The organism is Mucilaginibacter sp. Bleaf8, assembly GCF_018390515.1.
Taxonomy (GTDB): domain Bacteria; phylum Bacteroidota; class Bacteroidia; order Sphingobacteriales; family Sphingobacteriaceae; genus Mucilaginibacter.
Genome location: NZ_JAHBBK010000003.1, coordinates 345,475 through 576,160 on the forward strand (window position 1 = coordinate 345,475; position 230,686 = coordinate 576,160).

The 230,686-nt window shown below is 43.8% G+C and carries 184 protein-coding genes and 4 tRNA genes (2 of these 188 running past the window's edge); 97 read left to right on the forward strand and 91 right to left on the reverse strand.

The window, feature by feature from the left end; translation table 11 throughout:
• Nucleotides 1–2,931: the 5' portion of a SusC/RagA family TonB-linked outer membrane protein gene (locus tag KHS38_RS15080; protein ID WP_249665422.1), read on the reverse strand. The gene continues 555 nt to the left of window position 1, outside the view; the window shows 2,931 of its 3,486 coding nt (coding positions 1–2,931); the start codon lies at nt 2,929–2,931; its stop codon lies off the left edge, out of view.
• Between the two features lie 1,660 nt (nt 2,932–4,591).
• Nucleotides 4,592–6,172, reverse strand: coding sequence for a TROVE domain-containing protein (locus KHS38_RS15085; RefSeq protein ID WP_213489377.1), 1,581 nt, complete (start codon nt 6,170–6,172; stop codon nt 4,592–4,594).
• A 125-nt stretch (nt 6,173–6,297) separates the two neighbouring features.
• Here KHS38_RS15085 and KHS38_RS15090 point away from each other — a divergent pair, with 125 nt between their 5' ends.
• The 4 genes from KHS38_RS15090 (at nt 6,298) to KHS38_RS15105 (ending at nt 7,270) form a co-directional block, all read left to right on the forward strand.
• On the forward strand, nt 6,298–6,834 hold the full coding sequence (locus KHS38_RS15090; protein ID WP_213489378.1) for a hypothetical protein: 537 nt from the start codon (nt 6,298–6,300) through the stop codon (nt 6,832–6,834).
• 195 nt (nt 6,835–7,029) lie between these two features.
• Nucleotides 7,030–7,103 (forward strand) — tRNA-Pro (locus KHS38_RS15095).
• Nucleotides 7,104–7,117: 14 nt separating this feature from the next.
• A tRNA-Ile gene (locus KHS38_RS15100) sits at nt 7,118–7,191 on the forward strand.
• 8 nt (nt 7,192–7,199) lie between these two features.
• Nucleotides 7,200–7,270, forward strand: a tRNA-Gln gene (locus KHS38_RS15105).
• A gap of 198 nt (nt 7,271–7,468) precedes the next feature.
• On the opposite strand, the gene KHS38_RS15110 is transcribed toward KHS38_RS15105, so the two are convergent.
• Both KHS38_RS15110 and KHS38_RS15115 read right to left on the reverse strand, forming a co-directional pair.
• The gene (locus KHS38_RS15110) at nt 7,469–7,996 is read right to left on the reverse strand and encodes a hypothetical protein (RefSeq protein WP_213489379.1); all 528 of its coding nucleotides are present in this window, start codon (nt 7,994–7,996) and stop codon (nt 7,469–7,471) included.
• Nucleotides 7,997–8,198: 202 nt separating this feature from the next.
• Nucleotides 8,199–9,653, reverse strand: coding sequence for an RtcB family protein (locus KHS38_RS15115; RefSeq protein ID WP_213489380.1), 1,455 nt, complete (start codon nt 9,651–9,653; stop codon nt 8,199–8,201).
• A gap of 117 nt (nt 9,654–9,770) precedes the next feature.
• On the opposite strand from KHS38_RS15115, the gene KHS38_RS15120 reads away from it, so the two are divergent.
• The 3 genes from KHS38_RS15120 (at nt 9,771) to KHS38_RS15130 (ending at nt 17,712) form a co-directional block, all read left to right on the forward strand.
• Nucleotides 9,771–10,310: a hypothetical protein gene (locus KHS38_RS15120; protein WP_213489381.1), complete on the forward strand. Its 540-nt coding sequence runs from the start codon at nt 9,771–9,773 to the stop codon at nt 10,308–10,310.
• A gap of 36 nt (nt 10,311–10,346) precedes the next feature.
• Nucleotides 10,347–11,396 (forward strand): helix-turn-helix transcriptional regulator, encoded by a 1,050-nt coding sequence (locus KHS38_RS15125; protein ID WP_213489382.1) that lies wholly within the window; start codon nt 10,347–10,349, stop codon nt 11,394–11,396.
• 109 nt (nt 11,397–11,505) lie between these two features.
• A complete protein-coding gene (locus tag KHS38_RS15130) occupies nt 11,506–17,712 on the forward strand; it encodes an alpha-2-macroglobulin family protein (protein ID WP_213489383.1) in 6,207 nt (2,068 codons plus the stop codon).
• A 391-nt stretch (nt 17,713–18,103) separates the two neighbouring features.
• Here KHS38_RS15130 and KHS38_RS15135 read toward each other — a convergent pair whose 3' ends face one another.
• Nucleotides 18,104–19,618 (reverse strand): TlpA disulfide reductase family protein, encoded by a 1,515-nt coding sequence (locus tag KHS38_RS15135; RefSeq protein ID WP_213489384.1) that lies wholly within the window; start codon nt 19,616–19,618, stop codon nt 18,104–18,106.
• A gap of 193 nt (nt 19,619–19,811) precedes the next feature.
• Here KHS38_RS15135 and KHS38_RS15140 point away from each other — a divergent pair, with 193 nt between their 5' ends.
• Nucleotides 19,812–22,301 carry a phosphocholine-specific phospholipase C gene (locus KHS38_RS15140; RefSeq protein ID WP_213489385.1) on the forward strand — a complete coding sequence of 830 codons (2,490 nt, stop codon included), beginning with the start codon at nt 19,812–19,814 and terminating at the stop codon, nt 22,299–22,301.
• Between the two features lie 34 nt (nt 22,302–22,335).
• Here the strand turns inward: KHS38_RS15140 and KHS38_RS15145 are convergent, their stop codons facing one another.
• Both KHS38_RS15145 and KHS38_RS15150 read right to left on the reverse strand, forming a co-directional pair.
• The gene (locus KHS38_RS15145; protein WP_213489386.1) at nt 22,336–25,599 is read right to left on the reverse strand and encodes a PAS domain-containing protein; all 3,264 of its coding nucleotides are present in this window, start codon (nt 25,597–25,599) and stop codon (nt 22,336–22,338) included.
• Between the two features lie 335 nt (nt 25,600–25,934).
• Entirely contained in the window at nt 25,935–26,366 is a 432-nt protein-coding gene (locus KHS38_RS15150; RefSeq protein WP_213489387.1) for an L-rhamnose mutarotase, read from the reverse strand.
• A 283-nt stretch (nt 26,367–26,649) separates the two neighbouring features.
• On the opposite strand from KHS38_RS15150, the gene KHS38_RS15155 reads away from it, so the two are divergent.
• Nucleotides 26,650–28,569: a PAS domain-containing hybrid sensor histidine kinase/response regulator gene (locus KHS38_RS15155; protein WP_213489388.1), complete on the forward strand. Its 1,920-nt coding sequence runs from the start codon at nt 26,650–26,652 to the stop codon at nt 28,567–28,569.
• 40 nt (nt 28,570–28,609) lie between these two features.
• Here KHS38_RS15155 and KHS38_RS15160 read toward each other — a convergent pair whose 3' ends face one another.
• Entirely contained in the window at nt 28,610–30,226 is a 1,617-nt protein-coding gene (locus KHS38_RS15160; protein WP_213489389.1) for a GAF domain-containing sensor histidine kinase, read from the reverse strand.
• Between the two features lie 240 nt (nt 30,227–30,466).
• Between KHS38_RS15160 and KHS38_RS15165 the strand changes: the two genes are divergently transcribed.
• From KHS38_RS15165 to bglX, 7 genes are all read left to right on the forward strand, one after another.
• A complete protein-coding gene (locus KHS38_RS15165; protein WP_213489390.1) occupies nt 30,467–33,343 on the forward strand; it encodes a triple tyrosine motif-containing protein in 2,877 nt (958 codons plus the stop codon).
• A 259-nt stretch (nt 33,344–33,602) separates the two neighbouring features.
• Nucleotides 33,603–36,659 (forward strand): SusC/RagA family TonB-linked outer membrane protein, encoded by a 3,057-nt coding sequence (locus tag KHS38_RS15170; RefSeq protein ID WP_213489391.1) that lies wholly within the window; start codon nt 33,603–33,605, stop codon nt 36,657–36,659.
• Between the two features lie 11 nt (nt 36,660–36,670).
• The gene (locus KHS38_RS15175) at nt 36,671–38,155 is read left to right on the forward strand and encodes a RagB/SusD family nutrient uptake outer membrane protein (protein WP_213489392.1); all 1,485 of its coding nucleotides are present in this window, start codon (nt 36,671–36,673) and stop codon (nt 38,153–38,155) included.
• Nucleotides 38,156–38,246: 91 nt separating this feature from the next.
• Entirely contained in the window at nt 38,247–39,926 is a 1,680-nt protein-coding gene (locus tag KHS38_RS15180) for a glucoamylase family protein (RefSeq protein ID WP_213489393.1), read from the forward strand.
• A 15-nt stretch (nt 39,927–39,941) separates the two neighbouring features.
• A complete protein-coding gene (locus KHS38_RS15185; RefSeq protein ID WP_213489394.1) occupies nt 39,942–41,318 on the forward strand; it encodes a glucoamylase family protein in 1,377 nt (458 codons plus the stop codon).
• Nucleotide 41,319: 1 nt separating this feature from the next.
• A complete protein-coding gene (locus tag KHS38_RS15190; protein WP_213489395.1) occupies nt 41,320–43,038 on the forward strand; it encodes a family 43 glycosylhydrolase in 1,719 nt (572 codons plus the stop codon).
• Nucleotides 43,039–43,088: 50 nt separating this feature from the next.
• A complete protein-coding gene (gene bglX / locus KHS38_RS15195; RefSeq protein ID WP_213489396.1) occupies nt 43,089–45,392 on the forward strand; it encodes a beta-glucosidase BglX in 2,304 nt (767 codons plus the stop codon).
• 112 nt (nt 45,393–45,504) lie between these two features.
• On the opposite strand, the gene KHS38_RS15200 is transcribed toward bglX, so the two are convergent.
• Nucleotides 45,505–46,554: a leucine-rich repeat domain-containing protein gene (locus KHS38_RS15200; protein WP_213489397.1), complete on the reverse strand. Its 1,050-nt coding sequence runs from the start codon at nt 46,552–46,554 to the stop codon at nt 45,505–45,507.
• 247 nt (nt 46,555–46,801) lie between these two features.
• Between KHS38_RS15200 and KHS38_RS15205 the strand changes: the two genes are divergently transcribed.
• Entirely contained in the window at nt 46,802–48,322 is a 1,521-nt protein-coding gene (locus tag KHS38_RS15205) for a GH3 family acyl-acid amido synthetase (RefSeq protein ID WP_213489398.1), read from the forward strand.
• Nucleotides 48,323–48,352: 30 nt separating this feature from the next.
• Here KHS38_RS15205 and KHS38_RS15210 read toward each other — a convergent pair whose 3' ends face one another.
• Nucleotides 48,353–49,063 carry a hypothetical protein gene (locus tag KHS38_RS15210; protein ID WP_213489399.1) on the reverse strand — a complete coding sequence of 237 codons (711 nt, stop codon included), beginning with the start codon at nt 49,061–49,063 and terminating at the stop codon, nt 48,353–48,355.
• 46 nt (nt 49,064–49,109) lie between these two features.
• Nucleotides 49,110–49,688 carry an arylesterase gene (locus KHS38_RS15215; RefSeq protein WP_213489400.1) on the reverse strand — a complete coding sequence of 193 codons (579 nt, stop codon included), beginning with the start codon at nt 49,686–49,688 and terminating at the stop codon, nt 49,110–49,112.
• 464 nt (nt 49,689–50,152) lie between these two features.
• Between KHS38_RS15215 and KHS38_RS15220 the strand changes: the two genes are divergently transcribed.
• From KHS38_RS15220 to KHS38_RS15230, 3 genes are read left to right on the forward strand one after another with little or no spacing between them, the layout of a single operon-like run.
• Nucleotides 50,153–53,395, forward strand: a complete 3,243-nt coding sequence (locus KHS38_RS15220; RefSeq protein WP_213489401.1) for a SusC/RagA family TonB-linked outer membrane protein — start codon at nt 50,153–50,155, stop codon at nt 53,393–53,395.
• A 27-nt stretch (nt 53,396–53,422) separates the two neighbouring features.
• Nucleotides 53,423–54,865 carry a SusD/RagB family nutrient-binding outer membrane lipoprotein gene (locus KHS38_RS15225; RefSeq protein ID WP_213489402.1) on the forward strand — a complete coding sequence of 481 codons (1,443 nt, stop codon included), beginning with the start codon at nt 53,423–53,425 and terminating at the stop codon, nt 54,863–54,865.
• A gap of 19 nt (nt 54,866–54,884) precedes the next feature.
• Nucleotides 54,885–55,778 carry a BT_3044 domain-containing protein gene (locus KHS38_RS15230; protein WP_213489403.1) on the forward strand — a complete coding sequence of 298 codons (894 nt, stop codon included), beginning with the start codon at nt 54,885–54,887 and terminating at the stop codon, nt 55,776–55,778.
• A 1,371-nt stretch (nt 55,779–57,149) separates the two neighbouring features.
• Here the strand turns inward: KHS38_RS15230 and KHS38_RS15235 are convergent.
• The 6 genes from KHS38_RS15235 to KHS38_RS15260 all read right to left on the reverse strand — a co-directional run bounded on the left by KHS38_RS15235 (nt 57,150) and on the right by KHS38_RS15260 (nt 61,715).
• Nucleotides 57,150–58,694 carry a hypothetical protein gene (locus tag KHS38_RS15235; RefSeq protein WP_213489404.1) on the reverse strand — a complete coding sequence of 515 codons (1,545 nt, stop codon included), beginning with the start codon at nt 58,692–58,694 and terminating at the stop codon, nt 57,150–57,152.
• A gap of 626 nt (nt 58,695–59,320) precedes the next feature.
• A complete protein-coding gene (locus KHS38_RS15240) occupies nt 59,321–59,935 on the reverse strand; it encodes a hypothetical protein (RefSeq protein ID WP_213489405.1) in 615 nt (204 codons plus the stop codon).
• A gap of 54 nt (nt 59,936–59,989) precedes the next feature.
• On the reverse strand, nt 59,990–60,445 hold the full coding sequence (locus tag KHS38_RS15245; RefSeq protein WP_213489406.1) for a DUF4348 domain-containing protein: 456 nt from the start codon (nt 60,443–60,445) through the stop codon (nt 59,990–59,992).
• 137 nt (nt 60,446–60,582) lie between these two features.
• Nucleotides 60,583–60,882, reverse strand: a complete 300-nt coding sequence (locus KHS38_RS15250) for a hypothetical protein (RefSeq protein WP_213489407.1) — start codon at nt 60,880–60,882, stop codon at nt 60,583–60,585.
• A gap of 19 nt (nt 60,883–60,901) precedes the next feature.
• The gene (locus KHS38_RS15255) at nt 60,902–61,375 is read right to left on the reverse strand and encodes a DUF1493 family protein (protein WP_213489408.1); all 474 of its coding nucleotides are present in this window, start codon (nt 61,373–61,375) and stop codon (nt 60,902–60,904) included.
• Nucleotides 61,376–61,457: 82 nt separating this feature from the next.
• Nucleotides 61,458–61,715, reverse strand: a complete 258-nt coding sequence (locus KHS38_RS15260; RefSeq protein WP_213489409.1) for a hypothetical protein — start codon at nt 61,713–61,715, stop codon at nt 61,458–61,460.
• A 140-nt stretch (nt 61,716–61,855) separates the two neighbouring features.
• On the opposite strand from KHS38_RS15260, the gene KHS38_RS15265 reads away from it, so the two are divergent.
• Entirely contained in the window at nt 61,856–62,374 is a 519-nt protein-coding gene (locus KHS38_RS15265) for a hypothetical protein (protein WP_213489410.1), read from the forward strand.
• Between the two features lie 79 nt (nt 62,375–62,453).
• Here KHS38_RS15265 and KHS38_RS15270 read toward each other — a convergent pair whose 3' ends face one another.
• The 8 genes from KHS38_RS15270 to KHS38_RS15305 form a co-directional block, all read right to left on the reverse strand.
• Nucleotides 62,454–62,894: a hypothetical protein gene (locus tag KHS38_RS15270; protein ID WP_213489411.1), complete on the reverse strand. Its 441-nt coding sequence runs from the start codon at nt 62,892–62,894 to the stop codon at nt 62,454–62,456.
• An 84-nt stretch (nt 62,895–62,978) separates the two neighbouring features.
• Nucleotides 62,979–63,329 carry a hypothetical protein gene (locus tag KHS38_RS15275; RefSeq protein ID WP_213489412.1) on the reverse strand — a complete coding sequence of 117 codons (351 nt, stop codon included), beginning with the start codon at nt 63,327–63,329 and terminating at the stop codon, nt 62,979–62,981.
• A gap of 125 nt (nt 63,330–63,454) precedes the next feature.
• On the reverse strand, nt 63,455–63,826 hold the full coding sequence (locus KHS38_RS15280; protein WP_213489413.1) for a hypothetical protein: 372 nt from the start codon (nt 63,824–63,826) through the stop codon (nt 63,455–63,457).
• Nucleotides 63,823–64,491, reverse strand: coding sequence for a DUF2711 family protein (locus KHS38_RS15285; protein ID WP_213489414.1), 669 nt, complete (start codon nt 64,489–64,491; stop codon nt 63,823–63,825). Before KHS38_RS15285 ends, KHS38_RS15280 begins: the two co-directional genes overlap by 4 nt.
• Before the next feature lie 17 nt (nt 64,492–64,508).
• Nucleotides 64,509–64,853 (reverse strand): hypothetical protein, encoded by a 345-nt coding sequence (locus KHS38_RS15290; protein ID WP_213489415.1) that lies wholly within the window; start codon nt 64,851–64,853, stop codon nt 64,509–64,511.
• Nucleotides 64,854–65,659: 806 nt separating this feature from the next.
• Nucleotides 65,660–66,382 carry an N-6 DNA methylase gene (locus tag KHS38_RS15295; RefSeq protein WP_213489416.1) on the reverse strand — a complete coding sequence of 241 codons (723 nt, stop codon included), beginning with the start codon at nt 66,380–66,382 and terminating at the stop codon, nt 65,660–65,662.
• 285 nt (nt 66,383–66,667) lie between these two features.
• Nucleotides 66,668–68,026, reverse strand: coding sequence for an ATP-dependent nuclease (locus KHS38_RS15300; protein WP_213489417.1), 1,359 nt, complete (start codon nt 68,024–68,026; stop codon nt 66,668–66,670).
• A complete protein-coding gene (locus tag KHS38_RS15305) occupies nt 67,974–68,546 on the reverse strand; it encodes an AAA family ATPase (protein WP_213489418.1) in 573 nt (190 codons plus the stop codon). The genes KHS38_RS15300 and KHS38_RS15305 overlap by 53 nt, the downstream gene beginning before the upstream one ends.
• 700 nt (nt 68,547–69,246) lie before the next feature.
• Between KHS38_RS15305 and KHS38_RS15310 the strand changes: the two genes are divergently transcribed.
• Nucleotides 69,247–69,933, forward strand: coding sequence for a PKD domain-containing protein (locus tag KHS38_RS15310; RefSeq protein ID WP_213489419.1), 687 nt, complete (start codon nt 69,247–69,249; stop codon nt 69,931–69,933).
• Between the two features lie 121 nt (nt 69,934–70,054).
• Here KHS38_RS15310 and KHS38_RS15315 read toward each other — a convergent pair whose 3' ends face one another.
• The 14 genes from KHS38_RS15315 to KHS38_RS15380 form a co-directional block, all read right to left on the reverse strand.
• Nucleotides 70,055–71,497, reverse strand: a complete 1,443-nt coding sequence (locus KHS38_RS15315) for an SNIPE associated domain-containing protein (protein WP_213489420.1) — start codon at nt 71,495–71,497, stop codon at nt 70,055–70,057.
• Between the two features lie 302 nt (nt 71,498–71,799).
• Nucleotides 71,800–72,591, reverse strand: a complete 792-nt coding sequence (locus KHS38_RS15320) for a hypothetical protein (RefSeq protein ID WP_213489421.1) — start codon at nt 72,589–72,591, stop codon at nt 71,800–71,802.
• Nucleotides 72,592–72,921: 330 nt separating this feature from the next.
• The gene (locus KHS38_RS15325) at nt 72,922–73,410 is read right to left on the reverse strand and encodes a hypothetical protein (protein ID WP_213489422.1); all 489 of its coding nucleotides are present in this window, start codon (nt 73,408–73,410) and stop codon (nt 72,922–72,924) included.
• Nucleotides 73,411–73,501: 91 nt separating this feature from the next.
• Complete coding sequence (locus KHS38_RS15330) at nt 73,502–73,927, reverse strand: hypothetical protein (RefSeq protein WP_213489423.1); 426 nt, start codon at nt 73,925–73,927, stop codon at nt 73,502–73,504.
• Nucleotides 73,928–74,362: 435 nt separating this feature from the next.
• Nucleotides 74,363–74,827: a hypothetical protein gene (locus KHS38_RS15335; protein ID WP_213489424.1), complete on the reverse strand. Its 465-nt coding sequence runs from the start codon at nt 74,825–74,827 to the stop codon at nt 74,363–74,365.
• Nucleotides 74,812–76,224 carry a hypothetical protein gene (locus tag KHS38_RS15340; RefSeq protein WP_213489425.1) on the reverse strand — a complete coding sequence of 471 codons (1,413 nt, stop codon included), beginning with the start codon at nt 76,222–76,224 and terminating at the stop codon, nt 74,812–74,814. Before KHS38_RS15340 ends, KHS38_RS15335 begins: the two co-directional genes overlap by 16 nt.
• 719 nt (nt 76,225–76,943) lie before the next feature.
• Nucleotides 76,944–77,714, reverse strand: a complete 771-nt coding sequence (locus tag KHS38_RS15345; protein ID WP_213489426.1) for a hypothetical protein — start codon at nt 77,712–77,714, stop codon at nt 76,944–76,946.
• A 62-nt stretch (nt 77,715–77,776) separates the two neighbouring features.
• A complete protein-coding gene (locus KHS38_RS15350) occupies nt 77,777–78,211 on the reverse strand; it encodes a tyrosine-type recombinase/integrase (protein WP_213489851.1) in 435 nt (144 codons plus the stop codon).
• Complete coding sequence (locus KHS38_RS22475; RefSeq protein ID WP_213489427.1) at nt 78,124–79,080, reverse strand: site-specific integrase; 957 nt, start codon at nt 79,078–79,080, stop codon at nt 78,124–78,126. The genes KHS38_RS15350 and KHS38_RS22475 overlap by 88 nt, the downstream gene beginning before the upstream one ends.
• 138 nt (nt 79,081–79,218) lie before the next feature.
• Nucleotides 79,219–79,292, reverse strand: a tRNA-Pro gene (locus KHS38_RS15360).
• A 494-nt stretch (nt 79,293–79,786) separates the two neighbouring features.
• A complete protein-coding gene (locus KHS38_RS15365) occupies nt 79,787–80,752 on the reverse strand; it encodes a hypothetical protein (protein ID WP_213489428.1) in 966 nt (321 codons plus the stop codon).
• Between the two features lie 112 nt (nt 80,753–80,864).
• The gene (locus tag KHS38_RS15370; RefSeq protein WP_213489429.1) at nt 80,865–81,359 is read right to left on the reverse strand and encodes a hypothetical protein; all 495 of its coding nucleotides are present in this window, start codon (nt 81,357–81,359) and stop codon (nt 80,865–80,867) included.
• Between the two features lie 1,102 nt (nt 81,360–82,461).
• Entirely contained in the window at nt 82,462–83,268 is an 807-nt protein-coding gene (locus KHS38_RS15375) for a hypothetical protein (protein ID WP_249665423.1), read from the reverse strand.
• Nucleotides 83,269–83,843: 575 nt separating this feature from the next.
• A complete protein-coding gene (locus tag KHS38_RS15380; RefSeq protein WP_213489430.1) occupies nt 83,844–85,574 on the reverse strand; it encodes an ATP-binding protein in 1,731 nt (576 codons plus the stop codon).
• 505 nt (nt 85,575–86,079) lie between these two features.
• Here KHS38_RS15380 and KHS38_RS15385 point away from each other — a divergent pair.
• The 6 genes from KHS38_RS15385 to KHS38_RS15410 all read left to right on the forward strand — a co-directional run bounded on the left by KHS38_RS15385 (nt 86,080) and on the right by KHS38_RS15410 (nt 93,093).
• Nucleotides 86,080–87,138: a glycosyltransferase gene (locus KHS38_RS15385; protein WP_213489431.1), complete on the forward strand. Its 1,059-nt coding sequence runs from the start codon at nt 86,080–86,082 to the stop codon at nt 87,136–87,138.
• 266 nt (nt 87,139–87,404) lie between these two features.
• Nucleotides 87,405–90,731: a coiled-coil domain-containing protein gene (locus KHS38_RS15390; protein ID WP_213489432.1), complete on the forward strand. Its 3,327-nt coding sequence runs from the start codon at nt 87,405–87,407 to the stop codon at nt 90,729–90,731.
• A 1-nt stretch (nt 90,732) separates the two neighbouring features.
• Nucleotides 90,733–91,155 carry an ATP-binding protein gene (locus KHS38_RS15395; RefSeq protein ID WP_213489433.1) on the forward strand — a complete coding sequence of 141 codons (423 nt, stop codon included), beginning with the start codon at nt 90,733–90,735 and terminating at the stop codon, nt 91,153–91,155.
• Entirely contained in the window at nt 91,156–91,581 is a 426-nt protein-coding gene (ybeY, locus tag KHS38_RS15400) for an rRNA maturation RNase YbeY (protein WP_213489434.1), read from the forward strand.
• Nucleotides 91,582–91,629: 48 nt separating this feature from the next.
• Nucleotides 91,630–92,139, forward strand: coding sequence for a glutathione peroxidase (locus KHS38_RS15405; RefSeq protein ID WP_213489435.1), 510 nt, complete (start codon nt 91,630–91,632; stop codon nt 92,137–92,139).
• Nucleotides 92,140–92,241: 102 nt separating this feature from the next.
• Nucleotides 92,242–93,093: a GIY-YIG nuclease family protein gene (locus KHS38_RS15410; protein WP_213489436.1), complete on the forward strand. Its 852-nt coding sequence runs from the start codon at nt 92,242–92,244 to the stop codon at nt 93,091–93,093.
• Between the two features lie 106 nt (nt 93,094–93,199).
• On the opposite strand, the gene KHS38_RS15415 is transcribed toward KHS38_RS15410, so the two are convergent.
• The 6 genes from KHS38_RS15415 to KHS38_RS15440 form a co-directional block, all read right to left on the reverse strand.
• Nucleotides 93,200–94,933 (reverse strand): alkaline phosphatase D family protein, encoded by a 1,734-nt coding sequence (locus KHS38_RS15415; RefSeq protein WP_213489437.1) that lies wholly within the window; start codon nt 94,931–94,933, stop codon nt 93,200–93,202.
• Between the two features lie 214 nt (nt 94,934–95,147).
• Nucleotides 95,148–96,704 (reverse strand): hypothetical protein, encoded by a 1,557-nt coding sequence (locus tag KHS38_RS15420; protein WP_213489438.1) that lies wholly within the window; start codon nt 96,702–96,704, stop codon nt 95,148–95,150.
• Nucleotides 96,705–96,917: 213 nt separating this feature from the next.
• Complete coding sequence (locus KHS38_RS15425; protein WP_213489439.1) at nt 96,918–97,685, reverse strand: MlaD family protein; 768 nt, start codon at nt 97,683–97,685, stop codon at nt 96,918–96,920.
• Nucleotides 97,682–98,482, reverse strand: coding sequence for an ABC transporter ATP-binding protein (locus KHS38_RS15430; RefSeq protein WP_213489440.1), 801 nt, complete (start codon nt 98,480–98,482; stop codon nt 97,682–97,684). Before KHS38_RS15430 ends, KHS38_RS15425 begins: the two co-directional genes overlap by 4 nt.
• 1 nt (nt 98,483) lies before the next feature.
• Nucleotides 98,484–99,263, reverse strand: coding sequence for an MlaE family ABC transporter permease (locus tag KHS38_RS15435; RefSeq protein ID WP_213489441.1), 780 nt, complete (start codon nt 99,261–99,263; stop codon nt 98,484–98,486).
• A gap of 81 nt (nt 99,264–99,344) precedes the next feature.
• Nucleotides 99,345–100,055 (reverse strand): pirin family protein, encoded by a 711-nt coding sequence (locus KHS38_RS15440; RefSeq protein WP_213489442.1) that lies wholly within the window; start codon nt 100,053–100,055, stop codon nt 99,345–99,347.
• 86 nt (nt 100,056–100,141) lie between these two features.
• Here KHS38_RS15440 and KHS38_RS15445 point away from each other — a divergent pair, with 86 nt between their 5' ends.
• On the forward strand, nt 100,142–100,798 hold the full coding sequence (locus KHS38_RS15445; RefSeq protein WP_213489443.1) for an NAD(P)H-binding protein: 657 nt from the start codon (nt 100,142–100,144) through the stop codon (nt 100,796–100,798).
• Complete coding sequence (locus KHS38_RS15450) at nt 100,795–102,663, forward strand: ABC-F family ATP-binding cassette domain-containing protein (RefSeq protein WP_213489444.1); 1,869 nt, start codon at nt 100,795–100,797, stop codon at nt 102,661–102,663. The genes KHS38_RS15445 and KHS38_RS15450 overlap by 4 nt, the downstream gene beginning before the upstream one ends.
• 122 nt (nt 102,664–102,785) lie before the next feature.
• On the opposite strand, the gene KHS38_RS15455 is transcribed toward KHS38_RS15450, so the two are convergent.
• The 3 genes from KHS38_RS15455 to KHS38_RS15465 form a co-directional block, all read right to left on the reverse strand.
• The gene (locus KHS38_RS15455; protein ID WP_213489445.1) at nt 102,786–103,400 is read right to left on the reverse strand and encodes a rhomboid family intramembrane serine protease; all 615 of its coding nucleotides are present in this window, start codon (nt 103,398–103,400) and stop codon (nt 102,786–102,788) included.
• Nucleotides 103,400–105,139: a M14 family zinc carboxypeptidase gene (locus KHS38_RS15460; protein ID WP_213489446.1), complete on the reverse strand. Its 1,740-nt coding sequence runs from the start codon at nt 105,137–105,139 to the stop codon at nt 103,400–103,402. The genes KHS38_RS15455 and KHS38_RS15460 overlap by 1 nt, the downstream gene beginning before the upstream one ends.
• Before the next feature lie 65 nt (nt 105,140–105,204).
• Nucleotides 105,205–105,567: a hypothetical protein gene (locus KHS38_RS15465; protein ID WP_213489447.1), complete on the reverse strand. Its 363-nt coding sequence runs from the start codon at nt 105,565–105,567 to the stop codon at nt 105,205–105,207.
• Nucleotides 105,568–105,852: 285 nt separating this feature from the next.
• Here KHS38_RS15465 and KHS38_RS15470 point away from each other — a divergent pair, with 285 nt between their 5' ends.
• Entirely contained in the window at nt 105,853–108,747 is a 2,895-nt protein-coding gene (locus tag KHS38_RS15470) for a DEAD/DEAH box helicase (RefSeq protein WP_213489448.1), read from the forward strand.
• Nucleotides 108,748–108,863: 116 nt separating this feature from the next.
• Here the strand turns inward: KHS38_RS15470 and KHS38_RS15475 are convergent, their stop codons facing one another.
• Together KHS38_RS15475 and KHS38_RS15480 are read right to left on the reverse strand one after the other, a co-directional pair.
• Entirely contained in the window at nt 108,864–109,853 is a 990-nt protein-coding gene (locus KHS38_RS15475) for a hypothetical protein (RefSeq protein WP_213489449.1), read from the reverse strand.
• Nucleotides 109,854–110,561: 708 nt separating this feature from the next.
• Nucleotides 110,562–111,317, reverse strand: a complete 756-nt coding sequence (locus KHS38_RS15480) for a UDP-2,3-diacylglucosamine diphosphatase (protein ID WP_213489450.1) — start codon at nt 111,315–111,317, stop codon at nt 110,562–110,564.
• A 125-nt stretch (nt 111,318–111,442) separates the two neighbouring features.
• Between KHS38_RS15480 and KHS38_RS15485 the strand changes: the two genes are divergently transcribed.
• Both KHS38_RS15485 and KHS38_RS15490 read left to right on the forward strand, forming a co-directional pair.
• Complete coding sequence (locus KHS38_RS15485; RefSeq protein WP_213489451.1) at nt 111,443–111,757, forward strand: hypothetical protein; 315 nt, start codon at nt 111,443–111,445, stop codon at nt 111,755–111,757.
• A 76-nt stretch (nt 111,758–111,833) separates the two neighbouring features.
• Nucleotides 111,834–112,055, forward strand: a complete 222-nt coding sequence (locus tag KHS38_RS15490) for a hypothetical protein (protein ID WP_213489452.1) — start codon at nt 111,834–111,836, stop codon at nt 112,053–112,055.
• A gap of 119 nt (nt 112,056–112,174) precedes the next feature.
• Here KHS38_RS15490 and KHS38_RS15495 read toward each other — a convergent pair whose 3' ends face one another.
• Together KHS38_RS15495 and KHS38_RS15500 are read right to left on the reverse strand one after the other, a co-directional pair.
• The gene (locus KHS38_RS15495; RefSeq protein ID WP_213489453.1) at nt 112,175–112,528 is read right to left on the reverse strand and encodes a YMGG-like glycine zipper-containing protein; all 354 of its coding nucleotides are present in this window, start codon (nt 112,526–112,528) and stop codon (nt 112,175–112,177) included.
• A gap of 337 nt (nt 112,529–112,865) precedes the next feature.
• Entirely contained in the window at nt 112,866–113,060 is a 195-nt protein-coding gene (locus KHS38_RS15500; protein WP_213489454.1) for a hypothetical protein, read from the reverse strand.
• A gap of 197 nt (nt 113,061–113,257) precedes the next feature.
• Here KHS38_RS15500 and KHS38_RS15505 point away from each other — a divergent pair, with 197 nt between their 5' ends.
• Complete coding sequence (locus tag KHS38_RS15505) at nt 113,258–114,100, forward strand: LytR/AlgR family response regulator transcription factor (RefSeq protein ID WP_213489455.1); 843 nt, start codon at nt 113,258–113,260, stop codon at nt 114,098–114,100.
• Nucleotides 114,101–114,239: 139 nt separating this feature from the next.
• On the forward strand, nt 114,240–115,355 hold the full coding sequence (locus KHS38_RS15510) for a serine hydrolase domain-containing protein (protein ID WP_213489456.1): 1,116 nt from the start codon (nt 114,240–114,242) through the stop codon (nt 115,353–115,355).
• Between the two features lie 133 nt (nt 115,356–115,488).
• Here KHS38_RS15510 and KHS38_RS15515 read toward each other — a convergent pair whose 3' ends face one another.
• The 3 genes from KHS38_RS15515 to KHS38_RS15525 all read right to left on the reverse strand — a co-directional run bounded on the left by KHS38_RS15515 (nt 115,489) and on the right by KHS38_RS15525 (nt 119,469).
• Nucleotides 115,489–117,795: an AAA family ATPase gene (locus tag KHS38_RS15515; RefSeq protein ID WP_213489457.1), complete on the reverse strand. Its 2,307-nt coding sequence runs from the start codon at nt 117,793–117,795 to the stop codon at nt 115,489–115,491.
• 182 nt (nt 117,796–117,977) lie between these two features.
• Nucleotides 117,978–119,066, reverse strand: coding sequence for an AAA family ATPase (locus tag KHS38_RS15520; RefSeq protein WP_213489458.1), 1,089 nt, complete (start codon nt 119,064–119,066; stop codon nt 117,978–117,980).
• A 148-nt stretch (nt 119,067–119,214) separates the two neighbouring features.
• Entirely contained in the window at nt 119,215–119,469 is a 255-nt protein-coding gene (locus tag KHS38_RS15525) for a hypothetical protein (RefSeq protein ID WP_213489459.1), read from the reverse strand.
• Nucleotides 119,470–119,694: 225 nt separating this feature from the next.
• Between KHS38_RS15525 and KHS38_RS15530 the strand changes: the two genes are divergently transcribed.
• Nucleotides 119,695–121,755, forward strand: a complete 2,061-nt coding sequence (locus KHS38_RS15530) for a prolyl oligopeptidase family serine peptidase (protein ID WP_502887937.1) — start codon at nt 119,695–119,697, stop codon at nt 121,753–121,755.
• A 75-nt stretch (nt 121,756–121,830) separates the two neighbouring features.
• Here KHS38_RS15530 and KHS38_RS15535 read toward each other — a convergent pair whose 3' ends face one another.
• Both KHS38_RS15535 and KHS38_RS15540 read right to left on the reverse strand, forming a co-directional pair.
• The gene (locus KHS38_RS15535; protein WP_213489461.1) at nt 121,831–122,340 is read right to left on the reverse strand and encodes a hypothetical protein; all 510 of its coding nucleotides are present in this window, start codon (nt 122,338–122,340) and stop codon (nt 121,831–121,833) included.
• 89 nt (nt 122,341–122,429) lie between these two features.
• Nucleotides 122,430–124,151 (reverse strand): S41 family peptidase, encoded by a 1,722-nt coding sequence (locus KHS38_RS15540; RefSeq protein ID WP_213489462.1) that lies wholly within the window; start codon nt 124,149–124,151, stop codon nt 122,430–122,432.
• A 294-nt stretch (nt 124,152–124,445) separates the two neighbouring features.
• Here KHS38_RS15540 and KHS38_RS15545 point away from each other — a divergent pair, with 294 nt between their 5' ends.
• The gene (locus KHS38_RS15545; RefSeq protein WP_213489463.1) at nt 124,446–125,012 is read left to right on the forward strand and encodes a porin family protein; all 567 of its coding nucleotides are present in this window, start codon (nt 124,446–124,448) and stop codon (nt 125,010–125,012) included.
• Between the two features lie 73 nt (nt 125,013–125,085).
• Here the strand turns inward: KHS38_RS15545 and KHS38_RS15550 are convergent, their stop codons facing one another.
• Nucleotides 125,086–126,771 (reverse strand): ArnT family glycosyltransferase, encoded by a 1,686-nt coding sequence (locus KHS38_RS15550; protein WP_213489464.1) that lies wholly within the window; start codon nt 126,769–126,771, stop codon nt 125,086–125,088.
• Nucleotides 126,772–126,930: 159 nt separating this feature from the next.
• Here KHS38_RS15550 and KHS38_RS15555 point away from each other — a divergent pair, with 159 nt between their 5' ends.
• Nucleotides 126,931–127,218, forward strand: a complete 288-nt coding sequence (locus tag KHS38_RS15555; protein WP_213489465.1) for a hypothetical protein — start codon at nt 126,931–126,933, stop codon at nt 127,216–127,218.
• A 68-nt stretch (nt 127,219–127,286) separates the two neighbouring features.
• On the opposite strand, the gene serS is transcribed toward KHS38_RS15555, so the two are convergent.
• Complete coding sequence (serS, locus tag KHS38_RS15560; protein ID WP_213489466.1) at nt 127,287–128,558, reverse strand: serine--tRNA ligase; 1,272 nt, start codon at nt 128,556–128,558, stop codon at nt 127,287–127,289.
• Nucleotides 128,559–128,698: 140 nt separating this feature from the next.
• Between serS and rsmI the strand changes: the two genes are divergently transcribed.
• The 3 genes from rsmI to KHS38_RS15575 all read left to right on the forward strand — a co-directional run bounded on the left by rsmI (nt 128,699) and on the right by KHS38_RS15575 (nt 131,323).
• Complete coding sequence (gene rsmI / locus KHS38_RS15565; protein WP_213489467.1) at nt 128,699–129,409, forward strand: 16S rRNA (cytidine(1402)-2'-O)-methyltransferase; 711 nt, start codon at nt 128,699–128,701, stop codon at nt 129,407–129,409.
• 143 nt (nt 129,410–129,552) lie between these two features.
• Nucleotides 129,553–131,157 carry an apolipoprotein N-acyltransferase gene (gene lnt / locus KHS38_RS15570; RefSeq protein ID WP_213489468.1) on the forward strand — a complete coding sequence of 535 codons (1,605 nt, stop codon included), beginning with the start codon at nt 129,553–129,555 and terminating at the stop codon, nt 131,155–131,157.
• A gap of 7 nt (nt 131,158–131,164) precedes the next feature.
• Nucleotides 131,165–131,323, forward strand: a complete 159-nt coding sequence (locus KHS38_RS15575; protein WP_213489469.1) for a hypothetical protein — start codon at nt 131,165–131,167, stop codon at nt 131,321–131,323.
• A 13-nt stretch (nt 131,324–131,336) separates the two neighbouring features.
• Here the strand turns inward: KHS38_RS15575 and KHS38_RS15580 are convergent, their stop codons facing one another.
• Nucleotides 131,337–133,085 (reverse strand): M61 family metallopeptidase, encoded by a 1,749-nt coding sequence (locus KHS38_RS15580; RefSeq protein ID WP_249665424.1) that lies wholly within the window; start codon nt 133,083–133,085, stop codon nt 131,337–131,339.
• Between the two features lie 357 nt (nt 133,086–133,442).
• Here KHS38_RS15580 and KHS38_RS15585 point away from each other — a divergent pair, with 357 nt between their 5' ends.
• From KHS38_RS15585 to KHS38_RS15610, 6 genes are all read left to right on the forward strand, one after another.
• On the forward strand, nt 133,443–134,540 hold the full coding sequence (locus KHS38_RS15585) for an efflux RND transporter periplasmic adaptor subunit (protein WP_213489471.1): 1,098 nt from the start codon (nt 133,443–133,445) through the stop codon (nt 134,538–134,540).
• Nucleotides 134,541–134,547: 7 nt separating this feature from the next.
• Nucleotides 134,548–137,667 (forward strand): efflux RND transporter permease subunit, encoded by a 3,120-nt coding sequence (locus tag KHS38_RS15590; protein ID WP_213489472.1) that lies wholly within the window; start codon nt 134,548–134,550, stop codon nt 137,665–137,667.
• A gap of 7 nt (nt 137,668–137,674) precedes the next feature.
• A complete protein-coding gene (locus KHS38_RS15595; RefSeq protein ID WP_213489473.1) occupies nt 137,675–139,012 on the forward strand; it encodes a TolC family protein in 1,338 nt (445 codons plus the stop codon).
• Nucleotides 139,013–139,075: 63 nt separating this feature from the next.
• Nucleotides 139,076–139,453 (forward strand): response regulator, encoded by a 378-nt coding sequence (locus KHS38_RS15600; protein ID WP_213489474.1) that lies wholly within the window; start codon nt 139,076–139,078, stop codon nt 139,451–139,453.
• Nucleotides 139,450–140,313 carry an N-acetylglucosamine kinase gene (locus tag KHS38_RS15605; RefSeq protein WP_213489475.1) on the forward strand — a complete coding sequence of 288 codons (864 nt, stop codon included), beginning with the start codon at nt 139,450–139,452 and terminating at the stop codon, nt 140,311–140,313. Before KHS38_RS15600 ends, KHS38_RS15605 begins: the two co-directional genes overlap by 4 nt.
• Before the next feature lie 78 nt (nt 140,314–140,391).
• On the forward strand, nt 140,392–140,577 hold the full coding sequence (locus KHS38_RS15610; protein WP_213489476.1) for a lmo0937 family membrane protein: 186 nt from the start codon (nt 140,392–140,394) through the stop codon (nt 140,575–140,577).
• A 57-nt stretch (nt 140,578–140,634) separates the two neighbouring features.
• Here the strand turns inward: KHS38_RS15610 and KHS38_RS15615 are convergent, their stop codons facing one another.
• Complete coding sequence (locus KHS38_RS15615) at nt 140,635–142,194, reverse strand: Do family serine endopeptidase (RefSeq protein ID WP_213489477.1); 1,560 nt, start codon at nt 142,192–142,194, stop codon at nt 140,635–140,637.
• A 173-nt stretch (nt 142,195–142,367) separates the two neighbouring features.
• Here KHS38_RS15615 and dapF point away from each other — a divergent pair, with 173 nt between their 5' ends.
• Both dapF and KHS38_RS15625 read left to right on the forward strand, forming a co-directional pair.
• The gene (gene dapF / locus KHS38_RS15620) at nt 142,368–143,153 is read left to right on the forward strand and encodes a diaminopimelate epimerase (RefSeq protein WP_213489478.1); all 786 of its coding nucleotides are present in this window, start codon (nt 142,368–142,370) and stop codon (nt 143,151–143,153) included.
• A 60-nt stretch (nt 143,154–143,213) separates the two neighbouring features.
• Nucleotides 143,214–143,924, forward strand: coding sequence for an SHOCT domain-containing protein (locus tag KHS38_RS15625; protein WP_213489479.1), 711 nt, complete (start codon nt 143,214–143,216; stop codon nt 143,922–143,924).
• 141 nt (nt 143,925–144,065) lie between these two features.
• On the opposite strand, the gene KHS38_RS15630 is transcribed toward KHS38_RS15625, so the two are convergent.
• Nucleotides 144,066–145,049 carry a pyruvate dehydrogenase complex E1 component subunit beta gene (locus KHS38_RS15630; RefSeq protein ID WP_213489480.1) on the reverse strand — a complete coding sequence of 328 codons (984 nt, stop codon included), beginning with the start codon at nt 145,047–145,049 and terminating at the stop codon, nt 144,066–144,068.
• A 175-nt stretch (nt 145,050–145,224) separates the two neighbouring features.
• Here KHS38_RS15630 and KHS38_RS15635 point away from each other — a divergent pair, with 175 nt between their 5' ends.
• The gene (locus tag KHS38_RS15635; RefSeq protein WP_213489481.1) at nt 145,225–147,153 is read left to right on the forward strand and encodes a DUF4153 domain-containing protein; all 1,929 of its coding nucleotides are present in this window, start codon (nt 145,225–145,227) and stop codon (nt 147,151–147,153) included.
• A 126-nt stretch (nt 147,154–147,279) separates the two neighbouring features.
• Here KHS38_RS15635 and KHS38_RS15640 read toward each other — a convergent pair whose 3' ends face one another.
• The gene (locus KHS38_RS15640) at nt 147,280–148,926 is read right to left on the reverse strand and encodes a S8 family serine peptidase (protein WP_213489482.1); all 1,647 of its coding nucleotides are present in this window, start codon (nt 148,924–148,926) and stop codon (nt 147,280–147,282) included.
• Nucleotides 148,927–149,339: 413 nt separating this feature from the next.
• Between KHS38_RS15640 and KHS38_RS15645 the strand changes: the two genes are divergently transcribed.
• Complete coding sequence (locus tag KHS38_RS15645) at nt 149,340–150,746, forward strand: tetratricopeptide repeat protein (RefSeq protein ID WP_213489483.1); 1,407 nt, start codon at nt 149,340–149,342, stop codon at nt 150,744–150,746.
• A gap of 47 nt (nt 150,747–150,793) precedes the next feature.
• Here KHS38_RS15645 and KHS38_RS15650 read toward each other — a convergent pair whose 3' ends face one another.
• Complete coding sequence (locus KHS38_RS15650; RefSeq protein ID WP_213489484.1) at nt 150,794–151,879, reverse strand: AI-2E family transporter; 1,086 nt, start codon at nt 151,877–151,879, stop codon at nt 150,794–150,796.
• A gap of 206 nt (nt 151,880–152,085) precedes the next feature.
• On the opposite strand from KHS38_RS15650, the gene KHS38_RS15655 reads away from it, so the two are divergent.
• From KHS38_RS15655 to KHS38_RS15700, 10 genes are all read left to right on the forward strand, one after another.
• Nucleotides 152,086–152,847 carry a phosphosulfolactate synthase gene (locus KHS38_RS15655; RefSeq protein WP_213489852.1) on the forward strand — a complete coding sequence of 254 codons (762 nt, stop codon included), beginning with the start codon at nt 152,086–152,088 and terminating at the stop codon, nt 152,845–152,847.
• 64 nt (nt 152,848–152,911) lie between these two features.
• Nucleotides 152,912–153,721: a shikimate dehydrogenase family protein gene (locus tag KHS38_RS15660; protein WP_213489485.1), complete on the forward strand. Its 810-nt coding sequence runs from the start codon at nt 152,912–152,914 to the stop codon at nt 153,719–153,721.
• Complete coding sequence (gene gldD / locus KHS38_RS15665; protein ID WP_213489486.1) at nt 153,688–154,293, forward strand: gliding motility lipoprotein GldD; 606 nt, start codon at nt 153,688–153,690, stop codon at nt 154,291–154,293. Before KHS38_RS15660 ends, gldD begins: the two co-directional genes overlap by 34 nt.
• 148 nt (nt 154,294–154,441) lie before the next feature.
• Nucleotides 154,442–155,077, forward strand: a complete 636-nt coding sequence (locus tag KHS38_RS15670) for an MBL fold metallo-hydrolase (RefSeq protein WP_213489487.1) — start codon at nt 154,442–154,444, stop codon at nt 155,075–155,077.
• Nucleotides 155,078–155,196: 119 nt separating this feature from the next.
• Nucleotides 155,197–156,426 carry an ABC transporter permease gene (locus KHS38_RS15675; protein ID WP_213489488.1) on the forward strand — a complete coding sequence of 410 codons (1,230 nt, stop codon included), beginning with the start codon at nt 155,197–155,199 and terminating at the stop codon, nt 156,424–156,426.
• A 9-nt stretch (nt 156,427–156,435) separates the two neighbouring features.
• A complete protein-coding gene (locus KHS38_RS15680; protein ID WP_213489489.1) occupies nt 156,436–156,804 on the forward strand; it encodes a hypothetical protein in 369 nt (122 codons plus the stop codon).
• A 123-nt stretch (nt 156,805–156,927) separates the two neighbouring features.
• Nucleotides 156,928–157,299 carry a 30S ribosome-binding factor RbfA gene (gene rbfA / locus KHS38_RS15685; protein ID WP_213489490.1) on the forward strand — a complete coding sequence of 124 codons (372 nt, stop codon included), beginning with the start codon at nt 156,928–156,930 and terminating at the stop codon, nt 157,297–157,299.
• A gap of 25 nt (nt 157,300–157,324) precedes the next feature.
• Nucleotides 157,325–158,026, forward strand: coding sequence for a peptidoglycan DD-metalloendopeptidase family protein (locus tag KHS38_RS15690; protein ID WP_213489491.1), 702 nt, complete (start codon nt 157,325–157,327; stop codon nt 158,024–158,026).
• Between the two features lie 41 nt (nt 158,027–158,067).
• Nucleotides 158,068–158,742 carry an energy transducer TonB gene (locus tag KHS38_RS15695; protein WP_213489492.1) on the forward strand — a complete coding sequence of 225 codons (675 nt, stop codon included), beginning with the start codon at nt 158,068–158,070 and terminating at the stop codon, nt 158,740–158,742.
• A gap of 329 nt (nt 158,743–159,071) precedes the next feature.
• Nucleotides 159,072–159,305 (forward strand): hypothetical protein, encoded by a 234-nt coding sequence (locus KHS38_RS15700; RefSeq protein ID WP_213489876.1) that lies wholly within the window; start codon nt 159,072–159,074, stop codon nt 159,303–159,305.
• A 113-nt stretch (nt 159,306–159,418) separates the two neighbouring features.
• On the opposite strand, the gene infB is transcribed toward KHS38_RS15700, so the two are convergent.
• The 6 genes from infB to mfd all read right to left on the reverse strand — a co-directional run bounded on the left by infB (nt 159,419) and on the right by mfd (nt 169,735).
• On the reverse strand, nt 159,419–162,547 hold the full coding sequence (infB, locus tag KHS38_RS15705; RefSeq protein ID WP_213489493.1) for a translation initiation factor IF-2: 3,129 nt from the start codon (nt 162,545–162,547) through the stop codon (nt 159,419–159,421).
• A gap of 61 nt (nt 162,548–162,608) precedes the next feature.
• Nucleotides 162,609–163,844 carry a transcription termination factor NusA gene (nusA, locus tag KHS38_RS15710; RefSeq protein WP_213489494.1) on the reverse strand — a complete coding sequence of 412 codons (1,236 nt, stop codon included), beginning with the start codon at nt 163,842–163,844 and terminating at the stop codon, nt 162,609–162,611.
• A gap of 1 nt (nt 163,845) precedes the next feature.
• The gene (rimP, locus tag KHS38_RS15715) at nt 163,846–164,313 is read right to left on the reverse strand and encodes a ribosome assembly cofactor RimP (protein ID WP_213489495.1); all 468 of its coding nucleotides are present in this window, start codon (nt 164,311–164,313) and stop codon (nt 163,846–163,848) included.
• 163 nt (nt 164,314–164,476) lie between these two features.
• Nucleotides 164,477–165,316, reverse strand: a complete 840-nt coding sequence (locus KHS38_RS15720) for an N-acetylmuramoyl-L-alanine amidase (protein ID WP_213489496.1) — start codon at nt 165,314–165,316, stop codon at nt 164,477–164,479.
• A 92-nt stretch (nt 165,317–165,408) separates the two neighbouring features.
• The gene (ypfJ, locus tag KHS38_RS15725) at nt 165,409–166,251 is read right to left on the reverse strand and encodes a KPN_02809 family neutral zinc metallopeptidase (protein ID WP_213489497.1); all 843 of its coding nucleotides are present in this window, start codon (nt 166,249–166,251) and stop codon (nt 165,409–165,411) included.
• A 130-nt stretch (nt 166,252–166,381) separates the two neighbouring features.
• Nucleotides 166,382–169,735: a transcription-repair coupling factor gene (gene mfd, locus KHS38_RS15730; RefSeq protein WP_213489498.1), complete on the reverse strand. Its 3,354-nt coding sequence runs from the start codon at nt 169,733–169,735 to the stop codon at nt 166,382–166,384.
• A 286-nt stretch (nt 169,736–170,021) separates the two neighbouring features.
• On the opposite strand from mfd, the gene KHS38_RS15735 reads away from it, so the two are divergent.
• From KHS38_RS15735 to KHS38_RS15760, 6 genes are all read left to right on the forward strand, one after another.
• Nucleotides 170,022–170,429, forward strand: a complete 408-nt coding sequence (locus KHS38_RS15735) for a DUF4199 domain-containing protein (protein WP_213489499.1) — start codon at nt 170,022–170,024, stop codon at nt 170,427–170,429.
• Nucleotides 170,430–170,535: 106 nt separating this feature from the next.
• Nucleotides 170,536–170,736, forward strand: coding sequence for a DUF2752 domain-containing protein (locus tag KHS38_RS22280; RefSeq protein WP_249665457.1), 201 nt, complete (start codon nt 170,536–170,538; stop codon nt 170,734–170,736).
• Nucleotides 170,726–171,085, forward strand: coding sequence for a TM2 domain-containing protein (locus KHS38_RS15745; protein ID WP_213489501.1), 360 nt, complete (start codon nt 170,726–170,728; stop codon nt 171,083–171,085). Before KHS38_RS22280 ends, KHS38_RS15745 begins: the two co-directional genes overlap by 11 nt.
• Before the next feature lie 8 nt (nt 171,086–171,093).
• Nucleotides 171,094–171,321: a DUF2905 domain-containing protein gene (locus KHS38_RS15750; RefSeq protein WP_213489502.1), complete on the forward strand. Its 228-nt coding sequence runs from the start codon at nt 171,094–171,096 to the stop codon at nt 171,319–171,321.
• Between the two features lie 16 nt (nt 171,322–171,337).
• On the forward strand, nt 171,338–172,435 hold the full coding sequence (locus tag KHS38_RS15755) for a Nif3-like dinuclear metal center hexameric protein (protein WP_213489503.1): 1,098 nt from the start codon (nt 171,338–171,340) through the stop codon (nt 172,433–172,435).
• Nucleotides 172,435–173,184 (forward strand): zinc ribbon domain-containing protein, encoded by a 750-nt coding sequence (locus KHS38_RS15760; protein ID WP_213489504.1) that lies wholly within the window; start codon nt 172,435–172,437, stop codon nt 173,182–173,184. The genes KHS38_RS15755 and KHS38_RS15760 overlap by 1 nt, the downstream gene beginning before the upstream one ends.
• Nucleotides 173,185–173,346: 162 nt before the next feature.
• On the opposite strand, the gene KHS38_RS15765 is transcribed toward KHS38_RS15760, so the two are convergent.
• Nucleotides 173,347–174,417, reverse strand: a complete 1,071-nt coding sequence (locus KHS38_RS15765; protein WP_213489505.1) for a PA0069 family radical SAM protein — start codon at nt 174,415–174,417, stop codon at nt 173,347–173,349.
• Between the two features lie 231 nt (nt 174,418–174,648).
• Here KHS38_RS15765 and KHS38_RS15770 point away from each other — a divergent pair, with 231 nt between their 5' ends.
• From KHS38_RS15770 to KHS38_RS15815, 10 genes are all read left to right on the forward strand, one after another.
• Nucleotides 174,649–176,628 (forward strand): DUF3857 domain-containing protein, encoded by a 1,980-nt coding sequence (locus KHS38_RS15770; RefSeq protein WP_213489506.1) that lies wholly within the window; start codon nt 174,649–174,651, stop codon nt 176,626–176,628.
• 21 nt (nt 176,629–176,649) lie between these two features.
• Entirely contained in the window at nt 176,650–178,578 is a 1,929-nt protein-coding gene (locus KHS38_RS15775) for a DUF3857 domain-containing protein (protein WP_213489507.1), read from the forward strand.
• A gap of 15 nt (nt 178,579–178,593) precedes the next feature.
• Nucleotides 178,594–179,232 carry a leucyl/phenylalanyl-tRNA--protein transferase gene (gene aat / locus KHS38_RS15780; protein WP_213489508.1) on the forward strand — a complete coding sequence of 213 codons (639 nt, stop codon included), beginning with the start codon at nt 178,594–178,596 and terminating at the stop codon, nt 179,230–179,232.
• Nucleotides 179,233–179,255: 23 nt separating this feature from the next.
• The gene (gene ruvC / locus KHS38_RS15785) at nt 179,256–179,852 is read left to right on the forward strand and encodes a crossover junction endodeoxyribonuclease RuvC (protein ID WP_213489509.1); all 597 of its coding nucleotides are present in this window, start codon (nt 179,256–179,258) and stop codon (nt 179,850–179,852) included.
• Nucleotides 179,853–180,005: 153 nt separating this feature from the next.
• On the forward strand, nt 180,006–181,751 hold the full coding sequence (gene aspS / locus KHS38_RS15790) for an aspartate--tRNA ligase (protein ID WP_213489510.1): 1,746 nt from the start codon (nt 180,006–180,008) through the stop codon (nt 181,749–181,751).
• A 26-nt stretch (nt 181,752–181,777) separates the two neighbouring features.
• Complete coding sequence (locus tag KHS38_RS15795; protein WP_213489511.1) at nt 181,778–182,254, forward strand: FKBP-type peptidyl-prolyl cis-trans isomerase; 477 nt, start codon at nt 181,778–181,780, stop codon at nt 182,252–182,254.
• A gap of 90 nt (nt 182,255–182,344) precedes the next feature.
• A complete protein-coding gene (locus tag KHS38_RS15800) occupies nt 182,345–183,649 on the forward strand; it encodes an amidohydrolase (protein WP_213489512.1) in 1,305 nt (434 codons plus the stop codon).
• Between the two features lie 197 nt (nt 183,650–183,846).
• Nucleotides 183,847–184,257: a hypothetical protein gene (locus KHS38_RS15805; RefSeq protein ID WP_213489513.1), complete on the forward strand. Its 411-nt coding sequence runs from the start codon at nt 183,847–183,849 to the stop codon at nt 184,255–184,257.
• 206 nt (nt 184,258–184,463) lie between these two features.
• Entirely contained in the window at nt 184,464–185,249 is a 786-nt protein-coding gene (locus KHS38_RS15810; protein ID WP_213489514.1) for a hypothetical protein, read from the forward strand.
• A 68-nt stretch (nt 185,250–185,317) separates the two neighbouring features.
• Nucleotides 185,318–185,569 (forward strand): hypothetical protein, encoded by a 252-nt coding sequence (locus KHS38_RS15815; RefSeq protein ID WP_213489515.1) that lies wholly within the window; start codon nt 185,318–185,320, stop codon nt 185,567–185,569.
• 25 nt (nt 185,570–185,594) lie between these two features.
• Here KHS38_RS15815 and KHS38_RS15820 read toward each other — a convergent pair whose 3' ends face one another.
• Nucleotides 185,595–186,857, reverse strand: a complete 1,263-nt coding sequence (locus KHS38_RS15820; protein WP_213489516.1) for an MFS transporter — start codon at nt 186,855–186,857, stop codon at nt 185,595–185,597.
• 143 nt (nt 186,858–187,000) lie between these two features.
• Nucleotides 187,001–188,515, reverse strand: a complete 1,515-nt coding sequence (locus tag KHS38_RS15825; RefSeq protein ID WP_213489517.1) for a serine hydrolase — start codon at nt 188,513–188,515, stop codon at nt 187,001–187,003.
• Nucleotides 188,516–188,613: 98 nt separating this feature from the next.
• Between KHS38_RS15825 and KHS38_RS15830 the strand changes: the two genes are divergently transcribed.
• Nucleotides 188,614–190,791, forward strand: coding sequence for a S9 family peptidase (locus tag KHS38_RS15830; protein ID WP_213489518.1), 2,178 nt, complete (start codon nt 188,614–188,616; stop codon nt 190,789–190,791).
• A gap of 65 nt (nt 190,792–190,856) precedes the next feature.
• On the opposite strand, the gene KHS38_RS15835 is transcribed toward KHS38_RS15830, so the two are convergent.
• On the reverse strand, nt 190,857–191,288 hold the full coding sequence (locus tag KHS38_RS15835) for a single-stranded DNA-binding protein (RefSeq protein WP_249665426.1): 432 nt from the start codon (nt 191,286–191,288) through the stop codon (nt 190,857–190,859).
• 6 nt (nt 191,289–191,294) lie between these two features.
• Complete coding sequence (mutY, locus tag KHS38_RS15840; protein ID WP_213489519.1) at nt 191,295–192,362, reverse strand: A/G-specific adenine glycosylase; 1,068 nt, start codon at nt 192,360–192,362, stop codon at nt 191,295–191,297.
• Between the two features lie 178 nt (nt 192,363–192,540).
• Here mutY and KHS38_RS15845 point away from each other — a divergent pair, with 178 nt between their 5' ends.
• From KHS38_RS15845 to KHS38_RS15865, 5 genes are all read left to right on the forward strand, one after another.
• The gene (locus KHS38_RS15845; RefSeq protein ID WP_213489520.1) at nt 192,541–192,846 is read left to right on the forward strand and encodes an HU family DNA-binding protein; all 306 of its coding nucleotides are present in this window, start codon (nt 192,541–192,543) and stop codon (nt 192,844–192,846) included.
• A gap of 11 nt (nt 192,847–192,857) precedes the next feature.
• Nucleotides 192,858–193,763, forward strand: a complete 906-nt coding sequence (locus tag KHS38_RS15850) for a tetratricopeptide repeat protein (protein WP_213489521.1) — start codon at nt 192,858–192,860, stop codon at nt 193,761–193,763.
• A 236-nt stretch (nt 193,764–193,999) separates the two neighbouring features.
• Nucleotides 194,000–195,550, forward strand: a complete 1,551-nt coding sequence (locus tag KHS38_RS15855) for an Rne/Rng family ribonuclease (protein ID WP_213489522.1) — start codon at nt 194,000–194,002, stop codon at nt 195,548–195,550.
• A gap of 154 nt (nt 195,551–195,704) precedes the next feature.
• Nucleotides 195,705–197,144, forward strand: coding sequence for a DNA repair protein RadA (gene radA / locus KHS38_RS15860; protein WP_213489523.1), 1,440 nt, complete (start codon nt 195,705–195,707; stop codon nt 197,142–197,144).
• Between the two features lie 363 nt (nt 197,145–197,507).
• Nucleotides 197,508–197,966, forward strand: a complete 459-nt coding sequence (locus KHS38_RS15865; protein WP_213489524.1) for a DUF4920 domain-containing protein — start codon at nt 197,508–197,510, stop codon at nt 197,964–197,966.
• 67 nt (nt 197,967–198,033) lie between these two features.
• On the opposite strand, the gene carB is transcribed toward KHS38_RS15865, so the two are convergent.
• From carB to panC, 4 genes are all read right to left on the reverse strand, one after another.
• The gene (gene carB, locus KHS38_RS15870; protein WP_213489525.1) at nt 198,034–200,853 is read right to left on the reverse strand and encodes a carbamoyl-phosphate synthase large subunit; all 2,820 of its coding nucleotides are present in this window, start codon (nt 200,851–200,853) and stop codon (nt 198,034–198,036) included.
• 201 nt (nt 200,854–201,054) lie between these two features.
• On the reverse strand, nt 201,055–202,023 hold the full coding sequence (locus KHS38_RS15875) for an energy transducer TonB (protein WP_213489526.1): 969 nt from the start codon (nt 202,021–202,023) through the stop codon (nt 201,055–201,057).
• Nucleotides 202,024–202,053: 30 nt separating this feature from the next.
• Nucleotides 202,054–202,404, reverse strand: a complete 351-nt coding sequence (gene panD / locus KHS38_RS15880; RefSeq protein WP_213489527.1) for an aspartate 1-decarboxylase — start codon at nt 202,402–202,404, stop codon at nt 202,054–202,056.
• Between the two features lie 37 nt (nt 202,405–202,441).
• Entirely contained in the window at nt 202,442–203,278 is an 837-nt protein-coding gene (gene panC, locus KHS38_RS15885; protein WP_213489528.1) for a pantoate--beta-alanine ligase, read from the reverse strand.
• 159 nt (nt 203,279–203,437) lie between these two features.
• On the opposite strand from panC, the gene KHS38_RS15890 reads away from it, so the two are divergent.
• From KHS38_RS15890 to KHS38_RS15905, 4 genes are all read left to right on the forward strand, one after another.
• Nucleotides 203,438–204,262, forward strand: a complete 825-nt coding sequence (locus KHS38_RS15890; RefSeq protein WP_213489529.1) for a glycogen/starch synthase — start codon at nt 203,438–203,440, stop codon at nt 204,260–204,262.
• A gap of 18 nt (nt 204,263–204,280) precedes the next feature.
• A complete protein-coding gene (locus KHS38_RS15895; protein WP_213489530.1) occupies nt 204,281–205,708 on the forward strand; it encodes a DUF4270 family protein in 1,428 nt (475 codons plus the stop codon).
• Nucleotides 205,709–205,831: 123 nt separating this feature from the next.
• A complete protein-coding gene (gene glmS, locus KHS38_RS15900; protein WP_213489531.1) occupies nt 205,832–207,667 on the forward strand; it encodes a glutamine--fructose-6-phosphate transaminase (isomerizing) in 1,836 nt (611 codons plus the stop codon).
• Between the two features lie 113 nt (nt 207,668–207,780).
• Complete coding sequence (locus KHS38_RS15905; protein WP_213489532.1) at nt 207,781–208,716, forward strand: hydrogen peroxide-inducible genes activator; 936 nt, start codon at nt 207,781–207,783, stop codon at nt 208,714–208,716.
• A 62-nt stretch (nt 208,717–208,778) separates the two neighbouring features.
• Here the strand turns inward: KHS38_RS15905 and KHS38_RS15910 are convergent, their stop codons facing one another.
• The 4 genes from KHS38_RS15910 to KHS38_RS15925 form a co-directional block, all read right to left on the reverse strand.
• On the reverse strand, nt 208,779–209,261 hold the full coding sequence (locus KHS38_RS15910) for a DUF4112 domain-containing protein (protein WP_213489533.1): 483 nt from the start codon (nt 209,259–209,261) through the stop codon (nt 208,779–208,781).
• Nucleotides 209,262–209,339: 78 nt separating this feature from the next.
• A complete protein-coding gene (locus KHS38_RS15915; RefSeq protein ID WP_213489534.1) occupies nt 209,340–210,470 on the reverse strand; it encodes a glycosyltransferase family 2 protein in 1,131 nt (376 codons plus the stop codon).
• Nucleotides 210,454–211,425 (reverse strand): lysylphosphatidylglycerol synthase domain-containing protein, encoded by a 972-nt coding sequence (locus KHS38_RS15920; RefSeq protein ID WP_213489535.1) that lies wholly within the window; start codon nt 211,423–211,425, stop codon nt 210,454–210,456. The genes KHS38_RS15915 and KHS38_RS15920 overlap by 17 nt, the downstream gene beginning before the upstream one ends.
• Nucleotides 211,426–211,515: 90 nt before the next feature.
• Nucleotides 211,516–212,376, reverse strand: coding sequence for a dienelactone hydrolase family protein (locus tag KHS38_RS15925; protein ID WP_213489536.1), 861 nt, complete (start codon nt 212,374–212,376; stop codon nt 211,516–211,518).
• A 208-nt stretch (nt 212,377–212,584) separates the two neighbouring features.
• On the opposite strand from KHS38_RS15925, the gene gltX reads away from it, so the two are divergent.
• Nucleotides 212,585–214,105 carry a glutamate--tRNA ligase gene (gltX, locus tag KHS38_RS15930; RefSeq protein WP_213489537.1) on the forward strand — a complete coding sequence of 507 codons (1,521 nt, stop codon included), beginning with the start codon at nt 212,585–212,587 and terminating at the stop codon, nt 214,103–214,105.
• 148 nt (nt 214,106–214,253) lie between these two features.
• Here the strand turns inward: gltX and KHS38_RS15935 are convergent, their stop codons facing one another.
• Nucleotides 214,254–216,707, reverse strand: a complete 2,454-nt coding sequence (locus KHS38_RS15935; protein ID WP_213489538.1) for a PIG-L family deacetylase — start codon at nt 216,705–216,707, stop codon at nt 214,254–214,256.
• 179 nt (nt 216,708–216,886) lie between these two features.
• Here KHS38_RS15935 and KHS38_RS15940 point away from each other — a divergent pair, with 179 nt between their 5' ends.
• Genes KHS38_RS15940 through KHS38_RS15955 form a run of 4 tightly spaced genes read left to right on the forward strand, consistent with a single transcriptional unit; the run spans nt 216,887 to nt 221,521 of the window.
• Nucleotides 216,887–217,534, forward strand: a complete 648-nt coding sequence (locus KHS38_RS15940; RefSeq protein WP_213489539.1) for a TetR/AcrR family transcriptional regulator — start codon at nt 216,887–216,889, stop codon at nt 217,532–217,534.
• Entirely contained in the window at nt 217,518–218,882 is a 1,365-nt protein-coding gene (locus KHS38_RS15945) for a TolC family protein (protein ID WP_249665427.1), read from the forward strand. The genes KHS38_RS15940 and KHS38_RS15945 overlap by 17 nt, the downstream gene beginning before the upstream one ends.
• Nucleotides 218,883–218,906: 24 nt before the next feature.
• Nucleotides 218,907–219,968 (forward strand): HlyD family secretion protein, encoded by a 1,062-nt coding sequence (locus KHS38_RS15950; RefSeq protein ID WP_213489540.1) that lies wholly within the window; start codon nt 218,907–218,909, stop codon nt 219,966–219,968.
• Between the two features lie 5 nt (nt 219,969–219,973).
• Nucleotides 219,974–221,521: a DHA2 family efflux MFS transporter permease subunit gene (locus tag KHS38_RS15955; protein WP_213489541.1), complete on the forward strand. Its 1,548-nt coding sequence runs from the start codon at nt 219,974–219,976 to the stop codon at nt 221,519–221,521.
• Nucleotides 221,522–221,767: 246 nt separating this feature from the next.
• On the opposite strand, the gene KHS38_RS15960 is transcribed toward KHS38_RS15955, so the two are convergent.
• Together KHS38_RS15960 and KHS38_RS15965 are read right to left on the reverse strand one after the other, a co-directional pair.
• On the reverse strand, nt 221,768–222,352 hold the full coding sequence (locus KHS38_RS15960; RefSeq protein WP_213489542.1) for a carboxymuconolactone decarboxylase family protein: 585 nt from the start codon (nt 222,350–222,352) through the stop codon (nt 221,768–221,770).
• A 133-nt stretch (nt 222,353–222,485) separates the two neighbouring features.
• A complete protein-coding gene (locus KHS38_RS15965) occupies nt 222,486–223,031 on the reverse strand; it encodes a peroxiredoxin (protein WP_213489543.1) in 546 nt (181 codons plus the stop codon).
• 170 nt (nt 223,032–223,201) lie between these two features.
• Here KHS38_RS15965 and KHS38_RS15970 point away from each other — a divergent pair, with 170 nt between their 5' ends.
• Genes KHS38_RS15970 through KHS38_RS15985 form a run of 4 tightly spaced genes read left to right on the forward strand, consistent with a single transcriptional unit; the run spans nt 223,202 to nt 226,720 of the window.
• On the forward strand, nt 223,202–225,058 hold the full coding sequence (locus KHS38_RS15970) for a WG repeat-containing protein (RefSeq protein ID WP_213489544.1): 1,857 nt from the start codon (nt 223,202–223,204) through the stop codon (nt 225,056–225,058).
• Nucleotides 225,059–225,064: 6 nt separating this feature from the next.
• A complete protein-coding gene (locus KHS38_RS15975; protein WP_213489545.1) occupies nt 225,065–225,718 on the forward strand; it encodes a DUF2306 domain-containing protein in 654 nt (217 codons plus the stop codon).
• On the forward strand, nt 225,699–226,205 hold the full coding sequence (locus tag KHS38_RS15980; RefSeq protein WP_213489546.1) for a hypothetical protein: 507 nt from the start codon (nt 225,699–225,701) through the stop codon (nt 226,203–226,205). The genes KHS38_RS15975 and KHS38_RS15980 overlap by 20 nt, the downstream gene beginning before the upstream one ends.
• A 56-nt stretch (nt 226,206–226,261) precedes the next feature.
• On the forward strand, nt 226,262–226,720 hold the full coding sequence (locus KHS38_RS15985) for a macro domain-containing protein (protein WP_213489547.1): 459 nt from the start codon (nt 226,262–226,264) through the stop codon (nt 226,718–226,720).
• A 126-nt stretch (nt 226,721–226,846) separates the two neighbouring features.
• On the opposite strand, the gene hpt is transcribed toward KHS38_RS15985, so the two are convergent.
• Nucleotides 226,847–227,395: a hypoxanthine phosphoribosyltransferase gene (gene hpt, locus KHS38_RS15990; RefSeq protein ID WP_213489548.1), complete on the reverse strand. Its 549-nt coding sequence runs from the start codon at nt 227,393–227,395 to the stop codon at nt 226,847–226,849.
• Nucleotides 227,396–227,470: 75 nt separating this feature from the next.
• On the opposite strand from hpt, the gene KHS38_RS15995 reads away from it, so the two are divergent.
• A complete protein-coding gene (locus KHS38_RS15995; protein ID WP_213489854.1) occupies nt 227,471–228,700 on the forward strand; it encodes a M16 family metallopeptidase in 1,230 nt (409 codons plus the stop codon).
• A 45-nt stretch (nt 228,701–228,745) separates the two neighbouring features.
• Here KHS38_RS15995 and KHS38_RS16000 read toward each other — a convergent pair whose 3' ends face one another.
• From KHS38_RS16000 to KHS38_RS16015, 4 genes are all read right to left on the reverse strand, one after another.
• Complete coding sequence (locus KHS38_RS16000) at nt 228,746–229,150, reverse strand: HIT family protein (RefSeq protein WP_213489549.1); 405 nt, start codon at nt 229,148–229,150, stop codon at nt 228,746–228,748.
• Nucleotides 229,151–229,236: 86 nt separating this feature from the next.
• Nucleotides 229,237–229,710: a transcription elongation factor GreA gene (greA, locus tag KHS38_RS16005; protein WP_213489550.1), complete on the reverse strand. Its 474-nt coding sequence runs from the start codon at nt 229,708–229,710 to the stop codon at nt 229,237–229,239.
• A gap of 186 nt (nt 229,711–229,896) precedes the next feature.
• On the reverse strand, nt 229,897–230,508 hold the full coding sequence (locus KHS38_RS16010; RefSeq protein ID WP_213489551.1) for a hypothetical protein: 612 nt from the start codon (nt 230,506–230,508) through the stop codon (nt 229,897–229,899).
• Nucleotides 230,509–230,531: 23 nt separating this feature from the next.
• A protein-coding gene (locus tag KHS38_RS16015) for a 2-hydroxyacid dehydrogenase (protein WP_213489552.1) crosses the window boundary here: on the reverse strand, nt 230,532–230,686 show its 3' end. It continues 772 nt past the right edge of the window; only the last 155 of its 927 coding nucleotides appear in the window; the start codon falls outside the window, past its right edge; it ends in the stop codon at nt 230,532–230,534.

The window sequence follows — 230,686 nt, forward strand, 5'->3', positions numbered from 1 at the left end:
GTACTTTAAGTTACCTACCTTAGTATCTTGCAAATTTACGTAAGTACTGCGGTTGCCATCAGCGTCAATATAGTACGGGTAACCGTAGTTATGATCTAATCCATCAAACTTAACCGAAAATAAGCCTCTTTGCGGATAGCCTTGCAGCGCACCGCCATCGGCGCTAACGAGGTTGAAAATGTTTGGCGTATTCTGTAATTCAATAATCTTAGATCTGTTTAGTGCGAAGTTAAATGAAGGGCGCCACTTGAACGTTGAATTGGTAATGGCTGTTCCGCCCAAGGTAAACTCTATACCTTTACCACTCATTGTACCATAATTAGCCGTTTTGGTGTACTGGCCGCCTATACCTGATGTTCTGATATCACCAATAAGGTCATAGATATTACGCTTGTAAACATCAACGGTCATGTTGATCCGGTCATTAAGGAAAGATATGTCGGCACCCAAGTTGAGCTCTTTTAACTTCTCCCAGGTTAACTCAGAGTTCATCAAACTTGAAATGTAGGTAACCGTTTCTTTTTCATTATCATAGGGCCTTCTGGCAACCATGTTATAAAAGGTAGCAGCCGAGTTTTTGGCATTACCTAAATTAGCTACCAAGCCATAGGTGCCTCTAAATCTGGCTGAAGAAACAATGCTGTTTTTTGGCCAAAAGGATTCCTGATCTACATTCCATGCTCCTGAAACGTTCCATGTAGGTAGCCACCTGGCCGTTCTGCTTTGTCCCATTAGGTTTGATCCATCCAAACGGGATGTAGCGTTAATGCTGTATTTGTCTTTATAGGAATAAGCTACTCGGCCGGCGAATGCAGCAAAGCGATCACGGCCGGGCTGCATGCTAAAATATGGATAGCCCGACTCCTGTCCCCATTTAAAATATTGATAAGCCGGGTTAACGATACCACCATTAGTATACTGATATCCTACGCCATCAAAGTTTTCGGTTTGGCGGTTAACATAACGAACCTCCATTGTAGTAAATGCATTCAGGTGGTGGTCTGTATGAATTATCTTGTCAAATTCCAGATTCTGCCTGAAATAATAATTTGTCAGGTTATCCATATTTACAAGATAGAAACCACCTTCGGGCAATACACTTACCGGATATTTTGTTGGATCGTTAGGGTCTGTATACAAATATTTGGATGATCCCAAAACGGTCGGATCTGCAGATGCCCGATAAGCCAGGGTTTGATTAGATTTTTCTAAAATATAATGCTGACGCTCGGTTCTGGCAAAGCGGTATGCTCCATCAACAGAATAAGTTAAAAAAGGCAATACCTTGTATCTCAAACCACCTTGAACCTTAAAATCTATCTGGCCCAGTTTTAGATAGTTATTTTGAAGTTCATTGATGATATTAAACGGAGCATAATTTCTGTTGAAGTATTCCAGATTTCCATTCTGATCATATGGTGTTATTGCTCTGCTGGTGTTCAGCGCATACGAGTAGGGGTTGATGTCAAAATCCCTGGAATAAGTTCCATATACCGGATCTGAATTCCTGTTTAAAGTACCAGGAGCTCTTTGATCACGAACTGAACCTTGTGTTATTAACTCACCGCTGATCTTATTGCTAAGTTTGAAGTTGGCTCTGAAGTTGCCTGTAAAACGGTTAACACTGTTGCCCAAAGTCTGGCCGTTATCATGTAGAAAGGATGTCGAAGCATAGGTTTGAAATTTTTCCGTTCCTGAATTTATACTTAAAGAATGTTCCTGTAGCAATGAATTTTTGAACAGTACATTAAACCAATCGGTATTAGCGTTGGCATAGCGCTGTAAAAAATTAAGGCGGCTTGTGGCATCGTTTCGCACACCATAGGTGCCTTTAGTTTCGTTATAAGTATTAATCTGGTTGTACAGTTTACTGAAAACGCCTCCTTCTGAACCACGCAGCGAGCCGGGAAGCTGGAAATAACCTTTGTTTTCCAACTCCAGCAAAACCGACATTTGATCGGCCGAGTTTAAAATGTCAAACTGGGAATACGATGGCTTCAAGTAAGTGGTAAAGTTACCGGTATAGCTGATGCGTGCAGCACCTTCGGTTTGTTTACCTTTCTTGGTATTAACAATAATTACACCATTCATGGCCCTGGCACCGTACTGAGCAGTAGCGGCAGCATCCTTTAATATGGTGAAGCTTTCAATATCATCAGGGTTTAAACCGGCTACAGATGAACCGATCAACGTATTGGCATCACCGGTTGATAACGCTTCGTTCGAGATATTTACAACGTCTTCTAAAATAATACCATCAACCACCCACAGCGGTTTGTTATCACCAGAAATAGAGGTTGCACCCCGGATACGAATTTTAGGTGCAGCACCAAATGTACCGGACACGTTTTGTACAGATACACCGGCTACCTGGCCTTCCAGCATACGACTGACATCTGGCACACCATTACGTTGCACATCTGAAGCCTTGAGCTGTGCAGCTGAACCGGTAAACAACTTTCTGTCTAACTGCTGATAACCGGTCGATACGACGTTTACTTCTTTCAGCTGACTGGCGTCATCCTCTAACGATACATCAATGCGGGTTTTACCTTTAATAGGTACTTCTACAGTTTTAAATCCCATAAATTTGAATACCAGTATTGCATTTTCATCTTTAACGATGATCTGATATTCACCAAGATTACCTGTTGCAACAGCTGTTTGAGTACCCTTTACCAGTACGGTAACTCCCGGCAGTGTATTTCCGGTCGACTTTTCCTTTACCGTTCCCTTAATAATGATGTCTTTATTCGGCACCTGTCTGGGTGCAAAATTGTGACTAAGAGCATGTGCTGGTGTATTAGCTGTGTACCTTACATTGCGTTGTACCTCGGCTTTACCATAAGTATTCCAAAATACAGCACCGATTAGTACAGCAACCTGCCCTACATTTACTCTGATTTTCCTTTTGTAGAAATTTTCCATCATACGTGTTTTGTTCTATGTTTTTAAATATGAATACGCGAGTGCAGGCATAGTTATGCCATTAACGGGAGTTAGCTAGGAAAAAAGTTAATTGCAGCCTATAGGGACTAAGATGTTATTGGGAACATTATAGCCTGAAAATCTAAAAGTGTTTAATTTGTTAAAGAGTATTAAATTTTAGATTGCAATTGTTACTTGAAGTTGATTTAAGCAATTGTTTTGAGTATAATTTTAGTCATAAGGTGATAATTTATTAGTTAGGTTATTATATTTTCGGACTTTCTAAAATTCAACGTCGTAATTTTGTAATAAAAAACTATAATTTACAATTTTTTAAGAAAAATATTACACTAAAGTTAATGAAGCGGGTGATTAATTAACAAGTTTTAGCTATTTGACTGTTGGTGGTGCTGTTTTTTGAGTGAAAAATGTGCCGCTAAGTTAAATACAGGTAGTATCCTGGTTGATTTTTAAGTAATTGCTATTTGCGTATTTTAAACCTAGGTCGGACCGTCCAAATGACATGTTTGCTTCATTTCATAGTTCTCTCAAGGAGTTGAAAGCAAAGCAACAATAGGGCTTGTACCAGCTCTATACCCATGTAATGAATTACAAAGTCAGCTTAATGTACAGCACTTCGTTAACGGTTATTGTATATATTAGTTATCCGCATATAAATCCTGCGTGCGCTTGGCATAGATAAATCAAGCATCAAAATCGCTGTCGGGAGAGGCTAAGCCCTGGGCTGGATGCCTGATTCGCAGGCTTAAAGTACTTTTATACAACAGAAGCTGCTTTAACTTGAGCAGCTTCTGTTCTATAGTTCACTAAATTATAAAGGGCAATAAGCAACAGGTGCATTTAACTGAACTACTGATGAAATTATTTCACCGGCTGGACTCGAACCAACGACCTTCCGCCGGGGGCGGATGTTCTAACCGAAGGAGCACCCATTTACGGCACCTTCATTTGAAAGAAGAGCAACAGTCGGTAAGTGGACTGATATTGGCTTGACAGGCGAAGTAACGCTTACCTACGGCATCTTCTAATTTGGTTAAGGGCAACAATCAATATACGTATGGCTAAATAAGCTTTCTGCTCTACCAAACTGAGCTACACTGCACATATGCAATGGCCGGACTCGAACCGGCGACACGAAGTAGCGTATATCTGCGGCACCTTAATGCTTTACCTTGATTTTAAAGAAAGGGTATAAGCAATGAGCTACTTTACCTGCCCGTAAACACAAGGCCCCAGCTACAGGTTCAACGAAGTAATGCTCATTTACGCCACCTTCTTTGTGCGGCAAGGCAGGTTAAAATTTTTAAAAAGAAGGGCAAAAGGCAATAAGTGACTGTTTCCTGCTCTACCAACTGAGCTACTCAAGCGTATAAATCATTAATGGCGCTCAAGGCCGGATTCGAACCGGCGACCTGGGAGTTAGAAGCTCGAAGTAACACTTTATTTACGGCACCTTCTTGTAATAAGGAGCAACAGGCGATTCAGGCCGGGGGAACCGCTTTTGGGACTCGAACCCACAGCACGGCTTGCGCCACACTGCCCTTCCCCCTTCCAATGGTAGCGAAGTAACCCGTTTCTACGGCATCCTTATGTTTTTAATTTCTTTTAAAGTATGGGCCAAATGCTAGTGGCCCATACTGTTTTATAATTCTATCTTTTGTATTTCTGTTAAAGCCGAGCCGCCTCTATCTAAAGCATCCAGCGCTTCAAATATCTTGTCGCTCCAGCCAGCTACTAGGTATACGTCATTTGCCATAGTTTGCAATGGCGCTTGTCCGTAACCTTGCAAGTCAAACAGGTATAGTTTGGCCGCAGGCGCTACTTTTTGCTTGTACTGCACCCATAGCGTTTGGATGTGTTCATTACTGCCTGTATTGTTCCACAACTGGCAGTCGGTAAACAGCATTACTTTATCCATTTGTACACGATTATTAAGCAGGTCTTTAATTACCAGATGTCCGTTTGTGGCGTAACCTACTTCGCCTTCGCGCTTGTAAAACTCCTGTACATTACCCAGTATATTTTTACGCGGCACAGTAATGGTTTTCCATTTGTCGCCAAACATACCTACCTGCACATTTTTACAGCGCGACTGCAACAGCATGGCCAGCATCAAGCCAACATCATACAACAACACTTTTGACTTAGCCGAAACCGGTTGCTGCATGGAACCCGACACATCGCACGCCAGTAAAATCCGCATGTTATGGTCAAAGCCTTTAATATTGGCGGCACTGGCTTGTACAGCCTTTTCAATAGCTTCCAATACTTCACCGGTATAACCCATATTACCGTTTGCCAGTAACCGGGTCACTTTTTCGGCAAAGCTACGGCCTTGTGGCTTCGCTTCTATATTCAGCAGCTCACGGTAAGCCGACAGGTAGCGGAACGGAAACTGTTTGGCTTTAGCTACCTGCTGGGGCGATGACAATACTGAACACACTTTTTGGATATGCTGATAGGATACGCCTGCTTCCAAAATGTTGCGCAGGTTACGCAGCATAGCCATATAGCCCAGTTTACCGCTGTCAATCAGTTCTTGCCACTTGGCTTTAAAAGCTTCGGCTTTGGCTTCGCCGCTATCAAAATTCAACTGACCTAAGGCCGATAGTTCGGTTTCCCAGGTATAAGGGGGTTGCAGCGAGCCTTCGGATATTTTGTTAAACAGCAGTTGCTGCAATTCATCTTTTGCTTTCGGGTGAACCAGAAACAACGCATCGCGCAGCTTGATTTCGGTTGGCCGGTTGTATTTGGCAAACTGATACTCGTCGAACTTATTAAAGGCGGCGGATAAACCTTTTTGCAGCTGCTTGCTCAGGCGGTTCAGCTTTTTAGGGCCGGTGCGCTGGTTAAGCTGCTGGTAGCAGGCCAGTAGTTCGGTAATCTCGTCGGCACGGTTAATCACTTTATCGGTTACACGGGCAATCAGATCATCGCCCGAATGAATTTTGGCCAACTCGGTTACCAGCACCAGCGGTACCGAACGCATATACATTTTGGTACGGGCATACACCGCCAGCTTACCCACAAATACCGGGTTGCATTTGGCTACCAGGCTGCGCAGGCGGTTTAACCGGTTCTCGTCCTTTTCGTAAAAAGAATCATTGAGCGACCAGGTTACTACCGTGGTATACAGCTCCATCTCGGGCGATAGGGCATAGGCCCTGGCACTCTCATGGTTTGCCAGTATGTTTTTTGCTTTGCTTAACAGGTTGAATTTCATCGCAAGCCTCCTTTCTGTGATTTGTTGATACAAAGATTGGAGGCCAGTGCGCAGTGTATTTGCGTAGTGAAAATTATTTGAAAATATTTTTAAGATATTTATCAGGTATGATTATGATTAGTTTCATGAGATTTCTTAAGAGCCTATTTAAAGGCAAGCTGCAAAAAGACAATAAAGTATTTCCGCCAATACCACAATGGCAGCCTAATACACCAGTTAATCATGAACAAATTATGGAGGCTGCCAAATATTACACAGGCGGCAAGGTACAGCTGGCCGTATTTCAATATGGCACAGTAGTGATGTTTCCTGAAGCGGTTACTGATATTACGGAAGAAGCAAAGCTTACGTTGCATAAAATATATAATGCGCACCCCGATTTTAAGCCACTTAACATGGATGATGGTAATTATTTGATTGAGTACAGTTACCCCGCATTTACTGTTGTATTTAAGAACGAACCGGAGAACTATTGGGATTACATTGAAGATAATCATCAACAGGGTGTATGTCCAGATGAAGTTTTGATTAATAGTAATGGTGAGCATAATGTATTTGACAGAATAGGGAAGATTAGTCTGTTTGGCCGGGCTAGAATGTTTATGGATGCGCAGGCTCCCCAGGTTGTAAAAACGTTTACGCCACTACTGGCAAATGAATAAAAAATATTTTTAAAGATAATTCTTGATTATAAAAAGTAATGTGTATACTTGCAGCATGAAAACAACAACAATACAGATACAATTGCCGCAACTGATTTATCAGAGGTGAATGGGTATGTATTGAAATAACATAGCAGAATATTCAGAATCCTCTTAGATAAATCTAAGGGGATTTTTTGTTTTCGGGGCATTTTCAGGGTAGTATATCAATTGGTCAGATTACCACATTTGGGATGTGGAGGCTCCCGGTTCGAGTCCGGGTTACCCTACTGATTTACAGCATGGAACGTTAGCTCAATTGGTGAGAGCGGCACCCTTATACGGTGATGGTTAAAGGTTCAAGTCCTTTACGTTCTACAAAATAATTTCCTGTGGTGCAACGGTAGCACGTCTGATTTTGGTTCAGAAGATCGTGGTTCGAATCCATGCAGGAAAACTTCTTAAAAGTTTGGGCTTACTGCGTTGCACAGGGGAAAGGGGGAGGAGTGTATAGAGTACAGAAGTTCTGTATTTTGGCCGGAGTGATTAATTGCTTATGTAGGTTAGTTTGCAGAAAGCATATATTTCAAATTTTAGAATATCAGATATGTTATGCGTTTGGTACTTGAAACTACATATGATAACGACGATTTTTTTATTGATGGTTGAGGTCGTTTCCATACCATTTTTCAGAAAAGTCTTTGAATTGATTCATCTCACCTGTAAGTACCCCCAGAACGCCGCCATTTAGTTGCGCGTAAGCACTGCTGCCATCAAGGTTAAAAACATGCTCCGGAAATGTTCTAACAGTATACAGTGGATTTTCCGTGTCATAAGTTTCGCCTAACTTTTTAAAATAGGTGCCGTCTACCTTAAATTTGCTGGCGTTTTTAAATGCAAATATCACATCCTTAAAATTTTTGTCTTTAAGTTCTTGGCTGGCTTGTAACACGGTGCGAAAAACATCGAGCTGAGAATGGCTGCCTTCTACATCTGTTAAATTTAGTACCAGCGTCGAGGGAATGATATAGTATCTGTAATGCCCACTTAACTCAATGCCCATGTCCCTGGGATCAGTTTGTAATTTCTTTTTAATAGGACGAGCTATTAAAAGATAATTACAAAGCAAAGCTATGCAGCCAAATACTATAGCTATAACAAGTGCATAAAATACTTTTTTCATGATAAGGATAAGTTATGTGTTGCTAAGGTAGAAATATTTTGGTTAAGCGATTAAACTTAGGATTCATTTCAAAATAAGATACTTACTTATTTTGAAATGAGTTGGCCAAAAGAACTAAAACCTAATAATTTATAATAGAAGTGTTCAGGCTGCAATCAAGAGTACTGAAGCGCAATTGATATAAAGCATTATATCATTACTTCTAATCCTCCGGCCTTTCCTTCGGATCCGCCATCCGTACAATCCTCGGCTGAAACTTAGCCAGTACATCCACCAAATCATGCTGTGCCGCCATAACGGTATGGATGTTTTTGTACACCATAGGCGCCTCGTCCAGGTCGGAGCCCAGCAGGGTAATTTTTTTATCCAGCAGTTCGGCCACTACCAGGTCGCGCTTAATGGTTTTAAAGGCGGCGCTTCGGCTCATTAAACGCCCGGCACCGTGCGAGGCGGAGTTGATGGATTCGGCATTGCCTTTACCCCGCACCACAAAACCCGGCGTACTCATACTCCCCGGAATAATACCCAGCACACCTTCGCCAGCCGGGGTGGCGCCTTTACGGTGTACCATTACCTCGGTACCGTCGGCCAGCTGTTCTTTCCAGGCAAAGTTGTGGTGGTTTTCTATACGCAGCAGCGGCTCCAGCTTCATGGCTTTGGCTATCTTGTTGTGTATTTCGTGGTGGTTGGCGCTGGCATAATCGCCGGCCAGGTTCATGGCTATCCAGTACTCTTGACCTTCCTCGGCATTCATGTCCAACCAGGCCAAGTGTTTGGCTTCTTGCGGCAGCTTGGTTTTTTTCATGGCCATTTCCGAGTAGTAGGCCGCAATGCCACCACCAAACCCACGCGAACCCGAGTGCGATAGTAGCGCCAGGTAATTACCTGCCGGTACGCCAGCCAAAGCACCTTCGCTAACGGTTAGCTCACCCCATTCCACAAAATGGTTACCGGTACCTGATGTACCCAATTGCTTGTAAGCTTTATCTTTTAAGGCACGTATCTGTTTGGTAGCGCTCCACTCGGGCCGGTCAAATAAGGTGGTATCATGGTGACTTTTAGTTTCGCTACCTATACCAAAATGCGTGTTGTTTATGAGCAAGCTTTTCAGGTCATCCTGTTTACTGTCAATAGTATCGGCAGGCAGGTCAAAAATACTCAGGCACATACGGCAGGCAATATCCACACCCACAGCGTAAGGGATAATGGTATCTGCACGGGTAGCCAGTACGCCGCCTATAGGCAGGCCATAACCATGATGCGAGTCGGGCATCAGGGCACCGGCAACAGCTATGGGCAATTGTATGGCGGTTCTCATTTGTGCCAGCGCTCCGGTTTCAATGTTTTCAATACCATAAACCGGAAAGTTGGCTATTTCTTTTTTAAGCTCGTGTACCGAGCGTTGCTGTTTTACAAACTTGCCTTCTTTACGCAGTTCAATCACCTTTTCGGCCAGATTTTTAAACTTACCGCCTTTTTTAAGGGCATAAGGCATCGGGTCGTCAATAAGGGCTTCCAGGTTGGCCAGTATTTGCGGCTTATCCATTACGTTGTGTTTCAATAGCCCGTTGGCCACCCGGCTGAAAGTAATCAGTAACTCCAGGTCGGTTACCCCTAAGTTGCTGATTTCGGCATTGCTTATTTTTTCTTTTTCCATGACTTTCTTTTTTGATTGGCGATACAAAGAAGGAATGCTGCTGCGCAGCCTTTTTGCGCAGTGATAAATATTATTCATATTTATCAAGAAATAGAAACTAAACATCACAATCATCACATGAAATTATTGCCCAAAGACCGATTATGTATAATTACCTCGCTTAGTCCCGCTGAAGTGCAGAAACAAATGCAATTAAATGTAAGCCCTAAGCCAGAATGGAGCTTTGAATCTTTGTTCGCAGATACAGGAAATAAATATTTTACGGGTACAGTAGAAAATGCCCGATTTGAAATTATACGTATTATTCAAGGTCGCAACTCGTTTTTACCTGTAATCAAGGGGCATACCGAACCTTGGTTGAATGGAAGCAGAATATATATAAATATGAGGTTGCAACTTTTTGTTGCTGTATTTATGTGCTTTTGGTTAGGTGGTGTAGGTCTTGGCGGCGTGGGTTTATTGATAAGCGGTTTGATGAGTGGTCAGTTTTCTCCGGCTATGCTAATACCTTTTGGGATGTTTGCATTGGGTTATGCAATGATGATCGGTTTCTACAGCTTTGAACGTAACAAAGCAAAAGAATTACTACTTCAGATTGTGGATGGACAAATTGATGATACCGCTTTTTATTATGATAGAAAAACTTTGACCAAATAAGTTAGTAATCGATTATCCCAAATTCAATAATATTATATGCCTGTTAACCGCAATGCCCTAATTCGTTATCGCACTATTGATAACTGCCTGCGCAACCGCTACAAAAAATGGACGCTCGAAGATTTGATTGATGCCTGTTCGGATGCCTTGTATGAGTTTCAGGGCATTGATAAAGGCGTAAGCCGGCGCACCGTTCAGGCAGATATTGAGATGATGCGCAGTAACAAGCTCGGTTATGAAGCGCCTATTATTGTGGTGGATAAGCGCTATTATACCTATAGCGATAAAAACTACAGCATCACCAACATACCGCTCAACCATCAGGATATGCAGGTGCTTACCGAGGTATCAGACCTGCTCAAGCAGTTTAAAGGCTTTAACCACTTTGCCGATCTAAACGAAATGGTGAGCAAGCTGGAAGACAAGATTTATACCCAAAAAACGCAAGGCCCACCATTAATTGATTTTGAAAAAAATGATAACCTGAAAGGGCTGGAATGGATCGAAACCATCCGTAAAGCCATCGTAACAAAAAATACGATGTGTGTTACCTACCAGTCGTTTAAAGCACGAGAGGCCAGTACGTTTTGCTTTAGCCCGTATTTGTTGAAAGAGTACCGTAACCGCTGGTTTGTGCTGGGGGTATCGCATGCGCGTTATTTACCTTTGCTTACGCTAGCGCTTGATCGTATCCAGACGCTGGAAGAACATGCAGATGCCTATCGAGAGAATACCGCCATTGATCTTGCTACCTACTACAATAACTGCATTGGGGTAACCAAATCGCCTAATCAAAAAGACAGCCAGGTGGTATTCTGGATTGATAAAGAGAATGCACCCTATGTAATTACCAAGCCGCTGCACCATACCCAGCAAATACTGAAGGAAGAACCAGAGGGTAAAATATTAAGCATGCGGGTAATACTCAATTTTGAGTTGGAAAGGGAGTTGTTAGGCTTCGGCGCTAAAATAAAAGTGCTGGGACCACCCATACTTCGCAAACGGATTAAGGAGCAGTTGCAAAAAGCATTGGATAATTATGATACGATGCCAGAACCTGAGATCGACTTGCAGGAAGGAGAATAACTATAAGATAAAGGCAGAATACACCCTTGAAATTCTTTTTATAAGAAAGTTTATGGAATTGTGCAGGCAGATGCATCATTAAGGAAATTTAAAGTCCAAACCTTTTGTCATGAGATATTTGAGTAGTAGTTCGTTCCAATATATTCTTGTTATCTTCCTTTCACTTAATTGGATGGCCGTCTTTAGTCAGGGCAATCCTAAATCTTCTAACAACTCTGATTTCCAACTTTTAGAGAAGAATATTGAAGAAAGAAGCCAATTACAACAAATTCAACAGCAACTGGAAGCTATAAAAAGGCAGGCTACTCAATCTCATGACCATATGAGTTTTGCCCGAAGCCTTTATGATTTGATGCGGATACGCGATCTACGTACAGAGGATACCCTATACTTCCGTAACAGCGCATTTATAGATACGCTGTTAAAAAAGAAAGATACCTCACCTGAACTTAAATCTATTTTGCACCTGATGCGGGCGAAGCGGATCAGCCGGTTTGATAACCGATCACGCAGATTTAATGAGGCGGCTTATCGTATAAAATCGCTAAAGCCCGATTATGCAGCCATGGATCATAAGCAACGGGATAGTATAGTAATTGCAGACTTGCATACAGCGCTTAAATATCCTAATATTAAACTGGAGGGTAATCAACTTCTATGGTTATCCTCTAACCCCGATGTTTTCCTGTTTCATCCTTCGTTTCAAGACATTGTCTTATCTGAACGAATAAATTTATTGGAGCTAAAAAGATACTACAATGAGGCGGAAAGCAAAAGCTGTCAAGGCTGGCTATCACTATCGTCGAACGCTTTTTTAAATAAGTTAGACAGCCTTGCGCTTCACCCTAAAAACGAAGTCAATGTGCTGTATGCCTATCGCAGCTGGCTTATGTTTCATCAATCCGAGCCTGAGATATTTTCTTTTATCGAATCCCTTACCCGTAAATACATTTATCTGTCTGCCGCTCCCGATTCAGTAACCAGGCAAACCTATATCAGATATTTGCAACAAAGCATTGCATCGTCCTATCCGGCAGTTAAAGCCCATGCTGTATATCAGCTTTGCCTTATCTTTAATGAAGAGGGTAATAAATATGCCAGCTTTGGTGACCGCTATAACTATTACCCGTCATCTACAAAGTTTGACCAGCAATATCAGTTTTATCCGGCAAAGGCCTTACAGTTGTATAAACAGCGTCAGGATCTTATGTACCAATATCCATTGTTCAATAAAGTGCTTAGTTCAATGGCTCAGCAAATAAAAGCAGCAGGCGTTCGTATTGAAATGGAAAACCAGCACTTACCAGGAGAGGCTATCCCTATCAGAGCTGTTTACAAAAATACGGACTCGCTATTTTACCGGATTATTCGCATAACGGCTGATGAGTATCCTGGTAACGAGCGTGTTCATGCAACAGCGCAGCTACTAAGCAGGCAAGTTGTGGCTCAGGGTAGTTTTGCCTTACCATTACCTCCTGATCATAACAGACATGCGGTATACCTAAAGCTCCCTCCTTTGTCCGGTGGCCATTACCGGCTTTTATTCAATAACATGCCTATTAAAGTGGATGGGTATGATCCTCATAACCTTGCGTTCGAAGTTACATCTATTGCAGCCGTTAACACGGGTGAAGAAATATTTATCCTGAACAGGAAAACAGGCTTTCCGCTAAGTGGAGCACGCATTAGGGCTTTTAATAAAAAGGCAGTTTTAAATAAGGGCATGCAAAATGTTGTTTATAAAACCGGATATATAAATGTTGGTGATGGTAGTGCAGATAGCCTGAGCATAACTTACCAGGGCGATACTACGGGATACAGTTTTTCTGTGCGGCATAATGATTTAAGTGATGAAATATATAACAAAGATGATTTTGACGATCTGGGCGAGTTTTATGACGACAAGCTCAAAATGGAAATCTTTACCGATCGTAGCATTTACCGGCCCGGGCAAACTGTACATTACAAAATTATTTTCTTGACCAATGATCCGAATACCGGTAACCGAATTCTGTTTAACAGCGAGAACGTAGGAAGCACGGTTTTAAAGAACTGGCTAAAGGAACAACTGACGCATGCCAATAACACAATCATACTTTACGATCCGTTTAATAAAAAGATTGATTCGGCAGTTTTAAAGATAAATGAGTTCGGCAGCTTTGCAGGTTCTTTTATCATACCTAAAACCGCTGCTACCGGAAACTGGCGTATAGATGGAAGCCCTGATACTGATTATCAGAACGAAGGTGGATTTCGTGTAGAAGAATATAAAAGGCCCACCATTGAACTTAACATGGAAAAGCAAAAGAAAATGCTGCTCCCTGGTGAGCCTTTTACCATTAAATTAAAGCTTCGCTCATTTAGCGGGGCTAATCTCAGCAATATTCCTATCACTTATAGCCTTAATAGAAGCGGAAGCATCCCATCTGCAAAAACCGGGTTGGGCAATTACGGCAGCAATTACAGCAATACACAGTTAATGCGCCAAACTGGCTATACGGATGAAAAAGGAGAATTGTCCATTTCTGTAAACGATACTGTTTTAGCTAAAACCACACTAACAGATACTGAAGTATGGAACTATAATTATGGCATTAATGCCACAGCTGTTGATGCCACAGGCGAAAGCACTGAAATTAATGAGTCGGTAAATATCTCCTCCCGGCCTGTAAAAATTAACATTCCATTAAATAAGACTTATGACCGGCAGGCAATCCCTATTTTAAATGTTAAAACTCTGGCTGATTTTGAAGGTGAAGTAGGACGCAAAGTGAATATAAAATTATATAAAGCCAATAATTCTGCCCCCAATAAACATCCAACCAGGGGAGTTGATCAGTGGTATTATAACGAAGCTGAGTGGAACACCTGGTTTCCGGATAAAGCTACCTCGCCAATAGTAAAAGAGGAAAAAGTGCTCATTTTAGATACCATAATCAACACAGCTGTTTACGAAAAGCTTTTGCTACGTAACCAGAATATAACAACCGGCTTCTACCAGTTGGTGGCAACAACGCAGAACAATAATCACAGAACTATAGGGCAATCCAGCTACGATTTTAATGTATTTGATAGTAAGACTGGCGATACACCTGTTGACGATATTGATTACTTACCCTTTAACACAGCAAAGCAGGGTGATGTACTGACATGGTATAGCTCGGGAGGAAAGCAGAATTATACTATTTACCAGATACTTTATGTGGATGGTAAGCGCAAAAAGGCGATCAAAAATATTTATCAGACCGTAACTGAAACGCCCGGCATTAGGCTATGGAAGTATCGTATACCTAAAGATGCAACCGGCCAACTGGTTCTTAACCGCATTACCGTAAGCAATAACGATATCTACAAGCACAAAAAGAGAGTTTATATCAACAGCGTCAACAGTTTAGCTCCCGATATCATTGTAGAAAAATATCGTAAAGTAATGGTCCCCGGTGCGCAAGAAACTTTTAAGATATCCATAAAAACCAAGAATGATAATGTGGCTGCCGAATTAATGTCCACTTTATATGATGCATCCTTAGACAAACTGGAGGAGCATCGATGGAACTTGCCCAATACAACAAATGCAAACCATTATTTAAACACCCAGTGGAACGACGAACTTACTTTTACAAGAAAAGCAGGCAACTATACCGAAACAGGAGAACGGGTAAACCTACGTGAAATTGGAGTGGCTCCTACTGAAATATTTTACTCGGAGCTAAGAGGACAAGTGGCCGGCCTGAGTATAACAAGTGCCAGCGGGTTAAATGATGTAGTTGTATTAGGTTATGGAACTACTCAACGGCGAAGTTTAGCAACCGCAAGTGTAGTAACACTACGTGGAGCAAGTACAATTCAAGACTATAAACAACCTTTAATTATTCTGGATGGTGAAGTGTTTAATGGTGACTTAAATAGCCTTAACGCTGCAGCAATTTCACAGGCTATAGTTCTCAAAGGAGCGGATGCATCGGCCTTATATGGCTCGAGGGCTGCTCAGGGCGTGCTGATCATCAGCACAAAAGGCCCCATTGTATTGCCCGGTACCGAGGAGCCGGTGATTAAAGTCCGGAAAAACTTCAATGAAACGGCCTTTTTCTATCCTCAGGTACATGCAGATAAAGATGGCTTCTATACTCTCAGTTTTACCATGCCCGAGACGGCTACCGAATGGAACTGGAAAATGCTGGCCCATACCCGCAAAGCACAATTTGCCTACCTGGAGAAAAAGCTGCAAACACAGCTGAACCTGATGGTGCAGCCGCATATGCCTCGGTTATTATATCAAGGCGACCGGATAAAGTTGCAAAGCCGTATAAGTAACCTGGATACGATGGCTATTCAAGGAAGAGTAACTTGTAAAATAGAAGATGTAGTAACCGGAGAAGATATCACGTCAATCATAACAAGTAATTCTTTGCAGCCTTTTAGCTTGAACAGAAAAAGCTCCGGAGCAGTTTCGTTTGTATTACAGGTGCCTGCACAACAAAGCAATCCACTTAAAATTGTAATTACAGCAGTAAGCGGCAGCACCGCTGATGCGGAAGAACATATTTTGCCGGTACTATCAAAACGCATCTTCATCAGACAAAGTCAGCCGGTGCGTTTTGTTAATCAGCCAACTGTAACCATATCGCCCGTTAAGTTGCCTGCCGATGCTACCCTGCATGGCGTAAGTATCTCGATTGCTCAAAAGCCCCAAGCTTCGCTGATTTATGCTTTGCCATGGCTGGCCAACTATTCTTATAACTGTGCCGAACAGATATTTAATAAAATAAGGGCCCAGGTTACTGCACTAAAACTAATGCAAAAAGATACAGCTGCCCAAAGCGCTTTCCGAAAAGCAGCTGCCTTTAAGGAAAAAGAACAACCTGATGTAAACCAGCTACCGGATGAATTAGCCGACGAAACTATGCCTTGGCTGGGCATGAGCACACATACTGCACACCAGCAAAAACAGCTTTTCCATTTGCTGGATACCCCTGCCGCTAAAATCGATATTGATAAACACCTGGACAAATTGTATGCCCTGCAACAACCAGATGGTGGCTTGGCTTGGTTTGAAGGTGGAAAAAGCAGCGCATATATTTCGGCTTACATTCTTGCCGGCTTTGGTCAGTTAAAACAACTTGGGTGGAACCCGGCCAATCGACGAATTACCCAGCACAAAGCATTCATTGAGCGCTTATTCAAGTATAATCAAGATTTATTGAGCACCTATGTGCAGGATTCTCATGGCAGCTTGTTTCCGCTTTATGCGATGTCTTATTGGGTTAGAGATTATCCTTTAACAGATCAGCAGCTACAAAAAGTAAACCAGGTGCTCAGTACCCGATTGCAAAAAATTAACGGTAGTGATTTAGGACAACAAGCTCTGCTTATCATTAATGCTCTAAAGTACACTGGCACAAGGAGTGTGTTAAACCAGAAAGCGCGCCGGCAACTGGACAACATCAGGCAAGAGGCTATACAAGATGAGCTGAACGGTTTGCGGTGGAAAGATATTGCGGATGCTGAAGATATGAACATATCCGCCGAAGAAACAATGGCTTTACTTGCTGAAGCCTTTGAACTAAGTGGCTCTTATAAACAAGTACAACCCGGTATTTTGAAGTGGTTGCTTACCACCAAAATCGAGGAGCATTGGCAAACTACCAAAGCCACTGCAGCAGCCATTGATATGCTGCAAAAAGAGAACGGCGAAACTTTAGGTAAAGCGAAAGCCTTTTCGGTCCAACTTGCAGGGCAGCGGCTATCTGTTTCGGATGGTTTACTGAGCGGGCAGCCCATGGCTTTTACGCCGGTAAAAGAGTTACCGCAAAGCCTTACCTTACATACCACCGACACTAATGTAAACGGAGCACTAACCTGGTATTACTTTGCCGAACCTAAAAAACAGGATACCCTCAACAAAGCGATTAAAATAAGTAAGCAATTCTATGCATACCATACAGATAAAGGCTGGGTACCGTTTACATCTAACACCATATTGAAGGCAGGAGATAGAGTACAGGTTAAGTTATTCATTGAAACAGCTTCAAGGCTGATGTTTGTTCATATAAATGATCCGAGAGCCGCGGCCTTTGAGCCAAAAGAAACCAAGAGTGGGTATCGTTACATTGATAGTTTTGGCTATTATCAATCCATAAGAGATACCGGTTCAGACATTTTTGCAGAGGCTATACCAAGAGGCATTTCAGAAATTACCTATGAGCTGATAGTGGCACATGATGGTGAATTTACCAGCGGGCCAGCAACATTGCAATGTATGTATAAACCCGCATTAACGGCTTACAGTGGCACCGAGAAAGTCAAAGCAGATTGATTATCAATATGAAAAAAATAATAGAAACCTAAATTAACATTCAAATCATTTATAGCTTCATTTTGAATGTTGTTTTGTATATCTGAGTAAGTCAACTATAGTTAATTAGATTGAAGCGCACTGACTTGAAAAATTTGTAAATGTAGTTTAAGAGCAGTCTTTCGGAACAATTTTACGCCCCGTCCAACAATTCCACCAAAAGCTTTGAAGGTAATCTTTCAAGGCTTTTAATGGGATTGTTTTTGATAGAGTGTTTATTGCCCTAATTAAGTGAGTAAGCATAGACTTTTAGAATACTAGCGTCGCAAACCTTAGTTTAAAGGCCTTCCTATTCCTAAAGGAATTTTCTGTCCAGAAAAATTCAATAAACGTTTCTTGAGAGAAACTATCCTTAACTGTCCTTTTTCAATAATGCAGAAATCATCAGTTCCAGCGTGCGGTGGTTGCTATTGTCAATACGAAAGCCTTTGAAAACTATTTTTCCGTCCTGATCTATCAGAAAGTTTTGCGGTTCGCTATATACGCCATAGCCATCCCTGGCAAATGCAGCGCTGCCACGCAAGGGTATAAAAGAGTATTTATTATTTTTTATAAAGGGAATTACGTAAGCGTCTTGCGTTGGATATACATTGATGCCTACGTAGGTTACACCTTTGTTTTTAAACCGGTTAAGCACCGCTTCAAAATGCGGAAACTCTTCTTTACAAGGCGCACAGCCCGGAAACCAGAATGTGAGTAACACTACTTTACCCTTTAGGCTTTTCAGGCTTAAGTTGCCTTTGCCGGTGTACATGCCTAAATAAAATGGATACGCAGGCACAGCGGCAGCATCTCTTATTGTTTTAACATCTTTAGTTATCTGTACTTCTTCTTTGCCTATCTTCTTGCCATATAAGGTAAGTGCAGTATAAAGTTCATCAGTAGGTAGTTTGGCAAACTTTATAGCAAGCGTGTCATAAGCGGCCTTGGCATCGCCGGCCGCTTCCAGCAAAGCAGCTTTTTTTAAGGTAATGAAATCATCGATGTGATCCAGTTTTGAATCCTTTATTTGATTTAGCTCCGTAAGGGCCTCCTTATAGTTTTGATTTTGCTGTAATTCATTGATCCGTATCAAAGCTTCGGCCACTGGTTTCCTCATTTTCAAATCTTTGTTATCACCCATTTCATTAATCAGGGTTAAAGCCTTTTGAGGGTTGGTTTTCATATACGCATCAGCTAATTCTGCCATGCCGGATGATGACCAATTGAACTTTTGCGGCGGATACAACTTACGCAACTCTTCAAAATAGGTAATCTTATTATGCAGACTTGTATCACTTCGGGCCAGCAAATACAAAGCCTGGGCGCCTCGTTCACTCGCCGGAAACTGCTTTACAAAGTCAAATACCTTCTGCTTGTAATCAGGGGCGCTATCACGAAGGGACATTAAATACGAGACAGCATAATTAACATTTGAAGTATCAGTAAGGCTCGCTTTCTTCATGTATTCGGTTGACAGGTCATCCTGGCCTCTCATTCCGGCATCACCCGAAAGCATAAACCATATTTCGGCGTTCTGGGGTTCAATAGCTGCGGCTTTTAACAAATATGCTTTGGCTTCGGGCATTTCGGCATTAAAGTACACGGTACCGATACCCAATGGGATACCTGCTTTCTTAGGATATTTTTCCATCCAGGCTTTGTATTGTGTAGCCAAACGTGGGTTTTTATAGCCCATTGCAAACATAAAGTTGCGGTGTTCTTTCAGGTTATCAAAGTTAGCCTCCAATGCAGCTTTGGCTTTCCTTATCACATCAGGAGGTGAAATACTATCAATGTTGGCAGGAATTTGGGCTACTGTTTGGCCGGTAATACCAAAGGTAAGCAGCAATATTATACCTGCTAAGTAGGTGAAACTGTTTTTCATTATAGAGTGGTTTAAGGTTAGTTAATTGGTTACTGCTTTTGCAGTACTTAGCATAGATTATCAGGTGCTTAAGGTAAATATTAAATGATGCGTTTAAAAAGCAATTTTAATTTTAAACGCATTGATTGTGCTTTTTTTATAAACTTAATATAGATTTAAGCTTTACAAAAGCGCATAATACTTTATTTGCCTCATGACTACTGACACTCGCCGCGACTTTATCAAGAAAGCAACCTTGCTAACCGGATCTGCCGGGCTTGCTTCTCTCATTCCCGAGTCTATATTAAAAGCATTGGCTATTGATGCCGAAAAGGGTTCTACCTATCTTGATGCAGAGCATGTGGTGTTTTTGATGCAGGAGAACCGCTCGTTCGATCACTGCTATGGCAGTTTACAAGGCGTGCGGGGGGTTGATGACCCTCGGGCTATTCATCAGCCCAACAAAAACCCGGTTTGGCTGCAAACCAATAAAGCCGATGAAACATACGCGCCGTTCCATCTGGATATTAAAAACTCCAATGCTACCTGGATGCAGTCTTTACCGCACTCGTGGGAAAACCAGGTAGATGCCCGCAACAACGGCAAGATGGATGCCTGGCTGGAAAGCAAAAAGTCGGGCAACCCCGATTATGCACATATGCCCCTTACATTGGGATACTATAAGCGTGAGGATATACCCTTTTATTATGCCCTGGCCGATGCCTTTACGGTTTGCGATCAGTATTTCTGCTCATCATTAACGGGTACCAGTGCCAACCGGTCCTATTTCTGGACCGGCACCATCCGGGAGCAGCAGAATGAGCAGTCGCCCGCCCTGGTGTTTAATGATGAAATCAATTTTAAAGACCTTACCTGGACAACCTTTCCCGAGAGGTTGGAACAGGCCGGTGTATCCTGGAAAATTTACCAGAACGAATTAAGTATAGATGTTGGCTTTGATAGCGACCAGGACGATTGGCTGGGTAACTTTACCGATAATAACCTGGAATTTTATAAACAGTACAACGTAAGGCTGCACAAGGCACATTTACAATATCTGGCTCAGGCCGAGGAGAAATTGCAACAGGAGCTTGCCGGTTTACAAAAGCTGCCGGCATCGGCCAATCTGGATATTAAAATCAAAGAGAAAGCAGCGCAGCTGGATAAAGTAAAGCAGGAGCGTAAAGAATGGAACCAGGAGCGTTTTGATAAGCTGAGTACCTTTGAAAAGAATATACACCAAAAGGCCTTTGTAACTAATGTGAATGATCCGCATTATCACGAGCTGGAAACTTTGGTGTATGAGGATAATGGCGTTAAACGGGAGGTGCAGGTGCCCAAAGGCGATATTCTGCATCAGTTTAGGCAGGATGTAAAAAGCGGCAACTTGCCAGCCGTATCATGGCTTACGGCGCCGTCTAACTTTTCAGATCACCCTACATCGCCATGGTACGGCGCCTGGTATGTATCTGAAGTGCTGGATATACTGACCCATAACCCCGAGGTTTGGAAAAAGACGATCTTTATACTTACCTATGATGAAAACGATGGTTATTTTGACCATGCAGCACCTTTTGTGCCGCCGCATACGGCCAAACCTGAAACAGGTAAGGTATCAGGCGGAATAGATACGGCCGTTGAACATATAACCCATGAACAGGAAGAAAAGCGTGGCATGGATGCAAACCGCCGCCGGGAAAGTCCTATCGGGCTAGGCTATCGGGTGCCCATGGTGGTAGCATCGCCCTGGACACGCGGTGGCTGGGTAAACTCACAGGTTTTTGACCATACCTCATGCCTGCAGTTCCTGGAAACGTTTTTAAATAAAAAAGCCGGAAAAGCAATAAAGGAAACTAACATCAGCAATTGGCGGCGTACGGTATGCGGCGATCTTACATCCATATTCAGGCCTTACCAGGGCGAGAAAATCATTTACCCCGCTTCACTGAATCGCAACCAAACCATACAGGATATTCATAAAGCAAAGTTTAAACAGCCACCGGGTAACTTTAAGGCTCTTAGTGCGGATGAAATTGCAATGGCAAGCAAACAACCGGCTTCCTTAAACCTACTCCCGCGGCAGGAAAAGGGCATGCGGCATTCCTGTGCCTTGCCTTATGAGCTGCATGTAAACGGTGGCTTAAATGCGGCTAAAGATAGTTTTATAATAAGTATGAAGGCCGGCTCTGCAACCGGTTCACCGTTCCAGGTGTATGCGCCGGTAGCCTATCAGGAGGCAGGCAAGCAACCTGAGCTGATGCGAACATGGGCCTTTGCCGTAAAAGGTGGGGATGAGCTCAATTACAGTTGGCCGGTAAGTGCTTTTGAAAACGGTATTTATAAGTTAGACGTGTATGGCCCAAATGGCTTTTTCAGAAGCTTTGCCGGCAACCAGCATGACCCTGATTTGCCGATTGACATTTTGTATAAAGCAACCGGCGATCTGGAAATCAGTATCAATAATACAAAAGGAGCCAAGGCGTATCATGTGATAATTACGGATAACGCCTATCACCAAAATAACCATAAACTGGTTATCAGCGCAGGCAGTAAAGTAAGGCAAGCACTCAGCTTAAAACAAAGCCATTGCTGGTATGATTTCGGTATTACCATAGATGGGCACCCTGAGTTTTCCAGGAGGTACGCAGGCCGGGTTGAAACCGGTAAGCATGGTTTTACCGACCCCTTGATAGGGGCGGTGTAATACAGTTGCTTATTGAGGTTAAACAGGTTGCAAGTTACACAGTGTGCGGTATACGTACCTCAATTGCGGTGCCTTTATCCGGAGCAGAATCAATCTTTACCGTACCGTTGAGCAGCTTCACCTTGCTGCGTATGGATGCCAGGCCAATACCAGGCTTTGCGGTTTTACGAGGGATAATGCCCTGTCCGTTATCCTGCACCCGTATAATGATATTGCCGGTGGTAATAGTCAAATCGGCTTTGGCCTCGGTAGCATTGGCGTGTTTTACTACGTTGGTCATCAGTTCCTGCATGGTTCTGAATATGGCCAGCTCCAGGTACTTATCAAGGCGGTTACGCAAGCCTTTAAAGCTGCAGGTGAAAGTCACGCTGCTGCGCAACTGGCGGCCAATGTCTTCAATGGCTGTCTTCAGGCCAAAATCTTCGAGCACGCTCGGCATAAGCTCGTGCGATATGCGCCGGCTTTCGGTAATGGCCTGCGTCAGTAGCTCATTACTGTATCTTTTTGCGGCTATAAAATCATCAGGGGAGTTTGCGGCCATTTGCTCATTTAAGTAGGTAAGGCTGATTTTGATACCGTATAATAACTGGCCCAATCCATTATGCAGGCTTTCTGAAATACGGCGGCGTTCTTCTTCCTGTGTACCTAAGGTAGCGCGGAATATTTCCAGCCGCTGCTCGGTTTCCATCGCTTTTATCTTTTCCTGGGCGGTATGTACAGCGGTGATGTCCAAATCCAGGCCCAATACACGTATGCGCTCTTTTACGGCGTTGCCAATAGTGGTAGCCTTTATGTGCACAATTTTAATGGTGCTGTTAACGCTTAGTTCAATGGTTGCCTCAAAGTCCTGCTCTCCGGTTTTAATTTGATTAACCAGCTTTTGGGTCGCCTCCATGCTACCGGCAGTTGCGTACTCCAGGTAAATCTCCGGCGATATGCGGGTGCCTTTAGGCAGATTAAACAGGCGATACATGCCATCGCTCCAGAAAAAAGCGCCGGTATGCAGGTTATATTCCCAGCTACCCAAAAGGGCGGCTTCTTCCGACTGCCTGAGCAACGTAAAGTTCTTGAACTGCTCTTCTTCGGCTTTTTTACGGGCGGTAATGTCGGCCGTGCTGGTTACTACACCATCGTTAAGCTTAACTACCGACTGATAAAGCCAGCCGCTAAAATTTTTGTGAGTATAATATTTCTCGTACCGTTGTGTATGGCCGGTTTCTACAACCTGCTTAAGGCTGTCAAATATGCCGGTCTGTTTAGCGTCGGGCATTTGTTGTAACAGGCTTTTACCTGTTACGTTGCCATATAGCTGTTCGGTAGTTTTGTTATGGAGTATACATGTAAAGTCTATGATCTCGCCCTGTTCATTACGTACAGCGTTGAATACCTGTATCATATCCAGCGTACTATCCAGGGTGGCGTGCAACAGGTCACGGTTTTCCTGTAGGGCTTGCGTTCGTTCTGTGATTTGCTGTTCCAACAGGGTATTTACATGCTGCAATTGCTGTTCGGCTATTTTTTGTTCGTGAATATCAGTTGCAGCGCCAATCCACTGCACTGTTTCACCCCTGTCGTTGTAAATAGGCGCAGCCTTTACTAAAAACCACCTGTATTCGCCTGCGGCACTACGAATGCGGTGCTGCATTTGCAGTAACTCTCCTTTACCTATTGCCTTTTGGAAGGTTTTCATAGAGGCGGTCCGGTCATCAGGGTGAATGGTATCCAGCCAGCCGTATGCTGTAGCATCCTCCTGGCTTTGACCGGTATAATCCATCCAACGCTGGTTGCACCAGTCCGTATGCCCGTTAGGTAAATTGCTCCAAAGCAAATCAGGTACCAGATTGGCTACCACTTTAAAGCGCTGTTCTGATTTTTTTAATGTTTTTTCGGCAATTGCGCGTTCCACTGCATCCCAGGTGCGCTGCAGGGTTGCTTCCACTAATGCAATTTCTGTAGTTGTCCATTCCCTCGGCTCCATATGGTTCAGGGCCAAAACAGCCTTAAGCCGCCCTTCTTTTATCAACGGAACCACTAAATTACTAACAGCGCCTATACCGTTAAATGCTGCAAGTTCCGGTTCGGAAAACCAGCCGGTTTGTTGCACATCCGTAATCACCACATTGTTTCCTGCTTTTAAAAGGCCGGCTACTTTACTGCCAAAGTCGGCCATCCTGAAAACGCCTTCCAGCACCGGTACCTCCTGGTTATAACCGCTTTTTATGGTGCAATACAACTCATCGGCAGATAGTTCGCCATAGTGAACCCGTGATACCTGCAACGTACTACCTAATAGCCTGGCAGCTGTATTTTTAATTTCATCAACCTTTTGCAGCGGGCGCAGTGCATCACTCAATTTAAGTAAATAAGCCTGCCGTTCCTCGCTTTGGCGAATGCGGTCTTGCAACCGGCGGCGCTCCGTATTATCGCGCGATACACCTACTACCAGTTCAACAGAACCATCCTCGGCCAATACTGGCCCCCATACAAAATCAAAGTAAGCGCTTATGCCGATAGGGCTGGTATAAAACACTTCGTCTTCAACCATTTTGCCTTTTTCAAAAATGGTATCAATATAAGTGTTCAGCAGATCGGCCAGGTCGATGGGGTAGTTCAGGTCGGCAAAGGTTTTACCTATTAAGCTTATATCCGGGCCAAACAAGCGCTGCATGGTGCTATTCACATACACAAAGCGCCGGTCGCGGTTAAATGCATACACAAAGTCGGGTATGGATGATAGCGTTGCCTGCAAAAAGCGCGACTGGCGCGCCAGCTCGCTGGCGGTTTCTTCAAGCCGTTCATCACTATCCCGGCGGGATTGCTCTGCCAGTATTTTATCTGTGGTTTTTATGATGTTGCAAAAAAGCCCGCTTACTACGCCTGCCTCGTTACGCAACGGCACCACCGATCCGGTAAACCAGTTTTTGATGGGTTGGTATTCATCTGCAATAACAAAGGGCTGGTCGGTAAGGTATACCGATTTACCTGCCAGTACTTTAGTAATAAGTGGCTTAATGCTGTTTTGTAGTTCCGGGAGCACCTCATAAACCGGTTGCCCCAGCCCAGCCGGATGTTTGCTTGCTAAAAGATCAGCGCAGGCATCGTTATAAATAGAGCATAGGTTGGGCCCCCAGCAAACATAAGCCGGATGTTGGGAGGCCAGTGCAAGTTCTACAACCGTGCGCAAGCTTTGCGGCCAGGTGCATATGTGGCCCAATGGCGTGTGCTGCCAGTTAAATGCACGTATGCGTACCCCCATTTTGCCGCCACCTTGCGGCCATTTGCTTTGATAAGCTTCCATTAATAACAATATTACTTGCCCGGCAAATTGTGCTAAGTATAATGAATGTTATGCGTAACAGGAATGGCTAAAATAAAAATCGAATATAATACATAGCCGCTAATTATAATATGGTGGTACTTTAAGTGAGTTATAATCAGGCTTAAAAATTATAAAGATCATAGTAAGGCACTAATAGAAAGTACTTACGTTCTTACTAACGGCGTTTGAGTAAGTTGGTTTTAATGGTAGTTTAAATAGTGCTGAATGCTGATCCAGCTAAATTATAGGTGTTTGTATCCAAAAAAGGAAAGTGGCCTGTGGAGGGCCGCTTTTCTTTTATTCAGTATGTTTCTTTATGGTGTATGAAATACTTCTTCCATGTCCGACCATATTTTGCCTTTGGCGGCAGCATCGGGTAGGGGAAGCTGCGTTGGGTCGGTTCTTTGCCACCATTTTCGGGTAGTGCTGTCGGCTGCCATCTTTTTCATGTCGGCTTCAAAGTCGTTACCGGTATATTCAAAGTAGCTAAACAGGTAAGGCTTGCCTTCAATTTCTTTGATATAGATAGAGTAGTTCTGAATATTACACTCTTTTATCTTTTTGAGTACGCCGGGCCAGGCATGGGCATGCAGTTCCTTATATATAGCCACACTGTCAGGCTTTAAGCCGGTAACCGAACCATAGCGTTTAACATTTGGATTAGCAGCCGACTGCTGGTTTTTGCTTTTGCAACCCCAGGTAATTAACAGTGCTGCCAGTAGTATGCAAATGATAAAATTTCCCATAAAATATTCAAATAATAGATGGCTGAATATCGGCAAAATTTTAACTATTAGGTAGGCTGTTTAAAAGTACCGACAAGGCAGCGATTAAGCTTGAAAATATTAGGCTAAGTACTTAATAGTGTAAAATATAAAACAGAGGTTTATTGTGGTATAATATTTAAGTTAATATGCACACATAATAGCAGGTAAATGGTTTTACTTGCTTTAAAATGCAGGTTTGTTAATACTTTTTTTGACTGTTTTTTCATTCTTTTACGTATCTATATCTATCTATACGCTACTTATGCCATACATACCACATATTACTTGTGATAATTTAACTGCCGGTTACTGGGAATGGGAAATTGGTAATGATAAAATAAGGGTTGATGCCTTGCTAAATGCAACATTAGGCTTTGAAGATCATGAGCTGCCTAATAAGCTGTACCAATGGAAAGAAAGAGCATTTGCTGATGATCTGACAAGACTTGGCCAAAAGTTTAAAGCACATATTGAAAGCGGAACATCAGTTCCATTTGTACAGGAAGTAAGGTTTGGTCATAAAGCAGGCCATACAGTATGTATGCTTATTAGCGGTAAAGCTATAACTGAAGGAAATAATAATAAATATACTAAAATAATAGGAAGTTTTCTGGACCTGACGCCCCAAAAAGAGGCCGAAAAAGAACTGCGTCAGGTCAAGGAGTTTTTGAATAAAACCAATCAAACCGCGCAGGTTGGGGGGTGGGAGTTAGATCTGATTAATCAGAAAGTAATATGGACGGCCATCACCAAATCCATTTTTGAAGTGCCCGATGATTTTGTGCCCATAATTGGATCGGCAACCCGCTTTTTTAAAGAAGGGTATGACCGTGATACACTCTATCAGGCCTACCTGAATGCAATAAACCATGGGGTTGATTATGATTTGGAGCTAAAAATAATAACGGCCAAGGGCCGTGAAATATGGACACGCAGCGTGGGGCACCCTGAGTTTGTTAATGGCAAATGTGTGCGGTTATATGGCGTTTTTCAGGATATTGACAAGCACAAGCGTAATGAAGAGCAATTGCGCATTAAGCATGAAGAGGTTGAAAAAGCTGCTGCTGCCAAGTTGGAGTTCCTTTCCATTATGAGCCATGAGATACGCACGCCTTTAAATGCGGTAATTGGCTTCACTAACCTGCTATTACAAAACCCAAGGCAGGATCAACATGAGTATTTAAACGTGCTTAAGTTTTCGGCTGAAAATGTGCTGATACTGATTAATGATATCCTGGACTTTAACAAAATAGAAGCTGGTAAAATTGATATAGAACAGGTAGATTTTGACCTGTCGCAACTCATCAAAAATATTTATGCTGCCCAGCAGGGCGAAGCCGATCAGAAAGATCTGCAATTTGTATTGCAAATAGACGAAGCCGTACCCACGCTACTGGTAGGCGACCCAGTACGGATGGGACAGGTAATTAATAACTTAATTGCCAATGCCATTAAATTTACACCAGCGGGTAAGGTTGAACTGATTGTAAAGGTACTGGAAGAGCATGAGCATAAAGTAAAATTGTATTTTGAAGTGGCCGATACGGGTATTGGTATACCAACCAACAAACTGGAACACATATTTGAGCGGTTTTCGCAGGCCAGTTCAGAAACAACGCGTAAATATGGCGGTACAGGTTTAGGTTTGGCTATATGCAAGCGCCTGCTCGAGCTGGTTAACAGTCACTTACAGGTAACTAGTGTAGAGGGTAAAGGTTCTTCGTTCTTTTTTGAACTTACCTTCAAGAAAAGTAAGGCTAAGCAACAGGCACGTACCAGCAAGCCTTCTGATCTGGCTCTAACCGGCTTTCCGGGTAAAAAGGTGCTGATTACGGAAGATAACCCGGTGAATGTAATGGTGATCAGAAAGTTTTTGCAGCAATGGGACATTACCTGTGACGTAGCCGAAAACGGTAAGATAGCACTCGACAAAGCAAGCCAAAACATTTACGATCTTATTTTAATGGACCTGCAGATGCCTGAAATGGATGGCTATGATGCAACCGTAGCTATACGAAAGTTATCGGGGCAATATTATCAGGAATTACCCATTATTGCCTTAACGGCTTCAACCGTTGCCGATATGGGCGATAAAATTCTGCAAGCCGGCATGAATGCTTGTGTTACCAAGCCCTTCAAACCGGCTTTGCTGCATGGCGTTTTATCACAGTATTTAGGTTAATGAAATAGCCAGGTAGGTGTTTTTCCGATAGCTTAGGGTTTTAAGCTTGATGTAAAGGCAGGGTAAACCAAAATGTACTGCCCTTGCCCAGTTCGGTTTCAACACCGATCTGGCCGCCGTGCTTTTGTATAATCTCTTTACTGATATACAGGCCCAACCCTAAGCCAGAGAACTGCAACCCGCTGTAATCGGCACGGTAATAGCGTTCAAACAGGTGAGGCAGCTTATCAGGTGAAATGCCCGGCCCGGTATCAATAACTGATATTTTGACGTCGGCAGGCAGCTTTTCAACCTGTATAACCAAATCCTTGGATTCGGGCGCATATTTTACCGCATTATTTACAAGGTTTACCAGTACCTGGTCAATCTGTTGCTGGTCGGCATAAACTTCCGCATCCAAATCACCGTTCACAATGATGTTATGTTTGCCGGCAGTGCGTACGTGCTGGCAGCAATCGGCAAGAAAATCGCCCATTGTAAATCTAATCTTATGTATCTGCCACTGGCCATGACTAATACGATTGGCATCCAGCAAATCACCAATAAGGCCGCTAAGTTTCATTAAGCTTTTGTTTGATTGTGCTACCAGCTTGTTTAGCCTATCAATAGTCAGGTCATCCTTCATCCGCTCCAGCATTTGCAGGGAGGCTTTCAGGGAAGTTACCGGTGTTTTCAATTCATGGCTGGCAATGCTGATAAACTCTTCTTTTTGCTGTAAAAGCTTGCGCCTGTTGGTTACATCCATAAAAGTGCCGATGCCGCCTGTGAGCTGGCCCGTTACGGGATCATTGATTGGGGCTGCGTTGATAGAGATGTAGGTACGTTCGCCTTTATCATTTTGTATAGCAATTTCCTGATCGTAAACCGGCAGTCCGGTTCGCAGCATTACGGTCATAGGATGGTCGTCTTTGGGCAGGGGAGTACCATCCACCCTTAAGTTCTGCCATTTCAGGTCATCAAACTTACGCTCAATAATGTCGCTTTCCGTAAGCCCCAGTATGCGCTGGGCCATGCTGTTTGCATATACCATCTGGCCTTCCAGGTTTACAATGCCTACGCCTTCGGCCATGGTATCCAGTATGCTTTGCAGCCGCTGTTCGCTGGCGCCAAGCTTATCATTGATGGCTACCTGTTTTTCGGTTTCCTGTATGTTGGCAAGGCGCAGTTCGGTTTGTTCCATGGCTACTTTGGCCAATGCCAGCAGTATTTCCTTGTCATGTTCCGAAACGGTTCGGGGCTGGGTATCTACCAAACATAAGGTGCCTATGGTATACCCATCGGATGTTTTTAAAGGTGCGCCAGCATAAAAGCGTAAGCCGAAGGGCCCGTGTACGTAAGGGTGGTTATCAAACAGCGGGTCTTCGGCCGCATTTTCAATAACTGTAAGTTCTGAGTTTAATATGGTAATGGCACATACACTTTCGCCACGATCAACCCGGAGCATATCACCCAGGCCAACGCTGGCTTTGATATACTCTTCCTCTTTGTTTAAAAAAGACAAATGAGCTATAGGGGTTCTAAAAATAACTTTAGCCAGCTCTACAATACTATCAAACGCAGCTTCTTTTGGCGTATTCATTATGCAATAGCGATCGAGCGCTTTAACGCGTTCTACATCGTTATCCGGAATAATATTGATGTTAAAGACATTCTTCATCACGAAGTTTTTAATTGGAAAGGGGAATTTATAATAAAGGTAACATTTAAACTTTTAATTACAACCAGCTGTGTGAGATACCGTCAATTAACTATTGGGTAATTTTTGATGGCCCTCATGCTGTATAATACAGCAGCAATAACTGCTGTTTGTAATTTTTATGCTACACCAGCGTTTAGTGAAATTATCTTGTTCGATATACTTTTCCTTACTTTGTATCCTGATATTTAGTTCTGTAAGATGTGTAGACCGTTTATAGTAGCTCTTCTTCATATTTTGTTTATTGCCCAATTAAGCGTTGCCCAGGGGCTGAGTTTAGGGGTGCCCTACATACAGAACTTTCCAAAAGCAATATACAATTCTGGTAACCAGAACTGGTCGGTTACACAAAGTGCCAATGGCCTGATGTATTACGGTAATGCAGAAGGGCTGTTGGTATATGATGGTCGTAACTGGCGGCAATACGCTATGCCCAACCGGCAAATCGTCAGGGCGGTTGCTACTGATAGTAGCGGGCGCATTTATGCCGGTGGCTTTGGCGAATTTGGTTACTGGGCCTACCAAAACAACAGGCCTACTTATACCTCATTAACTAAGCTGCTGCCACGCAACTATAAATTAACCGACGAAATTTGGAAAATATATGTAGATGGCGGCCGGGTACTGTTCCAGTCTTTTTCCAACATTTATATTTATCAGCACAATAAGATCCATATCGTATCGCCGGGTACCTCCATGCTGTTTTTGCACCAGGCAGGCAGGCGCTTTTTTGCCGAGGTTTTAAACAAAGGGCTTTATGAACTTACGGGTAATAAACTAACGCTTTTACCCGGCAGCGAAAAGATACAGGGTGTACTATCGGTATTGCCTTACTGGCAGCATAGTTTTATTATTGGTACCAATACCGGCGGGCTGTATCTATATAACGGGCAAACCTTTGCGCCATTTAAAACACCGGCCAGCGAATTTTTAAAAGCTTACCAGCTCAACAACGGGGTAAAGGTGTTGAATAAATATTACGCTTACGGCACTATATTAAACGGCCTCATAATTACTGATGCCAGTGGGCGTATCATACAGCATATAAACAAAGCCAAAGGGCTGCAAAATAATACGGTATTGAGCCTGTATGCCGATAATAATCAAAATCTGTGGGCCGGATTGGATAATGGTATCGACAGGGTAGAGCTCAACTCGCCGTTATATTTCAATTTGGATAAAACAGGCCAGTTTGGTACGGTTTACTCCAGTATCATTCATAATAACAAGATCTATTTAGGTACCAATCACGGACTGTATTATACCACCTGGCCGCAGCAAAGCAGCAATGCGTTCGATTTTAAAATGGTACCGGCATCGCAAGGGCAGGTATGGGATTTAACGGTACTAAACGGCCAATTGCTGTGCGGGCACAATAACGGTACTTTCCGGGTGGTTGATGACCGTATGGAAAAAATATCACCCTTGAGCGGCGGCTGGACTACAAAGCCATTAAAAACTAATCCTAACTACTTAATACAAGGCAATTATAACGGCCTGGCCTTATTTAACAAGGATGCTCGCGGTAACTGGCAACTGGTAAACCAGATAACCGGCTTTAAGGAGCCATCCAAACTGGTGGAGCAGGACGAGAAAGGTAACCTGTGGGTAAGCCATGCATACAAAGGTTTAAACAGGCTGACGCTGAGTGCTGATTTTAAACGGGTGGTTGCTGCCCGGTCATTTGATGATAAGAACGGCCTGCCCGGTAACTTCAATATCAATGTTTTTAATTTGGAGAACCGGATCGTTTTTTCGTCCGACTCGGGTTTTTACACCTATGATGATATTAGTAACCGGTTTTCACGTTATGAAAGCTTAAATAAGAAGTTAGGAGCGTTTGCAACTTCCAACCGTATTATCAATGCAGGCGAACACTTGTACTGGTTTATAAATCATGGTAAAGTGGCACTGGTTGATTTTTCACAACCCGGCAAGGTAGCGGTTGATTATACCACTTTCAGCATATTGGACGGCCGTATGGTGCAGTATTATGAAAATATAAGCCGTATCAGCAACTCCATTTACCTCATAAGTATTGATGATGGATTTGTAATTTATGATATTGCCAATAAAGGGCATTATAATACGCTGCATCAGGCGCCATCGGTACATATCAGAAAAATAGATGACATTACCGACCGGTATAAGAACATTGGCGAAAATGAAAATATAAACACAGCAGTATATTTAGCTAATAACCGTAACAACATCCGAATATCCTATACATTGCCTTACTATAGGCAGGCACAAATACGCTTTCAATATTACTTGGAGGGATACTCCAATCAATGGTCTGATTGGAGTACGGCTACGCAAAAAGATTTTACTAACTTGAGCGCAGGCACCTATGTGTTTAAAGTAAGGGCGCAAATTAATCACAGCGTTGTAAGTAAAATAACCTCGTTTGAATTTACTGTGCAACCGCCATGGTATGCACGTAAACGCACTATGGTGCTTTATTTAGTATTCATAGCCATCATACTTTTTGTAGGTAAAAAGATTTACGAACGTAAACTAAAGCGTGATCATCAAAAGATAGCTGCCCGTTTAGCACAGGCACAGGAGGAGCAGAGAAAGCAGGAGGCTGAAGCCAGTGAACGGGAGATTGCGAAGCTGCAAAATGAAAAGCTACAGGCCGAACTGGACTCCAAAAATCGGGAGCTTGCCAATTCTGCAATGTCTTTAGCTTATAAAAACGAATTGCTGCAAAAGCTGAGCGATGAGTTGATGAAGATTAAAGATGAGAATGGGAAGAAACTACCGACCGATCAGATAAGCCGGGTACAAAAAGTAATTAACGAAGGGCGGAATGATGAACGGGACTGGAACCTTTTCGAAAAAAGCTTTAACGAAGCCCACGAAAATTTCTTCAAAAGATTGAAGGGACAACATCCCGAACTGGTACCAAACGACTTAAAACTGTGTGCCTACCTGCGCATGAACATGAGCAGTAAGGAGCTTTCTTCCCTGCTCAATATTTCACTCCGCGGTGTAGAAATAAGACGGTACAGGCTTCGGAAAAAGCTCAATATACCTCACGACAAGAACCTGGTAGAGTTTCTCATTGAGTTATAGCACTACATCATTACCTCTCATAAACCCTTTTAGCTCCCGGTGTAATTGATACGCTATGTGCCTTTTTATGTAGTGTGTGGAATATAGGTAAGTGCTTATTTATTAGTTGGTTAAATTTTAATGCTGGCAGGTTTGAGAAAATAAAATGAACATGATGTATGAATGTGAAGTGCCTTTTTTTGGACACATCCCATAATCATGAGCAACTTTGAACCTCAATAGAACCTAATTTCTAAGTTTAAAATTTAATCAACCAATTATGAAGAGAATCTTTACAGTCTCATTATTGGCCTTGCTGTTTACTTTTCTATATGACGCTGCGTTTGCTCAAAACGTTACAGTGAGCGGAAAAGTTACAGACGCAGCCAACGGGCAGCCTCTTGTAGGCGTAAGTGTAGGTGTTAAAGGCACAACTACCGGAGCCCAAACCGATGTAAATGGTAATTATAAGCTAAGTGCCCCAACCGGTGCTGCCCTTACTTTTACCTACGTTGGTTATGTATCTCAAACCTTACCAGTTGGTGGTAACACCAACATCGACGCCAAACTGGCCGCTCAGGTTAATGACCTGCAACAAGTAGTTGTAGTGGGTTACGGTACCCAGCGTAAAGTTGACGTAACCGGATCAGTAGCTACTGTAAAAGGCGATGAGATAGCTAAGCAATCATCTCCAAACGCAGTAAGTGCCCTGCAAGGTAAAGTGGCCGGTGTAAACATTACCAACAATGGAGCACCAGGCTCATCACCACAAGTAACTATCCGTGGTGCAGGAACTATATACGGTAATACTACAGTACTTTATGTAGTAGATGGCGTTTGGTTCAATGATATCAACTTCCTTAACCCTGCCGATATCGACAATATAAGCGTATTAAAAGATGCATCCAGTACTGCAATTTATGGTCAGCGCGCATCAAATGGTGTAATCATTGTTACCACTAAACGCGGTCGTAAAGGTCAGGTAAGCATCAATTACAATGGTTATGTTGGTTTCCAAAAGGTGACCAATCAGGTTAAAATGGCCAATGCAACCGAATATGCTACTGCTATTAATGAGTTAAGCACCAGTAACGGCGGAAGTACCGTTTTTAGCAACCCCAGCAGTTTAGGTGCAGGTACCGACTGGTATAAACAAGTTTTACGCTCTGCTTTTACTACCAACCACCAATTATCAATCAATGGCGGCAGTGAAAAATCAGACTATAATGTATCACTTGGTGTGCTTGATCAGGATGGTATTGTTGAAAACAACAGCTTTAAACGTTATACATTAAGCATAAGCAATAATATAACCCCAATTAAAAACCTGGATTTCGGCGTTAAACTGAACGGCGCTTACAGCCGCGGCAGAGATGTAAACAGTAATACTATCTTCCACCAGCTATTTGGTGCAGCGCCTGTAATTCCGGTATTCAACCCCGATGGTTCTTACGGCGACCCTAACAATAACAGTTTAGGTGTGCAATTAGGTGGGGGTAACAATTACAACCCACAGGCAACTATTGATTTCTATAATCAGCGTAGCGAACGGTTCCAATTCACAGGCAACACTTTTGCACAGTTGACTTTCCTGAAAAATTTTAAATTCCGTACCTCTTTTGGCGGTGAATTTACGAATGCACAAAATACCAACTATACACCGGTATATTATGCAACCATTGCACAACAAACCACCCAAAGTACGTTAACCCGTTACCGTGGTGAAACACGCAATTGGATTGCCGAGAATACATTAACTTATGATAACAAATTTGGCGATCATAAATTAACCGTTTTGTTGGGCCAAACTGCACAACGTGCGCAATTATATGCTTATACTTTATCGGCGCAGGATGTTCCTGCCGGTTCAGAAAATTCTTATTTTTCTTTAGGAACGCCATCAACCAGAAACATCGAGGACGACGGCAGCTCCCTGAATACCATTTCATCCTACTTTGGCCGTATCAACTACAGTTTTAAAGACCGGTATTTATTAAACGCCTCTATTCGTCGTGATGGTGCCTCGCAGTTTTATGGTAATAACACTTACAGGAACTTGCCAGCTGTTGGCGCTGGCTGGGTAATCTCTCAAGAAGAGTTTATGAAAGATCAGCAGGTATTTAACGCATTGAAACTGCGGGCCAGCTGGGGCCGTGTGGCTAATGCAGGTGTGCCGTTTAACCGTACCATACAACCAACATCAACTATACCAGCATATGTAGCTGTGTTTGGGCGTGATCAATTACCTTACACTGGTACAAACATTAATACCGTTCCAACGCCGTTTATTATATCCGAAATATCACAAGGTAGCGACATTGGTTTGGAAGGCAGTATGTTCGATAGTCGTTTGTCTTTTGACTTGGATTATTACAATCGTGTAAGCAAAAAGGCTGTATTTCCAATTTATATCCCAGGATCTGTAGGTATTCAAGACCAGTTTATATATGATAATGCAGCCGACATCCGCAACCGGGGTTTTGAAGCTGCCGTTACATGGAGAAGCAACAACAAAGGCGATTTCAACTACACCGTTAGTGGCAATGTAGGTTACAATCAAAATAAAGTAATCCGGGTTACCTCTACCTTGAACAACGTTATTTACAGTGGTGGCGTAGGCCTGTCAAACGGCGCTTTGGCTACCCGTACAATGGAGGGTCGTCCGGTTGGTGAGTTTTATGGTTACCAGGTTGCCGGTATCTTCCAAAATGCGGCAGAGGTAGCTGCTTCGGCTCAACCTAGTGCTAAACCTGGCGATTTCAGATATACAGATACTAACAGCGACGGTAAAATTGATGGTAACGACCGTGTGGCGTTAGGCAATCCAAATCCTAAATTTAACTACGGTGTAAACACCACCTTCAATTACAAAAGTTTCGACCTGACTTTGGACTTTCAGGGTGTGGCTGGTGTAGATATTTATAATACTAACCTGGCTTACCGCTTTGGTAACGAAAACTTCACCAAAGACCTTTTTGATAACCGCTGGCATGGTGAAGGTACATCAAACACCTACCCATCTGTTAATATTGGTACCACCAGTAACTCGGCTCCTAACTCATTCTATGTATCAAGCGGTTCTTACTTCCGGGTGCGCAACATGCAGTTAGGTTATACCCTGCCGTCTGTTATCTCAAATAAGTTAAGAATGAAACGCTTAAGAGTGTATGCCAATGCACAGAATGCGATTAACATTTTCGGTTACAAAGGCTTTAGTCCTGAAGTTGGCGCCGATCCGTCAAACAGTGGTATGGTAAGCCCGCTAAATCGTGGTTTAGATGCTAACGTATATCCGCTATTTGCAACTTACAATTTTGGTGTCAATGTTACTTTCTAATATAAAAGGCAATGAAAAATCTTAAACAAAATATATATAAAACTTTAAGCATCAGCTTGCTGGCGGCAACTGCTATTGTTGCGCCAGGGTGTCAGAAAAGCTTTTTGGAAGTGCCGCAACAAGCTCAAATACCTGTGGCGCAGTTTTGGCGTAATGCTGATGATGCTAATAAGGCAGTAAATGCTATTTATGCAAATTTGCGCTCATGGAATAATATTGCCTTTGCACCTATAGCTATTGAGAGTTTGGGTTCTGATGATACAGAAAAAGGAAGTAGCGTAAACGATGCTACTTACCTGAACCAGTATGATGATTATTCTGTACCGGCAACTGAAGGGCAACTGGACTCTTTCTGGGATGGGCAATATCAAACCATCAACCTGGCCAACCAGGTGCTGGACAATGTGCCTGCCATCAATATGGATGCAACATTGAAAGCTCGTTTACTTGCAGAGGCCAAATTCATCCGGGCATACGCCTACTTCAGGCTAGTTAGGGCTTTTGGCGATGTACCCCTGCGCTTAACTGTTCCTAAAAACCAGACCGAGTATAACATGCCAAGAACTGCTAAAGCACAGGTATGGGCTGCCATTGAGCAGGATTTAACTGATGCTGCAGGTGTATTACCGCAAAAGTATGACGATGTTAACGTAGGCCGTGCCACCAAAGGTGCAGCCTTAGGCCTGCATGCCAAAGTGGCGATGTATCAGCAAAAATGGGCTGATGTATTTAACTATACCAATCAGGTAATGGGCTTGGGCTATTCATTGCTGCCTAATTATGAAAAGGTATTTCGTTTAGAGAACGAGAACAGCTCAGAATCTCTTTTTGAAGTACAGGCAGCCATTGTACCGGGTAATGCCGATGCATCCAACTCCCAGTACTCACAGGTACAGGGTGTGCGTAACGTACGTGGTGGTGGCTGGGGCTTTAACGTGCCTACCCAAAACCTGGCTGATTCATACGAAACAGGAGATCCGCGCCGTGCTGGTACTATCATTTTCCGCGGTGGTACTACTGCCGAAGGAGACAAGATCCCGGCTAATACAGACAACGCAATGTACAATTACAAATCGTATGTGCCGTTTAGCCTGTTTGTTTCAGGTTTCAATGAAGGTGCTCAGCAAAACTTCCGTGTACTGCGCTATTCAGATGTGTTATTGATGAATGCAGAAGCGGCTAACGAGTTGGGCAATACAGCACAAGCCCTGTCATCGCTGGAAATGGTAAGAGAGCGTGCACGTCAGGGCAATGCGAATATCTTACCACAGGTAACCACTACCGATAAAACAGAGCTGCGCAACGCCATTTGGAGAGAGCGCCGTTCTGAGCTGGCCATGGAGTACGATCGCTATTTCGACGTAATTCGCCAGGGCCGCGCGGCACAGGTATTTGGCCCTAAAGGCTGGAAAGCCAACAAAAACGAAGTTTGGCCTATTCCGCAAACCGAGATTGATCTGAGCAGGGGCGTACTTACCCAAAACCCTGGTTATTAATATCTGATGCTATATCAAACCGCTCTGCTTTCATAGCAGGGCGGTTTATAAAAGTGTATTGTTCCATAGCAGCCCAAAACATAGGTTTATCATGATAGCAGCTAAAGTTTTTTCGGGGCTATGTTTGTTGATGTGCTTTACATCTTGTAAAAAAGATGCTTCTAACGCTGCTGGCGCTGATCAAAATCCAAATCAGCCATCAAATTTTAGCTTAACGGTCATAAAGCTTGATGGCAAAAACAGCGGAAGCAACTATTACACTACGGCAACCAATCCGGTCATAAAAATATCCTTTAGTGCACCACTTAACCGCACGTCGGTTAGTAGCGGTATCATGCTAACTAATGCATCCGACCAGGCTGTGGCCTGCAATACTTCTTTCCAAAACGGCGATAGCACGGTGGTGATTACCCCGGCACAGCCTTTGGCTTACATTAGCCGATACTCCCTTTCCTCTAATTCAGTTTTAAAATCTGCCGGTAATGCGGTGCTTGCAACACCTGTTACTGCACGGATTATAACGCCGGTTGATAATAAAGATAAGTTTCCTATTGTATCCGACGATGAGCTGCTTACGCTGGTGCAAAAGCAAACCTTTAAATATTTCTGGAACTTTGGTCACCCGGTAAGCGGACTGGCCCGCGAACGGAATACTTCTGGCGATGTTGTTACTACCGGCGGGTCCGGTTTTGGGCTGATGGCTATGGTTACGGCGGTAAACCGGCAATTTATAACACGCGAAGAGGGGCTGGCACGGGTGCAAACCATCGTAAGCTTTTTAAAAAATAAAGCGCAGACCTTTCATGGTGCATTTCCGCACTGGCTCAACGGTACAACAGGGGCCGTAGTTCCTTTTAGCGCGCAGGATAACGGTGCCGATTTGGTAGAGACCTCTTTCCTGATGGAAGGCCTGCTGGTGACAAGGCAATATTTTAAGGGTTCATCCGCAGCAGAAATTGCTTTACGTAATGATATCAATTCCCTGTACCAAAATGTAGAGTGGGATTGGTTTAGGCAAGGGAATCAAAATACGCTGTACTGGCACTGGAGCCCCAATCAAGGCTTTGCTATAAACATGCCTATAACCGGTTGGAACGAGGCACTGGTTACTTATGTGCTGGCTGCTTCATCAACTTCGCACGGCATTCCAAAAGCGATGTATGATAGTGGCTGGGCTAAAAAGGCCGCCATTAAAAACGGTTCCTCTTACTATAATGTACAACTGCCTTTAGGCCCGGCATTAGGCGGACCGCTGTTTTTTGAACATTACTCGTTTATGGGTATCAACCCAAATGGTTTAACCGATACTTATGCCGACTATCAGGTACAAACGCGGGCCCATGCGCTCATCAATTACAACTATTGCAAAGCTAATCCGAAAGGCAACAATGGCTATAGTGAAAACTGCTGGGGGCTAACCGCGAGTGATATTCCCAACGGCTATACCGCCAGTTCGCCATCAAACGATGTGGGTGTAATAGCACCTACGGCGGCGCTGGCGTCCTTCCCGTACACCCCAATGGAATCTATGCAGGCACTTAAGTTTTTCTACTATAAACTGGGCGATAAGCTTTGGGGCGAATACGGGTTTTATGATGCCTTTAGCCTGAATGATGCCTGGTTTGCCAGCTCAACACTGGCTATTGACCAGGGGCCGATCATTGTTATGATTGAAAACTACCGTTCCAGCTTGATCTGGAACCTTTTCATGAGTTGCCCGGAAGTGAAGACAGGGATGAAAAACCTGGGTTTTAAAAGCGCTAACCTATAATACCTATTTACCAAAATGAAGAAACAGCTATTTAGTATATTACTTGTTTTACCCGCTTTGTTGGGCAGTTCGGTAGTCAATGCGCAAAAAACGTTGGCAACACAGCCAGCTGCTTCAACAATTATAAAAAAAGGACTAACTGATAACCAACTGCTTGATGTGGTAGAGAAGCAAACCTTCCAGTACTTCTGGGATGGTGCGGAGCCTGTTTCGGGCGCTGCCCGGGAGCGTTATCATGTGGATGGCGAATATCCCGAAAACGATAAAAATGTAGTAGCCACCGGTGCTACCGGTTTTGGCGTAATGGCCATTGTGGCTGGTATAGACCGGCATTACATAACCCGCCAGGCCGGCTTTAAACGCCTGCAGAAAATAGTAAACTTTTTAAGTAAGGCCGATCGTTTTCACGGTGCATGGCCGCACTGGATGTATGGCGAAACCGGCCGCGTAAAGCCATTTGGCCAAAACGATAACGGTGGTGATTTGGTTGAAACGGCTTACCTGGCTCAGGGGCTGCTTTGCGTACGTCAGTATTTCCAAACCGGCAATGCTGCCGAAAAGCACCTGGCTGCTCAAATTGATAAGTTGTGGAAAGGTATTGAGTGGGATTGGTACCGCAACGGAGGCAAAAACGTGCTGTACTGGCACTGGTCGCCAAGCGTGGGTTGGAAAATGAACTTTCCGGTTGAAGGTTACAATGAGTGCCTCATCATGTATATTATGGCAGCTGCATCACCTACCCATAGTATCCCTGCAGCAGTTTACCACGAAGGCTGGGCGCGCAGCGGCCGTATCGATACCATGATCAGCAACTACGGTTATCCCGTCCGCTTAAAACATAACGGCGCGCCGGGTAGTGTAGGGCCGCTGTTCTGGTCGCAATATTCCTACCTGGGTTTAAGCCCTAAAGGCCTAACCGACCGCTATGCCAACTACTGGACAGAGGTTAAAAACCATACCCTTATTCACCGTGCTTACTGCATAGCCAATCCAAAGCACTTTAAAGGCTATGGCGATGATTGCTGGGGGCTTACCGCCAGTTATTCGGTAAATGGTTATGCCGGGCACAGCCCGAATGAGGATTTAGGTGTAATATCGCCTACTGCCGCACTAGCATCTTACCCCTATACTCCCGAATATTCGCTTAAGATGATGCGTCATCTATATGAGGATCTGGGCGATAAAGTTTGGGGCAAATACGGTTTTTATGATGCCTTCAGCGAAACGGCCAACTGGTACCCAAAACGCTACCTGGGTATCGACCAGGGGCCAATTGCGGTAATGATTGAGAACGGTCGCTCGGGCTTGTTATGGAAACTTTTCATGAGCAGTCCTGAAGTAAAAGCCGGCTTAAAGAAACTGGATATTAAATCAACATATTTTAAAAAATAACATGCGTAAAGGCTTCAAATTACTATTGAGCCTTTTGCTGGGTACGCCGGCATGGGCGCAAATTATTCAGAACGTTACCTACTGTAATCCGCTCAATATAGATTATACTTATATGATCTATAACGCCAATGAAGGGCTTTCCTACCGCTCGGGGGCCGATCCGGCGGTGGTGCAGTTCAGGGGCGAGTACTACATGTTTGTTACCCGTTCATTGGGTTACTGGCATTCTAAGGACATGACCAACTGGGATTTCATCACGCCCGAAAAATGGTATTTCCAGGGCAGCAATGCACCGGCTGCGCATAATTACAAGGACTCGGTGCTGTATGTAGCCGGCGACCCCTCGGGCTCCATGAGCGTATTGTATACCGATAACCCCAAAAAGGGTGATTGGAAAGCAACGCCGTTTATTTTGAACGATTTGCAAGACCCTGATCTGTTTATTGATGATGATGGGAAAGCCTATATGTTCTGGGGATCGTCCAATCTCTATCCTGTGCGCGGGCGTGAACTGGATCGTAACAACAACTTTAAGCCTGCGAAAGAAATCCATGAGTTATTTAACCTCGATGGCAACAAGCATGGTTGGGAACGTTTTGGCGAAAACCACACCAGCAAAGAAAAAGGCTATGTAGAAGGCCCCTGGATGACCAAGCATAACAACAAGTATTACCTGCAATATGCCGCACCGGGTACCGAATTTAATGTTTATGGCGATGGCGTATATGTGAGCGATCATCCGCTGGGTCCGTATACTTATGCGCCCAACAACCCAGTATCATATAAACCGGGCGGCTACATTAACGGTGCCGGGCATGGTAGTACGGTGCTGGGACCCGGTAACCAATACTGGCACTTTGCCTCCATGGCTGTATCTGTAAATGTGAACTGGGAGCGTCGCTTATGCGCTTTCCCTGCCGGGTTTGATGCTGACGGGCTAATGTATACCAACACCGCCTACGGCGATTACCCGCACTATGCAGCGGCAGCGCCCGACAAAGCGGGCGCGTTTACCGGGTGGATGCTGTTATCGTACAAAAAGCCTGTAACGTCATCCAGCATTCGCGCGTCTGCCTATTCGGCCGATATGGCTGTGGACGAGAATGTGAAAACCTTTTGGCTGGCCGACAAAAATGATGACCATCAGTGGCTGCAAATAGATATGCAAAAGCCTGCTGCCGTTTATGCCGTGCAAATCAACTATAGCGACTACCAGGCTAACCTGTATGGCCGCGTACCCGGCTTGTACCACCGCTATACCGTTGAGGGTAGCAATGATGGCAAAACCTGGGTAACGCTCATCAACAAAAAAGACAGCTTTGCCGACACGCCTAATGACTACGTGCAGCTCGAAAAACCAGTTACCGTACGCTACATCCGTTACAACAACGTCCATGTACCGGCCAACCTGGCTATATCGGGCTTCCGGGTATTTGGAAAGGGTCGTGGCGTTGCGCCTAAAACGCCGGCCGGTTTTAAAGTGAACCGTGCTGCCGACCGCCGGGATGCCATGTTGACCTGGGCGGCGGTAAAAGGGAGTCAGGGTTATAACATTCGCTGGGGTATTGCGCCCAACAAGTTGTACAACTCCTGGCTGGTATATGATGCCAACCAGCTGGACCTGAAAAGTTTGAGCACGGATCAAATGTATTACTTTACCGTAGAGGCTTTTAATGAGAATGGCGTAAGCCAGGCTACAACACCGCTTAAGGTTAAGTAATACCACTATACGAACACCATACTTACTGAAGAAATAAATTAGACTAACAAATGAAGAAAGCGACATCGCTATTGTGCATGATGGCCTTTTGTGCCGGCTCGCTAAGAGCACAAGCGCCGAAACCGGCGCCTGCCGAACAAGCTAAAATGAACACCTTTGTAAGCCAGCTGATGGCCAGGATGACTATCGATGAAAAGATCGGTCAGCTTAACCTGGTTACCGGCGGCGAAGCTACCACCGGCGAAGCGGTGAGTAACGACGTAGAGGGCAAGATTGCCAAAGGGCAGGTAGGCGGTATTTTCAGCTTAACCACTCCGGGCCGCGTGCGCAAAGCGCAGCAAATTGCCGTAACCAAAAGCCGTCTTAAAATTCCGTTGATTTTTGGGCAGGATGTGATACACGGTTATAAAACCACTTTTCCTATACCGCTTGCACTGGCTGCCAGCTGGGATATGGCCTTGGTGGAGCGTACTGCCCGTGTGGCCGCTAACGAAGCCAGTGCCGATGGTATTAACTGGACCTTTTCGCCAATGGTGGATATAGCACGCGATGCCCGCTGGGGCCGTATTGCAGAAAGCTGCGGTGAGGATACTTACCTGGCTTCGCAAATTGCCCGCGTAATGGTTAAAGGCTACCAGGGCGATGACCTGAAAAAGAATAACACGTTAATGGCGTGTGTAAAGCACTTTGCCCTGTACGGCGCTGCCGAATCGGGCCGTGATTACAATACAACCGACATGAGCCTGAACCGTATGTACAATGAGTACCTGCCGCCTTACAAGGCTGCTATTGATGCGGGTGCCGGTAGCGTAATGGCCTCGTTTAATGATATCAATGGCGTGCCTGCTACCGCCAACAAATGGCTGCTTACCGATCTGTTGCGTAAGCAATGGGGCTTTACCGGTTTTGTAACCTCTGATTATACCGGTGTAAATGAGCTGATAGAGCATGGACTGGGCGATTTGCAACGGGTATCTGCACTTTCACTGAAAGCCGGCATGGAGATGGATATGGTGAGCGAAGGCTATGTAAAAACGCTTAAAAAATCGTTGGAAGAAGGTAAAGTAAGCGCAGCGGACATTGATAATGCCTGCCGCCTGATTCTGGAAGCTAAATACAAGCTGGGTTTGTTTGATGACCCATATAAATACTGCAGTGAAAAACGTGCTAAAACCGAAATTTTAACACCTGCTAACATCAAGTTTGCACGCGATGCTGCGGCACAAACTTTTGTGTTGCTAAAAAACCAGAACAAAGTGTTGCCGCTAAAAAAAGCAGGTACTATTGCCGTAATTGGTCCGCTGGCTAATACACGTGCCAACATGCCGGGTACCTGGAGTGTAAATGCCGATCTGGCAAACACACCATCCCTGCTTGAAGGCATCAAAGCCGTAGCCGGTAACAAGGTAACGGTATTAAATAGCTTAGGATCAAACCTGACCAGCGATGCTACTTTGCAAAAGAATGCAACTATGTTTGGCCGTGATATTCCGCGTGATGAGCGCCCGGAAGAAGTGGTGATTAACGAGGCTGTTGCCACTGCACAAAAAGCCGACGTAGTTGTGGCCGCCCTGGGCGAAAGTTCGGAGATGAGCGGCGAGAGCTCGAGCCGTACAGATATCGGTATTCCTGAGGTGCAAAAACACCTGCTGGCCGCCTTGTTAAAAACTGGTAAACCGGTAGTGCTGGTATTATTTGCTGGCCGCCCGATGACCATTAAATGGGAAAGCGAAAACGTACCCGCTATCCTGAACGTATGGTTTGGTGGCTCACAGGCAGCCAATGCCATTGCCGACGTGCTGTTTGGCGATGTAAACCCTTCGGGTAAACTGGCGGCCACCTTTCCGCAAAATATTGGTCAGGTACCGATGTACTACAGCCAGAAAAGTACCGGCAGACCGTTGGCACCAGGTACCTGGTTTACCAAGTTCCGTTCAGGTTACCTGGATGTAAGCAACGATCCGTTGTATCCGTTTGGTTACGGCTTAAGCTATACTACTTTTAGCTACGGTGATGTGAAATTAAGCGCCAACAGTTTTAAACCCGGCCAGTCTATCACAGCCAGCGTTACGGTAACCAACACCGGTAGCGTAGAGGGTAAAGAAGTAGTGCAACTGTATACCCGCGATTTGGTGGGTAGCATTACCCGCCCGGTTAAGGAGCTGAAAGGCTTCCAGAAAATCAGCCTGAAACCAGGCGAAAGCAAAACCGTAACTTTCACCATCAGCGAAAACGACCTGAAGTTTTACAATGCCGACCTGCAATACGTAGCAGAGCCCGGCGATTTTAAAATCTTCATTGGCCCTAACTCAAGCGATGTGAAAGAGAGCCAGTTTGCTTTGCTTGGCAAATAATAGGTTACTATTAGGATTAAATAACAAAAAGCGGCCCGGTAATTACCGGGCCGCTTTTTGTTTGTACAGCATTGCTTAAAGGAGCTGCTGAGGTACACCCTCTTAAGGCAGTTTACCTGTATATAAATGGCGTGTATTCGTATTCCTTCTTTCTGAATTTTTTTGCCAGATTATTGAATTGCTCATTTTTTTTGGAGCTGCCAAAGCCGCATGAAACAGCTTCAATGCATTCATTCTCCAATACAGGGTATAAGTTTTCCAGTTTTTGGTTCTGTGCCATTACATATACAAAATCTTTCAATGTTGGAGCCGTTTTTAATGGATCCAGTTTTTGTAATCCTTTCATGTTTTCCAAATAAATTCGTCTGAGTTTGTATAGCCTGTCTAAATTAGGTAGCTCTTTAACATCCGGGAGTGATTGAAGAAACAGATTTTGTAAAGCGGTCAGATTTGCAACAAAAGACAAGTCGGTAAGTCCTCTAACCTGCCACATTTCAAGGTACTTTAAGTTAGGAAGTGAAGACAAAGCATCAAAATTTTTTATACTGCCCAGCTTGATGTCAACAGACCATAGCTCTTCCAACCCTGTTAAGTAATTTAAATCAGGCGTTGAGATAGATCTTAGTGTAATCTTTTTCAACTTTTTTAAACTATTAACAGATGCTATACCTTTAAAATGCCCCTCAAGATATAGTTCTTCAAGATTAACAAATCGGGTCAGTTTGTCTATACTTGGTTTTTTTGATTGTGTCCGATGCAAGCTAAGTTGTTTCAAACCCGGATTGATGCCATCAAGGAAATCGAAATTATCCAGTTCATAGATTCCTATAGTTAAAGATTCAAGACCCTTCAATCCTGTTAAAACTTCAATTCCCTTAGTCTTCCTTAGGCTATCTGCAGAAAAACTCCTTAATGATGGTATTCTTTTTAGAAAGTTTAAGTCCAAATCGTCCATGTAGTGACCAAATACCCGCAATGTAATATCCGGCCGTTCAGCAAAAACAAACTCCTCCAGCGCTTCTATTTCTTTCTCTGTCAGTGGTGAAGAGAACTGGATAACGGAAGTTTTAGGGTTATTGGTTAATTTTTTCAAACCACGTTTTTTAAAGCCAGTGGTGATTTGGTATCGTTCGTTGATTTCATCAACAGGATGTATAGCCATATTGTGTAAGCGTTTGCTCGGGTAGTAGTAAATGAATAATGGGATCAATTACTAAGATTAAACCCGTGCTTGCTAAAGTAATAACTCATAATTATACTAAGAAAATAAGTTGAGTCAAGCATCCGCTTAATCACAGGCTGAGATTAGTGAGCTGCTTGCTAAGGCAAGCGTAATTTGCAACCTTAGTACTCGCCAAATCATTTTGTCCTTAATGTTGTTATGGTAGCATTAACGGATATCAACATTTATGGCAATTATTGGCGAGCTGCTTAAAACGGCAATTGAATTTACCGACAAATTTATAAAAGAGCCCGACCCTGTACAGGCACAGCAAGAGGTTTTGCACCAACTGCTCACCAAAGCACAAAATACGGCGTTTGGCAAGCACTATGATTTTGAGAAAATATTAAGCAACCCGGATATAGCCCAAGCCTTTGCCCGTACCGTACCTGTGTTTGATTACGATGGCCTGGAGCGCGAGTGGTGGCACCGTGTGGTAGCAGGCGAAAATGATATAACCTGGCCGGGCGCTACCCGTTACCTGGCCCTCAGCAGCGGCACCACGAGCCATAGTAAAACCATACCGGTAACCGATGATATGCTGGATGCCATACGCCGTTCTGGTATGCAGCAGGTAGCCGCGTTGGCGCATTTTAACTTACCTGCCACCTTTTACGGCAAAGAGATTTTAATGCTGGGCAGCAGCACCGCCCTCAAAGATATTAACGGCCATTTGGCCGGCGAGATAAGCGGTATCAGCGCAAGCAATATACCATCGTGGTTTGAGGGATATTATCGCCCGGGTAAAGAAATTGCCAGTATCAGCGATTTTGATGAACGCGTTAAAGAAATTGCCAAACAGGCACCCAACTGGGATATCGGTGGCCTATCAGGCATACCAGCATGGATTGAACTGATGCTGAAAGAGGTGATCCGTTATCATGGCCTCAAAAATATTCATGAGATATGGCCTAACCTCACCGTATATACTACCGGCGGTGTGGCTTTTGAGCCTTATCGAAAAAGTTTAGAGAAACTGCTGGCTTACCCATTGGTATACATTGATACATATCTGGCATCCGAGGGCTTTTTAGCGATGCAGAAAAGGCCTGATACATCAGCCATGGCCCTGGTGGTAGATAATGGTATTTATTTTGAGTTTGTACCTTTTGAGGAGCAGTATATTACCGAAGATGGAGGCGTAGTGCCCGATGCGAAAGTAATTGGTTTGGCCGATGTTGAGGAAAATAAGGATTATGTACTGCTCATATCTACCGTATCAGGCACCTGGCGCTATGCCATTGGTGATACGGTAATGTTTACCGATAAAAGCAGGTGCGAAATTAAGATCAGTGGCCGTACCAAGCAATTTTTAAATGTAGCCGGCTCGCAGCTATCGGTTATCCAGATGAATGCCGGTATACAGGAAATACAGAATCGCTTTAATATAGCCATTCATGAATTCATTGTTGCCACCATTCACCGTGGCGAGGAGCTGATTGACCGCTGGTACATCAGTACGGATAAAGAAGTGGATAGGGCAGAGGTGGCCCAGGCGCTTGACCAGTACCTGAAAGACAATAATAAGAACTATGCCGTAGCCCGTACCCGCGCTTTAAAAGACGTAGAGGTGGTTACCGTACCGGTTGAGCATTTTTATAAATGGAGCGAGGAAAAGAAAAAGCTTGGCGGCCAGGTAAAAATACCCCGCGTAATGAAAGAAGAGCAGTTTTTGGAGTGGGAAGATTTTGTTAAGCACTTAAGTTGATTACTGTATCCACACCTGCCCGCCTATAATTTATATGGCTGCGGGCGACTTGATGTGGGTGGTATCGGGGTCTTTCTTCAGCTTTTTAGTCATGTCCATAATCTGCTGTGGCGACAGGTACAGCTTTTTAATGCGGTCTTTGTAAGCCTGTGGCAGGTCGGCCGTGTGCAGAATGAAGTTTTTAGTTTTAATTATGTAATCGGCCAACCCATGCTCAACGGCATAGCCATCGGCATTGCGCTCGGCCTGCATCAGGTAGTAGTCTGAGCACACGTATCGTAAGCCAAACAATATCATATTGGCATTGCTGCGGTGCGTATAATCGGTAATATGGCCCAGTTCGTGACCAAACCAGCCTACCAAAATATCCTTAGGCACGTTTTGTATGGGCATGGAGCCATGTGCCATCACAAAATTGGGGTTGATCTTTACCACATAGGCCCGCCCCGTTTGCCCCCTAAAAATACTGCCCAGCACCGGTTGCGACAGCATGATGGATTTGCTGGTATTAGGATCGAACACAAAATGTATGGACGTTTCTTTTAGCTCCGGGTAGTAACTCAGTGCTGCTTTGATCTCATTTTGTACCACTACGGGTATTACCTTGTGCTGGTAAAAGGTATTGGCCGTATCAACCCCGGCCAGTTGCGCCGGTTTGGCCGAGAAGTAAACCGTTGTGTACACAACGATAGCTGTTAAAACAACAGTGAGCAGGATAATAAGAATGTATCTTCTACGCATGTTTAAACAACACACCGTTGGTTAAATGGTTCGTGGGCGTTTAGGTTCAACTGGTGGGTGGTACCATCAGTTGTTGTAAAACAGGGCATACCCGGTTGGCAATAATACGGTAGCCTTCGGCAGAGGGATGCACACCATCGGGTAGGTTCAGGTGTGCCAGTCCGGCAACGCCTTCCAGAAAGAAGGGTACAAAGGCCATTTGGTTGCGTTCGGCTATGGTTCTGAATAGGCGCATAAACTCCTGGGCCAAATTGCCCAGCAAGCCGCCAAATTGCAGGGGCAGCTCCATACCCATCAGGGCCATTTTAGCTTGTGGATATCTGGCTTTTACCTTATCAATAATAGCTTGTAGGTTACGGGCCGTACTTTGCGGCGGTATACCGCGCAATATATCATTGATGCCCAGCTCCAGCACAAAAATATGGATAGGCTGATTAAGCAGATAATCAACCCGGGTTAATCCCCCGGCAGATGTATCGCCGCTGATGCCGGCATTAATTACGCGGTAAGGTAAGCTGGCCGCATTTATCTTTTGCTGGATCAAAGCCGGGAACGATTCTTCTGACACATTACGTAAGCCATATCCAGCGGTTAAGCTATCGCCTAAAAACAACACATTATTCATACAGGTTTAACAGCGGTTGGATAGGGGATGTTTCCGGTATGGGCTGTGATTGAGTAGCTTTATTAGGTATATATGAAAATAATAAAGCTTGCTGTAACTCTGCTGCTGATTTTGACAAGTTAACTTGAATACGCAGGATTACATACCCGGCACATGAAAGCTGATAAAATAGCGCACTTTAGGTTATTTATTGTACTTAACTTAATAAAAAGTTAATTCAGTTTTATATATCACGAAGTATTTCCAAGATTATAGCTTATTCATTGATTTGGTATCAATATAATAGTCTTTAGTCGCTTTTGGTAATAAAGATTCAATTTATTGACTTTTTTGCCGTGTTGTAGTTGTGTTTTGTGGAATTATAGCTGGATTTTAACCTTTTTTTGCGTTTTTGATTGAAAATTTTCTTGTTTTTGATTAAAATCTATATTTTAACACCACTTAATCAAACAAATAATTAACGCATGAAAAAAATTTTACAAAACCTGCTGTGGGTTTTGCTGCTTATAGGTACCCAAGCCTATGCGCAAAACCGTACAGTAACCGGTACAGTAACTGGCAAAGATGATGGCTTGCCGCTTCCGGGCGTAACTGTAAAAGTTCCGGGAACAACAAGAGGTACGCAAACGGATGGGAATGGTAAATACTCATTCAATATTCCGTCAACAGCTAATACACTCGAGTTTAGCTTTATTGGCTATACTACACAAAAAGTAGGAGTAGGTTCCGGGTCAGTAGTAAATATTACGCTGTCGTCGGCATCAAGCCAGTTAACAGAAGTTGTAATTACTGGTGCTTACGGTGTAAAGCAATCATCACGTGCAACGGGTGCTTCCGCATCACTGGTAACCGGAGATCAATTAAACACAATTCGCCAAACTAACATTAACAATGCGTTAGCTGGTAAGGCAACTGGTTTGCAAGTACGTAGCCAGTCGGCCGGTGCGTTGGGGCGCCAAACAGAGGTGAGATTGCGCGGTGCAACCGGATTTAGTACCGGTTTAGGTGCATTATATATCATTGACGGAACTATTGTTCCTAACTCAGACGATTTAAATCCGGATGATGTAGAAAGTGTAACGGTATTGCAAGGCCCGGCGGCTTCAGCTCAGTTTGGTTCACAGGGTGCTAATGGTGCAATTGTAATCACTACAAAAAGAGGTAGAAAAGCAAATGGTATTGGTATTAGCTTAAACCTGGGTGCTCAATTTGACAAAGTTTATATTTTGCCGGATTATCAGAATACGTATGCCGGTGGCTCTTCTGCGGATTTAATGCAGTACCGGTGGAAAGAGGGCGATCCGGTTGAATGGAAAGCATTAGACGGTAAATACTATCCTGACTACAGCGATGATAGCAGCTGGGGGCCAAAAATGGTTGGCCAGGAATATATTCCATGGTATGCTTGGGCTGGCGGCACTAAGTACTCTTACAAAACGGCCAGCTTAACTTCTCAACCGGATAATGCTAAAAACTTTTATCAAACCGGTATCGCTTTAAATAATAACGTAGCTTTTACTAAAGCCGGTGATGATTATAACATCAGATTATCTTATGCGAATCAAAATGCCCGTGGCATAATTCCGAACACTAATCTGAACAAAAACACCTTTAACTTAAACACCACCTATGATTTAAATAAGCATTTACAGGTGAGTGCCAATATTAACTATATAAGCCAAAAAGTAAACGGTGAGATAAATGACGATTACTCAAATTTAACAACCGGGGCGTTCAGCCAATGGTTTCACCGCGATTTGGATATGAGTATATTGAAAGAGTTGCGGGGCCTGAAATCGCCGGATGGTACTTATGTTAGCTGGAACCACCTAAATCCAGGCGCATATGATCCATCTAACCCATCGGCATTTTATGCTGGTAATTACTGGTACAATCCATATACCTTCACCGATTTTTATAAACAAGTGGAGCAAAGAGACCGCTTATACGGTAATCTGGCTTTAACTTATAAAATTAATGATCATTTCAGTGTAAGAGGTACTTATCGTAAAAACCAGACTAATGCTTATAGTGAAAACAGAGAGTACTCGGAATTGAAATACAGTGGTTCACAAACGGGTAGAAAGGGTTATTACAGAACTGGTACTTCTTACTCAAACAGGGAGAACTATGAGTTACTTGCTACCTACAACCAAAAGTTCAAAGATTTCACTGTTGATGCAAACGTAGGTACTGATATTTTCAACTGGACATATAAAGACAATTATGCCAGCACCAACAATGGCTTAAGTGTTGACAACCTGTTTACTATAGGTAACTCTGTTGATCAGCCCTCAGTTTCGAACTCCAGAACCCAAGAGCAATATCGTGCTATATTAGGAAGGGCCACTTTCGGTTATAAGAACATGGCGTTTATTACCGGTAACATCCGTAAAGACTGGTACTCTACCCTAAAAGCTTCTGATAATGCGGTTGTATCAAAATCAATCGATGGTTCATTTGTATTTAGCGAGTTGCTGCCAAAAAGTACACAAAGCTGGTTGAGCTATGCCAAGGTAAGAGCATCATATGGTGAGATTCCTTTAGCATTAGGTACAACAAATGAAACCTTTGGTGCTTACCGTTACCCTGGTATGTTATATGGTATTAACCAGTACAAATGGGGTGCAAACGTGTTGATGAACACGCCTGACCAATATGTAGATCAAAATTTAAAAGGAACTGTTACTAAGCAATCAGAGTTTGGTTTGGACCTGAGATTCTTCAATGACCGTATTGGTGTAACAGGTACTTATTACATGGGTACTGATAAAGGGATTCCTTATACCCTAAGTTCAAATGCAGCGAGCGGGTTTTCATCTATACTAACCAACATTGGTTTAATTAAAAGAAAAGGCTTAGAATTTTCGCTTAGTGGTAATCCAGTAAGAATTAAAAACTTTAACTGGACCTTTAACTCAACCTGGAGCCGTCAGTTAGAAAATCAGGTAGTTGAAATTAGTGATCAATATGGTGTAGATCGCATCAGTGTTAGTGGTGTTTGGGGTAGCGACATGCCTTACATGATTCACCAAAAAGGCATGAAATGGGGTCAGATTTATGGTAACGGTATTAAGCGTAATGCTGATGGCGTGCCAATCCTGACATCAGGTGGCTTATACCAAAACGATCCAAACGTATATTTTGGTAGTGTACTGCCTCGTTTCACCGGTGGTTTACAAAACGCATTTACCATCTATAAAAACTTTAACCTGAATGTAAACATTGATTATCAGGTAGGTGGTAAGTTTGTTTCCTTGTCTCAAATGTTCGGTACGTTTAGCGGTTTAACAAAAATAACTGCAGAGTTGAACGACAAAGGTAACCCAGTGCGTGACCCGATTGCTGATGGTGGTGGCGTGCATGTAACTGGTGTTGATGCCAACAACAATCCGGTTAGTTACTATGTAGATGCAAAAACTTACTTCCAAGGCTTAACCAACAACAAAACATACGATCCGTATATATATGACTTAACATTCGTGAAACTACGTGAGTTAGGGTTGGGATATAATATTCCGGTTAAAAAGTTAGGTTTAGGTAAAGCTATACAAACAGCCACATTTCAAATAACAGCGCGCGACTTATGGTTGATTTATGCTAAAACCAGAGGTTTTGACCCATCTCAAATAGATGAGTTGCGTGGTGAAACTTCACAGTTTCCTGGTACCAGAGCCCTTGGATTTAACCTGAGAGTGACCTTCTAATTACAGGGATTTTTTAAGTAGACAAACATGAAAAAAAGATATTATATAAGCTTATTGGCAACTGCCTTGATTTGGGGTGCAGGTTGCAATAAAATAGATGATTTTGGTAATGTTAATAAAGATCCGAACGGTATTAGTACACCAATACCATCGGCTTTATTAACCAATGTGGAGGCTGGTATTGCCAACTTTGCGGCCAGAAATGATGTAGCGATTAACGGCGCACAGTATGCACAGTACTTTTCAGAAACACAGTATTCTAATACATCATTATATAGCTTGCCTCAAATATCGTTTACCGGGTATTACAGCGGTTCATTATATGATTTGCAAAACATCATCAATTTGAACCAGAGTAATAATGCAGTTCAGGTAGCTAAGATTTTGCAGCAGTATATTTTCTGGACTATTACTGATGCCTGGGGCGACGTTCCTTATAGCGAAGCGCTAAAAGGGATCAGTGCTATCACGCCAAAGTATGATAAGCAGGAAGATATTTATAAGGGTATTTTAGCCACGTTGACATCAGCTGTTGCAAGTTTTGACAATACATCAGCTATAGCAGGGGATGTTATTTATAATGGCGATGTAGCTTCCTGGAAAAGAGCAGCAAACTCGTTGAAACTATTAGTGGCACTACAACTATCTAAAAAGGTGCCAGCATCTTCGGGTTATGCAGCTACGGCTGTTAAAGAAGCCATAGCAGCGAATGGTGGCCTGATTACCGAAAATTCGCAGAATTTTGATGTGAACTTTCCAGGTGGTAATTACAAGAGCGAGTGGTGGAACTTTTACAATGGCCGGAAAGATTATGCCGAAAGTAAAACTGTTACCGATATAACCAACTCCTTAAATGATACACGGCAAAATGCTTTTGGCGGCTCAAGTGAAATTTCAGGGTCTACAGGTTCATCAAACGTAGGGGTACCATACGGCTTAGCCCGGAATTCTGCGATTGCTTTTACCGATGCCAATACCAACTGGGCTCGCGTGCTGCGTGGGGACTTACGGACAGAAACAGGTACTGTAAGTATGATTACTGCAGGCGAAGTTTTGCTGGCGCGGGCAGAAGCTGCCAATATTGGCTGGACAACTGAATCTTCCAATGATATGTACAGGCAGGGTATAGCCAAGTCGTTTGAACAGTGGGGCTATACAGTTACAGATACTTACCTGAATCAATCGGGTGTAAACTTATCATCAGGTAATGCTTATAATAAAATTATTCTGCAACGATATCTGGCCAGTTATCCTGATGGGCACATGGCCTGGGATATATGGCGTAAAACGGGTATCCCGTCGCTTACACCAGCACCTGATGCTACAAATAGCTCAAAAAAGATCGTTCGCCGGTTTACATACGCTACCAGTGAGTATAACACCAATGGTGCAAATGTGAGAGAGGCTGTGGCTCGTATTCCGGGTGGCGACACTCAGGATTCGAGAGTTTGGTGGGATCAGAATAATTAACCCCTTTAAAACGTAAAACATGAAATTTAAAAACATAAAATTTTTAATGCTTGCCTGCTCGTTAACGATGCTGTTTTCTGCGTGCAGAAAAGATGTGAACGATGCAGACGAAACGCTGGAGTCGGGTACAACCTTTATTGGTGTGCCTGAAGGCTTGGAACAAAGTATATTTTTCACTGCTCCTGTTGCAAGTGGTAATGTAGATCTGTTTAGCATAAAAAAAGACGCAGCAAATAATCAGGAGCTTCAAAAGTCTCAATCAATAGTTTTGACAGCAATTCCTGATGCTATAACAAAGTATAATGAAGCTCACGAAACAGAATATGAAGTGCTACCGGTTTCTTTTTACACAATAGCCAATAAGAGCGTAACTCAAAGTAGTAACAACCTGGCATTTAACTTTGCGCCAGGCGATTTCGTTCAGAAGTTTACTATTAATTTAGACGGAACGAAATGGACCGATCTATCTAAAAAATATGCCTTAGCTTATATCATAAGTAACACCGGCGGCTTATCTGTTCATGCCGCAAGCAATGATACGATCATGGTGCTTTTTGGTGTAAAAAATGATTATGATGCCACATATAAAGCTACCGGAGGTATTACATTCCCAGCGGCTCAATCAGCAAATAACAGAACTTGGAGCGATCGTGAAAAAAGTTTAACAACGATAAGTCCTAATGTTGTAGAAGCAGAAGCTGGGGATTTAGGTGGAAGCGGTTACTGGATGTATTTAACTATCAATTCAGATAATACCGTAAAAGTTACACCTTCTTCACGATCTGCTAATGGTACCATACAAAATGATGGTGCTTGTACGTATGATCCGAGCACGAAGACCTTCAAACTGAATTATAAATATGTTGGAGGAACCGGTGATCGGAAAATTTCTGAGGAACTGGTAAGGCAATAACCTGCTTATTGTTAATAACACAAAAGGATTCCATTGGGATCCTTTTGTGTTTACGTTAAAAATATTTGACCATGAAGTATCAGAATGTTGTAGAAGTAAAAAAGCATATCCAATCAGTCCTAAAACCTCTCAAATATGCTCTTTTTTGTCGGGATGGCAGGATTTGAACCTACGACCTCCAGCACCCCATGCTGTAAATATACTGTCTTTGATGTTGCTAAATCTGTTAATTAACGCTGTTTCTGCTGGTATACTTTCTTGTTAACCGTATACAGTACCGTATACAAAGTGCTGTTTGCTACTCAAAGATAGTTGTTTCATAATTATGATGTTAAGTGAGTAATTAATTATTTGAGCACAACTCAGGTTTGAGACAATCAAGCAAGAAAGGAAACGGAATAAATGTAAGGTCGTGTGTGTAGGTTGTGTTTATGCCGTAGTCTTTCATGCGCTTCAGCAGTCGAAGCCCTAACTTTGCTCTGTAATTAATGATAGTTTTTTCTCCTACTTTCTATAGCTTCTCGTAGCTGTATAGCTTATATAAGAATAAGAAGGTTGCACTCTCACTAATCTAACTTTACTAATACGCTCTATCCAGCTGAGCTACGGAACAACAAGTAACATTAGTCAATCCAAGAAAAGTTAAAATATCCCTTTTATAGGGGATGATATAAGTTTTGGATACTGTTTTTGATTTACAGGTTACACCTTCTAAAATGCTAAAGCGTATTCAGACCGTTGCCTAACTTTGCTTGAATGATTAATGATTCCCTCTCTGTGCATAGTAGCACTGCAAACGTGGGGCATTTTTGTATCGACTATTGTTATTATTATGCCCTTTAACATGAAATTGTCTCAATAACTTCAATTCAACTTTCCTTGATTTTTACTCTTATTGGGGTTGCTTAAATGTTGAATTGATTTAAGCTCTTTGTAAGTGTTAGGTACACTGGTTAACTTTTAAAGAGTCAGGTTGGCGCTTATTTCATCCTTTTATAAGTTGACGAGGGTAATGCCAATTACAGCTAGTCAAAATTGAATGTGCCGGGCAGTTATAGGCCATAATACTTGTGATGTATTGCGAATAATCCATTAGAAACTTCATCTGCTGTGAACTGAACAGTTTTGTCCTCTTGCCTAATTTCATATACAGACATAAAAACCGTTCGTCCGCTGGTATCTGTTACAATAACTTTTTCTCCTGTGCTCTTCCATTGATGTTCACAAATATTCAATCCGTTAATCTCATAACATTCACCTTCAAGGATCGTAGTGCTACAGGTAAAAACGTCATTCATCTTTGTAATTGGTTTTGCCCTTAAATTTAATACATCTCGTTACAAAGGTAATGTCGCGGAGTGCTTTCGTATGTTAACTTATAAAGATACTATCATTTTGCAAGTACCTTGTCTCCGGTTTTATCCAGAAACGCAGATTTAATATAGCAGTTGTGCCTTTATTCTGCCAGTCTTGGTTAGTGTCCTTTTGTTGTAATATCCATTTGTAATCATGACCATACTTTGAGTATACCTCAAGCCTAAGCATTCCGGTAAGTGCATGGACAATGAGTTGCAGAATCTCTTCTTCATCACCTATATCATAGTGCATGTGGTAATCGTCAAAGTAAAGCGTGTATTCACGATCAGATGTAACCAGCCCGATAGCAAAACCATTTTCTATATTTGTTCTTATCACAAGTTCATAAGCTTCCTGGTTTTCAATAACCAGTTCAGGATAGTGGCGCAACGTCATTTTAATCGCATCAATCAGTGATACATCTTCTTCAGTTATTTGAGGTTTTGCTGTCACCTCATGAGTATGGGTATCAAGGCCCTGACTATAGATCGGTTCATTGTTAACCAACCACTGTTTTGCTGTGTCTATAACAATTTTTTCTATATTATCTAGTGTGGCTCCAGGCCAATACCATTGCTGACCATCGTTCCAATCCATATCGTCCCATGCCCATCGCAACTGATCAAAGCTCTCAATTGATTCATGGTGATCCGTATCAGCATAGTAGACACTGATTTTTCTAAGGTTCTCTCTTATATCAATTCCATGAGCAATCTGCATGATATAGTAGCTGCTGTAACTGATTACGCCTTCATCCCCTGCCTTTAGTTTAAGTCTAATTTCGCGGACTGCTGCTTCCAGATATGTAACCGTTTCGAAGTAGTTCACCGGTTTTGATAAGCCTGCCAGAATAAGCAAGTTCTCGGTATCATATCCCAGCTTAACCATCTCCATAGCCCAATCTACACATTCATCCATGTTATAGTCAGGTACACTCCTGTAAGCAACTACCTGATAGGTTAAAGGGCTCAGAGGACGCAGCATGGATGTGGACTCACTGTTTACTGTAGTATAAGAGATGGCGTTTCCGTCATAGTCAAAGACGTATTTACTAAATTTAAAGTCAGTAGCAACAATACCATCTTCCAGCAGTATAAGATTACTATCTCCATGTGGTGTTACAAATATATCTGCACCACTGTTTTGCCAAACAATGTTACCTCTGCTGTCTAATCTTGAAATCTCAAGTTCTCCATGTACAATGTAATCCTGCTGGTACTGATATACTGCAAAGCAAGTAGCCATGTCGACCTTGGTCTGCCATAATAAATCTAATCTGGTTGTAGATAAACAAAATACAGTATCTGAACAGCAGGTAACTAATCGGTCATTATCAATCAGTGCTGTATTATCATACACACCTGTGCCTCCACCTGTTGCACCAAGGAGAATGCTCTTTAATGGTACGCCATCACTATGTAGATGAATAGCCTGCATTGAGGTAGGCTTGTAACCGTCATCATTGAGATACACCGCATCGAATCCCGACAGGTTATTTAAGGCATGTGATGTAGCATCGTTGACTGTTATAGTGTACTCATTGACATTAAAGGTTAGCATGGTTAAGCAAGATTTCAATCCAGGAAAGTTAAGATTTTATGTTTTATTGAGGGTGTTGAAAGTTTGAATTGATCTGTCCATCTAATTAGGCAATCCAAGAATTTTGAATATTCTTAGTTTATAGAGGGTGTGAAAACTTTGGATTGAGTGGCTTGACTTGTAAAAGAATAACTTACTTCTATCTTTACAAGTGAACATAGGCAAGTCGGCAGTCAAGTAGCTGCACATTTCTTATTCAATACTATTTGTGCTATACCATGTGCTCAGAAAATGTGCAGATAGGATTTAATTACTATAGTACTTATGGTAGACGATGAAAGCACCATTGGAAATCTCATGGATGGCAAACTGCACTGACTTACCGTCCGCGTTAATCTCATTTACAGATATGGATACTTTCCTTCCGCTCGTATCATTCACAAGAATTCTTTCACCTGCGTTTTTCCATTCATGATCCCAAATGTTTATTCCTTCGATCTCGTAACGCTCACCTTATATGATAGAAGCACTAAAGGTAAATTCATTTGTTATATTCATGGTTTATTAGTTCCTTATGCCTGCCTTCGGATCAATTCTTTTTAAGGGAATGTAAGTAAGTGCCGAAGTATCTCAGCTTTAAAAGGTGCTTATGAAATTCTCTCAAAATGAAAGTCCTGACCTATGATGTAACTATCGCCTAAGGTAAATAGCTTCGCTGTACTATCCTCCGCTAAAGCCTCTCTTTTACCCACAAAATAGGAATGAATTCCGTGTTTGATTAAACACTGCTGATAAAGCATTAAAATCGTTTTCGGACCTCTGGCAAACAGACCGTAACCTTGCTGGCAAAGCGCTTCTGTTGTGCAGGGACCAAGCACATATCCTTTTAATTCGTCCAGGTTGTCTGTCAGCGTTTGCAAGGATTTGTAGATGTCTGCAAATAAATTGAGGGATTGTGTACTGGTGCCATTGAAGTATAGTTCTGTATGAGCGTCTGTGTATTCCAGTAAGCGTGGATGCTGTTTGTAAAGGGCTATACATGATGTCCAGTCCCTCACAATTCTTTCTTCCTTGGCATGGCCTACTGTAAGTCGCCATTTTTTGGGAGGGGTTTCATCGTAATACCGAAAGGAAAAGTTTAGATATAGTTCATAGGTGTTAAAAATTACGGAATCTATAACAATGCCTGCTTCATTCTCAAACTCGGTGATATCCATAATATCAGTTAACTCTTTAGGCAAAGGCTCTTCAATCTTCGTCATGTGTTGACAAGTTACTATTCATCCTTTAAAAGTCAACAAGGGTAAATAATATTGTTAAGTAGATTCATCAGTGATGAGAGTTAAATACCATTTACCTGCTTTACTTACAAACTTATACTGTATATGCACACCAGTTTCTTCAATTTGAAGCAGAATCGTTACGTCTCTTTTAGAGACCTTATCCTTAGTTATTACAACGTACTGTATTTTAGCAAAGTTGATGTACCTCCACGCTCGCTTACTGATGTACTCAACCGTTTGCTTATTGTCATCGTCTACCGTTATCTTTTTAAGAGGAAACACAATGCTGGCGAGTTGGAAGTCAGCATGCCTGTTGAACCTTTTAAAGAACGCATCGAACTGTTCATCCTGTGCAGCGGATGGGTTATGCATGCTTACTTCCTTACCTAAATTACCGTTATTCCAGTTAGTTTCAGTGTTCGGAGAAACACTAAACAAGGTGAGGGTACATAAGTTGGCGATCAGTCCAGCTTTAAGGATGAATGTCATCTGGTAATGTGATTAGGGTAAGTTATTCGAATGTACAATTATCTTTCTGCTTTTAACTGGTTATCAAAGCTAATTCAGCTTTCTCAATTTTAGTCTTTATAGAGGGTGTGTAAATTTTGAATTGATAAACCTCCGGCTCAATCTCCGATAGCTAATAAATCGTCTTCAGCTTGTTCAAATTTACTAATGATAAGTGCAAGGTGTTTGCTTTGCTGACTATATTGCGGTAGCTCGGTTGCTGTACTTTCCAAAAGCTTTATGATTAGGCTTACATGGTCTTGGTATAAGCGCGTATTGCCGTAACGGTCAAGAGTTATGCCAGTAGCTCTTTTGTATTCAAATAGAATGCTCTCAATCGCTTCTAAATCTGCGTCATTAAGACTGAATAGCCGATGGTTTAACTTAGTATCTTGAAGATTATAGAAGTCTAACGCCATTGTTTGCAGAAGTTTGTGATTATAGCGGACGGCTCATTGCTAATTTGTATGATATCTGCTCAACAGCAGTAAAGTCCTTTTCTATATACCAGGTAAGCATTTGTTTAAAAGTCAAGTCGCTTTCCTTTCCGTCTGATTGCCTGTACCAATCGGGTTTGTTGTTGAACTGTATCTGTTTGAACGAAAGCATTTCAATAAGCCACAGCACTACCTTGATAACCATTACGGCTAAGTTATATAGTTCGTAGCTGGAAGCGAATATCTCACCTTCTGAATCAAAATGTTTGCTAAAATCAAAGTTCCCCCAGGCAAGATGATGTTGTTCAACAAACTTAACTAATAGATCTTCTACATCATCTCCTGCAAGTCCTAAATCATCACCCACTTTATCGTGCAAGGAATGTACGTCACAGGCAGCTTGATCTTCCAGAAACCGTTTAACAGTTGTGTAGGCTTGCCTAAGCTGCATGAAGGGTAGCTCTTTATATTGCATTCGTAGGATGAGTTGTTGAGGCTAAGTTAGTACATTTTCCTTTTACAAGTTAAACCGTTTACACCTGTTTGCAAAGGGATAGTTATTGATGGTGTGTGATTCTGGGATCGAGCTGCAAGATAGTGGCAAAGTTAAGGGAGTTAGTTGCAGGCTTGAGCTTAACCCGTTTGTAAGTACTGTCAATCCAATAAAGCATCTTACCCACTTCTGTATGACTGTCCATTGCCGTTTCTAAGTGAGTTTTACGATTTCCCCAGTAAATAATAAGTTCAACCTTTTGAATATCGCTTGGAAATTCTCCATTACCAGCATGCAGGTGCTTATAGTCAATATCTTCCAACTTTGCGGTTAACTCGTCCCATAACTCTCGACTAATCGTTCCTCTATAGCTTCTTTGAGCTATAGTGCGCTTCACATACGAACTGTCTGCGTAAAGTTGATAATGGAGAGCGCTATCCATACTAATAGCCAGTGGAACGCATGGAAGAAAGCAAGTACTTTCAGCAAACTCTACTCTCGTTATCTCCTTGTTCTTTTGCTTTTTACAAGCAACTAGCATGCAGAATATTATTAGCACAGCAAGCAACTGCATATTTGTTCTATAAGTTGAGGATGTTCGGTTCATTGTTTACTTACTGCAATGTAGCAATCTTTCCTTATCTTCATAGCATGAAGTACCTGCTTATCATAGTCTTCGTAGCCTTGTTTACTTATAAAGCATCAGCACAGAAGTTGGTTCCTGTTCACAAAATCACTGAGTATATTGGCAAAGTAATCTCCGTCCATGATACTATTAGTAACAGCCGGATTGTAAACAAACATCTAACCTACTATATGGGAGGAAAGCACCCAAAACCAAAGCTAATTGTGATACATCATGGCACCTCGGTAGATCAGGGAAACCTTTCCATAACTGTCACAGGTAAGGTGATTGTCTTTCACGGCAAACCAGCCATTGTGGCAAGACGGCCTGAGCAATTAGCTCTTCACATTTATTAATGCAACATTTACCCTCAAGCAGGTATAGCAGCAATCCATTTACCTTTTAAAGGATGCACTTGTAAACAAGCCCCCAAATTTATAACCAGCGCTCATGCATTGAAGTTAAGAAGCTAATATTATCAACTGGATAACCAGATGCGCTTCCTAAAACTGCGTCAACCCCACAGTAAGGGCAAAGAGCTGTTCCTGTTTTATCATTATCTTCCTCAACCCATTCGTTAATCTCTTTGGGAGCAAAAACCTGAAGGCAGTAAAAGCATCCGCAAGTGAGACTGTCCTGCACTGCTCGTTTGTTAAAGATAGAATGTCTGTGTGCATTCTCAAATGAAGCCATGTTGCTTGGAAGACTACCAGTATTGTCAGAGGCTTTGTCGTTTATGCTTACAAGCGTGTACTTGTCATAGGCCATGACATCAAATACCATAGATTGACCTGTAGCTAACCACCGTTTGTAGATAAGGTTGCCGTTCATATAGAGGTAAAGCTGGTTGTCTAAGATCTCCTTGTGTATGGCCATGATGGTAAAGCTAAGCAAACTGATTTAAAAGGCAAACCGCTAAAATAAGCTACCTAAATATCATTGAGCGTTATTGACTGCCTCTTAGTTGGCTTTTGTGTTAAGTAAATTGCTTTTGATAAAGTTTAATGCCTCACCGTATTCATCCTGTGACCAAGTACCAATTTCGACATGTACAGTTAGGTTCCAAAAAATAATAAGAGCAATGTCTGGGTCTAGCTGTATTGCAAACGGCTTTGAGTCACCGTCATGAATTGCATAACTGTCGGTCGTTTGATACCTTGTTGCTTTATAAAAAATCAAGTGATCGAATACCTCTGGTAGCTCCACTCGTATCCGTTGATAAAGATCTTTACCAAAGCCTTGATAACGAAGTTGCATAGCTTCAAATGATTCTTCTTGGTAAGTTTCGTTCCGTGACAATAGTGGATGCATAATACAATTCTTTGAGATTGATTAATATACGAACTTAAAGATAATGTGTAATTAACAGGGGTATAAGCAACATTTACTCTTAACCAAATGTAGGATCTATCCCCTTAAACTTTTAAACGTTGCACTTAGTCCCAAAGTATAACGGGATCAAACACCTCCTTGCGATATTTAATTAAAGTGTCTAAGCTTTTGTATATGGGTGAATGTGTGCTGTCTGGCGGTGCAGGATAGCCGTACTGCGATTGCCGAACAATGAGCCTCCCTAAAGTATTATCAGGTTTGGTCAGATATAGTTCACACAAGCATTTGCCGAAGGCACGTCGGTCAGCCTGATAGCTTTCGTTTAAAGTATCAATGCTGCCACGGTACGCATAATCAAATTTGCAGCGCCCGTATGATGCTGTGAGGTGTTTCTCTCGATGGAGGTAAATAGCAAAACCGATTCCAATTACTATCAATACACTAAATACCCAACCGGCTGCTTTCCATTCCGTCATACTTCCTTGTCTTGTAAACTCCAGTAAATCTCCGTATGCTCATTGCAGTAAAAGCCCTCAAACGGATGCTTGCTGAGTATGCTTTCTACTATCTTTCTATTTGAGCATAGCATGGTAAAATGACTATCCCAGTGTGAGGCGTAAAGAATCTCGCTATGATTGGTGTACCAGACTTCATGACCTCCGTAAGTTAGGGTAACCTGATCCTTGCCCTCTATCAAGTCCTGTATGTATGTAACCTTTCGTTCAAAGCCGAACTCATCACCTATAAACAGGTAATGATGTCTTTGTTCTTGCAAGCCTATGAGCATATCTTTTTTGAGAGCATCCTGAAACTCACCTTCTGAGGGCATGCGTATATTGTGTTTATGCGCGGTACGCATCAGGGTTTCCACATCTTCTTCGTTTTCCCACTTCTTTTTAAGTCCACGTATGCTGTTTCTTAATGCAATGTCAAGTTGAGCAATGTCTCTAAAGCCAGCTAAGGATACAAACTCTTTCCAAGTAACCAGTTGAGTGACCTTACCGTATTCGTCTTCCTTATAAAAGGGATGCAGCATAATATATACGGTGTCAAAATATCTTTGGTAGAACTCAAGGATGGATATGTCTGCAAAGGCACAGATGCAGTTGTGCGCTGCTTCAAATGGTGGTCTTTCGGTCATAAGAATAAAGATAAGGCTTACTCGCTGTTGTCCTGCTTGCGTTTGTTTGGATGCTGATAGAACTTCAATGTCCTAATAGCAGCTATAAGTTGCTGTTGTTGCTTTGGAGTTAGGTTCTCTCCGTTGATTTGAAACTTGTCTGTATCACTTCCTGCATTCCAAAGGCTGTCAATAAATATACCTGTAGTTCCTTTGCCTGTATGGGTAGGCGTGACTAGCTTGGCTTTATAACCATCAACCACAATCCATTGCTTCTTATTGATGGTAATTGGAGCTAAGTTGCTACTACTAGGGATTCCTCTGTAATCTAATACTCTGCTTACACTTCCTAATGCCCTGGGTAAGCTACGTCTGACTAGCAAACTATCATGTCTGATAATATAATCTTCACTACCCTCACTTAGACTATTTGAGTACCAGCCTAAATCAAAACTAACGACTGTGCCAGTGTCAATGTGTATCTCTCCTACATAGGAATCAATCCCTTTGGCATCAACCCGCTTCCAGCTCTTGGGTACTCGATAGTGAAGTATCCGTAGTTTAGTAGCTTGGTGCCATCATTAGTTTGTTTATCAATAGTGCAGGATAGCAAAAGGATTGGAAGTGCAAACCATAGAAGAAGTTGAGCTTTCATGGAGGATAAGGGTTTTAGCAATAAATTTAAGGTATGAAGCTTACGTTTTAGTAGACGGTTTAACTTATAAAGAACTAATTGAGCGCTTGACTGCCTTTTTATAAGTTAAGGAGGATAAGTAATGCTCCATTAGCCTCAACGAAAGCATCAATAATCTTCATTGCTTAGACGTGTCTTCCATTATCAAACACTGCTTTGTCTTTATGATTCTCAACAAACTCTTTGGCTTCATACAATTTGGTAGGATAGGTAACTAATCTGGTTGCGCCATTTGAATTGTCAGGGATTACTTCGTAGATGTGACTGTAATCAAACCCGTGATCAACTAAGTATTTAACCACAGCCCAAGCATTATCATCCAGTTTTCTTGGAGGTCTGAATCTATGTGGCATCCAAATCATACTCTCTCCACAGGTAGGACATTTGATTTCCACAGTCCTATTAGCATTGTTAAATGCGATGTGGCAGCTTAGGCAGACATTCTTATATCCCATGTGTTCAGTAATAACTTTGCAATATAGTTAAGTAGCCTGTTCAAAACAAGCTACCCTGAACGCCATTGATAGGAGTTTTAGCACTTACAGGTTCAAACGGCTTATCAAACTTAGGTGCAGTATCCTTTACAGGTTTAAGCCATATAAGACTTTGCTCTGCCTCTGTAAACTCAATGTAGCATGGATAATGATAACCATTAACGAGTGTAGTACTCACTTTGTAACCTCTATAAAAGTCATTGGTTAAAGAGTTCATATGAGCAATTTCACCTTGTAAAGAATTTAGTAGCATATTAACCAGTGCCATTTTGCAACAGGTAATGTCAAGGTCTGCACCATAAAGCTTAAGGTGTCGGTTGATCTTTGCTGCACTCAATAGCATCCGACCACTACCACAAGCACAATCAGCAACAGTTTGTCCATCGGTTGGGTTGCCAACACTAATTGTTGCCATCATATCGCATATCGGCTCTGGCGTGAAGTACTGGCCGTTGTGTCCGTTGCTTATAGCTTGCATGTACAGTTCACCAAGTGGATCTCGAAAGCCTTCTGACAAGTCACCTACCATCTTTACAAGCTCAACAAGTTCGTTTACCTTCTTATGCTTGCGGTATGTATCGAGTGCTGCACTGTGTGCTTCTGTGCTATCATGCATCTTAAAAGGTAGCAGCATCCAATCTAGTAAGTCAGTAAAAGCAGTGTGTAAGGAATTGCCGTAAGCAAAACGTTCAAAAGCAGTAAGTAACTGTTTAATATCTGTCATAGCAGTGGTTTTATGTTCGAGTGAATTCTCGAAGCAACGAACTGCTGAACAGACGCACTAAAGGCAAGGTGGAGATTGAGTAATTGCGGAGGCTCTATGCCAATGGAAACCCAATTACGAGATACTACCTTGAAGCTAGCTGAACCTGTGTGCGGATGGCTCAGCTAACTTTGAGTAGAGAATAAACAATATACTTCGTTCTTATTAAATCACATTTCAAAAATTCAATAGCATGGTATGAACTCGTGCAGGTAGTTACTGCCTATGGCATATTCAGATCATTGTTTATTTCGACATTAGGGCGTTAAACATGTTCTTCCACCTTTCAATGTATTCAGAATTGACAGAGTCAATTTTTTTGTTTTTCAATTGGGTCTTTGTTGTCATAGCCAAAGGTACTTTCCATCCTTTCTCTAACTCTACTTCATTCCTGCTTGCAAATGACTCAATTTGAGGTACAATAGGTAAACTATTATCATAGCTTTCTTCAAAGTCTACTTCTAAAGAATTGAATAACCTGTCAATTCCCTTTTTTATTAATTGGAAAGGGAGAAGGTCCTCGACTTCGCTGTTGTCCAATCCCGTAAACTGTTTAACATATAGGATCTTGCTTTCAAATCCTTTGTATAACCCTGTTAATAACTTCTTTTTCGCATCTTCGCCGCTTTTGTCTGAATCTAAAATGAGATACGGAATATCATCGGCTTTGCTGGAAATCATGCTGACTACCCCTGGTACTCCTCGGACACCGCCAGAAGGCACGAATACAATCTCTTGGTCTGGCGAGATTAATTTTTCTCTTATTAAAAAAGACTTAATTGCATTAAGATAAAATTGATCCGATGGTCCTTCTACTACAACAGACTGGCAACCTTGCAATAACACATCTGAAACTGATAAACCTAGAGCCGCATGCACTGCATATATCGACTTTTCATTTAATGCGTCGCTGCCTTGTCTCAAATTGCTAGAAGCCACCGTGTAGCCATCTCTATCCATGTGAACTACTCTGCATCTGTCAATGTGAGAAGTATCAATAATAAATGGTGAATGGGTTGTGTTTATGATTTGATTACTACTTGATAGGTTATCAAAAAACACAGCAAGGTCCTTCTGAGCCAAGGGGTGCAGTGTAAGGCCAGCTTCATCAAGTAATAAAATTGCATCTTTATGCTTCTCTTGGCTTTCAACAAGAAATATAAGATAAAAGCTAATGAACCACTGAAGCCCTGTGCTACGTAGCTCTAACGCTACTTCATCTGTTCTTATACTATCAGATACCCAAATACGAAAGTAGTCTCCATCAGCTTCAAACCTAAATTTATACTCACCTTGCCTCCACCAATTCTTAAACTGCTTTGTTAATTCACCTGAAGCAGATTGTAAAAGAATGCTACGTTCTTCCTTGTCGTCTTCTGCTTGCTTTATTTCAGTTGCGATCGGTTGAGTAATTCCGCTCCTCCACCCATTGCGCGCCATTGCCATTTCCTTTGGGGCTTTCCCTAGTTCCAGTATTTCTTTCGGATTTAATCCAACAAAGTCGAATAATACTCTTAGAGTCCTAACTTGTTCTTCGTTTATATCTATTCCTTCAATTGTGCTTCCATTGAGCCATTGAATCACATTGGGAAGATAAATTGCCATAATTCGAGTAATACACAAAGGTTGGCATTTCACTTATGATGGCCTTTTCTAAGAAAGACTCATCGTAAGGAACTATAGTCTCTTCCTCTATCGGTTCTTCAGCTTCCTCACCAGCTATTGTTGTAGTTTCTACTTTTGTTGATTTCGGTTTTCCACTTGGAAATTCAAAAGTGTAATGCCCATCGTAAAAGCGAGTTACAATGACTGATTTATCTCCTTGAATATCACAATCAACTGTAGATTCTATTTGTGCTATGCTTTCATCGTCAAGTTCGAACTCCACGGTAATGAATCTTACTTGATCTGGAGTCTTGCGAAAAGCACTCAATTTACTAACAGGAATATCATGTAAAATATCAATCTTTCCCTCTCGGGCAGGATTTAATTTCCATAACGCTAACAGGAGATTCGATTTTCCAGCTTCATTGATTCCAACTAGTGTTGTAACGTTTTCACATTCAATCCAACCACTATCTAAAACTGATCGGAAGTTTTCTACTTTGTATCTTTTTAAAATCATCTATGTGGGGCTTTGGTTCGTACTGCTAGTATTTAATTGCTTCAAGAATCGAAAAGGTTCGTTGCATCTAATATATGTAATTAATGCGAACCGTCCTACGCGAATTGAGCAAATGGTCTGAGTGGAGGAAGCACCTATTGGGTGCGGTCACTCAGAATGCTTCACAAAGGCTTGGCGCTGCTTTTGGCCTGTAAGGGCTGAGCGGCTGGACTTAAAAGCTGTGACAAGGCTGAAGCCATTTGCGATGCGTAGGTGAGCCTAACACGATGAGCGACTGGACTTATAATGAGTGAAGTAACGCGTAACATTTAGAAGTACAGAGGCAGCGAATGTGATGAATGACTTTGCTCAAACATCAAACGGTGTGACAAGTCAGCCATAAGGATGGTGAAGCGCAACGTGCTTGAAAAGCTTGTTAAGCGTAACGCAACTTGGCGTATCGTTGTGATGAGCTTAGGTAATGGGTCACACCTAATTTCCTGCACTAGTCAGGTGGGACTACCCTAAAGTTCCAGATTATGCCTTACCCCTTGTAAGCAACCTAAAAGAGGGAAGGCACTAATCTCGGTTCTGACCTTACTAGCACTGTACTTTGTTTGTGAAATTACCTGGTGGTTATTGCTACAATTAATGCAAGCATCGATTGCTTGTACTCATGTTGTATTACGTAGATCTAAACGCTACCTTTGTTCCTCTAATTATGAAGCACTTATACTTGTTCCTTGTCACTATCTTGTTGTTCAATGTAGCTTGCAACAAGTTAGATTCTAATGACGCTGCTGTAATTCCTCAATCAGACTTTAAGTTCTCCAGCGGGAACAATGCCTATCTGACTCAAGTCATTGAGGTGATTCCAACTGAAGCAAAGAGCAAATCCTTAGATTGGACATGCGACTTTGGCAATGGCGTTAAGGTTAGTGGTAATACTATCACTAGCATTCCCTACTCTTATGTTAAGGAAGGGAACTACAAGGTATCACTTACTGTTGCAGGTAATACTACAACCCAGAATATAACAGTGTTACCGGGGCTTAGAAGTTACCAGATTCATAGCAAACTTTCGCAGGACTTATTTGTCAGTACTGAAGTGGCAGGTAACAGGAAAGACATTCATGTTTTTCGTACAATCAAGGCAAATACACTTACTGATACTGCGTACAGTATTTCCACAAACGATGGTTCGGTTAAAATGATCATTTACGGTGTGTTCACGGGTAAGAATAATGTAAGCTACTCTTACAGAACGTCAAGTTTGGTACCGCCCTTAGAACAATATAAGCATACCGTCATTGAACTTAAAGATGATGAGCCTTTGTATGTTAATTATACTTTAAACGGTAAAGACATAGAGCTATACATGCCTATAAGTGAATTGTTCAAACTATAAAGATTCTATGTAAAGTCTTAGTCGGCTCATGACCTATCACCTTCTCTTAGCTTAAGCAACTCCTGTGAGAAAGGGAATACTATGGGTTCTGACCGTATTGGCACAGGCTTGAATAACTATCTTAAAGAAGGTTTTCAGGATACTTTTCGTCAACTTTAGCAACCTGAATATCGGCAGCTTTTAACATTGCTTGTATCATATTCAATGATTCTCTGTATTCCTGCGCTTCTGCAAGTAAGGTAAACTCAATTTCTGCATCTGTATGTTCTTTTACAATAGCTTCGATCTGGTCTAGGCTAACTTTGAAGAACTCTCTACGTCCGTTGACCCTATTTAAACGGTGATCATGGAAACGCTTATGCAACTCATGTTCCAATGCAGGTGCATTCTCCGAGTAAATAATTGCGTGAACATCAAATGCGAATGGTACAGAAGCGTCACCCAGCTCTTTGACGCGGTCCAGCGGATCAAGTCTTCTGGTCATACCTATTTTATATACGTCCTCGCCAAAGGAACCTATGTTGCTAATAACATAGATATGTCCAGCCTTTGTTTGTTGTGCCAGTGACAAAGCGCGTTGTCGCTTTTCTTCAGCTTCTTTTAACTTGGCTTCTAACTCCGCGATCTTGCTGTTTAAACCTGCAAAATCATCTTTCCCTGCATGGCTTAGCTCTTCCTGTGCTTTTAATAAGGCTTTCTGGTATTTCTTCTCTTCGTCTTCCGCTTCCTTCTTTGCTTTTTCAATGTCTTTGAGTACTTTCTCTTCTTCACGCATTTGTTCACGAATGCGTCTTTGCTCTTCTTTCTCCTCCTGTTTTTTATTCTCGTACTCGTAGGTTAGCGTCAGTTCATGCTTTTTTAGATTGTAGTATGGCCTGGTGATTTGAATGCGGTTAACTGTTCCCAATTTATTGATAGACTCAAAAGCTTTTTCCAGACGCTCTATGGACTTGGTTGCATTGTTCCATTTCACCTTCGCGATCAGCGCATCACACTCTCCATTAAAAGCATAAAGCATATTTTTAATATTAAGCTTCGTCATTTTCTTACCTTCAGTTAAACTTCCGTTCACTGTCCAGTCATTAGGAAACGTGGTGGCCTTATCTGTCTTGATGAGTTCCCGTTGATGTTGGTAGTTAGCTTCGAGCTTTTGCTTAAATTCCTCTGATGTAGCATAGCCATGCCTTGGCTTATATAAGCCAAAGCTGATTACTTCTAAATCGTCTTCATAAATGGCAAGCTCTCGTTTAATCTGCTCATAATGTTGCTTGCCCGATTGGAATTTATCATTAAGCGTGACTAGCTCTCCTTTTAATTGACGTAGCTCTATTTTTCTATCCTCTACAGCCTGTTCTATACTTATTATACGTTCGTACTTAGTTCTGAACTTGTCTAGCTCTGCTGATTGAAGACTATTAATTTCATTTAACCTAACGGATTCTTGAAATGACGAAGTGACTTGTGTTTCGAGGTTAGCTTTAGTAGCTCTTGAATTCTTCAGTAAGATCAATAAAGCAACCGATAGCCCAATAAGGGCAGCAGCGAGAATGTAAATGAGTGTCATAAGGTTTATTATTCAGGTTGTAAGCTACCCAATTAGATTTAAATAGTCAAGAGACATATAGAACTTCAAAGCTGAATTAAGGGCCTGCTTTGAAGGCAAGCCCTTTTAATTTAATCGAATTCAACTACTAACGCAAAGTAAGCGATGACGATTGCGCCTACGGCAATGACGGCCCTACATGTAGTTGACCACTGGGTAAAGTCGATACTTAACTGGGTGAATGAGCATATACCGTATAAGACGGCTGTTAGGACAAGCCATATAATGAATCTTGCTTTTTCTTTTGCCATAACTACCGATTATTATTTGACCTCTATATACTCATAAGCATAAGTGCCGGTTGCTGTTGTGATTTTAGACGGATAACCATTGCTGTTGTACTCATACTTATAAGTCACACTTGTTCCATCATCGTTGCCAGTCAGGACATTATTTGCTCCTGGCAAATAAGATAAGAAGTCTTCCTGTAACCCCGTTCTGAAATAAATCCAATAAGGCAGTGCTTTTGTCAAGTTCGTTTTGTTGTCAAACGTCAAGTAGTTAGCTGTATAAACTGAGCCGGTTGTCTTGCCACTATTGTATTCTTTGGTTACCTGCTTGGTATTATTGCCGTTGCTATCGTAGTTATAAGTGATTTCTACCTCGTTAGGATTGTACCACATTACAAGTCTGCCGTCTTGATAAGTAAGCGTGTTATCACTTGCTACTGCGTTTCCAGACTTGTAAAAAGTTATCTTGGCTATGTCACCACCATTGTAGATAATTGCAGAATTAACATAGTTATAGCTATCCGCACGAGTATGGGTAATGCTAGTGCCGGTAAGTTGTCCGCTAGGATTGTAATTGAACACATCAGTTTCTACATCCGGTGTAATAGAATAATGATTGATAACTGCTTTGGTTAGCTGCTTACCATTATAAGTAAAGCTCGCCAAAACTTTACCATTGTCAGGATCTCCGGGTGTAAGGTTGGTGACTTTGGTCAACAGTACGGTTGGTTCCTGCTTAGCAGGCTCTTCCGTTTCATTGTTGTTTTTAGAGCAAGACGTAGCTAGCATGGCTGCTAATAGCAGCATCGATAAGGTTTGTTTCATCTGTTAAGGATGGTTGAAAGGGGTTTGAAGTTTGACCGAGTAGTCCTCTTCGGTAGGTTAATAAACACAATAAGCGCAGGGACCGAACTTATCTGCGCTTAAAGAGGCCCTAGGAAAGCCCTGACAACAACAGAAAGCCAGTACCCTACGCTTATCGCATAGAGCATTGGACTCATCTGTTCTTGTTGCCATTGAAATTTCCTAGGTTTCTTTAAGCAAGAACAAAATAAGCAACGCTTATATATCTTAGTATCTATATGTCTTAGTAATGGATGCTTTTTATAGTTATCCTCCTTGTTTGCCAGCAAAGTTACGCAGCAGAGCAATACGTTAAGCTACCTTACGCAACTTTCTTTTAGCTGCCTTGTACTTGACCTGCTCAAACCGGTGATGCTTGCAGCCGCGTTCTTCGATGTATTCGTAAAGGCCAGAGCATTCATTGATCACATAGTCTGTTCGGATGCAGCTTTCGATATTGGGCTTTCCTTCCTCGTGCATGGTGAGCTTATAAATCATACGGACAAAGCTTGCTGTAATGGAATAGTATGGCCCAAAGGCCGGACTTAGTTCAAAGCCATAATGGATAGCCAGCTCATCATTCGCATAGCATTCTAATCTCAGGTACAGTAAGGGACTTATCAGTTCATGCACAATAGTGCCGTTAACGATAGGCTTCTTTTCTTCCCTGACAAGGGTATAACGCAAAGGCTCTTCTTCTACGGCAGCTAAGAGTTGTTTGGCTTTTAAAATAGCAAGATAAGCTTGCTTTACAGCTTCGTTGTAGTTAGTCGGTGCTTGGGATGTGGTAACGGTTTTCATGGTTATGAATTGGTTTAATGTAGCTTGTAAATGAAAAAAGCCTAGTGCTTTATTGCACCAGGCTTTTGATGATCTTCTTTAAAAGTTAAATTCAGGCGGTTAGCGTGTAAAAGAATTTGTTACCTTGATAGTGCTGTACATTCTTATAAAAGGTAGCAAAATCAGGTTGCAAAGCAACTTCTGTAACTTGCAGGTTCCCGGCAAAGCATTGCAACCGTACTTTGATTGCTTTTTCATGTTTGCATTGATAAAAGGCATATTCGATCTGGTAATTGTATGCACCATCACAATCCAGTCGGAAGTAAAAGCAGGGTGATAGAAAGGCATGCATAGCAGCAAGCTCTTGTATGGTTCCATGCTGCTTAAAGTTCCGTTCAAAAAAAAGTGGCTTATCTGGTGCAAGCAATTGCTTCGCTTTCTTTAGGACAATTTGATAGTCGACTTCCATAATATGGTTTTGTTGTTGCTGCGCTTTGTTCCAGGTCTTGGTTTTGGCAGTTACCCAGTATTTTGTCATGGTTTTACAGGTTAGAGGTTGTTTGTTTAATAGTTTTTACGAAGGGCAGGGGCATCTTGAAAGTCTTATGGCTCGTCTTTTTATAAGCTAGAGAACTAATGCTTCGGTCCTCGGGCATGACTTATTGAAGGGTATGCTGACTTAGTGCTATGAATTGTTTACTTAATTTAAAAGGTCTGTAAGCCTATTGCCATGCACTCATCATATATTTTGCTTTCTTCTAAATCAAGGTAGGGGGTGATATCAGTTGCTGGTTGTGCGTGGGTAACATATACTGCTTTAACGAATAAGCAAAGAAGCATGTGTCTTTTAAAGTTTCAATAACGACTTATTCAAGCAGGCATGCTAAATACCTACTTGAATAAAGAGATAGTTAGATGAATCCAAAAATCATTCATTCCCCTTAGAAGATGAATAATCAATTAGTTTTGGATATCAACCTAAAACCGGCTTTGGATTAACATCCTGGTACAAATCTAAATATCTAGCTTCCACTAAAATATAGACTTTTTTTTGGTCCATGCCACGAGTTGAGCGCTTAGTAATGAAGTACTTCTCGATATGGGCTGCTCTATCCTTCAATTTGACACCATGACTATCATAAATTTTTTGGAGTACCGGAGTTATCTCCTCGGATGCAGGTTTCTCCCCGGTTGCGAAGGACTGATATACGGCCATCACCAGCTCTTTGCCAATTATCTTCTCTTTCTTATGGTACTCATCAACGGCTTGTTTGATTCTTGTTTCTAAATACCCAGCGTCTTCAATCCCTTGTTCACCTATGGTATGGTAGGCATCAACAGCTATAGGGCAAGCTCGCCTCAGATCAGATAGAGCTTCTTCAGCGCCTAAAACATATTGCTCAGTTGTAGATGTAAGTTCATTTAACTGTTTAACCACTTCTTTAATGAAACTTTTCGGCTTTCTATGGATTCACGCTTCAGACGGTCAGCGTCTCCTAAAGGGTAAAAAACATTACGTAGACTTACATCAAAATGTTTACCGACCTTCTCATAACCTGCCGTAAGCTTGTCTATCTGCTGATAGAGTCCCGACACTCGTGCTTCCTGAATAGCGTTATCCAGCATAAACCAATTGTACGTTCCATCCGGCTTGAAGTATTTGGCAAAGTCAGACTTCTCAATTTCATCAAACGCATCCTTGGCACCTTTGCTTGTTAAGGTCTGTTTAAGCGTAAGGATCTGTTTGAACACATCTTGTTGTCCATCGAGGTAAGTTTTTACTTGCTCGGGCGTTTTAATTATTATCTCAGGATTCGTATTAGTAATATGCGTGACAGTATTGGTACCGCTACGAAACCTCCCAGCGATTTGTATCACCTCTGTCTGGGGATCAAGAATACTGTGCTCAGCAAACAAAACTTCACTAAGCATTACAACATCAGGCTTATACTCCAGTTCGATATCCACAACTGAGTAGAAACGGCTAGTTAAGAAGTTATACTTAGCTAAGCCCTCAAGGTTTAACTCACTGTCTGATTTGAAGCCTCTAAGTCTTAACTCTGTTTTTCTATTTTCCGAACAATGAATTTTGCTGTCAGCCTTTATATCTAGTGCTTCTATCAACGCTGTTATAGTCTTGATGGAACTCAAGAATATAAAACAGGGTTTATTGCCTTTGTCGCTAAGGTAATGCCTCATCGTTGCAACCACGTTATTTGTATTGATTAACGAGAGAGGCTTACAATAAATCCAATCAGGTCTAATAACATAATGCATAAACTCCTTTTCAAACTCCGGATCACTAAATGGTAAGGTTGTTGCTGATATCAGGCCTTTATTTTTGAAGTTAAAAAAATCATCAAAAGGCGCAGTGATCTTATCCCGAAAATCCACATCCTGTATAGTCCGTTCACATTCATCTATCAGCAAGTAGTATTCGCTTTTGACGTAGGTAAATACATCTTTGAGCATATGCCTCACTTTATCCCGATATCCTTCCGGTGTAGTGAGGATCTTCTTGTAGAATACTTTATCATTACTTATATAAGCCGTGATCTTATCTGTATTGATACCCTTATGTACGCCTAATATCTCTCGCTCAGGCGGATTCTGCTTATTGTGCTTTGCTACTTTGCTTTTAATAACAGGCACGTTTGGAAGCACAATAATGCTATGCCTGGGTGCGTTTATCTCGCCATGTGTCGCGCCCAATCCCGGAAGCATCTTGTGGAAGATTCCGTTGGTCGGCAGAGGATAAATAGACTCAATATCAGACATGGTTTGCCCTTTCATAACCGGCACTTCTATCACGGGGCTAGTTGTTTTTATTTCCATAATTTAGTCAATAAATCTGCATGCAGCTTCCATCAATAAGCTGTCAGGCGGGTATATAAAATGTTTTGATAGGAACCGGAGAGCCGGATTGGCTCCCCGGTTAAAGAAGAACGTTAGTTTCCGTTCTCTGCTTCCTCGACTAATTGATCGAAGGTAAAATCAATAGAGAATAAACCAGCGTGGTAGTCAGCGATGAACTGCTTGATTCTACCAATATGCCGTACCTTGACGCCATCGGGTCCTCTTGAATTTAAAAAGCTTTGATAAGAATAGAGCTTTCGACCCGAATCGGTCCTCTCATGTCTGTTTATTGCAAACTTTCGCTTTTCAAAAAGCAGATTTATAAACCGCTCGAATTCTTTTACATCTTCAATCCTGTCATTGTCGATAAATTATAGTAGTATCGTCGGTTCAACATAAGCTTCTTGGCCATCTTGACCTAGGAACATTTTAGCAGATAGCGTATTATTGCTTTTAGCTGAGGCTGATCCTTTACCTCTGCGTTTGTCAATGGTTGACATATTAACATCATTATTAGTAAGCCACGTTATAGGTCATGTGGATTGTACCTGTAAACAGTTCTTAGGCCTGGCTTCCCGGGTGCAGCCTTATTGCCTTATTGTTTACATTACAAAGGTGGGGAGAATAGGGAGGCTAGTAAGCTACCTTGCAAACGGTATCTGAGAGGATTGGATAGCTTTGTAAGTCAGATAATTATGTTATTTGTTAAGCATCTGGTAAAGACGATCAATATCTAACGAACTGGGGTATTCATCAGTACTAAATTCTTTCTGAAACCCTTCGAAGTCCATTAGACATAATAGTTCATATAAGAATGAGAGCTGCTGCTCAGAGAGGTATTTTGCGTTATGCGGTAATAGATCGAAGGCTGCCTTCATATATTCAATGATACCATTGCAAAACAAATAGACAATTTTGCTGAAGCTCATGGGGCGTTCAGCATATTTTCTTAACTCTTCACTACTCTTTTCATTATATGCCAAGTTGTTTTCAGAATCCAGCAGAAACATAGCATCACCAAAGTCTTCCATGGTTATATCGAATTCGTTGTATGCTTTTAAAAGTTGTTTCCGAATCCACATAGATAGAGCTTCATCATCTACTGTAATAGTGTTACCAGGAAGTTTAAAGGCTATTTTAAATTGTCGAACTTTATTTTCGCCTGTTTCCCGATCAATGTATTCTAAACGTTTCAATGCTGATTTTAGCTCCTGAAGCTGAATGATTGATTTATAACCAGCATTATTCAGATAAGATTTTCGATAGTTAAGGTTGTAGTGTTCAGTCAGTGAAAGTATAAGTTTAAAGAACTCAAGACCACGATTCATAAGTTTTGGGTTAGAATTGGAAATAAGCAGCCGATCTTCATACTTATTAAGTATGTCGATAAGCTGCTTCCCTAATTTTGCCAAGTCCTGTGGGTTATAATAGTGTAGATATTCACTTACATGATCAATGTGTATTTCCATAGCTATGCAAAGATAAAACAACGCAGTTGTGTAATCATGAAAGTAAGAAGTAAGCGTTTAACTTAAAGATTGAACATCTTCTTTTCCCAACTTTCAATAGCACCTTTCTCGAAGCTGTCTAAGTAGGTCTGCGTTTGCTCCTCTGTAGCATGCCCTAAAGCTTCAGATATGTAATTGGTATTTGCGCCTGATCGTTTCAAACCCGTTGCATAAGTATGTCTACCAACATTGGTCGTAAGCTTTAAGCTAGGTTCACCAATCATTGCAGCCAATTTTTTAAGATTGTCATTCACTGCTTTAAGTGCTGTTTTCTTTCGAGTGTATTGCTGCTTTAATGTTTGATGTATAGCGAGGTCGAGTATGGGAAATACAAAGTTGCCTTTGCCTTTATTCGCGTTTATATAAAAGTTTAAGATACCTTTGTTATATTCATTAAGCGGTATCTCAAAGTGTCCGCCTGTCTTGCGCCTAGTATAGTTGATATGGCTCTCTGATATGTTTTGCCAAGTAAGGAACTCATATCAATAAAGTTCATCCCTCTGCTGTAATAGCTAAATAAGAACATCTGTTGCGCAAGGTGTAATGCTGAATTAGGTTCCAACTCAAGTTCTTTAAGCTTTCTTATCTTATCGAGCGTAATAGCTATCTTCTTAGTTTTGCTATTCAGCCGCTTATTGATGCTATACTTCTTTTCTCCGAATGGATAGTTCTCCTGTTTGAATAGCTTATCCTCAATCGCCTGGTTGATTACTCGTTGCAAGTTGCGCATCTTTACACTTATAGTAGTATCCTTGTTTCCTCGTGTGTTTCGCATCCAGTACTCGAAGCTTTCAAGAAATCGAATATTTACATCTGATAGCAAAGCTTGCGGTTTAAATTTCTTCAGGATATTCTGTACCTCAAGATAAAGGCCGGCTAGACCCACTCGTCCTTGCTCTTCAAGAATATTAATATGTTGGTCGTAATACTCATTTATGAGCATGCCAGCGGTTGCAGAAAACTTTTCCCTAATCTCTACTTGAGGTTTGTTCTTTAAGTCAGCTTCAAATCCTTGAAATGAGAATGCAGTGTTAGTGTCTTCATAGCGTTTTAGAATTCTATGAGCGTCGTTAAGCTTTTGCCTAAGTAACTCATTACAATCTTTATAGTTTATGAATGATCTGCGAAACTTGCCCAAACCATTATCTTCTGCACCTGCGGCTATCCAATCTTTAGTTGAACACTTAAAAGTCAAGGAATTGTCGGTAATCAAAGTATTGATAGCATAATACTTTTGTTTTCTTTCGTGAGTGACCTGTAGGGCAACGGCATATTCACCATTCGATAGTTTGTAAGTTGTGTTGAGAACAATAGCTACTGAAGCCATAACTTGTTGAGTTATGACAGTATATTGTTGATGAGTTTGTCTGAAATGACCGTATACATAACCGTATACATCTACCGACCATAACCCAAAAAAGCATATTCAATCAGTCTTAAAACTTCTCAAATATGCTCTTCTTAGTCGGGATGGCAGGATTTGAACCTACGACCTCCAGCACCCCATGCTGGCGCGATACCGGGCTACGCTACATCCCGAAATAGAACTCCTTGCTTTAACTCTCGTAAACCAACATCAGCTCAATTTTGCTGATGATTGATTCAGTTAATTACTTTCAGCTGTTCTTCCTGGTAGTACACAAATTCATACACAGGATTGCAAATATATAATTTGAGGTAAACTTGTCCAAAAAGTTTCATTAATCAATTTCTACCTCCTTTATATCAATTTGTGCTTTAAGGATTACAGGTGTTTAAGCCGTATCTACCATAACTGGTTATGAAAAGTAAATAAAAGAATTAGGGTGCCACGATACACTTATAGCAATCAAGTGCAAGATGGCAAAGGAATAAATAGATAGTACGGTTGTATTGAGCGTTTATGCCGGAAGCTCTTGCACGCTACAGCAGCTATAAGCGTAACTTTGCTGAATGATTCTATAATTTTCTTCCTTCCTAATTCAGAAATAGCGAAATTCTTTAGTTTATAAAGGTGCTATAAATCTTGAATTGATGTCACTGGCCATAGTGCCCTAACAACCATCAGAAATGTATACAACAAGGTATTTAGTTTCCACAACCTTGCTATTTCGTATCCTATCTATTCGAAACAGATGAGCATCGTAGTTGTACATAAATAGCTTTCTTCCTATTGCCAAAGTAACTTCCGTTTCGTAGTCATCACGTAACTTTACTGAGGTGTCCTTCAATCTGTATTTTGCGCGAACACGTCGCATATCCTCGTCCCAATACCTTTGTTCAATATCGATCTGTTCTTTGCTATTATGGAAGTTTACAGGGACGACCTTGCCATTCTTAACTTCTATCTGCACCATGTCTGGAGTATGAGGCGATGCTCGGAAGAAGAACTTACCAGAGTCCTTTAAAGCAATGACCTTAGTCGCCTCTTGATAATGAACAGTTTTAGAATAAGCCTTATCCCATTCTTTGGAACTACGGTGAATGTTATCATCAACCACTTCGTTCAATGAACTAAGATAACGCCACGTCACTTTAAAACTCTCACTCTTATCATTTGGGACAATCTCAATGAGTGTATTATTAATTGTTTCTTCAACATGTTCTGAAAGATGAACAGTATCATACTTAGCAATCAACGTTTCCCTATAGGATGGCAGCGCGTTTCCATCGGCGTCCGATCTTTCGGTCTCATTGAAAGAATATTCCGACGTATCTATATGGTCACTGTATTCACCAGAATCGTTCTCCTTATAAGGGCTTTCATATCCTTTGAAGTTGTGAATCACAACAGTAAAGTTTTTGAACCTTATACGGGTTTCTTTGGGAGGTACTACTATAGTCGTGTCATCGCTAATAACGATATTAGGTGTCCCTCGTGGCCTACGGTGAACAACTTTTACAGTACCTTTTGATTCGGTGTTCTTCTGTTCCACTTGTTTTACTTTGGATCTTTGACATCCAATGCAAAGCACAATTGCAATAGTCAGTATCAATTGTAATATTTTTTTTGAACTCATAATATTTGATTTCTACCTCATTAAGACTATGGTATTGTCATTGTAAAAGCTTAATTCAAAATAATTCAATTTCTTTATTTTATAGAGGCTACGTAAAATCTGAATTAGGCACTCAGTGACCGAACGGGCCATCTGAAAGCTTTATAAGTTCAGACTCCTTCAACCCTATCAAACTACCCTTCTGTGTCTTCACTAAACCTTTGATCTGAATTTCTTTATAGGTCTTGTTGTTTTGTATTGTTACACCTATTTCGGATCTGTAGCCTTCATCAAGAGTAAACAACTGATCGTATAGCTTATAAGTAAAGCCTTCGTTAGCGAATTCGATTTGGCTTATCTCTATTCCTGCATTTGGATAGCCACCGTACCGAACATAGTAGAATCGTTTGAACTTATCGAAGCTGTTAACAGTATCTTTAGGGTATTCAAACTCGATATGCTTTTCTGTTCCGTATCGGTAGACGATGTACTTATTTGCAGTGTCTAAGGCTAAGATGAGTGTCTTACCGCTTGCTGTCTTGAAGCTAAACAATGTGGTTTCATTGCTCTTCAAATAGATACTTTGAGCAAATGCGTTTGAGCAGAATAACAGGATCGCTACTAACATTGTGTATCTGAGTAATTGTGACATCTTAACCTAAAGATAGCGAATGCAAGTCAATTCAGAATATTTAAGATTTTATGTTTTATAGAGGTTGTTGAAAGTTTGAATTGATATGTTCATTCAACTAAGCAATCCAAGAATTTTGAGTATTCTTACTTTATAGAGGTTGTGAAAACTTTGGATTGAGTGGGTTGGGTTATAGAAGAATAGCTTACCTGTATCTTTATAATTCAACATAGGCAAGTCCACAATTAAGTAGCTGCACATTTCTTATTCAATATCACTCATACTATACCATGTGATCAGAAAGTGTACAGGTATTATTATATTGTTGAGTACTTATAGATAGAATTAATATAACTTGCATCTAAGAATTCTGCACACAAACCCTTAGCAATAGTGGAAAAAACCTTTACATACTGTTTAAAGATATGGTACACCTGTGGCTTTGCAGTTCCTTTCCTGGCTTGCATCATCGATTTTATTATACCTACAGAGCATTCTTCTCCGGCTACTACTTTGGCAGTAAGCTTGCTCCTGGCTTTACTTTATATTACTCCCTTCTGCATCGGCTTGCTGTTGGTTATTTGGTTGCTGAATAGATTACAGTTGTCAATCACGGTAGTCAAGCTCATTTTGACTGTTGTAGCACTAATATATTCCTGGTTCATGATTTTCCATTCAAAGAGAGATATCTTATTCATAATGGAACCAAAGACGTTCGTCATTCCATTGTTGTTTATAGCGATTTTGATAATCTGTCTCTGGAGCTACAAACTAAGAGAGCCAAGCTTAGACAATATAGAAGAAAGTGTTAAACGCCAGGCTGATTAAGCTTAGTGTGATGGTTATGTTACCAAAACAAGATTCCCTGCACACCATTAATCGGCTGTGTCTGCCAAGTTTGCACAAAATAAGCTATATTCCAGAACCCATTTGACAACTTGTAAAACTAACCAACTGTCAGATTAAGTTGTGGCTGTTACAAGGTTACTTTGTACCGCTACCTTATTAAAGGCGGCATCAGGTAATTCTGCTTATATCTGTGCTTTCTTAAGATATCATTTGCCGTATGGTGTAGCTTGCATTGCTGTAAATCCGGTTCTTATAAATGGTACAAGCTGCGGTGTGAATATCTGCGGTTTAAATGCAATATGTTTTCTTTCTTTTTTAAAATCCACTGCCAACGCTTATCCAGAATAAATATTAATCGCTGCTTGGTTGTTAATTTAGGTAACGTGTAGTAAACCGTGTGTTCCCCTTCTTTTCCGTAAGTTTGCCTAAAAGTTTCGGTAATGTTAACCTTATGCTTCTTTTCAAAAGCCTTCATAAAGGGAACATCTTCTTCAAAGAGCTCCCACTGCGGGTCTCTGGGACAACATACTGACCCATAGGATTCCGCAAGGTAAAATTTGAGCATGTCTTTATTAGTTTTAAGAGCAGCATATTTCAGGTGTGGCTGTTTTCTGTTATCAGATATACGAAGGCTGTCTGCCTGTACGCTATTACCATTTCTTCTGATACGGTAATACCTGTTAGTGACAGTCGGCTCCAAAGTAACTCCACTTTTTTTAGCATTTTCCGCCACTTTCTGATGTAACTTCCAATCAGGCATAATGAGAATGAACTCTTTGATGTCCGGATAAAAACTTTCCTGCTTGATAAACAGCTCGGCTGGTACTTTTGCATTTACAAAGAACACATAGCAGCTATCGGCATTTTCTTGTATGGGAACGTCTATTAAATAACTACCTCTTGATTTGGCTACCTTATCATCATCTATAATTACCACATTATTATACGTCTTTTGCAACCAGTCTTGCTTGGGCAACACTTGGGCTTCTAACGGCTCTTTGCTGTTCAACAGTAGCAGTCCGCAAGTCATCAGTAGAAGTAAGACGCGATTAATCATTTCTTTAATACTGTTTTGTAATCCGTTAAAATGGTTAGTTATTCGGGTTTGAAACCAAAGTCTATATTTAAAGATATATATGTTTGAGCGTTGAATTTATACATCTTACCTTTTAAAAGCTAAAGGCGTTAAATAAAATCCAAAAGAATTAATTCATTCTCACTTTACATTTGCGAATTGTCCAGGTAACTATAGTTTCTAATTCCCCCAAAACAAATTAAATCACTTTGCCTGCTGGAAAAAGCATTATTGTATTGATTTTTTTGGAAACTTGCTCTTGCACGCTACAGTAGCTATAAGTGTAACGATTCTTTTACTTTTTAAATTAAGATTATGAAGCTTTCTTCTCTACAGGGGAAGTTAAGCCTGACTTAAGAAACTAAATTGGTAACTACCTATCCGCAACTTTCAATTCGAAGTAAATCTTAATTCACATACAGCCCTGGTGAGCAAGGCAAGCGCTTGACTTTAGTTGTAATGGAGCTTTAGTGCAATGTGGCCATAAACAGAGAAAGGTTTCATGGAGCAACACCTTTGCTTATGAGAAGCTTATTTGTTGCATAATATCTCTATTACTAAGCTGGCTGCAACCTGTTCTCTAACTTTTCTCTTAGCTCCTCCAATTGAAAAGGCTTATGCAGGTAATCATTCATGCCGCAACTCACTACCCGTTTTTGTATCTGGTCAGAAACCGAAGCCGTAAGGGCAATGATATGAATATTAGCTTTCTCGATATCCGCCATCTGCCTTATTTTTTCTGTGGCCTGCATTCCGTCCATAACAGGCATGTGCATATCCATCAATACTACATCGTAGTCGTTATTTTCCAGTAGCTCTAATACTTCTGCTCCATTCTCCGCAATATCAGCCGATATATTCCAGCGCTTAAACAACTGCTTCATAAAGTAGATGTTCATCATGTTATCTTCGGCAAGCAAGATACGCAGGTTACTCAAACTTTTTTCTGCCGATACCTCGGCTATATCTTTCGCATCCGTAGGCTCTTGCTCAACCTGCTGTAAATGTAAATCAAAGTAAAAGCTTGTTCCGCTGCCCAGCTTGCTTTCCAGCTTAATTTGACTGCCAAACATCTCTACTAGTTGTTTAACAATCGCCAGGCCTAAACCCGTACCGCCAAACTTTCTTGTGGTAGATGCTGTAGCTTGCTGAAAAGGCTCAAATACCAGTTTTTGTTGTTCCTCTGAGATGCCTATTCCCGAATCACGTACCTTGAAACGAATGGTAAACTCAGAGGCGTTATTGTCAAGTATTTCTGCGCTTAGGCTTACCTCGCCTTGTTCGGTAAACTTAACCGCGTTACCTACCAGGTTATATAGTACCTGGCTCAAACGGGCAGGGTCTCCCTCAAAGCTTTTGCCTTTGAGCTTGTTATCAATCAAGAACTTGAACTTCAGCCCCTTTTCATGCGCTTTGAACTCCATTCCACGGGCTATGCCGCTTAATAGCAGTTCCAGTGAGAAAGGCGTGGACTCAAGTTCCAGTTTGCCGGAATCCAGCTTATTGATGTCAAGTATGTCATTAATCAGCGTTAAAAGACCCTCGGCTGAGAACTTCAATACGTCCAGCTGTTCTTTTTGCTTGGCATTAGCTTCATCGCTGATAAGCAGTCCGGCTATGCCGATGACAGAATTTAGCGGTGTACGCAACTCATGTGACATGGTTGATAGAAAGTTGGTTTTAGTCTGGGCTGCCTCGGCCAGTTGCAAACTGAGTGTTTTGCTGGCTCTCAGGTTGCCGTACAACACGCCATGAAAGTAGATGTGTGAAAGCAGGATCACACCCCAGTTCATCGCAATATAAATGTCGTTTAAACCCTCAGGCAATGGATGCAGACTTGTAAAGCGGAAAGATATATAATGAACCAGTATTGTTGATGCAACTGCAACCAGGGTATAAACCGTTCCCCACTTTTTACCCAGCCCGTAAAAGGCTGAAATGATTACCATAATGATCGCTTGCAGGGTAACCACATCTAAACCGATTGATTGATTAAAAGCCCGGTAGTAGAGGTGGGCAATTGTGGCCAATACCGCATAGTGAATGCCCCAGTGAATGATTTTGGGAAACTTGCGCAGTACAAAGATGATAACGACTGAGGAAACCATCAGGCGGATTGCCCTGCCGCTTCCATCTCCGCCAAACCGGTAAATTGCGTCATAAAGGTATAACCCTCCCTTTATAACGTTAGCAGCAAGCATCAAGGTAAACAACTTTAGCTGCGCGTTTAGCAGTGTTTCGCTACCCGACCAGTTGTTGATGTATTGGGCCGCCCGCCTGATCTTCATTTGTTCTATATATGAGGTATCTAACTAAAATATATAAGCAGCAAAGTTAGATAAAAATCCAGGTTCATAAATACCTGGTATTCACAGCAGGGTTTGGGCTCCATGTGCAGCATGGAGTTAGGAGAGGAAGAGACATTCACCTCTGTTCTGACTGTACTGGCATAAGCTAACTTTATCAGTCTAAGACACGTTAACAGCCTAACTACAATTGCGTAAGATAAACTCTTGACCAATCCTCTCCGCTCTTTCAAGCCTATAGGTATTGCCTCGATTCATTTGCTGTCTACTACAGCCTCAATTAAAGCCTTCCAGCATCACCACTCACGTACTTATAAGTCAGGCGGTACTAAGCAAGCTGCAAATGGGTTTTCAAAGTGATAGGGTTAAAAACAATGCAACAAGAGTTAAAGTTCGAAATAGTGCAGTTCAACCCTTTTGCTAATAAGTTTTTCTTTAGATTTTACTATCATAGCCGTTTGTTTTTAATTTGATTGCAGGCATTTTTATGAAAGGGGCGAAAATATTATTTGTTAATGATTATCCGATGGATAAAGCTTATGTACAATGGCAAGCTGGTAAATATCCCGGGCATCATTTATGGGGAATGAATGAAGTACAGTTGTTAGGTAAAGAGGTGATCTTTTCACCCTGGATTAAAGAAAGCAAACGCACCAACGTTTTAGGTAGATTCAGACTATCACCTAAAAAACTCTTTCAGCTAAAGCTCATATTGAGCAAACGAAATGTAAGCAATATCTACTTTGGCAGCTATTGGGCCTATAAACTTGCGGGCCGTGCCAAACCATGGGGCCTTTTAAGGCATAAAATAGTAGTTTTAATACATCATCCTGTACCCTATTCAAAGTCAGACAGGCGATTACTCAACGCTGCTGAAGGGGTTTTCTTTCTAAATAATTATGCGTACCACGAAACCGTAAAAAATTTCCCGGAAATTAAGTCCAAAAGTGTCATTGTTGGTTGGTGTTTAGATACGGCATTTTATGATCAAATCGTTACTGACGGTAACATAGAGCCAAAGTTGATAGTAGCAGCAGGTAAAACGTTACGGGATTATGATACATTTATTGAAGGCGTCCGTCGGGTAAACGATCCGGATTTAAGAGTCGAAATATACTGTTCGGAAGATACCGCACCTAAAGTTACCGACCCCAGAGTAAAGGTTTTTGTTGGAACAGATAACGGTGCATCAATAAGCTACATGGATTTAGTAAAAAAATATAAAGAGGCTTTTGCAATAGCTATTCCAATGAAAAAGGTAGATAAGACAATAGGGCTGACAAGCATATGGGATGCATTTGCTATCGGTAAGCCTGTATTGGTTACAGAAAATCCAGGCATTGATGCACCTATAAAAGAGGAAGACTTGGGAAAAATGATTGCTCCTGACGATGTACAAGGATGGGCAGACGCAATCCAAAGTTTGCTCAGCAATCCTTTAGCTGCCGTGAATATGGGTAAAAGAGGCAGAGATTTTGGAGAGAACCAGTTAAGCCCTGTTGAATATGGTAAAAAGCTTAATAACTTTTTTGATAGATTTTATTAAAACTTACGTGTTTAATCCTGATGTTCTACTCTTGAATGAGATTTGACTATATAAATTTAAATATCAACCCAACCCCGTTTTTTAACGTAATTTTTAAAATTGCTGGTAACATTTTTCTGCACAAAATGACCGGCTATTTGCCTTACTTTATAGCTAATACAATGCGATTTTGGCATTAATGGGTTGTTAACCTATAGTTTACCTGCCATACCAAGCTTCACTTTGCTTTCGTTTTACTTTATATTTAACTATTTTAGTGATTAAATATGGCATCAGATAACTATACTTTGCTGATTGAAAAGGTGAATACCTTCATCCGCAGGTATTATTTGAATAACCTGCTGCGCGGCCTTATTTTTTTAGGTGCCGGTTTGTTATCTGCCTATCTGATTTTGGTGCTGGGTGAGCATTATGGCAACTTTGGTACCGGCTTGCGCACATTTTTGTTCTATGCTTTTATTGTGCTTAATTTAGCATTACTAAGCTGGCTGGTATTGCCGTCACTGCTGGCTTATTTTAAGCTGGGCAAATCGCTCACGCATGATGAAGCAGCCCAAATTATTGGCCGTCATTTTGGCGATGTGAAAGATAAGCTGCTCAATACGCTGCAGCTCAAAAAACTGGCTGATGGCAATGTACAGCACCGTCACCTCATTGAAGCCAGCATCAACCAAAAAATCAGCGAGCTCAGGCCGGTAAGCTTCCCCTCTGCTATCAACCTGCAAGAGAACACGCGTTACCTGAAATGGGTTATACCACCTGCCATTATCATTATTTTGATTGGTTTAATTGCGCCATCCATACTGGTAAGCAGCACCCGCAGGCTTATTCATCACAACCAGTACTTTGCCCCGATTGCCCCGTTTAAATTTGTGGTGCTTAACAACGCACTGGCCGTTACCCAGGGGCAGGATTTAAAATTGAACCTGAAACTGGAAGGCGACCAGCTGCCGGCCGATGTTTACCTCGAAACCGGCAGTAATACCTTTAAGCTGGATAAAGAGAGCCTTACCCGCTTTCATTACCAATTCAGTAATGTGCAGCAAAATGTTACGTTCAGGCTAACGGCTAATGGTTATATCTCGGCGCCTTACCAAATACAGGTAAGCCTCAAGCCAGCGCTGCTTAATTTTGATGTGGTTTTAAATTACCCCGCCTATCTGCATAAAAAAAATGAGCGGTTAAGCAATGCAGGCGATTTAACTTTACCTGCTGGTACCGGCGTAACCTGGCAGCTGCATGCACAACATACCGGCAAGGTAAACTTTAACAGCAACCAAACGCAGCATCAGCTGAGTGCCGTTGGTACTGGCACTTTCCAGTATTCTGAAAAAATATACAAAAATACCACCTACAGCCTGCAGCCGCTTACAGTCACAGGCGTACCTGGGGATGAGGCAAGTTACCACATCAATGTTATTGCCGATGAGTTGCCAACCATTACCGTACAGGAAAAGCAGGATTCGGTAAGCAGCAAGGCGCTGTATTTTACCGGCGATATTCGTGATGATCATGGCTTTTCATCCCTTACTTTTCATTACCGCAAAGGTTCAGCAAAAGGCAAGGCTTACAGCCATGCGGTTAAGGCCAGCCTGGCCCAGGCACAATCGTCTTTCTTTTACTTCTGGGATCTGAAAGAGCTTAACATAGCCCCCGGTGATGAAGTGAGTTATTACTTTGAGGTAGCCGATAATGATGGCGTTACCGGGCCTAAAAGAGCACGCACACCCGAGCGCACATTGCAAGCGCCTACCGAAAAACAGGTGAACGAACAGCTCAATGCTGGTACACAGGCAGTGAAGCAGAAAATGCAGTCGGCCGTGAAGCTGGCTGGCCAGCTGGAACGTGAAGCACAGAAGCTGAACCGCATGCTGCTTGATAAAAATAACCTGAGCTTTGATGAAAAAAAGCAGGTGGAAGATTTGCTGAAAAAGCGCGAGGAGTTGAACAATCTGGTCAAAGAAATTCAGGACGAAAACAAGAAGAACTTATATAATCGTCAGGAAAATCAGCAGCAAAGCCAGGAGCTGCAGCAAAAGCAAAAAGAGATTGAAGATTTGTTTAAGAACCTGCTCGATGATGAAACGCAAGACCTGTTAAAAAAACTACAGGACCTGTTGCAAAACGACCAGAAAGAAAGTACCCGCAACGAGCTCTCGCGCATGCAGAACGATAACAAATCGCTCAAAAAAGAGCTTGACCGTATGCTGGAGCTTTACAAAAAGCTGGAATTTGAACAGAAGCTCAACCAGCATATCAACCAGCTGAATGAGCTTTCAATTAAACAGCAAAAACTGGCAGAACAAACTCAGAAACAAGGTGTTAATCAACAACAGCTTCAAATAGAGCAGGAAGGAATAAAGCAGGAGTTTCAGGATGTAAAAAAGGCGCTGAACGAGCTGGCCAAAAGCAACGAGCAGTTAGAGCGTAAAAATAATTTTGAGAAGCCCGAGAAGGAAGAGCAGCAGGTTGAGCAGGATATGAACAGCAGCAGCAGCGAGCTGCAAAAAAACAACCGCTCCAAAGCGGCGCAAGCCCAGCAGCGAGCGGCCCAAAACATGCAGCAAATGGCGCAAAAGATGAAAAAGGACAGCCTGGAGGGCGAGGAGAGTGACACAGAGGTTGATGCACGGCAGCTGCGCGAACTATTAAAAGTTTTAGTAGCCAGCTCATTTGAGCAGGAAAAGGTGATGCAGAGTTTACGTGGCATGAGTAGCAACGATCCGGGCTATGTAGCCATGGCGCAAAAGCAAAAAGATATAAAGGATAACCTAAAAACGGCAGAAGATACGTTATATGCTTTAAGCAGGCGGGTGCCTCAAATACAGGCCACCGTAAATAAAGAAGTAAGCAGTATAAACGATTATATTAATAAAGCGTTAGATAACTTGGGCGACAGGCGCACGGCCGAAGCCAACCGGAATCAGCAGTATGCCATGACGTCTATGAACAATTTGGCACTGCTATTGAATGAAGCACTGGAGCATTTGCAAAACGCCATGAACAGCGGTAAGGGAAAGAGCGGCAAGCAGCAGCAATCATTACAGCAGCTAAGCCAGATGCAACAGCAACTGAACCAGAACATGCAAAAAATGCGTGATCAGATGCAGCGGCAGGGTAACCAGGGGCAAAGCGCCAAAGGGCAGGGCCAGCAGGGTAGCAGCCTTAGCGAACAGTTTGCCCGCATGGCCCGGCAGCAACAGGCTATCAGGCAGCAATTGCAGCAAATAAACCGGCAAAACAATAAAAATTCAATCGGTAAATCAGGTGATTTGGATAAAATATCTAAACAAATGGAACAAACCGAAAACGATCTCGTAAACAGGAGAGTTACCGATGAAGCGATAAAAAGGCAACAGCAAATCCAAACACGTTTGCTGGAAGCAGAGAGAGCAGAAAGAGAAAGGGAGGAAGATAAACAGCGACAAAGCCAGGCCGGCAAGGATGTGCCGCCGGGATATATAAGGGCTTTGCAAAACTATCAGCAGCAAAAGGCACGGCAAACCGAACAGATACAAACCGTACCGGCTGCGCTGAACTTATATTATAAACAGAAGATAAAGATTTATTTTGATCAACTAAATGCAAAATAGCATGCAACAGGACAACGTTCAGACAGGAGAGCTGTTTACACTGCAACTTCCGTCAAAGCAGGAAAGCATTGTTTTACTCGAAAATCTGATAGAAGATATAGCCGCTAAATACCAGGTAAGCGATGATACGTTTGCCAATATGATGACCTGCCTGAATGAAGTGGTAATTAATGCCATTGTACACGGTAACAAAAATAACCCCGATAAAACCGTAATCGTAAACGCCGATGTGGATCCCAAACGCGCAATATGGACGATTACCGACGAAGGCGAAGGCTTTGATTATAATGCACTGCCCGACCCAACCGCCGAAGAAAACTTAGAAAAGCTGACCGGAAGAGGTGTGTTTATTGTAAAGCACCTGGCCGACCAGTGCATATTTAACGCCAAAGGCAATGAGGTTGAACTCCATTTTAAACTGTAAATGGGGGCAATTAATTTTTTTACTGAAGATACCAGCTACCAGCTTAAAGATAAACTGAAGTTAAAACGGTGGGTAAAAGACACCATTACAGCCGAAGGCTATAAACTGGACGAGCTGAATTATATATTGTGCTCGGATGCGTACCTGCTGCAAATCAATCAGCAGTACCTGAATCATGATACCTATACGGATATTGTAACGTTTGATAACTCGGAGCGCGAAAAGCGCATTACCGGGGATATTTTTATATCGGTAGAGCGCACCCAGGAAAATGCCGGCAAATATCAGGTAAGCCCCGAAACAGAGCTGCACCGTGTAATTATACACGGCATTTTGCATTTGCTGGGATACAAGGATAAAAAGCCGGCTGATAAGCAGCTGATGACCGAGAAAGAAGACTTTTACCTGACGCAAAAAGGTTTCTGATAATTAAACGTTTAGCTATCTTCGCTGATAAACAAACACAAACCGGATATGAAGATACTTGCATTAATGCTCACCCTGCTTTTTGCCGCGCCAGGCTCAGTTTATGAGTTTAAACTGAAAACGATCGACGGTAAAAATTTTAACCTTGCCCAATACAAAGGTAAAAAGGTGCTGATTGTCAATACAGCCTCCAAATGCGGCTTCACACCACAATACGCCGAACTGCAAAAACTGGCCGACCAGTACAAAGACAAACTGGTGGTGATAGGCTTTCCGGCCAACAACTTTGGCGGACAGGAACCAGGCGCTAACACCGAAATACAACAGTTTTGCCAGAAAAATTTTGGCGTTACTTTCCCGCTGAGCGAGAAGGTAAGCGTAAAAGGCGACGATATCAGTCCGCTGTTCAAATACCTGACCACAGCTGCCAACCCCGATTTTACCGGCGAAATCAAATGGAACTTTGAAAAGTTCCTGATCGACGAAAACGGCAAGCTTATTCACCGCTACCGCTCTACGGTAAAACCACTTTCACCAGAACTTACCAGTCAGTTATAAGATATATGAAAAAGGCGCTTTTAAAGCGCCTTTTTCGTTGGTGATCTTTCGGGATGATTGCAATGTAATATGCTTTGACATATGTTTAGTAATTTTACCGATATGTCAGCGTCATTTGGTAAAACCATTCGTCTTTTTCTTGTTGAGGGTAACACAAACGGCTTAATAACAGCCGAATTGTCCAATTGGACTGGAAAGGCTTTTAAAATTCCTCGTATCAAAGTTAAAGACTATGAAACACGAGAAGAATTCAAAAGTCCTGGTGTATACATCCTGTTTGGCAAAAATGAAAAGAACGAAGATGCTGCATATATTGGAGAGGGAGAGCCTGTTATAAAGAGGATAAAGGAACACCTAACAAAGAAAGATTTTTGGAACGAGGTAATCATATTTGTAAGTAAAGACAAGTACCTAAACAAAGCAAGTATAAAGTTTCTGGAAAATCGTCTGCATGGTATTAGTAATAAGGTAAGCAGATATTCAGTAGATAATAGTAATATACCTGCACTCTCCGGTGTGTCGGAAGCAGAACAAGCAGAGTTAGAAGAATTCTTGTCTAATATCAAATTGTTAACTTCAACATTAGGGCACAAAATTTTCGAAGATATTGAAGAAACGTTAGACAAAAGAGGCGACAAAGAATTGATATTATTCTGTTCCAATACGGAAGGAATAACCGCATCTGGAAGTCCCTCAACCGAGGGTTTTACTGTATTTAAAAACAGTTTATTTACTCAGATTAACCATTCTTCACTTACAGAAAGTTTAAGAAGTGAAAAGAATAAAATGATAGATGATGGGTCTCTGGTTTTAGATGGCAAATTCTATAAACTAACAAAGACTTATATTTTCACATCATCCTCAAGAGCTGCTGCCATGGTTTTTGGTAGATCTGCAAGCGGCCCTATTGAATGGAAAACCAGTTTAGGAATAAGCCTGAAAAACGTGGAGTAATTTAGCTCTTACCACCGTCCCCCTTTTAAGACTATATCTAAACGCTGTATAAAACACACAAAAGGCGCTTTTACACAAAGCGCCTTTTGTTTTTCATCTAATACTGTTAAGACACTGTAACCGTTTTGCTGGTTACCGTTGCGGTGTTTTTGCTGGCAATGGTATTTACATAGCGCCATTCTGATTTGGCTTCGCTGGCGCTGAAGGTGGCCATTATGTAGCCGCGGCGGGTGGCATCCATGTATTGCAGGTCGTCAATCAGCAGGGCGTTGGCTTGCTCAAAGCCGGCTACGGTTTGCGGGTTGCTGCCAAAAATGGCCTCAAAGCCCGGCGATGTAACCGATGCGGTGGCAAACTCTACACCAGCCTTTTGCCCATTGCTGGTAGATAGGTCGGCATACCAGGCATTGTGGGTATCACCTGCCAGCGAGATCAGTTTTTTGCCGTTAGCAGCAGCGTACACCATTTCGCGCTCGGCTGGGTAGCCATCCCAGGCATCCAGGTTGTATGGCAGTACGGTTTGTACACGGGCTTTTTCGGTAGGGGTAAGTGTAGGGTCGTTTTGCAACAGGCGTGCTTTAATGGTAACCAGTTGCGTAACTAAGGTGTTGTATTGCGTTAACAGTTGCGGGTCGGCATTACCGCCTGCAATCTGGGCAACCAGCAGTAGCAATTCGGCTGGCATAAACATTTTACCCATCAGCACCTGGTTGCCCAGCACCTGCCATTTGGCAGTACTGCTGCCCAGTTGGGTTGATAGCCAGTTGCGTTGCTCGGTACCTAAAATGGTACGTTGCGGATTTTGCCAATCGGCCAAAAACTTGGTGGTGTTTAGGCCACTTGGAGTTAAGTAGTCGTTATAGCTCAATTGCTTATCGCGCCCAATGATGCGGGTATCCAACATTACCAGGTTCACTAAACCGGCAATCTCAAAATTGCGGTAAATTTTGGCGTTATCCTGCACACGGGCGGGTAGGTACTCATGCCATACCTGTATGGCACTCAGCTTGCGGGTAGTGTAATCGCCTTCGTTGGGCTGGTGGTTTTCCGCGCCGTCTTTATAGGCATCGTTGGCTACCTCATGGTCGTCCCACACGCAGATGAAAGGCTTTAGCTGGTGGGCCTTTTGCAGTTGCTCATCGCTGCGGTACTGGCGGTAGCGCTGGCGATAATCATCCAGCTTAATTATTTCACCGGCTGGCTTGTGTTCACGTTTAAGGGTAGCGGTATCGGCATTGGTGCCATAACCGCCCGCCTGGTACTCGTAAATATAATCGCCCAGGTGCACCACAAAGTCCGCGTCCGATTCGGCAACGGCACCATATACGTTAAACAACCCGGCCTGAAAGTTGGCGCAAGATACTACGGCCATTTTTACCTGTGCAGCTTCCCCGGCCGCAGGCAGGGTCTTGGTTTCGCCGGTTACGGATACGGCCTGTGTTTTTTCGCTGCGGAAACGGTAGTAATATTTAGTGTTGGAGGTAAGTTTGCTTACATCTACATGCACAGTATTATCGCTGTTGCTATCCACCTCAACCGACTGACTGGCTACCACGTTTTTAAAGTCTTTATCCCGAGCAACATCCAGTATAATGGTAGGTTTGCCGGTTTCTTGTGCAGCCGGTGTATAGCGGGTCCACAGAATTACGCGATCCTGCGAAGGGTCAAAGCTGGCTACACCTTCATTAAATCCCTGTCCTTCAAAAACCTCATTGCCGTCTTTATCCTTTTTACAGCTGGTAAGTGCCGATGGCAGCAGCACCGCACCCGATGCTGCAATAACCGAGTTGCGGATGAAGTGACGACGGCTTAACTTATTCAATACTTTCTCTCTATCCATGTTTAGGCTTATCTATTTCGCTCTAAACTAACAGTGTAAGATGTACGGGATATAAAGCCAGTGTGATTGTTGGGTTAAGTTTAGTTGTTATGTTTTTGTTAGACTAGGGCCTGCGTTCAATATTTGTTTGTAATTCAAGTCTGAAACATTGCGATTTGGAATGCCAATTAGTTATAAAATAAAAGAAGGCGCTTAAAAAGCGCCTTCTTTTATTTTACTGTCGAGTTCTCTTTGGTTCTATTCCTAACGTAAGTAAGTTGCCTGTTGTATATTCACGCACATTGTATCCACTTCCATTGGAGCCTGTAATTACTGGTTGGTCAAAAGTAACTATAGTTTCACCAAGGAAATCTGAATTTAATGTCGTTTTAATAGAATAGGATGTTTTACTTGTTGTTGTTGCACTTGCACCAAACTTTAAGCCTACTTTTTTTATAGTGCCTTCAATAGAGAAGTTAGCGGCATAAGTAGTTGTATTTTCGTATGATTGAGTTACCTCTTGAGCATTATCCTTTTCATATACAATGAACTTCCAAGCAGTTCCATAATTTTGCAAGTCCCAAGGAATTAATTCTATGTTAGGATGGTATTCTTTTGGTACTATACTGGTTAGTTGATATACTTTACTGCGAGTAAATTTGTTTTCTAGTACTTGTTGATAGGTTAAATCATATAAATCACGTGGATTCACAGATAAAACTTTTACTAGCTCACTTCCAACACCATTTTTCGAATTTATTAAAATTGTTATATGGAATTCAAACTTTCCTTCTGTCCACATTGTTAGCGGCATAGGATTACCGTCTATTTCCCATTCAGGACTTGTTGCATAAAAAGAGTTCGCTTTTGGATCGTCCTGATCAGCTATTATGCCTAGTGCATCCGGGGATAACTTAAAATAGGTTAAAAATTCACTATAAGCATTGTTAAATTCACCTTTTCCTACGCTTGAGGAAAGACCATAATATATATAATCACGCTGCCATTCATTTCCAGTATTATAAGCTTGAATATTAATTGGATCAATTGCCACCCCTGTGGTATAGTATAAAGCGCCATATTTTGAGTCATTACTGCTTTGGTTTAAGCCATTGAATGCTTCATTGGCGAAGCTTAATGAATACTTCCCTGTGTTTATTATATTTCCAGAAGTAGAAGAGGTCGACATAGTGTTCTTTGTGCTTGAAGAAGCAGTATTCTCTACTGTGTTTTTTACTACAACTCTTTCATTCTGTTTGATGACCAAAACAGGAAAGCCTGGTATTTGACTAGGTTTGAACTTAATTTCTTCGTTGTTAGCATCATAAATGGACACCGTAGCATTTCCTGATACGGAGTTTGCTACCATGGGGACCTCTGTTTCTGCATTCCATGTATTTGGTGAAAAGTTAGGCAGAGTTGGCACAAAGATGGTCAATAAGGGTAATTCGTTTTCTATGTCAATTAATTGCTGCTCTGAAGCTGCATATTTCATTAACCTTTCATGAAAGGTAGCTGCATTATTCACTCTGACATTTTTAACAACCTGATAAAGGATATCATTGTCTTTGTCAAACTGTTTCAAGCTTTCTTCTTTTAAGAATTTCCTTAGTGCTGGGTCTGAATTAACAGCCTTAGCCAAAATCTGAGCAAACGTTTTCTGATACTCACCTGCTTTTGTGGCGGTAATAATTTCACTTCCCTGCATCTTCTCTGCAGAGTCCTTTTTACAGTTTGCAAAAAATAAGCTTAAAGCTAAAGCCGGATAGATAAGTAATAGGTTTTTTTTCATATTTAAAATTTACAATAAGTAAATGTATAGAATATTAATTAATATCTAAATAAAAATATCTCTAAAAGAAAATTTGTACCAGAGGTTATGTGGTTTAATGATTAGTTCAAAGTTTACAGTACAGTCTGTATACTACTTTATTCTGTTCAGCATAGAATTAATCCCATTCAAAACAAAAAAGGCGATTGCCTTAACAATCGCCTTTTCAACCTATTAATCTTCCTGCTTCTTTTTAGCCTTTTCCAGTTTTTCCTGTGCCTTGCGGGCCGAATCAATCTTGCGTTGTTTTTCCTTCTCTTTCTTTTTAAAGAAACCACGCAGCAAAAAGTTGTGCTGGGCCGCTTTTAAATCCTCGTTCAGGGTAACGGTAGTTCTGTTAGCGTTGCGGATGGTGGTTTTGGCTGATGATACGGTAGTGGCCAAATCTCTAGCTATTTTATCGTTACGCAGCAACTTGCCCAATGAGCCTTTGCCCTGGTTAATATCGCGCACAATATCGGTCAGGTTGCTGGTTAGCGATTCGGCATTGTCGGCCACCTTGGTCAGCTTGTTGATAATCTTGTCCACATCCAGCGGATTTACCACGGTCAGCTTTTCGCCGCTTTCCACAATCTGGTTGCTGCTGCTGCCACCCGGACTAATTACCACCAGCTTGTCGCCCATTAGGCCATCGCTGCCAATGCTCATTTTGGCATCTTTTTTTACGAATTTGCGCACATTATCGTTCAGCGTAAGGTCAACCCGTACGGTACTGTCCGATACGATGTTGATGCCCTCTACCACGCCTACGTTGATACCCGCAAAGCGTACATTGTTGCCCACCATCAGGCCGTTTACGTTTTTAAAAACACCATAAACGTTGAAGGTAGAGTTGAAGAGGCTTTTTTGGCTCCCGATAAGAAATATCCCCAGGAACACCACAACCAGGCCTGCCACCACAAACAGGCCGATTTTTATTTTTTGTGAAGATGTTGTTTTCATTTGGTATCTAAAAAGTAGGATTTTACAAATTCATTGTCTGATTGCTGCAGCTCGTCAAAAGTACCCTCGGCCACATACTCGCCCTCGCTCATAATTACCACCCGGTCTGACGTGATGCGGGCGCAATCCATATCGTGCGTAATGATGATGGAGGAGGTTTTAAATTTTTTCTGCATCTCCAAAATCAGCTCGCTGATCTCGCGCGAAGTGATGGGGTCCAAACCGGTGGTTGGCTCATCGTACAGCATTATTTCGGGCTTTACAATCAAGGTGCGGGCCAAGCCAACACGCTTACGCATACCACCCGATAGGTCGGACGGCATTTTGTCGGCTGCCTCGGGCAGGCCTACGCCTTCCAGTACCTCCATAACGCGGCTGTCCAGTTCGGCCTGGTCTTTAATTTTTAAAACGCGGGTAAGGGCAAACTCCATATTTTCGCGAACGGTCATGGAATCATACAAAGCCCCGCTCTGGAACAGGAAGCCTACTTTAGTGCGAAGGTCTTTCAGTTGCTCATTGTTAAGCTCAGCTACCTCCTGGCCAAATACCTTTACCGAGCCTTCGTCGGGCGTTAGCAGGCCCACAATACATTGTATGGTAACCGATTTACCCTGCCCGGAGCGCCCAAGCACTACAATGTTTTCGCCGCGTTTTAAAGTGAGGTTGATGTTTTTTAATACTTCTTTATTGCCGAAGGCTTTTTTCAGGCCTTTTATTTCGATCACCGTTTCGTCGGTACGGTCAGACTGGTCGGCAGCTTTTCGCCTGATGGGTTGCTGTGCTACTGTGTCTGCCATATTAATAGTATAAAAGGTTGGTGATTTGTACGGCCATCATATCAATAAAGAAAATCCACAACGAGGCGGTAACCACGGCCGAGTTAGCAGCAATACCCACGCTCTCGGTTCCTTTATCGGATGTATAGCCTTTGTAGCAGCCTACAAAGCCAATGGCAAAACCAAAAAATATGGTTTTGATAAGGGCCGGCATATAATCGGTAAAATCGAGCGCAGCTACGCATTTGGTAAAGTACAGGGTGAAGCTAATGTCATCAGTAAAATTAAGCGCAAAGTAGCCGCCAAACAGCGAGATAACATCACCCAGCATCGCCAGCAGCGGTACCATAAAGCTGGTAGCCAAAATACGGGTTACCACCAGGTACTGCACCGGGTTAGCGCCCGATACCTCCATGGCATCGATTTGCTCGGTAACCTTCATACTGCCCAGCTCCGCGCCAATACTCGATGCTATTTTGCCGGCGCAAATAATGGCCGTAATTACCGGGCCAATTTCGCGGATAACCGATACCGAAAGCGTATGCGGCAGCATGCTCTCGGCACCAAACTCAACCAGCGTAGGCCTTAATTGTAAAATGAGCACCAAGCCCATAATAAAAGAGGTAATACCCACAAGCGTAAGGGAACGATAGCCAATTTCATAACACTGGCGCACAAACTCCGACCACTCGAAGCCCCCTCTGAAAACATTTCTGAAAAAACGGCTCAGGAAAACAGTTTGATCGCCAACGCTCTCCAACCACTTTTTCCAACCGGAGGAACTGATAACTTGATCTGCCATAAAATAATAATCTATTTAACTTAGATGGCTAAGTGTTAATTTAACAGGTTCAAAAACTATTTCTATCTAAATAGCAATGGTTTATAACATGGGTACCTCGATAACGAGTATACGCGAATGCGCTTTGGTTATAATGGTAAATGAACTTGTATCATAAACACCGAGTGCATCTCTTTTGTTTAACATCTGCCCCGCAATTTCGGCTTCACCCTCAAGCAAAAACACGTAGGCTCCATGGCCTGCCGCCTGCAGCTGGTAGTTGATGCTTTGCCCGGCTTCAAATTCGCCCATGGCAAACACGGCATCCTGGTTTATCCTTAACGTACCGTTGCTGCCATCGGCCGAAAGCAAGGGGGTAAGTGTATTGGGCCGAAAGCTTTCGGTAAAGCTTTTTTGCTGGTAGGCCGGTGGCACGTTCAGTACTTTGGGGTAAACCCATATTTGCAGGGAGTTGGTTTCCTCGTTTTGCTGCGGATTAAACTCCGAATGCATTACGCCCGTGCCTGCAGTAATAATCTGTACCTCGCCGGCGCGGATAACGCCATCGCCGCCCAGATTGTCTTTATGTTCCAGCGCACCTTGCAGCACGATGGTGATAATTTCCATATTATCGTGCGGGTGCGCGCCAAAACCTTTACCTGCACCAATAAAGTCGTCGTTCAATACACGGAGTGCACCAAATTGTATACGCTCCGGGTTATAGTACGGCCCAAAGCTGAACGAGAAATTGGCGTTCAGCCATTCCGTACGGTTGTTTCCGCGCAGATGGGCCGGATGGAAAACGGTTTTCATGGACAGATGTTTATAATGCGTTTAAACAGGCAACTTTGATACCATAAAATTAAGATTGTGTACCTTTGTAACTAACAGGCAACCCTATGGCAAACAAAGCAGTGATTGCAGGCGCAAGCGGATTGATAGGCAGTGAATTACTGCAGCTGCTTTTGCACGAGAATTTTTACGACGAAGTGCTGGTGCTGGTGCGCAAAGAGCTGCCCGTACAGCACAAAAAACTGGTACAACTGGTAATTGATTTTGACCAGCTGCAAAACCATGCACACGCCATTAACGGGCATGCTGTATTTTGTTGCCTGGGATCTACCCGCGCCAAAACGCCCGATATAAAACAGTACTACAAGATAGACCATGATTACCCGGTGCAGCTGGCGCAAATAGCGTTGCAAAACAACGTGCCGCAGTATCATTTAATATCGGCTATAGGCGCTAACCCTAAATCCGGCAACTTTTATACCCGTCTGAAAGGCGAAACGGGGGCCGATGTAGCAAAGGTGGGTATAAAGTCCGTACACATTTACCAGCCATCGCTTTTAACGGGCAACCGTAAAGAGCACAGGCTGGGCGAGCGTATTGCCACCGTACTGATGAAGGGGCTTAACCCACTGTTGTTAGGCGGCCTTAAAAAATACCGGAGCATACCGGCTGCCACAGTGGCCCGGGCCATGTACAAACAATCATTAAACACCGACGAAGGCTTGTTTATTCATCCTTCTGATCATATTAAACAATTAGCGTGAGCACTTATTTATCAGCAGAAAATTTAGGTCATTCTTTTCATGACCACTGGCTATTCCGTAACCTTACCATCGGTATTAACCGCGGCAGGCGGGTGGCGCTGGTGGGCGTTAACGGCGCCGGCAAATCCACCTTGTTAAAACTGCTTTCGGGCAAAATTATGCCTACGGAGGGTAAGGTAGTATCGGCCCGCGATTTGCGCCCCGGTTACCTGGAGCAGGATCCGGCCTTTGAAAAAGGGCACACCATAAGCGATTACATCTTTCATAAAGATAACGTACAGCAACAGCTGATTTTAAAGTACGAGCAACTGCTGGAAAATGATCCCAATAATGAAAAGGCCATTGAAAAGGTTACTGAAGAGCTAAGCGCCATTAATGCCTGGGAGTACGAGTACAAGATCAAGAACATTTTGGGCCGGTTGGATATCCACAACCTGCAGCAGCGCATCGACACCCTATCGGGCGGGCAAAAAAAGCGTTTGGCGCTGGCCAAACTGCTGATCGAGGATCCGGATGTGTATGTGCTGGATGAGCCTACCAACCACCTGGATATTGACACCATTGAGTGGCTGGAGAAATTGCTGACCGAAGGCGCTAAAACCATCCTGATGGTTACGCACGACCGTTATTTTCTGGACAATGTGTGCAACGAGATTATTGAGATAGAACGCGGCAAAATATTTTCTTACAGTGGCAACTACCAGTACTATCTGGAGCGTAAAGCCGAGCGCGAGGCCAATAACGAGGCGCAGTTTCAAAAAAACTCCAATTTGCTTAAAAAGGAGTTAGAGTGGATGCGCCGCCAGCCCCAAGCCCGCGGTACCAAATCCAAATCGCGTATTGATGCCTTTTATGAACTGGAAGAGAAAACCAAAAATGCGGGCCCCAATGCCAAAGTGGAACTGAGCGTGAAAACTGCACGCCAGGGCGGTAAAATTATGGAGGTTCACCACATTGGCAAAAAGTTTAACGATAGGCAGGTGATCCAGGATTTTAGCTATGTATTTAAAAAAGGCGACCGCATAGGTATTGCCGGTAAAAACGGCAGCGGCAAATCAACCTTGCTTAATATTTTTACAGGCCTGTTGCAGCCCGATAGCGGCGTGATTGAAAAAGGGGAAACAACGGTGATCGGTTACTTCAACCAGTCGGGCATTACCTTTAAGGATGATGAGCGGGTGATTGACGTGGTGAAAAACGTAGCCGAGTATATTACTATGGCCGATGGTAAGACCATTTCGGCCGCGCAGTTGCTTACGCTGTTCCTATTCCCGCCGGCACGGCAGTACGGCTTTATCCGCGATTTGAGCGGGGGCGAAAAGAAACGCCTGCACCTGCTTAATATCCTGATGAAGAACCCGAACTTTCTGATACTGGATGAGCCTACCAACGACCTGGACATTGACACGCTGAATGTGCTAGAAGAATTTTTATTAAGCTACACCGGCATTTTGCTGATGGTATCGCACGATCGTTATTTGCTTGATAAGCTAACCGAACAACTGTTTATAGTAGCCGGGAACGGTGATGTAGACGTTTATAACGGTAACTACTCTTCATGGCGTATAGAGCAGGAAGAGGCCAAACAGGCTGCCAAGCAAAAAGCAGCCGCACCGGCACCTGTTCAAGCGGCACCGGCAGCGCCCAAAAAAAGCAAGTTATCCTTTAAAGAACAAAAGGAACTGGAAACAACCGAAGCTGAAATTGCCCAGCTGGAAGTGAAAATCAAAGGCCTTACCGACCAGTTGAATACACTGACCGACCATCAGCAGATCATCAATATCTCTACCGAAATTGAAACGCTGAACAATACCCTGGACGAGAAAACCATGCGGTGGATGGAGTTAACGGAATTAAAAGGTTAGGGCCCCACCCAACCCTCCCCGGTAGGGAGGGCTTTTGATTTACAGGTCTATAAAACAAAAAAGGTCATCTCCAACTATTGTTAGAGATGACCTTTTTTATTAAAGCCTAACTCAATCACAGCTTACCGCAAACCCATCTGCTCCAAAAAGATAGTTATAACGCCCGGGTATAGAAACAGGGTGAACATGATACCGCTCAATGCGCCGTAAAAGTGGGCGTCGTGGTTAATGTTGTCGCGGTTTTGGCGCGAGGCGTATACGCAGTACACCAGGTAAAGCGGCCCGTAGATATAAGCCGGTATTTCGAAAGGTATTGGAAATATCTGGATCAGTGATTTAGGGCTGAAAAGGATAGCGCCGAATACCACCGCACTAATGGCTCCCGATGCGCCGAGGCTATGATAACGGTAATCTTCCTTATGCTTGGTTACCGAGGGCAGGTCGCTCAAAATTAAACTGCCGATATAGAGCAGGGCAAACTGCCAGTGGCCCAGTACTTCTTCCAGCTGGAAGGCAAAAAAGAAGAAAGAGAACATATTAAAAATCAAATGCGCCCAGTCGCCGTGAATAAGGCCGCTGGTAATCAGCGTCCATACCCGCTTGCCACGGGCTACACTATAAGGGTGCAAAATCATCTGCGAATAAACATTCTCGCTCGAAAAAGCGAACAGCGACGAAATGATGGTTATCACGAAAATCACCGAGGCTACCGGTGCGCCTACTAAAAATTCTTCCATTATTGAAAATCCAGTTTTTTATCAGTAAGCAAGCGGCCTACCGGGTAACGAAGGTAAGTTTTTTCAAAGTATTCTGAGTGGCGGTACACATATTCCAGTTGCGCGCCGGCACTTTTTGCCAGTTGAGGGTTTTTAGTCTTTTCTGCCTCCAGTTGCTTTTGCAATTCGGGGTGCTGTTTCAGGTAGGCAGCGGCAATATCCTCAAATACATAGTCGGAGTAATGCTCCTTTTGGCCCAGGTACGAATCGAAAAAGCCCCATGCAAAAAAGGAGTCTACGCCCTGCGGTTCCAGCGTTTCCACAATATAGCGGTTAACGGGCTGGTTGGTGTACACTACATAATCGCCTTCGTAAAACTTTACTTGGCTATCAACCGGGTTCAGCTTTACGCTGCTGTGCAGGTAGTGCCCCTCATAAGGGCGCGGGCTGGTTTTATAATCGGTGATGTAGTACATCTGCAGGTTTAGGGTAGTATCATGCTTCAGTCGGTGCATGGCTACCTTGTTTAGCTTAAACAGCTCAATTACTTTGCCCCAGGCCTGCGGTATGATGTAAGCTGCAGGCTTATCGGCAAAGGCGGTGGCCTTATAGGTGTTGTAGTACTTAATGTTTTTAGTGTAAGGCTTGGTACGGTCATAATATAAGCGGTTCAGTCCGCTGATATCGCTGGGTTTGTAACCGGCCTCATATCCTTTAAACGAGATCATGTCAAACTTCTTTTCATCCAGGTCCCAGTTGAGGGCAAAGGTTTTTTGCTGCTGCACCTGGGCATCGGCTTGGTGTTTCAGGTCGCCTATCTTTTGGGCATCGCGCTGGCAAATAGCAATCAGGTGCTGCATAAAGTAGTACGTGCTCCACACACGCTTATCATACGGTTTCAGCATGTGATTTTCGGTAATGTAACTGATGATGTTGCGTTGCGCCGTATAACCGGATGAAAACCGCGGCGTTTCTAGAAAAGCAACAATGCCCGAATCGGGCGTAGCCTTTTCGCTTTCCACATAGGGGATCATTTCGTAACCACTGGCCGCCATCCGTTTATACAGTTCCGGCGATAGGGTTTTGGAAGTATAGTTGGCCAGCAGGGGTTGCTGCTTGTCTTTTTGTGTTTCAATGAGCGTCATCACATACTGGTAATCGGCACCATCGCTGGTATGGTTATCCAGAAAAACTTCGGGTTGCCAGGTGTTCAGTATCTGCATAAAGGCCAAAGCATTGCGACTATCGCCTTTAATAAAATCACGGTTCAGGTCCAGGTTGCGGTAATTGCCCCTGAAACCATAGGCCCGCGGCCCGTTCTGGCTAATGCGCGATACGCCGCGGTTTAAGCTACCATCAATGTTATAAACCGCAATAAAGCAAACCACCACATCCTTAGGTAGCTGGTTCTTTTTCAGCAGATCGCATATCAGCATCATGCTGGCATCAATACCCTCGGGTTCGCCGGGGTGTATGCCGTTGTTGATGAGGATAACCCGCTTGTTTTGTTTCTTGATCTGCGCCGGGTCAAACACCCCGTCTCTGGAAAGTACGGCCAGCGTTAAGGGCTTGCCTACATCCGTGCTGCCATAATTGAACAAGCGCAGTTGTTTGGGATATTGCCCGGCCAGCTTAGGGTAATAAGCCATTACCTCAGCATAGGTAGCGGTATAGTTTTTATCTTTTTCAAAAGGAGTTTGCTGCGCGTTGGCCTGGTAGGCGGTACAGGCAGCCAATATAAGCGGTATGAGTTTTTTCATGAAGGGGCTTTGCAGCAAATATAACAAGGCGCAATTCCTTGTCAACAGTTACCGCACAATTACTATCAGTTATAGCTCCGCTTCAGTATCTCGCCATTCTCGCCGTGTATCTCATCATCAGAAATTATGGTGAACTCAAACTTGTGATCAATATCTTTAACAGCTACTGTTAATTTCTTGCCACTTATTTTATAGGTTGCGTTCCACCTGATGTCGCCTCCCGGAACAATATCACCAACACCGTCGGGTTTTAAGGTAAGACTTATTGCCGAACCTATAATCGGGTCGGTAGAAGGCGATGCATTGACCTGCTCATAATGCTTTTCTTCGTCTACTTTAAGAGCGTCTTTTTTGCAGGCGCTTAATAGCAATACAAGTACCAGTAAGCCACATAGCTTTCCTTTAGTTGTGTTGATGAAGGTCATCATAATCATTTCGGGTTTAAAGGTTTATAATTCTGTTAAAGGTTAATAGTGAGTATTAGCTATACGCATAGTAATAGCAAATTGTAACAGTGGTACCAGCCTGTATATCAAATAATTGTTCAGCTTAAGCATTTAAACTAAATATGGTCGCATCCTACAGGGATATTCCTGTCGTTAACAAAAGGTTAATTTTTCAACATTTGGCCATCTGCGCTTTTATTTATTATAATTTCTGTTTACGTTTGAAATTTTTGCTCTTGTAGCTTCCAAAAATTTTTCGCCGGAGTTATGCTACGCGTTGATAGTACCAAGCCTTGCCAACTAATTTACTCGCTTGCCCGCCACGAGTACTTGTCTTATTTGATTGAGCCTCACATTGTTCAGCTCAACCCAAATGGCGAGTTTTCGCTTACGCATCAGCGTTTGTTTTCGAATACGGCCAGCGAGTTTGGCAACTGCATTGATGAAACCGACCTAAAGCTTATTAAGCTGCTGGAGGATATTGAGCAAGGCAACATCATCAAAAAGTACTACAAGAAGCCGGTACGCCCGTACGAGTTTTTCAGCAAGATATTCAACGACCAGCTTTATGAGGTAATACGCCCCAAGATTGAAAAGAGAATGGCTGAGGCGCTTGGCATGATGAGCGATAAAAAAATCTACCTCATGAGCAAGGAGGGCTATCCGGCCGGTCGTGAATTAAGTTTGGCTGATGAGGCTGCCACGGTACTGTTTCACTTTAAACGTAACGAAACCGAGGTACGCTATTATCCTACCATCAAATACCAGGGGCAAAAGGTGGAATTTATGTTCCGCGATGCCGAAATAATCTGTAACCGCCCGGCCTGGCTGATGGTTGAGGATAAGTTATATTACTTTGACCGCGACCTGGAAGGTAAAAAGCTGCAGCCGTTTTTAAACAAGCGCTACATTGCCATTCCGCGCAGCTCCGAGCCGTCGTATTTTGAAAAGTTTGTGGCGCCGCTTATCGAAAAGTACCACGTGCATGCCGAGGGCTTTACCATCAATACCGAAAAATACGAGGCTGTACCGGTTGTAAAACCCATTTATGTAGAGGCCGGTGTATCGCAGTTACAGCTGTATTTTAAATATGCCGGTTACGTTTTCCCTTACGGGGATGGCAGGCAGATCTCCGTTAAAATTGAGCGCAATGGCGATGATTACATCTTTCACCGCATTAAACGCTCCGTAACCTGGGAAAAGAACAAGCTGGCACAACTGGAAGCCATGGGGCTTACCACCTCATCATCCTTGTTCCAAAACCTGGAGGTAAAGCATAACGATGAAGAGGCAGACCGCTCTTTTTCTGTCTTCGAGTGGCTGAACGACCATCATGAAGAGCTGTTAGCTGCCGGGTTTGATATTGAACAGCCCGAAGGCCAGAAACGCTACCTGTTTGGCAGCAGCAAGATAGACCTGCAGGTAAAAGAGAATAATGATTGGTTTGATATACATGCCATTGTGCATTTTGGCCCATACCAGATACCTTTTATTGAACTGCGCAATCACATCCTGAATCGTAAAAAAGAGTTTGTGCTGCCATCTGGCGAAATTGCCGTGATACCCGAAGAGTGGTTTGCACAATACGGCAACCTGCTCAACTTTACCGAGGGCAATAAAGATTTAAAGTTGCGCAAGCACCACATTGGCCTGGTGAATGATTTGGCCGAGGGCGAGCTGGCTAATATCACCATTAACCGCAAGCTGCAAAAGCTGAACGATTTTGAAGAGCTGGAAGACGTTGCACCGCCGGTAAACTTTGCCGGTAGTTTGCGCCCGTACCAACAGGCCGGTTACAACTGGTTCCATTTTTTAAAGAGCTACCACTTTGGCGGCTGCCTGGCCGATGATATGGGTTTAGGTAAAACCATTCAAACCCTGGCGCTGCTGCAAAAAAATAAGGAAGATACCGAGGCGCTGGGTACCAAAAGCACATCGCTGCTGATCATGCCTACCTCGCTGATCTATAACTGGATCAATGAGGCGCGCAAGTTTACGCCAACCCTGCGCATGATGGTGCATACGGGCGCATTTCGCTACAAATCACCCGATGTGTTTGGTAATTATGATGTGGTGGTTACCACCTACGGCATCAGCCGTATTGATGTGGAGATGTTCAAGAACTTCTTTTTTGATTACATCATACTCGACGAAAGCCAGAACATTAAAAACCCGTCATCCAAATCATACCAGGCGGTTAAGCAGCTTAAATCGCGTCATAAACTGATATTGAGCGGTACGCCGGTCGAAAATACGGTGAATGATTTGTGGACGCAGATGTCATTCATCAACCCCGGTTTACTGGGTAACCAGCAGTTTTTTTTGAACGAGTTTGTAACTCCCATTGAAAAGAAAAAGGACGAGGATAAGGCGCACAAACTGCAAGCCCTTATCAAGCCCTTTGTGCTGCGCCGCACCAAGGAGCAGGTAGCCACCGAGCTGCCGCCTAAAATTGAGCAGCTGTTATACTGCCCGATGAGTGATGAGCAGGCTAATGTATACGAAAAAATCAAGTCGGAATACCGCAACGAATTGTTGCAAAGCCTGGAAGACGGCACTTTTGCCCAAAGCCAGATACAGGTGCTGCAGGGGCTGATGAAGCTGCGCCAAATTGCCAATCACCCGTACATGATTGATGAAAGCTACGAAGGCGACTCGGGCAAATTCGAGAACGTGGTACATACGCTGGCCAACGTGCTTGAAGGGGGACACAAAGTGCTCATCTTTTCGCAGTTTGTAAAGCAGCTGGATATTTACCGCAAGTATTTTGAAAAGCAGGGCATACCTTACAGTTACCTGGATGGCAGCACACAAAACCGTGGTGAGGTGGTAACGCGCTTTCAAAAAGATAGCCGGATGCAGGTTTTCCTTATCTCCATAAAAGCCGGCGGCGTGGGCCTTAACTTAACCGAGGCCGATTATGTGTTCATCCTCGACCCGTGGTGGAACCCGGCCGTGGAGCAGCAGGCCATTGACCGTTCGCACCGCATCGGGCAAACCAAAACGGTGTTCATCTATAAATTCATCAGCAAGGATACCGTGGAAGAAAAGATACTGGCCCTGCAGCAACGCAAACTGAGCGTAGCCCGCTCACTGATTACTACCGAAGAAAGCTTTATTAAATCGCTTTCGGCCGAAGATATTAAAGAGATTTTGGGATAGCCCCACCCAAACCCTCCCCGGTAGGGAGGGCTTTTGGATTTGCGGAGCTGGATTATAAAACTTATTGCCTGCAATAATGGCTGATAGGTTCAAAAGATCTTCTTATCAAGCGTATGTTATAGCGGCAGGTCAATTTCTTCTGGTTCCATTATGCTTCCATCCGGCTTAAACAAATAGCTCATGGGTTCTTCCGGGTTTTTGATGATCTCGAACAAAACGAATCCCCACTTTTTCCAGAAGTTTTCGAGTACCTGGCCGTAGGTTTTATTTTGCCAGAAATCGAATGTAGGCTTGCCGCCTGTTCCACGCAATGACATGGCTTCCAGATAAATATCATTACCAACCGGCAGTACACTGTATTCGGGCAGTTTATTAAACAAAAAAGCCGAATAAAACACCCGTGCGTTCATTTCCTCAAACTGAATGGGGTGCAGGGTGCGGTTTTGCCATTGCTCGTACAAGTCGCGGTGGTAGCGGCCATTGGCGCCGTTATCCTGCAGGCAAATAATGATGCCAAAATCATTAAGGCGTAGCGAGAAGGTAAGGGTATTGATCTCGTCACGGTAGCCAAAATCATTCTCGGCATTATTTACTTTGTAAACAAAAACGCTGTAAGGCATAAACTCATCAAATATCAGCGGCAGGTTCAGGCTCTGCAACATTAAATGCAAGTGGCTGAATTTGTGGCTCAGCGCCTGCGATATCGTGAAGCTTTCGCCCTGGGCATGCTGCTGGCGAATACCGGCCTGTATTTCATTAAAAATAATGCCGTACAGTAACTTGCCCGCCCACTGAAACAGCAGCAGCGGATCCAGCGCTTTAACGGCCTCATAACCTTGTGTAAAAGCTTGTTCTACAGCAGCCTCTAACGGGCTTATATACTGGTTATTAGTGGTAGCGGCACAGGGCAGCTTTAAGTCTTTGTAAGTAGTATAGCTTTCGTCAAGCAGTTTAAAAGGCTGGTCGGCCAGGTTATAGCGGCTCATCAGCCATGCCGGAAAAACCTGTATCTTTTCTTCTTCGGACGATAATGCCTCACCGGTTAAAAAACAGTTGCGGTTGCTAAAATTCATCCGGTTAAACGGACTATACAAAGTTGGCGCCATGCCGCAAAGATACAACCCACAGCCAAAGCAGTAGATGGGTGAATATGTATGAATTGTAAAATACTAAGCGGTAGTTTCTACTGTGTTTGATCTTAAAGTAAGGTCATAGACTTCTGTTTCACCTCTTATTGTCAGTCTTTGCTATATGAGCGTTAGTCTGCTCATTGCCGCAGGGGCTATTTCTTTTGTCATAGCCACAAAAGAAACAAAAAGGCCTAGTCATCTCCACATGCTTCTTTGCCGCACAGGCCATTGCGCTGCAAAGGCGGGCAGCACCACGGTTGTTTAGCTTTTTGCCCTTGATTTCGCTCATTGCCCTGCGCTTCTGCAAAAGCTAAAAGGCCTTTGCCTCCGCACAAGGCCAACATGTGCCGCCCGCCTTTCACCCGAAGCCGGGAAATGACGGTTTGTTAGAGCCAGGAAACAAGGCTTATTATTTAGATAATACGTTTTTTATCCGGCTTGCTCTTCGCTTCTCAACCCTCGCTCCTTCAACGAGCGTGGGGCTGCTTTCGCACCCGGCCGGGCGTATGGCCTTTAGCGTTGGCAGGGATTGTGAAAGCTAGGCCTTTTGCTTACTTTGTGGCTATGACAAAGTAAGTAGCCTCCGCGGCAATGAGCGGACTGAAAGAAGTTAAAACAACGATAGAAAGTTAATTCCAACTAAAGGAAGTATAATACGATTAGCAAACCAGTAAAAATTTAAGCTTAACCTTTAGGCTCAAAATACAACAAATCAACCTTCCCATTCTCCATAACGGCAAATGAATTATAATGGATCCACTCGCCCAGATTAATGTACTCACTGTTGTTTTGCAGCGGTATCACCAGCGGAATATGGCGGTGACCAAAAATAAGGTAATCGTAATGCTGGGTTTGCAGGGTTTCGCGGGCAAAGGTTACCAGCCACTCGTTCTCGAACAGTTTTTGCTCTTTTGGTGCCGCATTGGCAACGCGGCTGTGTTGCGACCAGCGGTTGGCCAGGCCAAAGGTAAAATTAGGATGTACACGTGCCAGCATCCATTGCAAAAAGCGGTTGCGGAACAGCTTTTTAAGCATTTTATATTTAGCATCGCCGGGGCCTAAGCCGTCGCCGTGATGAATGAACAGCTTTTTGCCCTGTCGCTCCAGGGTAAGCTCATTGCTGATGATGGTAGCGCCAAGTTCCTGCTCAAAGTAATTGAACATCCACATATCATGGTTGCCCCTAAACATATACAGCTTGATGCCGGCGTCAACCAGCTCAGCCAGTTTGCCTAAAAAGCGGATATAGCCTTTGGGCACTACCGAGCTGTATTCAAACCAGAAATCAAAGATATCGCCAACCAAAAACAACTCAGCAGCATCGTGCTTGATGCTGTCGAGCCAGCGCACCAGGCGGTCTTCGCGTTCGCGGCTGCTGGCATGGCCTAAAGCGCCTAAATGAAAATCGGATGCAAAGTATATCTTGGTACGGGCGGTCATGTGGTTTCAAAAATAACGTTTTTGCAACGAAATTGGTGAAAGCAGTAGGGGGGATTGACGTTTTATGGGTTACTTTTATTGAACAGGCGAATCAATTAGCAACAGCCAAATTTTGATTTATAATAATGCAGCCGTTATTGCAACAGTTAAAAAAGCATCGTGTCACCTTCATTGGTTTGCTGGTGTATGCCCTTTTGTGGTTTAATACTTTCAAAATGTCAAATCAATATGAGGCCATGTGCAAAACCGCAGATACAGGTAACCGGTTATACTTTGGAGAGGCCGTCATGTATCAGGAGGTTTTTGTGTTTTTTCCAAGTGTGGGATTAATCATATTGCTTTTAGGCTTTGTTCTTTTTCGGAAAGAAGATAAACTGTTTTATTTATCAGTCTGTATTTTAGTGGCTCTGCCCGTTATCGGTTTTATTAATCGCTTATGAATCAAAACGCAGAAGACGGTGTCTGCCTGTTACCTGCAATATTCTGAGTATATTGCAACCCATTTTATAATTGAATATGATGCTTTTAGCAATTCAAACAGGTTCTACTTTTTGGCTTACCGCAGTTGTATGCGCTATAGTGGTTATACTGCTATTTTTTAAGATCATAAAATTCTGGCTTAAGGCTTTGCTGGTGCTGGGCCTGGTACTGCTGGTTGGCAAGTGTTACTTCAGCAAAAAAACTACCCATCGCCGTGCCGGTGTGGTATCGGCAGTGAGCGTTGGTAATAAAGTCTAAGCATTTATATCAAGGCACCGTAAGCCAATAAAAAATCCCGCCTTTAAAGCAGGGCCCCGTTTGGCGGGAACCACTGCCTTAAAAAGCGGGAACTACTCATGGCTCGGAAAAGAGTTCTCTTAACGGTAGCGTACATAACGTACATTGCGGGCATAGCCTCTTGAACGGTAGTTTACATCGCGGTTGCGGGTATAGTAACCGTTTGAGTAGCCCCTGTGGTAAGCCGCGTATCTTTTGTTCTTGTTCATGCGGTGCTCGTTACCGATAATGTAACCACCACCGGCACCAATAGCACCGCCAATTAAAGCGCTTTTCAAATCGTGGCCAACAACGGCACCCAGTAAGGCACCACCGGCACCGCCAATTAAGGCACCTTTAGCTTGTGAACTCATGCGACGCTGTGCATCGGCGTTGATTATATTGGTAAACAGTATACCTGTAATTAAGCTCAAAACAAAAATCATCTTTTTCATAATCGTGTTCTTTTAAGTAACTAATTATACCTATCTGATACTTTCTGTGCCGGATGGTTTAATAAAAAGCGCATGTTTGTTAGGCGTGCAGTACTTAACAAACTGTTTTTCAGTAAGAAAAAATGACGTTTACCGGGTTGTGCAAACCGGTTTTAGATGCGGCAGGCCGCTGCTTATGCTAATTAAATGCTATACCGCCAAATTGCCGGCAAGCTGAATACTCAGGCCAGTTTTACGGATAAAAAGCACAGATCGGCAGCTTGGTGGTATAACATGCGGCCAGATAGGTGGCCTTACCGGAAACTTTTTGTGGTGATGAAAAGATTAATAAAAGCTTTTACAAACTCTCCACGCTTACTTTTACCGTTTTACGCGGACGCAGGCTGCGGAGTTGTTCAATAATGCGGGTCATGGAAGTAAGCAGCCGGTTGCGTTCAATTTTGTCATCGCTTTTCAGAAAGCGGTCTGTTAGTTGGTGCAACGCTGTAGTTAACTGATTTCTTTGTCCGGGTTTAACCTTCTGTGTTACCATTTAGTATAAAGATACAGCCTATTATTAACAATAAGGTAAGTAATTATATAAATAGGTATAAAATCAATTTTCGGGATGGTTAAATACTGTAGGCGCTGATAAAAATACCTGTTTTAACATCTATACACACCTAATGTAAAAACCGGCTTAAAATGTTATTTTCAAGCCGGTTTTCAATTGCTTAGCGTAGCTGCATTATGGAAAAAGGATTTAAGGTAAAATATCAGGATCGGGTACTGTTGCCGGTACTTATTCTGGTAATGAATACCGTTAACTTATACATAGCACACCCACATACGTTTTTATCTGCAGGCTTTTTCCGGTCTCTGGCTGAGGATACGGTAGTGGTTGCCGTTTGCTGGCTTGCCATGCGCAGGCTTATACAGAAACTGGACGAACGTTATTCTTTTCAGCAGGGTTTTTTGAAAAGAATAGTTCTTCAGCTGGTATTTACGCTGCTGCTTACCTGTGGGTTGCTGTTGGCTATTACCTGGCTTGCCGAAAATTATTTGTACAAGCGTTCGGTACCGCAGGCGGTATACACCCATCATATATGGGTTTATGCCTTTTGGATTTTGATACAGAATGGTATATACATTACCATGTACATGCTGCAATGGTCGGCTTATCTGCAGGCGCAAAAAATGCCGGCTGCTACTGCGCCTGCTATCGCCCCGGTTTTTGCGCACGACAAGAAATTAGCCATTAAGCTGGGTAATAAAAACATTTTTGTGGATGCTTTAACCATACAATACTGCACCACTTTCGATGACTTCTCGAAAATATACACGGATAGTAACGAGACTTTTTTGATTGAGAAAACGTTGCAGGAAATGGTCTCTATTTTGCCTGCACACCTTTTCTTCAGAGCCAACCGGCAGTATATTTTGCACCGCGACATGATAACCGGTACCGAAAGGATAGAAAACGGCAAGCTGAAATTAATACTCAAGCCCTGCCCGGAATTACCCACCGCGATAACCGTAAGCCGCGCCAAGGCCCCCGAACTGAAAGAATGGCTGCGTATGGCGGTAGCCTGATACGCTTTACCCATAAAAGCACTACACTTCGCCCTTAAAAAGGGCCTGTACTGTCTTCAAAAGCACTTTCTGTATTTTACTATTGCACCATGATTTGCAGCGCTGCAATCAAATGAGTCAAGTAAAAATCTTAAAATTCATGTACAAGTTAATCCTTATCCTGCTTTTAATGCTGGCATGTGGCAGTGTGCCAGCACAGAATATCAATAAGCAAAATACCGTTGCCGAAAATTTTATCCGTGCTACGGTTGATTCGCTACATATACCAGGGCTGGCGGTGGCCATCGTTAAAAACGGTAAAATACTCAAGTTGTCTGCCTATGGTAAAGCAAATTTAGACTGGCAACAGCCAGTAAGCGCACATACTAATTTCCAAATCGCGTCAACCAGTAAGCTGCTGGCCACCACGCTGGCCATGAAAAGTATTTATAATAACAAGCTGCACCTCGACGATGAAGTAAGCCGGTATATTGACAGCGTACCCGCAGCCTGGCAAGGGTTAAAGGTAAGGCACCTTTTTAACCATACCAGTGGTATTAAGGTGTTTAAGCAAAACAGATATGCGCCACTATCGCAGGTAATTAAAGCGCTTAAGGATTCTGCATTGGCTTTTCCGTATGGTACGCGGCAGACCTATGCCAGCGGCGACTATACCGTTCTGCTTTACATCTACGAAAAAATATACAATAAGCCGTACCCCCAGATTGTAAAAGATGAAATTACCGGCCCTATGCACATGGCCGATGGTGCCTTTGACCGCGAACGGTTAGTGAGCGACTGGATGGAAACCGACGTAGTGCCTCAAAAAGCAACCACTTATTATGTAAAGGATGGGCAGCTTACGCCCTACAAATTTTTCTATCCGCAATATACGTATACCGCCGGCGGCTATTTTGCCTCCATAACAGATATGGCCAACTGGGCTGTTGCGATGGATAAGCAGGTGCTGTTTCCGGCAGCTGTAGAAATGCAGTATGCCTACGCACAAGACACTGTAAACGGCAAGTTGTCTGATTTTAGCCGTATTGGATGGGGCGTGGGCAAGCCTAAAGGTATACTGATAGGGGGGCATAGCGGCGGCCCGGCTTTGGGCGATGTAGTGCGTATACCGCAAGCCGGTGTAACAGTTATTGTATTAAGCAATGATGGCGAATTGCTGCCCTACTTTGCCAACGCCATAGCTACTTTTTATGTTGACGGCCTGCCCTTTAAGCGCCGCGTGCCGAAGTTTAAGCGCACGCAAGCATTGCAGTAGCGGCACAATGAATCTGTATCCTCGTCTAAGCCAATCCATAAGTGCCTCGCATGTTGGGTTGGCTTGGTTTATTTATTTCGCATGATGCCTGCAAGCGGGACGCTTGCCGAAGCGACCTAATAATAGAGGTCTTTTAGATGGAAACTAAATCTCTCATTTCTTTAAAATGAATTTCATCTAAATCTTCTAGTATCTTAAATACATCATTTATTATGTTATTTCCTTCTCCTAATAAATTATCAATCGGAGTGTCATGGAAATCGATTTGTTGGTTATGTGAATATTTATTAATAAATCTATATACCTTCTCGTGGCTTACAGATTTTGAGCAACCAGCTTGTAAGAGCTGATTAAAGTCATTTCGTCCTTTCGGAAACTTGAATGTTAAGAATGCCTCTAATAGTTTCCGTGATAGGTTAGATATAAGAAATGCTTTTTCTATATCTAAATCAGACAACTCTTTAAGTTCATTAAGTTTATGGAACACATAGTGATACTCAGAATTAAATTTGATCAATGTATTGTTAGCATTTTTAATAACTGATTGTCTATTCAATGCATTTGAACATTCTACTGAATAAAATCTTGATTTAATTTTTTCGACTTTTAAATTGTTGACCCAATTCGTCTCATTCTTTTTAATAAGCCAATCTCTAACCAGCTTAAAATATTGAAAGTTATGTGTTAATATAAATAACTGTTCTGCTTTTTCACATTCCATTTTGAGGTAAGCATATGAATGGAAAAGGTGGTTGCTATCAAAACTAGAGATAGGATCATCTACGACAATGATTGTTTTATCAATCTGATTTCCATTCTCTTTTAATTTGGATATAAAATAAACAAATGCAATAGCCGTCTTTTCACCCTCGCTTAAATTGTTTGCTGGAGCTGTCTTTTCTCCGCGGATTAACTTATAACCCTTCAAGCTTTTATCAAATTGAAGAGCAATATCACTTCTGCCTAAAAATTTAGCTAAGCTCTTGTTGAACTTTTCTGCACCGATTGCTTCATTTAAAAGGGCATTTTCAAATTTATATACATCTTCTTTAATTAGTCTCAGTTCATTAAATAGTTCATCCCTTTCTTGTAGCACTTTTTTGATCATGCTTTCTAAAGATGAATAATTATCTTTCATTAGTTGCTCACTGACAAAATGTAGCTCTAATTGATATTGTGCCTTTTTTACTATTTCATCGAAGCTTTGATTTTTCAAATTGTGCTTTTCAACAAAATCACTCATTAATATTAAGCTAGTATTCAAGCACTCAAAAACACTGCTTAATTGATCATACTCAAATTCTATTACATCAAATGGATTATGCAATTTTCTGTCAACCACCTCAATAATAGATAAGAGCATATCATGGCATTTTTGAATATTATTTAAATGTACGCTCTTAGAATTAATATAGCTTTCTTGAAATTCTTCGTATAACTCTAGAGACTCCGTGAAGTTTATATTTACTTTTTCTAATACTGTATTTACATAATTCTGAAGGCCCTTCAAAGCCTCCATCATACTTTTATAACTTTGACTAAAATGGTCATTCAGTTCTTTAATACGCTCTTTACTTAACGGCTGTTGACAGAACTCGCAATTGCTATTTTCACTTAAACGATGTAGATCTAAACCTTTCTCAATCCAAGAATTCAATTCAGGGGTTTCTACAAGCCTCTTAATTTGTTTTGAATATATACTTTGTGATAAGATATTTTTTAAGATATCAGCCTTGAAAATGAGTTCTTTGATCTCAATAAGTTTATATTGTTCTAACTGAATGTTTGGTTTTCGATTGGGCTTAATTATATTTTTTAATTCTTTAACCTTATCTACAGCCAAAATTGATGTTTTGCTTATGCTTGTAGCATTGTTTCTAATAAAGGTTGATATTTTAGTCCTATCATAATTTAAGTAGTATGTGTTAGAGGTTTCTATTAGTTCAAATGACTTTTTAACGTTAAATGCCCACTTAGTTAAGCTTTTTTTTAAGTCCTCACTTTGTTTTTCGTATTGGGATTTCGCAGAAGCGTAACTTTCTTCTTTAAGATTTAGGGTAGTTAAAGCTTCTTTATATTTTAGAAGCTCGTCTTTCTTTTCCTCTGATAATATAAGTATGCTATTTGCTTTTGATTGTTCAAAATTTACATTCCTTTCGATAAAGTCTTTGTTAAATACTCGAATGTTAATGTTATTTGATGATACATTTTTATGAGTTATTTCGGGACAAGTGCTTGCTAATACACTGTATTCTGCATCTTCAAAATGATGGTGAGTTTTCTTATCTGTAAGAGATAAAAACAATTTAGTCAATGTACTCTTTCCACTTCCGTTCCACCCATAGAATAAGTTGAACTTTTCGAAAGAATGCAAATCTTTCGCAGGTTTATAGTCTTGAAATATACCAAAGCTTTTAAGTCTGTTTATATTGGTAATCATGATAATTAGGTTTCAGATAAAGATATGTCAAAATATTTTCAAAAAAAGAGTAGATACGAAAGTTCTTACATATTTTAAGAATTTTTATTTCTCACGCTCCCTATGATTGTCCCGCTTTTGGGCATCATAAAATAACCCGTCATCATATACCATAAGCATAAGGCTTGCGAAAACCTTTAATTTTAACTATCCCCTTCACCATCCACCCGCTTCAATACCCGTGCAATATTGGTAACCGGAATGCCGAGGCGTTTGCTGATTTGGCGGTAGCTGAGGCCCAGTTGGTGCAGTTCGGCTATTTTTTGCTGTATGGCTTGGCGGTGCTGCTGGGTATAGGCTTGCAGGTGTTCGCTCTCGTGGGCATGGCCCATAAAATCAAAACATAAATAATTATATTGTTTCAGGATGCGGCATAAGCATACCTGTGCGGCACCGTACTGCTCGGGCGCGCTGCGCTGTTTGATTTGCTTGAGGTAGCGCAGGCCGGGCTGGGTTTGGCTTTCGCCAATGGCAAAGGCGCTGTCGCAAAAGTTGATGAGCACTTTGCTGCCCTGCAAATCATTACGGGTAATAGGCCGGGCCGGGTTGCGCTTGGGCGTATGGGCCAGCACCAGGATGGATAGTCCATACCGTGCGCGCAGGGTTTGCAGGTGTTTCATGAGTTGCAGGGCGGCAGCGGCGGCTTCGGTACCGGTGCGCAGGCAGCTCAGGTTATCTACAATCAAAACGCGGGCTTTGCTGGTAATCAGCAGGTTTTCCAATCCGTTGCTTACAAATTCGTGGTAGCTGGCAAAGCTTTGGGTGCGCACGCAGCCGGGGTTGGGCACCACGCGGTAAAAGCGGTCGCTAAAGCGGTAACGGTCGCGCCCGTCCAGGCTGTAGCGCTGCTCAAACTGGCGCTGGCTCAGTTCAAAATCAAAATAAAGCACATCCTGCGCCGGCACCTGCAGTTCAAACGGCTCCATGGGCTGCCCCGAACTGATGCTTTGCCCTATTTGCACCGCCAGTATGGATTTGCCCACATTGGTATCGGCAAACAAAATGCACAGCTCGTGCTCAAACCAAAAGCCGCCAAACAGTCGTCGCGCGCCGCCCTTGGGTGCGGTATCCAGCCAAGCATTGGCTGGTTGCATAATAAAAGCGCTTTTAGGGTCTACATACGGCTGTACCGTAGCTGCGGCAGGTTTAGGGTGTCGTGCCATCTGGCGTATCAGTTCAATTTCGGCAGGCCGCTCGGCCGAGGGCTCCGCCAGGTAAGTACGAAAGGTCATGAAAAAATAGTGTCGAAAAAGAAAAATAATGGGATTGATAAACGGGCGTGTTTACGGCATTAAAGATAAGCGGCAGGGGCGGCAAATATGGTGACAACGGTGTGTCAGTAGGCGATTAACACTCATAGCTGTTATGGCGAGCGCCAGTTCAATCAGCCCGTTTCAGGCAGTGATATAGCGAAGTGACGGCTACCTTGCCATCGCCCCGAGGCATAGCATGTGTGGAGCAAAAGTACTGACACAAACGTGTCACGAGTATAAATACCTGTACCAAAGTGTTCCGGGTGTTCCAGGGTGTACCACTTTTTTTTGAGCGGCCTCTGCGTGCTGTAAACGGCGTTTTGGGTGTACCAAAGTGTACCACCTGTTCCGCTGTGTACCGGTTTGTTCCGCTTTGTACCACTTCAAAAGTGGTACACCTGTTTCTGAAACAAATTCAGCCTGAAAGTAGCATGGGCAGCAGTCAACCATACCCCCGATTTTGTACTTTGCCTGAAAGTAAGTTAATTAGCAGCTTGCCTGTACCATGTGGTTTTATAAAACCGTTAAATAAGGTAACACAATGAAAAAGATCAGCTGTTTATTGCTACCGGCTGCTTTACTTTGCAGCCATAGCTACGCACAACGTATGAATATTAAACCCGCCGCTTATCCGCAAACGCAAAAAGGAAACGTATCCGATACCTACTTCGGTACCGAAGTGCCCGACCCATACCGCTGGCTCGAAAATGATCAGGCCGCCGATACCAAGGCCTGGGTAATAGAGCAAAACAAGGTAACGCAGGGTTATCTGCAACAAATCCCTTTCCGCGAAGCCATCCGCAAGCGCCTCGAAACCTTGTGGAACTACGAGCGCTACAGCGCACCTTTCCGCGAGGGCCGCTATACCTATTTTTACAAGAACGACGGGCTGCAGAGCCAGGCCGTGCTATACCGCCAAACCGACGGTGGCCAGGCCGAGGTGTTTCTGGATCCTAACCAGTTCTCGAAAGATGGTACCACCTCGCTGGCGGGTATTGAGTTTAGCAAAGATGGCAGCCTGGCCGCCTACCAAACCTCAGCCGGCGGCTCCGACTGGACCAGCGTAACCGTGCTGCACACCCAGGATAAAACCCAGGTGGGCGATGTGCTGAACGATGTGAAGTTTTCGGGCCTGGCCTGGCGCGGCAACGAAGGTTTTTACTACAGCAGTTATGACAAGCCCAAAGAGGGCAGCCAGCTATCTGGCCTTACCCAGCATCATAAACTGTATTTCCATAAGCTGGGTACACCGCAAAGCCAGGATGTGCTGATATTCGGCGGCGAGCAAACGCCGCGCCGCTACGTAGGCGCTCACCTCACCGAGGATGAACGTTTTCTGGTGATATCGGCCGCCAACTCCACCACCGGCAACGAGCTCTACATACAAGACCTCACGCAGCCCGGCAGTCAAATCGTTAACATCGTTGATAACTTTGACAATGAGCACGAGGTGGTAGCCAACGAGGGCAGTCGCCTGTACATCCACACCAACCTGTATGCACCCAACTACCGACTGGTAACTACCGATGTATCCAACCCCCGCACCGGTACCTGGAAAGACCTGATTGCACAAAATAAAAACGTGCTGCAGGTTACTACCGCCGGCGGCAAGCTGTTTGCCCAGTACCTGAAAGATGCCACCGCCTTTGTACAGCAGTATAACATGAACGGTAAGCTGGAGCATACGGTTGAGCTGCCCACCGTAGGCACAGCATCAGGCTTTAAGGCCAAAAAGGAGGAGCAGGAGCTGTACTATACGTTTACTTCTTATACCTACCCCTCAACCATATTTAAGTATAATATAGGCACGGGTAAATCAGAAGTGTATAAAAAGTCGGGTGTGCAGTTTAACCCGGAGCTGTATGAGTCAAAGCAGGTGTTTTACAAATCCAAGGATGGCACCAGCATCCCCATGATTATCACCTACAAAAAAGGGACGGTACTTAATGGGCACAACCCAACATTGCTGTATGGTTACGGTGGTTTTGGCGTGAGCCTTACACCGGCTTTCAGTACCTCAAATATTATTTTACTGGAGCAGGGCGGCATTTATGCTGTACCCAATCTGCGCGGTGGCGGCGAGTATGGGGAAACCTGGCATAAGGCCGGTACTAAACTGCGCAAACAAAACGTGTTTGATGATTTTATTGCCGCAGCCGAATACCTCATCAGCCATAAATATACCTCGAAAGATTACCTGGCTGTTGCCGGTGGCTCCAACGGCGGCCTGCTGGTGGGCGCAACCATCACGCAACGACCCGAACTGTGTAAAGTGGCTTTCCCTGCGGTGGGTGTGCTGGATATGCTGCGCTATAACCAGTTTACGGCTGGTGCCGGCTGGGCTTATGATTACGGTACTGCGCAAGATGGCGAGCAGATGTTCCAGTACCTGTACCACTACTCGCCTTACCATGCCCTCAAGCCAGCCGAATACCCCGCCACCCTGGTTACCACTGCCGATCATGACGACCGGGTAGTACCGGCACACTCATTTAAGTTTGCCGCACGCTTGCAGGAGTATCAAAAAGGCCCTGCCCCGGTACTGATTCGCATCGAAACCAATGCAGGCCATGGTGCCGGCCGTTCTACGGCACAAATCATCGGGCAGGAAACGGATAAGTGGGCGTTTATGTTTACCAACATGGGCGTCACCTTTGGTGGGATGTAAGAAAAGACAGTAATCAACAATAAACAGAAAAGCCGCTTATAAAGCGGCTTTTCTGTTTATTTCATCATTTATCAATTAGTGACCTTTTCCATGTCCGTGTCCGTTACCGCGGCCATTGCCATGACCATTACCGCGGCCTTTATCTTTTTTCCATCCGTTGTGGTTGCCGTTGTTACCTTTCCAATAGTTCTTATATTTTGCATCGCGGCTGTCGCGTATAATCACCTGGTTATGGTTGCCCCTGTATTTAGCGTAACGGGTACGGTAAACATCATTACGCTCCCAAGGGTTGCGGTCATTAATTACCACCTTGTAGCTGTTGTACAGGTTGTAATTGCTGTAACGCGATGGTAAGTTATTGGTGCGTACCCAGCGGTTACCATTTAAGTACACAAACTCATGGGTTGGTACAGAGTAATAAGTATCAATATCGGGCATGTAATAATAATCAGCACGATCATATCCTACCGGTCCCCACTCGGGCTGGCTGCCAATATTAATGTTTAAGCTTACTTGTGCATTTGCAGGTTTTTCGAATGCCAGGGCGCTTACAAAAAGGGCAGCGGCTAATAATATCTTTTTCATCTTATTTGTGAATTTTGATATTATGACAACCAAGTACCATAAAAGTTTAAACACGCAATTGTATCTCTTTAATTACAGTCTGAGTCGGCTTACTTAACTGTATCGGTTTTGGCAGCAGCCAGAGTAACCTGTGGTTTGCCAATTACTTTGTAGCTGCCTTCGCCCTTCAAAATGGCAGCTAACTGGGTTTTATCCTGTAAAACCTTTACTGCTTGGGCCATATCCTTATCATACTTAAAGTTAGCCTCGTAACGGCCTTTTTCGTAATAATAGCGTGCTGCAATTTCGTTTTCCAATATCTGTTTTATCTCGGCTTTATGTACCTGCAAGTCGTTTTTCTTGGTGCTGGCCAGCTTGTTTTTCAGGGCCTCCAGTTCAGGTTGCAGCTCGGGGTACTGCTTGTCTTTAGCGGCTTCGGTTCTAAGCGCTGTAAGTATTTTTTCGGATGCTGTACTGTACGAATAGTTTTTGCCTGCGAGGTATTTCACAAAATCGTCATACTCGGCATCGGTAAGGGTAAAGCCTTTGGCTGCCGCAATTTTAGGGTGCGTATTACGGTACTGGTTGGCATAATCAAACATCAGCAGTTTGCTAACCAGCGTTTGAGTAATGTCGGCAAAGCGCTCCTGCTTCACCATCAAGTCCGGGTAAACGCCGCTGCCATCGTAAACAGACCGGCCAGCCTTGGTTTTAAACTCGTGTAACGATGAGTCGGCCATTTTTACCACGCTGCCATCATCCTTGCGGTGGGCGTAATCAAGCGCCTGTACGCATCGGCCCGATGGTATAAAATATTTGGCAATGGTGATTTTAACCAAACTGTTATAAGGCAAGCTAAAAGTTTGCTGCACCAAGCCCTTGCCATAGCTACGCTGACCAATAATTACGGCCCTGTCCAGATCTTGCAAGGCTCCAGCTAAAATTTCGGAGGCAGATGCCGAGCGACCGTTAACTAATACTACTAAGGGCAGGTTTGGCTCAAGCGGCGTATTTACAGTGCGGTAAACGTAGTTTTTTTCCTTAATCTTGCCTTTTTGCGATACCACTTCCACATCCCGGGCTACAAACAGGTTCACTATCTTCACAGCTTCCTGCAAAATGCCGCCCCCGTTTGAGCGCAGGTCGAGTATCAGGCCGCTGGGGTTATTCTTTTTCAGGCTGGTTAAGGCAGTTGTTACTTCGTCAGCCGAGTTTTCCAGAAACTTATCAAGTTTAATGTACCCGAGGTTGCCCTCTACCATACCAAAGTAAGATACGTTGGGTTGTTTGATCTCGTCGCGCAACAGGCTTTTTTCTACAGCGGGGGCATCACCGCGTTTAACCAGTATTTTAATACCTGCGCCTTTGCTACCTTTCAGCAACTGGCTTACCTGGTCGCTGTTGCGGCTGGTAAGTTCAATATCATTGATTTTAAGGAGCTGGTCGCCGGGACGAATGTCTGCCTTTTGCGCCGGGAACCCTTCAAATACATCGGATACGAATACCTTGCCATCGCGCGAAAATATGCCGGCACCAATACCGCCATATTGGGTACTTACATAATGCAGCTTGTAATCCTCAATCTCCGATTCCGGAACAAATTCCGTATAGGGATCCAACCCATTCAGCATGGCATCAACACCTGTTTTAACCATTTTGGCCGAGTTGATATCATCCACATAATTCAGGTTCACTTCTTTATAAACGGATGCAAAAACATCCAGGTTCTTAGATATCTGGAATAGATCATCTTTGAAGCTCCAGATTGAAGTGGCCAGTAATAAGGCGCCCGCTGCCAGGCCTGCTTTACGGTAAAATGTGGGGAATGCCATAGCCGATGTAAGTATGTATATGCTGTAAATTAAAGGTACAAAAAGCTTTGCGCTTTGCTATGCTGTATACGTTTTTTTACAAGCGATTGTTATTTGCAGTGAAAGAGCCGGTTTTATTTTCAAATCAAGGGGGGCTCCGATATCTTTTATGAGCTATAGCTAATGATAAAAGTTTCATTTTTTCGTTATCATTCAGGCAACGGGAACAGCAGGCGAAAGATAAATATTGGCAATCATTAAACTTTTACCGATAATCGTTACTCCAAAATACATTTTACACACAAACTAAATCATATGAAAAAGCAATTATTAATCTTAGCCCTATTAATAACGGGTGTTGTAAGCGCCAGGGCGCAGGCTATGTTAGGCATTAAAGGCGGTGTCAATTTTTCGAAAATCAATACCGATAACCTGAAAGAATCGAACGTAACCGGCTATCAGGTTGGTTTGTACGGACGGATAGGTAACAGCTGGTACCTGCAACCTGAGTTGTACCTGGGTAGCCGCGGCGGTAAATTTGAAACCAGCAACAATACCACCGATGCTAAAGTAACCTTTACCACCTTAAATGTACCATTATTGGTGGGCCGTAAACTGGTAAGCATAGGCTCCTTTAACATACGTGCTATGGCCGGCCCTATTTACAGCTATAACCTGAGTAAGGATATCGACTTTAAGGGTGCCGTTCAGGATTTTGGGAGTTACAAAAACAGCACGCTGGGCTTCCAGGCAGGTGGTGGCATTGATATCGGTAACCTAACGGCCGATTTACGCTACGAGGGCGGCCTGACCAAAATTAACGAGCGTTACGGGCAGCGCGCCAACTTATGGGCATTAAGCGTTGGCTTTAAAATTTTGTAAGAACTTCATATCAGATCAACTAAAAAGGCCGGTACCTTGCAAGGTACCGGCCTTTTTAGTTATACCGTAGTTACTATTTGATTTGAATCAGGTAATCGGTCGTGAGCTTTTGCGGCCGAGTGTTCGGGTTCAAAAAATCTTTGGTTAACCGGGTAATGCCGTAATCGGTATGCTGATACACCGTGCCGAACTGAAATCCTGATTGGGCCAGGCTTTGTTTTGATTCGGTGGAGGCATAGATCCAAACAGGTTCGCCTTTGGCCCGGCGCGCCTTAATCTCTTCCACGCTGATATCCGGTGCCAGCCGTTGCGCATAAAAATCGAAACCCGAACTGTGATGTTGATATTTAAAAATGCTTTGCGCCGGGATGTGCTCTTGGTTCACCACCCGCGCTAAACCAATTCCTGCCTGGTATTTGTTGAGCAGTTGCTGATAAACGTTGCCATTAAGCAAAACGTTGGTTAATGCAGCCGTTAAGGCCGATGCCGCAACTAATTTGGTAAGCGTATTTTTCTCTGCAATTAACACATATGCCAGTGCGGCTGTCATCACTACAGCTACCGCTCCGGCCGCCCAGTATTCAACCGGGAAACACCAGAAATTAAGCAGAATCAGCAGAAACACAACAACGGCTATTACAAAATACTGCACCCATAGGTACTGGTTAAGCGTTTTCTGCCGGTTGGTTTCCACCTTCAGCATTACCTGCCCGGCTGTAATAATAGCAAAGAACGGAAACAGGATATTAAGGTAATGCGGTAACTGGTAGCCCGATGATGAAATGATGGCAAATATGATAATGATGGTACCGGTGGTTAAAAACTCTGCTTTTTTAAAATACTGAAAACGGTTCTTGATAAAAAACGTCATGCGGTCAAAAAAAGCAATGTAGGTAAGCAGGCAGAAGGGTAAAAACGCCCACAGCAGGGTATGAAAAAAGAAGAAAATATCTTTATGCCCTTTGCCCCACTTGGAGCCATCCAACCGCTCAAAGTTTTGCGACCATAAAATGAATTTTACGCCTGATATATTGCGCATACCCCGCACTTCAATTTCGGGGTGCAGGTCATATTGCAGGTAATAAGCGTATACGCAGGGGCTAATAAATACAGCCCACATCAACACCACCAGTATCCAGCGCCAATTGAACATGGTTTTCCAGTTGCGCTGGTACAGCAGCAAAAAGAACAGGGCCACACAAGGCATTACAAAGCCAATCATGCCCTTGGTGGTAAAAGCCATAGCCAAACCCAATGCTGCCAGTACATAATTATACCAGCGCGAACAAGTAGCAGCCTCTACCAGTTGCCAGGTGGCAAAAACGATGCTGGCTGTTAAGATGGCATCCATACGTACATCATTGTTGGCCAGAAACTGAGCCTGTGCACAAGCATACATTAACGCTGCCAGCAAACCGGCGTTGTGGTTGTACAGCAGTTTGGCTAAACGGTAAGTGGAAAATAGACCCAGTATGGTTAGCAAAAACGAAGGGATTTTATAAGCGATGGTATTGATACCAAAAATATTGAATGATAGCGCCGAAAGCCAGAAATGCAAATGCGGTTTATCCAGGTAGTTCTTGCCGCGATCATCAACCAGGCTCACATAATCGTGGTTTTGTACCATGTGCAGGGCCAGGTTGGCATGGTGCGAAGCATCCTCGTTCATGAGCGGTACGAAGAGGCCAAATACGTAAGCCACCAGTAACGAAAAAAACAGCCAGAACCAGGTTTGGGTATTGATAGGATTTTGCGTCATGAAAATACTTTTACAGTTCGGGATAAAGGCGTAAACCGCTCATCCTTAATTGGGCAAAAATACTCATTTTCAAATAAGGCTTAACGGCTTAATCATAAATCGGCAAAACATTCGGTTTGTGTAAGGTGTTGAAATAAATGTAACCAAAAATTAAAACCCATGAAAAGCATTAAATATATAGCAGCCATCGCATTATTAAGCGCATCATTAACTGCCTGTACCAACAACAGCCGTGATTCGGCCACACTGGGCGGCACTTCCGATACCAGTAATGTACAGGATGGAACTAACGCAGCCGGTTCATCATCCATGACGCCTGATACTGCGCAAAACGGCAGTCATATGCGGGGCGATAGCACAAGCGACAACGGCAATGTAGACCCATCCGGCCATGTAGGTAAGGATTCTATAAACAGCAACCGTAACAGCAGGGCATCGCATCAATAACCTGTTAAATCAAAAAAGCCATTACACTGAATGAGTGTAATGGCTTTTTTGATGCTTTGCCAAATTGCTTAATCTATCCACTCAAAGCGGGTGTAGGGCACCAGCACTTCGGGTATTTTGATACCGTTCTCTGTCTGGTTGTTTTCCAGCAAAGTAGCCACAATACGAGGCAGGGCCAGGGCACTACCGTTTAAGGTGTGGGCCAGCTGGGTTTTACCTTCGGCATTGCGGAAACGCAGTTTCAGGCGGTTGCTCTGAAAAGTTTCAAAGTTAGATACGGATGATACCTCCAGCCAGCGTTGTTGTGCCGCGCTCCAGGTTTCCATATCATAAGTTAAAGCAGCTGTAAAGCTCATATCGCCACCGCATAAACGCAGTACGCGGTAAGGCAAGCCTAATTTTTGCAGCAGGCCTTGTACATGGGCACTCATTTGCTCAATGGTTTCATAAGAATGATCGGGGTGTACAACCTGTACAATCTCTACCTTATCAAACTGGTGCAGGCGGTTTAGGCCACGCACGTGCGCGCCATAGGAACCGGCCTCGCGGCGGAAACATGGTGTATAGCCGCAGTTTTTAACCGGCAGCTCTTCGCCTTTCAAAATTACATCACGGTACAGGTTGGTAACAGGCACCTCGGCAGTAGGTATGAGGTAAAGGTTATCCTGACCTACAAAATACATCTGTCCTTCTTTATCAGGTAACTGACCGGTACCAAAGCCAGAGGCTTCGTTTACCAGCAGCGGCAGCATCACTTCGCTGTAGCCGGCTTTTTCGGCCTCATCTAAAAAGAAGCTGATCAGTGCACGCTGTAGCTTGGCCCCTTTGCCCTTATATACCGGGAAACCGGCTCCGGTAATTTTAACACCTAATTCAAAATCAATCAGATTATATTTAGCGGCCAGTTCCCAGTGTGGTAAAGCACCGGTAGGCAAGGTAGGCTTTTCGCCGTTTTCCAGTACTACTTCGTTTTCTTCGGGCGTTGAGCCTTTAGGTACGCTGCTGTGGGGCAGGTTGGGCAGCAATACAATCTTTTGCTGTAAATCCTGCTCAAAAGATGAAAGCTGCTCGCTGAGTTGTTTAATCTCTTCTTTCCAGGCGCCGGTTTGGGCTTTGATTTGCTCGGCTTCTTCTTTCTGGCCGGTACGCATCAGTTCGCCAATACGTTTGGCGGCTGCATTGGCCTCGGCCGATGTGCCATCCAGGCGGTTTTGTGTCTGGCGGCGTTGCTCATCCAGCTTTATGATTTCGTCAATCAATTCGGGCTGTTTAAAATTTTTTACAGCCAGCCTTTCTAAAACCTGTTCCCTGTTATCGCGGATATAACTAACTTGCAGCATTATTTTAAATTTTCGCAAAGATAGGATGAGTTGTCGGTTGTAGGTTGTGTGTTGTGAGAATTTTTATAGCCAGCTATTTTTCATCCCTCACAACCCCAAACACACAACCTATAACAGACAACCCACAACTCAAAAACACCATGACCGGTAAATTATACTTAGTACCCACGCCCATTGGCAACTTGGAGGACATGACCTACCGGGCCATCCGCGTGCTGAAAGAGGCCGACCTGATACTGGCCGAAGATACCCGCACTTCGGCGCCCATGCTCAAGCATTTCGGTATCGAAAAGCGGGTGTTTGCGCACCATCAGCACAATGAGCATCAGGCCAGTAATGAGATTATTCGCTTTTTGAAAGAGGGTAAGGTGATTGCCTTGATATCAGATGCCGGTACGCCGGCCATATCCGATCCGGGTTTTTACCTGGTGCGTGAGGCTTTAAAGCACGATTTGCCGATAGAGTGCCTGCCGGGTGCTACCGCCTTTGTGCCGGCGCTGGTTAACTCCGGTTTCCCAACCGACCGGTTTTGTTTTGAAGGGTTTTTGCCTCTCAAAAAAGGCCGCCAAACCCGCTACAAATTTTTAGCGGAAGAGGAGCGCACCATCATCCTATACGAATCACCACACCGGCTACTAAAAACGCTGGATGAGATGGCCACGTATTTTGGTGAAGAACGCCTGATATCCGTATCGCGCGAGCTGACCAAAATGTATGAGGAAACCGTGCGCGGTACCGTAGCCGAAGTGAAAACACATTTTGAAACGCACCCGGTAAAAGGCGAGTTTGTAATTTGCGTGGCAGGGAAGGGAACAGAAGCCAAGGCCAAGAACCAGGAACCAGGACTTTAATACAGAGTTCCTTTCATTGCGAGCGATAGCGTGGCCATCTTATCGCTTGCGTAACCGGGAGGCCAGGATCGCTTCGTTGTTCCTCCTCGCAATAACAGGTCAGTTTATAATTTTATACACATTCCTCGTTTCTTTGTATCGCAATGAAAAAAAATTTACTACTTGCCATATTTTCGGGGCTGCTGCTTTGGATAGCCTGGCCGCCTACGCACTATACCACCTTTTTGTTGTTTGTAGGTTTGGTGCCTATGCTGATGGCTGTCGAAAATATTATCCAGCAATCAGCGGTACGCAAAAAAGGCAGGCTGGTTTTTGCTACCACCTTTATAGGCTTTTTTATCTGGAACAGCTTTTCTATTTACTGGGTATATAACTCGCTAAAAACTATTGGGCCGGTAATTGCCGTGACTATCACACTTATTCCATACTCGTTAGGGCCGTTGCTAATGGCCACGGCTTTTTGGCTGTATTACCGTATGCGGGTAAGTACCTCAAGGTGGTTAAGCCTTGCAGGGCTGGTTTGTTTTTGGATAGGGTACGAGTACCTGCACCAAACCTGGGATCTGAACTTTCCGTGGATGACGCTGGGTAACGGCTTTGCGGTGGCGCACCAGTGGGTGCAGTGGTACCAGTATACCGGCGTTTATGGTGGCACGTTGTGGATATGGCTGGTTAACATCCTGGTGTTTCTGATTTATGTAAGCTTGCGCGAGGCGCAAACCAAGGCCTATAAGCTAAAGCTCATTTCATCATCCGTAGCGGCCTTGCTGTTGCCATTGGTAATTTCACTTTATCAGTATCATACGTATGAGGAGCCCGAGAACCCCTCGAACGTAGTGGTGGTGCAGCCGAATGTTGACCCTTATACTAAATTTGACATCCCGGCACGATTGGAGATTGATACGCTTACGCACTTGTCCGACTCGCTGGCGCAGCCCAATACCGAATACTTTATCTGGCCGGAAACAGCCATTGCCGAGAATGTGAATGAAGATCATATCCGTTCCAATAATGATTACCAGCAGCTAAAGAAGTTTTTAGATAAGTACAAAAACGGTAACCTCATTACCGGGATGGCTACTTACAAATTATACGATAAACAACAAACGCCTACCGCAAGTCAGTCACCTGATGGCGGCCAGTTTTATGACAGCTTTAATACCGCGGTACAGATCGAAAATTCGGGCGAGGTACAGGTTTATCACAAATCCAAACTGGTACCGGGGGCCGAGATGATACCATTCAGCGGTTTATCATTTCTGAAACCGGCCTTTGAGCACTTAGGTGGTGCAGCGGGCAACTATGGCAAGCAGGATGAAGCCGGCGTGTTTTACTCCCAAAGCGGTATTGGTGCCGATCCGGTAATTTGCTATGAATCGATATGGGGCGAGTATGTGGCGCAATCGGTACGTAAGGGGGCACAGTTTATTGCCATTATTACCAACGATGGCTGGTGGGAAAATACCGCCGGTAAAGACCAACACCTGGACTACGCCAAGCTGCGCGCCATCGAAAACCGCCGCTGGGTATGCCGATCGGCCAATACCGGTATTTCGGCTTTCATCAACCAGCGCGGCGATGTGGTTAAACAAACCCCCTGGTGGGTTCGTACCGCTATCAAGCAAGACATCAACCTCAACTCCGACCTGACCTTCTATACCCGCCACGGCGATTATTTGCCTAAGCTAGGTAGCCTGCTGGCTGTGCTGGGTTTGTTGTGGGTGACGGTGAAGTTCTTTAAGCCTTAAAAGATGTATGGATAAAAGAAAAGCGCCTTGCTGGTTACAGCAAGGCGCTTTTCTTTTATTATTCAAAAATTTTGTCATTGCAAGTAGTGCTAACGACTTGGCAATCTTGTCGCCTGATTTATACTTGCGATGTGATGGCTACACTACCGCTGCCATCACAATTTAAATAGTTCATAAACCTACAGTTTCAACCATTTTTTGCGAACAGCTAATTGCTCTGCAGTAGGGTTGGGCAGACTTTCAATGTGGTACCTTACCTGGTTGTTTCTTTTTAAAGTAACCGGAATGGTCATCGGCAAACCATCGCGAATGATGCTCACATTGATTTTGTCGCCAACCTGTTTGCCGGCCAGTAAGCTTGCTGCATCGGTAATCTGGTTGCCATCAATAGCGGTGATTTCATCATAAACGTTAATGCCGTCAACCCATGCAGAGCCGTCGCGCAGTACGCTGGTAACCCTTATGCGGCCGCCTGCGTTTGAAAGGGCTACACCCAAGGTTGGCACATTGCTGTCGGCCAGTTCGTTTACAATCTGGTAACCGGCATAGCCTAAGTATTGGTTGTAATTAATCGGGTCAACACCGTTGATGTACTTTTTATAGAAATCGTCCAGGTTTTTACCGGCAAATTTCTCAAAAGCCTGTTTAAACTCGGCATCGGTATAGCCGCGGCCTTTGTTTTTGTAATACTCCTGGTACATGTAACGCATGGCATCGTCGAGCGAGCGGGCGCCTTTGCTGTCGTTGATAATCTCCAGGTCAAGCATGGCGCCAATGGCCGATCCTTTGGTATAATAAGAAATGCTGGTGTTGATGGAATTTTCGTCGGGGCGGTAGCCTTTAATCCAGGCATCAAAGCTGGATTGTGACAGCGGCTGGTATTTGGTACCCGGCGTATTATCAATCGTACTGAAATCGGCATTCAGCATTTTCAAATAATCATCAGCCGATACCAGTTGTGAGCGTCTAACAATCAGGTTATCATAGTAGGCAGTAAAGCCCTCGGCTATCCAAAGGTTGGTAGTGTAGTTTTCGTTATCATAATCAAACGGACCTAAGGCTACAGGGCGCAGGCGTTTAACATTCCACAGGTGAAAATGCTCATGCGCTACCAGGCTCAAAAAGCCGGTGTAGCCACTTTCGCTGGTGTACGCATCGCGCGATGCGCCTAATACGGTCGAGCTCAGGTGTTCTAAACCACCACCGCCGCGCAGGTAGTTGTGTACAATAAATACATAGCGTTTATTCGGGTTTTCACCAAAAATGGCAGCTTCTTCCTCAATAATTTTAGCCATGTCTTTTTTCAGGCGATCCTTGTCGTAATTGCCTTTGCCGTACATAGCTACCTCGTATTGGGTATTCCCAACCTTAAAGCCAAATATTTCCTGATTGCCCACTTCAATAGGCGAATCAAACAGGATGTCATAGTTAGGAGCCGTAACAGTAAACTCATCTTTACCTACAGGTGCCAAACTGGTCGATATTTTATCCCAGCCTTTGTAAGGCTTAATGTGAACGGTTGAAGGATTATTCAGCATACCATCAGGATAAATAAAAGTGCCTGCCGGCGATATAAAACCGTGCGATGCATCAATAAAGCTGGTACGTACCGAAATTTCATTAGCGTAAACCCGGTATCTTACTTTTACTGCCGATAAGCCCTGTGTGCTCAGTTGCCAGGTGTTTTTGCGTGTTTTCTGTACATTCACAGCCTTGCCGTTGCTTTCGGCCGTGAAAGATTCTACGTTTTTGGCAAATTCGCGCACCAGGTAGGATCCGGGGGTCCATACCGGCATTTTCAGGTCCAGTTTGTTTTGCGCCAGACCTTTGATATCCATTTCGATATCAGCATAATGCGCCTGCGCTTCAGGAAATGATACCGTATAAGAGATTTGCAATGGGCCGGCTGCCATGCTGGTATAACTCATAGTTATTAAATTAATAAGAATACAAAAAATTAAGTGCCGTTTTTTCATGCTGGCAAGATATAAAATTTTACCCCGATGGTTAAGCACAATTTTATCCTGCTTTGTTGTAAAATGGTTGATACATACAGTATTGATGCATACCCAGGCCGTAATTTTACCGTTCGTTTAAGCCGGAGCATCGTTATAAAACCTATGATTTGCAATATTATATTTACAGCTAATTATAAAACCAAATAATACGCTTTTGATTAATAACTGACAGGCACGGCGCAGGCTACGAATGGTCAATTAATAACATGAACATACAACAATATATAACACTTCAATTCAACACAATACGGGGTAAACAATAAGGCAATGAGAATACGATACATTATTTATATAGTTATAGCCTTGCTTATTGGTTACCTGGTATATCACAAATTAAGTGGCGGTAAAGGTAAGGAAGGGCAGGCACAAGGTGGCGGCGCTGCCGGAGGCGGCAAGGGCGGCCCCGGTGGGCGTAAAAATGGCCCGGTGCCCGTAAATATCCAGATTGTTAAAGATACTGTGGTGAATAACACCATCAACGTAACCGGTACTGTTGACCCTAACGAGCGTGTAAGCATTACCAGCCAAACTGCCGGTAACATTACCGGGATATTTTTTACCGAAGGCAGCTACGTGAAAAAAGGACAGGTGCTGGTAAAGGTATACGATCAGGATCTGGTTGCTTCGTTAAAGCAAAACCAGTTTCAGGTAGCGCTGGCTAAAGAGAACGAGTACCGTAACCGTATCCTGTTGCAAAAAGAGGCTGTAAGCCAGCAGGAGTATGATACTTCGCTGTCCTCACTCAATACTTCGCAGGCACAAAGCGAAGTAATTAAAGCGCAAATTGCACGTACCGTAGTCAGAGCGCCTTTCAGTGGCGTTATTGGTTTGCGTAATGTGAGCCCCGGTGGTTACTTATCGCCCACTACATCTATTGCTACATTGGTAAGTACCGACCCCATGAAGGTTACATTTTCGGTAGCGGAACGTTACCGGCCGCTTATCAAGCCCGGAACGAAGGTTACGTTCAACATCGCCAGTTCGCGTAAAAACTTTACCGCTACCGTGTACGCTATTGATCCGGCTATTGATGCTACTTCGCGTACCGTAACAGTACGTGCACGTGCAGCCAATGCAAATAATGAGATCAGTGCCGGTGGCTTTGCCAAAATCAACATCGTGCTGGAGCAGTCGCCACGAACCATTATGGTGCCTACTCAGGCCGTGGTGCCCGATTTGAAATCGAGTAAGGTGTTTATTGCGCGCAATGATACTGCCGTGGCTGTGCCAGTAAAAACCGATCTGCGTACCGAAACACAAATTGAAATTACAGAAGGCCTTAAGCCCGGTGATAGTGTAGTGGTATCGGGTATTATACAGATGCGCCCTAAAGTGCCTTTAAAAATTATCAAAGTATTACATTAATAAATACATGAGTTTATCCTCAGTCAGTATAAAGCGGCCGGTGCTGGCTACGGTAATGTCAGTCATTATTGTAGTTTTTGGTGTCATCGGCTATAACTTTTTGGGTGTACGCGATTTCCCTTCGGTCGATCCGCCCATCATCAGCGTTACCACCAGTTATTCGGGTGCCAACGCCGATGTAATCGAATCGCAGATAACAGAGCCGCTCGAAAAAGCGATTAACGGGGTGCAGGGCATCCGTAATATCTCGTCAACCAGTTCGGTTGGTTCCAGCAATATTACGGTAGAGTTTAACCTGGATGCCGATCTGGAAACCGCCGCTAACGACGTGCGCGACAAGGTATCGCAGGCGCAGCGCCAGTTGCCGCAGGATATCAATGCACCGCCGGTAGTAACCAAAGCGGATGCCAATGCGGATAACATCATCACCCTGACGGTAAGCAGTAACACCCGTAACATTACCCAAATCAATGATTACGCCGAAAACGTATTGCAGGAAGGTTTACAAACCATTCCCGGTGTAAGCGCTATCAACATACAGGGGCAGCGCCAGTACGCCATGCGTTTGTGGATTGATCCCAACAAGTTATCGGCCCTGAAACTTACCGCAACCGACATCAGCGCAGCCCTGGCACAAGAGAACGTGGAGCTGCCCGCCGGTAAAATAGCGGGTTTTAATACCGAGATGACTGTGCGTGCGTTGGGTAAGCTGGTAACCGAGCAGGATTTCAATAACCTGATTATCCGTTCGGACAGCAACCGGGTTATCCGCCTGAGTGATATAGGGTATGCCGTGCTGGGTTCGGCTAATGAAGAAACGGCCTTTAAAGAATCGGGTGTACCGCAGGTGGGTTTGGCTGTTGTGCCGCAACCTGGTGCCAACTACGTACAAATTGCCAAAGATTTTTACAAGCGGTTAGACCAGATCAAGAAAGATTTACCGCCCGATATTAAGCTGGAGGTGGCGCTGGATAATACCCGTTTCATTAACCAGTCTATTGAAGAGGTGGAAGAAACATTGATCGTTTCTTTTGTGCTGGTGGTGATTATCATTTACTTGTTTTTCCGCGACTGGCTCATTGCTTTCCGTCCGCTTATTGATATTCCGGTATCGCTTATCGGTGCTTTCTTTATCATGTATGTGTGCGATTTCTCTATCAACATCCTTACCTTGTTGGGTATTGTACTGGCAACAGGTTTGGTGGTGGATGATGGCATTGTGGTAACCGAAAACATTTATAAAAAGATAGAAGACGGCATGCCCGTGCGAAAAGCGGCGTTCGAGGGGTCGGCCGAGATTTTCTTCGCTGTAATTTCTACCTCGGTAACATTGGCGGCGGTGTTTTTGCCTATTATGTTTTTACAGGGCTTTACCGGTCGTTTGTTCAGGGAGTTTGCGGTGGTGGTGGCCGGTTCGGTATTGATATCGGCATTTGTGTCCCTGTCTTTAACCCCCATGTTGAACGTAAAGCTGGTTCGTAAAAATCACCGGAAATCAAAGTTCTACGAAAAAACCGAACCGTTCTTTGAGCGCATGAACAACGCTTATACCGAAACGCTGCTTAACTTTATGAAAGCTAAATGGGTATCGGTGGTCATCCTGGTGGTATCGGTTGTATTGATTGGTGTTTTAGCTAAAGCTATTCCATCTGAGCTTGCCCCGCTTGACGACCGCAGCCAATTGCGTTATTCTGTTACCGGATCGGAAGGTGCTACCTACGAGTTTATGACCAAGTATATGGACAGGGTAGCCCAGCTCATTGCCGATTCGGTTCCGGAAGCTAAAGTAAACATCGAGATCGTATCGCCGGGTGGTGGTGGCGGTGGCGGTGCAGCCAACTCGGGCTTTGGCCGTATTGGTTTGGTACCGCCTGATGAGCGGCACCGTACCCAGCAGGAAATTGCCGACTGGATGAACGGTAAGCTGAAGCGTTTCCCCGATGCCCGTGCACTGGTTATCCAGGAGCAAACCATTTCGGGCGGTGGTAGCGGTGCGCGCACCTCGCTGCCGGTACAGTATGTAATCGAAAATCAGGATTTTGAAAAGATACGTAAAGTATTGCCCAACTTTTTTACCGAAGTAAGCAAAAGCCCGGTGTTTTCAACTTCCGACGTGAACCTGAAATTTACCAAGCCCGAACTGCGCGTTACGACCGACCGTGACCGCGCGCGCGATTTAGGCGTATCGGTTCAGGATATTGCCCAAACGCTGCAGCTGTATTACAGTGCGGGCCGTTTAGATTATTTTTTGATGAGCGGCAAGCAGTACCAAGTAGTAGCCCAGGTTGATCGTTCCAACCGCGATGCGCCTATAGACCTGAAATCGGTTTACGTGCGTAGCAATAAAGGCACGCTGGTGCAACTGGATAACGTAGTGAAGGTAGAAGAAAGTGCTGCGCCGCCGGCTATTTATCACTTTAACCGTTATAAATCGGCTACCGTGCAAGCCGGTTTAGCACCGGGATATACGGTGGGCGATGGTATTAAAGAAATGCAGCGTATTGCCGATAGCATGCTCGATTCCTCGTTCAGTACCGCGCTTACAGGCCCCTCGCGCGATTATGCCGAAAGTTCATCCAATATTCTTTTTGCCTTCGGCTTTGCATTGTTACTCATTTACCTGGTGCTGGCAGCCCAGTTTGAAAGCTTTATGGATCCGGTAATTGTAATGCTTACCGTACCGCTGGCTATCGCCGGTGCGTTTATATCGTTATGGCTGTTCGATCAAACGCTGAATATCTTTAGTGAGATTGGTATGATTACACTGGTAGGTTTGGTAACCAAAAACGGTATTTTGATTGTGGAGTTTGCCAACCAGCGGATGGAGCACGGCATTCCCAAATACGAAGCCGTGGTGGAAGCCGCCGCCGCACGTTTGCGCCCTATTTTGATGACCAGTTTAGCCGTAGTGTTAGGCGCTGTGCCTATTGCGTTTGCTTTGGGTGCGGGTGCCAAAAGCCGCGTGTCGTTAGGTATTGTGATTATGGGCGGGCAAATGTTTGCGCTGGTGCTTACCCTGTATGTAATACCGGTTATGTACCTGCTGCTAGCATCAAGAGTGCGCCGCAACCCTGACGAGGAGCCGGTTGAAGAAGAGAAGAAACCCCTGTTGATTGAAAACCTGTAAAAGCAATATGAGCATCAAACATCTTATTTGTCTTATTTTTTGCTGCGTTGCTGTTACAGGCTATGTAAAAGCCCAAAACACGGCGCAGGCCGATACTGCAACGTTGCTGACCCTGAAAGATGCTATTGAGATAGCATTAAAGAATAACTATGATATTAAACTGTCCAGAAATACGGTAGCTATTGCCAATAACAACGTAACACCGGGCAACGCGCGTATGCTGCCTACCGTAACCGGCAACTACACGGTAAGCAACAGTATACAAAGCACTACCCAAACCCGGTCAGACAGTACCGTAAACCGTATTACCCGTGCCAACAATACCGGTAGTACTTATGGCGTAAGTTTAAATTGGACTGTTTTTGACGGCTTCAGCATGTTTGCCACCTATAGCACCCTAAAGCAACGACGTGAATTGAGCGAGGTGCAGCTGCGCGATACAGTACAACGTACCGTAGCGAATGTAATTAATGCTTATTATGACCTGGTAAATCAGAATAAGCAGATACAAGCGCTGCAAGGTGTGATTGCTATATCGCGTACGCAATTCCGTTATGCCAATGAGCGTTTTAAAGTGGGTCGTGTAGCCCGTTTGGATGTATACAATGCGCAGGTTGCTTTGAATACCGATACCGCAACCTTACTGAGCCAGCTGCAACAATACAAAACCAGTAAAATTGAGCTAAACCGCCTGATGGCCCGTAACCCCCAAACGGAGTTTGCTATAGCTGATACAATTGTAGTGGATGACAGGCTGGTATTAGCCAACATCATCAACCAGGCGCAAACGCAAAATCCGGCTATCCTGTCGGCGTCTATTAATCAGCGAATATCTGAATTGAACCTGAGGTCGATCAAGGCAACGCGTTATCCGCAGGTTTCGGTAAATACGGGTTATAACTTTAGCAACAGTACCAACCCTGCCGGGTTTGCCCGTGTGCAGCGATCGAACGGGCTGAACTACGGATTGGCAGCTACCATTAATATATTTGATGGTTTTAACCAGTGGCGGCGCGAGCGTAATGCAAAGCTGCAGATTGAGAACGCAGGCTTTAACCTGAGCCAGGTACGCTTGCAGATCGAGTCGCAGATTACCGATTTGTATAACAGCTATACCTCGGGCTTACAGCTGATCAAGCTGGGGCAGGCCAACGTTGATTTGGCAAGCCGTACGCTCAGTATCTCGCTCGAAAAATATCGCCTGGGTACCATCACTCCGCTTGAGATCAGGGAAGCGCAACGTAACTACCTGAATGCGCAATCAGTATTCTTTGCAGCACAATATCAATCAAAAGTAGCCGAAACTACGTTAAAACAAATTATTGGCAACATTAGCCTGCAATAAAAAATATTTTTGTAATATAGTGTCTTATTTTAAGGTAAAAGCCTAATTTTGAGTTTAATGTACATGGGCTATAAAGTTTGTTTGCTGATTGATGACAATTACATAGATAATTTTGTCACACGCCGCATATTGGAGGGAAGTAATTTTGCAGAGAAAGTGGTGGTGCAGCAATCGGCAACGGATGCTATACAGGCCATAAGAGAAGGGGAGTTGAAGCCCGATGTGATATTTCTGGATTTGAGAATGCCCCTGATGGATGGCTTCGAATTTTTACAGGAATACGATAAGTTAAAAACCGAACAAAAGAGCGCTGCCAAGATATTTATGCTCTCCTCATCGCTTGACCCCATCGATGTTAAAAGATCAAACCAAAACAAATACATTACGCAGTTTATTCATAAACCGCTAACCCAAAAAGTACTGGAAGACTTGAACGCATGATATTAGTTGCCGACAGCGGATCGTCAAAGACAGACTGGCTGCTGGCATTTCCGGGACAGCCGCACCTTAAATTAAGTACCAGCGGTCTGAATCCTTATTTTTTGAGTGAGAAGGAAATAGCCAGAGTAATACACGAACAGGCCCCCGAGCTAACCAGCCGGGCAGCCCAAATACAGGAAATTTATTTTTTCGGAGCAGGATGCTCTAGTCCTGACAGGCGCGAGATGGTATCTAATGCGCTGAGCCAGCTATTCCCTAAAGCTTTTATTAGCGTGGATAGCGATTTGTTAGGATCGGCTTATGCCACCTGCGGGCACAACAAAGGTTTGTGCTGCGTGTTGGGTACCGGCTCCAACATCTCGTTTTTTGATGGCGAAGATGTAATTGATGGTAAGCATGGCTTGGGCTATGTGCTGGGCGACGAAGGCTCGGGCACGTGGTTTGGCAAAGCCCTGATTGCTGATTACCTGTACGGTAACATGCCAGCCGATGTGCACGCCGCATTCCGCAAGGCGCACCCCCTGAGTAAGGAGCAGGTAATTCAAAGAGTATACATGAAAGCGGGCGCCAACTCTTACCTGGCCTCATTTGCTGAGTTTTTGAGTTCTATCAAAGATACTGCATACGGAAAGAACCTCATTGGTACCGGATTACTGGAATTTATTGAAACGGATATCAAATCATACCCGCAGTATCAGGACCATGTTTGCCATTTTGTAGGCTCCATTGCCTACTTCTTTAGCACAGAGTTGAAAGCGCTTTGCGCCGAGCATAATATAGCTGTTGGCAAAATTATCCGGCACCCTATCGAAGATTTAATGGAGTTTGTTCTGGAGCGCAACCACGTTGCTGAATCGTGAGCTTGATTTGAAAATATAACTTATTGCAACCATAGTGCGTAAACACGTAAAATTCTAAATAAGAAAGAAACGTGTGCTATGAGAAAGCTATTTTACGTACTTGCTGTTGTATGTTTGGTGGGATGGAGTGTGAGCGTATTTGTGTATGCTGCCACTGAACTGATCCACTCCCTGCTGGCCTTTGTGGTGATATTTTTTACCCTGGCCATAATGAAAGATGAAAAGGCCATTGCCTCGCCTGCCGAACAGGATTACATAATATAAAAAAAAGCCCGGCCTGTGTCCAGTGCCGGGCTTTTTTATGCCTCGTGCAAAGCTTAATTACTCTGCTACGATGAATGAGTTGCTGAATTTAGATCCATCCGGATAATAACCCTCAATGATCATCTGACCACGTTTCAGGTTAGTGATGGCTTTATCAATATCACCAACGCCGTTGATAGGCTGTTTGTTGATGCTGGTAATGATAGAACCTACCGGAATTTCATAGCTTTCAAAGAAACCACCGCCGCGAACCTGGGTTACCACTACGCCTGATGGGATGTGGAACTTGCTTTTTTGTGCAGGGCTCAATGGCTGGAAGCTTGCACCCAGTTTGTTGTACAGCTCTTCGGCCGATTTTGAAACTGCTGCTGTGCGGTTACTAGCCGGCACATCACCTTTCAGGGTTACGGTAAAGTTCTTTTCGCTACCGTTGCGTAACACAGTCAGGTTAATTTTATCGCCAGGGTGCAAACGGCCTACGCGCTCTTGCAGGTCTGATGATTCATAAACCGGGTTGCCTTCAACTTTGGTAATAATGTCGCCTTTTTGTAAGCCGGCTGCAGCAGCGCCGCCACCTTGTACCAGGTCGTTTACATATAAACCGGTGCTGCGGCTTGCTTTTAATTCGGTAGCGTTATCAGGGTTCAATTCTACAAAGTTTACACCGATGTAACCGCGTTTTACCGAACCGTATTTTTCCAAATCGTTCAATACTTTTTTAGCCAGGTTAACCGGTACAGCAAAGCCATAACCTTCGTATGAACCGGTGTGTGATGCAATAGCTGAGTTGATACCAATCAGCTCGCCTTTGGTGTTCACCAGCGCACCACCACTGTTACCAGGGTTAATAGCCGCATCAGTTTGAATGAACGACTCAATAGCCTTATTTAAACGTGGCTGTTGCTGCTGATAGCTGCTGCGACCAAATGGGTTGCTGTCCTCATCGTTATCTTCGCTGCCGATGATACCAATATTACGGCCTTTAGCGCTCACAATACCGGCTGTAACGGTTGAGTTCAGGTTAAAAGGGTTACCTACTGCCAGTACCCATTCGCCCACCCGTACATCGTCTGAGTTACCTAATTTTACAATAGGCAGGTTGGTGGCAGTTACTTTAATCAGCGCCAGGTCGGTGCTTGGGTCGGTACCAATTACTTTAGCCTGCAATACGCGGTGATCGTTTGTGGTAACTTCCACTTTGCTGGCATTGGCTACTACGTGGTTGTTGGTTACGATATAACCATCGGTTGAGATAATTACACCCGAACCTGATGCTCGTTGAGGTGTGCGTTGCTGCGGGCGCACACGCTGACCGAACATTTCACCGAACATGTCCTGAAACGGATCGCGGCTGCCGCCTTGGTTAGATGAGGCTGCATAAGTAGTACGTATATATACCACTGCCGGCGTTACTGCTGCTGCTGCCTGGGTAAAATCAACATCGCCTGCTGATGATACAATATTGCCTGTATTGCTGCGGTTGCTGGCAAAGTACACTTTCTGGCGGTCTTCGAAAGACAGGCCCTCAAGCGGGTCTTTTTCAAACACCTTGTAGGTGCCCAGTGCCATTGCGCCGCCCACAAAGGCTGTTAACAATGTTAAACCAACTTTCTTCATATGTTTATTTATCTTCTTTTTACTTGGTTACTTATTACTTTCAAATTTAATACCATATAGACTATATGAACAATAAGAAGTTATCAGCATTTTTGTTAAAAAATGTTAAAAGCCCGGTAACTGCTTAATTCCTATTGTTACGTAGTGTTGCGGTGCTGTAATGTAAACGACAAATGAAGCTCCAATTTTATAAATACCAGGGTGCCGGTAACGATTTTATTTTGTTAGACAATCGTACTGCTAATATAGACCACCATAACCCACAGTTAATCAGCAGATTGTGCGACAGGCGTTTTGGTATTGGCGGCGACGGGTTGATGCTGCTGCAAAACCGCGAGGGTTATGATTTTGAAATGGTGTATTATAACTCCGATGGTCAGCCCAGCAGCATGTGCGGTAATGGTGGCCGCTGCATTGTAGCCTTTGCAAAATTTTTAAATGTGATTGGCAGCGAAGCTAACTTTTTGGCAGTTGATGGTCCGCATTATGCCAAAATTTCTGACTCGGGCGATTGGGTAAGTCTGCAAATGATTGACGTTGATGCCGTTAGCCGCGATGAGGATGCTTATGTGTTAAATACTGGCTCGCCGCATTATGTACAGCTTACTACCGGTTTGGCTGATAAAGACGTATACACCGAAGGGCACAGCATCCGCAATAATACCACCTATGCTGCCCAGGGCATCAATGTAAACTTTGTAGAGCCTATGGACAAGGGCTATTTTGTGCGCACGTATGAGCGCGGCGTGGAGGATGAAACTTATGCCTGCGGCACCGGTGTTACTGCGGTGGCCCTGGCTATGGCGCAAGCCAACAATCAAACAGGTACGGTAAGCACCCCTATCAAAGTGTTAGGTGGTAACCTGAATATTCGCTTTGACTATGATGGCGCTCAGTTTACAAATATCTTTTTGGAAGGCCCGGCGGTGAGGGTCTTTAGTGGTGAGATTGAAGTTTAAATAAAATCTAATATACAGATGGCGGTCGTTTATATACTTTTTACCATATCTATCCTTTCAATGGCTTTATGTCTTTTTATAGTAAAAGTGCAAAAGAACGTTAAAAGGCAGCAAAAGATTCTCTTAGATAAGCTGACTACAGATGGGATAAGATTTGATTTGCTTATACAGGACAAGCTCAACCTCATGGGCATTGATGAGAAAAAGCAATTGTTAGTAATTGTTAAAACAGTGGCTAATTCACTCAATATTCTGGACACACAAACCAGTATTATCAGGTTGAAATTCTCAGATTTGCATGATGTTAAAATTCTTAGAGATGAAGAGCTATCTAGAGAAACGAAATTACAACGTGGATTGTTTAGAGTAGTAATAAAAGCTCAGAAAGTAAGGGATATAAATGCGGTGGCAATAAAAATTGTTACAGATGATGTTGCCAACCCTGAAATCTTGTATCAGTTCGATGCTATAAAGCCTGTTTCAAAGGCTCTTGAAGAAGCCAGCAAGTGGCATAGGGCAGTACAGATTGCGATTGAAAGGGGTGGAACGCATATGGCATCAAGTAATAAAAGTATTTTAACTTCAAGTATTCAGGGTAACTATAACCTGGCAATAGATGACCATGAAAGCACATATAACCATGTAAGGAGTGATAATACAATGGACAGGGCAGAGGAGTTGCTGAAATTGCATGAATTGAAAGAGAAGGGAATTCTTACAACAGACGAATTTGAAGATCAAAAAAAGAAAATTTTAAGTCGGGCGTATTAAGATACTATTTAAGTATTCTAATTTAAAGATATAGCTCAGATACAAAACGCCTTCAAAATCAGTTTTTGATGATGTTAGAAAAGATACACCCATAACAAGAAAAGCCCGCATTTAGCGGGCTTTTCTTGTTATGGGTTGCAATTACTTGGTTACGTACATTACTTCTTTCACTGCTTTAATCACTCTTTCAGGATTTGGCAGGTATTCAGCAATCAGGGTAGGTGCGTATGGCAGTGGCACGTCGCCACCTGTTACACGCAGTACCGGAGCGTCCAGGTAATCAAATGCATCTTTTTGTACTTTGAAAGCAACCTCGGTTGAGATAGAAGCCAACGGCCAGCTTTCTTCTACAAATACCATGCGGTTGGTTTTCTTAACCGATTCAATTACGGTAGCGTAATCAATAGGGCGTACGGTACGCAGGTCGATCACCTCGGCGTTGATACCTTCTTTTTCCAGTTCGGCTGCAGCAGCGTTAACCACTTTCATGATTTTACCAAAACCTACCAATGTAACATCGGTACCTTGTTTGGTTACGGCAGCTTTACCTAATTCAATATAGTATTCTTCTTCTGGTACTTCACCTTTATCACCATACATCAACTCCGATTCCATAAAGATAACCGGATCCGGATCCAAAATAGAAGATTTTAATAAACCTTTAGCATCATAAGGATTTGACGGAACCACCACTTTTAAGCCCGGGCAGTTAGCATACCAGTTTTCAAAACACTGGCTGTGCTGCGAGCTTAGCATACCTGCGTTACCGGTTGGGCCACGGAATACGATTGGCACCGAGAACTGGCCACCGCTCATGCTCATCATTTTGGCAGCTGCGTTGATCACCTGATCGATAGCTACTAATGAGAAGTTGAAGGTCATGAACTCGATGATAGGGCGCAGGCCGTTCATTGCCGAGCCAATACCAATGCCGGCAAAGCCCAGCTCAGAGATAGGGGTGTCAATTATACGTTTGGCACCAAACTCATCCAGCATGCCCTGACTTACTTTGTAAGCGCCGTTATACTCGGCTACTTCTTCACCCATCAGGTATATATTTCCATCCTTGCGCATCTCCTCGTTCATTGCTTCACGAAGCGCTTCTCTGAACTGTATTTCTCTCATTATGTATAATGTAAATGAAAATTTTTCGAGGCAAATATAGTTAATGCATCATTAAAAACAACCAGCCGCAGGGTATATAAATATTGTTACTTAAAATTTATGTTTTGAAAACGGACCACTGCTGCAATAAGCTGCAAAACTTGCTTAATTTGGCGCCGATCAATTAGCCTTATCTATGAAACTCATCTCTATCAAAACGCTTACCGTTGGAACCCGCGATGTGCTCAGGCGTTTTCCGTTCGAAGTTTTGTTTGCCCTGATTGGCTGCATAGCGGCTACCAGTAAGGTAGAGCTCAATAACCTGAGCCTGCATACCGAAAGCTGGTGCTGGCGTATGATAATGACCGCCAACCTGGGCTTTCTGCTCAGCCTGTCGGCCACGCTGTTTAGCGAAAGTAAAAGGCTTGCTAAAGGGCAGAAGTTAGGTTTGCGTTTGGCCGCGGCAGCGCTGGCCGTTGTGCTTATGTATGCCGTTAACCCCTATGAGCGGAGTGCCGATGTGATCCGTTTTTTCCTTATCAGTCTGGCTTTTCACCTGCTTGTTTCTTTTGCGGCTTTTACCGGCAGGGGGGCAGTGCAAGGCTTTTGGCAGTTTAATAAAAACCTGTTTCTGCGTTTCCTCACCAGCGTTTTGTATAGTGTGGTGCTTTACGCCGGTTTGTCGGCGGCTATAGCGGCCCTGAACTTTCTGTTCGGGTTTAAATTTGAGTGGGATACGTTCAGCGTGCTGTGGATATGGATAGCCGGCCTGTTCAATACGCTGTTTTTCCTAGCCGGTGTACCGGCCAGCTACGGCGAACCGGATGCCGATGAGGCCTACCCTAAAGGATTAAAAATATTTACCCAGTTTGTGCTTATTCCGCTGGCCACAGTTTATGTGCTCATTTTGCTGGCTTATGAGGTAAAGATATTGTTGCAATGGAGCCTGCCCAAGGGTTTAGTATCCAGTTTGATTTTGGGTTATGCTGTTTTTGGTATACTGGCCCTGTTGCTGGTTTACCCGATACGTGAGCAGCAGGATAATAAATGGATTAAAACGTATGCCCGCAGTTTTTACTTTTTGCTGCTGCCTTTGCTGGTACTGTTGTTTTTGGCTGTAGGTGCACGTGTGTTTAAATATGGCATTACCGAATACCGGTACTTTTTAATTGTGCTGGCCTTTTGGCTGTTGTTTATTAGTCTTTATTTTTTGCTGTCGCAACGGCAAAACATCAAACTCATACCGGTTACCTTGTGTGTTTTAACACTGCTAACCATATATGGGCCACAGAGCGCTTTCTATACTGCTACCTTTTCACAGCGGCAAATTTTAGAAAAGATAATGATTAAAAATAGCGCCTACAGTAATGGTTTGCTGCTGCCGGTGGATAGCAATAAGATAAGTGATAAAGATGGCGAGAGAGCTGTAAGTACCCTTGCTTTTTTAATTAAACACGATGATTTAACCACATTGCAGCCTTACTTTAAACAGGATTTACAACAGGTAAGCGATTCATTAAGCAAGCTGAAGAGTAAATGGCGCGAAACAATGGATATGAGCCGCTACGAATTACTGGATGTAAAAATCAACTGGGCAAAACAGCAGCTGCATTTAAACAAGTTTTTAGGGCTTGAGTGGACTACCCCCTTGAGCGATACGACTGTGGCCATCGAAAGCAGCTGGAGTTTAAGAGTACAGAACAGCGAAGTAACCCAGGTAAGCGGATATGATTATGAGTTTGCGTTGAATTATAATACCATAAAACCCGACACCGTGCAGAACGATACGACGTTTTACACACTCCGGCAGGGCAACGTCAGTCAGATTTCAACGCCTGATAATGCGTGTATTATAACTATAGGAAAACAATACGCCACCTTTAAGCCCCAGCTTATTTTAGATAGCCTGATTAATCAGGATGAGGTACTTAAGAAGTATCCGCACGATAAAAAAAATGGTACGCCAAACGTATACGAAATACCTTCGGAGATGCTCACTAATGTACAAGCTGTTGGCAAACACAAGGTAGCGTTCCGGCTAACCAATATTAATTTTGAAAGAGATGAAAAGACACACCGCAACCGGATCAATTACCTGAATGGGATATTTTTGATTAAGTGGTAATGTTGTAAAATGATAAGCAAGTGATTACCCACTGTCAATACGCTGAGCTTAGCGTATGAAGCGATAAGACGACTCACTAAAACTAGTAACAAACAAAAGAAGCGGGCTTTAACCCGCTTCTTTTGTTTAATTTTTTCTTTCTCCTTTAATCTTCCCCGCTATCAGTACCGCATCATAGGCGTTTACAATGCCACCGGTTTTGCTTAAAGTGGTAAAATCAACCTTGTCGGTTTTGCTGCCGGGCTTGAGTACCATACGGCCTTTAAGCGGCCGGGCCGATTGCATAATAACCTGCTTTAACTGGCGGGCGCTCAAAGTTGGATAATATTCCAGCAGCAGGGCGGCAACGCCGGCCGTAATGGGCGATGCAAAGCTGGTGCCGTCGGCCGTGTTAAACTCGGCATCTTTATCAACCGAAGTTACTTTTACGCCCGGTGCAAATACATCCACATTACGCTGGCCGTAATTGCTGAACGAGCCAGCCAGGTTTTCGCCAAGGCGTGCACCCGAAGCCCCTACGCTAATCAGATTGTCGGCATCGGTAGCCGATCCATCTTCAAACTGATCGTTCGGGAATTGTGGTTTTACGTCCATATCCTGGTTGTCGTTACCGGCTGCCTGTACCAGCAATACATCATGCTGGGCTGCGTATTTAAAGGCATCATCTACCCACTTTTTATGTGGCGACAGCTTTTTACCAAAGCTCATGTTGATGATTTTGGCACCGTTATCCACGGCATAGCGAATAGCATTGGCTATATCCTTGTCGTATTCATCGCCATTGGGTACCGCTTTAATGGCCATAATGCGCACATTGTCGGCCACACCGTCAACCCCATACTTGTTGCTGCGAATGGCGCCAATCAAACCCGCTACCCCGGTACCGTGCGATGCATCCTCAAATTTAAGCAGATTGTTGCCATAAGGCTTGCCGTCCCAAACGTTCGGGTCGTCGCCCACAATGCGCTTGCGTGCTTCCAGATCCGGATTGATGTCGTTATTCAGTTTGGCCAGATACTCGCTCAATTCTTTAATAATCTGAGCGCTGGTAGCCGAGGGGCCTTCTTCCTGCATTACCATTTTCCACATATCGCGGCTTTGCGCTATGGTATCATTGGTGGTTTGCAGTTTACTGAGTGTTGGCAGTGTAAAGGTATCGTTTGCCTGCAGCTTCAACGCCCGTTTTACATAGCCGCTGGTTACAACCAGCACATTCATGAATTCCGAATATTGCTTAATTTCAGTAGCCGATTTGGCAATGGTTGAGTCGTAGGTCGTTTTTACAGTTTGCCAGTATGCAAATGCTTTCTTATCAGGAGCGGTAGCTTCAGTAAGCGGGGCGTATTCACTGCGCAGGCGGTTGTATTCGCGTACTTCTTCGGTAGTTTCCGTAAAATCGCATTTGCCGCCCGGCCCGCCTAAAAAGTCCCAGCCGTGTATGTCGTCAACATAGCCGTTGTTGTCGTCGTCCTTGCCATTGCCGGGAATTTCTTTGGGATTGGTCCATAAAACAGACCGAAGGTCTTTTTGCAACGTATCAATACCGCTATCAATAGTAGCAACCACAACGGTTTTGCTTTTTTTACCTTTTAGTGCCAGGTAAGCTTTATGCAGGCTGATGCCGTAATAGCCATCAGTTTTTAAATCAAGTGTATGCCAGTTTTTAGGCGCTTCGGGCTGTACAGTGGCTGGTGCTTGTGCAGCTGCGGTAAAACTATAAAATAATGCGCCGCACAGCATATAAGGTATAAGGCGGATGTTAAGGTGTTTCATCAAAATTTAATTTCGCTGGCAAGATAATTACAAAAGCAGTTTAATTGTTTCTGTAAACGCTTAAATGCTGTAATAATTGCCTGCAGGCGGGATTAAAGTGTCGTGAAAAAAAGGCAATAATAGGAGGTGCAATTGTAGCGTTTATAGGAAAAGAGAAGGGGCTGCAATAATGGCAGATGACTATCAGTAAACAAAACATCACACTGTAGTAAAAATAAGTTGTTACTACTTATCAACGCCCGTTTTGGGAGCCTATTCATTATCAATAAGTTGCTGAAAACTTATTAACACACCCTGTTTGTTGAAAACTTATTTACTCGCCGAAATCTTATTATTGTAACTTAAACACGGTTAGCGTTTTCATATTAGCGTACTTTTTGCTATATTGAAGTAGTAACTGTAAAAATGATTGAATGGAAGAAGAATTTGATTTTGGTTTTTCCGAAGATCCCAAGTTTTCGGTTGAACGGTACGAGGAGATGATCCGTAATCATGATCAGTACTTTTTTGATGCGCAGGCATTTGAAAACATTATTGATTATTACATAGAAAAAAACGATCCGGTGAAAGCCCTGCAGGTGGTGGAATATGCCCGCAACCAGCACCCTTTTGCCGCTGTATTCTTAATAAAACAGGCACAGCTGCTGGTGGTAACCAACCGGGTTTCAGAAGCTTTTGCCGCTCTGGATAAGGCCGCATTACTGGAAGCTTCGGACGCTGATATCTACATTATTCGCGGTAACCTGTATGAAAGTATGGACCGCTATAACGAGGCACTCGAAAACTACGAGAAAGCTTTGGGTATGGCCGAAGAGACCGACGATATTTTGCTGCACATGGCTTACGTTTACCAGAACATGGGCGACTATGAAATGGCCATCCATTACCTAAAACAGTGCCTGAAGCAGAATATGGAAAACCAGGATGCCCTTTATGAGCTGGCGTTTTGTTATGATGTGATCGATAATCAGCAGGAAAGCATCCAGTTTTATCAGCAATACATCGATAACGAGCCTTACAGCTACGCGGCCTGGTATAATCTGGGTAACGCTTACACCAAATTAAGCCTGTTTGAAAAAGCGATAGATGCGTATGATTATGCCATACTCATTAAAGACAGCTTTGCGTCAGCTTACTTTAACAAAGGTAATGCGTTGGTGAACCTGGAAAAGTATGCTGAAGCGATTGAAGTGTACCGCCAAACTTTTGAGTATGAGCAGCCCAATGCCGATACTTACTGTGCTATAGGCGAGTGTTATGAAAAGCTGGAGCAGATGGACGAGGCGCGCTCTTTTTACAAAAAGGCGGTGCGTATGGATAGCAAACTGGCTGATGCCTGGTTTGGTATTGGCGTAACGCTCGATTTTGAAGAGCGTTATTTTGAGGCCCTGCACTTTTATAAAAAAGCGCTTGATCTGGATATTGCCAATGCCGATTACTGGTTTGCCATTGCCGATGCCGAGTACAAGCTGGGCCACCTGAACGAAGCGGAAATTGCTTATGACAGGGTAGTGGAGCTTAACCCGCTCGACGTGGATGCCTGGCTGGACTACTCATCCATATTGTATGAGCAGGATCGTTTGGATGATGCCATTGAGGTAATAGCCGATGCTATTAAAAATAACCCCGAGGCGGCCGAACTGTATTACCGTATGGTAGCTTACCTGTTTGCCAAAGGCGATTATAACGAGGCCTTGTCAAACCTCGAAATGGCGCTGGCAGCCGATCCGGAGAAGCACTATATTTTGTTTGATTACCTGCCGCAGCTGCAAAAAAATAAGATCATACTGGATATTATTAACCGGTACACCAATAACTAACTAAAATTAAAAAGCCGGCGTTCTTGAAACAGAACGCCGGCTTTTTTTTATGCGTTTTGTTGCGGTGGTGCCGGCGTTTGCGGCGCCTCTTCCGTACTGTTATTTTTTACATACAATTCATCAACCAGTACCATTGTGATAGCCAGCATCGGCGTAGCCAGAATAATGCCCAGCGCGCCGGATAATGTTCCCATCATTACCTGGCCAATAATAAGCAGGGCAGGCGGCAGGTTAATCATGCGGCGCTGAATGGTAGGGGTAATTATATTACTTTCAAGCGTTTGTATCAGGATGTAAAGGGCGGCTACAATGATGGCAGTTTGTGTGCTATCAACCAGGCCCAGCAATACGGCTGGCACCATAGCCATGAGCGGGCCAAAGTTGGGTATAAAGTTTAAAATACCTGCAATAACAGCCAACGCCAGTGCCATAGGTATGCCAATAATGCTTAGGCCGATAAACGTAAGCACAGCAATCAGTACCATAGCGATCATCATGCCTTTGAGCCAGCCTTTCAGTACCAGGCTCAGACGGTCAATCACCTGCCGGGCTTTAGGCTGCCCGCTTTTAGGAATCAGTTTAATGATGCCGTTTTTATACAACGAGGGTTGTATGGTGAAAAATATTCCTAGAAACAGGATGATGTACATATCACCCAAAACACCAAAACTGGTACGGAAAAAGCTTTGGGCAGTATTGGTTATTTTTTGCGAGTCGGTGCCCGATATATTGTCCAGCATTTTTTTACCTAAAGGGTATTCGCTGATTTGTGCCTGCAGCCGGCTTACCAGTGCCGGAAAATCCTGACTTAAGGCACTTACCTGTTGTTGTATTTTGGTACCCATAAACCAAAATAGTGCCCCGGCAATAGCAAACGTACCCAGTACCGATATAAGCATACATACCCGCCTGTTCATGGGCGTGCGGCGTTCAATAGCATCGGCCAGGCCATTGAAATAGGTGGCAATCAGGCAACCGGCTACCACCATCAGCAATACGTTAAAAGCTACTTTAATTATAAGAATAAGAATGGTAAGCAAGGCTACGCTGCCGGCAGCTATCCATACTTTTTGCAGATAGGTATAGTGCTTTTCGGTAGATGCTGTATGCGGGTCGTTGTCAAATATTGCCATAAGCGGGTATGTTAAGTATATTACTTTAATAGCACACAGATAGCTTTATTGTTTGTATTTTAATAGCGCGAAGTTTTAATACAGATACATCTGAAAGCAGCATTTCAATGAAAAATCAATATTTTAATGACCATCTGCTTTAAATTTTTTATCATCTTTGCAGCATTAAAACTTTTAGTTATAGTCTATAACTTAGATAGAGTATGATCAATTACGCTTTGAATAATGTGCCCGAACGTACCGTTAAACCCCGTACCAATGGCATGACTATGGTAATGGATAAGGGTTTGAGCCTGCGCCAAGTGGAAGACTTTTTGGAAGTAGCCGGTATATATACGGATATTGTGAAGCTGGGCTGGGCAACATCCTTTGTTACCCCGAACCTTACTGAGAAGCTCAACCTGTATAAACAAGCCGGTATCCCGGTGTATTTTGGTGGTACCCTGTTCGAAGCGTTCATCATCCGTAACCAGTTTGACGATTATCGCCGGGTTTTAGATAAATACCAGCTGCAACATGCCGAAGTGTCCGACGGCTCCATAACCATTGAGCACGACATAAAGTGCGAGTACATCCGTAAGCTGAGCGAGCAGGTAACGGTTATTTCTGAAGTGGGCTCAAAAGATGTGCAAAAGATATTTGCCCCTTACAAGTGGATTCAATTAATGAAGGCCGAACTGGAAGCCGGTTCATGGAAGGTAATTGCCGAAGCCCGCGAAAGTGGCAACGTAGGCATCTACCGCGACTCGGGCGAGGTGCGCCAGGGATTGGTGGATGAAATTCTGACCCAGATTAAGGATGAAAACATTATTTGGGAAGCGCCGCAAAAAGCGCAGCAGGTTTGGTTCATTAAATTGCTGGGCTCTAACGTAAACATGGGTAATATTGCGCCTGCCGACATCATCCCGCTCGAAACCTTGCGTTTGGGCTTACGCAGCGATACTTTCGATCATTTCTTAAATCAATAATTGCCCTTGCCTGTTACAAAGTAAAACAGCACCTTCGGGAGTTAATTATTGATTGTACACAGCTATGAAACAATACGGACTGATCGGTTATCCGCTTTCACATTCTTTTTCAAAGAAGTTTTTCACCGAAAAATTTGAGCGTGAGGGTATAGCCGATCATGTTTATGATTTATACGAAATCAAAAATCTGAGCGATTTCCCGGAACTGCTGAGAGCCAACCCTAATTTAAGCGGTTTAAATGTAACCGTACCACACAAAATCGGCATTATGTTTTACCTGGATTGGGTACACCCCGATGCTAAAGAGGTAGATGCCGTAAACTGTATCCGCATTACGTCCGAAAGTCCGGTGGCCTCGGTTTTTAACGGTGAGGTAGGCATCAAAGACCATGAATTCAGGCTGGAAGGGTTTAATACCGATGTGTACGGTTTTGAGATGTCGTTAAGACCTTTGCTTAATAAAGCGGCACATAAAAAAGCATTGATATTAGGTACGGGTGGAGCAGGCAGGGCGGTTAAATACGTGCTGCGCAAGTTAGGTATCGATTTTACCTACGTATCGCGCGAACCGGATGCTCATCAGTACCAATATAAGGATCTGACACCTGAGATAATGGATGAGCATAAACTCATCATCAATACCACGCCGCTGGGTATGGCTCCCGACTTGGATAAATGCCCGGATATACCTTATGAGCACATTACCTCAGAACATTTGCTGTACGATTTGATTTATAACCCTGAGGAAACATTGTTTTTACAAAAAGGCCGGGAGCGGGGAGCAGTAACCAAAAACGGGCACGAAATGCTGATATTACAGGCAGAAAAATCATGGGAAATATGGAGTTCACCAGAAATAGCGCCAAAAGTATAGCTACAGGCATTTTGTCGATTGTAATGCTGTTGCTGGCTGCCTGCAACAGCCAGCCCGACTATGCCCCTAAACCAAGAGGCTATGCACGTCTTTATTTCCCTAAACGTGCCTACCAGCAGTACAATACCGATTGCCCTTACACCTTTACCTATCCTACCTATGCGGTAGTAGAGGCCGATAAAACAGCAGGCGCCAAACCTTGTTGGATAAACCTGCAATTGCCACAGTTTAAGGGTACCCTGCACCTCAGTTATCAGCCTGTTACTTCCAAAAAAATATTTAATGAGCTGATTGAAGATGCGCACACCTTTGCCTTTAAGCACACGGTAAAAGCTACCTCCATTGATGAGGGCATTATTCGCTACCCCGACCGTAAGGTGTATGGCATTTACTATACCATTGACGGCAATGCCGCCTCATCCGCACAATTTTTCCTGACGGATAGCACCCACCACTACCTGCGCGGCGCCCTCTACTTTAATACCGAACCCAAGCTGGACTCCATACAGCCCGTACTCGATTTTGTAAAGAAAGATATGGCGGTGATGATTAAGAGTTTCAGGTGGAAGTAGGGATTGGTTGATTATAAAAATTAATTCAACACTCTTTCTGCTGTCCGTAATTTCCAAACTACGGACCTTTATGCACGCAGAATTCAGTCTGCAGCACCACAATAACAACTAATTCTCCAAATCCAAAACCAAACGCCTACTTTTGGCTATGGCTAAAATCAAGGCATTTCCCAACAATCCTTACCAGGAAAACACGTACCTGCTGTATGACGACAGTGGCGAGTGTGCCATTATAGATCCCGGCATGTATACCGGCGCTGAGCAGGATGCTGTAGTTAACTTTATAAAAAGCAATGACCTGAAACCGGTATTACTACTCAATACCCATTGCCATATTGACCACGTGCTGGGCAACAAGTTCGTGTTTGATCAGTACGGTCTCAAACCGCAGTTTCATGAAGGCGAAATGGTAGTGCTGCAAGCTATGCCTGCATGGGCGCAGCAATCGGGCATCCGGTACGAGCTATCGCCACTGCCAGATACTTACCTGCCCGAAACAGGTACAGTAAGCTTTGGCAATACTACCTTGCAACTCATCTTTGCACCGGGCCATTCGCCGGCGCACCTTTGCTTTTATAGCGAGGCCGATCAACTGCTGGTAGGTGGTGATGTGCTTTTCCGAAACAGCATTGGTCGTACCGACCTGCCCGGCGGCAACCATACCCAACTGCTCAGCAATATCCGCGAAAAGCTTTTTACCCTGCCCGATGATGTGGTCGTATATCCCGGCCACGGTCCCGAAACCACAATAGGGTTCGAAAAAGCGACTAATCCGTTTTTTTAGAGAGGTGATATTGTAGGATGTAAGCCTTGCAAACTGTAAGCACAAATTAATGTTGTAATCAAGTCTATAATACTTTAGCAGAGTAAAAAGAGTTATTATTAGACTCTCGCTCCCTAACAATGAACACCTCCATTTACATAGCCAAACGTTACCTGTTCTCGCGCAAAAAAATGCATGCGATCAACATTATTTCGGGCATATCGATGCTGGGGGTGTTGGTGGGCAGTGCGGCGCTGGTTATTATCTTATCGGTGTTCAACGGGTTCGAAAAAGTGATTCTGTCGCTATACAATAATTTTACGCCCGAGCTAAAAATTGAACCGGTACAGGGCAAAACATTTAATCCGAATACGGCCTACTTTAACCAGCTACGGCATGATGACCGGGTTTTTTCGTTCACCGAAGTATTGCAGGAGAAAGCACTCATCAGGTACAATAACCGCCAGTTTATTGGCACGGTACATGGCGTTAGCGAGGCTTTTCTGAATAATAAGCAATTGGACAGCACCATCCAAACAGGCTCTTTTACGCTACAAGCCAACAATAAGCCCTACGCCGTAATTGGCGCTACGGTGCAAAACAGCCTGGCCGTAAATATCAACGATCCGTTGGCTACTTTGCAGGTATATTCGCCGCGGCGCAATGCGGGTACCAATTCCATTAACCCAGCCGATGAGTTTACAGTACAATACATCAGCCCATCAGGCATATTTGCCATACAGCAGGATTTTGACGACATGATGATTGTGCCCCTCAGCTTTACCCGCAATTTGCTGGATGAGCCGGTAAATGTATCCTCCATCGAACTGAACTTTAAAAAGCGCACCAACATTGATGCCGTTAAAGATGAGATAGAAGAGCACCTGGGCAAAGGCTTTAATGTGCGCAACCGCTACCAGCAAAATACGGAGTTGTATAAAACTTTAAACTATGAACGGTGGTTTACTTTTATGATACTAACCTTTGTGCTTGTTATTGCAATATTCAACATCATTGGTTCGTTAACCATGCTGGTGATTGATAAGCGTAAGGACATTGCCGTATTAACCAGTTTAGGCGCGGGTAAGCCGCTTATACAAGGCATCTTCTTTTTTGAGGGGATGATGATCTCAGCCGTAGGTTATGTGATTGGCAGTGTACTGGGGTTAGGTTTTTGCCTTTTGCAGTATAAATACGGGCTTATAAAAATGGGCGGGCAAATGATGGTGATTGATGCTTATCCCGTTCATATAAAAGCAACGGACTTTTTACTGGTTTTATTAACGGTAACTGTTATATCCGTTATAGCTTCGGGAATAAGTTCGCGCCTGAGTGTAAAAGGCTTGGACGATATTAAACAGGATTTATAAATTTGCACGATGCAGTTGAGGCGATACATATATATATTAGGCTTAGTGGTGCTTGCCAGCTGCTCATGTAACAGCAACTCCCAAAAAGACGGCGATGTACAGGTATATAAAGGGCTGTACAGTTTTGGCCCCGAAGTAAAATCATTCAAAAATTGCGATGATACGCATGAGTATTGGGTAACCGACAGCTCGGCGCAGCTGGAACTACAGTATTCGCAAATGAACTTCGAAAAGCCTTACGAGCCGGTATATATTGAGGTAGAAGGCAAAAAAGTACGCTCGGGCAGCGAGGGCATGGGCTCCGAGTATGACAGTACACTGGTGGTAAAAAAGGTGATCAAGATTACCCGCGAAATACCGCAGGACATGTGTAATTAAGATACCGGTATAAAGATCACGCCGCTATCCGTCAGCCGTCGTCCGAATATCATTTTTACTTCAATAGCCGCCTTAGCCTCAAAACAAATAACCTTTTACGTTTACCAACGTTACTAAATTATCATGGAATCAAAACGTCAACAAAAATTTGCCGGTGTTATACAACAAGACTTGGCAGCTATATTTCAGCGCGAAGGCATGAGCTATCTGCCCAATACGCTGGTAACTATCACCAAAGTACGCGTAACGCCCGATCTGGCTATTGCACGTGTGTTTTTAAGCTTTTTTAACAATGCCAATACACAGCAATCATTGCAGCTGGTAAAATCGCATGCCTCCGAAATCCGGTACAAACTGGGCGCCCGCATCAAAGATCAGGTTCGTGTAATACCACAACTCGAGTTTTTTGTGGATGATACCAATGAGTATGTAGAGCGCATGGATAAAATCTTTGATAAGATCAGTAAAGAAGATCGTCAGAAAGACGACGAATAGTATCCCAGCCGTACACGTATTCTGAATGGATAAGCATCAGCAACTGGCAGCATATTTAAATGAGCACCCCGAAGCCGTAGGCAAGGTGGTGGATTTTAATGCAGAGTTCGACTGTTTACTGCCTTTTGACTTTACAGCCGCCAATACGGAGCTTAGTGCCGATACTATTGCCGATACAGCCGCATTTAGCCTGTGGGTAGATGAACGGCTTAAGCAAAGCGATTGTCGCTACGGTATTGGCGGTTATATGGAACACCGTACATTGTACGCGCGCAGCGCCTTGTTTAATACTGCGGACCAGGAGCCTCGTCGGCTGCATTTGGGTGCAGATATATGGGGCCCTGCCGGCACGCCTGTGTATGCGCCGCTCAATGGGCGTGTACACAGCTTTCAAAATAATAACAACCATGGCGATTACGGGCCTACCATTATTTTAGAGCATACATTAAACGGCCTAACGCTGTACTCTTTGTACGGGCATTTAAATGCAGCCTGTTTGGAAAGCCTGCAGGTTGGTATGCTTGTGCAAAAAGATCAGCAGATTGCCGTATTGGGTACCGCTGCCGAGAATGGGAGTTGGCCGCCGCACCTGCACTTTCAACTGATGTTTGATATGGAAGGCAAGGCAGGAGACTATCCGGGCGTTGGTCAGTACTCGCTACAAGAGGCTTATCGCCAAAATATTCCCGATCCCGACCTGATTTTGCAATTCTCTAAAACACTATAATGTAAATTAACTGTTAGCGTTTTATATAGATGTTATATAAAATGTTAAAGTTCTTATTTACAGTAGCCTTTGTGGCTTTTACATATCTTATGCCGGCCCAGGCCCAGCCTGTTTTTAAAGGTGGGCCCGAGGCATTCAATATTTTTATTGCCAGCCATTTGATGTACCCCGAGTTTTCGCGGCAAAACTGCATAGCAGCAGTGATCCGGGTAAGCTTTCAGGTTGATCAGGGCGGACGCGTGTCGGCCGTTAGGGCGGAGCAGGGGCCGGGTATTGATTTGGATGAAGAGGCCGTGCGGGTAATTAAGCTTACATCAGGCAAGTGGGTTGTACCTGCCGGCACAGGTACAACTCGCATTATACTGCCGGTTCGTTTTACACCCGATTATACCCGTTGCAGCCGGCTAAATAACGGCAAGCCTGTTGATATGAATGCTGCCATATTAGCTTACCAAAACCGCCAGGAGCTGGAAAATGCAGTTACCAATTATTACAGCAACAAATACAAAGGCACTGCCGATCCGGCCAAAGAACAGGACATTATTGCGCTGAAAAAGCAATTGGGTATTGATGACGAATTCCTGAACGATGTGCTCGATCAGGCTAACCAAAAACTGAAGCAGGGCGACCAGGAGGGGGCGTGTAAAGACTGGAATTTTATCCGCAATACAGGAAGCACTTTAGCGGATACCTGTATCGCTAAATATTGCAAGTGATTCCCTATGAGATAGTCATTTTGCAAAATACTGTTAAGTGTAATGCTCCGGGATCGTATTGCCGAGTTTGGAAAGTAAACGTAGATTTCTTTTTACTACAAAGCAGCCCGCAAGTGGAAGAGCGAGAACGTTTTTCAGAAAGCATCATAGCTGCACAAATAGGCTAAAGCTTTAATAATTTCTATACACACCTTCCATGGGAGCTGTGATGGATATCGCCTTGTGCCCGTTTTACAAAGCCTCTAGTGACTCGGTGATACGCTCTCTGCCTACTCAGGCCAAACCAAATCAGGAATGTGCTGTTACCTTTCTATAAGATCACTATAAACATGAATAATTTTTTCAGAGCTTTAATTGCAGGTTATGGGGCCAAGAAACTTGGCGGAGGCTGCTTTTCAACCATCATTATATTTATCATTATTTACACTTTGTTGGGTAAATGCGGTAACGAGTCGCGCGGTCAATCAACTGGTGCAACACAAGTAAAACCAAAAACTGAGGTGATGTGCCAGTCGGCTCCTGTTACTCAAAAAGCTGTAGCTAAAAGTCAGGCGCTGAGGTAATAAGTATAATTAATAGTGCCTGCAACTAATTAAATTAGAAGTTGGTAACCTTGTTAAAAAATAAAAGCCGCTTTGTATTGACAAAGCGGCTTTTTTATACTTCAGATAGCTAATTACAGCTTACGTTTTACTTCTACGTTTTCGTATGCTTCTACAATGTCGCCTACTTCAATATTGTTGAAGTTTTGGATATTCAGACCACACTCGTAACCTGTATTTACTTCTTTTACGTCGTCTTTGTAACGTTTCAATGAAGCCAGTTCGCCGGTATAAATTACTACACCATCACGGATGATACGTATTTTGCTGTTACGGGTAATTTTACCATCCAGTACCATACATCCGGCAATTGTACCCACTTTGCTGATCTTGAAGGTTTCACGTATCTCAACGTTAGCTACAATTTTCTCTTCAAAAGTAGGTGCCAACATACCTTCCATCGCTGCCTTGATCTCGTTAATGGCATCATAGATGATAGAGTACAGGCGAATATCGATCTGTTCCTGCTCGGCCAGTTTACGGGCACTGCCTGAAGGGCGTACCTGGAAACCAATGATGATCGCATCAGAAGCCGAAGCCAGCAATACGTCTGATTCGGAAATCTGACCTACAGCTTTGGATATGATGTTTACCTGTATCTGGTCGGTTGATAGTTTCAACAACGAGTCGGATAACGCCTCGATTGAACCGTCTACGTCACCTTTAACAATGATGTTCAGCTCCTTGAAGTTACCGATAGCCAAACGACGACCGATCTCATCCAGGGTAATGTGTTTCTGGGTACGTAAACCTTGCTCGCGTTGTAATTGCAAACGTTTGTTGGCAATGTCACGGGCTTCAACTTCACTTTCCAGCGCGTTGAACTTATCGCCCGCGGTTGGTGCACCGTTCATACCCAGTACCTGTACCGGTGTTGATGGGCCTGCCTCGCTTACACGCATACCACGCTCGTTGGTTAAGGCTTTCACACGGCCGCTATAGCTACCGGCCAGTATGGCATCGCCTACACGCAGTGTACCAGCTTGTACAAGCACGGTGGTAACAATACCACGGCCTTTGTCTAATGCTGCTTCGATTACGGTACCAACGGCACGTTTTTTAGGATTGGCTTTCAACTCCAGTAATTCGGCTTCAAGCAATACTTTTTCTAACAGCAGGTTAACATTCAGGCCTGATTTAGCTGAGATTTCCTGAGACTGGTATTTACCGCCCCAATCCTCAACCAGGATATTCATGCCTGCCAGTTGCTCGCGTACCTTATCGGCGTTAGCGCCCGGCTTATCAATTTTATTGAAAGCAAAGATGATTGGTGCGCCTGCAGCCTGTGCGTGGTTAATAGCCTCGCGGGTTTGCGGCATCACGCTATCATCCGCCGCAATAACGATGATAACAATATCGGTTACCTGTGCACCACGGGCACGCATAGCGGTAAACGCTTCGTGACCTGGTGTATCCAGGAAAGTAATTTTACGTTTATCTTCCAGCGTTACCTCATAAGCGCCGATGTGCTGGGTGATACCACCTGCCTCACCGCCAATTACGTTGGTTTTGCGAATAAAGTCGAGCAAAGATGTTTTACCGTGGTCAACGTGACCCATAATGGTTACGATTGGCGCACGCGGTATCAGTTCTTCCGGTTTGTCCGGCTCTTCCAGGTTGGTTTCTTCCTCTTCAGGTTTTACGAAATCAATCTGGTAACCAAATTCGTCGGCTACGATGGTTAGGGTTTCTGCATCCAAACGTTGGTTAATGGATACGAACATACCTAAGCTCATACAGGTAGAGATGATCTGCGTAACAGGTACATCCATCAATGAGGCCAGCTCATTGGCAGTCACAAACTCGGTAACTTTTAGTACCCTTGATTGTGCTTCCTGCTCCAGTGCTGCTTCCTCGGCCGATGCGGCTACATCATCGCGTTTTTGACGACGGAACTTAGCCCGTTGTGCAAATTTGCCCGATTTACCGGCACCGCTTAAGCGGGCCAGAGTAGCTTTAATCTGGTCTTGTATTTCTTTTTCTGTTGGCTCTTCTTTAGGGGTGCTTGGCTGTTGTGCATTACGGTTGCCAAAACCGGGACGGTTGCCCTGGTAGTTGCCGCCGCCACCCGGACGGTTGCCATATCCCGGACGATTGCCCTGGTAGTTGCCACCACCCTGACGGTTGCCGCCATGGTGCTGACCCTGACCGCCGCCTTGTTGTCCGCCCTGGCGCTGGTCTCCGCCACCTTGCTGGCCTTGATTCTGTCCCTGACCTTGTTGCGGGCCATTGTTTTGGCCACCCGGCGTATCCTTACGTTTACGCTTGCGCTTATGGTCGGCTGAGTTAGGGTTTGAAGATGATGCAACCGGCTGGTTACGACGACCGTTATCAACCGGTAACTGGATTTTACCAATTACGTTTGGTCCGGTCAGGCGTTCTGCCTTGGCTCTGATCACATCGTCAGCAGGTGCCTGCCCTTCGGTGCTTGCTGCAGGTGCAGCCGGCGTATTTACTGGGGCCGGAGCCGGAGTTGGAGCTGGCGCAGGTGCCGCTGGCTTTTCAGCAACGGGTGCTGGTGCCGGCGTTTCCTTAACCGGTTCTGGCTTTGGTTCCGGTTTAGGCTCTGGGGCCGGAGCCGGAGTTGGAGCTGGCGCAGGTGCCGCTGGCTTTTCAGCAACGGGTGCTGGTGCCGGCGTTTCCTTAACCGGTTCTGGCTTTGGTTCCGGTTTAGGCTCTGGGGCTGGTGCCGGAGTTGGAGCTGGCGCAGGTGCTGCTGGCTTTTCAGCAACAGGTGCTGGTGCCGGCGTTTCCTTAACCGGTTCTGGCTTTGGCTCCTGACGTGCCGGACGGGCGTTCAGATTGTTCAGGTCAATTTTACCTACAACCTTTACGCCTGGCAGGCTGCCTTCAGGCTTTTCTGCCTGCTGGGGCTTCTCAGCCGCAGCAAAATTTCCTGCATTCTTAATCAGGATCTCATCGCGCTCAAAGTCCTTCGAGCGCTGATCGGTTGATTTTTCAGGAGTAGCAGGGCCTTCCTCACGGCGTATTTTGCCAATGTTGATTTGCTTTGCTTCTTCCTTAATGCTTTTATCAGCAGCAAACTGCTTGATCAGGGTACTGTACATATCACTGTCCAGTTTAGCGTTAGGTTGTCTTTCAACTTTAAAACCTTTAGACGCTAAATAGTCGACAATGGTACCGATACCAATGTTCAGCTCTTTTGCTGCTTTAATTAATTTTATGCTTTTGTCTTCTGACATTTAATAATGTTTTCTCTGCTTATTATATGCAAATTTACTACTTTTTATTGGCATATTCAGTTTATTCAAACTCCGCTTGCAGAATTGATACAACATCCTTAATGGTTTCTTCTTCCAAATCGGTACGTTTTACCAGTTCGCCCAGGTTTAATGCCAATATTGATTTCGCGGTATCTAAACCAACGCGTTTAAACTCATCAATAATCCAGCCATCTATTTCATCTGAGAATTCTTCCAGGTCCACATCTTCCTCATGCTCATCTGCTTCACGGTAAACATCAATCTCGTAACCGGTTAATTTACCGGCCAGTTTGATGTTATGACCGCCACGGCCGATAGCCAATGATACCTGATCGGGCTGTAAGTAAACAGCGGCGGTTTTTTTATCATCGTCCAGTTTAATAGAGGTGATCTTGGCCGGCGATAAAGCACGTTGAATGTATAGCTGAACGTTATTGGTGTAGTTGATAACGTCAATGTTTTCGTTTTTCAATTCACGTACAATACCATGAATACGTGAACCTTTCATACCCACACAGGCACCTACCGGATCTATACGGTCATCGTATGATTCAACGGCTACTTTAGCTCGCTCGCCCGGTTCGCGTACAATTTTCTTGATGGTGATGAGGCCGTCAAAAATTTCCGGTACTTCCTGCTCAAATAAACGTTGTAAAAACTCCGGTGCCGTACGCGAGATGATGATTTTAGGATTGGTGTTCATCATATCCACTTTGTGCACAACCGCTTTTACGCTGTCGCCTTTTTTGAAATAGTCGGCCGGTATCTGCTCGCTTTTTGGCAGCAGCAACTCGTTGCCTTCATCATCCAGTACCAAAGTTTCTTTTTTCCAAACCTGGTAAACCTCGCCGGTAATGATTTCGCCTACACGGTCTTTGTATTTTTTGAAGATCTCGTCTTTTTCGAGCTCTAAGATTTTAGATACCAGTGTTTGACGGGCAGCCAAAATAGCACGGCGGCCAAAGCTTTCTAAAGTGATCTGCTCTACAAACTCGTCGCCCACTTCCAGGTCCGGATCGTGTTTGTGTGCTTCGGCCAGTTCAATCTCCAGATCGTCATCTTCCGAAAAACCGTCTTCCATTACGGTACGGGTGCGCCAAATCTCCAAGTCACCATTATCGGTGTTTACAATTACGTCGCAATTCTCGTCAGTGCCATATTTTTTGCGAATCATGCTCCGGAAAACGTCTTCCAGAACACTCATCATAGTTGGGCGGTCAATGTTTTTAAAGTCTTTAAACTCCTGAAAAGACTCTATCAAATTAATGCTGCTCATTTTATTTAAATGATATTAAAACTTTTGTTTCTACAATATCTTCCGATGGGATATTGCTTTCAATCAATTCCGCTTTTTTACCCTTCGGTTTTATTTTTTCTTCAATTTGTACATGGTTGGCCGTTAGTGCCAGCAATTTGCCTTCGCGTTTGCTGCCATCGGTAAGCTTAATGCTTACCTGCCGGCCTATGTTCTTTAAAAACTGGCGGGGCAGTGTAAGCGGTGCATCTATACCCGGCGACGATACCTCCAGCGTATAAGCATCCGTCAGTACATTTTCCTCTTCCAGATAGTGGCCTACAAACCGGCTCACCTCGGCACAATCACCTACATCCAGGCCATTGTCGCCATCGATCAGGATAACTAAACGGCCCTGGCTGTGCATTTTTACGCTTACCAAAAAAACGTTTGGTTTTTCGGTAAGTTTTTGTTCAACCAGTTCTGTTACCCTTTTTTCTACGTTCGTCATGTGCAGATAATGGTTAGATAAATAAAAAGAGGGGACACAGGTCCCCTCTTTCGTTATTAATGCAAATATAATACGTTTAAACACAAGAAGCAAGAACCAATAGCCAAGAAATCAAATATTTATTAAAATAACCAGCCCAGCCTCTGTTCTTATCTCCCAGCTCTTAATACTTTTTGTATACATTATATAATACGTTCAAATCCAGTTGGCTTAGTTGCGGACTAACATCTGTTTGAATGAAGTGTAATTTAAACGCTTTGATTGCCGCGCTCAGGTTGTGGGTATCGTAGCCCATAAGCCGCAAAGCGGTGGCATAATCGAAATTTTCGGGTGCCAGTTCCAATATATCGTCGCTCCAGTAGCCAAAGCCACGGTCGGCCAGGGTTTTCCAGGGGAAGCGGGCGCTGGGGTCGGTTTTGCGGCCGGGAGCAATATCACTGTGGCCAATAAAGTTGGCTGCAGGTATGTTATAGGTATTTTTGAGATAGGATAACAGCGTCAATAAGCTTTTCATCTGTGCGTCACTAAACGGCTCAATGCCGTTATTATCAATCTCGATGCCTATGGAGCAGCTGTTCATGTCGGTAACGTTGCCCCACTTGCTAACACCGGCATGCCAGGAGCGCAGGTAATCGTTCAGCATATGCACCACCTTGCCATCGCGGCCTACCACGTAATGTGCACTTACCTGCGTGCGCACCAGCGAAAAGGTACGGATGGTTTGCGCCAATGAATCTTGCGCAGTATGGTGCAAAATTACATAATTGGGTTTACGCAGGTTAAAGTTAACCGTGCCTACAAAGTCAGACGGGATAGGAGCGCCCAGGCTATCGGCCAGTACAACCGGCTGCATTTGCTTGGCAATATCCAAAAAGCTGTCAATTTGTGATTTGTATACCTTTTTGTTATCAACTGCCGTAACTATTCCCGGTTTTTTGGCCTTGCATGATGCAAATAGAATAGTTAGCAGCAATAAGTAGAAAGATGGTCTCAATAGTTTCATAGTTCGGTTAGCGCAAAACAGCAAGTTTGTTGCAGTTGGCTAAATTAAGCAAAGTAATTAGCGATTGGATTTTGCTTGTTGATTTCTTCTGATTATAAACTTGAATCAGCAAACGTATTGCCCAGCTTAATATCCCCCGTTTCATACCCTTTTTTGAACCAGTACATACGCTGTTCGCTGGTGCCGTGGGTAAATGAGTCGGGCGATACGCGGCCCTGGGTCAGGCGGTCGTCGCCAACGGCGCTGGCAGCATTCAGTGCTTCTTCAATATCACCTGGATCAAGCAAGCCGCGTTGCTGAACGTAATGAGCCCAAACGCCGGCATAAAAATCGGCCTGGAGTTCCAGTTTTACGGATAGCTTGTTGTATTGCGTTTCGCTTAGCTGCCGGCGAGCCTGCTCCATTTTGGCCGAGGTTCCCAACAGGTTTTGCACATGGTGGCCTACTTCGTGAGCTATCACATAAGCCCGTGCAAAATCGCCAGAGGCGCCAAATTCATTTTGCAACTGGTCAAAAAAAGATAAATCTATATATACTTTGGAATCGCCGGGACAATAAAACGGACCGGTTGATGAGGCTGCAAAACCACAGCCATCGGTACCTACTTCGCCACTAAAAAAGTGTAGCACCGGTTCGTCATACTTTTGGCCCATATCCTGAAAAACCTTCCCCCATACATCTTCTGTATAACCAAATACCACGCTGGCAAATTTTTCCTGATCGGTTTTAGGGCGGGTAATTTTACGGTTCTGTTGCTCGGTTTGCGCATCGCCGCCGCCACCACCGCCTAAAATTTGCGAAGGATTTACGCCGGTAAACATATAAATGAGCAGGCCTATAATGCCTACTACACCGCCGCCCATAGCCATACGGCCACCGCCGCCGCCACTGCCTTCTTCAACGTTGTCGCTTTCGCGTCCGCCTATCCATTTCATAGTATCTGTACTGGTTTTTACCCATTAACAGGAAGGCGAGAGCGTTTGTTTGAGAATGAAAAATTTGTACGATTAATGTGGTTGATGATATAGGGTTAAAACATTGCTGCCAGCAGGTTGGGAGGGGGCATTATGCCGGTACCCCAATCCCAACTTCGCTTAAAATATCTACGGCTTCTTCAATACTCCGTACGCCTTCAATACTAATGCGCAGGCTGTTTTTTACCTCTTTCATATTTACGCGGCGCGGGTTGTTTTTTACAAAGTTGAGCACCTGCATAAACTCCTGCGATTCAAAATATTTAGATTGCTGGTTGGCCAGAAAATAACCCCGCAAAACGTTTTTCTTCAGCGATATTTTTTCAAAGCCAATAGCCTTACCCAGCCATTGCAGGCGAATGGTGTTCAGCAAATCGTGCACCTGCGGCGGTACCGGGCCAAAACGGTCGGTCAGTTGTTTTTCAAAAGCCACCAGCTGGGTTTCATTTTCCAGCCTGGATATTTCGGTGTAAAGGTTATACCGCTCCGTCAGGTTGGTTACGTACTCATCCGGGATGAGGATTTCCATATCGGTATCGATCTGCGTAAAGCTGATATACGGACGTGGTTTCTCATCCTGAAACACTTCTTTAAACTCCTCGTCTTTCAGTTCCTGAATGGCCTCGTCCAATATTTTGTGATACATTTCAAAACCAATCTCGGCAATAAAGCCGCTTTGTTCGGCCCCTAAAAGGTTACCGCTTCCGCGGATGTCCAAATCGCGCATGGCTACGTTAAAGCCGCTGCCCAGATCAGAGAACTCCTCAATAGCGCTCAAACGCTTACGGGCTTCGGAGGTAAGGGTGGATAATGGCGGGCTCAGCAAATAACAGAATGCCTTTTTGTTGCTGCGGCCCACCCGGCCACGCATCTGGTGCAAATCGCTCAGGCCAAACATGTGGGCATGGTTAATGATGATGGTATTGGCGTTCGGTATATCCAACCCGGCCTCGATGATGGTGGTGGCAATCAGTACATCATACTCATGGTTCACAAACTTGAGCATCACATCCTCCAGATCGTCGCCCTCCAGCTGGCCGTGGGCTATACCAATGCGGGCTTTGGGTACCAGTTTGCGAATCATACCGCCCAGTTGCATTAAATCGGCCACGCGGTTGTGGATAAAAAATACCTGCCCGCCGCGATCCAATTCGTACTCTACCGATTCTTTAATCAGCTTATCGTTAAATACATGCAGCTCGGTTACTACCGGCTGGCGGTTAGGTGGCGGGGTGGATATGATGGATAAATCGCGCGCGCCCATGAGCGAGAAGTGCAGCGTACGCGGTATAGGCGTAGCTGTAAGCGTCATGGTATCTACATTGGCACGCATGGCTTTCAGCTTCTCCTTAGTGGCTACGCCAAATTTCTGCTCTTCATCAATAATCATCAGGCCCAGATCTTTAAACTTCACGTCCTTGCTCACCAGGCGGTGGGTACCAATAATGATGTCCACTTTGCCCTCCTGTAGCTTGGTTAAGGTATCTTTGATCTGCTTGCTCGATTTAAAACGGTTAACGTAGTCGATATTGCAAGGAAAGCCTTTCAAACGGTCCGAAAAGGTTTTGAAGTGCTGGGCAGCCAAAATGGTAGTAGGCACCAGCACGGCTACCTGCTTGCTGTCGGCCACGGCTTTAAAGGCAGCACGGATCGCCACCTCGGTTTTGCCAAAGCCTACATCGCCGCAAATGAGGCGGTCCATAGGATGTGGCGATTCCATATCGCGTTTAAAGTCGTTGGTTGCTTTTTCCTGATCGGGCGTGTCCTCGTAAATAAAGGAAGCCTCCAGCTCGGTCTGCAAATAGCTATCGGGCGAAAAGGCATTACCGTGCTGGGCCTTACGCACGGCGTAAAGCTTAATCAGGTCACGGGCTATGTCTTTAACTTTTTTTTTTGTTGTTTTCTTGAGGCGCTCCCAAGTGTCGGTACCCAGCTTATTCATTCTGGGTACAGCGCCCTCTTTACCGCTGAATTTAGATATACGATTCAGTGAATTGATGTTTACGTACAGCAAATCGTTGTCTGCATAAATCAGGCGAATCATTTCCTGTATCTTGCCGTTCACCTCTACTTTTTCCAAGCCGGCGTATTTGCCAATACCGTGGTCAATATGGGTTACATAATCACCCGGCTTTAGCTCGCGCAGTTCTTTAAGGGTGATGGCCTGGGTGCGCTGGTAGCCTTTACGTAATTTATATTTATAATAACGGTCAAATATCTGGTGATCAGTATAACAGGCCAGGTGTTGCTCCCTGTCAATGAAACCTTCACGGATAGCTACGTTAACCGGTGTAAACTTGACGGTTTTATCCAGGTCATCAAAAATGGCATAAAGGCGTTCCACCTGCTTAGGCGAATCGGTAAAAATGAGGTTCTCAATCTTATCGGCCTCGTTGTTTTTGATGTTATGGATCAGTAGCTGAAAATCTTTGTTGAATGACGGCTGCGGGCGGATATCAAAGTTGAGTGAATGCTGCGCCTCATAAAAAAACTGTTTGCCAAACTCTACCACTGCAAAATCGTGCAGCTGGTCGGCAATCATTTTTTCGTCAGTAAAGGCATATTTCGGGTCAATCCAATCCGGGTTCTGGTTCTTTTCTTCGGCCGAAAGCGCTTTCCACAACTGGGTGGCTTTTTTATAGCCGTCCTTAACAATGTCCAACATAAATTGAACATCCTTGATCCATATCTGTGTATCGGCATCCACATACTCTAACAGCGAAATGTTATTTTCGGTGAGGAATTTGGATTGCACGTTAGGTACAATGGTTACGGTTTTTACCTGCTCTACAGAAAGCTGGCTCTCAATCTCGAATGTACGGATGGATTCAATAAAATCGCCGAAAAACTCCACCCGGTAGGGTAAGTCGTGCGAAAAAGAAAAAATATCGACGATGCCACCGCGAACAGAGAATTGCCCCGGCTCGTACACAAAATCAACCCGCTCAAAATCGTATTCAATCAAAAACTCGTTGATGAATTCAATGCTCAGGTTGCTGTTAACGCTGATATCCAGGGTGTTTTTTTCGAGCGAGTTCCGGTCTATCACCTTTTCGGCAATAGCTTCGGGATAGGTTACAATCAGGTGTCCGTATTCACTGGCGTGGTTCAGCTCATTGAGTACCTCGGCACGGGCCAGCACATTGCTGCTGTCGGGCTGGGTAAATTCAAAAGGCTTGCGATAGGAGGAAGGGAACAGCAAAATTTCCTTACCGGTCAGGTTTTCCAGATCGGCCTGAAAATAGGCGGCCTCTTCACGGTCGGGCAGGATGAATAACTGGTGCTTGTGCTGTAAAAAATACAAAGCTACCGCCATGGTGGCATCGCTCGATCCCACCAGCCCGCGTAGTTGTATCCGCGGGTTCTTAGAGCTGTTAAGGGCCTTGGCCAAAGCCATAACCCGCTCATCTGTTTTATATTTTTCTAAAATTTCTCGAATATTCAAAACATCCAAAGATAAGCAAAAAAGATGCCTTAATGCGGAAGGCTAACCAAGAAACGAGAGGCAAGAGCCAAGATGACAGCAACATGAGAGAAGAGCAGTGCGTAATGGAAGCAGGCGCATTCTGAAATCAGAGAGAATAACGCTTTCTATTCAGTAAATTCTGCTGAATATGTAAGCTCCTGTTGTGGCTTATTCAAAAAGGAACGCCTGCCGGCAAACAAACTACCGCTTCAAATCCTTTAGAAGGTATTAAGATACGAAATTATTTTAACTAACCGTTATTACCATGAAGAACGCAGTTGCATCTGGATTAATTATAGGAATTTTAAGCGGGCTCTGGCTTTTTATTATGCGCTGGGCTGGCTATACCATGTTTGGCGACCAGGTTTCACCTATTGAATACATCTCTATCCTGATCCCTATCATCGGGGTATACTTAGGTGTAAAAAGCTACCGCGACCATGATTTGGGCGGCAGTATGAGTTTTTTACAAGGTATTGTACAAAGCCTTAAAATTTTATTTATAGGTGGTGTAATTGCCGTATTTGCCGGTATTATTTATACCAATTATGTAGAAATGCAACATAACATCCGCGATTTTTCGGCCCGTTTATTTGGAGCATTGCTTATTGGTGTTATATCTTCACTGGCGGCAACCCTGTTGCTGATGACGAATACCAACAAAATTGATTAAAAGACTCTATAATCATTCTGAACTTTTATTTTGGGTAACGGCCCTGGTATTACTGGCCGTTACCCAACCCAATGGGCAGCCGCATTTTAGTCTGTGCCTTTTTAAGTTGGCCGGTTTTAGCTGGTGCCCCGGTTGCGGTATAGGCCATGCACTTTCATGCCTGCTGCATGGGCAAGTTGTGGCCTCCTGGCAGTATCATGGGCTGGGTATACCGGCGCTGCTGACTATTTTTTATCGCATCTATGGTTTAAGTTTTAAACAAATGTTTAATTTTAGAAAACTTAAACTTAACCGGCATGGATTTTAATTTCTACACCCTGTTTTCGGGTATAACAACCGAAGAGATGGCTTATTTACAGCAGGCTACCGCCGGGCTTTCCGAAAATCAGCAACGTCATTTTGTCAATATCTATGGCAGTAAGCGTAGAACCGCACAAGATTTGCTTCTTTTTACTTTATTAGGTTTTATTGGGATAGCCGGTGTTCACAGATTTTTGGTTGGCCAGATAGCAATGGGGATTATCTACTTTTTTACCGGAGGCTTTTGCGGCATTGGTACTATCGTTGATCTGATTAATCATAAAAGCCTGGCCAATAGCTATAACCGCGATATGGCTTATGAAAGTCTGCAAATTGTAAAGATGGGCGGTTACTAATAATAAATATGGGAAACGATACGGGTAAAGTGCTGATTGCCGTAGGTGGGGTTGTATTGCTTATTGGTGTGCTGATTTACTTTTTTGGTAACAAGCTGCACTGGATTGGCCATCTGCCCGGCGACATACGGGTAGAGCGCGAGAACTTTCGTTTCTATTTTCCGGTTACTACATTAATATTGCTGAATGTACTGATATTTATCATTATCAAAATTTGGCGATACCTGAACGGCTGATTAACTTGCCGCTGTTATGAAACTTGTAGAACTAACCGCTTATCTGGAAAGCATAGCCCCGCTAAGCTACCAGGAAGATTACGATAACTCGGGCCTTATTGTGGGCAACGGCAATCAGGAAATTACCCAAGGGCTTATCTCGCTTGATTGTACCGAGGCCGTGGTTGACGAAGCCATCCGTACCGGATGCGAGGTGATAATTTCGCATCACCCCATCGTTTTCAAAGGACTTAAAAAGTTTAATGGCAAAACGTATGTAGAGCGTGTGGTTGAAAAAGCTATACGACATAACATTGCGCTGTATGCTATTCATACCAATCTGGATAATGTAATGGATGGGGTAAATGCCCGCATCTGCCAAACCTTGGGATTAAAAAATACACGTATCCTTTCGGCCAAAGGCGGCATTCTGAAAAAGCTGGTGACCTATGTGCCTCAAAGCCATGCCGAGGCTGTGCGTAGTGCTTTGTTCAAAGCCGGCGCAGGAAACATTGGCAACTATAGCGATTGCAGCTTTAATGCCGATGGTACCGGTACCTTTAAAGGTGCAGCCAATACCAATCCGTACGTTGGTCAACCCGAACAGCTGCATTATGAAAGCGAAACCCGCATTGAAACCATTTACCCGGCACACCTGGAAAGTAAGTTGTTGATGGCGCTTTTTTTGGCTCATCCATATGAAGAAGTGGCTTATGATCTGTACACGCTTACCAACCAGCATCAGCAGGTAGGTTCGGGTGTGATTGGTGAACTGGATATGCCTTTTGACGAAAATGACTTTTTGCGCCACCTGAAAGATAAGATGCAGGCAGCTGTAGTGCGGCATACGGCTTCGACCGGCAAACCGGTTAAAAAGGTTGCTGTATGTGGCGGCTCGGGCGGCTTTTTACTGAAGCAGGCCATAGCGGCCGGAGCCGATGTTTTTGTAACTGCCGATTATAAATATCATGAGTTTTTTGATGCTGAAGGAAAAATAGTGATTGCCGACATCGGACATTTTGAAAGTGAGCAATTTACACAGCATTTATTGTATGAAATAATACGAAAAAAATTTAGTAACTTTGCGGTCCGTTTAACAGAAATTAATACAAACCCCATAAAATATTTTATTTGATGGAACAAACCGTAGAACAAAAGCTGAAAGCTTTATATGAGCTACAAAACATCCACACCAAAATTGACAGAATACGCCAGGTAAGAGGTGAACTGCCTATGGAAGTAGCCGACCTGGAGGATGATGTCGCTGGTCTGGAAACCCGCATTCAGAAAATCAAAAGTGAGCTGGATGATTTGGAGGACGATATTGTAACCCGTAAAAATCTGATCAAAGAAGCTCAGGCTAATATTAAAAAATACGAAGCACAACTTAACGAGGTTAAAAACAACCGTGAGTATGATGCTATCTCTAAAGAGATCGAGATTCAGGGCCTGGATATTCAGGTAAGTGAGAAGAAAATTCGCGAATACGGTTTTGAAATCACTTCTAAAACCCAGGTTTATGAAAAAGCTTTGGCTGATTTAGAAGGCCGCCAGAAAGATCTGGACGCTAAAAAAGCAGAGCTGGGCACTATCACTGCCGAAACTGAGAAAGAAGAAAACGAGCTGAATACACAAGCTGAATCAGCTAAAAAAAATATTGAAGAGCGTTTGCTGATTGCTTATAGCCGTTTACGCAACAACGCTAAAAACGGTTTGGCGGTAGTAACCATCCAGCGCGATTCATGCTCTGGTTGCTTTAACCACATCCCGCCTCAGCGTCAGGCTGATATCCGTCAGCGCAAAAAAGTCATTGTTTGCGAGCACTGCGGCCGTATCCTGGTTGATGAGCAAATGGCTCTGGAAGTTGAAGAGCAACACGCTTAATAAACTACTTTCATACATAAACAAAAAAAAGACGCTTATTTAAGCGTCTTTTTTTTGTTTATGGTTATACTTGCTTGTGTCCTAATATGAAGCTTATGTTGCTATTTGTTTAGGATAGCTCCTCGCACCCTGTTCCTCTCTGCACCCCACTACCTCGCTCTCCTAAAACAAGCTTGTTTGTTTTCCAGCCTTTGGCGTAAATAATGATAAATTATATTCGGGCATTACACGGTCAGCTAAAAATTTATTGCAAGCTACCCGGTACAGCTGCTGTATTGAATCAGCTACCTCGCCGTCGCCACTCATCCGGCGACCGTATTCGCTGTCGTTCAAATTGCCGCCGTGGCATTCGCGTATCAGGTTAAGCACCTTCTCGGCCCTGTCCGGAAAAGTTTTATGGATCCAGTCGGTAAACAGTTCTGCAATGCTGCCGTTCAGGCGCACAATGGTAAAGCCGGCATCAACCGCCCCGCGATTGGCCGCCGCCCGGATAATAGATGGCACCTCATTGCTGTTAAGGCCTGGTATAATAGGGGCTGTCATTACCCGTACCGGTATACCTTTGGCCGATAGCTTTTCAATCACATTTAAACGGCCAATAGAGGTTACTGTGCGTGGCTCCAGTTTTTGGCGCAACTGCTCATCCAGTGAGGTGATGGATATATTTACGTGCAGTAACTGCATTTGGGCCAGTTCTGTTAAAATATCCAGATCGCGCATAATAAGGTTGTTCTTGGTGATGATACTTACTGGGTGGCGGTATTGCAAAAATAGTTTCAGCATGCGGCGGGTTAGTTCCAGTTCGCGTTCAATAGGCTGATAGCAGTCGGTATTACCTGATAATACAATAGGCGTTGGCTTATATTTCCGTTTGTTGAAATACTCTTCAAGTAATTCGGGCGCATTGCGCTTAACAATTATCTTCCGCTCAAAATCAAGTCCGGCGCTAAAACCATAGTATTCATGACTGTTGCGGGCATAGCAGTAAATGCAACCATGTTCGCAGCCCTGATACGGATTTACTGAGTGCATATGACTCAGGTCTGGACTGTTCGATTTGCTGACGATCTGCTTTGGGGTCTCCTCAAATATCTGTGTTTTACTGTTTTGCAGCATCGGTTCGTCGAGCGCTTCAATGTGCTGCGCCACATATTTATTTTTCAGGTATTTGTTATGTGTATTTACCTGCGCCCCCCTGCCCGTGAAATAATCCTGATTCACCTCAAATGCCATACACAAAGCTGCTAAATAAATTAGCAATAAACAATTTAATGTTTATAAAAAGTATGTAATGTTAGCAAATGGAGAAAGGTAACTTACTAAATTAAATAGGTTGAATATGCTTAATAGTAAAAAGTGGCATAACTAATATGAAATACTAAGCCAAATAAGCTATAATCACAAAAATATTTGAGTTTGATGCGTCTTGTTGCTTAACTTAGTGCTGTCAAACCTTATTGCAACATGACTAAAATCTCTACAGTGCTTATTGCGCTGTGCACTGCATGCAGTGCTGCCTTTGCACAAACCCCTGCTGCGCCCGGCACACAATCCTACGGAAAGATAGATAAAGCAGACCTGGAACTTAAAGAATGTGCTTTTGAAAAAGATGCCAATGCAATGGTATTATTCCATAAAGGCGATGTGTATTTTGATAACGATTTCAACGTGGTGCTCGAAGCCCATAAGCGGATTAAAATATTTAAAGAAGCCGGTAAAAAGGAAGCCGATATACGTTTGGAGTTTTATGGCGGTAACCATTTCGAGTATTTAACCGGCCTGCAGGCAGAAGTTTTTAACCTGAATGACGGTAAGGTTGAAATAACTAAATTGGATAAAAAGCAGGTTTTTACCGAAATTATTGATAAAAGCCGCACGGCGTTAGTGTTCTCTTTTCCTAACGTAAAGCCCGGTTCGGTAATTGAATTTTCGTATAAAAAAACAACCAACGCTTACTACCGCATACCCGATTGGTATTTTCAGGGCCGTATACCTGTACGCTACAGCGAATTTACCACCACTATACCCGAGTACTTTTATTTCAGAACACAAACGCACATTTACGAACCGCTTGTAAAAAGCATTACCACGTCAGAGTCTCGCAGTTTGGGTGGAGGACAGTCGGCAACTGCTTTTACGGAGGAACGCCGTGTTATGGCGATGGCCAATGTGCACTCATTACAAGAGGAGCCTTATATGCGCTCGCTTACCGACAATTTACAAGGTTTGCACTTGCAGTTAACCACTGTTAAGCCAACCTTTGGATTTACCCGTGTTTACTCAGATACCTGGGCCAAGGCCGGCGGTAACCTGGCCGAAGATGAAGACTTCGGTGTGCAGCTAAAACGCAAACTGGCTAATGAAGAAACCATTGTTACTAAAGCTAAAGCATTGAAAACCGACGATGAAAAGATTGCCTATATTTTCAACGAGGTTAAAAATGCCATGAAATGGAACGGTAGCGATATCTGGTACACAGACGAGGGTACAGTAAAAGCCTGGGAAAAAAAGACGGGTAACTCAACCGAAATTAACCTGATTATGCATCACCTCTTGAAGCAATCGGGCGTAAAATCTTATCCTATGGTAGTGAGTACGCGGTCAAACGGTCAGGTTAACCCGGCCTTTAGCTTCCTTAACCAGTTTAACCGTGCTGTGGTGTATATACCAGTAGATAGTACCAAACGTTACATCCTCGATGCAAGCAGCAAATACAACTCCTATCTCGAAACGCCTGATAATATCTTAAACTCATACGGCTTATGGATTGATAAGGAGAATAAGCAGTACGACCTGATGTTTATAGACAGAAAACAGCCCGTACGTAAAGTGGTATTTGTAAATGCCGAGATAAAGCCCGAGGGTAAAATGAGCGGCACGGCCGAGATTAACTGTTTCAGCTACAATCGCATCAGCGATATTGAGCATTATAAAACCGATGGTGAAAAGAAGTATATCGATTTTTTGCGCGAAAAGAATAATGCCCTAACCATCAATTCGCTCAAGTTTAATAACATGGAGGTAGATTCGCTGCCGCTTGCACAAAACTTAAACTTCGATATGGAGCTAACCGGCTCTGATAAGGATTATATTTATTTTTCGCCCAACTTGTTTACCTCACTGCGCGTTAACCCGTTCTTAAATGAAAACCGCACCAGTGATGTGGATTTTGGTCATCTGGATAACCTTAACATCAGTGGTATCTACAAAATTCCGTCGGGTTACAAGCCCGAAGCCCTGCCACAAAGCATCAGCATTGTAATGCCTGATAAGAGCATTGTTTTCAGACGGATTGTGGCCGAGCAGGAGGGTACTATCGTGGTACGCTACTTTATTGACCACAAAAAAACCGTATACTTTAAAGAAGATTACGGCGATTTACACGCGTTCTATAAAAAAATGCATGAGCTGCTGAACGAGCAGGTGGTTTTGAAAAAATCATAAGCTTAAAACCTTACTTAATACATGTTTAAAAGATTTATTTGCAGCCTGGCAACATTGATGCTGGGCTGCTTTGTTGCACACAGTCAGGATAAGAGCCTGCCTAAAGATTTGTACATAGCCAGCACCATTCCCGACTCATTAAAGCAAGATGCCAACTCGGTTATCCGCTACTCCGCCGATGAGATGACCGTATCTGCTCCGGGCAGGGCTGTAACAAGGCACCACGGTATTGTTAGCCTGCTTAATGAAAAGGCAGATGACGAAGCCAGGTTGGTATTATTTTACGATAAAAAGTTTATTAGTGTAAACAGTATGCAAATGCTGGTATACAATGCCGAGGGTAAGCTTATCAAAAAATACAGCAAAAGCGATGCGTACGAAAGGTCGGCTACAGATGGATTTTCTATCATTACCGACGACCGTTTATTAGCGCTGCGGCATGATGTGGGCACCTACCCGGTTACCGTCGAAACCATATACGAAATTAACCAGAATAGCTACCTGGATCTCAATGCCTGGCATATACAGCCAGCCGAAACAGCGGTGCAAAGTTCCAGTTATAAAATAGTAGTTAATCCGGGCATTGGCTTTCGTTATAAAAACAAGAACACCACCATAGCGCCAATAAAAGCAAACAATGGTAAATATGATATATACACATGGCAGGTAAATAACCTGAAAGCATTTAAACCCGAAGAGGAGGTACCTGACTGGCGGCTGGAAGCTAAAGTGGAGTTTGCGAGCAACAATTTTGAATATAATGGATTGCCGGGTAACTTTAGCAGCTGGCAAAGCTTTGGTGCATGGTATTCTGCACTTAGCGCCGATGTAAGTACGCTTTCACCTCTAAGGACTGCAGAGATAAAAGCAATGGTTGCAGGGTATAGAACGGATAAAGAAAAAGCACGTTTCCTATACAATTATATGCAGCAAAATATGCGTTATGTAAGTATACAGTTAGGGATCGGTGGCCTCAAGCCATTTCCCGCTATGTTTGTGGATCAGAAAAAATATGGTGATTGCAAGGCGCTTTCGAACTACATGTATGCGCTGCTGAAAGCGGTAGATATACCCTCATATTGTGCTTTGGTAAGAGCAGGAAAAAATGCCGAGGCGGCTGATGTCGACTTTCCGTCAAGCTCATTCAACCATATGATTTTGTGTGTTCCGTTCAAAGGTGATACCACTTGGCTGGAATGTACCAGTAATACACACCCTTTTGGCAAGTTGGGCACTTTCACCGAAAACCGCAATGCCCTGCTCATAACCGAAAATGGTGGTAAACTGGTGAACACACCTAAAAGTACCGGTGCCGATAACCAGTTCAATAGCCGGGTGCACATTGAGCTGGATGCCGACGGCGGGGCCAAGGCAAAAGTAAAAATACTAAGCACCGGTGGTTACCGCGATCTGTTTGTAAACCGTTTTTCAACTATCAGCCAGGATAAGCAAAAGGAGTACTTGTTAATGGCTTATAACATCAAACAGCCCATCGCGTTTGAATTTAAAGAAGCGCCCGATAGTGCCGGTATTAAAGAGGTGAATCTGGATTTAGAGTATGATAATTTTTGCGATATCGCGGCCGGCAGCAAGCGCTTTTACCGACCGCGTGTGTTCGATTTGTGGGTGGCAACCATGCCTGCAGAGCAACATCGTAAAAATGATTATTACTTTGAGCACCCCATGCAAAAAAGCTGCGTAACCACCATTGCGCTGCCGCCGGGTTTCGAGGCCGAATCCTTACCTGCAGATGTAAGCCTGAAATTCAGTTACGGTACTTACCAGGCCAGCTATAAATATGATGCAGCCAAAAACGAAGTAATCAGCACCGTGAAATTTGATCTGAATAACCAGGTGATACCTGCTGCACGCTATACAGAAATGCAGCAATACATGGATAACATTGCCAAAGCACAAAATAAAAAGCTGGTTATTAAACGCAAGGCCTAACTTTGCCTTGCAGATATGATATTTAAACTTGATGAGCGTTTAATATTTCCAAAGCCCGATCTGGCCGAGCCAGACGGGCTTTTGGCTATTGGCGGCAACTTGTCGCCCGAGCGCCTGTTAATGGCTTACAGTCACGGCATTTTCCCCTGGTATAGTGAGGAAACGCCTATCCTGTGGTATTCGCCGCATGAGCGTTTTGTGCTATACCCGCCCGAGCTTCGCATCAGTAAGAGTATGCGGCAAGTGCTGCGTTCAGGCAAATTCAACGTCACTGTAAACCGGTGCTTTGCGGATGTCATTGAAGCCTGCTCGGCTGTTCCGCGCGAGGGGCAGGATGGTACCTGGATCACTGCTGATATGAAGCAAGCCTATATAAAGCTTCACCGGTTGGGCTTTGTCCATTCGTATGAAGTATGGCAGCAAAATGAATTGGTAGGCGGCTTGTACGGCGTACAGGTAGGCCGGGTGTTTTGCGGCGAAAGTATGTTTAGCCGGGCAAGTAATGCATCAAAAATGGCACTTATTACCTTGTGCCAAAGCGGTCAATATGATCTGGTAGATTGCCAGGTGCATACCGAGCACTTGGAAAGTATGGGCGCCCACTTCATCAGCCGGGATACCTACATGGCCTTATTGCAAGATAATAGCGCCTGAAAAAAACGTACCTTTGCATTTGTATGCAGCAACAGCCACAAAAGGAAAGGATAATTCTGGGTATAGACCCCGGAACAGCGGTGATGGGTTATGGCTTAATTAAAGAAACCGGCAGCAAAATAGAGCTCATTAGCCTGGGCATTGTAAAAATACCACCCGGCGACGATCACATGATCAAGCTGCAACGCATTTTCGAAAAAACGGTTGCGCTTATCGATAACTATCACCCGGATACGCTGGCTATCGAGGCACCTTTTTACGGTAAAAATATTCAGGTAATGCTTAAGCTGGGGCGTGCGCAGGGTACGGCTATTGCTGCAGCATTATCACGTAATATTCCGGTAAATGAGTATTCGCCACGCAAAATCAAACAGTCTATCACAGGTAATGGTAACGCTACTAAAGAACAGGTAGCCGCTATGTTACAACGCTTGCTGAACTTTAAAGAAACGCCTGAATTTTTGGATGCTACCGACGGCCTGGCCGTTGCTGTTTGTCATAGCTTTCAGAAAATTACCACCGGTCGTGGCAGTAAAATCACTTATTCGGGTTGGGAATCGTTCGTAAAAGACAACACCCAGCGGGTGGCCTCACCGTTAAAAATCAAAAAGCCTTTGTAATTTCAGCACTGCTGTAGAATATTATCAGCCAGCAGTTTCCGGGCCCCGAATGTTATTCTTTACCTTCACAAAATACGCTTAAGGGTATTTTACTTTGCATTTCAAGGTATTTCAATTATAATTACTTTTGCAAACTTTACATTAACTGGTATTATGCTAAGAACTCATACTTGTGGCGAATTAAACATCAGCCACTTAGGCCAAACCGTTACCCTGTGCGGATGGGTACAAAAATCGCGCGACTTAGGCGGAACGACATTTATTGATGTACGTGATCGCTACGGCTTAACGCAATTGGTATTGAATACTGATTCGGATGCAGCCCTGCGTGATACCGGCCGCAAGTTGGGCCGGGAGTTTGTAGTGAAAGTAACGGGTAATGTGCTGGAGCGTACCAATAAGAACCCTAAGATTCCGACCGGAGATATCGAAATTGCTGTTGAGGCTTTAGAGATATTAAATGAAGCCAAAATACCGCCATTCCTGATCGAGGATGAAACCGACGGCGGCGAGGAACTGCGTGCCAAATATCGTTACCTTGATTTGCGCCGTAATCCTATACGCAACAACCTGATGCTGCGCCACAAAATGGCTCAGGAAGTGCGTAAATACTTAGACGGACTCGACTTTATCGAGGTAGAAACCCCGGTGCTGATCAAATCGACTCCCGAAGGTGCACGCGACTTTGTGGTACCAAGCCGTATGAACCAGGGCGAGTTTTATGCCCTGCCGCAATCGCCGCAAACCTTTAAGCAATTACTGATGGTAAGCGGTTTTGACCGTTATTTCCAGATCGTAAAATGTTTCAGAGACGAGGATTTGCGTGCCGACCGCCAGCCGGAATTTACGCAGATAGACTGTGAAATGTCTTTCATTGAACAGGAAGATATCCTGAACATATTTGAAGGCATGGCCCGTCACCTGTTCAAAACCGTAAAAGGTGTTGAGCTGGATGAGTTTCCGCGCATGCAATATGCTGATGCCATGCGTTTGTATGGTTCCGATAAACCGGATGTACGCTTTGGGATGCAGTTTGTGGAACTGAATGATACTGTAAAAGGTAAAGGCTTTGGTGTATTTGATAATGCCGAACTGGTGGTAGGTATCAACGCTAAGGGAGCGGCATCTTATACCCGCAAGCAGCTGGATGAATTAACAGAATGGTTAAAACGTCCGCAAATTGGTGCAACCGGTTTGATTTACATGCGCCACAATGACGACGGTTCGTTAAAATCATCAGTAGATAAATTTTATAACGAAGAAGAACTGCAAAAATGGTCGGCCGCGTTTGATACCAAACCAGGCGACTTGGTGCTGGTATTAGCAGGCCTTACTGATAAGGTGCGCAAGCAACTGAATGAGTTACGTCTGGAAATGGGCTCACGCTTGGGCCTGCGCAGCAAGGATGTATTTGCACCGCTATGGGTGCTTGATTTCCCGTTGCTGGAATTTGATGAAGAAAGCGGCCGTTATCATGCTATGCACCATCCGTTCACTTCGCCTAAACCCGAGGATATTACCATGCTGGATACTAACCCTGGAGCGGTACGTGCCAATGCCTACGATATGGTGATAAACGGTATTGAGGTTGGCGGTGGCTCTATCCGTATTTATGACCGCGAACTGCAATCGCTGATGTTTAAGCACCTTGGGTTTACACCGGAGGAAGCGCAAAAGCAATTCGGTTTCCTGATGGATGCCTTTGAGTTTGGTGCACCGCCGCATGGTGGTATTGCGTTCGGTTTCGATAGGTTGTGCTCTATCTTTGCCGGGCTGGATTCTATTCGTGATGTTATGGCCTTCCCGAAAAACAACTCGGGCCGCGATGTCATGATTGATGCCCCTGCAACTATTTCTGAAGCACAATTACAGGAACTGAGTATCAAAACTATAGTTTAATACGTAGGGGTTGTAAATACGATATAATGAAAAAACTACTGTTACTATTAAGCGTACTATTTATTGGCCTGGCTGGCTGTAAAAAAGACAAAACCAACAATTTTGATGCAGCCAAGCAAGCTGCCGAAGATGATGCCAAAATACAAGCGTATCTGAAAGCCAATAACATTACGGCTGTAAAAGATACTTCGGGCTTGTACTACCAGGTGTTAATACCCGGAACGGGTGCCAATGCCACCAGTAGTTCAACCGTTAATGTGAATTACACCGGTACGTTGCTTGATGGTACCCAGTTTGATACGGGAAATTTTAGCACCAGTTTAAGTGCCAGTGCCAATGTGATTAAAGGATGGAAGATTGGTTTAACGCATATCAACAAAGGTGGCCGTATACTGCTCATTATGCCATCGGCCTTAGGTTATGGTGATTTATCGCCGGGTGATAAAATACCGGCTAACTCGGTATTGGTATTCAAGATAGATATGCTGAGCATAAATAATTAAGTACTTTTTTTATATACTGACAGAAGAGGCCCTAAGGCCTCTTTTGTCATTTTAAGACTCTTTACTATCTTAATAGCCAAATAGCAATGTATGAAAAATACTTACTTAATCGCTCTTTTACTATGTGCAGGCTCGGCCTTCGGGCAGGATGCTTTGAAAGCACGTGTTGCGCAAAAAGCAGATGCGCTTCAACCCAAACTGGTAAACTGGCGGCGGGATTTCCATGAGCACCCCGAGCTGGGTAACCACGAAACACGCACGGCCGAAATCATTGCCAAACACTTAAAAGCATTAGGGATACAGGTACAAACCGGCGTGGCCAAAACGGGTGTGGTAGGTATACTTAAAGGCGGTAAGCCCGGGCCGGTGGTAGCCCTGCGTGCCGATATGGACGGGCTGCCGGTAACCGAGCGTGTAGATATACCGTTTGCATCCAAAGTAAAAACCACCTTTAATGGCAACGAGGTGGGCGCTATGCACGCCTGCGGTCATGATAGCCACATGGCCATTCTGATGGGCGTGGCCGAGTTGTTATCGGGCATGAAGAATGATTTACATGGTACGGTAAAGTTTATCTTCCAGCCGGCCGAAGAAGGTCCGCCGTTTGGTGAAGAAGGAGGTGCCGAACTGATGGTAAAAGAAGGCGTATTGCAAAACCCTAAAGTAGATGTGATATTTGGATTGCATATTAACGCTCAAACCGAAGTGGGTAAAATCACCTATCGCCCCGGTGGTACCATGGCTGCCGTTAATGATATGCAGATTGTGGTAAAAGGGCGCCAGTCGCATGGTGCTTACCCCTGGATGAGTGTCGACCCGATTGTGGTTTCGGCACAAATCATCAACAACCTGCAAACCATTGTAAGCCGTAATGTAAACGTAACCGAAAATGCGGCTGTGGTAACTATCGGTTCTATCAATGGCGGCAACCGGTCCAACATTATTCCCGAAAAGGTAGAAATGATGGGTACGCTGCGAGCGCTGAGCCGCGATGATGAAAAGCTGCTGATAGACAGGGTAAAACAAATTGCTACCAAAACAGCCGAAGCCGCAGGCGCTACTGCCGAAGTGAAAATCCCGTTCAGCGTGCGTTACCCGGTTACCTACAATGATCCGGCGCTAACTGCCCGCATGCTGCCTACCCTGCAGGCAACAGCCGGAACTGCTAATGTGCAGGAGAAACCTGCCGTAACCGGTGCCGAAGATTTTAGCTTTTACCAGGAAAAAGTGCCCGGCCTGTTCTTCTTTTTAGGCGGCATGCCTAAAGGTGTCAATGCGGCAAAAACAGCCGCACATCATACGCCTGATTTTTACATCGACGAAAGCGGCTTTAGCCTGGGCGTAAAAGCCCTGTGCAATTTAACGCTGGACTATATGGCTGGGAAAGGGAAATAAAAGGTTATGTTAATTCAAGTGATGAAAATAGATGAATCATCATCTATGAACCCAAACGGAAAAAATCTTGACTACAAGATTATTGAGTTTATCTGTTAGAGAGTTTCAAAAAGCTTTTTTGTTGCACATTCATTTGTAACTTCGGGTAACCCTTGATGTATAAAATGTATCTGAAGTATGTTTTGTTTTTGGTTCTAATGATTGTTGGATTAAAATCTAAATCTCAAACTTTATTGAATTGCAATCTATCTGAAATAAATAAAGCCATCGTTTTACATCAAGGAGGGCTTGTAAATAAATCCCTAATTAAAGCTAAATTTTCATATGCAACCCCGCCGGAAGGGAATGACTGTATTTTTCGTACTACTTGTTATTTTACTTCCAAACATAAATGCTTCAAATACATAAATGAATACTGGGGTGATGAATTACCAAATCAGGAAATAAATAAACTTAAAGCATACTATCCGACGTTAAAAAAGATTAACAACAAGCCGCTATGGATAGATCATAAAAAGGGGTTTCAGATAACTCTGGTAAACGACAAAAGAACAGGCGCAGCCTACTCACTGAAAATAGAAACCATTACCGGTAAAGGCAGATTATAAAATTTAGTTCCAATGGCATTATCATCTAAATATAACATAAATAAATCAATCTGAAATATAATGTGGTTAGCATAAAGCAAAAATGTTGTAAGTGCTCGACAGATTGAAAGCTGAATATTTAAAAATAACCTTATCATGTATAAGTCAATTCTCATCACAGTCTTGGTGCTGTTCTCCTTTCTTGGTGGCTTTGCACAAAAAAAGATTTGGCAGCTATCACTGACAGCATCCAAACCGAGGGTAAGCTGTTATATCGTTCCGAAATGGCCTCCTGGTATGGAACGGATGTTTTTATGGAAAAACTTAAACACCGGCAACCATTGTCTGGTGGATATCTGTCTTATGATACCGGGAAAGGAGTTAATAATATCTTCTTTGGTAAGGGCGATGACCCTGAAGTGCTGGCAACCATATCCTTTAACTATGATTTTGACTTGAATAGTTACAAACTGGATACCGCCAGCCGTAAACTCAACGAAACGGAGAAAGAGCTATTTACTATCCGCCGGGCAGCGCTCAGCGCTACCCGTACCGACACCCTGTTTAAACGGTATAATAACACCGGCACTAACTTAATTCCGGTGGTAGGCAAGCGCTATAAAAGAGTTTACATCCTTACCAGTCCTGAGCAAAGTGGTTATGTGATTTTAGGCAACGACTACCAGATTGATTTTGATAAGAACAATAATATCACATCAAAAAGGAAAATCCATAAATCCATCTTTGTATTGCAAACGCAGGGCAAAGAGGTGCAAACGGCAGGTATGCATAGCCATTTACCCACAACCGGCGAGTTTATGACGGTAACAGATGTGTGTACCCTGGCTTTATACGGTAAGTATACTACCTGGGACCAGTATTATACCATATCAAAGGATTGCATTTCGATATGGGATATTAAAAAGCAATTGTTAGTAATCATGACGATGAAAGCTTGGAAGCGCATAGGCAACGATGTTGGCAAAAGCTCTCTGAACCCACCATCACATTAACGCGCTTTATCAAATCGGCTTAAACATTTTTTTGAAAGCGGTTGTTGCATTACTAAAACCTATGAATTATGATGTTAACCGTACAACAAGCCGCTGAGTGGCAGGATATACTGATGATGGGTGCGCCAGCTGTAAATATGCAGCCCCTGTGGGCACAAAGTGTTCCTTACCCCGATGAAGATAATGCCGGTGATGACGATGAGGATTTTGACGACTTTATGGAAGACGAAAATGACCTGCGCGAAATCAGGGTAAATGATGATTTGGGCGAGCCTGACCCGGAAGATGACGATCATCTGCCCGATGAAGAGTTACAATAGTACTTATTGAAACTTTTGATTTTCTTTATGCCGTAGCGGCTTTATTTGTTTGGGCGCTGCGGCCAGTTTCTTTTAAAAACATACTGATGATGATAGCCAGGGCAATGCCGGCTATCAGGAACAGCCCGGCCGACTCAAAATGCCGGGCATGATCGGTTGTAGTAGTAAGCGTTTTACCATACAAACGGCTGAATAGTGGGCCAAGCAAAGCCGTTACGCCAAATGTAATAAAGTTAATTGCCCCTGTTGCGCTACCTTTCACTTTATCCGGGTTCACTTCTTTAATAATAGAGTAAGGAATCATGGCCGCGCCCGATCCTATGCCCATCAATAGCATACTGATGTAAGACGGAAGCAAGGTGGGCATGTAAAGCATTTGTGCAATACTCAAAATCATTACCACGCAACCGCCTATCAAAGCAGGTTTGCGGCGTCCGGCCACATCCGCCAGCCAGCCCAGTAACGGACAGCCAACTACCCAGCCCAACGGCACCATGGAGCTGATCAAGGTAGCTTGCTGGTAGCTTTCGCCTCTGTCTTGCTGAAAAAATACCACGCCCCAAACCATAATAAATACCGTGGTTGGTGCAAACAATAACCCCGAAACCAGGCCGCACAGGTAAGATTGTGTGTTGCTGAATACAATTTTGTAAGGTGCCAGCAAGCTGCCTTTCTTTTCTGTTAACTGCTGGTGCTTTTCTGCAGGTGTAATCACGAACTGTGCAATACATAATATCAGGCAAATGATGCCGATACCAATCCAAAATGCAGGCAGGGTTACACCTCCGTGTATCATAGGCGCCACAATATACTGCCCCGCTGTGCCGCCCAGCATACCCAGGCATTGCGTAAAACCGATAGCAGTAGCTAATGATCGGGACGAAAAGCCTTTACTGGCCAGATAAACACATCCGGGAAAGGCAAATGCCGAACCTGCTCCCTGCAGCAAACGACCCAGGTCACCAGCCAAAATGTTAGATATAGCAAATAAGATACAACCAATACCTAATATGGCTATGCCGGCAGTAACGGTATTTTTAGCGCCGACCCTATCCAGCGCTACGCCTGCCACTAAGCTGGTTACCGAATAGGTATAATAATACATACCTACAATACTGCTCACACCAACAGCCGTTAGCCCAAAAAAGCCCGAAAGCTCGGTAATCATAACCGATGGCGAGGAGCGCACAGCATATTCAAAAAAATAAAACAGCAAGCCAATCACCCAGGCAATAATGTATGGCCGGGTTGACTGGCTGGTGGCTGTTGTTTCGGTGCTTTGCGGCATATCAGGTAGTGTTCTTAATCGTTTAACAGCAATGTTGGATGACGGTTCGGTACAAATTGCTCTAAACCGTGTAAAAATTAAATAATTAGAGTCTCAGCAAGTAATAGCTTTTGGCTGATGCACCGGGATGAAAGAAGACTATGCTACTTCTTTCGGAATTCGTAAGGCGTGTATTCCACAAAGTCGGCCACCTTTACTTGTACGCCCACAACCCGGTTGTTTTGTACAATAAACGGAAATACGGCTTTGCCAAATTCCGGGTCCGAAAAGGTAACGTAAAAACGGTTACCGCCCAGTGGTTGCATACGGGCAAACATTTTAGGGTGATGCTCAAAGCGGGCTTCCAGGTCGTTGTTGTCACCTTTGCTGATGGTCATGGTGCCATACACATCACTTACATACTTGCCGGTGTATTCGTTTAATGAAAGTGCCGGGCGCAGGTTAAGCATAGTAGAGTCACGCATGGATTTATTATGCTGCTGCTCCTGCGTCAGGTTATTACGAAAATCGGTCAGCGCTGCATCACTATGGCTGCGAAAAGGCATTTTCAGATAAGCATCAATAATGTCCAAGTTCAATGTAGTAATCAAATCGTTCTGATCGGTATTGGTCAAAATCACAATCCCCAGGTTCATATCAGGCACCAAGGTAACCGATGATACAAAGCCACTTACGCCGCCGGTGTGCATGATCATGCGATGGCTTTTATAGCCCTTCAGCATCCAGCCCAGGCCATAAGCTACAAAGCCGCCGTTATCATCATCGCCCAATAAGTTCTGCGGTTGCCGTGTAGCGCGTATAGCAGCTTCGGGAATTACCTGTTTGTTGGCCGATTTGCCGTTGCTCAGCAAGGCCAGCAGCCATTTGCTCATATCGGTAGCTGACGAGCTGATAGCGGCCGCTGCACCCAAATTGTCTAACTGTGCATAAGGTATGGCTATCAGCCGGCCGTCAGCAATGGTGTGTGCGGCCGATTTGTTGAAAGAGGTGGCCATATCCTTAGTTTGCGTCAACGTGCTGCTCATGCCCAGCGGCATCAGTAAGCTTTCCTTTACGTAAACCTCCCACGGTTTATTGGTTACTTTCTGTACAATTTCGCCTGCGGTTACATATGCAGCATTGGTATAGCCCCACTTGCTGCGAAATGGATAACGCGCCTTAATATGGCTCATTTTTTCGATAACTTCCTTACGGGATAAGTTGCTGGTGTAGTAAGTAAAATCACCCTGAAAGGTTTCAAAACCTATACGGTGGCACAGCAAATCCCGGATAGTAGCCATTTCGCCGGCAGCCTTGTCATTCAGCTTAAAATCGGGCAGGTATTTGGTTACCTTATCGTCTAAGGATAGTTTACGCTCGGCTTGCAGGGTGGCCAGTGTTGTGGCTATAAAAGCTTTGGTATTGCTGCCAATCATGAACAGGGTATTTTCATCGGCTTTGGCGTTTACCCCAAGCTCTTTAATGCCATAACCCTTGCGCAAAATAATGCGGGCATCCTTCACAATACATATGGCAGCGCCCGGTACGCGCCAGTTGGTGAGGGATCGGGTGATGTAATTATCCAGGCTGTCTGTAAAAAAACGGTTACGGTTAATGTTCTGAGCCGTTGCAGACCAGCCTGTAAAGCATATTAAAGCAAATAAGTATATCTTTTTCATGAAAATGGCAAATGCGATAATCGTTTTAAAATATTAATTTAACGCAATTTTTATGACAGCATTATAGTACAATCAACTTTAACTATCGAGTGCAATATATGAACATCAAATTTTACAGGTCGGTTTTAGCGGCTTTATTTTTGGCTGCAGTAACGCTGGGGCAAGGTGCAAAAGCACAAGGGCTGCAGTGGGCAAAAGACGGCTATCATTTTTACACCACCAATAACGGCGAGATTGTAGAAATGGACATTCGCAATCCAGGTAACCCTACCGTACTGGTAAACCAGGCGGCCCTGACGCCTGCAGGCCACAGCGCAATCAGTGTAAGACGTTTTTCTTTTTCGGATGATCGTCAGAAAATCCTGATCAATACCAATACCAAACGGGTTTGGCGTTATGATACCCGTGGCGACTATTGGGTATACGATATCAAAACCAAAGCGATGACCCAACTGGGTAAAAACCTTCCTGCATCATCACTTATGTTTGCTAAAATATCGCCGGATGGTACAAAAGCAGCTTATGTAAGCGAGCATAATGTTTATGTGGAAGATTTGGCTGGCGGTACACCGCGTGCGCTAAGCACTGATGGTACCAAACGCCTCATCAATGGTACGTTCGACTGGGCTTATGAAGAAGAGTTTGATTGCCGTGATGGTTTCCGCTGGTCGCCTGATAGCCGCAATATTGCCTATTGGCAAATTGATGCAACCAAGATACGTAACTATCTGATGCTGAATACTACGGATTCGGCCTATTCATTCAACGTGCCGGTAGAGTACCCGGTATCCGGTACCGACCCGAGCGCTTGCCGTTTAAAGGTGGTTAACGTAACTGACGGTAAAACCATCAACGTAAACATTCCGGGTGATGCCGTGCAGCATTACATTCCGCGTATGGAGTGGGCTAATAACGGAAATGAGCTGATATTACAGCAACTTAACCGTGCGCAAAATGACAGCAAGATTTTTATCTGCAATATTTCAAGCAACGCTTCAAGAGTGATTTTCCAGGAGCAGGACAAAGCCTGGGTTGAAGCCAAAGATGAAGCCATAGGCTGGGACTGGATCGAAAACGGTAAAAAGTTTATCTGGCTGAGCGAGAAAGACGGCTGGCGCCATGCTTACAGCATTGATCGTTTTGGTAAGGCCAAACTGCTTACCCCCGGTAATTATGATGTGGTAAGTGTGAGTTTAATTGATGAGCCGCACGGTTACATCTACTTCATTGCCTCGCCCGAGAATGCGGCACAGCGTTATTTATACCGCGTTAAGCTAACCGGATCAGCACCGCAGCGTGTTAGCCCGGCCGATCAGCCCGGTACACACAGCTATGATATTTCGCCTAACGGCCTGGTAGCTATCCATACCTTTAACAATAGCTATACGCCTTACATGCGCGAGCAAATCAGCTTGCCTGAACACAAGCCGCTGGATGGCAAGCCAACACAAATCAAGGTAGATCCATCTGCTGTTAAAAACAAGGCAGAATTTTTTACCGTTACCACGGCTGATGGTGTGAAAATGGATGGCTGGATGATGAAGCCTACCAACTTCGACCCAACTAAAAAGTACCCGATCTTATTCTACGTTTATGGTGAACCTGCTTCACAAACCGCAGCTGATGTTTGGGGCGCTGGCCGTAATCGCGAGTATGCCGGGAATATGGCCGATGATGGTTATATTTATGTATCAATGGATAACCGTGGTGCACCGGTGCCTAAAGGCCGTGAGTGGCGCAAAGCTATTTACCGCAACATTGGTATCCTAAACGTGCGCGATCAGGCTATGGCTGCTAAAGCGCTGTTTGCTAAAAACTCGTTTATTGACACTTCCCGCGTGGCAGTTTGGGGCTGGAGCGGTGGCGGTTCATCAACCCTTAACCTGATGTTCCAATATCCGGAAATTTACAAAACCGGTATTGCCGTGGCTGCTGTAGGTAACCAGTTAACTTATGATAACATTTACCAGGAACGTTATATGGGCGTGCCTATTGACGAGGAAAGCCGTTCTTACTTCATTAAAGGATCGCCGGTTACACATGCTAAAAACCTGCGTGGTAACCTGCTGTATGTGCATGGTACCGGCGATGATAACGTGCATTACAACAATGCCGAGCAACTGATAAACCAACTGGTTAAATACAACAAGCAGTTCCAGCTGATGTCTTACCCTAACCGTACGCATGGTATATCTGAAGGTGAAGGCACCGTGCAGCACCTGCGCACTTTATATACCAACTATTTAAGAGAACACTGCCCTCCGGGTGCCAGATAACAAACAAAAAAGCCCTGCCGGTTCCGGCAGGGCTTTTTTTTGGGTTTATAATTGGTTAAAAATCTTTAAAATGGCAGGTCATCAGCGTCGGTCAAACGGTTGTAGCCGGCATCAGCAGCAACTTCTGCTTTGGCGGGCTGCCTTTGCGCATCATTGGTGTCAAAATCGCTTTTACGGCCTAGTATGGTAAAGTTTTCAGCCACAATTTCGGTAGTATATTTCTTAACGCCTCCTTTATCCTCAAAAGAGCGGGTGCGTAATTTACCTTCAATGTAAACCAGTTTACCTTTCTGCAAGTATTTGGCGGCCACATCGGCCAGGCCACGCCACATAACAATGTTATGCCATTCGGTTTGCTCAATCTTTCGGCCCTCCTTATTAAAGGTCTCAGAAGTGGCTAACGGAAAACTGGCTACTGATACGCCACCATCCAGATGCCTTACTTCCGGGTCCTTGCCTAAGTGGCCTACCAGAATTACTTTGTTTATTCCAGACATGTGTAGTTAGAAAAAAAGAGAATTGTATTTAAATTTAAAAATATTAGTTAAAAATATAAAAATGATTTTAGGCTGTGCTAATTTTTTTAAATTTTCTGCGTCTGTAAAAAACCAGTTTTCGTCTGGGTTTTGTATTGTGTTTTCTATATGTATAAACCGTACGGTTAGCCGTTGGTGAGTAAGTGCAAATTTCTGCAGGCCGAAAGCTTCTTTAATTTTTACGTTTTTGCCAAAATAGTGCTGAGCCTGTGGTAGTTGTATAACCTCATGGGCTGGTAAAAGCTCGGGTGTTTCGATCAAAGGCAGGTCATACATATTCGCCCAAATATCATTGCCTCCGCGCTTGTTCATTAAAAAGCGGTCATCATCAGTTATCAAAAAATAATTGAAGAAACGCTCCTTTATTTTAACCGTTTTGAGTTTAACCGGCAGGTAATTGATTGCGTTATGCTTAAAAGCCTCGCAACCGGTACGCACCGGGCAAATACCGCATGCTGGATTTTTAGGTTTGCACAGCATCGCACCAAACTCCATCATAGCCTGGTTGTGCAGGCCGGGGTGCTCATGGTTTAGTACCTCATCGGCCAGTTGCTGGAAAAGCTTTTTGCCTTTGTTGCTGTTGATAGGCTCATCAATGCCAAAGTAGCGGGCCAGCACACGGTATACGTTACCATCCACCACCGCCTTAGCTTCATTGGCCGAAAAAGAGGATATGGCAGCGGCTGTATATTCACCTATACCTTTTAATTTGATCAGATCCTGGTAGGCTGTCGGAAACTTGCCGCCGTATTGCTGCTGCACCAGCTGGGCTGTTTTAAGCATATTGCGTCCGCGCGAGTAATAGCCCAAGCCCTGCCAAAGCTTCAAGATATCGTCTTCGCTGGCATTGGCAAAATGAGTAACGGTGGGGTAATTTTCCAGGAAGCGGTTAAAGTAGGGCAGGCCCTGCTCAACCCGGGTTTGTTGCAAAATTATTTCAGAAAGCCAGATAATATAGGGGTCGGTAGTGTGGCGCCAGGGCAAATCACGCTTGTTTTCCTGGTACCAATTTACCAGCTCGTGGGCAAACATCATTACTAACAAATTTAACAAACAACGGCCGTTTAATGGTAAACATGGTGTCATGTTTACGCTTTGTTTGACTGCATTTCAAAAAAAACCATCTTTTATTTCAAAATCTCCCTTTAAACCTATACTTTTGCAACCCCAAAACAGTTAAGTATTTACATAAAAATAACAAGGAAAAAGAGACATGACTAAGGCGGAAATTATAGCTGAAATCTCAACTAAGACTGGGATAGAAAAAGTTGACGTTCAGGAAACTGTTGAGGCGTTTTTTAAAGTAGTTAAAAACTCAATGGTGGGTGGCGAGAACGTTTATGTAAGAGGTTTCGGAAGCTTTGTTGTAAAAAAGAGAGCTAAGAAAACTGCTCGTAACATTTCAAAAAATACCGCTATTATTATCCCCGAGCATTTTGTGCCGAGCTTTAAACCGGCAAAGACCTTTGTTGAAAAAGTAAAATCAGGCAACAAAGCAGAAAAAACTAAAAAAGCTTAATTTTTAAAGATATGAATACAAAACAAATAGTTGTAGTGGTAGCCGTTTTAGGAGTCATGGGCTATTTGTATTCATTACCGCCGAAAGGCTTAATTAAAGAAGACAGCGGCCATACAGGCGGCCAGCAGTCGGCAACAGCCGGTCAAATGGGCCGTCCTGCTGCAGCCAATGTAAAGGTTGATGTGAAAATGGTATCAGAGCCGGCTAAAGCCGCTATTGGTCCGCAGGCATCAGCCGCCATCAACGATCTGGAAAGCCAGCTAAGCAAAGCTTCTGCAGCTACCGAAAAGGTGGCTTTGCAGCAAGAACTGGCCCGCAAGTGGGATGATGTAAAGCAAGCTGCACCGGCAGCATTTTATTACCAGGCGCTGGCTCAAAGCCGCAACCAGTTTCAGGATTGGTTAACAGCTGGTAACCGGTTTAATGATGCGTATAAGTTTTCGCAGGATACGGCTATGCAGCCGGCTTTTGTAACCAATGCAATACAGGCGTTTAAAGCTGCCCGTACGCTGGATGCAAAAAAATTAGATGCACAAACAGGTTTAGGTATTGCTTATGTAAACCAAACCAGCCTGGGTATGATGGATCCCGAAGGTGGCTCACCAATGCAGGGTATCACCCTTTTGCTTGATGTGGTTGCCAAAGATCCGGACAACTGGAATGCTAACCTGAACCTTGGCCAGTTTGCCATGAAATCAGGCCAGTACCAGAAAGCGGTTGATCGTTTCAAAAAAATGATTGCGCAAAATAATCATAACTCCAAGCTGGAACCTTATTTTTACCTGGCCGAAAGCTATAAGCAGCTGGGTATGAAACAGGATGCAATAGCAGCTTACCAGCAGTGCAAAGAAATGATGTCTGATGATCCGGCTTTTGGAAAACGCATCGATCAGTTTATAACAGAATTAAAAAATTAAATAACCTTTAAAATTTATTATTATGCCAAGCGGTAAAAAACGTAAAAGACATAAAATGGCTACCCACAAACGTAAAAAACGTTTAAGAAAAAACAGACATAAAAAGAAATAAGCGCTTTTTATAGCCTTTTATTTGCCTGTTGGCTGCTTTTAGGCACCGGCAGGCAAATTTTATTTTTGTTTTTATCTTCTTATTAATGCGCGGCGCTTTGCCGCATGAAGAAATGGAGTAGCAGTTGGTAAAAGAATTAATTATCGATTCATCCCCTAATGGGGCAACTATTGCCCTGTTACAGGATAAACAACTCGTAGAACTTCATAAAGAGCAGATTTCCAATAATTACACGGTTGGAGATATTTACCTGGGCCGGGTTAAAAAAATAATGCCGGGGCTCAACGCTGCTTTTATTGACGTAGGCTACGAGAAGGATGCATTTTTGCATTATCTTGACTTGGGGCCACAGGTACAAAGCCTTCTCAAGTTAACCAAACAGGTGAAAGGTGGCAGTTACCAGTCAAAGCTGCTGGATCAACTAAAGCTTGAGGCTGATATCAATAAATCGGGCAAGATTGGCGATGTATTGACTAAAAATCAGCTGATACCTGTACAAATTGCCAAAGAGCCTATTTCAACAAAAGGCCCGAGGCTAAGTTCTGACCTATCCATTGCGGGGCGCTACGTGGTACTGGTGCCTTTCTCTGAAACCATCTCGATATCTAAAAAGATTAAGAGCAATACCGAACGCACACGCTTACGAAAGATTGTGGAGGGTATTAAACCTGCACACTTCGGCGTTATTATCCGTACGGTATCAGAAGGTAAGGGCGTAACCGAAATGCAGAAAGACCTGCTCGACTTGATTGCCAAGTGGGAATCTTTCATGACACGGTTACCGTCAACCGAGCCTTCTAAAAAAGTACTGGGTGAAATTGACCGCACATCAACCCTGTTGCGTGATATTTTGAACCCCGATTTTCAGCACATTTACGTGAACGATAATTCGATTTTCGAAGAAGTTCGCTCTTACGTGCACGAAATTTCGCCTGATCTGGAAAGCATCGTTCGGCTGCACAAACATCGCGACCCGATATTTGAGCATTACGGCGTTGAAAAACAGATCAAATCGGCTTTCGGTAAAACCGTAAACCTGGCCGGCGGCGCCTACCTGGTTATTGAGCACACAGAAGCCCTGCACGTTATTGACGTAAACAGCGGTAACCGTACGGCTAATAAAGAAAACCAGGAAGAAAACGCCCTGCAGGTAAACAAAGAAGCTGCCCGCGAGATTGCCCGCCAATTGCGCCTGCGCGATATGGGCGGCATTGTAGTGGTTGACTTTATTGACATGCATAAACCGCAGAACCGTAAGGAGCTGTTTGACTTTTTGCGTGATGAAATGGCGCATGACCGGGCTAAGCACACCATTTTGCCGCCGAGCAAATTTGGATTAGTGCAGATTACCCGCCAACGGGTGCGTCCCGAAATGAACATTGTTACCAGCGAGGTTTGCCCAACCTGCCATGGTACAGGCGTTATCAGGCCGAGCATTTTGCTGCTGGATGATATAGAGAATAATTTTAACTATATCCTGGTAGAGCAGAATGAGAAAAATATTACGCTTTGCGTACACCCATACATCGAGGCTTACATCAAAAAAGGCTTAATCAGCCGCCAGATGAAATGGTATTTCAAATACGGGCAATGGATAAAAGTAAAAGGCATCTCATCGTACCAGATAACGGAATTCCGTTTTATGAATGCCAAAGAAGAAGAAATTAAACTGTAATAGTTTAAATACAGTAAATAGAAAAGGCCCCTATACAGGGGCCTTTTCTATTTTGTACCATTTGGGCCTCACTAATTTTGTTAGCAAAAGTTCGTATCTTTACCTAAACTGAAATAGGTGAAACCTTAAGTTCAACTATTGAAATAAACGAACATTGGCTAAAACAAAATCATCATACTTTTGCCAGAGCTGCGGCTATGAATCGCCGAAGTGGCTGGGCAAATGCCCTTCTTGCGGGCAATGGAACACTTTTGTAGAAGAAGTAGTAGAAAAGCCCAATGCTGCCGTGCCCGACTGGAAAAGCAGCACCGGCGGTTCCACCTCCCTGCAACGGGCTAATAAGGCCGTACAGGTAAGCAATATTACTTTTTCTGACGAGCACCGGATACTGACGCCTGATAAGGAGCTGAACCGGGTACTGGGCGGCGGCATTGTAGCCGGTTCGCTGACACTGATAGGTGGCGAACCCGGTATTGGTAAATCAACCCTGATGTTGCAACTGGCACTAAGCATGCCGGCGGCTAAAATACTTTATGTATCGGGAGAGGAAAGCGACCGCCAAATTAAAATGCGTGCTGAGCGTATAGCGGCTCCCCAGCCTCCTAAAGGAGAAGCGGAAAGCTCCAGTGGAACAGGTTGTTTTATTTTAACAGAAACCTCCACACAAAATATTTTTAAACAGATTGAGCAGTTGCAGCCTGATCTGGTGATTGTGGATTCTATACAAACGCTGTATTCCGCACATATTGAATCTACCCCCGGCAGCGTATCTCAGGTGCGGGAGTGTACAGCCGAATTATTGCGATTTGCCAAAGAAAGCTCCACGCCGGTTTTCCTGATCGGCCATATCACTAAAGACGGCATGATTGCTGGTCCGAAAATATTAGAGCACATGGTAGATACTGTATTACAGTTTGAGGGCGACAGGCACCATGTTTACCGTATTTTACGGGCAATCAAAAATCGTTTTGGCTCAGCATCAGAGTTAGGTATTTATGAGATGCTGGGTGCCGGCTTGCGCGAGGTATCCAATCCATCCGAAATATTGTTATCACAGCGCGACGAAAGCCTGAGTGGGATTACTATCAGCGCCACCTTAGAGGGCATGAGACCTATGCTGATTGAAACGCAGGCATTGGTGAGCACATCGGCTTACGGCACGCCCCAGCGTTCAGCTACGGGCTTTGATACACGCCGCATGAACATGCTGCTGGCCGTGCTCGAAAAACGTTGTGGTTTCAGGCTGGGTAATCAGGATGTGTTCCTGAACATCACCGGCGGTATCAGGGTAGAAGATCCGGCCATTGATTTAGGGCTGGCTGCTGCTATTATTTCTTCTCACGAGGATATTCCGATCCCATCCAAAACCTGCTTCGCCGGCGAGCTGGGCCTGTCGGGCGAGATCCGCGCCGTAAATCGTATTGAGCAGCGTATCGCGGAGGCCCAAAAGCTGGGTTTTGAACAGATATTTATTTCCAGGTATAACCTGCCGTCAGGGAAAAAAGACAATAAACAGCTTGATCTGTCGCACTATGATATTGAGATCAAAGCCGTAAGCCGGATAGAGGAAGTATTTACTTTGTTGTTCGGCTAAGTATAAACCTCTTACAAAAATTAAAAGGCTGATAATGCATATCAGCCTTTTTTTGTGTTATGTGCTCCTCTCGTTTTATTCAATAATTATACACTTGTTTTGAGGATATGCTGGTTGTAATCGGCCGCATAAAGACGTTATGGCATCTATAGGATTATAACCTTTAATAAGTTAAAATATATTACTGATACTTCGTTGATAAATTATAGGTAGTTAATCCTGACTGGCCTGCTATAAAACCATATGCGCCTTTAGTAGTCAAAATGTAACAATGCCGATAGTATAAGGCAGCATGAATACAGGGCAACGAATGCCTGAAACCATGCCTGTTTAATATTGTTGTAAAAACGAAATTGTATAACGATGAAGAATATCTGCTTTGCCCTGCTACTTGTAATTTTAGCTGCCGGAAATATATCAGCACAAAAACGTACACCTCTGCCGCATGGAATGGTGTTTGGCGCTAAGCCATCGACGGTGAGCTTAATACCGGCTTCCAGGTTAAATGCTTATATGGATAAGCGTGCCCGCGTAACGGCCGCTATTGTAGGTACGGTAGCTGAGGTCACCAAATCAAAAGGCGGATGGTTTACTATGAAGGCTGGCAAAGGGCAGGTTATCGCTGCTCACTTCAAAAACTATAACATTAATCTTCCTAAAGCTTTAAAAGGCAGGGAGGTAATTATTTCCGGTAAAGCATCCAAACAATTCAATGCCTTTGATGCCCAGCGTGAGGCCGGCGATCGCCGTCGCAATGTAACACGGCCCGGCACCAAACAGCCCATCAGCTTTGAGGTAGAGGGATTGATGGTGAACAAGTAAAAGCAGGATTATTGTAAAAACAAAGAGGCGCAACGTGCGCCTCTTGATATATTATTTGTTGTTCAACTTACTTACTCAGGTACATTGATTTCTCTTTGTACAAGTGTCTGAAGTAAGGGTCCATCAGGTTCGGGATAAAGCGGATAGCTTCGCCGGTTGATTTCATTTCTGGACCCAGTTCTTTGTTCACTTCCGGGAATTTATCGAAAGAGAATACAGGCTCTTTAATAGCGTAACCTACCAGCTTGCGTTCAATTTTAAAGTCTTTCAGCTTGTTTACACCCAGCATTACTTTAGCAGCAATATTGATGTAAGGTGCATCATAAGCTTTAGCTATAAACGGAACGGTACGTGATGCACGCGGGTTGGCCTCAATCACAAACACTTTATCGTTCTTAACCGCAAACTGAATGTTTAGCAAACCACGAACGTTCAGGGCTTTGGATAATTTGATGGTATATTCTTCTATCTGTTCCATTACCGAGTCCGACAGGTCGAAGGGTGGCAGTACAGCATAAGAGTCGCCCGAGTGGATACCGGCAGGCTCAATGTGCTCCATGATACCCACAATGTGAACATCTTCGCCATCGCCTATAGAGTCAGATTCCGCTTCTGAGGCGCGGTCCAGGAAGTGGTCGATCAGTACACGGTTGCCCGGCAGGTTGCGCAGCAGGTTTACTACAGCACGCTCCAGATCTTCATCATTAATTACGATGCTCATGCCTTGGCCACCTAAAACGTAGCTTGGGCGTACCAATACAGGATAACCAACTTCGTGCGCTACTTTCAAGGCTTCTTCAGCGCTTTCTGCAACACCATATTTCGGGTACGGGATATCCAAATCTTTTAACAGGTCAGAGAAACGGCCACGATCTTCGGCAATGTCCATGTCGTTGAACGAGGTGCCGATGATTTTGATGCCGTGCTCGTGCAGCTTCTCAGCCATTTTCAAGGCAGTTTGACCGCCCAGCTGAACAATCACACCTTCTGGTTTTTCCAGGTCAATGATCTCGCGAACGTGCTCCCAGAATACCGGCTCAAAGTATAGCTTATCAGCCATATTAAAGTCGGTTGATACGGTTTCAGGGTTACAGTTGATCATGATAGCCTCATAGCCAGATTCTTTAGCAGCCAATAAGCCATGCACACAGCTATAGTCAAATTCTATACCCTGACCAATGCGGTTAGGGCCAGAACCTAATACAATGATCTTTTTACGGTCTGATACTACCGACTCGTTTTCACCTTCGTAGGTTGAGTAGTAATATGGGGTTTGTGCCTGGAACTCAGCAGCACAGGTATCCACCATTTTGTATACCCGGTTAATGCCTGATGCTTTACGGCGCTGATATACGTCCTCTTCAGTAGTGTTCACACCTAATATCCAAGCTATCTGTGCGTCCGAAAATCCTTTTTGCTTAACGGTAAGCAGGATGTCGTCAGGCATGTTGCTGATAGAGTAGCGACGCATTTCAGCTTCCAAATTCACTATTTCCTGGATTTGGTTCAGGAACCAGCGGTCTATCTTGGTTACTTTACGTACCGATTCAAGAGGCACGCCTAAGCTTAGCGCATCATATACGTGGAACAAACGATCCCAGCTTGGATGCTCCAGGCTATGCATAATCTCGTCCAGATTTCGGCTTTGACGGCCATCGGCACCTAAACCTGCACGACCAATCTCCAGGCTTTGACAAGCTTTTTGTAAGGCCTCGATAAAGCTGCGGCCAATACCCATTACTTCGCCTACTGATTTCATTTGCAGGCCCAGCTCTTTATTGGCACCTTTAAACTTATCGAAATTCCAGCGAGGAATTTTAACAATCACATAATCCAGTGTAGGCTCAAAGTAAGCCGAAGTGGTTTTGGTGATCTGGTTCTCTACCTCGTCCAGGTTATAGCCGATAGCCAGTTTGGCAGCAATTTTAGCAATTGGGTAACCGGTAGCTTTTGATGCCAGTGCTGATGAACGTGATACACGCGGGTTAATCTCGATAGCGATGATCTCTTCATTAGCCGGGTTAACCGAAAACTGCACGTTACAACCGCCGGCAAAGTTGCCGATGGCGCGCATCATACGGATGGCCTGGTTACGCATTTCCTGGTAACAGCGGTCGCTCAGGGTCATGGCCGGGGCCACGGTAATCGAGTCGCCGGTGTGTATACCCATCGGGTCAAAGTTTTCGATAGAGCAAATGATAATTACGTTGTCGCGGTTATCGCGCAGCAACTCCAGTTCGTACTCTTTCCAGCCTAATACGGCTTGTTCAACCAATACCTCGTGGGTTGGCGATGCCTGTAAGCCACGGCTCAGGGCAGCATCAAACTCTTCTTTTTTGTGTACAAAGCCTGCACCTTTACCACCTAAGGTATAGCTTGGTCGAATTACCAGCGGAAAACCAATCTCTTGCGCCGCTTCTTTACCTTCCAGAAAAGAGTTGGCAATTTTTGACTTGGCAACGCCTACGTTGATGTCAACCATCAGCTGGCGGAAAGCCTCGCGGTTTTCGGTTTTCTCGATAGCGGCCACATCCACGCCAACTACCTTAACGCCGTATTTTTCCCATATACCACGCTCAGAGGCTTCGATACAAAGGTTCAGTGCAGTTTGACCACCCATGGTAGGCAACACAGCATCAATTTTTTGTTCGGATAAAATCTTCTCTAAACTTTCGCAGGTAAGCGGCAGCAGGTACACATGGTCAGCAATTACTTTATCGGTCATGATGGTGGCCGGATTGCTGTTGATGATAGATACTTCGATACCTTCGTCTTTTAACGAAAGAGCGGCTTGCGAGCCGGCATAGTCAAATTCACAGGCCTGGCCAATAATAATAGGACCGGAGCCGATGATCAGTACTGATTTTATGGAGGTGTCTTTGGGCATAGTCTTGTTTAGTCAAAAATAAACGCTAATCTTCCTGTTTTATTGGCAATTAGCTGATTAAATACTATGCGCTGAAAGGTAAAAATCCCGACTTCAGCGTCGGGATGCAAAGATAGGGTTTTAGGAGTTATCCGCTTTAAAAAATTTTATATTTATGAACCCGGTTTATGAACCCTATTTTCAGTGAGCTATTTAGGCTGTTTATTTGCTTTTTGCAGCTGGTGTTACCGCACCAAAATTGATAGGCATACCCCATGAGGTATCAACAGGTAAGCCGTTTTGTATACGTGGTTTCCAGGCAGGTGAAGTGTTTACAGCAGCCATGATGGCCTTGTCGGCTTCGGGCGATAAGCTGCCCAAGAGGGTAGGGTTGGTTACCTTGCCATCCTTCATTACTGTGAAAGAAAGAAATATTTGTGTTGCCTTACCTTTTAGGGTAGCCGGCAATTTCACTTTCTTTTTTACCAGCGCTATAAAAGTTGGGGTACCGCCTGTAAATTCAGGCGTTTGGTTCTTATTGGTATAAGTGTATTTAACGCCCGTTGCGGTGGTGCAGTAGCCGGATATAAATTTGCCGTCCTGGTAAGTATCGTTGTAAGTTACCTTTTCAGCCGGGTAATTACCACGCCATTCGCCTACGTGCTTGCCATCTTTAATGTCGCCTTCTTCGCTAATGGTATGTGTAACGGCATCATAAGCTATGTAGTGGCCGTTGCCTTCGGTAACCAGCTCTTTGCCGGTGCTGTCCATACAAGTTAGGATACGGGTGTTTTCTTCAAAGCTGCGTGTACGGACAGTGTCACTGTTAAACATCAGGTACAGCTTGCCGTTAGGATAAAAAATGTAACTGTTGCCAAGCAGCACACCATCAGCATAGCTAAGTACTGCCTGGCGTTTGCCCTCGGGCGAGTAGGTGATACACTGGCCCTCAAATGTTGGCGGGGTGATGGTAGTGGATCGGGCCATCAGTTTTACCTTACCGTTACGGTAGTACTCGGCCACGTTAAACAGGGTTGAGGCCGAATCGGGCGGGGTAACCACGCGTATGTAGTCAGAACTATCGGCCACGTTTACAGGCATGCCGTTGTTCTTAAAATAAAAAACCTGCTTCATCTGTGCAGAGCAGAAGGTTGTAACAAATATCAGTAATGCGCTTAATGTAAGTTTCATCAGTAATCTCCTTTAATCAGGGCTACTAATTTACTTAATTAATTTATTATCAACGTCCGGAAAAACTAAAATTGGTTCATATTTACGGGCCTCGTCCATTTCCATGTAAGCGTAAGACATGATGATGATGATATCGCCCACCTGAGCCAGTCTGGCTGCAGCGCCGTTCAGGCAAATAGTACCGCTTCCGCGTTCGCCTTTAATCACATATGTTTCAAAACGTGCGCCATTATTGTTGTTTACAATGTGCACCTTCTCATTCGGGATAATATTCGCCGCCTCTATCAAATCCTCATCAATGGTAATGCTGCCTACGTAGTTCAGTTCGGCCTGCGTTACCTTAACACGATGAATTTTGGATTTCAAAACCTCAATAATCATGGGAACAAAGTTAGTAATTAAATATAACCAAGTGTTATCACCTGATTATCACATTATCGATCAGTCGTGTAGCGCCAACTTTAGCGGCCACCAAGGCAACAATTTTAGCCGAGTTTTGATTGGCCGCATGCAGGGTATCGCCATCGGCAATTTCAAAGTATTCCAGCACAGTACCGGGCTCAGCATTGATCATTGCTGCTGCCTCATGTTGAATGTCGCTGATGCGGTTTATATTGAACCCGCTTTGTGTAGCATAAAGCGCTTTGGATAATATAAGCGCATGCTGCCGGTCATCTGTCGTGAGGTGTATATTGCGCGAGCTCATGGCCAGTCCGTCGGCCTCGCGTTCAATAGGGCACATCACTATTTCAACCGGCAGGTTCATGAGTGCCACCATGCGGCTAATCACCATTACCTGCTGGTAATCCTTTTGCCCAAAAAAGGCCTTATCGGGTTTTACCATATCAAACAGTTTATATACCACCTGCATTACGCCCTGGTAATGCCCCGGCCTGAATTTGCCTTCCAGTAAATGCTCCAGTTCGCCAATATCTAAATGCCAATGTTCATCGCCGGCATACATTTCGCTTACCGGTGGGTTGAACAATACATGACAACCGGCCTGTTGCAGCTTTTCGATATCAGCAGCAATAGGGCGCGGGTATTTTTCCAGGTCTTTAGGATCATTGAACTGGGTAGGGTTTACAAATATGCTGCAAACCGTTACATCGGTTTGTTGCCGGGCTTGCGCCAGTAAGGATAAGTGGCCCAGGTGCAGAGCGCCCATTGTAGGCACGAAACCTATGGTTTGACCAGCTTTGTTTACCTCCTGAAGGTACTGCCGGAGCTCATTTTTTGTGGTAAATATTTTCAACTGTAAGGCAATTAAAAAAGTTGGCAAAGGTGTGCAATTATGCAAACATTACCAAAAGTACTTGCATAAATCGTTGATAGTTCATAAGATAATGTGTATATTTGCACACTCAAATTTTTATTTGACTTCGTTTAAATATACATTTAATACTGATTAGAGATGGGTAAATCTAAGCTTCTGTTTATAACTCATGAAATGTCACCTTTCCTTGAAATCTCCAGGATTTCTGAAATTACCCGCCAGCTTCCACAAGCTATGCAGGACAAAGGCTTTGAGATCCGTATCCTGATGCCGCGTTTCGGAAACATTAATGAGCGCCGGAACAGACTGCATGAGGTGATTCGTTTGTCGGGGATGAATATCATTATTAATGACAATGACAATCCGTTAATTATTAAAGTGGCTTCAATACCGGCAGCACGTATGCAGGTATATTTTCTGGATAATGAGGAGTACTTTCAGCGCAAGCACGTATTTGCCGATAAAGAAGGTAAATTCTATGCCGACAATGATGAGCGCATGATTTTCTTCTGTAAAGGAGCGCTGGAAACTGTTAAGAAACTGGGCTGGTCTCCTGATATTGTACATTGCCATGGCTGGATGAGTGCTCTGGTGCCTACTTATCTGAAAACCACTTACAAAGACGATCCTACTTTTAAAAATGCCAAAGTAATATACTCTGTTTACGAGAATGACTTTACCGGCCAGTTAGATCCTGAATTTGCACAAAAAGCCGTAATGAGCGATATGACCGAGGAACACACTGAAGTGTTTAAGCCCGGTACTAACAACGCCCTGCACGAAGGTGCTATCCAGTATTCTGATGCAGTGGTTTTAGCAAGTGAAAACATAGATGCAGAAGTGTTAAATAATGTTAAAAACAGCAATAAACCTGTTTTAGAATTTGATTCTACTGCTGATTTCGAAAATTATTCCAATTTTTACGACGAAATTGCCAGCGATGAACTGGTAAACGTTGCATAAAGAATTGAAACTATACATATGAAATTTTTCAGAATAGACTTATTGACCCTGTTGATAAGTCTTTTTATTTTAGGAAGTTGTAAAAACGAGGATACCGTGGGCTTACCCCTCGGCGATCAGGAAGTTAAAGGAACTTTGGTAGTTGATGATAATATTCTGGTTAATACCCTGAAAGATGATTCAATAAATACCAACAGTTTATCAAAAATGCCGCTGGCATCGTTTAATGACAGCCAGATAGGGGAAACTACAGGTAGCATTGTGTCTGGCCTGGATTTGCCTGGCAGTACGGCTTATACATTACCCACCGGTACTATTACAACCGACTCAGCTGTGCTTGAATTAGGTTATAATGATGGATTTTATGGCGACTCATTAACATCCAAATATAAAATAGATGTATATCAGCTTACCGAAAAGCCTGTAACTGGTCAAACTTACATTGGTAACCGTTCATGGGCACATAACAGCACAGTTATTGGTAGTAACCCGGCATTTAATGTGCGGCCTAAAACCCGTGTTAAAATATATAATATTATTACTGGAAAGAAAGATACGCTTTACAGCGTAGCGCCGCATATCAGGGTACCTATCAATACAACTTTTATTAATAACAACTTTTTTGGAGCGCCTGCCACTCAGTTAAGTTCTTTATCGAACTTCCAAAATGCTGTAAAGGGGCTGTACATTACCTTGCAGCGCAACGGCGGACCAGGTGGTGTAGTTATGATCCATCCGGATTCATGCCGCATTAAAGTGTACTATCGTGCCAATAACGCAGGTACCATAGATACTGCGGTTGCATCACTGCCTTTTACCAGAGCTACTACTAGTAGCGGTGCTGTGGCTAGAGCGAATGCTGTAGAGATCAGGCATACTTACAATCAGGAGATTACGGCCCAGCTAAATAATCCTAAGCAATCCTATGACCAGTTTTACTTACAGGGTGGCGGTTTACGTGCCCGCATTCGTTTTCCGGAATTAGGCAAGTTGTTTGGCGCCGATTCTACCAAGGTTGTATTGAATAAAGCAGAGTTGATTATTACACCTGAAGCAGGTACCGGTGTACCTTACAAGGCCTTGCCGCAGTTAACCATGTACCGTTCGGATATTGCCTTACAAAGGCAACTGTTGCCTGATGCTAATGGTTCGGGTAACACAATTTACGATCCCTATTACTTAAGTACAGCAATTTTTGGTGGTCGTTTGGATGCTACCAAACAACAATACCGGTTTATTGTAACTGGCTATATACAAAAGCTGCTCAATAAAACGCTTACCGATTATGGTACTTACATTGCGCCAATTGATACTAACTTTACTGCTGCAACCTCTATCCCGATTGCTTCAACAGCTGCAACCGCAGCACGAACTATTGCAATAGGCAGTAATAAGTCCTCAGCCGGCAGAATTAAGCTGAATATTATCTACACCAAACAGAATTAAATAAGAGAATCCCCGCTAAGGGGATTTTTTTTTGCACCATAATATTTGAATATATTAGCTCCGATTTTATAGGGCTTGGCCATATAAGCAGATAATTCGTTTTATTAGATCAGAGAAAATTTTATGTGCGGAATTGTTGGATATGTAGGATTCAGGGATGCTTACCCAATTGTAATAAAGGGCCTGCAACGGCTGGAGTACCGTGGGTATGATAGTGCAGGGGTGGCCCTGATGGATAAGGAACTGCGTGTTTATAAAAAGGCCGGTAAGGTAAGCGACCTTGAAAACTTTGTAAAGGATATTGATTTAAAAGGTAGCCTGGGCATGGGGCATACCCGCTGGGCAACTCACGGTGCACCGAGCGACCGTAATTCGCACCCGCACTCATCGGGTAACCGGAAGCTTACTATTATTCATAATGGTATCATCGAAAATTATGCGGTACTTAAAGAAGCCCTGTTGGCAAAAGGCCATGTTTTCAAAAGTGATACAGATACCGAAGTGCTGATCCACTTTGTGGAAGACATACAGCAGGAAACCGGCCTGGATTTGCAGGAGGCCGTGCGTATTGCTTTAAATAAAGTAGTAGGTGCTTATGCCATTGTAATTATGAGTACCGATGAGCCTGATATGCTGATCGCTGCACGTAAAGGCAGCCCAATGGTGATTGGTGTAGGTGAGGGCGAATACTTTGTAGCATCAGACGCTACGCCGATTGTGGAGTACACTAAAAACGTAATCTATTTAAATGATAACGAGATAGCGTACATCCGCCGCGATGATCTATTGATTAAAAATATCGACAATACCGTACAAACGCCTTACATTCAACGGTTAGAGTTACAGTTAGAAATGCTGGAAAAAGGCGGCTATGAGCATTTCATGCTGAAGGAGATATACGAGCAACCACGTTCAATCCGCGATTGTATGCGTGGCCGTATTTATCCGGAGCAGGGTAAAGTACAACTCGGTGGTATCAAGGAGTATACGGAGAAACTAAAAAACATAGATCGTATCATCATCGTAGCTTGCGGTACCTCCTGGCATGCCGGTTTGGTAGGTGAATATTTGATTGAAGAATATGCGCGCATACCTGTAGAGGTGGAGTATGCCTCGGAGTTCAGGTACCGTAACCCGATCATCAGCGAAAAAGATTTGGTTATCGCCATTTCTCAATCTGGTGAAACGGCCGATACGATGGCCGCTCTGGAGCTGGCTAAAGAGAAAGGCGCTACCTTGTTTGGTATCTGTAATGTTGTTGGCGCATCTATACCGCGTATTACCCATGCGGGAGTTTATACCCATGCCGGTCCCGAAATTGGTGTGGCATCAACCAAGGCCTTCACGGCACAGGTTTCGGTATTAACGCTGATGGCTTTTTATATTGCTCAGCAACGTGGCACTATTACCCGTAACAAGCTGGTAGAGTATTTAACAGAGCTGAATGCCATACCCGATCTGGTTGAAAAAGCACTAAAGGCTAACGATCATATTGTAGATATATCGCGTAAAATTAAAGATAGCACCAACTGCCTGTTTTTGGGCCGTGGCAGCTCATTCCCGGTTGCATTGGAAGGTGCGCTGAAACTAAAAGAAATATCATATATCCACGCCGAAGGCTACCCTGCTGCCGAAATGAAGCACGGACCTATTGCGCTGATTGACGAGAATATGCCGGTGGTAGTAATTGCTACCAAGCATTCATCGTATGAGAAGGTAATCAGTAACATACAGGAGGTTAAGGCACGCGGTGGTAAAATCATTGCCATTGTATCAGAAGGCGATATCGATGTGCGTAACATGGCCGATTATGTAATTGAAATTCCGCAGGTGGCCGAGCCATTTGTGCCGCTGGTGGCTACCATACCGTTACAGCTGTTATCGTATCATATTGCCGTGATGCGTGGCTGTAATGTGGATCAGCCCCGTAACCTGGCTAAGTCCGTAACGGTTGAATAAACGACTTGGTTCGTACTATAAAATTAAAAAGGAGCACTTAATACTGCTCCTTTTTGTTTTATAGCCTATAGCTTGTTCATATAGATTTATATATTTGAATAAATATTTTCTATATGACCATCACACAGCTTGAATATATTGTTGCAGTAGATACTTATAAAAGTTTTGTACTGGCGGCCGAAAAGTGCTTTGTTACCCAGCCAACGCTGAGTATGCAAGTGCAAAAGCTGGAGGATATGCTGGGCGTAAAAATATTTGACCGCACACGGCAGCCCATTGCTACTACAGAAGTGGGCACCGAAATTATAGCGCAAGCCCGTGTAATGCTGGCCGAAAGTTATAAAATAAAAGAGATTGTGACCGACAGGCAAAAAGAGCTGTCGGGCGAGCTGAAGATCGGTATCATTCCCACCATATCACCTTACATTCTTCCCAAAATAATTGCCCGTTTTGTTGAAAAGTACCCGCTGGTAAAACTGCTGGTATGGGAGCAAAACACGGAGCAGATTATTCAGCAACTGAAAAATGGTACTATCGATTGCGGCATTCTATCCACCCCGTTGCACGAGAGTACACTAACCGAAATTCCCGTGTTTTATGAGAACTTTGTAGCTTACGTAGCCAAAACCAGTAAGCTGTTTAAAAAGAAGCAAATTACGCCCGACGAGATTGATATGGAAGAGCTGTGGGTATTGAACGAAGGGCATTGCATGCGCGAGCAGGTACTTAACATTTGCCAGCGGCGTAAAGCAACCAAAGGGTTTAAGCATTTTGAATACTATACCGGCAGTGTTGATACACTGAAACGCATGGTGGAGCAAAATAACGGTGCTACTATACTGCCCGAACTGGCGTTGTCTGATTTGAGCGAAAAGCAGCTCGATAAAGTACGCTATTTTAAATCGCCTGAACCGGCCCGCGAGGTAAGTATCGTAATACAGCGCAATTTTTTGAAGCGCCGCATGATCGAGGCGCTTAAAAACGAGATACTGGACTTTGTGCCCAAAAAGCTGCGCACCAAAAAGAAGAAAGAGGTGATAGATATATAATAAGCACTCTTCTCCTCCTTGGTAGGAGAGGCTTAAAAGAGCTGTGAGCCGAACGCGTTTAATTAAAATAAGTGCACCAGGTATCGAAGCAGCTTATAGCTCAGGTATAATATCCCGGCGAAGAATAAGCCTATCACAATGAATATAGTAACCAGTACGCCTGTGCCGCTGCCTTGGTGCCGGCCTTCCACGTAATGCTGTTTGAGCAGCCGAATGTTGCGCTCATTGGCTTTAAAGTAAAAATCGAAGATTTGACCGATGATAGGTATGCCCCCAATCAAGGCATCCAGTCCGGCGTTGAGTGCCATTAAAATAACCACCTTACGGCTTGCGCCTTGCTTAGCCATCACCCATATCAGCGTTGCGGCAACCGCAAAGCCGGATATATCGCCCACAACCGGTATAAAGTTGATGATAGGATCGAGTCCGAACCGGAAATTGGTGCCGGGGATACGAAACTGGTCGTCCAGTAAGTACGCAACACGTTCCACCCACTTCAGGCGGTCGGGCAGGTTAACGGGAATTGGTTTTTTGGGTGATTGCATAGTTACTTACAATCAACCCCAAATTAATCCATTGGTTTTAATAATGCAGCTTAGTTGGTAAGTTAGGTGGTATAAAATCTACCGTACCACCCGGCCTTTCCATGCATATTTGCGGGTATTACCCATCAGGCCAACATACACAAAATACAGGATGTGAATTGGCGAGAGCAGGATTAATAACCCAACCAGGCCAACACGCTTAAAGAATTCCATGATGGGCAGTAAAAAAGCCGCCTCGAACAGATACTTGAAAAACATCTGCGTAACAAACAAATGAAAAAAGCGGGGGTTGAAAAAGCCCGCTACTGCATTGACCAATAGCGAAAGGTTAAAAAGCCAGATACATACAGCTAAGGCTACTACCTTTTTATCTTTATACCGGGTTGATTTGGAAGCCCAGCGGCGGCGCTGCTGTAAAAACTCGGTCAGGTTAGGCTTGGCATGTGTATATACAATCGCATCATGGTGTTTCAGGAAACCGATACGGCCCGGATAGCGCTCAGCCACCTTTTGCAGCAGCAACTCATCATCGCCCGAAGCCAGATCATCAATGCCCTTAAAACCGCCTACCTCGTAAAATACATCCTTGCGGTAAGCCAGGTTAGCACCATTGCAGGTAGAAGCACGTTTGTTGCCAATGAACGATGCACCAATGCCGATCAAGTACGAAAACTCCAGCGTTTGCAAGCGCTCAAATAATGACTTTTCCTGGAAATAAGTTACCGGCGACGAGATCATAACCGGCTGCTCCGTTTCAAAAAATCCCACTACGGTTGATAACCATTTCGGCCCCATGCGGCAATCTGCATCGGTGGCTACCATCAGGTCACCGGTTGATAGCTTGATGGCTTCGGCAATGGCTTTCTTTTTATAGGAGTTGAGCTTTTCCGTCTCGTTCATCTGCAACAGTTTGATGCCTTGCGGCGCATAGCTGCGGATAATGTCGGCAGTTGTATCGGTGGAGTGGTCGTCAACAATAATTACTTCAAGCAGGTGTTTGGGGTAATCCTGGGCCAGTATATCCTCAATGGTAAGGCGTATGTTTTCTTCCTCGTTACGTGCGGCAATCAGCAAGGTCACTTTGGTGCTGAGGTTAGCCGTAGTTAGTTTGGGGCGCTTTAAAGCCGCCCAACCTTTAATCAGATAAATAAGCACCAGCACATAAAGGCCGGTTAATAGCAGGGATATAAAACTATATGTTGTTATCAAAGAACTTTACTTTTAATACGAAAACAGAACCTAATATAGCCGGAATGATCAGGTTGGTAAACCAGATCAGGGAAACGGCAGCAATCACCACAATGTGCTGATTAGTTACATACTCAAACAGTTTATCGGCAGTAGCGCTGCGTACGCCAATGTCTACCACATCAATAGTAGGCAGGGCCGATTGGATAAAAAAGAAAACGAATATCAGCAACATCATTTGTGCCATCGGTATTTCGGGCAGCAGCAAATGGATAATGAGATAGTACTGGAACGAAAAGGTAGCAAACCGCGCCACGCAATACCCCATAATATGCAGCAGTTCCGGGAAACGGTAGCGTTTCATTACATCAAAAAAGCGGTGATACTTTTTAAGAAACGGAACGCTGTTGAGCAGGTATACCAGCCAGCGCACATTAAAATAAAAGATGAGCATCAGCAGCATAAAGCCAATGCCGGTAGTAAGCAGGCCGATATATAGCCATTTATTTACGTTCAAAAAATAATAAATAAACCATAGCAACGCGCTGGCACCCGAAACGGAGGTAACTACATTTTGCCCGAAAGAACCCACGGCCATAGCAAATACACCATGTATGCGCCTGCGCGGTGGTAAAAACATAACACGGCCGCCATACTCCCCAAAACGGTTAGGGGTAAAAATAGCCAGCGTTAACCCACAAAAAACTGATTCAATAGCCTGCCATAATGTAATGGGCGACCATTTTTGTGTCAGGTAACGCCATTTCATGGCCTCCAACAGCCAGTTAACCAACATCAACAGCACAATCAGGATGATGATTACTATAGCATTTAAGCGGTCGACCTTAAAGATAAGTTCCCTGAACTGTATCAGTTCGTGGTTGTTGTTCAGCCGGCGGTATATAAAAGTAAAAGCCAGTATAAGGATAACTGCTTTTATAACCCACGATATTATTTTTTTGGCTGAACCTGTCAAAACAGAAGAACTAAATTTTGTGCAATATTATCTAAAAAGGGCAAGCCTTTAGCCTGCCCTGTTGAATTAAATGTTATTTAAGTATTAAAATTACTTTAATCGCTCTTTTAAATAACTCAAAGTGTGCGCGTAAGCATCTTTAGTAGCCTCGCTGTTATAAATAGGATTGCTTGGATTAGCAAAGCCATGGTCGGCATCGTACTGGTGCAGGTACAGTTTTTTGCCCGCTTTTTCCATGTTTTCTTTAAACTGGGCCACCACCTTGGTATTAATAAACTGATCCTTGTTGGCAAAGTTGCCCAATACATCAGCATTCAGGGCTTTCAATCGGTCAACATTTTGTTCGGGCATGCCGTAATACATTACGCAGGCTACATTCTGCTTGCCGGCCATTATAGCTGTTTGCAGGCTCCAGCCACCGCCAAAGCACCAGCCTAAGGTAGCAATACGTGCCTGCGGACCTGCATAAGCCAAAGCGCCTTTAATAATGCTTTGTGCACGCGCTTCTTTCACCGCCTGCATGTATTTACCGGCATCCTGCCGGTTGTCCGCCACCTTGCCGTCGTACAAATCAAGTGCAATTACGGTCACGTTGCCTAAATCGTTGTACAGTTTTTCGGCTTCGCGTTTAATAAAGTCATTCAGTCCGTACCATTCATGTATTACCAGCAGGTATTTGTTGGTTTTGGTTTTCGCTTTCAGCTCATAGGCATTGGCGGTTAAACCATCGTCGGTTTTGTAATTAATCACCTTGCCTGTACTGCTCTGAAAATGAACTTTCACCGGGTTGGGGTGCGCCATCCGAAAGTTGGGGTTAGACGCCAGCATGGCAAACTTTTGCGTAGCGCTTGGTTTAGCAGCAACCGTTTTATGGCAGCAGGCCATTTTGTTTTGGCCAAAAGCTACCATACAGCTTACAACCAAGCATACAAAAAGTATAAGTTTTTTCATGATACGTTGCGGTGTGAATGGGATAAACAACATGTAAGAGGGTAAATTGTTTTTAGAAAATTTTTGATGTGGGGCCGGGGATGCGAGCGGCGTTTGAGTAGAATGAGTTCTGATGCTGCTTATATTCCTTAAAATCATTCAGTATCAAACGCTCGTCACAACTCCTTATTAATTACCCTATTCGGCGTTCAATACTTATCTTTGCCGCATGTCTGACAAAAAAGTAAGAGTACGTTTTGCACCGAGCCCTACCGGTGGTTTGCACCTGGGCGGCGTACGTACCGTATTATTTAATTACCTGTTTGCCAAAAAGCATAACGGCACCTTTGTGCTGCGTATTGAAGATACCGACCAGAACCGCTACGTGGACGGTGCCGAAGAATATATTATGAACTGCCTTAAATGGTGCGGCCTTAACCCGGATGAAAGCCCGGTTGTAGGCGGCCCGTTTGCACCATACCGCCAAAGCGAGCGTAAAGCTTTATACCGTGAATATGCCGAAAGGCTGGTGCGCCAAGGGCATGCTTACTATGCGTTTGATACACCCGAAGAGTTGGAACAGCAACGTAAGGATATTCCGAACTTCCAGTACGGTATGGCTTACCGCGATAACCTGCGCAACTCGCTGGCTTTGTATGAGCATGAAGTGGAGCAGCTGCTTAATGCCGGTACGCCGCATGTGATCCGCATCAAGATGCCCGAGGATGAAACGGTACACTTTACGGACATGATACGCGGCGATGTGACTTTTGAAACCAACACGGTTGATGATAAGGTATTACTGAAAGCCGACGGTATGCCAACTTACCATTTGGCGGTAGTGGTAGATGATTACCTGATGCAGATTACCCATGCTTTTCGTGGTGAAGAGTGGTTGCCATCGGCACCGGTGCACCTGCTGTTGTGGGAGTACCTGGGCTGGAAGGCAGAAATGCCGCAGTGGGCACATTTACCATTGATTTTAAAGCCTGATGGCCACGGTAAACTAAGCAAACGCGATGGTGCAAGATTAGGTTTCCCGGTTTATGCCATGAACTGGATCGACCCTAAAAGCGGTGAATTAACCCCCGGCTTCCGCGAACTGGGCTTTTTGCCCGAGGCTTTTGTGAACCTGCTGGCCATGCTGGGCTGGAACGATGGTACCGACCAGGAAATTTTTACACTGGATGAGCTGTCGCAAAAGTTTTCGATGGAGCGTGTGAGTAAAGCCGGTGCCAAATTCGATTTCGAAAAAGCCAAATGGTACAATGCCGAGTGGATTAAGAAAAGCAGTGCCGCAGAGTTACAAGATAAAGTAAAAGCTGTTTTGGCAGATAGAGGTATCACTATTACCGATGAGTCTGCTTTGCTGAAAGTAATTGACCTGGTAAAAGACCGCTGCGTACTGCTGGCCGATTTTTACGACCAAGCAAGCTACTTCTTTAAGCAACCGGAGGCGTATGATCTGAATGCTGTAAAACCAAAATGGACCGACGCTAAAACTGAACTGTTCAAAACCTTCATCAGCCAGTTGCAGGAAACTGACAATTGGGATGCTGCCGAACTGGAAACCAACTTTAAGGCGCTGCTAACCGAAAAAGGTTTCAAGATAGGCGATGCCATGTTGCCGTTCCGCATTATGCTGGTAGGCAGCAAATTTGGCCCCCACGTGTTTGATATAGCCGTAATGCTGGGCAAAGAAGAAACCATTGCCCGTGTGGAAAAAGCTTTAGTGGCTTTTACGGCGTAAGGCCCCTCCCAAACCCTCCCCGGAAGGGGAGGGCTTCAAAAGATATAAACAAAAAGTGCCACTCAACTAATCATGAGATGGCACTTTTTAGTTATAGCTCTTTCCTGTCAAAAGCCCTCTCTACCGGGGAGGGTTTGGGTGGGGCTGTCTACCTACTCAATAAATTCACAAACAACTTATACGCCCCTGGAACGCCTGCCGGCAACTGCCTGAAAAAGGCCAGCGATGTATACGTAAAGCGGCCTTTGCCATAATTTACGGTGATGAGCGAACCTTTGTTGGGTGTTTCGTTCACATCGTTCATTTCAAACAGCGTTTGATATTCGGGGGCAATGCTGCTTACAAAGTATAAGCCGCGTTCCTGTACCCAGCCTTCAAAATCGGCTTGTGTTATCTTGTTGGGGTAGTTGAGTAACGGGCTTTGCGGGTTGGTAACGGTTATTTTGGCATGCTCGTCGGTTACCCGTTCATTTACTACCCGGAAGGGGTAAGGCCCGATGTTGGGTACTACCAGGCCGGCAAAGTTGTTGTATTGCACTACCAGGTTACCGCCATTTTTTACATAAGCCATCAGCTTAGGCTGCTCATAGGCAAGGCGCTGGTCAACGTTGTAGGCACGCACGCCGGTTACAATGGCATCATAGCTTGATAAGTTGGTATTCATAATCTCGCTCTCGGTAAGCAGATGCACTTCGTAGCCTACCTGCCGCAAAGCGTCGGGCACCAAATCGCCGGCTCCGGCAATGTAACCTATCTTTTTACCAGTGGTTTTTAAATCAATGCTTACCAGCTTGGTTTGTGCCGGCGGGAAAAGGGTAATGCTGGGAATATGCTCATAGCGGATATGCTGTACGCCCAGTGAAAACGTTTGCCCGTTAGCAGTAACTACCGCTTCGGCCATATGGGTTGATGAGGCGTTGCCGGCAGCTGGTGCTACGGTAAACTCAGCCGTCCATTCATCCCCTTTCTGTTTATTAGTAAATGCTATTGATGCGGGTGTAATTTGCCAGCCGGCTATTGGTTTTAAACTGATACTGCCATTGGCATTTGCAAAGCTTTTTAATTTAACCTGAATGGTTTGCGGCTGTTTGGTGCTAAAAACATATACCTTATCATCGATATTAGCCGTAACGGGTGGCGCAATTTCGATAGGCTGATACACCTCGCCGCGTACCGGGTCCACATATTTATAAACCAACCTGCGATCATAACGGAAAGGTTTACCTTCAATAACAAACTCATAAGTAACTTTTAGCAGATCCGGGTTTTCGGGGTTGCCGGCCAGCTGATCGTTGTTTAAGGTATAGGAGCCGATAGTGTGCGGCGCTTCCAGCCAGTATGGTTGCGTAATTTTGTTGGCCTGTGCTTTCAGGTCAAAGTTTTGTACTTCGTTGGCCGGTATTGCCTGCGCATTCAGGCTTTTATCTTGATTCTGGATGCTGATGCTGTTGAGCTTTACCCGGTTATTATAGCGGTTTAAAACCTGCGACCGGATGCTGATGCTATCGCCCAAGGCATAAGTAGGCGCGGTGGCGTAGCTCTCGAACCATAAGCCGGCACAGGCAGCAATCAAATCATCCAAATCTCTCAGCTTTTGCGTGCGCCAGTAAGTATCTGTAACTTTCTCTACCCGGCCGTGCAGCTGAACTAATGCGGCAACTGAGTTGGCCGGGTGCTCTTCATCAAAGTTGCGGATGATCACAGTCAGGTTATTGGCGATTTCCTCGCCGCCTTTTACCCGTTTCCAGGAGGTGTTGATGCCATCCATCAGGTCGTTTTGCGGGGCATCACCCAAAATGGTTTTAAAATACTCCAGCGCCGTACCCCGTTGCCTGGCCGAGCCAAAGCCTTGTGATTTATGGTTAGAGCGGCTTTCGGCAGCCAACTCACCATAGCCTTTACCCAAAATAGCGTTGTAACCACCTACATCAATCTTAAACTGATTGGGCGATGTGGTATTGGTACTGCCAAAGCTAAAGGTGTTCCACAGCAGGCGCTTGGCTTGCCAGGGTTGTACATACTTCAATTGTTCGGGGTAACGTTTAGGGTCGGCAGCTGCAGCAAAGGCCTCCTGGGCCAATATGGCCGATGAGGTATGGTGCCCGTGGCCGCCCTCGCCGGTGGTAGGGAAACGGCAAATCATAATATCGGGTTTAAACTGGCGTATCACCCAAACCATGTCGCCCAGTATTTTGTCCTTGTCCCATATTTTCAGGGTTTCTTCCGGTCCTTTGGAAAAGCCAAAGTCATTAGCCCGGCTAAAAAACTGTTCGGCACCATCCACACGTCGAGCCGCCAGCAGTTCCTGTGTGCGTATCAAACCTAACAGTTCGGCTTGCTCGTTACCAATCAGGTTCTGGCCACCATCGCCCCTGGTTAAAGCTAGGTAGCCGGTGCGGTAGTGTTTCTCCTGCGCCAGGTAGGCAAGTAGCCGGGTATTCTCGTCGTCGGGGTGAGCGGCTATATAAAGTACGCTGCCGAGGGTGTTTAATTTCTTGAAAGTTTGCTTGATGGTAGCTATATCGGCTGCCGGGGCGGTTTGTGCGTAGGTGTATATCGCAATTGCTTGTAAAACAAGCAGTAGTTTAAAAAACCTGGTCATGAAGAATGGTCTGTAAAATTTTATTTAAAGTACAAATATTAAAACAAATACAATGTTCAAAGATTTATAAAATAGTTAATCGTACGATTAAAACTTTTCTGCTTCTAACCTTTAATTACACAATAATTACAAATCCGCTACTTTTCAATCAATCGTTTGATTAACTTTGTATCCGATTTATGGAGAAGGAAAAGACAGATAAAAAGGATCATATACTGGATGTGGCCGAACGTGTTTTTGCAGAGCACGGTTTTGACGGCGCATCCACCCGATTAATTTCTGGCGAAGCTGGTGTAAACATGGCCATGCTGAATTATTATTTCGGCTCCAAGGAAGGTTTGTTACTGGCCATCTTTGAGCGCCGTACAACCATGTTCCACGGTCTTATTCAGAACATAGGCAATACCGAAAGTATTTCATCCTGGCAAAAGGTGGAAATGTATATTGAAGCTTACATTAACCGTATGTTCAACAACAACTGTTTTCAAAAAATGCTTTACCAGGAGCTGGCGCTAAGCCGTAAAACAGAGGTGACTGATAAGATTACGCAGTTGCTGATGTTGAATATTACGGAATTCAGAAAAATAATTCATGAGGGTATTGAGCGCGGCGAGTTTGGCAGCGATCTGGACACAGATATGATGATTGCCACTTTGTTCGGTACCAAAAATTTTCTCGTTAATACGCCACATGTATCCAGCCTGATGTTTGGCTTTGACATGACAGACCAGGCTAACCTGGATGATAAGCTGAAGCCACGGATGAAAAATTATTTAACGAAACTATTAAAAGCTTACCTGCTACACGAAAATGACAACTCTAAATAACAAAACCGTTAACCTCTATCTATTCAAAAAGATGGTATTTAAATCTTTATGTGGCGTAGCGGCAATGTTGCTGCTGTTCCATACAGATGTAAACGCACAAGACAGAACGCTGACGCTGACTGAAGCCATTAATATGGGGCTGCAGAACAGCAAATCGCTCAAGTTATCGCAATCGCAAATTGATAAGGCGGTATCACAGTACAACCAGGCTAAAGACCAGGCTTTGCCAACCGGCTCGGCCAGCTTTATGTATAGCCGCGCACAAATTCCGGCTAATCATTTAAATCTGGGTCCTGAACAATCTTTTAGCTTACCTAAAAGCGCCAACGCTAACCTGGGTATTGTAAGTGCCGAAGAAGTAATTTACGGCGGTGGCCGTTTGCGTTATGCACGCCAAACCACCGACCTGCTGGTACAGGTAGCCCGCCTGGATGCCGATAAGGATAAAGAGCAGATTGCCATGAATGTGGTAAATGCTTATTATAACCTGTATCGTGTGCTGCAAAGTAAAAAGGTAGTTGAGCAAAACCTGAAATCAATCGATCAGCAAATACACCAGTCGCAACGCTTTTTTGAGCAGGGTCTGGTAACCCGCAACGATGTTTTGCGTTTCCAGCTGCAACGCTCAAATATCGAGCTGAACGGCATCGATCTGGAAAGCAACCGTAAGGTAATTAACTATGATTTGATCGTATTATTAGGTTTACCTGAAGATACGCAGATCAATATTGACCAGGTTGAAGATGCTGAACGCTCGCTGGTGCCATTAAGTAGCTACCAGGATTCAGCGCTGGCCAGCCGTCAGGAAGTTAAACAACAGGATATTCGCACCAAGGTTGCCGAAACCAACATTAAAAACGTACAAGCCGAAAAACTGCCAACTTTAGCAGCTACCACCGGATTGTACTATGTAAATGCATCGGCCAATCCATTGCCTAACAGCGGTAAATATATTACCCCGTTAACTTTTGGCGTATCGGCTGCGTGGAACTTCGGTACCCTGTGGACCAATAAAAATAAGGTAACCCAGGCCCGTATTGAGCGTGAGGAAACTGTAATCAACAAAGGCATTATCACAGATAATATCAAAACCGAAGTAAACCAAAGCTATCAGAACTATGTAAACGCGCTGAATAAGATCAAGCTGCTACAGACTTCTATAGCGCAGGCTACCGAGAACAACCGTTTGCAAATTTCACGTTACGCCAATGCAACCGCTACGGCTACTGAACGTGCTGATGCAGAAACCTTGCTTTACCAGGCGCAAATTAACCTGGAGCTGGCTAAAGCCGACGCAGGACTGGCTTATTACAACTTATTAAAATCAACCGGAAGATTAGTAAAATAACAACAATACAACTCTATAAACAAAATGGCACAGGAACAAGAAATTCAACAAACAGAAAAGAAGAAACCGAACAGGGTTATTCCGATTATCTTAGGTGTTCTTTTGATAGGCGGAGCTATATTCGGTATTAAAGAATACATTTATTCAAGCAAGCACGAGGATACTGATGATGCGCAAATAGATGCCGATATCAGCCCGGTAGTGTCCCGCGTAGGCGGTTATGTTGACAGCATATTTTTTGAAGATAACCAGCACGTAAATAAAGGCCAGGTACTGGTAAAAATTGACGACCGCGATTACCGTGTTAAAGTAGAGCAGGCTCAGGCTGCACAACAAGGTGCCGGCGCCAGCGTTGGTGTAGGCGAAACGCAAATTTACAGCACGGCTGCCAATGCGGCCAGCGCACGTGCACAGGTAACTGCAACTCAGGCCCGCCTGGAAAAAACTCGTAATGATTACAATCGCTACGCCAACCTGGTAAAAGACGGATCCATCACCCAGCAACAGTTTGATCAAGCTAAATCTGATTTGGCAGTAGCCGAGGCTAATTACCGCGCTGCTCAGGATCAGTATAAAGCTGCTCAGCAACAGGTAGGTACTACCCGTAACCAGTTAAAGGTTACCAATACCGGTGTTAACCAGCGCCAGGCTGATGTTGATTATGCAAAACTGCAATTATCATACACTACCATTACTGCACCTGCTAGTGGTACTACCTCTAAAAAGAGCGTACAGTTAGGTCAGTTGGTACAGGCAGGTCAAACCTTGTTCTCTATTGTTAACGATAACAGCTTATATGTTACCGCAAACTTTAAAGAAACACAGCTGGAACACATTCGCAATGGCCAGAAAGTAAACATTGAGGTTGATGCTTACCCGGATATGGAACTGCAGGGAACCGTTTACAACTTTTCGCCAGCTACCGGTGCTAAGTTCTCTTTATTGCCTCCGGATAATGCTACAGGTAACTTTGTGAAAGTAGTACAACGTGTACCTGTTAAAATAAAAATTAATGCAAGCAAAGAAGTAATAGAGAAGCTACGCGCCGGTATGAGCGTTAACGTTTCCGTTACTACTAAAGAATAAATTAAATGGCCGAAGTTGGATTTAAAAAATGGATCATTACCATTACGGTAATTACAGCTTCGTTACTGGAGCTTATTGATACGACTATTGTAAACGTATCACTGCCCACCATACAAGGTAACCTGGGGGCCACGCTCGAAGACGTGGCCTGGATTACCACCGGTTATGCGGTAGCCAACGTAATTATATTGCCTATGTCGGGGTGGCTGGGCAGCTTTTTTGGACGTAAAAATTACTTTTTAGCGTCCATCATTATATTTACCATTGCCTCATTTTTATGTGGTAATGCACATACTTTAACCGAACTGGTTTTATTCCGTATTGTGCAGGGTATGGCCGGCGGTGGTTTGATATCCACCTCGCAGGCTATATTGCTCGAAACCTGGCCGCGTGAGCAGGTAGGTACGGCAACGGCATTGTTTGGTTTAGGCGCGGTAGTGGGGCCAACAGTAGGCCCTACCATTGGTGGTTATATTACCGACCACGCCTCATGGCCCTGGATATTTTATGTAAATATTCCGGTAGGTGCCTTAGCTGCGTTCTTTACTTATACGTTTGTGCGGGCCACGCCCAAAACGGGGCGCGACCAGCCTATCGACTGGTGGGGGATTGCCTTGCTGGCTATAGCTGTAGGTAGTTTGCAAACTATCCTGGAAAAAGGTGAGTCGGAAGACTGGTTTGCAACGCCTTATATTACCATACTTACTATTACCGCTGTGGTAGGGGTGTTGTTATTTATTTGGCGCGAGTTAAGTACACCATTCCCTATTGTGAACTTTGGGATTATGCGGCACCGCAGTTTCTCAATCGGTATGTTTACCTCCTTTATATTAGGGTTTGGTTTATACGGTTCTGTATTCGTGTTCCCGGTATTTTGTCAGAGCTTACTTGGGTTTTCGGCACAGCAAACCGGAGAGTTACTGTTTCCGGGCGGTTTGTTTACCATTGCCATGATGCCGTTTATCGGTAAGATGCTGAACAAAGGCATACCGGCCCAGTTTATGGCCACGTTGGGCATGTTCTTATTCTTCGTATTTACCCATATGCTGGCCAACTCTACACTGGCAACCGGGCGCGAAGATTTCTTTTGGCCATTGGCTATACGGGGTATAGGTATGGCGTTGTTGTTTGTGCCATTAACCACCTTAGCCATCTCTGACCTGAAAGGGGCAGAAATAGGCCAGGGGGCTGGTTTAAATAACATGATGCGTCAGTTGGGCGGCTCATTTGGTATCGCAGCCTTAACCACAATTATCCATATCCGTCAGGGGGTGCACCGCAATAACTTGTTAACTAACATTAACGAGTATAATACATTCTTTACGCAGCGTTTGCAGGGGTACATTAATAAGTTCATGGCATTGGGGCATGGCGTTACTGAAGCTACAAAAATGGGCTATGCCGCAATGGAGGGTACAATCATAAAGCAATCCTTATTGTTAACTTATGATGATGCTTACTGGCTAACCGGCTTGGTAATGTTGTTCTCAATACCTTTATTATATCTGCAGCCTTTCCGTAAAAACATGAAAGCTGCTGCCGATGTGCACTAAATAATAAAAGCCGTTCTGGGGTCAACAGAACGGCTTAAGTAAAATTAACAATTAAAAAGTACATCACTACTTCGGCTTCGCTTAATATTTATCAGATGGAAAGTAAGAGCCCAAAGCAAGTTTAATCTTAGTTATAAAGCTAAGGTTCTTTAAAGTAAAAAACAAATTATTTAATTGTTAACCAATAAAAAGGCGATTAAAATTATTTTTAATCGCCTTTTTTATGCAATAATATTTCCTTTTCGGTTAAAATATCAGTTTACCAGCTGAGGTAACTAATGAAGCAATACGTACAGCGTCAAAAATACGCTCTTCAGTAGTGCCTAATTTAATCAGGGAATCTTCATGGGCATTCACACACATTTCGCAACCGTTAACAGCTGATACAGCCAGGCTCATTAGTTCAAAAAACTCTTTGCCGGTTACCGGTTTCATCATCAGCTGCATACGAATACGGGCCGGAATTTGTGTGTACTTCTCTTTTTGGGTGAAGTGACGGAAACGGTAAAATATATTGTTTGATGCCAGTAAGGATGCACAGCCGGCAGCCTCGCCAATTTCGGCAGCAGTAGCGCCCTGCTCTTCAGCGTATTTGGTAAAATACTGGGTAAGCTGCGTATTATTATTGTTGATAGCGGTAGTTAAACCTAAAAGCGCGCATTCCTTGGTGCTTAAATGCTCAGAAGTAAGGGTGCTGGTCAGGTTTAGTTTTAAATCGCGCAGGTAGCGTGATTCGCCTTTTTCAAGCAGGGTTAAAGCTTCGCTTCTGTAGGCGGTATCAACGCCAACGCCTTGTAATAACTCTTGTATAATTTCAGTGCTTTCGCTCATGATGGTAGTATAAAAAAAGCGTCATTGCGAGGTACGAAGCAATCCCTGCGTAGGACAGGCAAATTGGCTGAGCAAATTCAGAGATTGCTTCGTACCTCGCAATGACGCGATATTGAATGAATATGTTAGTTGATTATACAGTTAAAGTTTCCTGACCTTTTTCCCAGTTGCAAGGGCAAAGCTCGTCAGTTTGTAAACCGTCCAGTACACGTAAAACTTCTTTTACGTTACGGCCTACGTTCAGGTCGTTAACACATACCCAACGTACAACACCGGTAGGGTCGATGATGAAAGTAGCACGGTAAGCAATTTTTTCAGTAGGCTCTAAAATACCTAAGTCTTCTGCTAATGATTTTGAAGTATCAGCCAGCATAGGGAATTTCAAATCGCGCAGATCGTCGTGGTTTCTTCTCCAGGCAGCGTGTACAAACTCAGAGTCGGTAGAAGCACCGATTAAACGAGAATCGCGGTCGCGGAACTCACCATAGTTTTTGTTGAACTCAGCAATTTCAGTAGGGCACACGAAAGTGAAATCTTTTGGCCACCAGAACATTACAGTCCATACGTTGTCGTCATTCACTAAAAAGTCAGAAGTGATATCTTCAAACTCTTTGCCTTTCTCAATGCTAACTACCGCTTTTTTATTGAAAGCAGGAAATTTTTCACCAACTGTTATCATAATGTATCTTTTGTTGAATTTTTAACAAATATACGCAGCTTGCCTTAAATGTAATATCGAAAGTATTAATACCGTATAGATATTGTCTATAATATTGCTGGTAGGGTATAAGCGTCTGCAATTCCCCACTGCATTTGTATATTAACAGGATATGCCTAACTTGCATTACTATGAAAACCAAACCTATTCTGATTGCAGTAATTGCCGTAATTGTTTTAGCAGCAGGCGGATACTTCATTAAATCAAAATTTTTCAGCAGCTCCGGCAAAGCTGATGTACAAACCTTTCTGAACAACTTTAACGAACAGGTAAACGGTCATAATATTGATTCTATTGCCTCTTACTTTGATTCTGTATTGTACCAGGCCCCTCAAATTAAACAATTTGTTAAGGTTTTAGCCAATCAATCCAGCGTGGTGCCGGGCGAAAAGCCCCAATTGCAGATTAACCTGGATGTGGAGCAAAGCACTATTAACTATGGCGAACACCAAGAGGCCGTAGCTATTATACCGGTTTTACTAACCGCGCCGGACAAAACAACTGAGCACACCACATTTACTTTTAAGTTACAACCGGCCAAACAGCACGGCTACAGCATTAACAGTGTTGATAATAACAAATTTGTAATGGCCTATTCGGTGTTTGAAAACAAGTTCAAAATAAAATCAATACCCGATAAGGATATCTATGCTGATATTACCCTGAAGGCTTTCAAAACAGCCGAGCAGTTAAAAAGCCGCTATGATACGGTGGTTTGGTTTTCACATATCAACAATCAAACTTATTACTATGCCGTGAAAGGCAAATGGGACGAATATGAAATTAATGCAGATTCGGCCAAAAAGTATAAAATGGGTTTGGTTAATCCGCAATTACAGGAAATCATCCCGGCCGATTTTGATCTGGTGTACGCTATAGGCGGTACATTTAAAGATTTGGTTGAGGTTGAAAGCGATCATAAAAGGGGTTTTTATAACCTGCAGGGTAAAGTAGTTGTTCCGGTAGAGTATGATCAGATTTTGCCGGTTAAGCACCCCGAGCATCTGGCCGCATTAAAAAAAGAGGACAAATATTACTGGCTTGAACAGGATTACCGTGTAGGAGCCGAAGTAGATATGCCTATCAATGAGTTGTTTGCCTTGTTGCCGCCAATTATGCATTTTGACGTGTCTGTACCGGATAGCAAGAATATTATCGAACTTAACTCGCGCGATTATCATGGCAGCGTACTCATCAGCCCCTCCTACCTGGCCGATTTGAAGTTATTTCCGTCGATTAAGTATCTTAAAAACCCGTTGCGCCGCAAGGTGGAATTTGATGATGCCAGCGCACGGTACAAAGTAAATGTTGATAACCCCGTTATGCAGACAGATACCGGCCGTTTCCAGGCATTGCTGTATTCTATCCGTGATTATTTTATAGGTGGCCGGTCTGAGTTTTATGATTCTAAGAACCTGGTGCTGGTTGACCGTAAAGACAACCGCATTTACAGTAAGGATATATTGGCTGATTATGGCGATGAAGGTGGACTGGAGTTAAGCGGCAAATGCCGGGAATTTGCTTTCAAACCGCTTAATGACGAGTTACTTGAGTTGAAGGCAATGGGTGCTACCAACGCTATGCTTTATGACGATAACTACATTGAAGAGATGCCAATGTACCACTACCTGTATATGCAGGGTGGCAAGCTGCAGGAAAAAGAGACTAGTCGACTGTTTGCATTTACTAAGTTCGTAAAGATGGATGATTCTTATATTCAGGGTTGTTACCGGTATAAAGACAAGCAATTATCAGAAGCTAACACCGAAATGCTGCGGTATATGAAAAATGAGATTTATGCCGATTACCATTACAAATTTAAGGACGCCAAATGGAAGCAAATTTTTGAAATAAGTTTGGGTGGTTATGAAGCTAAAAATGTAAGTGTAGAAGATTCGTTAACGGAGATTGACCGTTACAACCTGAACTGGATCAATCAAAAATTAAAACAGCAACCAGCCGCTGCCGGTAAGCTGGCTTCGCGATAAATTTATATGCTGATTAAAGCACTACGCATTATAGCTTTCTTTTGGATTGTGATATTGTGCCTGGGCACCGCCGAGTACCTTACCTTTAAAAGCGATACCGACTTTTTGAGGTTCAAGGCTCAGGCGGTGCAAACCGGTTGGTATCTGCCTGCTTTTTACAGCCATATATTTGGCAGTAGCGTGATCTTACTGGTTGGTTTTTTTCAGTTCATTAAGCGTTTCCAACAAAAAAAGAAACTGCATAGGGCTTTGGGCAAAGCTTATATACTGGGGGTGCTGTTCTTCGCCTCACCGGGCGCTTATATCATGACGTTGTTCATCAACCGAGGCACCGGCGTGTTCCTGTCTTTTTTGGTGCAAAATACGTTGTGGTTGGTATTTACGGCTATGGCCTGGTACTATGCACGTAAAGTGCAAATTGGCCGGCATATAGCCATGATGCATCGCAGCTATGCATTAGCCTTTGCTGCCGTTACGCTACGGTTTTATATCTGGCTGTTTTCAGTTGCGGGTATTGGCATTGGGTTTCAAAACAATTATCTCATCATTGCCTTATTAAGCTGGGTGCCCAACCTGCTGGTGGCAGAGTTTATCAATTATCGCCAAAAGCAACGGGTGCCCGCAACCCAGCAGATGCGATATGAACAAAGCCGAATTTGACGCCCTTAAACAACAGTACAAACCCGATAAAGTAAAGCTCCTTTTTGTGGCCGACGGTGTGCCTATTGGCCACAAGTACTTTTACCTTAAAAACTCTAACCTGTATAAAGCCATCAAGGCTGCCTTTGTACAGGTTTTCGGTGAATTCAAATCTGACGATGAGTTCCTGGAGTTTTTTAAAGAGATGGGCTGCTATATTGACAACATCAGCGATAAGCCGGTGAAAGATTTGCCGCCAGCCCAGCAGCGTACCTTACGGCAAGAAGGCGTTCCGCAATTGGCCAGCCACATAGCCCAGATGAAGCCACAGCTGGTTATCATCTCGCTTAAGGTAATTGAAAAGCAGGTGCGCGAAGCGATTGCGCAATCAGGTGTTGATTCTATAGAACAGGTAGTGGTTACTCCCTTCCCGGTAAAAAGCCTTACTAATGTAAATAACTGTATTAATGGAATTGTAGGCGCTTTGCGGTCGGTAGAGTGGGAGTAAAGGTTTTGACAGTTGGCAAAGTTAGATTGTAGCAAACCTATTATATTTGAAAAAATATGATTACTTACACAAAAGGAGATTTACTTGATGCTCAGGTTGATGCATTGGTAAATGCTGTTAATACAGTTGGTGTGATGGGTAAGGGTATAGCATTGCAGTTTAAAAATCGGTTTCCCGAAAACTTTAAAGCCTATAAAGATGCGGTTAGCAACGGAATATTAGTTACGGGAAAAGTTCAAGTAGTACCTGTCAACTCCTCAACCGGCGTTAAGTACATTGTTAATTTTCCAACTAAGCAGCATTGGCGAAATCCGTCTAAGCTTATTTGGGTAGAAGAAGGATTGACTGATTTAGTGACTCAGATAAAAGTATACGATATTCAATCTATTGCAATACCACCATTAGGTTGTGGTAATGGTGGTTTAGATTGGGGCACTGTAAAGCCTTTAATTGAAAACGCTTTGGCAGGTCTGAATATTAATGTGGTGATTTATGAACCACTACAGAACCTGTGAAACCTTGACGTAATTAAAGTTATGGTGAATAAAATGTCGTTCTGTACTATCGTCTGGTTTTTTTTAAGATTTCTGATTCTGTCGGAATGACATTTAATCCAAGTTGCTTTTTCTAAAATTAAGAGGCTACACCTCATCCGTAGTACTTGTTAGCCGGTAGATATCGCGCAGGTTGCGGCCCAGTTCTTTATAGTCCAGTCCATAGCCTACTACAAATTCATTCTCTATCTCAAAGCCCACATAACGCAGCTCCTCAACCGAAGTTTCGAGCTTGCCGGGTTTAACCAGCATGGCGCACACGCTGATAGAGGCCGGGTTTTTAAGTTTTAGCTTTTCGATCAGGTAGGCCAGGGTGTTGCCGGTATCCACAATATCCTCAATAATCACAATATGGCGGCCGCTAATGTCGGTGCTGAGGTCAATATCCTCCCGTATTTTTCGGCTGCTGGTAGTGCCGCCATAGTAAGAGGCCAGTTTAGTAAAGGTAACTTCGCAGGGGATGGTGATATGCTTAACCAAATCGGCTACAAACAAAAAGCTGCCGTTAAGCACACCAATAAAAATCGGGGTTTTGCCGGCGTAATCAGCATTCAGCTCAACTGCCAGCAGGTTAATACGTTTGGCAATGGTCTCTTCTTCAATAAGCGGCTCAAATTCCAGATCGTCGATTTTCATATACAATATTACATAAAACAGAACTTATTCAGGCAAATATATCGGGGCAAATAACGTTATCTTTGCACGCTAATGATAGATTATCAGCTTTATACACTTTCTAACGGTATTCGCTTATTGTATAAGCATGCGGCCTCTACCATCACCCATACCTGTTTTTTAATTAACGCCGGCGCACGCGATGAATTGCCCCAAAAAGACGGGCTGGCCCACTTTATTGAACACCTGCTGTTTAAACAAACCGAACGCCGCAATACCAATCAGATACTGAACCGGCTCGAACTGGTGGGCGCCGATTTAAACGCATATACCACTAAAGAATATACCTGTATACACGCCTCGTTGCTGAAACAGCACCTGGAGCGCACGCTCGATCTATTTGAGGATATTGTTTTCCACTCCACTTTCCCGGAAGAGGAACTGGACAAAGAGCGCAGCGTGATTCTGGATGAGATTGCGTCCTATCAGGATCAGCCAGAGGAAGCGATACAGGATGATTTTGAAGGTATTATATTTGAAGGACACGCACTGGGCAATAATATTCTGGGTACCGAACAGTCGGTAAACCAACTGAGCCGCGAGGATATCCGGGAGTTTATGGCAGCCAACTACAATACCCACCAAATGGTATTTGCTGTAATTGGCGATTATGATTTTAACAAGCTGATTAAACTGACTGAAAAGTACCTGGGCAACGTACCTGCCAATACAGCAGCTAAAAACCGCCAGCAGCCAAATAGGTTAGCCGGTGAATATACGGTGATTGAAAAACCAATATCGCAGGTTCATTGCGTGCTGGGTGGCCTGGCTTACCCTTCATCGCATAAATACAAAAGCGGCTTGCTGCTGTTAAATAATCTGTTGGGCGGAATGGGCATGAGCAGCCGGTTGAACCTCGAAATTCGGGAAAAGCATGGTATTGCCTATACTATCGAATCGGGCTATACGCCACTTACTGATACGGGGATTTTCTCGGTATACTTTGGTACCGATGCCGAAAAGGCTGATAAAGCCCTGCGCCTGGCGAATAAAGAACTGAAGAAGCTGCGCGATAACAAACTGGGTACGCTGCAATTGCAGCAGGCCAAGCAAAAATTTATCGGTCAGATTGCCCTGGCCGAAGAAAACCGCCTGAGCCTGATCATATCCATGGCCAAAAGCCTGGTTGATTTCAACACCATCGACTCGCTGCAGGATGTGTTTGATAAAATTAACGCCGTAACGGCCGAAGAACTGCTGGAAATAAGCAACGATATTTTTGACCCGGCCCGCATGGCCACGCTCATTTTTGAACCAAAAGAATAAGGCCCGCTTAACGGGCCTTATTCTTTACTGGTATTTGTTATTCAATTATGCTTCCGTACGCAAAGCAGCCTTAATTTTCTCGGCAGTAGCTTCCATTTGCTCAGGGCTAAAGCTTAGTTTCGGGCGGGCAAAGTTCAGGTCGTCCACCGCATTCATGGGTATGAGGTGAATATGCGCGTGTGGCACTTCCAAACCAATTACCGCTACGCCTACCTTTTTGCAAGGGATAGCTTGTTTAATAGCAGTGGCTACTATTTTAGCGAACAACTGCAAGCCGGTGTACAACTCATCTTCCAGATCAAAAATATAATCTACTTCTTTTTTGGGAATGACCAGCACATGGCCCTCGGCCAGCGGACTAATATCCAGGAACGCCAGGTAATCAATGCTTTCAGCTACCTTATAAGCCGAAATTTCGCCTGAAATGATTTTTGAAAATATAGTTGCCATAGGGTAGTTAGTTTTAAGCTATTGCGTTACTAAGTTATCGACTTACAAAGTGTTATTACAAAACGATTAGTAACGCAAAAACAATATTATCTGCTGATTTCCAGGATCTCGAATTCCATTTTACCGGCAGGTACGGTGATCTCTGTTTTTTCGCCAACCTTTTTGCCCAGTAAGCCTTTAGCAATAGGCGAGCTCACAGAAATTTTTCCGGCTTTCAAATCCGCTTCGCTTTCTGATACCAACTGGTAGGTCATGGTAGCGCCGTTCTTTATATTTTTGATCTTTACCTTTGATAAGGCCAGCACTTTTGAAGTGTCAAGCTTTGATTCATCCAGCAGGCGGGCGTTGGCCAGGGTTTCTTCCAGCTTGGCAATTTTAGTTTCGTGGTGGCCCTGTGCTTCTTTAGCCGCATCATATTCGGCATTTTCCGATAAATCGCCTTTATCGCGCGCCTCGGCAATAGCTTTAGCTATGTTGGCACGGCCGGTAGTTTTTAAGTATTGTAATTCTTCTTTAAGTTTTTCTAAACCATCTTTGGTATAGTATGAAACCTCTGCCATATATGCACAATTTAAAATAGATGTTCTTGTTAAATTGCTATCAAAAAAAACCGCCCTCCCCGTTTTGTAAGAAAGGACGCGATAGCTACTAAAAACAAACAAGACTATGTGAGCATGTGCCGCATAGTCTTGTTTATGTATAGAACGAAGATAAGAAGATTAAATTTTATTCTCCAAATTTTTTATTTACCTGCGTTTTCTTTCACGCATTTTACCCAGTTGCAAGCCTAAAGCACCATAGCAAAAACTGTTTTTTAAATTAAGGTTAGCACCAGCAGTGATAGTAAGGCCTACAAAGCGCGACAAGCCCGTGTTTACAAACTTAGCCTCTATGGGAAGCCCGGCGGTATAAGATTGCCGATCTACATCCGGGCCATAATATCCGGTTAACGGATACGTAATACGTTCCGGTCGCGTAATCCTAACATAAGATAAGCCTGTTGAAACTGTTATGTTTGAATAGGGATGATGAGTAAGCTTTTTACCCACCAGCAAATCATATGCTTTCAGCTCCGAAACTTTGTTGCTTTTTTCATTGAACAGTAACGAAAGATTGTCGTTGTAACTTACTTTAGCGCTTATTTCATAACCGTTTTTAGCCAGGGTTATATAGCCTGAAGCGTAAAAAGTAAGGCTACCTAAACCTAAGTTGCCCCCTGCCATATAATAGATGCTACCGCGTTTATAAAAAGCAGAGTCGGCCTTCTGCGCAGATGCCGAATAAAAGCAGCCGAGCAGAAGTACAATGATAGAGCAGCGGATAATTACCGCCCATAATATGCCGGGCTTGTTGTACATAAGGCAGTTCAGGTTTTTAACTGCTAAGATATGCTTTTTATTTTCTCGGCCATTACCTCGCTTATTTTCCGGTACGATTCGAAAGTCCACCCGGCTACGTGCGGGCTCAGCAATACCTTGCCCGACTGGCGCAGCTCTTCATACCAGCTTTGCTCACCCAAAGCCGGGAATTTTTCGG

Bases quoted from the DNA above. Each gene is read 5' to 3' on its own strand.
- KHS38_RS15545 (WP_213489463.1), top strand. From the start codon at position 124,446: ATGAAAAAGCAATTATTAATCTTAGCCCTATTAATAACGGGTGTTGTA.
- KHS38_RS15895 (WP_213489530.1), top strand. From the start codon at position 204,281: ATGAAATTTTTCAGAATAGACTTATTGACCCTGTTGATAAGTCTTTTT.
- KHS38_RS15585 (WP_213489471.1), top strand. From the start codon at position 133,443: ATGAGAATACGATACATTATTTATATAGTTATAGCCTTGCTTATTGGT.
- KHS38_RS15230 (WP_213489403.1), top strand. From the start codon at position 54,885: ATGAAATTTAAAAACATAAAATTTTTAATGCTTGCCTGCTCGTTAACG.
- KHS38_RS15315 (WP_213489420.1), bottom strand. From the start codon at position 71,497: ATGACACTCATTTACATTCTCGCTGCTGCCCTTATTGGGCTATCGGTT.
- KHS38_RS15925 (WP_213489536.1), bottom strand. From the start codon at position 212,376: ATGAAAAAACTTATACTTTTTGTATGCTTGGTTGTAAGCTGTATGGTA.
- KHS38_RS15755 (WP_213489503.1), top strand. From the start codon at position 171,338: ATGAAACTTGTAGAACTAACCGCTTATCTGGAAAGCATAGCCCCGCTA.
- KHS38_RS15090 (WP_213489378.1), top strand. From the start codon at position 6,298: ATGAGATTTCTTAAGAGCCTATTTAAAGGCAAGCTGCAAAAAGACAAT.
- KHS38_RS15215 (WP_213489400.1), bottom strand. From the start codon at position 49,688: ATGAATAATGTGTTGTTTTTAGGCGATAGCTTAACCGCTGGATATGGC.
- KHS38_RS15205 (WP_213489398.1), top strand. From the start codon at position 46,802: ATGGCAATTATTGGCGAGCTGCTTAAAACGGCAATTGAATTTACCGAC.
- KHS38_RS15535 (WP_213489461.1), bottom strand. From the start codon at position 122,340: ATGAAAAAGATATTATTAGCCGCTGCCCTTTTTGTAAGCGCCCTGGCA.
- KHS38_RS15910 (WP_213489533.1), bottom strand. From the start codon at position 209,261: ATGCAATCACCCAAAAAACCAATTCCCGTTAACCTGCCCGACCGCCTG.
- KHS38_RS15800 (WP_213489512.1), top strand. From the start codon at position 182,345: ATGAAAAATACTTACTTAATCGCTCTTTTACTATGTGCAGGCTCGGCC.
- infB (WP_213489493.1), bottom strand. From the start codon at position 162,547: ATGTCAGAAGACAAAAGCATAAAATTAATTAAAGCAGCAAAAGAGCTG.
- KHS38_RS15345 (WP_213489426.1), bottom strand. From the start codon at position 77,714: ATGGAAATACACATTGATCATGTAAGTGAATATCTACACTATTATAAC.
- KHS38_RS15635 (WP_213489481.1), top strand. From the start codon at position 145,225: ATGAAACTCATCTCTATCAAAACGCTTACCGTTGGAACCCGCGATGTG.
- KHS38_RS15140 (WP_213489385.1), top strand. From the start codon at position 19,812: ATGACTACTGACACTCGCCGCGACTTTATCAAGAAAGCAACCTTGCTA.
- KHS38_RS15850 (WP_213489521.1), top strand. From the start codon at position 192,858: ATGAATACAAAACAAATAGTTGTAGTGGTAGCCGTTTTAGGAGTCATG.
- KHS38_RS15600 (WP_213489474.1), top strand. From the start codon at position 139,076: ATGGGCTATAAAGTTTGTTTGCTGATTGATGACAATTACATAGATAAT.
- KHS38_RS15630 (WP_213489480.1), bottom strand. From the start codon at position 145,049: ATGAGAGAAATACAGTTCAGAGAAGCGCTTCGTGAAGCAATGAACGAG.
- KHS38_RS15330 (WP_213489423.1), bottom strand. From the start codon at position 73,927: ATGACAAAATACTGGGTAACTGCCAAAACCAAGACCTGGAACAAAGCG.
- KHS38_RS15135 (WP_213489384.1), bottom strand. From the start codon at position 19,618: ATGAAAAACAGTTTCACCTACTTAGCAGGTATAATATTGCTGCTTACC.
- KHS38_RS15185 (WP_213489394.1), top strand. From the start codon at position 39,942: ATGAAGAAACAGCTATTTAGTATATTACTTGTTTTACCCGCTTTGTTG.
- KHS38_RS16010 (WP_213489551.1), bottom strand. From the start codon at position 230,508: ATGTACAACAAGCCCGGCATATTATGGGCGGTAATTATCCGCTGCTCT.
- KHS38_RS16000 (WP_213489549.1), bottom strand. From the start codon at position 229,150: ATGGCAACTATATTTTCAAAAATCATTTCAGGCGAAATTTCGGCTTAT.
- KHS38_RS15475 (WP_213489449.1), bottom strand. From the start codon at position 109,853: ATGGCGCCAACTTTGTATAGTCCGTTTAACCGGATGAATTTTAGCAAC.
- KHS38_RS15145 (WP_213489386.1), bottom strand. From the start codon at position 25,599: ATGGAAGCTTATCAAAGCAAATGGCCGCAAGGTGGCGGCAAAATGGGG.
- KHS38_RS15700 (WP_213489876.1), top strand. From the start codon at position 159,072: ATGAATAATTTTTTCAGAGCTTTAATTGCAGGTTATGGGGCCAAGAAA.
- KHS38_RS15495 (WP_213489453.1), bottom strand. From the start codon at position 112,528: ATGAAAAAGATGATTTTTGTTTTGAGCTTAATTACAGGTATACTGTTT.
- KHS38_RS15625 (WP_213489479.1), top strand. From the start codon at position 143,214: ATGGCTTTATGTCTTTTTATAGTAAAAGTGCAAAAGAACGTTAAAAGG.
- KHS38_RS15950 (WP_213489540.1), top strand. From the start codon at position 218,907: ATGGCACAGGAACAAGAAATTCAACAAACAGAAAAGAAGAAACCGAAC.
- KHS38_RS15395 (WP_213489433.1), top strand. From the start codon at position 90,733: ATGCAACAGGACAACGTTCAGACAGGAGAGCTGTTTACACTGCAACTT.
- KHS38_RS15875 (WP_213489526.1), bottom strand. From the start codon at position 202,023: ATGAAACTTACATTAAGCGCATTACTGATATTTGTTACAACCTTCTGC.
- KHS38_RS15225 (WP_213489402.1), top strand. From the start codon at position 53,423: ATGAAAAAAAGATATTATATAAGCTTATTGGCAACTGCCTTGATTTGG.
- KHS38_RS15980 (WP_213489546.1), top strand. From the start codon at position 225,699: ATGAACAAAGCCGAATTTGACGCCCTTAAACAACAGTACAAACCCGAT.
- KHS38_RS15455 (WP_213489445.1), bottom strand. From the start codon at position 103,400: ATGGAAGAATTTTTAGTAGGCGCACCGGTAGCCTCGGTGATTTTCGTG.
- KHS38_RS15370 (WP_213489429.1), bottom strand. From the start codon at position 81,359: ATGTTAGTAGCGATCCTGTTATTCTGCTCAAACGCATTTGCTCAAAGT.
- dapF (WP_213489478.1), top strand. From the start codon at position 142,368: ATGAAGCTCCAATTTTATAAATACCAGGGTGCCGGTAACGATTTTATT.
- KHS38_RS15320 (WP_213489421.1), bottom strand. From the start codon at position 72,591: ATGAAACAAACCTTATCGATGCTGCTATTAGCAGCCATGCTAGCTACG.
- KHS38_RS15190 (WP_213489395.1), top strand. From the start codon at position 41,320: ATGCGTAAAGGCTTCAAATTACTATTGAGCCTTTTGCTGGGTACGCCG.
- KHS38_RS15935 (WP_213489538.1), bottom strand. From the start codon at position 216,707: ATGACCAGGTTTTTTAAACTACTGCTTGTTTTACAAGCAATTGCGATA.
- KHS38_RS15680 (WP_213489489.1), top strand. From the start codon at position 156,436: ATGCAGTTGAGGCGATACATATATATATTAGGCTTAGTGGTGCTTGCC.
- KHS38_RS15480 (WP_213489450.1), bottom strand. From the start codon at position 111,317: ATGACCGCCCGTACCAAGATATACTTTGCATCCGATTTTCATTTAGGC.
- KHS38_RS15300 (WP_213489417.1), bottom strand. From the start codon at position 68,026: ATGGCAATTTATCTTCCCAATGTGATTCAATGGCTCAATGGAAGCACA.
- KHS38_RS15325 (WP_213489422.1), bottom strand. From the start codon at position 73,410: ATGAAAACCGTTACCACATCCCAAGCACCGACTAACTACAACGAAGCT.
- KHS38_RS15305 (WP_213489418.1), bottom strand. From the start codon at position 68,546: ATGATTTTAAAAAGATACAAAGTAGAAAACTTCCGATCAGTTTTAGAT.
- gltX (WP_213489537.1), top strand. From the start codon at position 212,585: ATGTCTGACAAAAAAGTAAGAGTACGTTTTGCACCGAGCCCTACCGGT.
- panD (WP_213489527.1), bottom strand. From the start codon at position 202,404: ATGATTATTGAGGTTTTGAAATCCAAAATTCATCGTGTTAAGGTAACG.
- KHS38_RS15285 (WP_213489414.1), bottom strand. From the start codon at position 64,491: ATGACCGAAAGACCACCATTTGAAGCAGCGCACAACTGCATCTGTGCC.
- KHS38_RS15385 (WP_213489431.1), top strand. From the start codon at position 86,080: ATGAAAGGGGCGAAAATATTATTTGTTAATGATTATCCGATGGATAAA.
- KHS38_RS15110 (WP_213489379.1), bottom strand. From the start codon at position 7,996: ATGAAAAAAGTATTTTATGCACTTGTTATAGCTATAGTATTTGGCTGC.
- KHS38_RS15430 (WP_213489440.1), bottom strand. From the start codon at position 98,482: ATGGCAGACACAGTAGCACAGCAACCCATCAGGCGAAAAGCTGCCGAC.
- KHS38_RS15660 (WP_213489485.1), top strand. From the start codon at position 152,912: ATGAAACAATACGGACTGATCGGTTATCCGCTTTCACATTCTTTTTCA.
- KHS38_RS15610 (WP_213489476.1), top strand. From the start codon at position 140,392: ATGAGAAAGCTATTTTACGTACTTGCTGTTGTATGTTTGGTGGGATGG.
- KHS38_RS15515 (WP_213489457.1), bottom strand. From the start codon at position 117,795: ATGATTACCAATATAAACAGACTTAAAAGCTTTGGTATATTTCAAGAC.
- KHS38_RS15575 (WP_213489469.1), top strand. From the start codon at position 131,165: ATGGATAAAAGAAAAGCGCCTTGCTGGTTACAGCAAGGCGCTTTTCTT.
- KHS38_RS15805 (WP_213489513.1), top strand. From the start codon at position 183,847: ATGATTGTTGGATTAAAATCTAAATCTCAAACTTTATTGAATTGCAAT.
- KHS38_RS15865 (WP_213489524.1), top strand. From the start codon at position 197,508: ATGAAGAATATCTGCTTTGCCCTGCTACTTGTAATTTTAGCTGCCGGA.
- KHS38_RS15130 (WP_213489383.1), top strand. From the start codon at position 11,506: ATGAGATATTTGAGTAGTAGTTCGTTCCAATATATTCTTGTTATCTTC.
- KHS38_RS15250 (WP_213489407.1), bottom strand. From the start codon at position 60,882: ATGGCGTTAGACTTCTATAATCTTCAAGATACTAAGTTAAACCATCGG.
- KHS38_RS15670 (WP_213489487.1), top strand. From the start codon at position 154,442: ATGGCTAAAATCAAGGCATTTCCCAACAATCCTTACCAGGAAAACACG.
- KHS38_RS15540 (WP_213489462.1), bottom strand. From the start codon at position 124,151: ATGGCATTCCCCACATTTTACCGTAAAGCAGGCCTGGCAGCGGGCGCC.
- KHS38_RS15405 (WP_213489435.1), top strand. From the start codon at position 91,630: ATGAAGATACTTGCATTAATGCTCACCCTGCTTTTTGCCGCGCCAGGC.
- KHS38_RS15235 (WP_213489404.1), bottom strand. From the start codon at position 58,694: ATGCTAACCTTTAATGTCAATGAGTACACTATAACAGTCAACGATGCT.
- KHS38_RS15735 (WP_213489499.1), top strand. From the start codon at position 170,022: ATGAAGAACGCAGTTGCATCTGGATTAATTATAGGAATTTTAAGCGGG.
- mutY (WP_213489519.1), bottom strand. From the start codon at position 192,362: ATGATGTTTGCCCACGAGCTGGTAAATTGGTACCAGGAAAACAAGCGT.
- KHS38_RS15905 (WP_213489532.1), top strand. From the start codon at position 207,781: ATGACCATCACACAGCTTGAATATATTGTTGCAGTAGATACTTATAAA.
- KHS38_RS15675 (WP_213489488.1), top strand. From the start codon at position 155,197: ATGAACACCTCCATTTACATAGCCAAACGTTACCTGTTCTCGCGCAAA.
- KHS38_RS15835 (WP_249665426.1), bottom strand. From the start codon at position 191,288: ATGTCTGGAATAAACAAAGTAATTCTGGTAGGCCACTTAGGCAAGGAC.
- serS (WP_213489466.1), bottom strand. From the start codon at position 128,558: ATGCTGCAAGTTAGTTATATCCGCGATAACAGGGAACAGGTTTTAGAA.
- KHS38_RS15435 (WP_213489441.1), bottom strand. From the start codon at position 99,263: ATGGCAGATCAAGTTATCAGTTCCTCCGGTTGGAAAAAGTGGTTGGAG.
- KHS38_RS15375 (WP_249665423.1), bottom strand. From the start codon at position 83,268: ATGATTAATCGCGTCTTACTTCTACTGATGACTTGCGGACTGCTACTG.
- lnt (WP_213489468.1), top strand. From the start codon at position 129,553: ATGAAAAAAAATTTACTACTTGCCATATTTTCGGGGCTGCTGCTTTGG.
- KHS38_RS15255 (WP_213489408.1), bottom strand. From the start codon at position 61,375: ATGCAATATAAAGAGCTACCCTTCATGCAGCTTAGGCAAGCCTACACA.
- KHS38_RS15605 (WP_213489475.1), top strand. From the start codon at position 139,450: ATGATATTAGTTGCCGACAGCGGATCGTCAAAGACAGACTGGCTGCTG.
- KHS38_RS15445 (WP_213489443.1), top strand. From the start codon at position 100,142: ATGGCAAACAAAGCAGTGATTGCAGGCGCAAGCGGATTGATAGGCAGT.
- KHS38_RS15955 (WP_213489541.1), top strand. From the start codon at position 219,974: ATGGCCGAAGTTGGATTTAAAAAATGGATCATTACCATTACGGTAATT.
- KHS38_RS15590 (WP_213489472.1), top strand. From the start codon at position 134,548: ATGAGTTTATCCTCAGTCAGTATAAAGCGGCCGGTGCTGGCTACGGTA.
- KHS38_RS15580 (WP_249665424.1), bottom strand. From the start codon at position 133,085: ATGAGTTATACCAGCATGGCAGCCGGCCCATTGCAAATCTCTTATACG.
- KHS38_RS15615 (WP_213489477.1), bottom strand. From the start codon at position 142,194: ATGAAGAAAGTTGGTTTAACATTGTTAACAGCCTTTGTGGGCGGCGCA.
- KHS38_RS15120 (WP_213489381.1), top strand. From the start codon at position 9,771: ATGAAATTATTGCCCAAAGACCGATTATGTATAATTACCTCGCTTAGT.
- rsmI (WP_213489467.1), top strand. From the start codon at position 128,699: ATGACCGGTAAATTATACTTAGTACCCACGCCCATTGGCAACTTGGAG.
- KHS38_RS15945 (WP_249665427.1), top strand. From the start codon at position 217,518: ATGACAACTCTAAATAACAAAACCGTTAACCTCTATCTATTCAAAAAG.
- KHS38_RS15150 (WP_213489387.1), bottom strand. From the start codon at position 26,366: ATGGGAAATTTTATCATTTGCATACTACTGGCAGCACTGTTAATTACC.
- rimP (WP_213489495.1), bottom strand. From the start codon at position 164,313: ATGACGAACGTAGAAAAAAGGGTAACAGAACTGGTTGAACAAAAACTT.
- KHS38_RS15520 (WP_213489458.1), bottom strand. From the start codon at position 119,066: ATGACCTTTCGTACTTACCTGGCGGAGCCCTCGGCCGAGCGGCCTGCC.
- KHS38_RS15240 (WP_213489405.1), bottom strand. From the start codon at position 59,935: ATGACGAAGATTGAAGAGCCTTTGCCTAAAGAGTTAACTGATATTATG.
- carB (WP_213489525.1), bottom strand. From the start codon at position 200,853: ATGCCCAAAGACACCTCCATAAAATCAGTACTGATCATCGGCTCCGGT.
- KHS38_RS15270 (WP_213489411.1), bottom strand. From the start codon at position 62,894: ATGGCCATACACAAGGAGATCTTAGACAACCAGCTTTACCTCTATATG.
- KHS38_RS15165 (WP_213489390.1), top strand. From the start codon at position 30,467: ATGTGTAGACCGTTTATAGTAGCTCTTCTTCATATTTTGTTTATTGCC.
- KHS38_RS15890 (WP_213489529.1), top strand. From the start codon at position 203,438: ATGGGTAAATCTAAGCTTCTGTTTATAACTCATGAAATGTCACCTTTC.
- KHS38_RS15485 (WP_213489451.1), top strand. From the start codon at position 111,443: ATGCAGCCGTTATTGCAACAGTTAAAAAAGCATCGTGTCACCTTCATT.
- KHS38_RS15940 (WP_213489539.1), top strand. From the start codon at position 216,887: ATGGAGAAGGAAAAGACAGATAAAAAGGATCATATACTGGATGTGGCC.
- KHS38_RS15795 (WP_213489511.1), top strand. From the start codon at position 181,778: ATGAAAAAACTACTGTTACTATTAAGCGTACTATTTATTGGCCTGGCT.
- KHS38_RS15415 (WP_213489437.1), bottom strand. From the start codon at position 94,933: ATGGATAGAGAGAAAGTATTGAATAAGTTAAGCCGTCGTCACTTCATC.
- KHS38_RS15295 (WP_213489416.1), bottom strand. From the start codon at position 66,382: ATGACAGATATTAAACAGTTACTTACTGCTTTTGAACGTTTTGCTTAC.
- KHS38_RS15310 (WP_213489419.1), top strand. From the start codon at position 69,247: ATGAAGCACTTATACTTGTTCCTTGTCACTATCTTGTTGTTCAATGTA.
- KHS38_RS15765 (WP_213489505.1), bottom strand. From the start codon at position 174,417: ATGGCATTTGAGGTGAATCAGGATTATTTCACGGGCAGGGGGGCGCAG.
- KHS38_RS15460 (WP_213489446.1), bottom strand. From the start codon at position 105,139: ATGAAAAAACTCATACCGCTTATATTGGCTGCCTGTACCGCCTACCAG.
- ypfJ (WP_213489497.1), bottom strand. From the start codon at position 166,251: ATGAAATGGATAGGCGGACGCGAAAGCGACAACGTTGAAGAAGGCAGT.
- KHS38_RS15420 (WP_213489438.1), bottom strand. From the start codon at position 96,704: ATGAAAAAAAACCTATTACTTATCTATCCGGCTTTAGCTTTAAGCTTA.
- KHS38_RS15170 (WP_213489391.1), top strand. From the start codon at position 33,603: ATGAAGAGAATCTTTACAGTCTCATTATTGGCCTTGCTGTTTACTTTT.
- ybeY (WP_213489434.1), top strand. From the start codon at position 91,156: ATGGGGGCAATTAATTTTTTTACTGAAGATACCAGCTACCAGCTTAAA.
- KHS38_RS15690 (WP_213489491.1), top strand. From the start codon at position 157,325: ATGGATAAGCATCAGCAACTGGCAGCATATTTAAATGAGCACCCCGAA.
- KHS38_RS15115 (WP_213489380.1), bottom strand. From the start codon at position 9,653: ATGGAAAAAGAAAAAATAAGCAATGCCGAAATCAGCAACTTAGGGGTA.
- bglX (WP_213489396.1), top strand. From the start codon at position 43,089: ATGAAGAAAGCGACATCGCTATTGTGCATGATGGCCTTTTGTGCCGGC.
- KHS38_RS15970 (WP_213489544.1), top strand. From the start codon at position 223,202: ATGAAAACCAAACCTATTCTGATTGCAGTAATTGCCGTAATTGTTTTA.
- KHS38_RS15550 (WP_213489464.1), bottom strand. From the start codon at position 126,771: ATGACGCAAAATCCTATCAATACCCAAACCTGGTTCTGGCTGTTTTTT.
- KHS38_RS15280 (WP_213489413.1), bottom strand. From the start codon at position 63,826: ATGACGGAATGGAAAGCAGCCGGTTGGGTATTTAGTGTATTGATAGTA.
- KHS38_RS15530 (WP_502887937.1), top strand. From the start codon at position 119,695: ATGAATATTAAACCCGCCGCTTATCCGCAAACGCAAAAAGGAAACGTA.
- KHS38_RS15775 (WP_213489507.1), top strand. From the start codon at position 176,650: ATGTTTAAAAGATTTATTTGCAGCCTGGCAACATTGATGCTGGGCTGC.
- KHS38_RS15975 (WP_213489545.1), top strand. From the start codon at position 225,065: ATGCTGATTAAAGCACTACGCATTATAGCTTTCTTTTGGATTGTGATA.
- KHS38_RS15770 (WP_213489506.1), top strand. From the start codon at position 174,649: ATGACTAAAATCTCTACAGTGCTTATTGCGCTGTGCACTGCATGCAGT.
- KHS38_RS15825 (WP_213489517.1), bottom strand. From the start codon at position 188,515: ATGAAAAAGATATACTTATTTGCTTTAATATGCTTTACAGGCTGGTCT.
- KHS38_RS15470 (WP_213489448.1), top strand. From the start codon at position 105,853: ATGCTACGCGTTGATAGTACCAAGCCTTGCCAACTAATTTACTCGCTT.
- KHS38_RS15340 (WP_213489425.1), bottom strand. From the start codon at position 76,224: ATGGAAATAAAAACAACTAGCCCCGTGATAGAAGTGCCGGTTATGAAA.
- KHS38_RS15275 (WP_213489412.1), bottom strand. From the start codon at position 63,329: ATGCATCCACTATTGTCACGGAACGAAACTTACCAAGAAGAATCATTT.
- KHS38_RS15210 (WP_213489399.1), bottom strand. From the start codon at position 49,063: ATGCGTAGAAGATACATTCTTATTATCCTGCTCACTGTTGTTTTAACA.
- KHS38_RS15695 (WP_213489492.1), top strand. From the start codon at position 158,068: ATGTTAAAGTTCTTATTTACAGTAGCCTTTGTGGCTTTTACATATCTT.
- KHS38_RS15960 (WP_213489542.1), bottom strand. From the start codon at position 222,352: ATGAGCGAAAGCACTGAAATTATACAAGAGTTATTACAAGGCGTTGGC.
- KHS38_RS15200 (WP_213489397.1), bottom strand. From the start codon at position 46,554: ATGGCTATACATCCTGTTGATGAAATCAACGAACGATACCAAATCACC.
- greA (WP_213489550.1), bottom strand. From the start codon at position 229,710: ATGGCAGAGGTTTCATACTATACCAAAGATGGTTTAGAAAAACTTAAA.
- KHS38_RS15750 (WP_213489502.1), top strand. From the start codon at position 171,094: ATGGGAAACGATACGGGTAAAGTGCTGATTGCCGTAGGTGGGGTTGTA.
- KHS38_RS15745 (WP_213489501.1), top strand. From the start codon at position 170,726: ATGGATTTTAATTTCTACACCCTGTTTTCGGGTATAACAACCGAAGAG.
- KHS38_RS22475 (WP_213489427.1), bottom strand. From the start codon at position 79,080: ATGGCTTCAGTAGCTATTGTTCTCAACACAACTTACAAACTATCGAAT.
- nusA (WP_213489494.1), bottom strand. From the start codon at position 163,844: ATGAGCAGCATTAATTTGATAGAGTCTTTTCAGGAGTTTAAAGACTTT.
- KHS38_RS15425 (WP_213489439.1), bottom strand. From the start codon at position 97,685: ATGAAAACAACATCTTCACAAAAAATAAAAATCGGCCTGTTTGTGGTG.
- rbfA (WP_213489490.1), top strand. From the start codon at position 156,928: ATGGAATCAAAACGTCAACAAAAATTTGCCGGTGTTATACAACAAGAC.
- KHS38_RS15160 (WP_213489389.1), bottom strand. From the start codon at position 30,226: ATGAAGAATGTCTTTAACATCAATATTATTCCGGATAACGATGTAGAA.
- KHS38_RS15815 (WP_213489515.1), top strand. From the start codon at position 185,318: ATGATGTTAACCGTACAACAAGCCGCTGAGTGGCAGGATATACTGATG.
- KHS38_RS15500 (WP_213489454.1), bottom strand. From the start codon at position 113,060: ATGGTAACACAGAAGGTTAAACCCGGACAAAGAAATCAGTTAACTACA.
- ruvC (WP_213489509.1), top strand. From the start codon at position 179,256: ATGCAGCAACAGCCACAAAAGGAAAGGATAATTCTGGGTATAGACCCC.
- KHS38_RS15650 (WP_213489484.1), bottom strand. From the start codon at position 151,879: ATGGCAATATTTGACAACGACCCGCATACAGCATCTACCGAAAAGCAC.
- KHS38_RS15555 (WP_213489465.1), top strand. From the start codon at position 126,931: ATGAAAAGCATTAAATATATAGCAGCCATCGCATTATTAAGCGCATCA.
- KHS38_RS15830 (WP_213489518.1), top strand. From the start codon at position 188,614: ATGAACATCAAATTTTACAGGTCGGTTTTAGCGGCTTTATTTTTGGCT.
- KHS38_RS15440 (WP_213489442.1), bottom strand. From the start codon at position 100,055: ATGAAAACCGTTTTCCATCCGGCCCATCTGCGCGGAAACAACCGTACG.
- aat (WP_213489508.1), top strand. From the start codon at position 178,594: ATGATATTTAAACTTGATGAGCGTTTAATATTTCCAAAGCCCGATCTG.
- aspS (WP_213489510.1), top strand. From the start codon at position 180,006: ATGCTAAGAACTCATACTTGTGGCGAATTAAACATCAGCCACTTAGGC.
- KHS38_RS15965 (WP_213489543.1), bottom strand. From the start codon at position 223,031: ATGATAACAGTTGGTGAAAAATTTCCTGCTTTCAATAAAAAAGCGGTA.
- KHS38_RS15380 (WP_213489430.1), bottom strand. From the start codon at position 85,574: ATGAAGATCAGGCGGGCGGCCCAATACATCAACAACTGGTCGGGTAGC.
- KHS38_RS15390 (WP_213489432.1), top strand. From the start codon at position 87,405: ATGGCATCAGATAACTATACTTTGCTGATTGAAAAGGTGAATACCTTC.
- KHS38_RS15410 (WP_213489436.1), top strand. From the start codon at position 92,242: ATGTCAGCGTCATTTGGTAAAACCATTCGTCTTTTTCTTGTTGAGGGT.
- KHS38_RS15245 (WP_213489406.1), bottom strand. From the start codon at position 60,445: ATGACATTCATCCTTAAAGCTGGACTGATCGCCAACTTATGTACCCTC.
- KHS38_RS15155 (WP_213489388.1), top strand. From the start codon at position 26,650: ATGCCATACATACCACATATTACTTGTGATAATTTAACTGCCGGTTAC.
- KHS38_RS15180 (WP_213489393.1), top strand. From the start codon at position 38,247: ATGATAGCAGCTAAAGTTTTTTCGGGGCTATGTTTGTTGATGTGCTTT.
- KHS38_RS15175 (WP_213489392.1), top strand. From the start codon at position 36,671: ATGAAAAATCTTAAACAAAATATATATAAAACTTTAAGCATCAGCTTG.
- KHS38_RS15845 (WP_213489520.1), top strand. From the start codon at position 192,541: ATGACTAAGGCGGAAATTATAGCTGAAATCTCAACTAAGACTGGGATA.
- KHS38_RS15220 (WP_213489401.1), top strand. From the start codon at position 50,153: ATGAAAAAAATTTTACAAAACCTGCTGTGGGTTTTGCTGCTTATAGGT.
- gldD (WP_213489486.1), top strand. From the start codon at position 153,688: ATGGAGTTCACCAGAAATAGCGCCAAAAGTATAGCTACAGGCATTTTG.
- KHS38_RS15505 (WP_213489455.1), top strand. From the start codon at position 113,258: ATGGAAAAAGGATTTAAGGTAAAATATCAGGATCGGGTACTGTTGCCG.
- KHS38_RS15085 (WP_213489377.1), bottom strand. From the start codon at position 6,172: ATGAAATTCAACCTGTTAAGCAAAGCAAAAAACATACTGGCAAACCAT.
- KHS38_RS15645 (WP_213489483.1), top strand. From the start codon at position 149,340: ATGGAAGAAGAATTTGATTTTGGTTTTTCCGAAGATCCCAAGTTTTCG.
- KHS38_RS15720 (WP_213489496.1), bottom strand. From the start codon at position 165,316: ATGAAACTATTGAGACCATCTTTCTACTTATTGCTGCTAACTATTCTA.
- KHS38_RS15365 (WP_213489428.1), bottom strand. From the start codon at position 80,752: ATGAGTTCAAAAAAAATATTACAATTGATACTGACTATTGCAATTGTG.
- KHS38_RS15820 (WP_213489516.1), bottom strand. From the start codon at position 186,857: ATGCCGCAAAGCACCGAAACAACAGCCACCAGCCAGTCAACCCGGCCA.
- KHS38_RS15465 (WP_213489447.1), bottom strand. From the start codon at position 105,567: ATGATGACCTTCATCAACACAACTAAAGGAAAGCTATGTGGCTTACTG.
- KHS38_RS15985 (WP_213489547.1), top strand. From the start codon at position 226,262: ATGATTACTTACACAAAAGGAGATTTACTTGATGCTCAGGTTGATGCA.
- hpt (WP_213489548.1), bottom strand. From the start codon at position 227,395: ATGAAAATCGACGATCTGGAATTTGAGCCGCTTATTGAAGAAGAGACC.
- KHS38_RS15510 (WP_213489456.1), top strand. From the start codon at position 114,240: ATGTACAAGTTAATCCTTATCCTGCTTTTAATGCTGGCATGTGGCAGT.
- KHS38_RS15125 (WP_213489382.1), top strand. From the start codon at position 10,347: ATGCCTGTTAACCGCAATGCCCTAATTCGTTATCGCACTATTGATAAC.
- KHS38_RS15640 (WP_213489482.1), bottom strand. From the start codon at position 148,926: ATGAAACACCTTAACATCCGCCTTATACCTTATATGCTGTGCGGCGCA.
- KHS38_RS15265 (WP_213489410.1), top strand. From the start codon at position 61,856: ATGGAAGAAAGCAAGTACTTTCAGCAAACTCTACTCTCGTTATCTCCT.
- KHS38_RS15595 (WP_213489473.1), top strand. From the start codon at position 137,675: ATGAGCATCAAACATCTTATTTGTCTTATTTTTTGCTGCGTTGCTGTT.
- KHS38_RS15760 (WP_213489504.1), top strand. From the start codon at position 172,435: ATGGAACAAACCGTAGAACAAAAGCTGAAAGCTTTATATGAGCTACAA.
- KHS38_RS15490 (WP_213489452.1), top strand. From the start codon at position 111,834: ATGATGCTTTTAGCAATTCAAACAGGTTCTACTTTTTGGCTTACCGCA.
- glmS (WP_213489531.1), top strand. From the start codon at position 205,832: ATGTGCGGAATTGTTGGATATGTAGGATTCAGGGATGCTTACCCAATT.